At 66.2% G+C, this 222,982-nt stretch carries 210 protein-coding genes, 2 tRNA genes, 1 other RNA gene and 6 pseudogenes (2 of these 219 running past the window's edge); 80 read left to right on the top strand and 139 right to left on the bottom strand.

Annotation, left to right across the window (positions count from 1 at the left end; all coding sequences use genetic code 11):
* The 3 genes in view from ACYRGX_RS20795 to ACYRGX_RS20805 are tightly spaced (at most 10 nt apart) and all read left to right on the top strand, a layout consistent with a single transcriptional unit that may run on beyond the window.
* Positions 1-347 carry the final stretch of a sensor histidine kinase gene (locus ACYRGX_RS20795; RefSeq protein WP_473054321.1) on the top strand. 1,651 nt of this gene lie to the left of the window's left edge, so the window shows 347 of its 1,998 coding nt (coding positions 1,652-1,998); the start codon falls outside the window, past its left edge; it ends in the stop codon at positions 345-347.
* 10 nt (positions 348-357) lie between these two features.
* The gene (locus ACYRGX_RS20800; RefSeq protein WP_473054322.1) at positions 358-930 is read left to right on the top strand and encodes a cob(I)yrinic acid a,c-diamide adenosyltransferase; all 573 of its coding nucleotides are present in this window, start codon (positions 358-360) and stop codon (positions 928-930) included.
* On the top strand, positions 923-1,921 hold the full coding sequence (locus ACYRGX_RS20805) for an ion transporter (RefSeq protein WP_473054323.1): 999 nt from the start codon (positions 923-925) through the stop codon (positions 1,919-1,921). The genes ACYRGX_RS20800 and ACYRGX_RS20805 overlap by 8 nt, the downstream gene beginning before the upstream one ends.
* 25 nt (positions 1,922-1,946) lie before the next feature.
* Here ACYRGX_RS20805 and amn read toward each other — a convergent pair whose 3' ends face one another.
* The gene (gene amn, locus ACYRGX_RS20810) at positions 1,947-3,410 is read right to left on the bottom strand and encodes an AMP nucleosidase (protein ID WP_473054324.1); all 1,464 of its coding nucleotides are present in this window, start codon (positions 3,408-3,410) and stop codon (positions 1,947-1,949) included.
* A gap of 634 nt (positions 3,411-4,044) precedes the next feature.
* On the opposite strand from amn, the gene mqo reads away from it, so the two are divergent.
* Positions 4,045-5,550 carry a malate dehydrogenase (quinone) gene (mqo, locus tag ACYRGX_RS20815; protein ID WP_473054325.1) on the top strand — a complete coding sequence of 502 codons (1,506 nt, stop codon included), beginning with the start codon at positions 4,045-4,047 and terminating at the stop codon, positions 5,548-5,550.
* Between the two features lie 49 nt (positions 5,551-5,599).
* On the opposite strand, the gene ACYRGX_RS20820 is transcribed toward mqo, so the two are convergent.
* Genes ACYRGX_RS20820 through ACYRGX_RS20830 form a run of 3 tightly spaced genes read right to left on the bottom strand, consistent with a single transcriptional unit; the run spans position 5,600 to position 7,737 of the window.
* A complete protein-coding gene (locus tag ACYRGX_RS20820; RefSeq protein ID WP_473054326.1) occupies positions 5,600-5,896 on the bottom strand; it encodes an RnfH family protein in 297 nt (98 codons plus the stop codon).
* Positions 5,889-6,323: a type II toxin-antitoxin system RatA family toxin gene (locus ACYRGX_RS20825; protein ID WP_473054327.1), complete on the bottom strand. Its 435-nt coding sequence runs from the start codon at positions 6,321-6,323 to the stop codon at positions 5,889-5,891. The genes ACYRGX_RS20820 and ACYRGX_RS20825 overlap by 8 nt, the downstream gene beginning before the upstream one ends.
* Before the next feature lie 10 nt (positions 6,324-6,333).
* The gene (locus tag ACYRGX_RS20830; protein WP_473054328.1) at positions 6,334-7,737 is read right to left on the bottom strand and encodes a sodium-dependent transporter; all 1,404 of its coding nucleotides are present in this window, start codon (positions 7,735-7,737) and stop codon (positions 6,334-6,336) included.
* Positions 7,738-7,926: 189 nt separating this feature from the next.
* Here ACYRGX_RS20830 and smpB point away from each other — a divergent pair, with 189 nt between their 5' ends.
* Entirely contained in the window at positions 7,927-8,409 is a 483-nt protein-coding gene (gene smpB / locus ACYRGX_RS20835; protein ID WP_473054329.1) for an SsrA-binding protein SmpB, read from the top strand.
* Between the two features lie 78 nt (positions 8,410-8,487).
* Here smpB and ACYRGX_RS20840 read toward each other — a convergent pair whose 3' ends face one another.
* Positions 8,488-9,255, bottom strand: coding sequence for an FCD domain-containing protein (locus ACYRGX_RS20840; RefSeq protein ID WP_473056746.1), 768 nt, complete (start codon positions 9,253-9,255; stop codon positions 8,488-8,490).
* Positions 9,256-9,548: 293 nt separating this feature from the next.
* Here ACYRGX_RS20840 and ACYRGX_RS20845 point away from each other — a divergent pair, with 293 nt between their 5' ends.
* The 6 genes and pseudogenes from ACYRGX_RS20845 to ACYRGX_RS20870 all read left to right on the top strand — a co-directional run.
* Positions 9,549-11,243 (top strand): L-lactate permease, encoded by a 1,695-nt coding sequence (locus ACYRGX_RS20845; RefSeq protein WP_473054330.1) that lies wholly within the window; start codon positions 9,549-9,551, stop codon positions 11,241-11,243.
* Positions 11,244-11,339: 96 nt separating this feature from the next.
* A complete protein-coding gene (lldD, locus tag ACYRGX_RS20850) occupies positions 11,340-12,491 on the top strand; it encodes an FMN-dependent L-lactate dehydrogenase LldD (protein ID WP_473054331.1) in 1,152 nt (383 codons plus the stop codon).
* A gap of 64 nt (positions 12,492-12,555) precedes the next feature.
* Positions 12,556-15,375, top strand: coding sequence for an FAD-binding and (Fe-S)-binding domain-containing protein (locus ACYRGX_RS20855; RefSeq protein WP_473054332.1), 2,820 nt, complete (start codon positions 12,556-12,558; stop codon positions 15,373-15,375).
* A 283-nt stretch (positions 15,376-15,658) separates the two neighbouring features.
* Positions 15,659-15,952: a hypothetical protein gene (locus ACYRGX_RS20860; RefSeq protein ID WP_473054333.1), complete on the top strand. Its 294-nt coding sequence runs from the start codon at positions 15,659-15,661 to the stop codon at positions 15,950-15,952.
* A gap of 131 nt (positions 15,953-16,083) precedes the next feature.
* Positions 16,084-16,461: a transfer-messenger RNA gene (ssrA, locus tag ACYRGX_RS20865) on the top strand.
* Positions 16,462-16,585: 124 nt separating this feature from the next.
* Positions 16,586-16,747, top strand: a pseudogene (locus ACYRGX_RS20870) (DDE-type integrase/transposase/recombinase); the annotation flags it as partial.
* 77 nt (positions 16,748-16,824) lie between these two features.
* Here ACYRGX_RS20870 and ACYRGX_RS20875 read toward each other — a convergent pair.
* Positions 16,825-18,204, bottom strand: a complete 1,380-nt coding sequence (locus tag ACYRGX_RS20875; RefSeq protein WP_473054334.1) for an IS30 family transposase — start codon at positions 18,202-18,204, stop codon at positions 16,825-16,827.
* Between the two features lie 488 nt (positions 18,205-18,692).
* Here ACYRGX_RS20875 and ACYRGX_RS20880 point away from each other — a divergent pair, with 488 nt between their 5' ends.
* Positions 18,693-19,121, top strand: a complete 429-nt coding sequence (locus ACYRGX_RS20880) for a hypothetical protein (protein WP_473054335.1) — start codon at positions 18,693-18,695, stop codon at positions 19,119-19,121.
* Between the two features lie 59 nt (positions 19,122-19,180).
* Here the strand turns inward: ACYRGX_RS20880 and recN are convergent, their stop codons facing one another.
* Positions 19,181-20,854: a DNA repair protein RecN gene (gene recN, locus ACYRGX_RS20885; protein ID WP_473054336.1), complete on the bottom strand. Its 1,674-nt coding sequence runs from the start codon at positions 20,852-20,854 to the stop codon at positions 19,181-19,183.
* 161 nt (positions 20,855-21,015) lie between these two features.
* On the opposite strand from recN, the gene grpE reads away from it, so the two are divergent.
* The 4 genes from grpE (at position 21,016) to dapB (ending at position 25,723) form a co-directional block, all read left to right on the top strand.
* Complete coding sequence (gene grpE, locus ACYRGX_RS20890) at positions 21,016-21,588, top strand: nucleotide exchange factor GrpE (RefSeq protein ID WP_473056747.1); 573 nt, start codon at positions 21,016-21,018, stop codon at positions 21,586-21,588.
* Between the two features lie 106 nt (positions 21,589-21,694).
* A complete protein-coding gene (gene dnaK / locus ACYRGX_RS20895) occupies positions 21,695-23,611 on the top strand; it encodes a molecular chaperone DnaK (protein WP_473054337.1) in 1,917 nt (638 codons plus the stop codon).
* Positions 23,612-23,728: 117 nt separating this feature from the next.
* Positions 23,729-24,865, top strand: a complete 1,137-nt coding sequence (gene dnaJ / locus ACYRGX_RS20900; RefSeq protein ID WP_473054338.1) for a molecular chaperone DnaJ — start codon at positions 23,729-23,731, stop codon at positions 24,863-24,865.
* A gap of 51 nt (positions 24,866-24,916) precedes the next feature.
* The gene (gene dapB / locus ACYRGX_RS20905; protein WP_473054339.1) at positions 24,917-25,723 is read left to right on the top strand and encodes a 4-hydroxy-tetrahydrodipicolinate reductase; all 807 of its coding nucleotides are present in this window, start codon (positions 24,917-24,919) and stop codon (positions 25,721-25,723) included.
* Positions 25,724-26,114: 391 nt separating this feature from the next.
* Here dapB and ACYRGX_RS20910 read toward each other — a convergent pair whose 3' ends face one another.
* Both ACYRGX_RS20910 and ACYRGX_RS20915 read right to left on the bottom strand, forming a co-directional pair.
* The gene (locus tag ACYRGX_RS20910; RefSeq protein WP_473054340.1) at positions 26,115-28,652 is read right to left on the bottom strand and encodes a PepSY domain-containing protein; all 2,538 of its coding nucleotides are present in this window, start codon (positions 28,650-28,652) and stop codon (positions 26,115-26,117) included.
* Positions 28,653-28,849: 197 nt separating this feature from the next.
* Complete coding sequence (locus ACYRGX_RS20915) at positions 28,850-31,084, bottom strand: TonB-dependent receptor (protein ID WP_473054341.1); 2,235 nt, start codon at positions 31,082-31,084, stop codon at positions 28,850-28,852.
* Positions 31,085-31,207: 123 nt separating this feature from the next.
* Here ACYRGX_RS20915 and ACYRGX_RS20920 point away from each other — a divergent pair, with 123 nt between their 5' ends.
* Both ACYRGX_RS20920 and ACYRGX_RS20925 read left to right on the top strand, forming a co-directional pair.
* Entirely contained in the window at positions 31,208-31,888 is a 681-nt protein-coding gene (locus ACYRGX_RS20920) for a Fe2+-dependent dioxygenase (protein ID WP_473054342.1), read from the top strand.
* 1 nt (position 31,889) lies between these two features.
* On the top strand, positions 31,890-32,690 hold the full coding sequence (locus ACYRGX_RS20925; protein WP_473054343.1) for a tetratricopeptide repeat protein: 801 nt from the start codon (positions 31,890-31,892) through the stop codon (positions 32,688-32,690).
* A gap of 52 nt (positions 32,691-32,742) precedes the next feature.
* On the opposite strand, the gene ACYRGX_RS20930 is transcribed toward ACYRGX_RS20925, so the two are convergent.
* The 6 genes from ACYRGX_RS20930 to ACYRGX_RS20955 form a co-directional block, all read right to left on the bottom strand.
* The gene (locus tag ACYRGX_RS20930) at positions 32,743-33,906 is read right to left on the bottom strand and encodes a type III PLP-dependent enzyme (RefSeq protein ID WP_473054344.1); all 1,164 of its coding nucleotides are present in this window, start codon (positions 33,904-33,906) and stop codon (positions 32,743-32,745) included.
* Positions 33,907-34,259: 353 nt separating this feature from the next.
* The gene (locus tag ACYRGX_RS20935) at positions 34,260-35,690 is read right to left on the bottom strand and encodes an MFS transporter (protein WP_473054345.1); all 1,431 of its coding nucleotides are present in this window, start codon (positions 35,688-35,690) and stop codon (positions 34,260-34,262) included.
* A 171-nt stretch (positions 35,691-35,861) separates the two neighbouring features.
* Positions 35,862-36,314: a ribosomal protein S18-alanine N-acetyltransferase gene (rimI, locus tag ACYRGX_RS20940; protein ID WP_473054346.1), complete on the bottom strand. Its 453-nt coding sequence runs from the start codon at positions 36,312-36,314 to the stop codon at positions 35,862-35,864.
* A gap of 10 nt (positions 36,315-36,324) precedes the next feature.
* Complete coding sequence (locus tag ACYRGX_RS20945) at positions 36,325-37,143, bottom strand: energy transducer TonB (RefSeq protein ID WP_473054347.1); 819 nt, start codon at positions 37,141-37,143, stop codon at positions 36,325-36,327.
* 104 nt (positions 37,144-37,247) lie between these two features.
* The gene (locus ACYRGX_RS20950) at positions 37,248-38,492 is read right to left on the bottom strand and encodes a saccharopine dehydrogenase family protein (protein ID WP_473054348.1); all 1,245 of its coding nucleotides are present in this window, start codon (positions 38,490-38,492) and stop codon (positions 37,248-37,250) included.
* A 26-nt stretch (positions 38,493-38,518) separates the two neighbouring features.
* Positions 38,519-39,616 (bottom strand): carboxynorspermidine decarboxylase, encoded by a 1,098-nt coding sequence (locus ACYRGX_RS20955; protein WP_473054349.1) that lies wholly within the window; start codon positions 39,614-39,616, stop codon positions 38,519-38,521.
* 228 nt (positions 39,617-39,844) lie between these two features.
* Here ACYRGX_RS20955 and mksB point away from each other — a divergent pair, with 228 nt between their 5' ends.
* The 4 genes from mksB (at position 39,845) to ACYRGX_RS20975 (ending at position 45,731) form a co-directional block, all read left to right on the top strand.
* On the top strand, positions 39,845-41,086 hold the full coding sequence (gene mksB / locus ACYRGX_RS20960) for an Mks condensin complex protein MksB (RefSeq protein WP_473054350.1): 1,242 nt from the start codon (positions 39,845-39,847) through the stop codon (positions 41,084-41,086).
* A gap of 66 nt (positions 41,087-41,152) precedes the next feature.
* The gene (gene mksE / locus ACYRGX_RS20965) at positions 41,153-41,845 is read left to right on the top strand and encodes an Mks condensin complex protein MksE (protein ID WP_473054351.1); all 693 of its coding nucleotides are present in this window, start codon (positions 41,153-41,155) and stop codon (positions 41,843-41,845) included.
* Positions 41,842-44,679, top strand: coding sequence for an Mks condensin complex protein MksF (gene mksF, locus ACYRGX_RS20970; protein WP_473054352.1), 2,838 nt, complete (start codon positions 41,842-41,844; stop codon positions 44,677-44,679). Before mksE ends, mksF begins: the two co-directional genes overlap by 4 nt.
* Positions 44,680-44,750: 71 nt before the next feature.
* The gene (locus ACYRGX_RS20975) at positions 44,751-45,731 is read left to right on the top strand and encodes a DUF72 domain-containing protein (protein WP_473054353.1); all 981 of its coding nucleotides are present in this window, start codon (positions 44,751-44,753) and stop codon (positions 45,729-45,731) included.
* Here the strand turns inward: ACYRGX_RS20975 and ACYRGX_RS20980 are convergent.
* Positions 45,728-46,495 carry a YdcF family protein gene (locus ACYRGX_RS20980; protein WP_473054354.1) on the bottom strand — a complete coding sequence of 256 codons (768 nt, stop codon included), beginning with the start codon at positions 46,493-46,495 and terminating at the stop codon, positions 45,728-45,730. The two genes, ACYRGX_RS20975 and ACYRGX_RS20980, sit on opposite strands and share 4 nt — an antisense overlap.
* Positions 46,496-46,605: 110 nt before the next feature.
* Here ACYRGX_RS20980 and leuS point away from each other — a divergent pair, with 110 nt between their 5' ends.
* From leuS to ACYRGX_RS21000, 4 genes are all read left to right on the top strand, one after another.
* Positions 46,606-49,218: a leucine--tRNA ligase gene (gene leuS / locus ACYRGX_RS20985; RefSeq protein WP_473056748.1), complete on the top strand. Its 2,613-nt coding sequence runs from the start codon at positions 46,606-46,608 to the stop codon at positions 49,216-49,218.
* A 42-nt stretch (positions 49,219-49,260) separates the two neighbouring features.
* The gene (locus tag ACYRGX_RS20990; RefSeq protein ID WP_473054355.1) at positions 49,261-49,866 is read left to right on the top strand and encodes an LPS-assembly lipoprotein LptE; all 606 of its coding nucleotides are present in this window, start codon (positions 49,261-49,263) and stop codon (positions 49,864-49,866) included.
* A gap of 10 nt (positions 49,867-49,876) precedes the next feature.
* The gene (holA, locus tag ACYRGX_RS20995) at positions 49,877-50,911 is read left to right on the top strand and encodes a DNA polymerase III subunit delta (RefSeq protein ID WP_473054356.1); all 1,035 of its coding nucleotides are present in this window, start codon (positions 49,877-49,879) and stop codon (positions 50,909-50,911) included.
* A gap of 130 nt (positions 50,912-51,041) precedes the next feature.
* Positions 51,042-52,319, top strand: coding sequence for a lytic murein transglycosylase (locus ACYRGX_RS21000; RefSeq protein ID WP_473054357.1), 1,278 nt, complete (start codon positions 51,042-51,044; stop codon positions 52,317-52,319).
* Positions 52,320-52,420: 101 nt separating this feature from the next.
* Here ACYRGX_RS21000 and tcdA read toward each other — a convergent pair whose 3' ends face one another.
* Positions 52,421-53,227 (bottom strand): tRNA cyclic N6-threonylcarbamoyladenosine(37) synthase TcdA, encoded by an 807-nt coding sequence (gene tcdA, locus ACYRGX_RS21005; RefSeq protein ID WP_473054358.1) that lies wholly within the window; start codon positions 53,225-53,227, stop codon positions 52,421-52,423.
* Positions 53,228-53,370: 143 nt separating this feature from the next.
* On the opposite strand from tcdA, the gene pgm reads away from it, so the two are divergent.
* Positions 53,371-55,035, top strand: a complete 1,665-nt coding sequence (pgm, locus tag ACYRGX_RS21010) for a phosphoglucomutase (alpha-D-glucose-1,6-bisphosphate-dependent) (RefSeq protein ID WP_473054359.1) — start codon at positions 53,371-53,373, stop codon at positions 55,033-55,035.
* An 84-nt stretch (positions 55,036-55,119) separates the two neighbouring features.
* On the opposite strand, the gene ACYRGX_RS21015 is transcribed toward pgm, so the two are convergent.
* From ACYRGX_RS21015 to ACYRGX_RS21030, 4 genes are all read right to left on the bottom strand, one after another.
* Positions 55,120-55,710, bottom strand: coding sequence for an HAD family hydrolase (locus tag ACYRGX_RS21015; RefSeq protein WP_473054360.1), 591 nt, complete (start codon positions 55,708-55,710; stop codon positions 55,120-55,122).
* Entirely contained in the window at positions 55,707-56,579 is an 873-nt protein-coding gene (gene tesB, locus ACYRGX_RS21020) for an acyl-CoA thioesterase II (RefSeq protein WP_473054361.1), read from the bottom strand. The genes ACYRGX_RS21015 and tesB overlap by 4 nt, the downstream gene beginning before the upstream one ends.
* A gap of 114 nt (positions 56,580-56,693) precedes the next feature.
* Positions 56,694-57,314: a GNAT family N-acetyltransferase gene (locus ACYRGX_RS21025; RefSeq protein WP_473054362.1), complete on the bottom strand. Its 621-nt coding sequence runs from the start codon at positions 57,312-57,314 to the stop codon at positions 56,694-56,696.
* On the bottom strand, positions 57,314-57,889 hold the full coding sequence (locus ACYRGX_RS21030) for a GNAT family N-acetyltransferase (RefSeq protein WP_473054363.1): 576 nt from the start codon (positions 57,887-57,889) through the stop codon (positions 57,314-57,316). Before ACYRGX_RS21030 ends, ACYRGX_RS21025 begins: the two co-directional genes overlap by 1 nt.
* Positions 57,890-57,967: 78 nt before the next feature.
* Between ACYRGX_RS21030 and ACYRGX_RS21035 the strand changes: the two genes are divergently transcribed.
* From ACYRGX_RS21035 to ACYRGX_RS21045, 3 genes are read left to right on the top strand one after another with little or no spacing between them, the layout of a single operon-like run.
* Entirely contained in the window at positions 57,968-58,888 is a 921-nt protein-coding gene (locus tag ACYRGX_RS21035; RefSeq protein ID WP_473054364.1) for a histone deacetylase family protein, read from the top strand.
* A gap of 59 nt (positions 58,889-58,947) precedes the next feature.
* Positions 58,948-59,628, top strand: coding sequence for a DUF4396 domain-containing protein (locus tag ACYRGX_RS21040; protein ID WP_473054365.1), 681 nt, complete (start codon positions 58,948-58,950; stop codon positions 59,626-59,628).
* 49 nt (positions 59,629-59,677) lie between these two features.
* Positions 59,678-60,910, top strand: a complete 1,233-nt coding sequence (locus ACYRGX_RS21045) for a TIGR03862 family flavoprotein (protein ID WP_473054366.1) — start codon at positions 59,678-59,680, stop codon at positions 60,908-60,910.
* Positions 60,911-60,936: 26 nt separating this feature from the next.
* Here ACYRGX_RS21045 and ACYRGX_RS21050 read toward each other — a convergent pair whose 3' ends face one another.
* Entirely contained in the window at positions 60,937-62,280 is a 1,344-nt protein-coding gene (locus ACYRGX_RS21050; RefSeq protein ID WP_473054367.1) for a DEAD/DEAH box helicase, read from the bottom strand.
* A gap of 76 nt (positions 62,281-62,356) precedes the next feature.
* Positions 62,357-62,980, bottom strand: a complete 624-nt coding sequence (locus tag ACYRGX_RS21055; protein ID WP_473054368.1) for a DUF2076 domain-containing protein — start codon at positions 62,978-62,980, stop codon at positions 62,357-62,359.
* Between the two features lie 183 nt (positions 62,981-63,163).
* Between ACYRGX_RS21055 and ACYRGX_RS21060 the strand changes: the two genes are divergently transcribed.
* The gene (locus ACYRGX_RS21060) at positions 63,164-63,817 is read left to right on the top strand and encodes a hypothetical protein (RefSeq protein ID WP_473054369.1); all 654 of its coding nucleotides are present in this window, start codon (positions 63,164-63,166) and stop codon (positions 63,815-63,817) included.
* Positions 63,818-64,007: 190 nt separating this feature from the next.
* On the opposite strand, the gene ACYRGX_RS21065 is transcribed toward ACYRGX_RS21060, so the two are convergent.
* Positions 64,008-65,165, bottom strand: coding sequence for an L-talarate/galactarate dehydratase (locus ACYRGX_RS21065; protein ID WP_473054370.1), 1,158 nt, complete (start codon positions 65,163-65,165; stop codon positions 64,008-64,010).
* A gap of 104 nt (positions 65,166-65,269) precedes the next feature.
* Here ACYRGX_RS21065 and ACYRGX_RS21070 point away from each other — a divergent pair, with 104 nt between their 5' ends.
* A complete protein-coding gene (locus ACYRGX_RS21070) occupies positions 65,270-66,154 on the top strand; it encodes a LysR family transcriptional regulator (RefSeq protein ID WP_473054371.1) in 885 nt (294 codons plus the stop codon).
* A gap of 7 nt (positions 66,155-66,161) precedes the next feature.
* On the opposite strand, the gene hrpB is transcribed toward ACYRGX_RS21070, so the two are convergent.
* On the bottom strand, positions 66,162-68,690 hold the full coding sequence (gene hrpB, locus ACYRGX_RS21075) for an ATP-dependent helicase HrpB (protein ID WP_473056749.1): 2,529 nt from the start codon (positions 68,688-68,690) through the stop codon (positions 66,162-66,164).
* A gap of 179 nt (positions 68,691-68,869) precedes the next feature.
* Between hrpB and ACYRGX_RS21080 the strand changes: the two genes are divergently transcribed.
* The 5 genes from ACYRGX_RS21080 (at position 68,870) to ACYRGX_RS21100 (ending at position 71,795) form a co-directional block, all read left to right on the top strand.
* Positions 68,870-69,289 carry a polyribonucleotide nucleotidyltransferase gene (locus ACYRGX_RS21080; protein WP_473054372.1) on the top strand — a complete coding sequence of 140 codons (420 nt, stop codon included), beginning with the start codon at positions 68,870-68,872 and terminating at the stop codon, positions 69,287-69,289.
* Positions 69,289-69,792, top strand: a complete 504-nt coding sequence (locus tag ACYRGX_RS21085) for a DinB family protein (protein ID WP_473054373.1) — start codon at positions 69,289-69,291, stop codon at positions 69,790-69,792. The genes ACYRGX_RS21080 and ACYRGX_RS21085 overlap by 1 nt, the downstream gene beginning before the upstream one ends.
* Positions 69,789-70,667: a cation diffusion facilitator family transporter gene (locus ACYRGX_RS21090; RefSeq protein ID WP_473054374.1), complete on the top strand. Its 879-nt coding sequence runs from the start codon at positions 69,789-69,791 to the stop codon at positions 70,665-70,667. Before ACYRGX_RS21085 ends, ACYRGX_RS21090 begins: the two co-directional genes overlap by 4 nt.
* 340 nt (positions 70,668-71,007) lie before the next feature.
* Positions 71,008-71,487 carry an Lrp/AsnC family transcriptional regulator gene (locus tag ACYRGX_RS21095; RefSeq protein WP_473054375.1) on the top strand — a complete coding sequence of 160 codons (480 nt, stop codon included), beginning with the start codon at positions 71,008-71,010 and terminating at the stop codon, positions 71,485-71,487.
* Positions 71,488-71,576: 89 nt separating this feature from the next.
* Positions 71,577-71,795: a DUF2788 domain-containing protein gene (locus ACYRGX_RS21100; protein WP_473054376.1), complete on the top strand. Its 219-nt coding sequence runs from the start codon at positions 71,577-71,579 to the stop codon at positions 71,793-71,795.
* A gap of 384 nt (positions 71,796-72,179) precedes the next feature.
* Here ACYRGX_RS21100 and ACYRGX_RS21105 read toward each other — a convergent pair whose 3' ends face one another.
* The 3 genes from ACYRGX_RS21105 to ACYRGX_RS21115 all read right to left on the bottom strand — a co-directional run bounded on the left by ACYRGX_RS21105 (position 72,180) and on the right by ACYRGX_RS21115 (position 73,913).
* On the bottom strand, positions 72,180-72,779 hold the full coding sequence (locus tag ACYRGX_RS21105) for a pseudouridine synthase (RefSeq protein WP_473054377.1): 600 nt from the start codon (positions 72,777-72,779) through the stop codon (positions 72,180-72,182).
* Positions 72,780-72,831: 52 nt separating this feature from the next.
* The gene (gene cowN / locus ACYRGX_RS21110) at positions 72,832-73,128 is read right to left on the bottom strand and encodes a N(2)-fixation sustaining protein CowN (protein ID WP_473054378.1); all 297 of its coding nucleotides are present in this window, start codon (positions 73,126-73,128) and stop codon (positions 72,832-72,834) included.
* A gap of 77 nt (positions 73,129-73,205) precedes the next feature.
* Positions 73,206-73,913 carry a Crp/Fnr family transcriptional regulator gene (locus ACYRGX_RS21115; protein ID WP_473054379.1) on the bottom strand — a complete coding sequence of 236 codons (708 nt, stop codon included), beginning with the start codon at positions 73,911-73,913 and terminating at the stop codon, positions 73,206-73,208.
* 167 nt (positions 73,914-74,080) lie between these two features.
* Here ACYRGX_RS21115 and ACYRGX_RS21120 point away from each other — a divergent pair, with 167 nt between their 5' ends.
* On the top strand, positions 74,081-75,016 hold the full coding sequence (locus ACYRGX_RS21120; RefSeq protein ID WP_473054380.1) for a DnaJ C-terminal domain-containing protein: 936 nt from the start codon (positions 74,081-74,083) through the stop codon (positions 75,014-75,016).
* Complete coding sequence (locus ACYRGX_RS21125; RefSeq protein WP_473054381.1) at positions 75,013-75,303, top strand: chaperone modulator CbpM; 291 nt, start codon at positions 75,013-75,015, stop codon at positions 75,301-75,303. Before ACYRGX_RS21120 ends, ACYRGX_RS21125 begins: the two co-directional genes overlap by 4 nt.
* 171 nt (positions 75,304-75,474) lie before the next feature.
* Here the strand turns inward: ACYRGX_RS21125 and ACYRGX_RS21130 are convergent, their stop codons facing one another.
* From ACYRGX_RS21130 to secA, 4 genes are all read right to left on the bottom strand, one after another.
* Positions 75,475-76,419 carry a Nudix family hydrolase gene (locus ACYRGX_RS21130; RefSeq protein WP_473054382.1) on the bottom strand — a complete coding sequence of 315 codons (945 nt, stop codon included), beginning with the start codon at positions 76,417-76,419 and terminating at the stop codon, positions 75,475-75,477.
* A complete protein-coding gene (locus ACYRGX_RS21135; protein ID WP_473054383.1) occupies positions 76,416-77,054 on the bottom strand; it encodes a glutathione S-transferase family protein in 639 nt (212 codons plus the stop codon). Before ACYRGX_RS21135 ends, ACYRGX_RS21130 begins: the two co-directional genes overlap by 4 nt.
* A gap of 382 nt (positions 77,055-77,436) precedes the next feature.
* Positions 77,437-78,657, bottom strand: coding sequence for a bifunctional glutamate N-acetyltransferase/amino-acid acetyltransferase ArgJ (gene argJ, locus ACYRGX_RS21140; RefSeq protein WP_473054384.1), 1,221 nt, complete (start codon positions 78,655-78,657; stop codon positions 77,437-77,439).
* A gap of 102 nt (positions 78,658-78,759) precedes the next feature.
* Positions 78,760-81,504: a preprotein translocase subunit SecA gene (gene secA / locus ACYRGX_RS21145; RefSeq protein ID WP_473054385.1), complete on the bottom strand. Its 2,745-nt coding sequence runs from the start codon at positions 81,502-81,504 to the stop codon at positions 78,760-78,762.
* Between the two features lie 201 nt (positions 81,505-81,705).
* Between secA and ACYRGX_RS21150 the strand changes: the two genes are divergently transcribed.
* Positions 81,706-82,158, top strand: coding sequence for a DciA family protein (locus ACYRGX_RS21150; RefSeq protein WP_473054386.1), 453 nt, complete (start codon positions 81,706-81,708; stop codon positions 82,156-82,158).
* A gap of 7 nt (positions 82,159-82,165) precedes the next feature.
* Here the strand turns inward: ACYRGX_RS21150 and ACYRGX_RS21155 are convergent, their stop codons facing one another.
* The 9 genes from ACYRGX_RS21155 to rnr form a co-directional block, all read right to left on the bottom strand.
* Complete coding sequence (locus tag ACYRGX_RS21155) at positions 82,166-84,454, bottom strand: YgiQ family radical SAM protein (RefSeq protein ID WP_473054387.1); 2,289 nt, start codon at positions 84,452-84,454, stop codon at positions 82,166-82,168.
* Positions 84,455-84,570: 116 nt separating this feature from the next.
* Positions 84,571-85,968 (bottom strand): replicative DNA helicase, encoded by a 1,398-nt coding sequence (gene dnaB / locus ACYRGX_RS21160; protein ID WP_473054388.1) that lies wholly within the window; start codon positions 85,966-85,968, stop codon positions 84,571-84,573.
* 109 nt (positions 85,969-86,077) lie between these two features.
* Complete coding sequence (gene rplI, locus ACYRGX_RS21165; RefSeq protein ID WP_473054389.1) at positions 86,078-86,524, bottom strand: 50S ribosomal protein L9; 447 nt, start codon at positions 86,522-86,524, stop codon at positions 86,078-86,080.
* A gap of 20 nt (positions 86,525-86,544) precedes the next feature.
* Entirely contained in the window at positions 86,545-87,438 is an 894-nt protein-coding gene (locus tag ACYRGX_RS21170) for a hypothetical protein (protein ID WP_473054390.1), read from the bottom strand.
* Between the two features lie 38 nt (positions 87,439-87,476).
* Positions 87,477-87,707 (bottom strand): 30S ribosomal protein S18, encoded by a 231-nt coding sequence (gene rpsR, locus ACYRGX_RS21175; RefSeq protein ID WP_473054391.1) that lies wholly within the window; start codon positions 87,705-87,707, stop codon positions 87,477-87,479.
* Positions 87,708-87,722: 15 nt separating this feature from the next.
* On the bottom strand, positions 87,723-88,133 hold the full coding sequence (rpsF, locus tag ACYRGX_RS21180; protein ID WP_473054392.1) for a 30S ribosomal protein S6: 411 nt from the start codon (positions 88,131-88,133) through the stop codon (positions 87,723-87,725).
* A gap of 179 nt (positions 88,134-88,312) precedes the next feature.
* Positions 88,313-90,835, bottom strand: a complete 2,523-nt coding sequence (locus ACYRGX_RS21185) for a response regulator (protein WP_473054393.1) — start codon at positions 90,833-90,835, stop codon at positions 88,313-88,315.
* A 93-nt stretch (positions 90,836-90,928) separates the two neighbouring features.
* The gene (rlmB, locus tag ACYRGX_RS21190) at positions 90,929-91,672 is read right to left on the bottom strand and encodes a 23S rRNA (guanosine(2251)-2'-O)-methyltransferase RlmB (protein ID WP_473054394.1); all 744 of its coding nucleotides are present in this window, start codon (positions 91,670-91,672) and stop codon (positions 90,929-90,931) included.
* Complete coding sequence (gene rnr / locus ACYRGX_RS21195) at positions 91,669-94,446, bottom strand: ribonuclease R (RefSeq protein ID WP_473054395.1); 2,778 nt, start codon at positions 94,444-94,446, stop codon at positions 91,669-91,671. The genes rlmB and rnr overlap by 4 nt, the downstream gene beginning before the upstream one ends.
* Positions 94,447-94,640: 194 nt before the next feature.
* On the opposite strand from rnr, the gene ACYRGX_RS21200 reads away from it, so the two are divergent.
* A tRNA-Leu gene (locus tag ACYRGX_RS21200) sits at positions 94,641-94,727 on the top strand.
* A gap of 104 nt (positions 94,728-94,831) precedes the next feature.
* A tRNA-Leu gene (locus tag ACYRGX_RS21205) sits at positions 94,832-94,918 on the top strand.
* Between the two features lie 74 nt (positions 94,919-94,992).
* On the opposite strand, the gene ACYRGX_RS21210 is transcribed toward ACYRGX_RS21205, so the two are convergent.
* On the bottom strand, positions 94,993-95,877 hold the full coding sequence (locus tag ACYRGX_RS21210; protein WP_473056750.1) for a methyl-accepting chemotaxis protein: 885 nt from the start codon (positions 95,875-95,877) through the stop codon (positions 94,993-94,995).
* Positions 95,851-96,555, bottom strand: a pseudogene (locus ACYRGX_RS21215) (HAMP domain-containing protein); the annotation flags it as partial. The gene ACYRGX_RS21210 and the pseudogene ACYRGX_RS21215, both read right to left, overlap by 27 nt.
* Before the next feature lie 654 nt (positions 96,556-97,209).
* Between ACYRGX_RS21215 and ACYRGX_RS21220 the strand changes: the two are divergent.
* Together ACYRGX_RS21220 and ACYRGX_RS21225 are read left to right on the top strand one after the other, a co-directional pair.
* Positions 97,210-97,851, top strand: a pseudogene (locus ACYRGX_RS21220) (type IV pili methyl-accepting chemotaxis transducer N-terminal domain-containing protein); the annotation flags it as partial.
* Positions 97,852-98,193: 342 nt separating this feature from the next.
* Positions 98,194-98,709, top strand: a pseudogene (locus tag ACYRGX_RS21225) (methyl-accepting chemotaxis protein); the annotation flags it as partial.
* A gap of 56 nt (positions 98,710-98,765) precedes the next feature.
* Here ACYRGX_RS21225 and ACYRGX_RS21230 read toward each other — a convergent pair.
* The 24 genes from ACYRGX_RS21230 to ACYRGX_RS21345 all read right to left on the bottom strand — a co-directional run bounded on the left by ACYRGX_RS21230 (position 98,766) and on the right by ACYRGX_RS21345 (position 122,607).
* A complete protein-coding gene (locus ACYRGX_RS21230; protein WP_473054396.1) occupies positions 98,766-100,061 on the bottom strand; it encodes an adenylosuccinate synthase in 1,296 nt (431 codons plus the stop codon).
* Between the two features lie 48 nt (positions 100,062-100,109).
* Complete coding sequence (locus ACYRGX_RS21235; protein ID WP_473054397.1) at positions 100,110-101,294, bottom strand: ATP phosphoribosyltransferase regulatory subunit; 1,185 nt, start codon at positions 101,292-101,294, stop codon at positions 100,110-100,112.
* A gap of 225 nt (positions 101,295-101,519) precedes the next feature.
* A complete protein-coding gene (hflC, locus tag ACYRGX_RS21240) occupies positions 101,520-102,389 on the bottom strand; it encodes a protease modulator HflC (RefSeq protein WP_473054398.1) in 870 nt (289 codons plus the stop codon).
* Complete coding sequence (gene hflK, locus ACYRGX_RS21245; RefSeq protein ID WP_473054399.1) at positions 102,389-103,579, bottom strand: FtsH protease activity modulator HflK; 1,191 nt, start codon at positions 103,577-103,579, stop codon at positions 102,389-102,391. Before hflK ends, hflC begins: the two co-directional genes overlap by 1 nt.
* 98 nt (positions 103,580-103,677) lie before the next feature.
* Positions 103,678-104,979 carry a ribosome rescue GTPase HflX gene (gene hflX, locus ACYRGX_RS21250; protein ID WP_473054400.1) on the bottom strand — a complete coding sequence of 434 codons (1,302 nt, stop codon included), beginning with the start codon at positions 104,977-104,979 and terminating at the stop codon, positions 103,678-103,680.
* Between the two features lie 12 nt (positions 104,980-104,991).
* On the bottom strand, positions 104,992-105,243 hold the full coding sequence (gene hfq, locus ACYRGX_RS21255) for an RNA chaperone Hfq (RefSeq protein WP_473054401.1): 252 nt from the start codon (positions 105,241-105,243) through the stop codon (positions 104,992-104,994).
* A 92-nt stretch (positions 105,244-105,335) separates the two neighbouring features.
* Positions 105,336-106,307, bottom strand: a complete 972-nt coding sequence (miaA, locus tag ACYRGX_RS21260) for a tRNA (adenosine(37)-N6)-dimethylallyltransferase MiaA (RefSeq protein ID WP_473054402.1) — start codon at positions 106,305-106,307, stop codon at positions 105,336-105,338.
* 87 nt (positions 106,308-106,394) lie between these two features.
* The gene (gene mutL, locus ACYRGX_RS21265; protein ID WP_473054403.1) at positions 106,395-108,281 is read right to left on the bottom strand and encodes a DNA mismatch repair endonuclease MutL; all 1,887 of its coding nucleotides are present in this window, start codon (positions 108,279-108,281) and stop codon (positions 106,395-106,397) included.
* Complete coding sequence (locus ACYRGX_RS21270) at positions 108,278-109,723, bottom strand: N-acetylmuramoyl-L-alanine amidase (RefSeq protein ID WP_473054404.1); 1,446 nt, start codon at positions 109,721-109,723, stop codon at positions 108,278-108,280. The genes mutL and ACYRGX_RS21270 overlap by 4 nt, the downstream gene beginning before the upstream one ends.
* Positions 109,720-110,187, bottom strand: a complete 468-nt coding sequence (gene tsaE / locus ACYRGX_RS21275) for a tRNA (adenosine(37)-N6)-threonylcarbamoyltransferase complex ATPase subunit type 1 TsaE (protein WP_473054405.1) — start codon at positions 110,185-110,187, stop codon at positions 109,720-109,722. Before tsaE ends, ACYRGX_RS21270 begins: the two co-directional genes overlap by 4 nt.
* Positions 110,175-111,677, bottom strand: coding sequence for an NAD(P)H-hydrate dehydratase (locus ACYRGX_RS21280; RefSeq protein ID WP_473054406.1), 1,503 nt, complete (start codon positions 111,675-111,677; stop codon positions 110,175-110,177). Before ACYRGX_RS21280 ends, tsaE begins: the two co-directional genes overlap by 13 nt.
* A 103-nt stretch (positions 111,678-111,780) precedes the next feature.
* Positions 111,781-112,323: a flavodoxin gene (locus tag ACYRGX_RS21285; protein WP_473054407.1), complete on the bottom strand. Its 543-nt coding sequence runs from the start codon at positions 112,321-112,323 to the stop codon at positions 111,781-111,783.
* A gap of 224 nt (positions 112,324-112,547) precedes the next feature.
* Positions 112,548-113,879, bottom strand: coding sequence for an ATP-dependent Clp protease ATP-binding subunit ClpX (gene clpX, locus ACYRGX_RS21290; RefSeq protein WP_473054408.1), 1,332 nt, complete (start codon positions 113,877-113,879; stop codon positions 112,548-112,550).
* A complete protein-coding gene (nifM, locus tag ACYRGX_RS21295) occupies positions 113,872-114,750 on the bottom strand; it encodes a nitrogen fixation protein NifM (RefSeq protein WP_473054409.1) in 879 nt (292 codons plus the stop codon). Before nifM ends, clpX begins: the two co-directional genes overlap by 8 nt.
* Positions 114,743-115,219, bottom strand: coding sequence for a nitrogen fixation protein NifZ (locus ACYRGX_RS21300; RefSeq protein ID WP_473054410.1), 477 nt, complete (start codon positions 115,217-115,219; stop codon positions 114,743-114,745). Before ACYRGX_RS21300 ends, nifM begins: the two co-directional genes overlap by 8 nt.
* Positions 115,220-115,232: 13 nt before the next feature.
* On the bottom strand, positions 115,233-115,571 hold the full coding sequence (nifW, locus tag ACYRGX_RS21305) for a nitrogenase-stabilizing/protective protein NifW (protein ID WP_473054411.1): 339 nt from the start codon (positions 115,569-115,571) through the stop codon (positions 115,233-115,235).
* The gene (locus ACYRGX_RS21310; RefSeq protein WP_473054412.1) at positions 115,568-116,101 is read right to left on the bottom strand and encodes a hypothetical protein; all 534 of its coding nucleotides are present in this window, start codon (positions 116,099-116,101) and stop codon (positions 115,568-115,570) included. The genes nifW and ACYRGX_RS21310 overlap by 4 nt, the downstream gene beginning before the upstream one ends.
* A gap of 2 nt (positions 116,102-116,103) precedes the next feature.
* Positions 116,104-116,865 (bottom strand): serine O-acetyltransferase, encoded by a 762-nt coding sequence (gene cysE / locus ACYRGX_RS21315; protein ID WP_473054413.1) that lies wholly within the window; start codon positions 116,863-116,865, stop codon positions 116,104-116,106.
* Positions 116,862-118,007 (bottom strand): homocitrate synthase, encoded by a 1,146-nt coding sequence (nifV, locus tag ACYRGX_RS21320; RefSeq protein WP_473054414.1) that lies wholly within the window; start codon positions 118,005-118,007, stop codon positions 116,862-116,864. Before nifV ends, cysE begins: the two co-directional genes overlap by 4 nt.
* A gap of 63 nt (positions 118,008-118,070) precedes the next feature.
* Positions 118,071-119,279, bottom strand: coding sequence for a cysteine desulfurase NifS (gene nifS, locus ACYRGX_RS21325; RefSeq protein WP_473054415.1), 1,209 nt, complete (start codon positions 119,277-119,279; stop codon positions 118,071-118,073).
* Between the two features lies 1 nt (position 119,280).
* Positions 119,281-120,246: a Fe-S cluster assembly protein NifU gene (gene nifU / locus ACYRGX_RS21330; protein WP_473054416.1), complete on the bottom strand. Its 966-nt coding sequence runs from the start codon at positions 120,244-120,246 to the stop codon at positions 119,281-119,283.
* A gap of 53 nt (positions 120,247-120,299) precedes the next feature.
* The gene (locus ACYRGX_RS21335) at positions 120,300-120,623 is read right to left on the bottom strand and encodes a HesB/IscA family protein (protein WP_473054417.1); all 324 of its coding nucleotides are present in this window, start codon (positions 120,621-120,623) and stop codon (positions 120,300-120,302) included.
* Positions 120,624-120,818: 195 nt separating this feature from the next.
* Positions 120,819-121,565: a phytanoyl-CoA dioxygenase family protein gene (locus ACYRGX_RS21340; RefSeq protein ID WP_473054418.1), complete on the bottom strand. Its 747-nt coding sequence runs from the start codon at positions 121,563-121,565 to the stop codon at positions 120,819-120,821.
* A gap of 613 nt (positions 121,566-122,178) precedes the next feature.
* Positions 122,179-122,607 (bottom strand): TOBE domain-containing protein, encoded by a 429-nt coding sequence (locus ACYRGX_RS21345; RefSeq protein ID WP_473054419.1) that lies wholly within the window; start codon positions 122,605-122,607, stop codon positions 122,179-122,181.
* Positions 122,608-122,805: 198 nt separating this feature from the next.
* On the opposite strand from ACYRGX_RS21345, the gene ACYRGX_RS21350 reads away from it, so the two are divergent.
* The 5 genes from ACYRGX_RS21350 (at position 122,806) to ACYRGX_RS21370 (ending at position 126,685) form a co-directional block, all read left to right on the top strand.
* Positions 122,806-123,609 carry a TOBE domain-containing protein gene (locus tag ACYRGX_RS21350; protein WP_473054420.1) on the top strand — a complete coding sequence of 268 codons (804 nt, stop codon included), beginning with the start codon at positions 122,806-122,808 and terminating at the stop codon, positions 123,607-123,609.
* Positions 123,610-123,647: 38 nt separating this feature from the next.
* Entirely contained in the window at positions 123,648-124,400 is a 753-nt protein-coding gene (modA, locus tag ACYRGX_RS21355; RefSeq protein WP_473054421.1) for a molybdate ABC transporter substrate-binding protein, read from the top strand.
* A gap of 15 nt (positions 124,401-124,415) precedes the next feature.
* Positions 124,416-125,096: a molybdate ABC transporter permease subunit gene (gene modB / locus ACYRGX_RS21360; protein ID WP_473054422.1), complete on the top strand. Its 681-nt coding sequence runs from the start codon at positions 124,416-124,418 to the stop codon at positions 125,094-125,096.
* 27 nt (positions 125,097-125,123) lie between these two features.
* On the top strand, positions 125,124-126,209 hold the full coding sequence (modC, locus tag ACYRGX_RS21365) for a molybdenum ABC transporter ATP-binding protein (RefSeq protein ID WP_473054423.1): 1,086 nt from the start codon (positions 125,124-125,126) through the stop codon (positions 126,207-126,209).
* Between the two features lie 257 nt (positions 126,210-126,466).
* Entirely contained in the window at positions 126,467-126,685 is a 219-nt protein-coding gene (locus tag ACYRGX_RS21370) for a Nif11-like leader peptide family natural product precursor (protein WP_473054424.1), read from the top strand.
* A gap of 44 nt (positions 126,686-126,729) precedes the next feature.
* Here the strand turns inward: ACYRGX_RS21370 and ACYRGX_RS21375 are convergent, their stop codons facing one another.
* The 25 genes from ACYRGX_RS21375 to ACYRGX_RS21495 form a co-directional block, all read right to left on the bottom strand.
* A complete protein-coding gene (locus ACYRGX_RS21375) occupies positions 126,730-127,146 on the bottom strand; it encodes a hypothetical protein (protein WP_473054425.1) in 417 nt (138 codons plus the stop codon).
* Positions 127,143-127,889, bottom strand: coding sequence for a Rossmann-like domain-containing protein (locus ACYRGX_RS21380; protein WP_473054426.1), 747 nt, complete (start codon positions 127,887-127,889; stop codon positions 127,143-127,145). Before ACYRGX_RS21380 ends, ACYRGX_RS21375 begins: the two co-directional genes overlap by 4 nt.
* Positions 127,889-128,254: a hypothetical protein gene (locus ACYRGX_RS21385; RefSeq protein ID WP_473054427.1), complete on the bottom strand. Its 366-nt coding sequence runs from the start codon at positions 128,252-128,254 to the stop codon at positions 127,889-127,891. The genes ACYRGX_RS21380 and ACYRGX_RS21385 overlap by 1 nt, the downstream gene beginning before the upstream one ends.
* Positions 128,254-128,742, bottom strand: a complete 489-nt coding sequence (locus ACYRGX_RS21390) for a hypothetical protein (RefSeq protein WP_473054428.1) — start codon at positions 128,740-128,742, stop codon at positions 128,254-128,256. Before ACYRGX_RS21390 ends, ACYRGX_RS21385 begins: the two co-directional genes overlap by 1 nt.
* Positions 128,742-129,062, bottom strand: a complete 321-nt coding sequence (locus ACYRGX_RS21395; protein WP_473054429.1) for a (2Fe-2S) ferredoxin domain-containing protein — start codon at positions 129,060-129,062, stop codon at positions 128,742-128,744. Before ACYRGX_RS21395 ends, ACYRGX_RS21390 begins: the two co-directional genes overlap by 1 nt.
* 10 nt (positions 129,063-129,072) lie before the next feature.
* Entirely contained in the window at positions 129,073-129,363 is a 291-nt protein-coding gene (fdxB, locus tag ACYRGX_RS21400; RefSeq protein WP_473054430.1) for a ferredoxin III, nif-specific, read from the bottom strand.
* 148 nt (positions 129,364-129,511) lie between these two features.
* On the bottom strand, positions 129,512-129,718 hold the full coding sequence (locus tag ACYRGX_RS21405) for a CCE_0567 family metalloprotein (RefSeq protein ID WP_473054431.1): 207 nt from the start codon (positions 129,716-129,718) through the stop codon (positions 129,512-129,514).
* A gap of 10 nt (positions 129,719-129,728) precedes the next feature.
* Positions 129,729-130,211: a NifX-associated nitrogen fixation protein gene (locus tag ACYRGX_RS21410; protein ID WP_473054432.1), complete on the bottom strand. Its 483-nt coding sequence runs from the start codon at positions 130,209-130,211 to the stop codon at positions 129,729-129,731.
* A gap of 23 nt (positions 130,212-130,234) precedes the next feature.
* Positions 130,235-130,708 carry a NifB/NifX family molybdenum-iron cluster-binding protein gene (locus ACYRGX_RS21415; protein ID WP_473054433.1) on the bottom strand — a complete coding sequence of 158 codons (474 nt, stop codon included), beginning with the start codon at positions 130,706-130,708 and terminating at the stop codon, positions 130,235-130,237.
* Positions 130,709-130,710: 2 nt separating this feature from the next.
* On the bottom strand, positions 130,711-132,087 hold the full coding sequence (gene nifN / locus ACYRGX_RS21420; RefSeq protein ID WP_473054434.1) for a nitrogenase iron-molybdenum cofactor biosynthesis protein NifN: 1,377 nt from the start codon (positions 132,085-132,087) through the stop codon (positions 130,711-130,713).
* Between the two features lie 8 nt (positions 132,088-132,095).
* Positions 132,096-133,568 carry a nitrogenase iron-molybdenum cofactor biosynthesis protein NifE gene (nifE, locus tag ACYRGX_RS21425; protein WP_473054435.1) on the bottom strand — a complete coding sequence of 491 codons (1,473 nt, stop codon included), beginning with the start codon at positions 133,566-133,568 and terminating at the stop codon, positions 132,096-132,098.
* Between the two features lie 180 nt (positions 133,569-133,748).
* A complete protein-coding gene (locus tag ACYRGX_RS21430; RefSeq protein WP_473054436.1) occupies positions 133,749-134,495 on the bottom strand; it encodes a 4Fe4S-binding leucine-rich repeat protein in 747 nt (248 codons plus the stop codon).
* Positions 134,496-134,500: 5 nt separating this feature from the next.
* Entirely contained in the window at positions 134,501-134,770 is a 270-nt protein-coding gene (locus tag ACYRGX_RS21435) for a DUF6129 family protein (protein WP_473054437.1), read from the bottom strand.
* Between the two features lie 12 nt (positions 134,771-134,782).
* Positions 134,783-135,562: a dinitrogenase iron-molybdenum cofactor N-terminal domain-containing protein gene (locus ACYRGX_RS21440; protein ID WP_473054438.1), complete on the bottom strand. Its 780-nt coding sequence runs from the start codon at positions 135,560-135,562 to the stop codon at positions 134,783-134,785.
* A 5-nt stretch (positions 135,563-135,567) separates the two neighbouring features.
* Positions 135,568-135,789 (bottom strand): putative nitrogen fixation protein NifT, encoded by a 222-nt coding sequence (nifT, locus tag ACYRGX_RS21445; protein WP_473054439.1) that lies wholly within the window; start codon positions 135,787-135,789, stop codon positions 135,568-135,570.
* Between the two features lie 198 nt (positions 135,790-135,987).
* Positions 135,988-137,559, bottom strand: coding sequence for a nitrogenase molybdenum-iron protein subunit beta (gene nifK / locus ACYRGX_RS21450; protein ID WP_473054440.1), 1,572 nt, complete (start codon positions 137,557-137,559; stop codon positions 135,988-135,990).
* A 95-nt stretch (positions 137,560-137,654) separates the two neighbouring features.
* The gene (gene nifD / locus ACYRGX_RS21455) at positions 137,655-139,136 is read right to left on the bottom strand and encodes a nitrogenase molybdenum-iron protein alpha chain (protein ID WP_473054441.1); all 1,482 of its coding nucleotides are present in this window, start codon (positions 139,134-139,136) and stop codon (positions 137,655-137,657) included.
* Positions 139,137-139,259: 123 nt separating this feature from the next.
* A complete protein-coding gene (gene nifH, locus ACYRGX_RS21460; RefSeq protein WP_473056751.1) occupies positions 139,260-140,156 on the bottom strand; it encodes a nitrogenase iron protein in 897 nt (298 codons plus the stop codon).
* Positions 140,157-140,397: 241 nt separating this feature from the next.
* Positions 140,398-141,270 (bottom strand): DMT family transporter, encoded by an 873-nt coding sequence (locus ACYRGX_RS21465; protein ID WP_473054442.1) that lies wholly within the window; start codon positions 141,268-141,270, stop codon positions 140,398-140,400.
* A 9-nt stretch (positions 141,271-141,279) separates the two neighbouring features.
* Entirely contained in the window at positions 141,280-143,022 is a 1,743-nt protein-coding gene (locus ACYRGX_RS21470; RefSeq protein ID WP_473054443.1) for a sodium:solute symporter family protein, read from the bottom strand.
* A gap of 280 nt (positions 143,023-143,302) precedes the next feature.
* Complete coding sequence (locus ACYRGX_RS21475; RefSeq protein ID WP_473054444.1) at positions 143,303-144,268, bottom strand: D-2-hydroxyacid dehydrogenase family protein; 966 nt, start codon at positions 144,266-144,268, stop codon at positions 143,303-143,305.
* A gap of 35 nt (positions 144,269-144,303) precedes the next feature.
* Positions 144,304-145,491, bottom strand: a complete 1,188-nt coding sequence (tcuB, locus tag ACYRGX_RS21480) for a tricarballylate utilization 4Fe-4S protein TcuB (RefSeq protein ID WP_473054445.1) — start codon at positions 145,489-145,491, stop codon at positions 144,304-144,306.
* Entirely contained in the window at positions 145,478-146,923 is a 1,446-nt protein-coding gene (gene tcuA, locus ACYRGX_RS21485; RefSeq protein ID WP_473054446.1) for an FAD-dependent tricarballylate dehydrogenase TcuA, read from the bottom strand. The genes tcuB and tcuA overlap by 14 nt, the downstream gene beginning before the upstream one ends.
* 126 nt (positions 146,924-147,049) lie before the next feature.
* Positions 147,050-147,982, bottom strand: coding sequence for a LysR substrate-binding domain-containing protein (locus ACYRGX_RS21490; protein WP_473054447.1), 933 nt, complete (start codon positions 147,980-147,982; stop codon positions 147,050-147,052).
* 106 nt (positions 147,983-148,088) lie between these two features.
* Positions 148,089-149,066, bottom strand: coding sequence for a Bug family tripartite tricarboxylate transporter substrate binding protein (locus ACYRGX_RS21495; protein WP_473054448.1), 978 nt, complete (start codon positions 149,064-149,066; stop codon positions 148,089-148,091).
* Between the two features lie 350 nt (positions 149,067-149,416).
* Here ACYRGX_RS21495 and ACYRGX_RS21500 point away from each other — a divergent pair, with 350 nt between their 5' ends.
* Together ACYRGX_RS21500 and ACYRGX_RS21505 are read left to right on the top strand one after the other, a co-directional pair.
* Positions 149,417-150,268: an SIR2 family protein gene (locus ACYRGX_RS21500; protein ID WP_473054449.1), complete on the top strand. Its 852-nt coding sequence runs from the start codon at positions 149,417-149,419 to the stop codon at positions 150,266-150,268.
* 31 nt (positions 150,269-150,299) lie between these two features.
* Entirely contained in the window at positions 150,300-150,866 is a 567-nt protein-coding gene (locus ACYRGX_RS21505; RefSeq protein WP_473054450.1) for a hypothetical protein, read from the top strand.
* Positions 150,867-150,974: 108 nt separating this feature from the next.
* On the opposite strand, the gene ACYRGX_RS21510 is transcribed toward ACYRGX_RS21505, so the two are convergent.
* The 5 genes from ACYRGX_RS21510 to metC form a co-directional block, all read right to left on the bottom strand.
* Positions 150,975-151,520 (bottom strand): GNAT family N-acetyltransferase, encoded by a 546-nt coding sequence (locus tag ACYRGX_RS21510; protein ID WP_473054451.1) that lies wholly within the window; start codon positions 151,518-151,520, stop codon positions 150,975-150,977.
* 120 nt (positions 151,521-151,640) lie between these two features.
* A complete protein-coding gene (locus ACYRGX_RS21515; protein WP_473054452.1) occupies positions 151,641-152,399 on the bottom strand; it encodes an amino acid ABC transporter ATP-binding protein in 759 nt (252 codons plus the stop codon).
* Entirely contained in the window at positions 152,396-153,046 is a 651-nt protein-coding gene (locus ACYRGX_RS21520) for an amino acid ABC transporter permease (RefSeq protein ID WP_473054453.1), read from the bottom strand. The genes ACYRGX_RS21515 and ACYRGX_RS21520 overlap by 4 nt, the downstream gene beginning before the upstream one ends.
* A gap of 4 nt (positions 153,047-153,050) precedes the next feature.
* Positions 153,051-153,884, bottom strand: a complete 834-nt coding sequence (locus ACYRGX_RS21525; protein WP_473054454.1) for a transporter substrate-binding domain-containing protein — start codon at positions 153,882-153,884, stop codon at positions 153,051-153,053.
* 103 nt (positions 153,885-153,987) lie between these two features.
* The gene (metC, locus tag ACYRGX_RS21530) at positions 153,988-155,139 is read right to left on the bottom strand and encodes a cystathionine beta-lyase (RefSeq protein WP_473054455.1); all 1,152 of its coding nucleotides are present in this window, start codon (positions 155,137-155,139) and stop codon (positions 153,988-153,990) included.
* 106 nt (positions 155,140-155,245) lie between these two features.
* Here metC and ACYRGX_RS21535 point away from each other — a divergent pair, with 106 nt between their 5' ends.
* Positions 155,246-156,160: a LysR substrate-binding domain-containing protein gene (locus ACYRGX_RS21535; RefSeq protein ID WP_473054456.1), complete on the top strand. Its 915-nt coding sequence runs from the start codon at positions 155,246-155,248 to the stop codon at positions 156,158-156,160.
* Between the two features lie 56 nt (positions 156,161-156,216).
* Here ACYRGX_RS21535 and ACYRGX_RS21540 read toward each other — a convergent pair whose 3' ends face one another.
* The 10 genes from ACYRGX_RS21540 to rsxA form a co-directional block, all read right to left on the bottom strand.
* Entirely contained in the window at positions 156,217-157,785 is a 1,569-nt protein-coding gene (locus tag ACYRGX_RS21540; protein WP_473054457.1) for a methyl-accepting chemotaxis protein, read from the bottom strand.
* Positions 157,786-157,841: 56 nt separating this feature from the next.
* Positions 157,842-158,246 (bottom strand): NifB/NifX family molybdenum-iron cluster-binding protein, encoded by a 405-nt coding sequence (locus tag ACYRGX_RS21545; RefSeq protein ID WP_473054458.1) that lies wholly within the window; start codon positions 158,244-158,246, stop codon positions 157,842-157,844.
* Complete coding sequence (locus tag ACYRGX_RS21550; RefSeq protein ID WP_473054459.1) at positions 158,243-158,974, bottom strand: dinitrogenase iron-molybdenum cofactor biosynthesis protein; 732 nt, start codon at positions 158,972-158,974, stop codon at positions 158,243-158,245. Before ACYRGX_RS21550 ends, ACYRGX_RS21545 begins: the two co-directional genes overlap by 4 nt.
* 69 nt (positions 158,975-159,043) lie before the next feature.
* A complete protein-coding gene (locus ACYRGX_RS21555) occupies positions 159,044-159,307 on the bottom strand; it encodes an RnfH family protein (protein WP_473054460.1) in 264 nt (87 codons plus the stop codon).
* Between the two features lie 11 nt (positions 159,308-159,318).
* Positions 159,319-160,038: an electron transport complex subunit E gene (locus ACYRGX_RS21560; protein ID WP_473054461.1), complete on the bottom strand. Its 720-nt coding sequence runs from the start codon at positions 160,036-160,038 to the stop codon at positions 159,319-159,321.
* 2 nt (positions 160,039-160,040) lie between these two features.
* The gene (gene rsxG, locus ACYRGX_RS21565) at positions 160,041-160,715 is read right to left on the bottom strand and encodes an electron transport complex subunit RsxG (protein WP_473054462.1); all 675 of its coding nucleotides are present in this window, start codon (positions 160,713-160,715) and stop codon (positions 160,041-160,043) included.
* Positions 160,712-161,803, bottom strand: coding sequence for an RnfABCDGE type electron transport complex subunit D (locus ACYRGX_RS21570; RefSeq protein WP_473054463.1), 1,092 nt, complete (start codon positions 161,801-161,803; stop codon positions 160,712-160,714). The genes rsxG and ACYRGX_RS21570 overlap by 4 nt, the downstream gene beginning before the upstream one ends.
* Positions 161,800-163,296: an electron transport complex subunit RsxC gene (rsxC, locus tag ACYRGX_RS21575; RefSeq protein ID WP_473054464.1), complete on the bottom strand. Its 1,497-nt coding sequence runs from the start codon at positions 163,294-163,296 to the stop codon at positions 161,800-161,802. Before rsxC ends, ACYRGX_RS21570 begins: the two co-directional genes overlap by 4 nt.
* A gap of 19 nt (positions 163,297-163,315) precedes the next feature.
* On the bottom strand, positions 163,316-163,840 hold the full coding sequence (locus tag ACYRGX_RS21580; RefSeq protein WP_473054465.1) for an RnfABCDGE type electron transport complex subunit B: 525 nt from the start codon (positions 163,838-163,840) through the stop codon (positions 163,316-163,318).
* Between the two features lie 22 nt (positions 163,841-163,862).
* Positions 163,863-164,435 carry an electron transport complex subunit RsxA gene (rsxA, locus tag ACYRGX_RS21585; protein WP_473054466.1) on the bottom strand — a complete coding sequence of 191 codons (573 nt, stop codon included), beginning with the start codon at positions 164,433-164,435 and terminating at the stop codon, positions 163,863-163,865.
* 389 nt (positions 164,436-164,824) lie between these two features.
* On the opposite strand from rsxA, the gene nifL reads away from it, so the two are divergent.
* The 9 genes from nifL to queG all read left to right on the top strand — a co-directional run bounded on the left by nifL (position 164,825) and on the right by queG (position 172,895).
* The gene (nifL, locus tag ACYRGX_RS21590; protein ID WP_473054467.1) at positions 164,825-166,387 is read left to right on the top strand and encodes a nitrogen fixation negative regulator NifL; all 1,563 of its coding nucleotides are present in this window, start codon (positions 164,825-164,827) and stop codon (positions 166,385-166,387) included.
* Positions 166,388-166,403: 16 nt separating this feature from the next.
* Positions 166,404-167,969 (top strand): nif-specific transcriptional activator NifA, encoded by a 1,566-nt coding sequence (nifA, locus tag ACYRGX_RS21595; protein WP_473054468.1) that lies wholly within the window; start codon positions 166,404-166,406, stop codon positions 167,967-167,969.
* Between the two features lie 255 nt (positions 167,970-168,224).
* A complete protein-coding gene (gene nifB / locus ACYRGX_RS21600) occupies positions 168,225-169,730 on the top strand; it encodes a nitrogenase cofactor biosynthesis protein NifB (RefSeq protein WP_473054469.1) in 1,506 nt (501 codons plus the stop codon).
* Positions 169,731-169,755: 25 nt separating this feature from the next.
* Entirely contained in the window at positions 169,756-170,034 is a 279-nt protein-coding gene (locus ACYRGX_RS21605; RefSeq protein WP_473054470.1) for a 4Fe-4S dicluster domain-containing protein, read from the top strand.
* Between the two features lie 30 nt (positions 170,035-170,064).
* A complete protein-coding gene (locus ACYRGX_RS21610) occupies positions 170,065-170,514 on the top strand; it encodes an ArsC/Spx/MgsR family protein (protein ID WP_473054471.1) in 450 nt (149 codons plus the stop codon).
* A complete protein-coding gene (locus ACYRGX_RS21615) occupies positions 170,514-171,065 on the top strand; it encodes a nitrogen fixation protein NifQ (RefSeq protein WP_473054472.1) in 552 nt (183 codons plus the stop codon). Before ACYRGX_RS21610 ends, ACYRGX_RS21615 begins: the two co-directional genes overlap by 1 nt.
* Entirely contained in the window at positions 171,062-171,418 is a 357-nt protein-coding gene (locus ACYRGX_RS21620; RefSeq protein WP_473054473.1) for a rhodanese-like domain-containing protein, read from the top strand. The genes ACYRGX_RS21615 and ACYRGX_RS21620 overlap by 4 nt, the downstream gene beginning before the upstream one ends.
* Before the next feature lie 19 nt (positions 171,419-171,437).
* Positions 171,438-171,767, top strand: a complete 330-nt coding sequence (grxD, locus tag ACYRGX_RS21625) for a Grx4 family monothiol glutaredoxin (protein WP_473054474.1) — start codon at positions 171,438-171,440, stop codon at positions 171,765-171,767.
* 69 nt (positions 171,768-171,836) lie between these two features.
* Positions 171,837-172,895, top strand: coding sequence for a tRNA epoxyqueuosine(34) reductase QueG (queG, locus tag ACYRGX_RS21630; RefSeq protein ID WP_473054475.1), 1,059 nt, complete (start codon positions 171,837-171,839; stop codon positions 172,893-172,895).
* Positions 172,896-172,929: 34 nt separating this feature from the next.
* Here queG and orn read toward each other — a convergent pair whose 3' ends face one another.
* A complete protein-coding gene (gene orn / locus ACYRGX_RS21635) occupies positions 172,930-173,472 on the bottom strand; it encodes an oligoribonuclease (protein WP_473054476.1) in 543 nt (180 codons plus the stop codon).
* Positions 173,473-173,504: 32 nt separating this feature from the next.
* Positions 173,505-174,296, bottom strand: coding sequence for a methyltransferase domain-containing protein (locus ACYRGX_RS21640; protein ID WP_473054477.1), 792 nt, complete (start codon positions 174,294-174,296; stop codon positions 173,505-173,507).
* A 119-nt stretch (positions 174,297-174,415) separates the two neighbouring features.
* Here ACYRGX_RS21640 and rsgA point away from each other — a divergent pair, with 119 nt between their 5' ends.
* Positions 174,416-175,435 (top strand): small ribosomal subunit biogenesis GTPase RsgA, encoded by a 1,020-nt coding sequence (gene rsgA / locus ACYRGX_RS21645; protein WP_473054478.1) that lies wholly within the window; start codon positions 174,416-174,418, stop codon positions 175,433-175,435.
* Positions 175,436-175,475: 40 nt separating this feature from the next.
* On the opposite strand, the gene motB is transcribed toward rsgA, so the two are convergent.
* Both motB and motA read right to left on the bottom strand, forming a co-directional pair.
* Complete coding sequence (motB, locus tag ACYRGX_RS21650; protein ID WP_473054479.1) at positions 175,476-176,519, bottom strand: flagellar motor protein MotB; 1,044 nt, start codon at positions 176,517-176,519, stop codon at positions 175,476-175,478.
* Positions 176,520-176,541: 22 nt separating this feature from the next.
* Positions 176,542-177,393 carry a flagellar motor stator protein MotA gene (gene motA, locus ACYRGX_RS21655; RefSeq protein WP_473054480.1) on the bottom strand — a complete coding sequence of 284 codons (852 nt, stop codon included), beginning with the start codon at positions 177,391-177,393 and terminating at the stop codon, positions 176,542-176,544.
* Positions 177,394-177,512: 119 nt separating this feature from the next.
* Here motA and ACYRGX_RS21660 point away from each other — a divergent pair, with 119 nt between their 5' ends.
* From ACYRGX_RS21660 to ACYRGX_RS21680, 5 genes are all read left to right on the top strand, one after another.
* Entirely contained in the window at positions 177,513-179,009 is a 1,497-nt protein-coding gene (locus ACYRGX_RS21660) for an HDOD domain-containing protein (protein ID WP_473054481.1), read from the top strand.
* A gap of 358 nt (positions 179,010-179,367) precedes the next feature.
* Entirely contained in the window at positions 179,368-180,192 is an 825-nt protein-coding gene (locus tag ACYRGX_RS21665; RefSeq protein WP_473054482.1) for a rhodanese-like domain-containing protein, read from the top strand.
* Entirely contained in the window at positions 180,189-181,043 is an 855-nt protein-coding gene (gene asd / locus ACYRGX_RS21670; RefSeq protein WP_473054483.1) for an archaetidylserine decarboxylase, read from the top strand. Before ACYRGX_RS21665 ends, asd begins: the two co-directional genes overlap by 4 nt.
* Positions 181,044-181,148: 105 nt before the next feature.
* Positions 181,149-182,978: a molecular chaperone gene (locus tag ACYRGX_RS21675; RefSeq protein WP_473054484.1), complete on the top strand. Its 1,830-nt coding sequence runs from the start codon at positions 181,149-181,151 to the stop codon at positions 182,976-182,978.
* A gap of 8 nt (positions 182,979-182,986) precedes the next feature.
* Positions 182,987-185,095 carry an EAL domain-containing response regulator gene (locus tag ACYRGX_RS21680; protein WP_473054485.1) on the top strand — a complete coding sequence of 703 codons (2,109 nt, stop codon included), beginning with the start codon at positions 182,987-182,989 and terminating at the stop codon, positions 185,093-185,095.
* A gap of 318 nt (positions 185,096-185,413) precedes the next feature.
* Here the strand turns inward: ACYRGX_RS21680 and serB are convergent, their stop codons facing one another.
* A complete protein-coding gene (gene serB, locus ACYRGX_RS21685) occupies positions 185,414-186,631 on the bottom strand; it encodes a phosphoserine phosphatase SerB (protein ID WP_473054486.1) in 1,218 nt (405 codons plus the stop codon).
* A 121-nt stretch (positions 186,632-186,752) separates the two neighbouring features.
* On the opposite strand from serB, the gene ACYRGX_RS21690 reads away from it, so the two are divergent.
* A complete protein-coding gene (locus ACYRGX_RS21690; RefSeq protein ID WP_473054487.1) occupies positions 186,753-188,327 on the top strand; it encodes a histidine kinase in 1,575 nt (524 codons plus the stop codon).
* A gap of 118 nt (positions 188,328-188,445) precedes the next feature.
* Here ACYRGX_RS21690 and ACYRGX_RS21695 read toward each other — a convergent pair whose 3' ends face one another.
* From ACYRGX_RS21695 to ACYRGX_RS21730, 8 genes are all read right to left on the bottom strand, one after another.
* Entirely contained in the window at positions 188,446-189,150 is a 705-nt protein-coding gene (locus ACYRGX_RS21695) for a PqiC family protein (protein ID WP_473054488.1), read from the bottom strand.
* 154 nt (positions 189,151-189,304) lie between these two features.
* The gene (parC, locus tag ACYRGX_RS21700) at positions 189,305-191,563 is read right to left on the bottom strand and encodes a DNA topoisomerase IV subunit A (RefSeq protein WP_473054489.1); all 2,259 of its coding nucleotides are present in this window, start codon (positions 191,561-191,563) and stop codon (positions 189,305-189,307) included.
* A gap of 7 nt (positions 191,564-191,570) precedes the next feature.
* Positions 191,571-192,095: a retropepsin-like aspartic protease family protein gene (locus tag ACYRGX_RS21705; protein WP_473054490.1), complete on the bottom strand. Its 525-nt coding sequence runs from the start codon at positions 192,093-192,095 to the stop codon at positions 191,571-191,573.
* 34 nt (positions 192,096-192,129) lie between these two features.
* Positions 192,130-194,019: a DNA topoisomerase IV subunit B gene (parE, locus tag ACYRGX_RS21710; protein ID WP_473054491.1), complete on the bottom strand. Its 1,890-nt coding sequence runs from the start codon at positions 194,017-194,019 to the stop codon at positions 192,130-192,132.
* A gap of 9 nt (positions 194,020-194,028) precedes the next feature.
* On the bottom strand, positions 194,029-194,637 hold the full coding sequence (locus ACYRGX_RS21715; RefSeq protein ID WP_473054492.1) for a YqiA/YcfP family alpha/beta fold hydrolase: 609 nt from the start codon (positions 194,635-194,637) through the stop codon (positions 194,029-194,031).
* A 45-nt stretch (positions 194,638-194,682) separates the two neighbouring features.
* Entirely contained in the window at positions 194,683-195,495 is an 813-nt protein-coding gene (gene cpdA / locus ACYRGX_RS21720; RefSeq protein ID WP_473056752.1) for a 3',5'-cyclic-AMP phosphodiesterase, read from the bottom strand.
* Between the two features lie 77 nt (positions 195,496-195,572).
* Complete coding sequence (locus tag ACYRGX_RS21725) at positions 195,573-196,019, bottom strand: DUF1249 domain-containing protein (RefSeq protein ID WP_473054493.1); 447 nt, start codon at positions 196,017-196,019, stop codon at positions 195,573-195,575.
* Positions 196,016-196,633: an NUDIX domain-containing protein gene (locus tag ACYRGX_RS21730; RefSeq protein ID WP_473054494.1), complete on the bottom strand. Its 618-nt coding sequence runs from the start codon at positions 196,631-196,633 to the stop codon at positions 196,016-196,018. The genes ACYRGX_RS21725 and ACYRGX_RS21730 overlap by 4 nt, the downstream gene beginning before the upstream one ends.
* Positions 196,634-196,793: 160 nt before the next feature.
* Between ACYRGX_RS21730 and ACYRGX_RS21735 the strand changes: the two genes are divergently transcribed.
* Positions 196,794-197,522, top strand: a complete 729-nt coding sequence (locus tag ACYRGX_RS21735; protein ID WP_473054495.1) for an RsiV family protein — start codon at positions 196,794-196,796, stop codon at positions 197,520-197,522.
* Between the two features lie 53 nt (positions 197,523-197,575).
* Here ACYRGX_RS21735 and lipA read toward each other — a convergent pair whose 3' ends face one another.
* The 12 genes from lipA to ACYRGX_RS21795 all read right to left on the bottom strand — a co-directional run bounded on the left by lipA (position 197,576) and on the right by ACYRGX_RS21795 (position 208,574).
* On the bottom strand, positions 197,576-198,553 hold the full coding sequence (gene lipA / locus ACYRGX_RS21740) for a lipoyl synthase (RefSeq protein ID WP_473054496.1): 978 nt from the start codon (positions 198,551-198,553) through the stop codon (positions 197,576-197,578).
* A complete protein-coding gene (lipB, locus tag ACYRGX_RS21745; protein ID WP_473054497.1) occupies positions 198,550-199,206 on the bottom strand; it encodes a lipoyl(octanoyl) transferase LipB in 657 nt (218 codons plus the stop codon). The genes lipA and lipB overlap by 4 nt, the downstream gene beginning before the upstream one ends.
* A gap of 1 nt (position 199,207) precedes the next feature.
* Positions 199,208-199,480 (bottom strand): DUF493 domain-containing protein, encoded by a 273-nt coding sequence (locus ACYRGX_RS21750; protein WP_473054498.1) that lies wholly within the window; start codon positions 199,478-199,480, stop codon positions 199,208-199,210.
* Between the two features lie 66 nt (positions 199,481-199,546).
* Complete coding sequence (locus ACYRGX_RS21755) at positions 199,547-200,704, bottom strand: D-alanyl-D-alanine carboxypeptidase family protein (protein WP_473054499.1); 1,158 nt, start codon at positions 200,702-200,704, stop codon at positions 199,547-199,549.
* A gap of 88 nt (positions 200,705-200,792) precedes the next feature.
* Positions 200,793-201,776, bottom strand: a complete 984-nt coding sequence (locus ACYRGX_RS21760) for a septal ring lytic transglycosylase RlpA family protein (protein ID WP_473054500.1) — start codon at positions 201,774-201,776, stop codon at positions 200,793-200,795.
* Positions 201,773-202,768 (bottom strand): lytic murein transglycosylase B, encoded by a 996-nt coding sequence (mltB, locus tag ACYRGX_RS21765; RefSeq protein WP_473054501.1) that lies wholly within the window; start codon positions 202,766-202,768, stop codon positions 201,773-201,775. Before mltB ends, ACYRGX_RS21760 begins: the two co-directional genes overlap by 4 nt.
* Positions 202,768-203,871 (bottom strand): rod shape-determining protein RodA, encoded by a 1,104-nt coding sequence (gene rodA / locus ACYRGX_RS21770; RefSeq protein ID WP_473056753.1) that lies wholly within the window; start codon positions 203,869-203,871, stop codon positions 202,768-202,770. The genes mltB and rodA overlap by 1 nt, the downstream gene beginning before the upstream one ends.
* Before the next feature lie 35 nt (positions 203,872-203,906).
* Entirely contained in the window at positions 203,907-205,793 is a 1,887-nt protein-coding gene (gene mrdA, locus ACYRGX_RS21775) for a penicillin-binding protein 2 (protein WP_473054502.1), read from the bottom strand.
* Positions 205,794-205,802: 9 nt separating this feature from the next.
* Complete coding sequence (gene rlmH, locus ACYRGX_RS21780) at positions 205,803-206,270, bottom strand: 23S rRNA (pseudouridine(1915)-N(3))-methyltransferase RlmH (RefSeq protein WP_473054503.1); 468 nt, start codon at positions 206,268-206,270, stop codon at positions 205,803-205,805.
* A 9-nt stretch (positions 206,271-206,279) separates the two neighbouring features.
* Positions 206,280-206,651, bottom strand: coding sequence for a ribosome silencing factor (gene rsfS / locus ACYRGX_RS21785; RefSeq protein WP_473054504.1), 372 nt, complete (start codon positions 206,649-206,651; stop codon positions 206,280-206,282).
* Positions 206,652-206,658: 7 nt separating this feature from the next.
* Complete coding sequence (nadD, locus tag ACYRGX_RS21790) at positions 206,659-207,312, bottom strand: nicotinate-nucleotide adenylyltransferase (RefSeq protein WP_473056754.1); 654 nt, start codon at positions 207,310-207,312, stop codon at positions 206,659-206,661.
* Positions 207,309-208,574, bottom strand: coding sequence for a glutamate-5-semialdehyde dehydrogenase (locus tag ACYRGX_RS21795; RefSeq protein WP_473054505.1), 1,266 nt, complete (start codon positions 208,572-208,574; stop codon positions 207,309-207,311). The genes nadD and ACYRGX_RS21795 overlap by 4 nt, the downstream gene beginning before the upstream one ends.
* Positions 208,575-208,744: 170 nt before the next feature.
* Between ACYRGX_RS21795 and ACYRGX_RS21800 the strand changes: the two genes are divergently transcribed.
* Positions 208,745-209,440, top strand: a complete 696-nt coding sequence (locus ACYRGX_RS21800; RefSeq protein WP_473054506.1) for a DNA-3-methyladenine glycosylase — start codon at positions 208,745-208,747, stop codon at positions 209,438-209,440.
* Positions 209,437-210,756 (top strand): bifunctional DedA family/phosphatase PAP2 family protein, encoded by a 1,320-nt coding sequence (locus tag ACYRGX_RS21805; RefSeq protein ID WP_473054507.1) that lies wholly within the window; start codon positions 209,437-209,439, stop codon positions 210,754-210,756. The genes ACYRGX_RS21800 and ACYRGX_RS21805 overlap by 4 nt, the downstream gene beginning before the upstream one ends.
* 5 nt (positions 210,757-210,761) lie before the next feature.
* On the opposite strand, the gene ACYRGX_RS21810 is transcribed toward ACYRGX_RS21805, so the two are convergent.
* Genes ACYRGX_RS21810 through ACYRGX_RS21820 form a run of 3 tightly spaced genes read right to left on the bottom strand, consistent with a single transcriptional unit; the run spans position 210,762 to position 212,426 of the window.
* Entirely contained in the window at positions 210,762-211,340 is a 579-nt protein-coding gene (locus tag ACYRGX_RS21810) for an LON peptidase substrate-binding domain-containing protein (protein ID WP_473054508.1), read from the bottom strand.
* Between the two features lie 7 nt (positions 211,341-211,347).
* A complete protein-coding gene (locus ACYRGX_RS21815) occupies positions 211,348-212,064 on the bottom strand; it encodes an LrgB family protein (RefSeq protein WP_473054509.1) in 717 nt (238 codons plus the stop codon).
* Positions 212,061-212,426 (bottom strand): CidA/LrgA family protein, encoded by a 366-nt coding sequence (locus tag ACYRGX_RS21820; protein ID WP_473054510.1) that lies wholly within the window; start codon positions 212,424-212,426, stop codon positions 212,061-212,063. The genes ACYRGX_RS21815 and ACYRGX_RS21820 overlap by 4 nt, the downstream gene beginning before the upstream one ends.
* Positions 212,427-212,509: 83 nt before the next feature.
* On the opposite strand from ACYRGX_RS21820, the gene ACYRGX_RS21825 reads away from it, so the two are divergent.
* The 4 genes from ACYRGX_RS21825 (at position 212,510) to ACYRGX_RS21840 (ending at position 216,125) form a co-directional block, all read left to right on the top strand.
* The gene (locus ACYRGX_RS21825) at positions 212,510-213,928 is read left to right on the top strand and encodes a C13 family peptidase (RefSeq protein WP_473054511.1); all 1,419 of its coding nucleotides are present in this window, start codon (positions 212,510-212,512) and stop codon (positions 213,926-213,928) included.
* A gap of 68 nt (positions 213,929-213,996) precedes the next feature.
* Entirely contained in the window at positions 213,997-214,638 is a 642-nt protein-coding gene (locus ACYRGX_RS21830; protein WP_473054512.1) for a Rossmann-fold NAD(P)-binding domain-containing protein, read from the top strand.
* A gap of 69 nt (positions 214,639-214,707) precedes the next feature.
* Positions 214,708-215,184 (top strand): YbaK/EbsC family protein, encoded by a 477-nt coding sequence (locus ACYRGX_RS21835; protein WP_473054513.1) that lies wholly within the window; start codon positions 214,708-214,710, stop codon positions 215,182-215,184.
* Positions 215,181-216,125 (top strand): 2-hydroxyacid dehydrogenase, encoded by a 945-nt coding sequence (locus ACYRGX_RS21840; RefSeq protein ID WP_473054514.1) that lies wholly within the window; start codon positions 215,181-215,183, stop codon positions 216,123-216,125. Before ACYRGX_RS21835 ends, ACYRGX_RS21840 begins: the two co-directional genes overlap by 4 nt.
* Before the next feature lie 10 nt (positions 216,126-216,135).
* Here the strand turns inward: ACYRGX_RS21840 and ACYRGX_RS21845 are convergent, their stop codons facing one another.
* From ACYRGX_RS21845 to mpl, 3 genes are read right to left on the bottom strand one after another with little or no spacing between them, the layout of a single operon-like run.
* Positions 216,136-216,420: a YceK/YidQ family lipoprotein gene (locus tag ACYRGX_RS21845; RefSeq protein WP_473054515.1), complete on the bottom strand. Its 285-nt coding sequence runs from the start codon at positions 216,418-216,420 to the stop codon at positions 216,136-216,138.
* Positions 216,417-217,046 carry a flavin prenyltransferase UbiX gene (gene ubiX / locus ACYRGX_RS21850; RefSeq protein WP_473054516.1) on the bottom strand — a complete coding sequence of 210 codons (630 nt, stop codon included), beginning with the start codon at positions 217,044-217,046 and terminating at the stop codon, positions 216,417-216,419. The genes ACYRGX_RS21845 and ubiX overlap by 4 nt, the downstream gene beginning before the upstream one ends.
* 10 nt (positions 217,047-217,056) lie before the next feature.
* A complete protein-coding gene (mpl, locus tag ACYRGX_RS21855; protein WP_473054517.1) occupies positions 217,057-218,412 on the bottom strand; it encodes a UDP-N-acetylmuramate:L-alanyl-gamma-D-glutamyl-meso-diaminopimelate ligase in 1,356 nt (451 codons plus the stop codon).
* Positions 218,413-218,540: 128 nt separating this feature from the next.
* On the opposite strand from mpl, the gene ACYRGX_RS21860 reads away from it, so the two are divergent.
* The 5 genes and pseudogenes from ACYRGX_RS21860 to ACYRGX_RS21880 form a co-directional block, all read left to right on the top strand.
* Positions 218,541-219,338, top strand: coding sequence for a M90 family metallopeptidase (locus ACYRGX_RS21860; protein WP_473056755.1), 798 nt, complete (start codon positions 218,541-218,543; stop codon positions 219,336-219,338).
* 186 nt (positions 219,339-219,524) lie between these two features.
* Positions 219,525-220,052 (top strand): inorganic diphosphatase, encoded by a 528-nt coding sequence (ppa, locus tag ACYRGX_RS21865; protein ID WP_473054518.1) that lies wholly within the window; start codon positions 219,525-219,527, stop codon positions 220,050-220,052.
* Positions 220,053-220,199: 147 nt separating this feature from the next.
* A pseudogene (locus tag ACYRGX_RS21870) lies at positions 220,200-221,065 on the top strand (IS3 family transposase); the annotation flags it as partial.
* A 68-nt stretch (positions 221,066-221,133) separates the two neighbouring features.
* Entirely contained in the window at positions 221,134-222,513 is a 1,380-nt protein-coding gene (locus ACYRGX_RS21875; RefSeq protein ID WP_473054519.1) for an IS30 family transposase, read from the top strand.
* A pseudogene (locus ACYRGX_RS21880) lies at positions 222,512-222,808 on the top strand (IS3 family transposase); the annotation flags it as partial. The gene ACYRGX_RS21875 and the pseudogene ACYRGX_RS21880, both read left to right, overlap by 2 nt.
* Before the next feature lie 164 nt (positions 222,809-222,972).
* Here the strand turns inward: ACYRGX_RS21880 and ACYRGX_RS21885 are convergent.
* Positions 222,973-222,982: the 3' portion of a hypothetical protein gene (locus tag ACYRGX_RS21885; RefSeq protein WP_473054520.1), read on the bottom strand. It continues 1,424 nt past the right edge of the window; 10 of the gene's 1,434 nt are visible here — the last part of the coding sequence; its start codon lies beyond the right edge, outside the window; it ends in the stop codon at positions 222,973-222,975.

The following is a 222,982-nucleotide window of genomic DNA, read 5'->3' on the forward strand; positions in this document are numbered from 1 at the left end:
CCAACGAACTCGAGCAGGTGCTGCTCAACCTCTTGAAGAACGCAGCCCAGGCGATCCACCAGCGCGACGACGAGCGCCCCGGGCGCATCGTCCTGCGCACCCGCTGCAGCCCGCCCTGGGCGGAGATCCAGGTCGAGGACAACGGCGTGGGCATCCCCGAGGCCACGCGCAAGCGCATCTTCGAGCCGTTCTTCACCACCAAGGAAATCGGCCAGGGAACCGGACTGGGCCTGTCGGTTTCGTATTTCATCATCACCAATAACCACAAGGGCCAGATGGAAGTGCAATCCACCCTTGGCCAAGGCACGCTGTTCACCCTGCGCCTGCCGCTCATCGCTTCCAGCTAGGAAAACGGACATGGGCAATCGCCTGTCGAAAATCTATACCCGTACCGGCGATGCCGGTGAAACCGGCCTGGCGGGCAACCGCCGGGTCGCCAAGAGCCATCCTCGCATCGAGGCCATCGGCGAGGTCGACAGCCTCAACTGCGACTTGGGCCTGCTGCTCGCCGAACTCGCCGGGGGCCCCGCCCAGGCCGAGGTCGCGAGCGCACTCGCACCCTGCCAGCACCGCCTTTTCGACCTCGGCGGCGAGTTGGCGATGCCCGAGTACCAGGCCCTGCAGGAGGGCGAGGTGCAGCGTCTGGAAGCGCTCATCGATCACTGGAACGAGGAACTGGGGCCGCTCACCAATTTCATTCTCCCCGGGGGGCCACGGTCGGTGGCCCAGGCCCATGTGTGCCGTGCCCGGGCCCGCAGCGCCGAGCGCCGGCTCGCCGCGCTGGCGGCGGAGGAAAGCGTCCGACCGCTTTGCCTGGCCTACCTCAACCGCCTTTCCGACCTGCTGTTCGTCGCGGCCCGCCTGATCGGCCGCCGCCTGGGCGCCGAAGAAGTCCTCTGGCAGGCCGCCGAGGCCCCGGCGCATGCCTGAACCACGCCGCCGAGAGGCCCTCCACGCAGCCTGGGAAGCGCTGGTGCTGCTGGCGCTGGCGGCCAACCTGGCGCTGCTGCTGTTCGACTCGCTGTACCTGCTCGGGGGTTTCCGTCAGGCGCTGGCGAGTCTTTCGCCGGACTTCGAGCGCTGGTACGCGCATGCCGTCCATGCACGCTTCCTGCAGATCGACCTGGCATTCGTCGCGCTGTTCGTCGTCGACGTCCTGCTCGGCTGGGGCGTGGCGCTCTACGAGCGGCGTTATGCGCGCTGGTACTACTATCCGTTCGCCCACTGGTACGACGTACTCGGCTGCATCCCGCTGGCCGGCCTGCGCTGGCTGCGCGTGCTGCGCATCGGCGTGCTGTTGCTGCGCCTGCAGCGCCTGGGAGTGATCGACCTGCGCAACTGGGCGCTGTACCGCCTCCTCGACCGCTATTACCAGTTACTGCTCGAAGAGCTCTCGGACCGGGTGATGGTCAAGCTGTTCGGTCGCCTGCAGCAGGAACTCGGTAGCACCGACGACCTCTCGCGACGCATCCTCGACGAAGTGGTGCGCCCACGCCGCGGCGCCCTCGCGGCGGACATCGCCCGACGTCTGCAGGGCATGCTCGATGAGGGCTATCGAAGCAATCGGGGCGCCCTGGAAGGCTACGTGGGCCGGGTGATCCACCAGGCGGTCGGCGAATCGCCACAGTTACGCAACCTGCGCCAGTTGCCGATGGGCGGACGGGTGGCGGATGCGCTGGAGGAAACCCTGGCGGACATTGCCCGGCGCCTGCTCGAAGCCAGCGCCCGCGGCCTGCGCGAGCCGCAGGCCGCGCACCTCGCCGAACGCCTGTCACAGAGCCTGCTGGACGCCTGGCTGCAGGAAGCCCCGGAGCACAGCTATGCGCTGGAAGCCCTGCTGGTGGATGTGCTGGAGGTGTTCAAGCAGCAGTTGCTGGACCGCCGCTGGAGCCGCTTCGTCGGCCCCCAGCCGCCGCTCTGAGCGACGGCCGGGGGTGTAGTCGTGCCTAGCGGAACGGCGGCTCGTCGAAGCTGCGCAGCTTGCGCGAGTGCAGCGAGTTGAGCTGACTGCGCATCAGGTCGAGCGCGGCGATGCCGATGGTGAGATGCTGGCTGACGGCACGCTGGTAGAACGCATTGGCCGAGCCGGGCAACTTGATCTCGCTGTGCAGCGGCTTGTCGGACACGCACAGCAAGGTCCCATAGGGCACCCGCAGGCGATAGCCCTGGGCGGCGATGGTGCCGCTCTCCATGTCCACCGCGACGGCGCGCGAGAGGTTGATCAGCGGTCGCTCGTGGGCCCAGTGCAATTCCCAGTTGCGGTCGTCGTAGGTCAGCACGGTGCCGGTGCGCAAGCGCTGCTTGAGCGCCTCGCCCTGGTCGCCGGTGACCTGCGCCGCGGCTTCCTGCAGGGCTTGCTGCACCTCGGCCAGCGCGGGGATCGGAATGTGCGGCGGCAGCACCCGGTCGAGAATGCCGTCGCAGCGCATGTAGGCGTGCGCCAGCACGTAGTCGCCGATGTTCTGCGACTGCCGCAGGCCACCGCAGTGACCGATCATCAGCCAGCAGTGCGGACGCAGCACGGCAAGGTGGTCGGTGATGTTCTTCGCGTTGGACGGGCCGACGCCGATGTTCACCAGGGTGATGCCGTGGCCATCGTTGGCAATCAGGTGGTAGGCGGGCATCTGGTAGCGATGCCAGACCACCGCATCGGCGATCTGCTGGGCATCCTGCTCTGACGTACCGCGCTCGATGATCACGTTGCCCGGCAACACCATGCGCACGAAACGCTCGTCCTCGTGCAGGCGCTGCAGGCCATAGCGGATGAACTGGTCGACGTAGCGGTGGTAGTTGGTCAGGAGGATCCAAGGCTGCACGTGGCGCCAATCGCTACCGGTGTAGTGGATGATGCGGCGCAGCGAGAAATCGGTACGCGCGGCATCGAACAGCGCCAACGGCAGCGCGTCGGAATCGGTCCAGTCGTAGAGACCGTCGGCGATCGCATCGGTGGCCGCGGACAGGTCGGTACTGGGGAACACCCGCGCCAGCGCCGAGGCGGTCACGCCGGTGCCGGCCAGCTCGTCGCCCTGCTCGACGACGTAGGGGTAGGGAATGTTCTGCTCGCTGGGGCCGACCTCGACCTCGACGCTGAAGTCGCTCATCAGCGGGCCGAGTTGGTCGAGCAGGTAACGACGGAACGCCTCCGGCTGGGTAACGGTGACCCGGTAGACGCCAGGCGTCTGTACTTTGGCGTAGGCACGGGTGGTGGAAGGCACCTCACCGTGGCAGTGGTAGGTCAGGCGCAGCATCGGATAGCGAAACAGCGCACGCTCGGTGGCGTCCGGTTCGACGCGGTCCTTCAGATAACGCTTGAGCGCCTGGCTCAATGCCCCGGTGGCTTTGCCATGCAGGGCCGCGAGCAGATCGACGGCCTCTTCGGGGCTGCTCGCCCGAGTGAACAGATCGGACATGGTGACTCCCTTACGCAGGATTGCACGGGCATCTTGCCTGCTTCACAAGACGAAGGGGAACATCGACATAAGACCATCGGCTAAGAAAACCTCACCAACCGCGCCACTGCGGCAATTTCGCCGGTATACTCGGCACCCGATTATAAGGACGTCTCCTGATCGGGTTCCCCCGCCAGGTGTTGGATCGAGGATACGCCGGGCGCTACCGGAAAAGCCTTTTCCGCATTGCCCCTGCTGCCCCCCTTCCACTCGCCGCGCTCAGGCCCACAGAGAGCCGCCACTATCGTGCTGCCGCCAGGCAGACCGCCCGCTCCGCAACCGCCCGTTGCGTCCTCGGATCACCCTCGAGGCCAACGCGCCACCGCGTCAGTCCCTGGGCGGTCGGTGGCAGAGCGACCCTTTTCGAGGTTCACGACTCCAAAAGAGCGTGCAAGAGACGGTTATTCACAACTTCACGAGAGTGTGGCGAGCAAACATGAACTTTTTCGTGCCTGAAACACGCACCATCACCAGCGGCGCGCCGCCGGGACATTCGCTCAATACCTGAACCCATGGAGTGGGCCGCAGCCCTCCCCCCTGGCCGCCTGACGCGCATCGGTGCGGCCCCTGGTATCGCGAATCCTGGAGACGCCTGATGGCACATACCGAAATCGAAACCGTTGACGTTCTGCTGGTCGGCGCCGGCATCATGAGCGCGACCCTGGCGACCCTGCTCAGAGAGCTCGATCCGCAACTGCGCCTGCAATTGGTCGAGGCCATGGCCAGCGGCGCCGCGGAAAGCTCGAACCCCTGGAACAATGCCGGCACCGGCCACGCCGGACTCTGCGAGCTGAACTACACCCCGCAGGGCAAGGACGGCGAAATCGACACCCAGAAGGCGTTGCACATCAACGCCCAGTTCGAGGTGTCCAAGCAGTTCTGGGCGCACCTGGTCGACCGCGGCGCATTCGCCCCGCACGACTTCATCAGCCCCATCCCGCACCTGAGCTATGTCGAGGGTGAGGCCGGCGTCGAGTTTCTGCGCCGCCGCTTCGAGGCGCTGCGTGGGCACCATGCCTTCGAAAGCATGCAGTACACAGAGGACAAGGCCACCCTGGAGCAGTGGATGCCGCTGATGATGCCCGGGCGTCCGGCCGATCAGAAGATCGCCGCCACCCGCGTGGAACAGGGCACCGACGTCAACTTCGGCGCGCTCACCCAGGGCATGCTCTCGCACCTGGACAATGGCCCCTCCAGCGAGGTGCGTTACAACCAGAAAGTGGTCGACCTGGAACGCCGCGACGGTGGCTGGCGCGTGCGTATCAAGTCCAGCACCGACGGTAGCGAACGCCAGGTGCAGGCGCGCTTCGTGTTCCTCGGCGCTGGCGGCGCCGCCCTGACCCTGCTGCAGGCCTCGGGCATCGAGGAAGGCAAGGGCTACGGTGGTTTCCCGGTCAGCGGCCAGTGGCTGCGCTGCGACAACCCCGAGGTGGTGCGCCAGCACGAGGCGAAGGTCTATAGCCAGGCCGCCGTGGGCTCGCCGCCGATGTCCGTTCCGCACCTGGATACCCGCGTGGTGGACGGCAAGAAGTCGCTGCTGTTCGGCCCCTACGCCGGCTTCACCACCAAGTTCCTGAAGAGCGGCTCGCTGCTCGACCTGCCGCTCTCCGTGCGCCCGGCGAACATCCTGCCGATGCTCGCGGTGGCGCGCGACAACCTGGACCTGACACGCTACCTGATCAAGGAAGTACGCCAGTCCATGGACGACCGCCTCAATGCACTGCGCCGTTTCTATCCGCAGCTCGATCCCAAGGACTGGCGCCTGGAGATCGCCGGGCAGCGCGTGCAGATCATCAAGAAGGACGCCAAGAAGGGTGGCGTGCTGCAATTCGGCACCGAGCTGGTTTCGGCCGCCGACGGCAGCCTGGCCGCGCTGTTGGGTGCCTCTCCGGGAGCCTCGGTGACCGTGTCGATCATGCTCGACCTGCTCGAGCGCTGCTTCCCCGAACAGACCCGTTCGCAAGCCTGGGCAAGCAAACTGGCGGAGATCTTCCCGGCCCGCGAGCAGGCCCTGCAGGAGGATGCCGAGCTGTACCGCGAGGTCAGCCGGGCGAGCAACGCGCGCCTGCACCTGGGCAGCGAGCAGCCCGTCGACGCCTGAGGAAATCGGGTATGAAAAGACCGCCCTTGGGCGGTCTTTTTTTGTGCGTTCAGCGCGCCTCTTTCGCCCGCTCGGCACGTCGCCGGCGTGCCTCCTTGGGATCGGCGAGTAGCGGCCGATAGACCTCGATCCGATCCCCCTCTTCCAGCACGTACCGCTCCGGTGCCGGCAAGCGCTTACCGAACAGCCCCAGCGGGGCATGGACGAGATCCAGCTCGGAAAATTCCGCCTGCAAGCCGCTGGCGAGCACCGCCGTGCGGGCATCGCTGCCGGCAGGCAGGCTCAGGCGCAGCAGACGCTGGCGGTCCGCCAGGGCGAGCACCACCTCGACCGTGACCTCAGCCATACAGCTGCTTGGCGCGCTGGCAGAAGGCATCCACCAGGGTATTCGCCGCCTGGTTGAACAACGGTCCGAGGGTCGCCTTGACCAGCGGCCCGGCGTAGTCGAAGGAGAGATCGAGGCTGATCTTGCAGGCCTTGTCGGTCAGCGCCTTGAAGGTCCAGACGCCATGCAGCTGGGTGAAGGGGCCTTCCTCCAGCTCCATGACGATACCCGTTCCGGCCTGCAGTCGATTGTGCGTGACGAAGCGCTGGGAGATGCCTCCCTTGGCCACCGTCAATGCGGCCCGCATGTGCTCCTCGTCCACCTCCAGCACTTCACTGGCCGAGCACCAGGGCAGGAACTGCGGATAGCTCGGCACGTCGTTGACCAGATCGTAGAGCGCCTGGGCGGGGTACGGCAGCAGTGCTGAGCGTTGGATATGCGTCGTCATGCGAAACCTTTCACTTGATGAGTTCGGCCACGAACACGACCGCCACGCCCAACGGCGCAACGACCCGCATGACCCAGAGCACGAGCGGGAAGAGCCTTGGCGAACGCAGCGAGAGTTCGTCGCGCAACGCACCGCGGCCCATTACCCAGCCGGCGAACAGCACGAAGGCCAACCCGCCGAGCGGCAACATCAGACGGCTGGTGAGGTAGTCGATGCTGTCGAAGAAATTGCGGCCACCCGCTGCGCCCCATTGGAACAGATGGAAGCCATCCTCGCCAAACACGAAGAACTTGGCCTCGGCCCCGAGGTTGAAAGAAAGCACCGTGCCCATCCCCAGCAGCCAGCAGAACAGCGCCAGAACCGCGGTCACCTGGGCGCGGCTACGGCCGCTGCGCTCCACCAGGTAGGCCACCGCCGGCTCGAGCATGGAGATCGACGACGTCCATGCGGCGACCAGCACCAGCACGAAGAACACCAGGCCCATCCATTGCCCGAAGGCGATGTTGCCGAAGGCGATGGGCAGGGTGACGAACATCAACCCCGGGCCTGCGCCCGGCTGCATGCCACCGGCAAAGACGATGGGAAACAGCGCCAGACCGGCGGTCAGGGCGACCAGGGTATCGAGCACGCCGACGGTCAGCACGGTGGCGCCGATCGACGCCTGGCGCGGCATGTAGGCGCCGTAGACCATGATCGAGCCGACCCCGACGCTGAGGGTGAAGAACGCGTGTCCCATCGCTGCCAGCACGCCGGGCAGGATCTTCGACGCATCGAAATGGAAGAGGAAGTCGAAGCCTTCGCGGAAGTGCCCGGTCGTGAAGCTGTAGCCCAGCAGCACCAGCAGCAGCACGAACAGCAGCGGCATCATCACCCGCAGGCTCTTCTCCAGCCCAGCCACCACGCCGCGCGCGATGACCACCGCGGTCAGCACCATGAACAGGCTGTGCCAGAGCGTGAGCCGCCAGGGATCGGCGGTCAGCGCGCCGAACGCAGCGCCAGCCCCCTGCGCATCGATGCCGGTGAAACGTCCGCGGGCCATGCCGACGATGTAGTCCAGCGACCAGCCGGCCACCACGCTGTAGAAGGACAGGATCAGCAATGCCGCGAACATCCCCAGCAGCGCCGCCCAGGACCAGCGCGGCGTCGCCCCCGCCTGCTCGGCCAGACTGCGCAGCGCGTTCACCGGACTCTGCCGACCCCGTCGACCGATGACCGCTTCAGCGAGCATGATCGGCATGCCGACCAGCACGATGCACACCAGGTACATGGCGACGAACGCCCCACCGCCGTAGACGCCGGTCATGTAGGGGAACTTCCAGATATTGCCCAAGCCCACCGCCGAGCCAGTGGCCGCGAGGACGAAGATCCAGCGGCTGGCCCAGGTACCGTGGATGGAAACTTTTTCGCTGCCCATGCCCATATCCATGATCTGCAAAGAAGGGCAGGGAGCAGCTGTCTGCCCCGCTACGGCCCGGAAAATGGCCGGCGCGATGGCCGGCCGAAAAAAGACCGGGCATTGTCCGGGATCGAGCCACCCGCCTCAAGCGGACAAACGCACGCAGCTGTCGCCAGGCGTCTGGCGACACCCTATAATGCGCCGCCTATGAGCAAGCAAAATAAACATCCGCAGGGCAGCATCGCGCTTAACAAGAAAGCGCTGCACGACTTTTTCATCGACCAGAAATTCGAGGCCGGCATGGCCCTGGCCGGCTGGGAAGTGAAGAGCTTGCGCGCCGGCAAAGCACAATTGGTGGACAGCTACGTCCTGCTCAAGGATGGCGAAGCCTGGCTGATGGGTTGCCACATCACGCCGCTGACCACCGCCAGTACCCATGTGATCGCCGACCCCACGCGCACCCGCAAGCTGCTGCTGAACAAGCGCGAACTGGATCGCCTGTTCGGTGCCGTACAGCAGAAGGGCTACACCTGCGTGGCGCTGTCACTGCACTGGAAGAAGCACCTGGTGAAGTGCGACATCGCACTGGCCAAGGGCAAGAAGCAGTTCGACAAGCGCGACACCGAGCGCCAGCGCGACTCCGACCGGGAGATCCAGCGCGCGATCCGCAACAAGGGCAAGGCCGAGTAGTCGTCCGGACCTGTTCACCATCGAGCGCACCTCGGCCGAGCAGCCTTGAAGCGGCTCGAACGAGACCGTGAAGACCTCTCAGCCCTCCCGACGACGCTGCGCACGTGCCGTGCGCACGACTTCCTGGTGCGCTTCGTCGAGCACTTCCTGCACGTAGTCGATGTGCTGTTGCGCCACGTCCCGCGCCTCTTCCGCGCGCCCCTCGGCAATCGCCCGGAACAGTGCGCTGTGCTGGGTCATGAGCATGTCGCGGGTCTCCCCGCGCTGGGCGTACATCCCGCCGATGTTGGTCACCACGTTGCGCTTGAGCAAATCGAACAGCCCACGAATGGTGTGCAGCAGCACCGCATTGTGGCTGGCCTCGGCAATGGCCAGGTGAAAACTGGCGTCCGCCTCCCCCTCCTCCGCGCGGCTCACCCGCATGCTGCCGGCGTAGCAGGCCTGCAACGTGTCGTAGGCTTCGCGCAGGCGCTGCAGGTCCAGGGGCGTAGCACGTAGCGCCGCATAGTAGGCACAGGAACCTTCGAGGGTGTGGCGAAACTCGAGGAGGTCGCGCTGGGCGTCGCTGTTGTTCTCCAGCAGGTGCAGCAGCGGATCGCTGAAAGTGGAGCCGAGCCCCTGCGCGACATAGGTCCCGCCTCCCTGGCGACTGCTCAGCAGGCCACGCGCGGCGAGCTTCTGGATCGCCTCGCGCAGCGAGGGTCGCGACACACCGAAGCGCTCGGCGAGCACACGCTCGGCCGGCAACCGCTGCCCCGCCTTCAGGGTACCTTCGAGGATCATCGTCTCCAGTCGCTCGACGATATCGTCGGAGAGCCTGCGCTGGCGAATCTGCCCTATTTCCATGCCGTTCATTCCCACTGGTATGACCATCCACCCTTCGTGCCTTGCACGTCCGGGCAAGCCTACAGCCGCCGCAACGCAAAGGGACTAGACCAAAGTATGAGCCCCCCATATTGACGCTAGAAGGAGCCGGCTCTTACTCTGAGGTCATCGCGCTGTAAATTGGTCTTACCAATTCTAGCGATCACACACGACAACTCAAACAAGATTCGTGAGGAAACCATGCTGTCGACCCAGCCCGCGTCCCCGTTCACCTTCGTATACGCGCTTGCGCGCCACTGACCGGGGAGCACGCCATGAACCCGGGAATACTCGCACTCTTCGCCTTCGCACCCATCCTGCTCGCCGCCGTCCTGCTGATCGGACTGCGCTGGCCCGCCAGTCGCGCCATGCCGGTGGTCTACCTGTTCACCGCGGCTATCGGCCTGCTGGTCTGGGACATGAGCTTCACCCGCATCATCGCTTCCACCCTGCAGGGCCTGGTCATCACCATCGGCCTGCTGTGGATCATCTTTGGCGCGATCCTGCTGCTCAACACCCTCAAGCACTCCGGCGGGATCACCGCGATCCGTGCCGGCTTCACCACCATCAGCCCTGATCGACGCGTCCAGGCAATCATCATCGCCTGGCTGTTCGGCTGCTTCATCGAAGGGGCTTCCGGCTTCGGCACGCCCGCGGCGATCGCCGCCCCGCTGCTGGTCGCGGTCGGCTTCCCGGCGATGGCCGCCGTCCTGATGGGCATGCTCGTGCAGAGCACGCCGGTCTCCTTCGGCGCGGTCGGTACGCCGATCGTGGTCGGCGTCACCAGCGGCCTGGACAGCGCTACCCTGAGCGAGCAACTGCTGGCTCAGGGGTCGTCCTGGAATGCCTTCCTGCAGCAGATCACCAGCAGCGTGGCGATCACCCACGCCATCGTCGGCACGGTGATGCCGCTGGTCATGGCGCTGATGCTGACGCGCTTCTTCGGCAAGCAGAAAAGCTGGAAGGCCGGTTTCGAAGTGCTGCCTTTCGCGCTCTTCGCCGGTCTCGCCTTCACCGTGCCTTACGTCATCACCGGCGTACTGCTCGGCCCGGAATTCCCCTCCCTGCTGGGCGGCCTGATCGGCCTGGGGATCGTCACCACCGCGGCACGCCACAACTTCCTCACGCCGAAGACCACCTGGGACTTCGCCGACGCCCGCGAATGGCCGAGCGAATGGCTGGGCAGCGTGGAAATGAAGCTCGACGAACTCGCCGCACGTCCGATGAGCGGCCTGCGCGCCTGGCTGCCCTATGTACTGGTCGGTGCGCTGCTGGTGATCAGCCGGGTCTTCCCGCAGGTCGGCGGACTGCTCAAGTCGGTGTCCATCAACTTCTCCAACATCCTTGGTGAAGCCGGTGTATCCGCGGGCATCCAGCCGCTGTTCCTGCCGGGCGGCATCCTGGTGATCGTCGTACTGGCGACCTTCTTCCTGCACAGCATGCGTGCCAGCGAGCTGAAAGCGGCGGTGAAGGAATCCTCCAGCGTGCTGCTCAGTGCCGGCTTCGTCCTGCTATTCACCGTGCCGATGGTGCGTATTCTGATCAACTCGGGCGTCAATGCCGGCGACCTGCCGAGCATGCCGATCGCCATGGCGCGTTTCGTCGCCGACAGCGTCGGTGGCATCTATCCGCTGCTGGCGCCGAGCGTCGGTGCCCTGGGCGCCTTCCTCGCCGGCTCGAACACCGTCAGCAACATGATGTTCAGCCAGTTCCAGTACGGCGTGGCGCATAGCCTGGGGGTTTCCGGAGCGATCATGGTGGCGATCCAGGCGGTCGGCGCCGCGGCTGGCAACATGGTGGCGATCCACAACGTGGTGGCCGCCTCGGCCACGGTGGGCCTGCTCGGACGCGAGGGCGTCACCTTGCGCAAGACCGTCTGGCCTACCCTGTACTACGTGCTGGCGACGGGCCTGATCGGCTTGGTGGCCATCTACCTGCTCGGCATCAGCGACCCGCTGGTCGGCGTCTAACGCTCGAATGCACGATGCCCCGCTGCGGCGGGGCATCGTGCATGATGCGGCAAGCCCAGACCAGACGATCGAGCCCTCAACCATCGGTGTGAATACATGATCATCTCTGCCTCTACCGACTATCGCGCCGCGGCCCAACGCAAGCTGCCGCCGTTCCTGTTCCACTACGTCGACGGCGGCGCCTACGCCGAGCACACGCTCAAGCGCAACGTCGAGGACCTGGCCGGCATCGCCCTGCGTCAGCGCGTGCTGCGCAACATGTCCGAGCTGAGCCTGCAGACCCAGCTGTTCGGCGAAACCCTGTCGATGCCGGTGGCGCTGGCGCCGGTCGGCCTCACCGGGATGCTCGCCCGCCGTGGCGAAGTCCAGGCGGCACGCGCCGCCGACGCCAAGGGCATTCCCTTCACCCTCTCCACCGTATCGGTCTGCCCGATCGAGGAAGTGGCCCCGGCGATCAAGCGGCCCATGTGGTTCCAGCTCTACGTGCTCAAGGACCGCGGCTTCATGAAGAACGCCCTGGAGCGCGCCAAGGCCGCCGGAGTGACCACCCTGGTGTTCACCGTGGACATGCCCACCCCCGGCGCCCGCTACCGCGACGCCCACTCCGGCATGAGCGGCCCGAACGCGCCGCTGCGCCGCGTACTGCAGGCCATGACCCACCCGTTCTGGGCCTGGGATGTCGGCCTGAACGGCAAGCCCCACGACCTGGGCAACATCTCCACCTACCGGGGTCACCCCACGGGGTTGGCCGACTACATCGGCTGGCTGGCGAACAACTTCGACCCGTCGATCTCCTGGCAGGACCTGCAGTGGATACGCGACTTCTGGGAAGGCCCGATGATCATCAAGGGCATCCTCGACCCGGAAGACGCCCGCGACGCCGTGCGCTTCGGCGCGGACGGCATCATCGTTTCCAACCATGGCGGCCGCCAGCTCGACGGCGTGCTGTCCAGCGCCCGCGCCATGCCGGCGATCGCCGATGCCGTAAAGGGCGAACTGAAGATCCTCGCCGACTCCGGCATCCGCAACGGCCTCGACGTGGTGCGCATGATCGCCCTCGGCGCCGACAGCGTGCTGCTCGGCCGCGCCTTCGCCTATGCCCTGGCCGCTGACGGCGAGGCCGGGGTCGCCAACCTGCTCGACCTGATCGAGAAGGAAATGCGCGTAGCCATGGTGCTCACCGGCGCCAAGTCGATCGCCGAGATCAGCGCCGACTCACTGGTCCGCGAACTGGGCCCCGCCGCCTGACCCGTAGAGCCGCGCGGCGCCAGGCGCCGACGCGGCCGCTCGCCCTTCCTACCGTGGAGCCCGCATGAACGCGCCCGCCGCCCTTCCGGCCGAATTCCTCGATGCCGTCCAATGGCTGATTCCCCGCGAACGCCGTTTCGACGACCCGCTCTCGACCCTCGCCTACGGCACCGATGCCAGCTTCTACCGGCTGATTCCCAAGCTGGTGTTGCGGGTGGAAAACGAGGCGGAAGTGGTCGCCCTGCTCAAGCTCGCGCAGCAACACCGCGTACCGATGACCTTCCGCGCAGCCGGCACCAGCCTGTCCGGGCAGGCCGTCTCGGACTCGGTACTGGTGGTTCTCGGCGACGGTTGGAATGGCCGGGAGATCCGCCACGGCGGCGCGCAGATCCGCCTGCAACCCGGCGTTATCGGTGCCCAGGCCAACGCCTGGCTGGCGCCCCTGGGGCGCAAGATCGGCCCTGACCCGGCGTCGATCAATGCCGCGAAGATCGGTGGCATCGTCGCCAACAACTCCAGCGGGATGTGCTGCGGCACGGCGCACAACAGCTATCACACCCTGGCCGGCATGCGCATGGTGCTGGCCGACGGCAGCCTGCTCGACACCGAGAACGAGGCCAGCATCGCCGCCTTCCGGGAAAGCCATGGCGAATTGCTCGAACGCCTCGCCGAGCTGGGCCGGCAGACCCGCGCCGACACCGAACTGGCCGCGAAGATTCGGCACAAGTACCGACTGAAGAACACCACCGGGCTGTCCCTCAACGCGCTGGTCGACTACGACGAGCCGCTGGATATCCTCAGCCACCTGATGGTCGGCTCCGAGGGCACTCTGGGCTTCATCAGCGCAGTGACCTACGACACCGTGCCGGAGCACCCGCACAAGGCCAGCGCGCTGATCGTCTTTCCGGACGTCGAGATCTGCTGCCGCGCGGTCCCTGTACTCAAGCAGCAACCGGTGGACGCGGTGGAACTGCTCGACCGCCGCAGCCTGCGCTCGGTTCAGCAGCAGCCAGGCATGCCCGAGTGGGTGAGCGGGTTGTCGGACGGCGCCTGCGCGCTGCTGATCGAGTCGCGCGCCGCGACGCAAAGCCTGCTGCATGAGCAGTTGGGGCTGATCCGTGGGGCGCTGGCCGAGTTTCCGGTCGAGCAGCAGGTGGACTTCAGCGAAGACCCGGTGGTCTACGGCCAGCTGTGGGCGATCCGCAAAGGCACCTTCCCGGCAGTCGGAGCGGTGCGGCCCACCGGCACCACCGTGATCATCGAGGACGTGACCTTCCCCGTCGAACGCCTCGCCGAGGGCGTCAATCGCCTCATCGGGCTACTGGAGAAACACCGCTACGACGAGGCGATCATCTTCGGCCATGCGCTGGAGGGCAACCTGCACTTCGTCTTCACCCAGGGCTTCGACGATCCCGCCCAGGTGCAGCGCTACGAAGCCTTCATGCAGGACGTGGCGCAACTGGTGGCGGTGGAGTTCGGCGGTTCGCTGAAAGCCGAGCACGGCACCGGACGCAACATGGCGCCCTTCGTCGAGATGGAATGGGGACACGACGCCTATCAACTGATGTGGTCGCTCAAGCGCCTGCTCGACCCGAACGGCATTCTCAACCCCGACGTGGTGCTCTCCGAAGACCCGCAGATCCACCTGAAGCATCTCAAGCCGATGCCGGCGGCGGACGAACTGGTGGACAAGTGCATCGAGTGCGGCTTCTGCGAACCGGTCTGTCCATCCAACGGACTGACCCTGACGCCGCGCCAGCGCATCGTGATGTGGCGCGACATCCAGGCCGGCAACCGCGCCGGCAAGGACAATGCCGCTCTGCGCGAGGACTACGCCTACCGGGGCGTGGAGACCTGCGCCGCCACCGGCCTGTGCGCCCAGCGCTGCCCCGTGGGCATCAATACCGGCGACCTGGTGCGCAAGCTGCGTAGCGTCGACGCCACGCGCACGCGCCTGGCCGACTGGCTGGCCGAACACTTCCAGACGGCGATGCATGCCGGCCGTGTCACCCTGCACGTGGCCAATGGCGCGCGTCTGTTGCTCGGCGCACCGCGCCTGACCAAGGTCAGCGCGGCGCTGAGCCGCTGGAGCGACGGACGCCTGCCGCAGTGGAGTCCAGCCATGCCGCAACCGCTGTACCGACTGAACCTGCCCAAGGCCGCGGTAGATGCGCGTCCGCGGGTGGTCTACCTGGCCTCGTGCATCTCCCGCGCCACAGGCCCGGCTGCCGGCGACAACGAGCAGGTCCCGCTGATCGACAAGACCCGCGCACTGCTGGAGAAGGCCGGGTATCAGGTGGTCTTCCCGGAGAAACTGGACAGCCTCTGCTGCGGCCAGCCGTTCGCTTCCAAGGGGTATTTCGAGCAGGCCGAACGCAAGCGCCAGGAGACCCTGGACGCCTTGCTCGAGGCCAGCCGCGGCGGGCTCGACCCGATCTACTGCGACACCAGCCCCTGCACCCTGCGCCTGGTGCAGGAGCTGGGCGACGAGCGCCTCGACGTGCATGATCCCGTGCGCTTCATCCGCAGCCACTTGCTCGATCGCCTGGAAATCACCCCGCAGGACAAGCCCATCGCGGTACACGTCACCTGCAGTACCCAGCACCTGGGCGAAGGCCAGGCATTGATCGACATCGCCCGGCGTTGCGCCAAGCAGGTGGTCATCCCCGAGGGCATTCATTGCTGCGGCTTCGCCGGCGACAAGGGCTTCGCCACCCCCGAGCTCAACGCCCACGCGCTGCGCACGCTGAAGGACGCCGTGCGCCAGTGCGACGAAGGTATTTCCACCAGCCGCACCTGCGAGATCGGTCTTTCCGCCCACGGCGGCATCGACTACCACTCCCTGGTCTACCTGCTCGACCGGGTCAGCGCCCCCAAGCGCTGAGCCACCCGCCGTGCCCCTCGCGGGGCACGGACACGCTTCGATACACCCCTCTCCTCGCCCACTCAACCGGAAAAGTGAACCCCTGGCCAACCGCCAGAGTCGATCTCTACAAGCCCGGCAAGAAACGGGCCGCAGACCACGGACCCGCGTGTCCGCCACCGTCTTAGGACGGAGACAGGATGTCAAAGGATGGTCGGACACTTCCATTTGGCGAGCACCGCCGACAGGTCCCAGCACCCACGGCAAGGCCTGCGATGGAATCTCAATTTCCGAGGAGAACACCATGAAACGAGCTGCAATTGCCCTAACCGCCGCCCTGATGAGTACTCCGCTGTTTGCCGCCGACGACCTCTGCGATGTGAACCTGCAGAAAATCGACGACACCATGACCACCAAGAGCGCCACCCTGGGCCAGCCCCTGGAGGGTCAGGTCAAGGACCTGCAGAAGGAAGCCATGAGCGCCAAAGCGGCAGGCGACACCGAGAGCTGCATCGCAGCTTCCGGCCAGGCCCTGCAACTGTTGCAGACGCCCGGCGGCGATGGTGCCACCGGCGGTGCCACCGGCTCCGGCGGCTGAGTCCGGTTCGGGCGCCTGACTTGACACCAAGACAGGCGCCCGCATTTAGGAAATACGCGCAGGCGCTTCATTGCATCGACGCCACCCTCGGAATGGCGTAGACTGCGCGACTCGCACTCAAGACGTGCATTGGGGCCGATTAGGATTCGACGCCGGTAGCGAAGCTTGAGGGGCATGCCGAGTAGGTGACAGTACTCGTAAATCCACTGTTGCAAACTTATAGTTGCCAACGACGACAACTACGAAGGGTACGCGCTAGCCGCCTAACCTTCTCTGGTAGCTTCGGCTCCAGCGGTCTCGAGGGGATGCCTGTAAACCCGAAAAGACCGTCAGATAGAACAGGATCGCCGCCAAGTTCGCTGCAGACGTAACGGCTAAAACTCATGCAGCTCGCTCCAAGCACCCTGCCACTCGGGCGGCGCGGAGTTAACTCAGTAGAGCTGGCTAAGCATGTAGAACCGATAGTGGAGAGCTGGCGGACGGGGGTTCAAATCCCCCCGGCTCCACCAAACAACCAACTAAAGACGTCCTCGGACGTCTTTTTTGTGCCTGAAACTCAGCAAATATGCGGCTTTCAGCGCTTTCACGATCCGATAGCGTCCAACTAGATCCGCGTGGCCTGCTCCGCCGATTGCCCCGAATCACCTGGATCGTCAGTTCGCCTCGGATCGCCCTAATCGGCACTGGGTCTCGGACATGACCTACGTGCGGACAGCCCAAGGCTGGCTGTATCTGGCCGTCGTCCTCGATCTTTACTCACGCGCTGTCGTCGGTTCGGCGATGCACTATCGGATGCAGCAGGCCCTATACACGCCGCGCTGGAGATGGCCGAGGCTCGCTGCTGCACTCGGATCGTGGCAGCCAAGGCGGATTCAACCGGCCGTCGCAACACTGCGTTGCTGAATAGATTTCAGATAGTCGTTCAGTGCCTCGGCAGGTGTTTTCCAGCCGAGTGTTTTTCTGGGTCTAGTGTTCAGCGTATGGGCTACGGCTTGGATCTCTTGGTCACTCCAACGAGACAGGTCAGTGCCTTTCGGAAAATATTGCCGCAGAAGACCGTTTGTATTCTCGTTCGTACCGCGCTGCCATGGACTGTGAGGGTCGGCAAAGAAGACTTTCACTCCAGACTCGATGGTAAAGCGGACGTGATCCGATAGCTCCTTTCCGCGATCCCAAGTCAGTGATTGCCACAGCTGAACGGGCAAGCCAGTTACGGCCTTCTTCAGAGCATTGGTCATGGTGACAGCACCGTAGCCAGCAAGAGCGGGGCCGTTCTTCGTCCGGGGAGTCAGCCCGTAACCTTCCTCGCGAGGCAGATGAGCGAGCATGGTAAATCGGCTTGACCGCTCGACCAGCGTCCCGATCGCGGATCGGTTCAGGCCAATGATCAGGTCACCCTCCCAATGCCCTGGTAAGGCACGATCTTCCACCTCAGCAGGGCGGCTGGAAATCATGACGTCCTCGCTGACATGTGCCCATGATTTGGCCTGCGCCCTGGCTCTTGGTACGCGCAACGCCCGCCCAGTACGCAGGCAACTCACCAACTCGCGCTTGAGAGCGCCTCGCCCCTCAATGTAGAGAGCCTGATATATAGCTTCGTGAGAAATACGCATGGACTCGTCATCCGGGAAGTCGATTTGCAGCCGGTTGGCAATCTGTTCAGGCGACCAACCATTGACCCATTTACGGTCACCGCGATGTGGTTTATTTCGCCCCTTGAACGGTGCCTGTAGAGGCCCGGCAATCTCACGGCCATTAGCTTCATGAACCTTGCCTTCCAAGCGCTCTTGCACGTAATGGCGCAGTCGCGGGTTGGTCACCAGTTTCGCCGGCTTCGGTCTCTTGGCAACCAGTTCCGCCTTCCACTGCGCGACTGAAGCGCGATACTCGAGTCGGCCGCTACGAGTTGCTGCGTTACGAGTCAGCTCCCGTGAAACTGTCGACGGACTTCGTCCAAGACGGCGAGCAATCTCACGCACACCAACACCTTGCACCCGGAACAGCCCGATTTCCTCTCGCTCAGCGAACGACAAGTACCTTCCTGATATGATGTGGTTCGACATGAACAATGGCATCCCGCCGCGATGACGGAACCAGCGTGTGCCCATCGCTGACGATACGCCAATGGCCTCTGCCGCCCTTTCGCTTGTGATCCCGGTTGCGATCTGTTCCCCAAATAGCCGCTCGATCTCACGGCGAAGTGACGGCGCACCTGGCGAGCACATTGCCCCTCGCCCCGTCAACTTCTGCATCCACCCTGCAGGTCGCCCCATAAACACCTCCATGATCAAAGGTGTTGCGACGACCGGTTGAATCCACCCAGTAGCGACCTGCTCATTCTTACCTCTGCTGTCAGTGTGGACTGGTACGCGGCATTCGAACGGCTACCCTTCCTGGCCCAGACTTGGGCCTCGAAACGCCTTACGTCAGGCATGCATGTCCCCTGCACGGAGCAATTAACCCATGGTTCCTACCAATGGGCTTGCCCCTGCCTGCCAGCACACTTGGCCGCGCGTGCCCGGTCTACTCCGCTCGGTAATTATCTGTCCTCCCGCTCTGCAGCCTCTTCGCGGAGCAGGGCGACAGCGCCTGCCGTACATCCCCCTCCCCGTCATGGGCCAGAGGGTGTCCCCCTGCGACTCCCGCACCAGATGATTATGCTATTCGCCGATATGTGGCCGACTGATATCATCGCGTCCGCTCTATGGAGCAGTCATGGATTATCAAGGAGTGTGAGCGCATGAAAGCGCGTGGTTTGCTGTTGGCCATGGGAATGGCTGTGATCTGTAGCGGATGTGCCAGCGGGCTCAATTCGTATGAAAAAGCCGAAATGCGCAACTACCAGGCCCGCGGCCTTGCCGTGGAGGAAAAGAATCCCGGGACGGCGGCGGCACTAGGTTTGCTACCTGGGGGAGGTTCGTTCTACGGGCGCGAGTATGGCTGGGGTGTCGTGAATCTGCTGTTCTGGCCTCTGTCGATCCTTTGGGACCCTGTCAGCGGCCACTCAGCCGCCGAGGCGATCAACTACACGGCGACCAAAGCCCATGTAGCGAGGCTGGAGGAAGCCGATATGACGAATCTGGATGATCAATTGCAGACCGGCCAGATCGATTTGACCCAGTACACGCTGGAGAAAGGCAAGATCAACCGGAAGTATGCGGCGAACTGATCCTTGAGCTACAGAGAACCCGCACAGGTTGATGCCTGTGCGGGTTTTTCATTGCAGATTCAGCCCTGCGCCGAAACCACCAGCTTGCGCGCGTGGGCCAGGGACTCCTTGGTCAAGTCCACGCCACCAAGCATGCGCGCGACCTCTTCGACACGGCCCTTGGCATCCAGGCGCGCCACGGCGGTGCGGGTCTCGTCGCTGCCGCGTTGCTTGTGCACGAACAGGTGCTGGTGCCCCTGAGCGGCCACTTGCGGCAGGTGGGTGACGGTCAGCACCTGGCCACGTTCACCCAGGCGCCGCAGCAGTTGCCCGACCACCTCGGCGGTTGGCCCACCAATGCCCACGTCCACTTCGTCGAAGACCAAGGTCGGCACACGCGAGGTCTGCGCGGTGATCACCTGGATCGCCAGGCTGATGCGCGACAGCTCGCCGCCGGAGGCGACCTTGGCCAGGCCCTTGAGCGGTTGCCCGGGGTTGGCGCTGACCAGGAACTCGACCTGCTCGCGCCCTTGAGCCTGGGGCTCGTCGCCGGGCAACGGGGTCAAGGCGATGGAGAAGCGGCCGCCCGGCATGCCCAAACGCTGCATCTCGCCCTCGACAGCCTGCTGCAGAGATTCGGCGGCGCGGCCCCGCAGGCGGCTGAGCTCTTCGGCGCGCTCCTGGTAATGCCGTGCATAGGCAGCCAGTTCACCATCCAGGCGTTCCAGCGTCGCGTCATCGGCGTTCAGGCTCTCGAGCTCATCGAGCAGGCGCTGCTGCAACTCAGCCAGCTCCGCAGGCTGCACACGGTGCTTGCGCGCCAGGCCGTAGATGGCGTCCAGACGTTCCTCGAGTTGCTGCAGGCGCTGCGGGTCGGCGTCGAACTGGTCCATGAAGCGGTTGACCTCGCCGACGGCCTCCTCCACCTGAATCTGCGCACTGGCCAGCAGGTTGACCGCCTCGCCCAAGGCACCGCGCTGCTCGCCGTGGGCGGTGAGCCGGGCCAGGCTGGTGGTCAACGCGGAGAGCACGTTGCCGGCCTCGCTCTCGCTGCACAGCTCCAGCACCTGCTGGCAGCCGGCGAGCAATTGACCGGCATTGGCCAGGTTGCGGTGTTCCTCTTCCAGATGCTCCAGTTCACCTTCGCCGAGGGAGAGGTTTTCCAACTCTTCGAGCTGGTAGCTGAGCAATTGATGGCGAGCGCGTTGCTCCTCGCCGCTGCTGGAGAGGCGCTGTAGCTCCTGTCGCGTCTGCCGCCAGCGCTGGGCGGCGAGCTGCACCTGGCGCGCCAGCTCGGCGCCACCGGCGTACTCGTCGAGCAGGCGGCGATGGGTGTCGGGCTTGAGCAGCGACTGGTGCTCGTGCTGGCTGTGGATGTCGATCAACAGTCCACCGAGGCTTTTCAGGTCGCCCAGTGGGCAGGGACTGCCATTGATGTAGCCCCGCGAACGCCCTTCGGCGGTGATCACCCGGCGCAGGATGCACGGGCCCTCGCTGTCCAGGTCGCGCTCGGCGAGCCAGGCGCGCGCCTCGGGAATGTCCCCCAGTTCGAAGCTGGCGAGGATGTCGGCCTTGTCGGCGCCGGGACGCACCACGCCATTGTCCGCCCGGTCGCCCAGGGCCAGGCCGAGGGCATCGAGCATGATCGACTTGCCGGCACCGGTCTCGCCGGTGATCACGGACATGCCCCGCTCGAGCTCCAGATCCAGGTGCTCGACGATGGCGTAGTTGTGCACGGACAGGTGGACCAGCATGGGGGATTCTCCCGAAGACCCGTTGACCTGTTCATTTATACAGTCTTTCTGCCGGTAAGAACAAGCGGTCGCCGATATCCGTGCAAGCCCTCCCTTGAAGCAAGGATTTGCGTCCCCATATAGCCGTTCAACGCCAGACGCAGGCGAACCTGCGGACCGATATTCAAGAGGAGACACGCATGGCTGACGAAGAAATGCTCGAAAAGCAGAATCCCGAGGCCAACGAAGCCGCCGAGCCGGCCAACGGCGCGGATCTGTCGGCGCGCGTCGCCGAGCTCGAAGAGCAGCTCGCCGCGGCCAAGGACCAGGCGCTGCGCGCCACCGCCGATGCACAGAACGTGCGCCGCCGCGCCGAACAGGATGTGGAGAAGGCGCACAAGTACGCGCTGGAGAAGTTCTCCGCCGACCTGCTGGCGGTGGTCGACAGCCTGGAGCGTGCCCTGGAGCTGTCCGATCCGACCGACGAGTCGATCAAGCCTATGCGCGACGGCATCGAGCTGACCCTGAAGATGTTCCACGACACCTTCAAGCGCTACCAGCTCGAGCAACTCGACCCGCACGGCGAGCCCTTCAACCCGGAGCACCACCAGGCGATGGCCATGGAGGAAAGTCCCCATGCCGAGCCCAACAGCGTGCTCAAGGTGTTCCAGAAAGGCTACCTGCTCAACGGTCGTCTGCTGCGCCCCGCCATGGTGGTGGTCAGCAAGGCCCCGAGCATCGACGAAAAGGCCTGAGACGCAAGGTTGAAATCGGGGCCCTCGCCCCCATCTTTTAAGCAAGCGAATTCTGCCGCCGCGCCCCGCGGGGCGCGCCAAAACCCAAATTCGGAGAGAACAGACGATGGGCAAGATCATCGGTATCGACCTGGGGACCACCAACTCCTGCGTCGCCATTCTGGAAAACGGTAACGTCAAGGTCATCGAGAACGCTGAAGGCACCCGCACCACGCCCTCGATCATCGCCTACACCAACGACGGCGAAACCCTGGTCGGCCAGTCGGCCAAGCGCCAGGCAGTGACCAACCCGCAGAACACCCTGTACGCGGTCAAGCGCCTGATCGGTCGCCGCTTCGACGAAGAAGTGGTGCAGAAGGACATCAAACTGGTGCCCTACCAGATCGCCAAGGCCGACAACGGTGACGCCTGGGTAGAAGTGAAGGGCCAGAAAATGGCGCCTCCGCAGATTTCCGCGGAAGTGCTGAAGAAAATGAAGAAGACCGCCGAGGACTACCTGGGCGAAGCCGTCACCGAAGCGGTCATCACCGTGCCGGCCTACTTCAACGACAGCCAGCGCCAGGCCACCAAGGATGCCGGTCGCATCGCCGGCCTGGACGTCAAGCGCATCATCAACGAGCCCACTGCCGCGGCCCTGGCCTACGGCATGGACAAGGCCAAGGGCGATCACACCGTCATCGTCTATGACCTGGGCGGCGGTACCTTCGACGTATCGGTGATCGAGATCGCCGAAGTCGACGGCGAGCACCAGTTCGAAGTGCTGGCCACCAACGGGGACACCTTCCTCGGGGGTGAGGACTTCGACATCCGCCTGATCGACTACCTCGCCGACGAGTTCAAGAAGGAAAGCGGCATCAACCTCAAGGGCGACCCGCTGGCCATGCAGCGCCTGAAGGAAGCGGCCGAGAAAGCCAAGATCGAGCTGTCCTCGAGCAGCCAGACCGACGTCAACCTGCCGTACATCACTGCCGATGCGAGCGGTCCGAAGCACCTCAACGTGAAGATCTCCCGCGCCAAGCTGGAGTCGCTGGTCGAAGACTTGGTCGAGCGCACCATCGAGCCGTGCCGCATCGCCCTGAAAGATGCCGGTGTCGACGTCAGCAAGATCGACGACGTGATCCTGGTCGGCGGCCAGACCCGCATGCCGCTGGTGCAGAAGAAAGTCGCCGAGTTCTTCGGCAAGGAAGCGCGCAAGGACGTCAACCCCGACGAAGCCGTGGCCATGGGCGCCGCCATCCAGGGTGCCGTGCTGGCCGGTGACGTGAAGGACGTGCTGCTGCTGGACGTCTCCCCGCTGACCCTGGGCATCGAGACCCTGGGTGGCGTGATGACGCCGCTGATCGACAAGAACACCACCATCCCGACCAAGAAGTCGCAGGTGTTCTCCACCGCTGACGACAACCAGGGCGCGGTGACCATCCACGTGCTGCAGGGTGAGCGCAAGCAGGCCGCGCAGAACAAGTCGCTGGGCAAGTTCGACCTGGCCGACATTCCGCCGGCGCCGCGCGGCGTGCCGCAGATCGAGGTCACCTTCGACATCGACGCCAACGGCATCCTGAATGTGTCCGCCAAGGACAAGGCTACCGGCAAACAGCAATCGATCGTCATCAAGGCCAACTCCGGCCTGTCCGATGACGAGATCGAGAAAATGGTGCGCGACGCCGAAGCCAACGCCGAGGAAGACCGCAAGTTCGAGGAACTGGCCAGCGCCCGCAACCAGGGCGACCAACTGGTCCACGCCTCGCGCAAGATGCTGACCGAAGCGGGCGAGAAAGCCACCGCCGAGGAAAAGGCCGCGGTCGAAAAAGCCATCGCCGATCTGGAAGCCGCAGTGAAAGGCGACAGCAAGGATGAGATCGAAGCCAAGATCAATGCCCTGTCCGAAGCCACCGCGCCGCTGGCCCAGAAAATGTATGCCGATCAGCCCCAACCGGGCGCTGCAGGCGATGTGGGCGAGCAGGCCAAGGACGCCGGTGACGACGTGGTCGACGCCGAGTTCGAAGAGGTCAAGGACAACAAGTAAGTTCGCTTGAGTCCCTAGCCCGGGCGCTCGCCAGCGAGCGTCCGTCCCTGAACGCCACGCGGGAGCCGGTCTCCCGCGTTGGCGTGTCTGGAGGGGCGATACAGGAAACGAGGAACCATGGCGAAGAGAGATTATTACGAGATTCTGGGGGTCGAGCGCGGCGTCGACGAAGGTGACCTGAAGAAGGCCTATCGTCGCCTGGCGATGAAGTACCACCCGGACCGCAACCCCGACGACAAGGCCGCCGAGGAGAAATTCAAGGAGGCCGCCGAGGCCTACGAGGTTCTCTCGGACGCCTCCAAGCGGGCCGCCTACGACCAGTACGGCCACGCCGGCGTCGACCCGCAGATGGGTGCCGGAGGCTTCGGCGGCGCCGGAGCAGGCGCGAGCTTTTCCGATATTTTCGGCGACGTGTTCAGCGACTTCTTCGGCCAGGGCGGCGGACGCGGCGGCTCCCGCGGCGGCCCGCAGCGCGGCGCCGACCTGCGCTACACCCTGGAGCTGGACCTGGAAGAAGCCGTGCGCGGCACCAGCGTCACCATCCGCGTGCCCACCCTGGTCAACTGCAAGGTCTGTGACGGCAGCGGCGCGAAGAAAGGCAGCAGCCCGACCACCTGCCCCACCTGTGGCGGCATCGGCCAGGTACGCATGCAGCAGGGCTTCTTCTCGGTGCAGCAGACCTGCCCGCGTTGCCACGGCAGCGGCAAGATCATCCCCGAGCCCTGCGAGGCCTGTCATGGCCAGGGCCGCGTCGAGGAACAGAAAACCCTGTCGGTGAAGGTGCCCGCGGGCGTCGATACCGGCGATCGCATCCGCCTTTCCGGCGAAGGCGAAGCCGGTACCCTCGGTGGGCCGGCGGGCGACCTCTATGTGGTGGTCAACGTGCGCGAGCACGCGATCTTCCAGCGTGACGGCAAGCACCTGTACTGCGAGGTGCCGATCAGCTTTGCCGATGCCGCCCTGGGCGGTGAGCTGGAAGTGCCGACCCTCGACGGTCGGGTCAAATTGAAGATTCCCGAAGGCAGCCAGACCGGCAAGCTGTTCCGCCTGCGCGGCAAGGGCGTTGCCCCGGTGCGTGGGGGTGGCCCCGGCGATCTGATGTGCCGTGTCGCCGTGGAAACCCCGGTCAACCTGACCAAGCGCCAGCGCGAACTGCTCGAGGAGTTCCGCGACAGCCTGCAGGGCGACAGCTCCCATTCGCCCAAGGCGAGTGGCTGGTTCGACGGCATGAAGCGCTTCTTCGGCGATCTTTAATCAAGGTGGCCGCCGCCACGGCGGCGGCGGCCACAGCGTGGAGCAGTTGCTATGCGACGTATTGCAGTGATGGGCGCCGCCGGGCGCATGGGCAAGACCCTGATCGAAGCGGTGCAGCAGACCGCCGGCAGTGCCGGCCTGACCGCCGCCATCGATCGCGCGGAAAGCACCCTGGTCGGCGCCGACGCCGGTGAGCTAGCCGCCATCGGGCGCATTGGCGTACCGCTGTCGGGCGACCTGGCGCGCGTGATCGAGGAGTTCGACGTCCTCATCGACTTCACCCACCCGACGGTGACCCTGAAGAACCTGGAGATCTGCCGCAAGGCGGGCAAGGCCATGGTGATCGGCACCACCGGCTTCAGCGAAGCCGAGAAGCAGCGCCTGGCCGAAGCGGGCAAGGATATCCCGATCGTCTTCGCCGCCAACTTCAGCGTCGGCGTCAACCTCTGCCTGAAGCTGCTCGACACCGCCGCCCGGGTACTGGGCGACGAGGTCGACATCGAGATCATCGAGGCCCACCACCGGCACAAGGTGGACGCGCCTTCCGGCACCGCACTGCGCATGGGCGAAGTCGTCGCCAATGCACTGGGCCGCGACCTGCAGGAGGTCGCCGTGTACGGCCGCGAAGGCCAGACCGGCGCGCGCGCCCGCGAGACCATCGGCTTCGCCACCGTACGTGCCGGCGACGTGGTCGGTGAGCACACCGTGCTGTTCGCCGCCGAGGGCGAGCGCGTGGAAATCACCCACAAGGCCTCCAGCCGCATGACCTTCGCAAAGGGTGCCGTCCGCGCCGCACTCTGGCTGGAAGGCCGCGAGCCCGCACTGTACGACATGCAGGACGTGCTCGGACTGCGCTAAGGGGCTTCTCCTGCCGTCCTCCGGCCCCGCCCGTAGGATGGCGTTGAGGGCAACGCCCGATATCCATCAGCGCCTCCCTGATGGGTATCGCTTCGCTCAACCGCATCCTACTTTCAGAGCCTGCCGCGCGAACTGGCTGGGGCCGTAGGATGGCGTTGAGGAGCATGGCGACGATACCCATCATTGAATCCCTCCTGATGGGTATCGCTTCGCTCAACCGCATCCTACTTTCAGAGCCTGCTGCGCGAACTGGCTGGGGGCCGTAGGATGGCGTTGAGGAGCGTAGCGACGATACCCATCAATGCGCCCCTACCGATGGGTTTCGCTTCGCTCAACCGCATCCTTCTTTCAGAGTCCAGGCGGCACGACCTCGATCAGTGCCCTGCTTCGATCAGTACACATCGCGTCGATAACGCCCCGCCTCGCTCAACGCTGCCAAACCCTCTTCGCCGATCAGTTCGATCAGTGCCGCCTCCACGCCGCCGGCCATGCCGACCAGGCTGCCGCAGACGTAGATCGCCGCGCCCTGCGCCAGCCAGGCGCGTACCTCGTCGGCCGCGTCCAGCAGCGCATGCTGGACGTAGCGACGCTCGACGCCATCGCGGGAGAAGGCCAGGTCCAGCCGTTGCAGTTCGCCGCTGGCGAGCCAGCCGCGAATCTCCTCCTGGCAGTAGAAATCACAGGCCGCGTTGCGCTCGCCGAAGATCAGCCAGTTGCGCGTGCGACGCTCGCGTATGCGGGTCTTGAGCAGACTGCGCAGCCCCGCCAGGCCGGTACCGCTGCCGATCAGCAGCAGCGGAATGTCTTCCTCCGGCGCATGGAAGGCGCTGTTGCGGCGCAGCCGCGCGCTGATCGCCTCGCCCGGGGCCGCGTGATGCGTCAGCCAGCCCGAGCCCAGTCCAGGGCTGCCATCGGGGCGCTGCGCCTGACGCACGATGAGCTCCAGCGCCGCATCCTCGACCAGAGAGGCGATGGAGTATTCGCGCCCGGCCAGCGGCAGCAGTTCGTCGACCAGCGCCTGGGCGTGCAGACCGACCAGGTGCGCCAGGCTTTCCGGAAGCTCGCGGCCGCGCAGTGCCTCGTCCAGACGCAGCGTCAGCCCGTCCACCACGACGCGGGAGTCCGCCGCCAGACCCAGACGGGCGAGCCAGGCATCCACGATCGAGAACGGATGGCGCGGCGCGACTTCCAGAATATCGCCGGCGGCCCAGCGCTGCTCGGCAGGCGCCGCCAGGCGCACCAGCCAGGTGGGCTCGCCAGCGCTGCCGGGGTTGAGCAGATGCCGTTCGAGCAGCGTCCAGGACTGCCAGGAGCGTTCCACCACTGGCAGCGCCGCCGCGGCGCCGAAGTCCGCCAGCCGCGACTGCCAATGGGCGATGGCCGCCGGCTCGCCGTCGTCGACCTCGACCCTGTCGAACAACGGCTGCGCGCCGCAGCCACTGAGCCAGGCGTCCACGCGCCGGGCGAAACCACAGAAGTGCGGGTACTGACGGTCTCCCAGCGCCAGCACGGCGTAGCGCAGACCGTGCAGCTCCAGCGTCTGACCCAGCAAGCGCTTCTCCGCGCCACGGGCGTGGTCCGGCGCCTCGCCTTCACCGAAGGTGGAGATGACTAGCAACAGGCGGTGCGCAGCGGCCAGTCGTTCGGCGTCCAGACGTTGCAGCGGCTCCACATCGACGGCGGCGCCGGCGGCTTGCAACTGCGCGGCGCTGCGCCAGGCCAACTGCTCGGCACTGCCGCTCTGGCTGGCGTAGCCAACCAGCCAGCGCTCGCCGCCCTGTGGCGCAGTGGCCAGTGTCGCCCGCGAAGCCAACACCGCGCGTTTCTTGCGACGGCGATCCAGGTACAGCAGCCAGCCGGTGACCAGGAACAGCGGCATCGCCAGACTCGCGGCGAACATCAGCACCCGCCCGACCAGGCCAAAGTACTCGCCCGTGTGCAGGGGGTAGATGCTTGCCAGCAGACGCTCGCCGCCGGACTTTTCGGCATAGCGCTCGGCGCGCAGCAGCCGGCCGCTGCCCGGCTCGACCTGCAACTGATCGAAGGCCCGCCCGTGGGCGGCGTCATCCCTCACCATGAAGACCGTGACAGGCTGTCCCGCGCCCATCGGCAGACGCACGCTGAAGCCCTGCAGATGGCCTTCGGCGGTCTGCTGCAGGGTATTCCACAACGCAGCGAAGTCCACGTCCGGCATCGCGCCCGGTCGCGGCGGCCCACCCCGTCCGCGGCCCTCGCCGCGAGCCTGGCCCGCCGCTGAGGCATCGCCGAGCAGCCAGTGCGCACCGTCGCGGAACCAACTGTAGGACCAGGTCAGGCCGGTCAAGGCAGCGAGCAGATAAAAAACCAGGCACCAGGTCCCGAACACCGCATGCAGATCCCAGTTGAAGGCGCGGCCCTTCTTGGCCCAGTCCAGGGTCAGCCAGGTCCGCCAGGACAGCGCATGCCGCGGCCAGCGCAGGTACAGCCCGGAAAGGCAGAAGAACACCAGCATCAGCGTGCAGGCACCGGTGATCTGCCGTCCCACCGACCCCATGGCGAGAAAGCGGTGCAACTGCAGGGCGACACCGAAGAAGCCTTCGCCGCGCATCTCACCCGCCGGCTCGCCAGTGTAGGGATCGAACCAGGCACTCGGACCGCGGCGCTCGCCGGGAGCCGGCGCGTAGTTCACCGAGAGCGGGCTGCCGTCCTGCAGGTTGGGCATCCAGAACCCCACCACCGGGGCGGGCCCCTGCGCTTGCGCACGCTGCACCAGCGCCTGCAAAGGCAGGATGTCGCCGTCACGCTGTTCGGAGAGCATCTGCGGGTTGGCCAGGCGCAGCAGCTCGGGCTGGAAAGAGTAGAGCGCGCCGGTGACCCCTATCAGGGCGAGCACCAGGCCTCCGCTGATGCCGAACAGCCAGTGCAACTGGAATATCGCTTTCTTGAACACCGGGGTCACCTTGGCGGGAACGGCATGGAGGGAAATCCGCAGCGTGCGTGCCTGCCGCTGCAAACGGGATCGAATTCTATTTGAGAAATCATTTCAAAGGCAGCCGATAAACAACCTTTACCTTCTAATTACGCGTGCCACCGCGCGAGCGCGCCGAAGCCCCGGCGCAGGCTACGCCGGGGCTTCGTTGATCCGCCTCAGAAGTGGAAGTTGGTCGACAGCAGCGCGGTGCGCCCAGGCGCCACGTGGGCGTAATGGGTGCTGTAGACCTGGTCGAAGTAGCGCTTGTCGGTGAGGTTCTGCAGGTTCAACTGCACGTCCAGGTGCTTGCTGACAACGTACTTGACCATCGCGTCATAGCGCCAGTAATCGGGTACCTCGACGCTGTTCGCCGTGTTGCCATAGCGCGAGTCGACATAGTTGGCGCCGCCACCGACGGTCAGACGTGGCAACAGTTGGTAGGTGCTCCAGAAGCTGAAAGTATTGCGTGCGGCGTTGGGCACCTGGTTGCCGTCGGTGGCGCCAGCGGCAGTACCCGAGCCGCCGCCGTCGACGATCTCGCTGTCGAGGTACGTGTAGTTGGCGAACACGCTCCACTTGTCGGTGAGCTTGCCGGAGGCGCCCAGTTCGAAGCCGTCCACCCTCGTCTCGCCGACGTTCTGCGTGGTGCCGTCGCTATCGGTGACCCGCGCGTTGGTCTTCTCGGTGCGGAACACCGCGGCGTTGAGCGCCAAGCGCTCGTCGAAGAGATCCCACTTGGTGCCGATCTCGTAGCTGCGGTTGCGTTCCGGCTCGAGGATCGCGGTGGCGTCGGAGAGGCCGTCGGCACCCTCGCCGCCCGTTTCTCCGGGCGGGTTGCTGGAAGTCGACCAGGCAACGTAGACGCTCCCGTTGGGCAAGGGGTTGTAGACCAGACCGGCCTGGTAGTTCCAGAAATGGCTCTTGCTCTCGCGCTTGAAGTCACCCGCCACGGAGCCTCGCCCGCCGGTACTGTAACCACTCGCCTGCGTGTCATAGTCGTCGTAGCGCAGGCCCAGGTTCAGCGACCACTGTTCGTTGAACTTGAGCGTGTCGAAGACATAGCCCGCCAGGGTATCGGTGTCCGTATCGGTGTAGGCCAGGCTGCGCGTCACGTTGCCGGTCCAGGCAGCGTCCGGATTCGGATTCTCCAGGCTGGTGCAATCGCCGGATGCCAGCAGATCCGGAGTACAGACCCGGCCAGTCAGCCCGGTAGCCATGTTGACGTTATAGCCGTGGTTGTGGGTACCGACCTTGCTCATCTCGATGCCGGTGACCAGGCTGTGCTCGATGAAGCCGGTGACGAAGCGCGCCTTCAGGTCGGATTGGTTGATCCAGCCGTCGTTGACGCTGTTGCGGTTCTTGCTGGAGCGATACACCGTGCCGTTGACCACGTTGCCGGCGCTGTCGTCGGGGTTGGTGACGATGTAGTCCAGGGTGGTGCGCACCACGCGGAAGCTGTTGGACACGGTGACCGCGTCGTTCAGATCGTGCTCCAGGCTGAAGGTGCCGGTATCGGTGCTGCTCTTGCGGAAGTCCCGGCTCTTCAGCCCGTAGAAGTTGTCCTTGTCCACGCTCGCCGGGCGGCGTACGCCATCGGCGTCGGCGTTGGTATTGAGCGGGATGCCATAGTCCGGCATGTCGTCGCTTTCGAGATGGTAGTAGGACAGCGTGGCCCGGGTCGGCGTGTCGAAGCCGAAGGTAATGGTCGGCGCCACGCCCCAGCGCGAGACATCGACACCGTCGCGGCCTGCGACATTGGCGTCGTGCTTCATCAGGTTGACGCGCGCGGCGATCTCGTCGGTGAGCTTGCGGTTCACGTCCAGGGTGTAGCGACGCGTCTGGTCGGAACCAAAGGTGAAGCCGCCGTCGATGAAGTCGCGCCGTTGTGCGGTCTTGCTGATCAGGTTCAGGCTGCCACCGGTGGAGCCCGCGCCGGTATAGGCCGAGCCCGGCCCCTTGCTGACCTCCACCTGTTCGAGGTTGAAGACCTCGCGGGTCTGCATGGCGATGTCGCGCATGCCATCGACGAAGGTGTCGCTCTCGGCATTGAAGCCGCGAATGATCGGTCGGTCACCGGCGGGGTTACCGCCCTCCCCCGCGCCAAAGGTGATACCCGAGACGGTGCGCAGCGCATCGACCAGGTTCAGCGAGCCGCTGTCGCGCAAGACCTGCTGATTGATCACCGTGACAGTCTTGGGTGTCTCGCGCAACGGTGCGGTGTACTTCTTCGAGGCCGATTCCTCGACCTTGTAGTCCGCCGCGCTATCCACCACCTCGGTGGAGTCCAGGGTCAGCGGTTCGTCCGCGCGCGGCGACTGCGCATAGGCGTGGCCACCCACGGCGGTGAAGGCCACCCCAATGGCCGAAGCCAGGATTTTTTGCGTCGATGACTCGATCTGTTGTTGCGACATTGTGTCCCCTCCCAAAGGAAGGCGAGAATTTATTTCAGCACAGAAACACTTTCAATTGATATTTGTTCTCAAACGATAAAAAATCTCGCTGCTATCCGTCTGGTCTTTTGCGCGAGAAACCCCATGCTCATCCGCATCCCCCAACTGTTCGACGCCGACGAGGTCGAACGCATACGCAGCGCTCTGGAACGGGCCAATTGGCTCGATGGCCGTGTCACCGCCGGCTACCAGTCGGCCCAGGCCAAGCACAATGGCCAACTGGCCGAGGACGATCCGCTGGCGAGGGAAATCGCCGAGGCGATGCTGCAGCGCCTGTGGAACCATCCGCTGTTCGTCTCCGCTGCGCTGCCGAACAAGGTCTACCCACCCCTGTTCAACCGTTATGCGCCGGGCGAGGACTTCGGTCTGCACGTGGACAACGCCATTCGCGCGGTGCGCGGCAGCGCTGAACGCGTGCGCACCGACGTCTCCACCACGCTGTTCTTCAGCGACCCGGCCGACTACGACGGTGGCGAGCTGATCATCCAGGACACCTATGGCGTGCAGCAGGTGAAGTTCGCCGCCGGCGATGCGGTGCTCTACCCGTCCACCAGCCTGCACCGGGTGGCGCCGGTGACCCGCGGCACGCGCTATGCCTCGTTCTTCTGGAGCCAGAGCCTGGTGCGCGACGACGGCCAGCGCACCCTGCTCTACGAAATGGACCAGTCCATCCAGCAGTTGACCGCCGATCATCCCGGGCACCCCTCGCTGGTGGCCCTCACCGGCAGCTATCACAACCTGCTGCGCCGCTGGGCGGAGGTCTGAGATGGCCTGGCTGCTGCGTCGCGAAGAGCTGGAGGGCGCCGAGGCCGAACGCCTGTTCACCGAACAGCCCGTGCGCGCGGCACGGGCGATCCTCGCCGAGGCCGAACATGGCAACGCCGAGGCCCGCGTGCTGCTGGGACAGATCCTGCTGGAAGGCCGCGGTATCCAGGCCGATCCGGCACTGGCGGTGAGCTGGTTCGAGATCGCCGCCGCCGAGGGGCAGCCCATGGCCCACAACATGCTCGGGCGCTGCCTGGAACATGGCCGCGGCACCGCCGTCGACCTGTCGCGCGCGGCGCAGCACTATCGCCAAGCCGCTGCCGCCGGACTCGACTGGGGCTGCTACAACCTCGCCAACCTGCTCGCCACCGGGCGTGGCGTGGCACGCGACGAACTCGCCGCCCTCGCCCTCTACCGCCAGGCCGCGGAGGCTGGGCATGCCAAGTCGATGAACCTGCTGGGACGGTATCTGGAGGACGGCCGTATCGTTCCCCGCGACCTGCGCGCGGCACACTCCTGGTACCGACGCTCCGCCGAGGCCGGCGACTTCCGCGGGCAGTTCAGCCACGCCTGCGTGCTTGCCGAGTCAGGTGAGGTGGAGGAGGCCGTGGCCTGGCTCGCACGCGCCTGCGCGGCCGGCAACCTCAACTTCCTGCGCGTGGCCCGCGAACAACTGCGCAACGCCCGACACACCGAGCTGCGCGACTGTGCGCCAGCCTACTTCAGGCGCGCCGCCGAACTCGGCGACGCCAGCGACCGCCAGGCGCTGGCACGGGTGACAGCCAGCCCGTGCCCCGCCTGAACGCAAAGACGCCCAGGCCGGCAGCAGCCGACCTGGGCGTCTTCATCGTGCGTCAGAGGTAGAAGGACTTCAGCGGCGGGAAGCCGTTGAACTCGATCGCGCTGTAGCTGGTGGTGTAGGCACCGGTGGAGAACCAGAACAGACGGTCACCGCTGGAGAGGTTCAGCGGCAGGCCGTACTTGTAGTTCTCGTACATGATGTCGGCGCTGTCGCAGGTCGGACCGGCGATCACCACCTCCTCCATCTCGCCCTTCTTCTCGGTCCAGATGGGGAACTTGATCGCCTCGTCCATGGTTTCGATCAGACCGGAGAACTTGCCCACGTCGGTGAAGACCCAGCGCTCGACGGCGGTACGCGACTTGCGCGAGACCAGCACCACTTCGCTGACCAGGATGCCGGCGTTGGCGATCAGCGAACGACCCGGTTCGAGGATGATCTCCGGCAGCTCGTCGCCGAAGTCGTCCTTGAGGAAGCGGATGATTTCCTCGGCATAGGTCTGCAGGCTGTTGGTCTTGGCGATGTAGTTGGCCGGGAAGCCACCACCCATGTTGATCATCTGCAGGGTGATGCCGTCTTCTTCCTTGAGCCGCTCGAAGATGACCTTGACCTTGGCGATGGCGGCGTCCCAGACGTCGATGTCGCGCTGCTGGCTACCGACGTGGAAGGACACGCCGTAGGGCACCAGGCCCAGCTGCTTGGCGAGAATCAGCAGGTCCAGGGCCATGTCCGGCTGGCAACCGAACTTGCGCGACAGCGGCCAGTCCGCCGAGGTCGAACCCTCGGTGAGAATGCGCACGTAGACCTTGGCGCCCGGAGCCGCCTTGGCGATGTTGCGCAGGTCGGCCTCGGAGTCGGTGGCGAACATGCGCACGCCCTTCTCGTAGAAGTAGCGGATGTCCCGCGCCTTCTTGATGGTGTTGCCGTAGCTGATGCGTTCCGGGCCCACACCAGTGGCCATCACCTTGTCCAGCTCGTAGATCGAGGCGATGTCGAAGTTCGAACCCTTGTCGCGCAGCAACTCGGTGATCTCGGTGGCCGGGTTGGCCTTCACCGCGTAGTACACCTTGGCGAACGGGAAGCAGGCGGCCAGCTCGTCGTAGGCCTGGGCGATGATTTGCCGGTCGATGACGACGAAGGGCGTTTCCTGGGTGTCGGCGAAGGCCTTCATCTTCTGGAAGGTTTCGCGCGGGTAGTAGTCTTCGATATTCACGGACATGCCGGACTCCATGGGCGGAACAGTAACGGAATGGACAAGTGGTGGGCCCGGCGGTGCGATACGCCGGATGAACGACCGATCAGTTTCCCCACTTTGGTTCGCCTACTTCCCAAGGCTTGTCGCCGATGACCCCCGCTGCGGGGAGCCTCTCGTCGTCAGTACTTGAGCCGAATGGATCGTTTCCAGCATGGCCGTTCGGGCGCGAACTTTAGGACCATGAACTTCGTATATCAACCGCAAATGAACATTGATGGACAGTTTTTTTCGTGCGTTGAGAATCTTCAACGAAACGTCAGGAATGCTGCACGAAAAGTAGGCTGGACAGGCCCCTTGCAGGCCTGTCCACAGGCGCATCAGTGATTGATGCGCTCGAGGGCCAGGCCCTGGGTCCGCGGACCGAACACACCGATGGTGAACATCACCACCAGCATGCTGATGACGATGAAGACCACCACGCCCGGGGTACCGAAACTCTCCAGGAAGATGCCGATGATCACGCTGCTGAACACCGTGGACAGGCGGCTGAAGGAGTAGCAGAAGCCCACCGCGCGGGCGCGGATGTGGGTGGGGAACAGCTCGGTCTGGTAGCCATGGTAGCTGTAGGTCAGCCAGGCGTTGCTGAAGGTCACCATGATGCCGCAGAAGGTCAGCCACAGCGGGTTGCTCTGGAAGGCGAACAGGGTGCCGAAGATCACCGTGCCCAGCGCCGAGCAGACGATCTGCCACTTGTTCTCGAAGCGGCTGGTGACCTTCATGCAGAACAACGAGCCCAGCGGGTAGGCCAGGGTGATGACGAAGGCGTAGCCCAGGCTGTGGGTAACGCTCACGCCCTGCCCGGAGATCAGCTTGGGCAGCCAGTTGCCGAAACCGAAGAAGCCGATTGCCTGGAAGATGTTGAACACCACCAGCATCAACGTGCGCTTGCGGTAGGTGGCGCTCCAGATGTCGGCGAAGCGCCCTTCCGGCTGCACGGCGAACGACTCGATCTGCGCCTCCGGCAGCGCCCGACCAGTCTGCGCCGCGACCTTCGCCTCGATCGGTCGCAGCACCGCGTCGGCTTCCTCGTAACGGCCCTGCTGGGCGAGCCAGCGCGGCGACTCCGGCAAGCGCTGGCGCAACCACCAGACGAACAGCGCGAACACCGCGCTGAAGAACACCACCCAGCGCCAGCCGGATACGCCGAACGGCGCCTGCGGCACCAGCCACCAGGAAAGCAGCGCCACCACCGGCACCGAGGAGAACATGATGAAGAAGCCGAAGGCGAAGGCCTTGCTGCGCATGTTCTTGGGGATGATCTCGGACAGGTAGGTGTCGATGGTCACCAGCTCGACACCCAGCCCGATGCCCACCAGGAAGCGCATCAGGATCACCCCGATGGCGCTGCTCTGCAGGCCCATCAGCACGGTGCACAGCGTGTAGCCGATCAGCGCGAAAACGAACACGTTGCGTCGACCGAAGCGATCCGCATAGGGCGTCAGCAGGCTGGCGCCGATGAACAGACCGAGGAAGGTCGCGGCGGCGAAGGAGGCCTGGTCGGAGATGCCAAAAACGCCGGCGCCGCCGGTGGCGAAGATGCCGTCGGCGACCAGCCCAGGGCTGATGTAGGCGGTCTGAAACAGATCATAGAGTTCGAAGAAACCACCGATGGACAGCAACGCCACCAGCAGCCAGAGACTGCGGCTTTCCGGCAGGCGGTCGATACGGGCGGAGATTTCGGCGGCACGTGAGGGATCGGAGAGCGGAACGGCGGGTACATCCGCGCCCAGTGAAGCAGCGTGAGACATCGACAGGCATCCTGGTTTCATTGTCGGCATAGGCTACGCGCCCGGGCCTGCGGATGGATTGCCAATTCCCCGAGATATCGAAACAAATCGAAATAAAATCTCGCCATGCCCAGGCATGTCGCCATTTTCTTGCTGCAGCGCCGTTTCAGGGGCTCCGCTGCCGTGACAGGTTCAATCCACCAGCGTACAGGCCATCACCAGTGCATCCTCCCGGCCACGGACGGCGGGATAGTAGTCGCGGCGGCGCCCGATCTCGTTGAAGCCATAGCTCTCGTAGAGCCGATAGGCCGGTTCGTTGGAGGCGCGCAGTTCGAGGAAGCACTCGCGGGCATTGCGCAGGCTCGCCTGGCGCATCAGGTGCTCGAGCAACGCACGCCCCAGGCCACGGCCCTGGCACTGCGGATCGACGGTGATGTTCAGCAGGTGGGCCTCGTCGAGGATCAGGTTGATCACGCCATGTCCGACTTGACGTTCACCCTCGAACATCATCCAGCACTCGTAGCTCTTCACCGCGTCGAAGAAGATGCCACGGGTCCAGGGATGGCTGAAGGCGGCGTTCTCGATGGTCATCACGCGGTCGAGATCCGCCTCGGTCATCGGGCGGAACTGCAAAGGGGCACTCATGCGAACGGGATCACTCGGCAAGGTCGTCGGGGTTCGCCGGGGCCTGCCAGCGACGCATCACCCGTCCCATCGCGTGCCACAGCTCGCGCTTGAGTCCGGGGTCTTCCATGAGCTGCTCCAGGCCGGGCAGCGCCCAGGCGCTGCAGAGTCCCTCGAGGGAGACTTCCTGCAGCTGCCGCTGATCATCCAGCTCGCCGCAATGGCGCATCGCCGGAGCGCCGACCAGCCACAGGCAGGCGGCGGTCTGCTGCTCCAGTTGCGCGGCGATCAGCCCCTGCAAGTAGTCGCGGGCGGCCGCCGGTCCCTGGTCGAGACTGCCACCGGCGAACAGCGGCCAGCGCACCGGCTCGGCGATGATCTGCGGGCTGTCCGGCAGACCGGCGGCGCGCAGCAGGTCCTTGAGCAGCAGGTAGGCCGGGTCCCGGCGCTGCAGCGCTTCGCCGGTGGGCAGTTCGACCAGCAGCAGGCAGTTGCCGGCACGCATCAGTTGCAGCGAGAAGCGCGGCGGCGGCTCCGGCGCGGGCACCGGTGCCTCAGGCTCAGCTTCGGCGACGGGCGCCGCAGGCGTCACGGACGCGGCAGGCTTCGGCCGCAGGATTTCCGCGGGCGTCGGGCGCACGCTGGGGGCGCTGCTCGGTGCCGGCGTGGCCACGGGCGCGACGGCGGCAGCGATAGCCGCGGCAGGCGCCGTGTTCACCGGTGCGGGCGGCTCGGGATCGAGCAGTAGCTCGACGCGCGAGGGCGCGGCGAACGGCAGTTCCGTGCGCGGCAGCCAGACCGCCACTTGCATGGCGTCCAGATAGGCTCGGCGACGGAGTTCGGCGTTCAACGGGGGATGTCCTGCGCGACGAAGGAAAAATCAGCGGGGGATTGTCGCGTGAAACGCAGCCGGCGGGTAGTCCCCAGGCAGGGAGCCCGCCGGCCTCCAGCGGCTTACGCCGGCTGGTTCCAGGGGCGATCGCCCTGGGCGTCCTTGATGCGGGTGGGCAGGCCCATGCCGTCGAGCAGCTCGAGGAACGGCTCGGCCGGCAGTTGCTCCACGTTGACCATTCGCCGTGCATCCCACTGACCGCGCGCAACCAGCAGGGCGGCGGCGACCGGCGGCACGCCGGCGGTGTAGGAGATGCCCTGGCTGTCGGTCTCGGCGAAGGCGTCCTCGTGGTCGGCGACGTTGTAGATGAACAGCTCGCTGGGCTTGCCGTCCTTCTCGCCTTTGACCAGATCGCCGATGCAGGTCTTGCCGGTGTAGCCGGGCGCCAGCGAGGCGGGATCGGGCAGCACGGCCTTGACCACCTTGAGCGGCACCACTTCCAGGCCCTCGGCGGTCTTCACCGGTTGCTCGGAGAGCAGGCCGAGGTTCTTCAGCACGGTGAAGACGTTGATGTAGTGGTCGCCGAAGCTCATCCAGAAACGCACGTTGGGCACGTCCAGGTGCTTGGACAGCGAGTGCACTTCGTCATGCCCGGTCAGGTAGAGGTTCTGCTCGCCGACCACCGGCAGGTCGTCGGTGCGCTTGACCTCGAACATGCGGTTACTGGTCCACTGGCTGTTCTGCCAGCTGTAGACGGTGCCGGTGAACTCCCGGAAATTGATCTCCGGGTCGAAATTGGTCGCGAAGTACTTGCCGTGGGAACCGGCGTTGACGTCGAGGATGTCGATCGACTCGATCGTGTCGAAATACTTCTGCTGGGCGAGGGCCGCGTAGGCGTTGACCACGCCCGGGTCGAAGCCGACGCCGAGGATCGCGGTGATGCCCTTCTCCTGGCATTCGGCCAGGTGCTTCCACTCGTAGTTGCCGTACCACGGCGGGGTTTCGCAAATCTTCTGCGGGTCCTCGTGGATGGCCGTATCCAGGTAGGCCACGCCGCTGTCGATGCAGGCGCGCAGCACGGACATGTTGAGGAACGCCGAGCCGACGTTGATGACGATCTGCGATTCGGTCTCGTGGATCAGGGCCTTGGTCGCTTCCACGTCCAGAGCGTTCAGTGCGTGGGCGGTCAGCTCACCGGGCTGCTTGAGGCTGCCCTTGGCCCGCACGCTGTCGATGATGGCCTGACATTTGGAGATGTTGCGCGACGCGACGGCAATACGACCGAGTTCGTCGTTGTGCTGCGCGCACTTGTGGGCCACCACCTTGGCGACACCTCCTGCACCAATGATAAGGACGTTCTTCTTCAATTCTATGCTTCCTCGCTTGCCAGTCTTCAGGAGAGGCTGGATCGATAGTCTTCGTAGGCGAATTCGCGAACCAGCTCGACGCTGCCATCGAGTTGTTTCACGGCGATGGACGGCATTTTCAGGCCGTTGAACCAGTTTTTCTTGACCATGGTGTAACCCGCTGCGTCGATGAACGACAGCCGATCGCCGATGGCCAGCGGACGATCGAATTGGAACTCGCCGAAGATATCGCCAGCCAGGCATGACTTGCCGCACACCATCACCGTGTGCTCGCCGTCGCTGGCCGCCATCTTCGCGTTGAGGCGGTAGATCAGCAGATCGAGCATGTGCGCCTCGATCGAGCTGTCCACCACCGCCAGGTTCTTGCCGTTGAACAGCGTGTCGAGCACCGTCACTTCCAGCGACGCGCTCTGGGTGATCGCCGCCTCGCCGGGCTCCAGGTAGACCTGCACGCCGTATTTTTCGGAGAAGGCTTTCAGACGCGCGCAGAAGGCGTCGATCGGGTAGCCCTCGCCGGTGAAGTGAATGCCGCCGCCCAGGCTGACCCACTGGACTTTTTCCAGCAGATGGCCAAAACGTTCCTCGATGCGCCCGAGCATCTCGTCGAACAGCTCGAAGCGGCCGTTCTCGCAGTTGTTATGGAACATGAAGCCGGAAATCTGCCCGATCACCGCTTCGATCTTCGCGGGGTCCGCCTCGCCCAGGCGGCTGAACGGCCGTGCCGGGTCGGCCAGCAGGTAGTCGGAGCTGCTCACCTGCGGGTTGACGCGCAGGCCGCGGGTGGTGCCGGAGGTGGCGTCGGCGAAGCGCTCGAGCTGGCCGATGGAGTTGAAGATGATCTTGTCGCAGTTGGCGAGCATCTCTTCGATCTCGTCGTCGGCCCAGGCCACGCTGTAGGCGTGGGTCTCCCCGGCGAACTTCTCGCGGCCGAGCTTGAGCTCGTAGAGCGAGCTGGAAGTGGTGCCGTCCATGTACTGCTGCATCAGGTCGAACACCGACCAGGTGGCGAAGCACTTGAGCGCCAGCAGCGCCTTGGCCCCGGAGTGCTCGCGTACGTAGGCGATCTTCTCCAGGTTCACCAGCAGCTTCTGTTTGTCGATGAGGTAGTACGGCGTCTTGATCATCTGGTAGCTCTGCGAGTTCGACCGGCGCGGCGTTGCGGCCCCGGCAATGAAACGGACGCGAATTGTGCCGATACATGGCAAGGATCGAAAGACCACTGGCGATTTTTTCGCCATCGCCTGCGCCATGAAAGCAGCATCCGATGAAAAGGGCGTGACGATCGGCCAGCATCGCCTAGTGCGCCCGGCGTCAGTACAATCGAGCCTTTTTGCAAGGGTGCGTCCGCCGCGATGATCGATCCCAAGCGCGTATTGCGCGCGCTCGCCGAACACTGGGCCCTGCTCGAACCGCTCTGCGAGCGCTTCGACGCCGGCACCCTGAGCCTGGGCGAACTGCGCGCCCAACTGGCCGGCCAATTGCCCGAAGGCACGCCCACCGACATCACCGCCCTGCTCGACCAATGGATCAAGCTGGACATCCTGGTGCCGGTGGCAAAGAGCCCCAACCGCTTCGAGCTCAACGCGCAGATCCACGACTTCCTCGCCTACCTGCGCCGTGAGCATCGCCTCGGCCTGTGCCTGGAGATCGAGGCCTACCTGCGCCATCTGGAGCGCCTCGCCGGGCACATCCAGGATGCCTTCGAGATCCGTGACGGCCAGGACCTGGCGCGCCAGTTGCGTCTGCTCGACATGCGCGTGCGCGACGTATTGAAGAAGCTCGACAACGACGAGCAGGCGCTGGTCGCGGTGGCCGAGCGGGCGAAGACCCAGGACCGGCAGATCCCCCTGCGCCAGCGCTATGCCGAGGTGCTCGCCACCTGGGACGAGTACGTCGAGCCGATGATCCAGCTGGTCGCCGCCGACGGTGCCTTCGAGCTGGGCGTGCGCCGCGTCGAGCAGGTGCTGCTCAAGCTGCTCGGCGAGCAGGCACGCCTGGGCCAACTGGTCGACGACGACCTGCTGCTGCGCACTCACGCACGCATCCTGGAGATGCAGACCAACGCCCAGCTGACCCTGCGCCGCGCCCGCGAACTGCTGCTGCCGCTGCGCGAGGAAGCGCGCCGGCACAACGCGATCACCCGGGGCGCCGCGCTGGCCCTGGCGAGCATCCGCAAGAAAGGTCTGGACGCCGTGCCGCAGGCGGCGCTGCCGCTGTTCAGCCGGCCGCAGAGCACCTTCCTCGGCAGCGCCAGCCAGGTCGAAGCGTACGTCTATGCGCTGGCGCGCTTCGAGGCCAAGCCGAGCCGCTTCCCCAGCGCCACGACCAAGCGCGTCGGCGGCAAGACGCCGTCGCCACGCACCGCGCGGGAAATGCTCGAACGCTGCGAACAGGCGCTGCCGCTGCCGGACCTGATGAGCTGGCTGCTGGAGCAGGAACCCGAGGGCGCCACCGACGAACTGCTCTACTGGTTCTCGCGCCTGTCGCGGGACAGCCGCTTCCAGCGCGAACGCCTGGAGCGCCGCGAGTACCTGACCCAGCAGCACCGCGTCAGCCTCGCCTCCTACGCCCTGGTGGGCCCGCCGGATGCCTAAGTACGCCGCGCCGCACCCCGAATCCTGGGCCTCCTCGCCCCTTTTGCATGCCACGCGAGTGACCGCATGAACATCGATCTCAAGGAAATGACCCAGCTCGCGCCGATCTTTCGCGAGCTGTTCAAGGGCTACCACGTCAGCCGCCGCGACGCCGAGCTCTACGCCCAATTGTCCAACCTGCAGGATGCCTATCGCGCGCTGTTCAAGGCGCTGGGCTTCGAACTGGTGTGCGACCCGCGCGGCTTCTATTACTTCGTCCCCGAGCAGATGGGCGCACAGGTGAACAAGACCGCCCAGCGCCTGGCGCTGTTCACCTTCATCCTCGTCGAACACCTGGCCGACCAGGGCCGCGACCCGCTCGCCGTACTCGACGGCGGCAGCCTTGGCCGCGACGAGTTGCCGGCACTGCTCGACAAGTACAAGGAGCTGTTCCAGCAGGCCGAAGTGGACAGCGCCGAGGACCTGGAAGAGAAGGTCATGCGCCGCTTGCTGCAACTGGGCTTTGCCGCCGAGGACAACGGCAACTACCGCTTCCAGCCGCCGATGCATCGCTTCCTCGACGTCTGCCTGTCGGTACAGCAGGACCGCGACCTGGCCGCCACCCTGCACGCCGACCTGCCGCTGCCCACACCGCAGTTGGCCGGTGACGACGAGGACGAAGAGCCCATCGTCACCCTGGCGCTGGACGACGCCGAGGAAGACGACGAGGAAGCCGCCCTGGCCCGCGCCATCGCCGAAGAACGGGAGCACGACGCATGAGTACCGAACGCTACGGCATCCGCCGCTTCGCCCTGCTCAACACGGCCGGCTACAGCCTCGGCATCTTCCCCCTGGAAACGCCGCTGTCAGTCTACGGCGCGAACAACCTGGGCAAGTCGGCGTCGATCAACGCATTGCAGTTCCCGATCCTTGCGCGCATGTCGGACATGGCCTTCGGCAAGTACAGCCTGGAGCAGTCGCGCAAGTTCTACTTCGCCACCGACACCAGCTACATCCTCGTCGAACTGATGCTGCCCCACGGCCCGCACGTCATCGGCGTCGCCGGACGCGGCCCAGGCGGCGGCTTCGGCCACCAGTTCTTCGCCTACCAGGGCAGCCTGGACCTGGCCCACTACCAGCAGGACGGTACCTGCCTGCGCCTGCGCGAGCTATTCAAGAACCTCGGCCAGGCCGGCATCGTCGCCCACGAGGTGAAGCCCGAGGAACTGCGCCGCCTGCTGGTCGGCGGGCACACCTCGATTCCCCTGGACCTGACGCTGATCCCGCTGCGCTCCACCAGCGAGCAGAGCCTGAAGACCTTCCGCGCGCTGTTCATCAACCTGCTGCACATGCGCGAGATCACCGCCGCCAAGCTCAAGCAGCTGTTCTTGGACGCCTTCGAGCACAGCCTGCGCTCGGGCAGCGTCGACTACATCGCCGCCACCGAGGAAGCCTTCCGCGACGTGCGCCGCATGGAGCAGGACTACCAGGCGCTGGTCGCCGCCGGTCCGCTGGTCGAGGCGCTGGCCGCCGGCGTGGCCCAGCGCGAGGTGCAGCGCGGCAAGCTGCACCGCCTCTCGCCGCTGCTCGACAGCCTGCTCGGCACCTGGCACGACTACGCCGATGCGCGCAAAGAAGAACTGGTGATCCAGGCCGAGCACTACCAGCGCGAGCAGGACGGCCTGCAGGACGGCCAGCGCAATGGCACCCGCGAGCTGATGCGTCTGGAGCGCGAGGTCAGCGAGCTGCAACGCTGGCTCGGCGAACTGGCCGCGCTGAAGACCCGCTTCGCCCTGATCGAGGATGCCAAGGTCCTGGAAGAGCAGTTGCTCGCCGCCAAGGACGCCCATGACGAACTCGCCGGCGCCCTGGCGCAATCGCGGCAGTTCTCCAGCGAAGACCTGGACGAGCGCGTGCGTGACCTGGAGAAACGCCTGAAGTCGGTGAAGCAGCAGCTCGACCACGCCGACAACAACAGCTACTCGCGGCTGCGCGAAGAGTTCAGCCAGCAGGACGTCGACCGCCTGATGCGCCTGTTCAACGGCGCGCTGTTCAGCCTGCCGCTGGGCGACAAGGGCGTGACCCTGGATGAGGACGGCCACTGGGTCGGCGCCGTCGAGAAGATCCTCGACGCCTTCAAGGGCGAGCGCTTCGAAGTGCCCGGACTCTCCATCGACCTCTCCCACATCGAACCGCCGGCGCTCCAGGCGCTGGCCGACCGCGCCGCCCTGCGCGACCAGCGCGACCGCCTGGAGCGCGAACTCAAGCAACTGCGTACGCAGCAGGAGGTGGCCGCGGACAAGGCCGCCAGCAAGGCCCGCGCCGAGGCGCTGTACCAGGCCGTGCTGGATGCGCAGAAGGCCCTGGAGGACTTCCGCAGGAGCCAGACCCTGGCCGCCGAGGAACCCGCCAAGCTCGAAGCCCTGGCCCAGGCCGAAGCCGCCCAGGACGAGTTGCGCCGCGCCGGCGATGCCTTCACCGAGCGCGTGCAGCAGATATCCGCCAAGCTGCAACTGGTCGGCCGTCAATTGGCCGACCTGGAAGCCAAGGAGCGCACCCTGCAGGATGCCCTGCGCCGCCGCCAACTGCTGCCCGCCGACCTGCCCTTCGGCACGCCGTGGATGGAGCCGGTGGACGACTCGCTGGACAACCTGCTGCCGCTACTCAATGACTACCAGGACAGTTGGCAGGCGCTGCAGCGGGTGGACGGCCAGATCGAGGCGCTGTACGCCCAGGTGCGCCTCAAGGGCGTGGCCAAGTTCGACAGCGAGGAAGACACCGAGCGCCGCCTGCAACTGCTGATCAACGCCTATGCGCACCGCCAGGACGAGGCACTGACCCTGGCCAAGGCACGCCGCGCGGCGGTCACCGACATCGCCCGCACGCTACGCAACATTCGCAACGACTACGACAGCCTCGAGCACCAGTTGGCGCTGTTCAACCGCGAGATCAACAAGCGCCAGGTGTCGAACCTGGCGAGCTTCCGCATCGTCCTGGCACCGAACAAGGAAGCGCTCAAGCACATCGACCAGATCATCCACAGCGCCGGCCAGTACGAGGAAGGCGAGACCCTCTCGGTGTTCGACCTGACGCAGACCGCCGAGCAGGACGCGAAGAACGAGCAGGCCAAGGACTATCTGTCGCGCCTGGTCGCCGCCAACGGCAACCAGCTGGGCCTCAAGGACCTGTTCGAGCTGGCCTTCGAGATCACCAAGGTCAACGGCGCGCCGGTGATCCACACCGACATCGACGGCGCCGCCTCCAACGGCACCACCATGACCATCAAGGCGCTGACCAACATGTACCTGTTGCTGCACCTGATGGATCGCGAGCAGGCCGGCAAGATTCGCCTGCCGTATTACCTGGACGAGGCCGCGGACATCGACGAGCGCAACCAGCAGGCGCTGATCGAGACCAGCCAGCAGTTGGGCTTCACGCCGATCCTCGCCTCGGTGAAACCGCAGGTATCGGCGGAGGTGGCGATCGACCTGGAAGGTGGCAGCGGACCGAACGGCATCTACATCGACGAAGCCGACTGGAAGTTCATCCGTCGCCGCGACGACCCGCAGACGCCCGTCGCAGCGAGCGAGGACCGCGAGGCCAGCGACGCCTGACATCGGCGCGGAGGAACCGGGCTCGCCAGCGGACAGTCGACCAGGCAATCACGACTGTCCGGGGGCGCAGCATGTCCGCTCAGATACGCATCGGTATTTCCGGCTGGCGCTACCCGCCCTGGCGCGGGGTGTTCTACCCCGAGCGCCTGCGCCAGGCGGACGAGTTGCACTACGCCTCGCGCGCGGTGGGCAGCATCGAGATCAATGGCTCGTTCTATTCGCTGCAGCGGCCGTCCAGCTGGCGCAACTGGTACGCGCAGACGCCGGATGACTTCGTCTTCGCGGTGAAGGCGCCGCGCTTCATCACCCATGTGCGGCGCCTGCAGGATATCGAGGCACCGCTGGCCAACTTTCTCGCCTCTGGCGTGCTGCGCCTGGGCGACAAGCTTGGCCCGCTGCTCTGGCAACTGCCGCCGAGCCTGCGCTTCGACGAGCAGGTTCTCGCCGACTTTCTCCAACGCCTGCCCCACGACAGCGACCGCGCCCGCCACCTGGCCCGCGGCCACGAGCCACGCATGCAGGGCCGCGTCGACCTCGGCGACCATGAAACCCGGCCGCTGCGTCATGCGCTGGAGGTGCGCCACCACAGCTTCGTCGAGCGCACCTTCGTCGACCTGCTGCGCGAGCACGGGGTGGCCCTGGTGGTCGCCGATACGGCCGGCAAGTGGCCGCTGCTGGAAGACGTCACCGCCGACTTCGTCTATCTGCGTCTGCACGGAGAGGAAGAGCTCTACGCCAGTGGCTACAGCGACGCCGCGCTGGACGATTGGGCGCGACGCATGCGCGCCTGGGTCAGCGGTGGCCAGGTGGAGGACGCGCGCCTGGCGGTGCAACGCCAGCCACCGCGGCGCAAGCACCGCGACCTGTACTGTTATTTCGACAATGACATCAAGGTCAAGGCACCCTTCGATGCTGGCAAACTCGCCGCACGCCTGAAACTATCCGGGCCGCCGACGGGACTGGCCGAGCAAGCGGACGAAGCGGACCGGCTGATCGCCGAGCAAGGCAAGGCCCAACGCAATCCGTCCAAGCCACGCAGAACCGCTCGCTAGGAGCGATAAAGCCAGGGATAGAGCGCCTGCCCCAGCAGTTCGTTGAGCAGCACGCTGCCCTGCCACAGCGCCTGCATCTCCGGCAGCACGCCGCCCCAGGGCCGCGCGTGGGGTACGCCGAGGTAGCCGAAGGGTGCGCTGACCACCTCCAGTCCCTGCTGCTCGAAGCACCAGCGCGCCCGCGGCATGTGCCAGGCCTGGGTCACCAGGACCACCCGCTGGATGCCCGCCGCCCGCAGCACCTCGGCGCTGAACACCGCGTTTTCCCAGGTGGTGCGGCTGCGTTCCTCACGCCAGCGCACCGGGACGCCGTAGTCGCGCTGGAGGGTGTCGGCCATGATCCGCGCCTCGCTCGGCGGCTCGCCGTAGTGCAGGCCGCCGCTGGTCAGCAACGGAAGGCCCGACGCCCGCGCCAGGCGCGCCGCGTAGCGCACGCGATCCTGGGCGAACAGCCCCGGCTGATCGACGCCGCCCCAACCCGGATCGCCACGCTGGCGCCCGGCGCCGAGCACCACGATGACTTCCGCCCGCCGGGACAGCGTCGGCCACTGCGCCTCGGCCAGCGGCGGCTCGGTTTCGATCAGCCGGCCCAGTCGCTCGACCATCAACGGCGCGCTCAGGCCCCACAACCCCAGGCCAGCCAGCAGCACACAGCCTGCGGCCAGGCGCGGCGCACGGCGGCGCAGCCCCCAGGCCAACACCAACAACAGGACGAAGCCGCCCGGCGGCAACAGCAGCTGTTTGATCAGATAGCGCCAGGGCATCGCATCGCCTCTCGTCTCACCGTTCGTGCCCTCGCTCATGTATGCTACGGCGTTTTCCGAGGAGCCCGCCCGTGGCGCGCTCCCCCGCTCCTTATTTCAGCGTCCAAGCCATGCACGAACAGTATCAGCCCCGCGAAATCGAAGCCGCCGCACAGTCCTTCTGGGACGGCCAACAATCCTTCCAGGCCGTCATGCAGCCCGGCAAGGAAAAGTTCTACTGCCTGTCGATGTTCCCCTACCCCAGCGGCAAGCTGCACATGGGGCACGTGCGCAACTACACCATCGGTGACGTGATCGCCCGCTACCAGCGCATGCAGGGCAAGAACGTGCTGCAGCCGATGGGCTGGGACGCCTTCGGCATGCCCGCCGAGAACGCGGCGATGAAGAACCAGGTGGCGCCCGCCAAGTGGACCTACGACAACATCGCCTACATGAAGACCCAGCTCAAATCGCTGGGCCTGGCGATCGACTGGTCCCGCGAAGTCACCACCTGCAAGCCGGACTACTACCGCTGGGAGCAGTGGCTGTTCACCCAGCTGTTCGAGAAAGGGATCATCTACCGCAAGAACGGCACGGTGAACTGGGACCCGGTGGACCAGACCGTACTGGCCAACGAGCAGGTCATCGACGGCCGCGGCTGGCGTTCCGGCGCGCTGATCGAGAAGCGCGAAATCCCCATGTACTACTTCCGCATCACCGCCTATGCGGAAGAGCTGCTGTCCTCGCTGGACGAGCTGCCGGGCTGGCCCGAGCAGGTCAAGACCATGCAGCGCAACTGGATCGGCAAGAGCTTCGGCGCCGACATCGTGTTCGACTATGACGTCGACAGCATCGGCATCGAAGGCCAGCTGAAGGTCTACTCGACCCGCCCCGACACCCTGATGGGCGCCACCTACGTGGCCGTAGCCGCCGAGCACCCGCTGGCCCAGCGCGCCGCCGAGAGCAACGCCGAGCTCGCCGCCTTCATCGCTGAATGCAAGGCCGGTTCCGTGGCCGAGGCCGACATGGCCACCATGGAGAAGAAGGGTGTCGCCACCGGGCAGTTCGTCATCCATCCGCTGACCGGCGACAGGCTGCCGGTGTTCGTCGCCAACTACGTCCTCTGGGGCTACGGCGAGGGCGCGGTGATGGCGGTGCCGGCGCATGACGAACGCGACTTCGAGTTCGCCAACAAGTACGGCCTGCCGATCGTTCAGGTCTACACCGGCGAAGGCAAGGACTACGACGCCGCCAACTGGCAAGCCTGGTACGGCGACAAGGACGGCCTGACCACCCTCAACTCCGGCAAATACGACGGCAAGACCTACGGCGACGCCTTCGACGCCATCGTCGCGGACCTGGAAGCCAGCGCCCACGGTGCCCGCAAGACCCAGTTCCGCCTGCGCGACTGGGGCATCAGCCGCCAGCGCTACTGGGGCTGCCCGATCCCGATCATCCACTGCGACAGCTGCGGCGACGTGCCGGTCCCGGCCGAGCAACTGCCGGTGGTGCTGCCCGAGGACGTGGTGCCGGATGGCGCCGGCTCGCCGCTGGCGAGAATGCCCGAATTCTACGAATGCAGCTGCCCGAAATGCGGCGCGCCGGCCAAGCGCGAAACCGACACCATGGACACCTTCGTCGAATCGTCCTGGTACTTCGCCCGCTACGCCTGCCCGACGTTCGAGGGTGGCATGCTGAACAAGGCCGAGGCCGACTACTGGCTGCCCGTCGACCAATACATCGGCGGCATCGAACACGCCATCCTGCACCTGCTCTACGCACGCTTCTTCCACAAGCTGATGCGCGACGAAGGGCTGATCAGCTCCAGCGAGCCGTTCACCAACCTGCTGACCCAGGGCATGGTGGTCGCCGAGACCTACTACCGGACCACCGCCAACGGCGGCAAGGACTGGTTCAACCCCGCCGACGTGGAAGTCGAGCGTGACGCCAAGGCCAAGGTCATTGGCGCCAAGCTCAAGTCCGACGGCCTGCCGGTGGAAATCGGCGGCGTCGAGAAGATGTCCAAGTCGAAGAACAACGGCGTCGACCCGCAGGCGATGATCGACGCCTACGGCGCCGATACCTGCCGCCTGTTCATGATGTTCGCCTCGCCGCCGGACATGAGCCTGGAGTGGTCGGACTCCGGCGTCGAAGGCGCCAGCCGCTTCCTGCGTCGCGTCTGGCGCCTGGCGCAGAGCCACGTCAGCGCCGGCCTGCCGGCCGCCGCCGAGCTGTCGACCCTGAACGATGCGCAGAAGGCCGTGCGTCGCGCCATCCACCTGGCGATCAAGCAAGCCAGCGTGGATGTCGGTCAGAACCACAAGTTCAACACCGCCATCGCCCAGGTGATGACGCTGATGAACGTGCTGGAAAAGGCCCCGGCACAAACCGCTGTCGACCGCGCGCTGCTGCAGGAAGGTCTGGAAGCCGTGACTCTGCTGCTGGCACCGATCACTCCGCACATCTGCCACGAACTCTGGCAGCAACTGGGCCATGCCGGCGCGGTGATCGATGCCAACTGGCCGAGCGTCGACGAGCAGGCGCTGGTGCAGGACAGCCTGACCCTGGTCATCCAGGTCAACGGCAAGCTGCGCGGACAGATCGAAGTTCCCGCCGACGCCAGCCGCGAGGCCGTCGAGGCCGCCGCGCGCAGCAACGAGAACGTGCTGCGTTTCATCGATGGCCTGAGCATCCGCAAGGTCATCGTGGTGCCCGGCAAGCTGGTCAACATCGTCGCCAACTGATCCATGCCGGCGCTGGCGCCGGCCCATGCAAGGGAAAAACACATGCGCAAAAGCAACCTGCTGCCCCTCGCCCTCTGCCTGCTGCTGGGCGCCTGCGGCTTCCACCTGCGCGGTAGCCAGCAGGGCGAACTGCCCTTCGAGCGCCTGGACGTGCAGGCCCGCGACAGCTACGGCGAGACCGCCCGCCTGCTGCGCGAGCGCCTGCAGAGCCAGGGCGTCCAGGTGGGCGCTGGCGCCCCCTACCGCCTGCAACTGCGCGAGAAGCTCACCACCCGCAGCGTCAGCTACACCGGCTCGGCGCGTACCGCCGAGCGCGAGCTGAACACGCGCCTGGACTTCCGCCTGAGCGATTCGTCCAACCGCCTGCTGCTCGAAGACTCGGTCGAACAGGCACGCCTGTACACCCACGACAGCAGCAACATGGTCGCGTCCGACCGGGAGTACCAGGAATTGCTGGAAGAGAGCCGTAGCGACAGCGTGCAGCAATTGCTGACCCGCCTGCAGGCGCTCACCCCCGAGAGCCTAGCCGCCCTCGAAACCGAAGCGAAGGCCCGTGCCGAAGCCGAACAGCAGGCACTGGAACGCGCCCGTCGCGAACGCGAGGCGATGCCGCAACGCTCGCCGCTGCAGTTCCCCCAGGGCCAGTGACCGCTACGCCGTGAAGCTCAACCCGGGTCAGCTCGGCAAACAGCTGGACAGCGGCCTGGCCGCGGTCTATGCCGTCAGTGGTGACGAACCGCTGCTCTGCCAGGAGGCCGCCGATGCCATTCGCGCGGCCTGCCGCGCACGCGGCTTCAGCGAACGCCAGGTGCTCAACGCCGAGGCGAACTTCGACTGGGGCCAGCTCCTGGAAGCCGGCAATACCCTCTCGCTGTTCGCCGAGCAGCGCCTGATCGAACTGCGCCTGCCGTCCGGCAAGCCCTCCGACAAGGGCGCCGCGCTACTCGAATACCTCGCCCGCCCGCCGCAGGACACGGTACTGCTGCTGAGCCTGCCGCGCCTGGACGGCAGCACGCAGAAGACCAAGTGGGCCAAGGCACTGATCGACGGCGCCGACTGCCAGTTCCTGCAAATCTGGCCGGTAGACGTACACCAGCTACCCAACTGGATTCGCCAGCGCCTGGCCCAGGCCGGACTCTCGGCCACCCAGGATGCGGTGGAGCTGATCGCAGCGCGCGTCGAGGGCAACCTGCTCGCCGCCGTGCAGGAAATCGAGAAGCTGCGCCTGCTCGCCGAAGGCAACCAATTGGACGTGGAACAGGTGCAGGCGGCGGTCGGTGACAGCGCGCGCTTCGACGTCTTCGGCCTGATCGACGCCTGCCTCAATGGCGAGGCCGCACATGCCCTGCGCATGCTCGAAGGCCTGCGCGGCGAGGGCCAGGAACCGCTGTTCCTGGTCGCCATGCTCGCCCGCGAACTACGCCAACTGGCACAGCTCGCCCACCTCCACGAACAGGGCGTGCCGCTGGATCGCGCCTTCGGCCAGATGCGCCCGCCGGTCTGGGACAAACGCCGCCCATTGCTCGGCAAGGCGTTGCAACGGCACCCCGCGCAACGCTGGTCGCAACTGCTCGGCGAGGCCCAGGTGATCGACGCCCAGGTCAAGGGGCAGGCCCCCGGTTCACCCTGGCAGGGGCTCGCCAGCCTCTGCCTGCACCTGGCCGGCAGACGCCTGGCGCTGCCCAGCGCCTGATCCTGCCAGGGTCTATTGCCGTTTCATTCACGAGCCACGTATGAAACGGCAATAGACCCTAGCGCGCCCCACTGAAAGCCGGACGCGCCTCGTGCTATCGTGAGCACAGCCGATCATCGAAGAGATATCAATGTCTTACCAACGCCAAACCGGTCTGCTCCTGGGCTCGCTGCTGGTCGCGGCGAGCCTCCTGCCCGTAGCCGCCTGCGCCAGCCGCGACGAGACCCCCGCACCCACACCCAAGGTCGCCAACGTCGCCCCCGCAACACCGAGCCCAGAAGAAGTACCGACCCTGAGCTTCGCCCAGTGGCGCGACAGTTTTCGCCAGGAAGCGCTCGCAGCAGGCATCAGCACGACGACCTTCGACCGCGCCTTCGCCGGGGTGGACATCGACCCGGCGGTGATCCGCGCGGACCGCAGCCAACCTGAGTTCACCCGGCCGATCTGGGAGTACCTGGATGGCGCGCTGTCGCCGATCCGCGTCGCCAAGGGCCAGCAACTGCTCAACGAGAACGGTCCGCTGCTACATGCCATCGAACAGCGCTACGGCGTCGATCGTCAGGCGCTGGTGGCGATCTGGGGCATGGAGAGCAACTTCGGTCAGATCATGGGCGACAAGTCGGTGATCCGCTCCCTGGCCACCCTCGCCTACGAGGGACGCCGCCCGGTCTTCGCCCAACAGCAACTGCTCAGCGCGCTGCGCATCCTGCAACATGGCGACGTGCGTCCGGAACGCATGATCGGCTCCTGGGCCGGCGCCATGGGCCAGACCCAGTTCATCCCCACCACCTACGACAGCCACGCGGTCGACTTCGACAACGACGGTCGCCGTGATATCTGGGACTCCTCCGCCGATGCGCTGGCCTCCGCCGCGCATTACCTGCAAGCCTCGGGCTGGCAGATGGGACAGCCCTGGGGCTTCCAGGTCGAATTGCCGAAAGGCTTCGACTACGCCCTGGCCGACCCGCAGATCCGCAAGCCGGTCAGCGAATGGCATGCGCTGGGCGTGAAAGGCGCCCAGGCCAGCGCCGAGGACCCGCGCATCGCCCAGTTGCTGCTGCCGGCCGGGCATCGTGGCCCGGCCTTCCTGGTGCTGGACAACTTCCGCGCCATCCTGCGCTACAACAACTCCACCGCCTACGCCATGGCCGTGGGTCTGCTCTCCCAACGCTTCGGGGGGGCAGGCCAGGTCAATGGGGAGTGGCCACGCGGTGATCGCCCGCTATCACGCAGCGAGCGCATCGAACTGCAACAACGGCTGGCCGCCGCCGGTTTCGACCCGGGTGCGGCAGACAGCATCATCGGCGCCAACACCCGTCAGGCGATCCGCGCCTACCAGCAGCAACTCGGCTGGCCGGCGGACGGTTACGCCGAACAGCACCTGCTGGAAGCACTGCGCCAGCAGTAAAGGCCCGGCGCTCTCCCGCAAGGGAGAGGGAGCACCCGTGTCCAAGCCCGCATGAATAGCCCCTCTCCCCTCGCGGGAGAAGGGGAACCAGCGTACGCCAGTTACCGCGCCTTGCGCTCCGAAGGTCGACGGCTGCCGGCCACCAGTTTTTCCACCGCGCGGGTGGCGGCGACCATGCCGAAGGTGGCGGTGACCATCATCACCGCGCCGAAGCCGCCGGCGCAGTCCAGGCGCACGCCGTCGCCCACGAAGGCCTTGCTCTGGCAGACACCGCCGTCGGCAGTCGGGTAGCGCAGCTGCTCGGTGGAGTACACGCAGGGCACACTGTAGTAGCGCCCCGGCGTACGCGAGAAGCCATAGTCGCGACGCAGCAGGCCACGTACCTTGGCGATCAGCGGGTCGTTGACGGTCTTGTTCAGGTCCGCCACGCGCACCTGGGTCGGGTCGACCTGGCCGCCCGCGCCACCGGTGGCGACCAGGCCGATCTTGCGGCGCTTGCACCAGGAGATCAGCGCCGCCTTGGACATCACGCTGTCGATGCAGTCGACGACGAAGTCCAAGTCCTCGTGGATCAGATCGGGAATGTTCTCGCGGCTGACGAAGTCCATCACCTCGTGGACCACGCAGGCCGGATTGATCGCGCGGATGCGTTCGGCGGTGACCGTCACCTTCGGCCGGCCGACCTCCGGTGTCAGTGCGTGTGCCTGGCGGTTGGCGTTGCTCACGCAGACGTCGTCCAGGTCGATCAGGGTGATCTCGCCGACGCCCGAGCGCGCCAGGGCCTCGGCCACCCAGGAGCCGACGCCACCGATACCGGCTATCGCCACGTGCGCCGCGGCCAGGCGCGCCAGGCCGTCGCGACCGTAGAGACGGGCCACCCCGCCGAAGCGTTCTTCGTCCAGTTCCATGCTTACCTCGCAATGCGCCGCGCATTATTCCAGCCCGCCCGCGACGATGGAACATCCCTAGGGCAATGCAGTCCCCTTGCCTGGCGCCCGAGGGCATGTTCAGCTTGTCGGGTTTTTATCGCATGCCTACGAAGGAACGCCCCATGAGCATCGCCCCGAGCGCCGGCCAGTTGCCCGCCGCACACGAGCTGACCAACCTGCCACGGCTGGTCTCGCGCTACTACAACCTGCGCCCGGACGTCAGCGACCCGGCGCAGCAGGTCGCCTTCGGCACCTCCGGGCATCGCGGGTCCTCGCTCAAGGGCAGCTTCAACGAATGGCACATCCTCGCCACCACCCAGGCGATCTGCGATTACCGCGCAGGGCAAGGCATCGACGGTCCGCTGTTCCTCGGCATGGACACCCATGCGCTGTCCGAGCCGGCCTTCGCCTCGGCACTGGAAGTGCTCGCCGGCAACGGCGTGCATGCGCTGATCGACGCCGGTTGTAGTGAGACCGCCGGGCAGCCCGGCTACACGCCGACGCCGGCGCTGTCCAACGCCATCCTCGACTACAACCGCGATCGGCGCGACGGGCTGGCCGACGGGATCGTCATCACCCCCTCGCACAACCCGCCGCAGGACGGCGGCTTCAAGTACAACCCGCCCCACGGCGGTCCGGCGGACACCGACGTCACCCGCTGGATCCAGAACCGCGCCAACGAACTGCTCGGCGCCGAGCTCAAGGGCGTCAAGCGCGTCGCCTTCGAGCAGGCGCTGAAAGCCCCGACCACCCGCCGCTTCGACTTCATCGATCACTACGTCGGCGGTCTCGCCCAGGTCATCGACCTGGCGGCGATCCGCGACTCCGGCCTGCGCCTCGCGGTGGACCCGCTCGGCGGCGCCGGTGTGCACTATTGGCCACGCATCGCCGAGCGCTATGGCCTGCCGCTGCAGGTGCTGTCCAGCGAGGTCGACGGCACCTTCCGCTTCATGCACCAGGACTGGGACGGCAAGATCCGCATGGATTGCAGCTCGCCCTACGCCATGGCCGGGCTGATCGCCAACAAGGACACGTTCGACGTCGCCTTCGCCTGCGACACCGACCACGACCGCCACGGTATCGTCGCCCGCTCCACGGGCCTGCTGAATCCCAACCACTACCTCGCGGTGGCCATCGACTACCTGTTCACCCACCGCCCACAGTGGTCGGCCAGCGCCGGCATCGGCAAGACCCTGGTGTCCTCGTCGATGATCGACCGCGTCGCCGTCGGCATCGGTCGACCGCTGGTGGAAGTGCCGGTGGGCTTCAAATGGTTCGTCGACGGCCTGCTGGAAGGCTCGCTGGGTTTTGGTGGCGAGGAATCCGCCGGCGCCTCGTTCCTGCGCATGAACGGCGCGCCCTGGTCGACCGACAAGGACGGCCTGATCCTCGGCCTGCTCGCCGCCGAACTCACGGCGGTGACCGGCAAGGACCCGGGCGATCGTTACCGCGAACTCACCGAACGCTTCGGCGCGCCGGTCTACCAGCGCATCGACGCCGCCGCCGACCGCGAGCAGAAGGCGCGTCTGGGCAAGCTCTCCGCCGAACAGGTCACGGCCACTGAACTCGCCGGCCAGCCGATCACCCGCATCCTCACCCATGCACCGGGCAACGGCGCGGCCATCGGCGGGCTGAAAGTGGAAACCGCCAACGGCTGGTTCGCCGCACGACCGTCGGGCACTGAGGACGTCTACAAGATCTACGCCGAGAGCTTCGACGGCGAGGCGCACCTTTCGCGCATCCAGAGCGAAGCCAAGGCGCTGGTGGATGCGGTGCTGGCCGGTTAAGTCAGGCGCTCCAACGCCAGATCAGGTGGAGGCTCGCCGAGCGATTCTCCACCTCACAGGCCTACCTAGCCGGCATGCGACGGTTCAGGATTCGAGCAGCGCGCGCAACGCGGCGCAATCGGCGACGTGCAGGTCGGTCAGCTCCGGCCAGAGGTTTTCCGGGCCGACCAGCACGGAGCGCGCCCCGGCTGCGCGGGCGCACTCCAGGTCATGACGGAAGTCGCCGACCATCACCAGCGCCTGCGGCTGTACCTGCCAGCGCTCGGCCAGTTGCAGCAGGCCCGCCGGACGCGGCTTGGGCGGGGCTTCGTCGCGCCCCAGCACGTCGCCCTCGGCGAAACAGTCGGCCAGGCCGATCGCTTCCAGGGTGATGAAAGCCAGCTCGCGGGCGTTGCGCGTGAGGATGCCGACCTGGCAACCCTCCTCGCAAAGGTACTGCACCAGATCGGCGGCACCGTGGGCGAGATTGGCCGAGCGCGCCAACTCGCGCTCGTGCTCGAGTAGCCAGGCACGCTTGGCCGTCGCCTGCTCGGCGGGCAGCGCCGCGAGGTGGTCGAGGATGTCATCCTGCGCCGGAATCTCCAGGGCACGGCGGATCGCCGCGAAGTCATGCACAGCAACCGTCAGGGTGCCATCCATGTCGAATACCCAATGCCGCGCCTCGCGCAGGTTCACCGGCGCGCCTCGCGACGGCGGATGAGCCCCTCCTGAGCGACCGAAGCCACCAGCCGGCCACTGCGGTCGAAGATGCTGGCACGGTTGAAGCCTCGCGAATTGCCGGCCCAGGGGCTGTCCATGACATAGAGCAGCCAGTCGTCCATGCGCAGCTCGCTGTGAAACCACAGCGCGTGGTCGATGCTGGCGATCTGCATGTCGCGATCCCAGAAGGTCGCGCCATGGGGCAACAGCGAGGTGGTCAGCAGACCGAAGTCGGAGGCGTAGGCAAGCAAGTAGCGATGCAGCGCGGGATCATCCGGCAGCGTGCCCGAGGCGCGAAACCAGACCTGCTTGACCGGATCCTGGGGCTGCGGTGAAAACGGGTCGCGCAGCGTCACCGGACGCACCTCGATGGGTTTGGGCGAGAGCGCGGCTTCGCGCAGGCGCTCGGGCAGCCGATCGGCGATGCGCGCAGCCAGTTCCACCTCGTTCGCCAGCCCATCAGGCCCCGCCACGTCGGGCATGCTCACGTGCTGGTGGGCAAAGCCCTCCTCCTCTCCCTGGAACGATGCGCTGCAGAAGAAGATGGTCTGTCCCTTCTGGATCGCGGAGACACGGCGGGTGCTGAAGCTGCCGCCGTCACGCACGCGATCGACCTGGTAGACGATCGGCAGATTGGCGTCGCCAGGGCGCAGGAAGTAGCCGTGCAGCGAGTGCACCTTGCGCTCTCCCTCCACGGTGTGGCTGGCCGCGGCCAGCGACTGGCCCAGCACCTGGCCACCGAACAGTTGGCGAAAACCCAAATCCTGGCTGGCACCGCGAAACAGGTTTTCCTCGATGGGCTCCAGGCTCAGCAGGGCGACCAGATTCTCCAGTACACGACTCATAGGGGCTCCTCGATCCGACCCGCCGACAAACATGCGGCGCAGTGTAACGTGCGGCCACGCCCGGCTCGACGATAAAAGAAAACAGAATGAACGGCGGATCGGCCAGAGGCGCTGTCAGAGACGACAGCCACCGGCCTGAACGGTGCCGCCCAGGCGCTCGCCTAGATCGGCACGCAGCGGCGCCTGCCATTGCAGGCGGCTCAGCTCGAACAACTGGTGACGCCGCAGCGCATGCCCGGGCGCCAGCGCCGGATGTTCGAAGTCCCCGTCGGCCACTGCCTGCATGCCCAGGCGCTGCATCAGCGCCAGCGAGCGCTCGTTGCAACTCGGTGCGAAGGCCACCAGGCGTTCCTCGCTGAGCCGCTCGAAGGCGAAATCGATGCACAGCTGCGCGGCCTCGCGGGCATAGCCCTGCCCCCAATAACGCGGGGCGAGGCGCCAGACCAGCTCCACCGCGGGCGCGAACGGCGCATCGATGGCACACCGCCAGAGCCCCACCAGACCAATGAACTCAGCCTCGCCGGGCAATTCCACGCACCACAGGCCGAAGCCCTCGCGGGCGAAGTGCTCGCGGATGCGCTGTGCCAGCGCTTCGCTCTGCGGCCAGGTGAGGCAGGCCGGGAAGTGCCGCATGACCTGCGGGTCCGCGTGCAGGGCGGTGAAGGGCGCACGGTCCGAGTCGCGCCAGGGGCGCAACAGCAGACGCTCGCTGCATAACGTAGGGATCGTGTTCATCAGGCTACTCGGTGATTGCCGCGCTTCCATTGCCGGCGCGACAGACGATACAGCAGATGGTGACGCAAGGGATGACCGGGCGGCAGCCAGGGGTGCTGGAAATCGTCGCGCGCCTCGTAGCGCATACCCAGTCGCTCCATCAACGTCAGCGAAGAGAGGTTGGCCGGCACGCTGAAGGCGACCACCTCCTCGACCTGCAGACGCTCGAACGCGAAGGCCAGCGCGGCCTGCGCCGCTTCCTGCGCATAGCCCTCGCCCCAGTACTCCGCGGCCAGGCGCCAGCCGATGCTCAAGGCGGGCGCGAAGTGTGCGGGAAACTCGCACCACTGCAGCCCCGCATAGCCGATCGGCGAGCCGCCACTGCGCAGCTGCAGCGCCCACCAGCCATAGCCATGCTCGACGAAATGAGCCTGCATCTCGGCCAACTGCGCGTCGCTTTCGCGCGGCGTCAGCGGCCTCGGGAAATAGGCCATCACCCGCGGATCGCCGCTCAGTGCCGCGAATGCCGCGCGATCGGCGTCGCGCCACGGACGCATCAGCAGACGCGAAGTATGCAGGCTGATTGCATCGGCCATCGTTGTTCCCTTGCTCGCTTTGCTCCAGCATGGGACCACCTCAACCCCTCTGCCGTTCGGCGTTGGCTAGGAGACGAGATGCCGCTACCGCTGGTCTACCACCCCGACTACAGCCCGCCGCTGGCCGAAGCGCATCGCTTCCCGATGGCCAAGTTCCGCCTGCTCGCCGAGCATCTGACGGCCAGCGGGCTCTGTCGCGCGGAGGATTACCAGCGTCCCGAGCGGTGCTCCGAAGACATTCTCGCGCTGGCACATGACCGTTCGTATATCCAACGCTACTGCCAGGGCGAGATGACCCGCGAAGAGCTGCGCCGCCTCGGCCTGCCCTGGACCCCTGAGCTGGCACGACGCACCGTGCGCGCGGTAGGCGGCTCGCTGCTCACCGCCGAACTGGCGCTGCGCCATGGCCTGGCCTGCCACCTGGCCGGCGGCACCCATCATGCGCATCACGACTTCGCCTCCGGCTTCTGCATCTTCAACGACCTGGCGGTGATCGCCCGCTACCTGCTGGCCAGCGGCCGCGTCGACCGGGTGCTGATCTTCGATTGCGACGTGCACCAGGGTGACGGCACCGCGCGCATTCTCGAAGACGACCGCGAGGCGATCACCGTCTCGCTGCACTGCGAGCAGAACTTCCCCGCACGCAAGGCCCGCAGCGACTGGGACATTCCTCTGCCACGCGGTACCGGCGATGCGCACTACCTGCATACGGTGGACGAGGTGCTGGGCTACCTGCTGCCGCTGCACCAGCCCGATCTGGTCCTCTACGACGCCGGCGTCGACGTGCATGCCGCCGACGCCCTCGGCTACTTCGAGCTCAGCGACGCCGGCATCAGCGCCCGCGACCGGGCGGTGCTGCGCCACTGCCTCGGCCGCGACATCCCCGTACTGGGCGTGATCGGCGGCGGCTACGACCGTGACCGCGCGGCCCTCGCGCGCCGCCATGGCCTGCTGCATCACGCCGCGGCGCAGGTCTGGGGGGAATTCGGCCTGAATTGAATCCTCGTCCCCGCGATGGGTCAGCACACCTGACACGTCTTGTTACGAGGGCCCTTGGAATGTCCCCACCCGCCTGGCTGCACACGCTCGCCAGCGTTTCACTGGCAATCGCCCTGGCCTGCGCGCTCTGGACGCTCTATGACCTGCGTCGCCGTCCACAGCCGATGGCCATCATGAACCCGGTCTGGCCGATCACCATGCTCTGGGCCGGCCCGCTGGGACTGCTCGCCTACCTCTGGTTCGGCCGCACGACGCCACACCAGCAGCACCATGGCCATGACCACGCAGGCGCACCGGGCTGGCAGAGCGCAATCAAGGGCGCCACCCACTGCGGCGCCGGCTGCACCCTGGGCGACCTGATCGCCGAACTCTGCGTCCTGCTGGTACCCCTGAGCCTGTTCGGCGAAGCGGTGTTCGGCACCTGGGCACTCGATCTGTGCCTGGCGTTTGCCCTGGGTATCGTCTTTCAGTACTTCAGCATCAAGCCGATGCACCAGCTCTCGCCGGGGCAGGCGCTGGTCGCCGCCGTGAAGGCCGACACGCTGTCGCTGCTGGCCTGGCAGCTCGGCATGTACGGCTGGATGGCGATCAGTCTGTTCGTACTGTTCTCCGAACAGACGTTGCCCAAGAGCGGCCCGGTGTTCTGGTTCATGATGCAGCTGGCCATGCTGCTGGGGCTGCTTTGTGCGCTACCGGTGAACGCCTGGCTGATCCGTCGCGGGATCAAGGAGGCCATGTAGCGAACGGGACGCTAGAATGTGCTCCCTGTTTTCAGCGTGAAGCTCGTCCATGTCCATCTCCCAGCCCTCCCGCGTCGCCGTCATCGGCGGCGGCCCCGCCGGACTGATGGCCGCCGAGGTGCTCGCCGCTGGCGGCGTCGCCGTGGAGCTGTTCGACGCCATGCCCTCGCTGGGCCGCAAGTTCCTGCTGGCCGGCGTGGGCGGCATGAACATCACCCACTCGGAGGACTTTCCCGCGTTCGTCGGCCGTTATGGCGAGCGCCGCGAGGAGATTGGCCGACTGCTCGCGGGTTTCGACGGCCCGCGCCTGCGCGCGTGGATTCACGGGCTGGGCATCGACACCTTCGTCGGCAGCTCCGGACGGGTCTTCCCCACCGACATGAAGGCCGCCCCGCTGCTGCGCGCCTGGCTGCGCCGCCTGCGTGAGGCCGGCGTGCGACTGCACACCCGCCAGCGCTGGCTAGGCTGGAATACCGACGGCAGCCTGCGCCTGCAGGGCAGCGAGGGCGAGCGCGCGCTACAGGTCGACGCCTGCGTGCTGGCCCTGGGTGGCGGCAGTTGGGCACGCCTGGGCTCCGATGGCGCCTGGCAACCCTGGCTGGCCGAGCGCGGCGTCGAGGTCACGCCTCTGGCACCGAGCAACTGCGGTTTCGACGCTGCCGGCTGGAGCGAACACCTGCGCCAGCGCTTCGCCGGCGCACCGCTCAAGCAAGTGGCCCTGGCGCTGCAGGGCGAGGAGCCGCGCATCGGCGAGTTCGTGCTCACCGCCGGTGGCGTCGAGGGCAGCCTGGTCTATGCCCTTTCCGCGGCGATCCGCCGACGCATCGAGCGCGACGGCGAGGCACTACTGCAGTTGGACCTGCTGCCGCAGTGGCCATTGGAGAAGATCCAACGCGCCCTGGCCAAGCCACGCGGCTCGCGCTCCTGGTCCCGGCACCTGCAGGGACAACTGAAGCTCGACGGCGCCAAGGCGGCGCTGTTGCGCGAGCTGGCCGCCGACGCCTTCGACGATCCCGCGCGCCTGGCGCGAGCGGTCAAGGCCCTCCCCGTGCGCCTGCTGGCGCCACGCCCGCTGGACGAAGCGATCAGCAGCGCCGGCGGAGTACGCTTCGAGGCCATGGATGCTGCGCTGATGCTGCGCGCCCTGCCCGGCGTGTTCTGCGCCGGCGAAATGCTCGACTGGGAAGCGCCCACCGGCGGCTACCTGCTCACCGCCTGCTTCGCCAGCGGCCGCGTCGCCGCCCAGGGCGCACTCGACTGGCTGGCTCGCAAGCGGACCTAGGCGAGATCGCGCATGCAGCCGCCGCGCTAGCGGGGCTTGCGCTTCGGTTTGCCGGCGCTGGTCAGCCCCGGTGCGCGGCGCACGGCCTTGACCGCGGGGGCGGCGGTGTCTTCTTCGAACCAGTTGCCCAGATGGATGCGGCCCTTGCCGGCGGCCTGTCCGGGCACCTTCTTGACCTTGGGCTTCTTGGGTTTCTTCAGCACTTCGCCGCCGGCACGGGTCTGCGGCACCCGGTGATCGGGCTCGAAGCCCTCTTCGTCGTGGCGTGGCAGGACCTGGCCGATCAACGTTTCGATGGCCGCCAACTGGTCCACCTCATCGGCACACACCAGTGAGATCGCCTCGCCGCTGGCGCCGGCGCGGCCGGTACGACCGATACGGTGCACGTAGTCTTCGGCCACCGTCGGCAGGTCGAGATTGACCACCTGCGGCAGTTCCTGAATGTCCAGGCCGCGCGCCGCCACGTCGGTGGCCACCAGCACCTGCACCTCGCCGGCCTTGAAGCGCTCCAGCGCGCGCAGGCGCGAGGCCTGCGGACGGTCGCCATGGATCGCGTCGGCGGCGATGCCTTCGACCTGCAGGATCTCCACCAGTGCCTCGACGCCCTTGCGGGTCTTGCCGAAGACCAGCACCTGGCGCCAGCCATGCGCCGCCAGCAGGTGCAGGAACAGCTCGCTCTTGCGCTTCTTGTCCACCGGGATGAGCCACTGACGCACGCTCTTGGCGGCGCTGTTGCGCGGCGCCACCTCGATCTGCGCCGGATCGCGCAGCAACCCGGTCGCCATCTGCCGCACGCGCTCGGAGAAGGTCGCGGAAAACAGCAGCGTCTGCCGGCGCCGGGGCAGCGCGGCGAACAACTGGTCGAGTTCGTCGGCGAAGCCGAGGTCGAGCATGCGGTCGGCTTCATCGAGCACCAGCGCCTGCAGTGCGTCGAAACGCACGGCGTTCTGCCGATAGAGGTCGAGCAACCGACCCGGCGTGGCGACCAGGATGTCGAGGCCCTTGCGCAACGTCATCATCTGCGGATTGAGGCTGACCCCGCCGTACACCGCGTAATGCCGCAGCGGCAGGTTCTCCAGCAGGCCCTGCATAGCCTGGCCGATCTGCTCGGCGAGTTCACGGGTCGGCACCAGCACCAGCGCGCGCACGCCATTGGCCGGCGCCGCGGCGCCCTGCTGCAGCAGGCGCTGGGCCAGCGGCAGGACGAAGGCGGCGGTCTTGCCGGTGCCGGTCTGCGCCGCGGCGAGGACGTCGCGGCCTTTCAGCGCGGCGGGAATCGCCTGCGCCTGCACCGGCGTGGGCGCGGTGAAGCCGAGGCCTTCGAGGTTGCGCAACAACGGGTCGAGCAGACCGAGTTCGGCGAATGTCATGGCGGGGTCTCCGGCAGCGGGCGCGCAGTTTAGGGGCTGTACGAAAAATCGTCGAGCCGCCGCCCGTGGCGCGCCCTCAGATGAAGCCGTTGTCGTCGAAGTCGTCCGGGTAATCGTCGAAGGACGCGTCCTGCATGCTGTCATCGTAGCCCGAGCCGTCCTGCCAGCGCTGCTCGGACAAGGCGTTGTCCAGCGGCGGCTGCTGGATGACCTCGACGATATCGTCCGGGCGATGGTGATCGAACAGGTTCATCAGCAGGTTGCCCACCATCATCCCGCCGGCGACCCCCGCTGCCGTTTGCAGCGCGCCGCCGAGGAAGCCGCTGCCGCGCCCGGGCATGCCTGCGGAGGGCGCTGACGGCGCGGGCTCGCGCCAGCCGCGCTCGGCATTGGACGCCGCGGCAGCGGGCGCCGAGGCACCACCGAAGAGCCCGGAGAGGAAGCTACCGGAGCCCTGCGCACGGCCGTTGCGCAGCGTCTCGACCTCGCCCTCCAGCGACCGTACCCGGGCCTCCAGGCGCTTGAGCGCGGCCTCCTGCACGAGGATCGCCTGCGCCATGTAGTAAGGCGCCGCCGGCTGCTGCGCCAGGTGCGACTCGATATGGCGCTGCGCCTCGGCATCGCGTGTTTCGGACGCCTGCTCGGCCTGGCGCAGACGCGCGAAGAGACCGTCGATCAACTGCTGTTCCTGGGATTGCATGGCATGACCTCGTGAAGGATGCGAAGAAACACCCTCGAGAGTGCGCCTGACCAGCGCGTTTTCAAGGCATCCGGGCAACACAACGACAATCGTTCCGCCAGGGTTCAGGCGTCCGCCGCGGTTTGCGACCTGCATGGCTTGGGCTAAAGTGGGCGCCCCGTCCCATCACCCCTCGAACGCTTCATGAATCCGCTGTCGATCCTGCGCGACGCCTGGTACTTCGTCCGCCGCAACTGCTTTTCCATCCTTGGCCTGTGCCTGCCGCTGCTGCTGCTCGAAAGCCTGGCGCGCCAGGGCTGGCATGCCTGGCATGGCGAGATGCCCGCGCCGTTGCACGATCTGGCGCTGGGGTTGCTGTTCTACCCGCTGTACACGGTATCGCTGATCCTGTTCCTCGACGCGCGCAGCCGTGGCGAGCGACCTGGAAACGCACAACTCTGGGCGGCGGCGCTGCAACGCTGGCCGCTGTTCGCCCTGCTCGCCGGGATCAGCTCGCTGCTGATCATGCTTGGCGCCTCGCTACTGGTGCTGCCGGGGCTCTGGGTGATGGTCAAGCTGGTCTATGCCGAGTACTTGCTGGTACTGGAGAACGAGCCACCGCTGAGCGCCATCCGCCGCAGCATGGCGATGACCCAGGGGCAATTCCTGCCGCTGCTGGCGTTGCTGCTGTGCATACTGGCGCCGCTCTGGCTCGCCGATGCCTGGCTGGCGGAACTCGGCCAGCGCCAGGGCCCCAGCCTACTGCTGGTGGCCCTGGACCTGGCGCTGGGGGTGCTGCAACTGTTCCCCAGCATCGTCATGTTCCGCCTCTACATGCTGCGCCGCGAACAAGCCTGAGCCCGCAGCCGATGTAAAGACTGTCAGCGTTTCGCCACCTTTGGCCGCGCCCCTCGGCCCATAGGGTCTGTTCCCGCTTCATTCACGGCCGCGCCGGTGCCTAACCGCAGGCCATTTCTGGCGAGAACGCGGGGCGGCCATCCGCGGTTCGCGAGTGAAACGGGAACAGACCCTAGGGTGAGCGAGCGCGTCACGCACGCGTGCCGCACTCCCAGCGCGCGACCGTCCAGCCGTCGAGCTGCTCGTGCAGGGTGAAGCCCAGGCCCGGGCGATCCGGCAGCCACAGGCGTCCGTCGCGGATTTCCAGTCGCTCGTTGAAGGCCGGCTCCAGCCACTCGAAGTGTTCCACCCAGGTCTGGTGCTCGTAGGCTGCCGCCAGGTGCAGGTGGATTTCCATGACGAAGTGCGGCGCGAGGATCATGCCGCGGCTCTCGGCCAGGTTGGCCACCTTGAGGAACGGCGTGATGCCGCCGACCCGCGGGGCATCGTGCATCAGCACGTCCACCGCGCCGGACTGCACGTAGGCATTCACCTCCGCGGCGCTCACCAGCATCTCGCCGGTGCCCACCGGGGTATCCAGCGCCGCCGAAAGCTGCGCGTGCCCCTCGACGTCATAGGCGTCCAGCGGTTCCTCGATCCACTGCAGGTCGAACGGCTCCATGGCCCGGCCCATGCGTATCGCGGTGGTACGGTCCCACTGCTGGTTGACGTCGACCATCAGCGGCGTGTCGTCGCCGAGGTGCGCGCGTAGCGCCGCGACGCGTGCCAGGTCCAGTTTACGATCCGGGTGACCGACCTTCATTTTCACCCCGCCGATACCCCGCGCCAGCGAAGCCTCGGCCTTGTCGATGATCTCCTCGACGGAGGCCTGCAGGTAGCCGCCAGAGGTGTTGTAGCAGCGCACGCTGTCGCGGTGGGCGCCGAGCAGCTTGGCCAGCGGCAGGTTGGCGCGACGCGCCTTCAGATCCCAGAGGGCGGTATCCAGCGCTGCGATGGCCTGGGTCGACACACCGCTACGCCCCACCGAGGCGCCAGCCCAGACCAACTTGCTCCAGAGCCGGGCGATGTCGTTAGGGTCCTCACCGAGCAACAGCGGCGCAACCTCGCAGGCGAAGGCGAACTGCGCCGGACCGCCGGTGCGCAACGTGTAGGTGAAACCCATGCCGCGCACGCCCTGCTCGGTCTCGACCTCGGCGAACAACAGCGCGACATCGGCCAACGCCTTCTGCCGCCCGGTCAGTACCTTGGCGTCGCTCACGGCGGTCTTCAGCGGCAGGTTGACCGAACGCAGCTGGAGATGAACGATGCGGTCGGGCGTGGTCGACGCGTTGTGCAGGGCGAAGGTCATGGGTGCGCTCCCGGGAGGACGAACGGGTGGGGAGCGATCATAGACAGCGCAATTTATGCAGGTCTAATCTAATCAGAAACTTGATTAATACATAAACTGGATAAATGTTCGACCTCGTCCAACTCCGCTGCTTCACTACGGTGGCGACCGAGCTGAATTTCAGCCGTGCCGCGCAACGACTGAACATGACCCAGCCGCCCCTGAGCCGGCAGATTCAATTGCTGGAACATCACCTCGGCGTGCAACTGCTCACCCGCAGCACCCGCAGCGTCTCCCTGACCGCCGCCGGGCGCGCCTTCTTCATCGAGGCACAGAACCTGCTCGAACGTGCCGAACAGGCGGCGCTTTCCGCCCGGCGCTTCGCCGACGGCGACATCGGCACGGTGTCGCTGGGCTTCGTGCCCAGCGCGGTGTACGAATTCCTCCCCCGCGTGGTCGCCGACGTCCGGCGCAGCCAGCCGGACATCCGTGTTTCCCTGGCGGAGATGAACACCTACGAACAGCACGAGGCGCTGCATGCACGGCGCATCGACCTCGGCATCGTACGTTCGACGCCACGCCAGCCGGAGTTTTCCAGCGAGTGCCTGGTGCGCGAACCCTTCGTTCTCGCGGTTCCCACCGAGCATCGCCTGGCCTGCGCGGCTGCGCCGTGCATCACGGACCTGGAGGCGGAGCCCTTCATCATGTACTCGCATTCGGCCTACCAGCCGTTCAACGAACTGCTCACCGGCATGTTCCGCGCCGCCCAGGTGACCCCTGACTATGTTCAGTGGCTGGGCTCGACGCTGACCATCCTCGCGCTGGTGGACACCGGCATGGCCCTCGCCCTGGTCCCCCGGAGCGCCACGCGAATCCGCTTCGAGCGCGTACGTTTCCGCGACATCGAGCTGGGCGAAGGCATCCGCAGCGAGCTGCACCTGGTCTGGCGCAGCGACAACGACAACCCGGCCTTCCTCACCCTGCTCGAGGCACTTCGCGGCGCGCTCTGAGACGCGCTCACTGGCCGCGTGGCTTGGCCCGTGCGGTGGCCTGGGCGACCAGCGGATCGTCCGGCCAGTAGTGCTTCGGGTAACGGCCCTTGAGGTCCTTCTTCACCTCGGCGTAGGTACTCGCCCAGAAGTTTGCCAAATCCTGGGTGACCTGGACCGGGCGCTGCGCCGGCGACAGCAGGTGCAGCTTCACCGCCAGGCGGCCCGCGCCGATGCGCGGGGTATCCGCCACGCCGAACAGCTCCTGCAGGCGGACCGCGAGCACCGGCGGATACTCGCTGTAGTCCAGGCGGATGTTCGAGCCGGAGGGCACCGCCAGGGTGCGTGGCGCGAGTTCGTCGAGCTGGCGCGGCAACGGCCAGGGCAACAGCGCCTGGAGCATGCTCGCCAGGTCCAGGCTGGCGAAGTGGGACAACCGCGAGACCTTGCCCAGGTAGGGCAGCAGCCAATCCTCCAGCGTCTCCAGCAGCGCCGCGTCGCTGACGTCCGGCCAACTGCTGCCGCTGCCACCGGACTCCAGCTCCAGGCGCCGCAGCAGGCCGACACGCGCCTGCCATTGGCGCAGCTCCGGGGTCCATGCCAGCAGCGCCAGGCCCTTGCGCCGTACCAGCCCAAGCAAGGCCTGGGCGCGGGCCTGGGCATCCAGGTTGGGCAACGGCTCGCTGGCCAGCAGCAACTCGCCGACCTTGCGCTGACGCTCGGCGCGCAGCACGCCTTCGCGCTCGTCCCAGTCCAGCGTGTCGTGCTCGCTCACCTGCTCGGCGAGCACCGAATCGAACAGCGCCGGCTCCAGCGCCGCGGCCAGGTAGATGCGCTCTTCACGCTGGCCCTGGCGACTGCCGAGATCGGCGACCACCAGCCAGGGCTCCTTCATCAAGGCATCCGCTTCACCGAACTGTGCGGCACGACCGTTGGCCAGGCGGTACTCGCCCCCGCCGGCCCGACGCTGGCGGGCGATGCGGTCCGGATAGGCGAAGGCCAGCAACGCGCCAAGCCAGCGCCCCTGGGCCGGATCGGCTACCGGCTCGCTGGGCGCGCCGCGCAGGTAGCCACGAAATTGCCGCGCCAACTGACGGACACGTTGTAAGGCGCCGCGACTGGCGCGCGTGGCGCTGTGCTCGCCGGCCAGCAGCGCCAGGCGTGAGTGCAGGTCGGTATCACCGCCACGCAGAATGTCGCGCTCTCCCAGCAATGCAGCGAGATCGCACGCCAGCGCCGCCAGTCCCAGCGCGTGGCCACGCAGCAGCAGGTGGGCAATGCGCGGATGCGCCGGCAGCTCGGCCATGGCCTGGCCATGCGCGCTCAGACTCCCGGCGCCACTGCGCGAAGCCAGCGCGCCAAGGCGCTGCAACAGGTCCTGGGCCTGGGCATAGGCGGAGGCCGGCGGCAGGTCGAGCCAGCTCAGCTCCTGCGGCGTAACGCCCCAGCGCGCCAGTTGCAGGGCCAGGCCGGCGAGGTCGGCCTGGAGGATTTCCGCCGCGCCATGGGCAGCCAGTTGCTCGTGCTGGGTCTGCGACCACAAGCGATAACAGACGCCGGGTTGCAGGCGTCCGGCTCGCCCGGCACGCTGGGTCGCCGAGGCGCGGGAGATACGCTGAGTCTCCAGGCGCGTCATGCCACTGCCCGGATCGAAACGCGGCACCCGCGCCAGGCCGGCGTCCACCACGACCCGCACGCCGTCGATGGTCAGGCTGGTCTCGGCGATGTTGGTCGCCAGCACGATCTTGCGCTTGCCGGCCGGCGCCGGCTCGATAGCGGCGCGCTGGGCATCGAGGTCGAGCTCGCCATGCAGCGGACAGACGAGCACCTCGTCACGCCCGGCCAGGGCTTCGCCCAGCTGTTCGGCGACACGCCGGATCTCCGCCTGTCCGGGGAGGAACACCAACAGGCTGCCGGACTCATCGGCCAAGGCCTGCAGGACCGTCTGCAGCACTCGCGGCTCGATGAATTCGCCCGCCTGCCAGGGGCGTCCCCAACGGATGTCCACCGGGAACATGCGCCCCTCGCTGCGCACCACCGGCGCATCGTCGAGCAACGCCGACAGACGTTCGCCCTCCAGCGTCGCGGACATCACCAGCACCTTGAGCGGCGCTTCCTCGCGCAGCAGCGCACGGCCGTTGAGGGTCAGCGCCAGGGCCAGGTCGGCATCCAGGCTGCGCTCGTGGAATTCGTCGAAGATCACCAAGCCGACGCCATCCAGGGCCGGGTCGTCCTGCAGGCGACGGGCGAGGATGCCCTCGGTGACCACCTCGATGCGAGTACGGGGGCCGACCTTGCTGTCCAGGCGGATGCGATAGCCGACCGTCTCCCCGACCCGTTCGCCCCGTTCGGCAGCCAGCCGCTCTGCAGCGGCGCGTGCCGCCAGGCGCCGAGGTTCGAGCATGAGGATGCACTGCCCTGCCAACCAGGTCTCTTCCAGCAGCGCCAACGGCACGCGGGTGGTCTTGCCGGCCCCCGGCGGAGCCTCCAGCACGACTTCATGGCGTTGCTCGAGGGCTGCGCGCAGGGCGGGAAGGACGTCTTCGATGGGCAGCATGGCAGGCGATGGGGACATTCGGAATCGGGCCGGCGAGTATCGCACGGCAGAACCGAGTGAGCCGCCACACAGTCTCAGGCAGGAGCTGCTGCCGTTTCGCTTGCACGAGCGGTGACAGCAGCCGATGCACCGCTCATCGGCTGAGATATAGTGCTCACTTCCACTCCAGGAGAGTCATCATGCCCTTTCCCCGTCGTGTGCTAGCCAGCGCCGTCGCGGTCGCCTTGACCACCCAGCTCACCGCGTGCGGCACCATTTTCTATCCGGAACGCCGCGGCCAGATCGATGGACGCCTGGACCCGGCGATCGTCGTGCTGGATGCCGTTGGCCTGCTGTTCTACCTGATCCCCGGCGTGATCGCCTTCGCCGTCGATTTCGCCACCGGCGCCATCTACTTGCCTGGCGGCTATCAGGCGAACATCGCGCCGGAGAAACTCGATAGCGTGGTGGACAGCGATGGTCAGGTAAATCTGCCCCGCCTGCAGGCGCTGATCGAGCAGGAAACCGGCCAGCGCATGCCGCTGGATGACCCGCGCCTGCAGATCCAGCGCGGTGACGCGGGGCAACTCGCCAGCCTCGGCCAGGCTACGGCGGGCTGATGCAGCCGCTTGCCGAGCATCTGGCCTACCTGCTGCGTTATCAGGGGTGGGCCCACGCACGCCTGCTCGATGCCGTGGAGGCGCTGCCGGAAGAGGACTACCAGGCAAGCTGCGGGCTTTTCTTCGACAGTCTGCACGGGACGCTCAACCACCTGGCGGTGGTGGAGCGGATCTGGTTGGCGCGTTGGAACGGCGTGCCTGCGCCCTATGCCGAACTGGACGAGCGCCCTTGCGCAGATCGCGCCACCTTGCGCGCGATGCTCAGCGAGGGCGTTCTGCTCTGGCAGCAGGCGCTCGCCCCGCTTGACGACCACGCGCTGCTCGCGCCTTTCGACTACAGGAACCGCGCAGGCAAACCGCAACATTCGACCCGCTTGCGGATACTCACCCACCTGGTCAACCACGGTACTCACCATCGCGGGCAGGCCAGCGCGGCACTCAGCGCCCTCGGTCGGCCGGCACCGGTCATGGACCTGCTCTACTTCCCCGACGAACAGCAATGAAGATCGATGCCCGACATGCCCGCTTGCTGCGCCTGGCCACTCGCGCAGCGCTCGCCACGGCACTCCTGCTGGCCGCCACCAAGGCGCTGGCCTGGTGGGCCAGCGGCTCGGTCAGCCTGCTGGCGGGGCTCACCGACTCGCTGCTCGACGGAGCCGCCTCGCTGATCAACCTGCTGGCGGTGAACTACGCGCTGCGCCCCGCCGATGAGGATCACCGTTTCGGCCACGGCAAGGCCGAATCCCTCGCGGGCCTGGGCCAGGCCGCGTTCATCGGCGTCAGCGCGCTGCTGGTGGCGACCCAGGCGATCGAGCGCCTGCGCACGCCACAGCCGGTGGAGGCGACCGGGTTGGGCATCGCCGTGATGCTGCTGTCGCTGATCGCCACCGCCGCGCTGCTACTCCTGCAACGCCACGTGATTCGCGTCACCGGCTCGTCGGCGATCCAGGCCGACGCCCTGCACTACCATTCGGACCTGCTGCTCAACGGCGGCATCCTGCTCGCCCTGGTCCTCGCGCGCCTGGGCTGGCCGGCGCTGGACGCGGTGTTCGGCCTGGGCATCGCGCTGTACATCCTCTACAGCGCGGCGCGCATCGCCAAGAGCGCCGGATCGGTGCTGATGGATCGCGAGCTGCCGGAGGAAACCGTGCAGCGCATCGCCGAGCTGGCGCAGCAACCGGCGGGCGTGCTCGGTATTCATGACCTGCGTACCCGCGTCTCGGGTGGCGACTGGTTCGTGCAATTGCATCTGGAACTGCCGGGCGAGCTGCCCTTGCGCCGCGCCCATGCGATCTGCGACGAAGCCGAGGCGGCAATCCAGGCCGAGTTTCCCCAGGCCGAAGTGCTGGTGCACGCCGATCCGCGTCCGCAAACCTAGGCTCGCCAAACCAGAACTCAAATGTCGGGCAGCAAAAAGGGAGACGCCGGGTCTCCCTTGGTGCGTTGGTGTCCTGTCGTCGTCGCGGGTAGCGCCGTCTCGCTCGCCCGTCTGGTTGGACGGTGCGTACCCGGGGGCCTTCGGCTCGGCTGGAGCGGTTGGCAGCGGCGGGCGAGGTAGCGCCTGCGCCGCGGGGGACGTCCGGGAATCGACTAGGGAAATGCTAACGCGGAGGAGACGATAGGTGATTGCGAATATTGCGAATTTAACCAGCTATTGCGCAATCCAACCAAAGCAAAACAAAATAGTGCGCAATTAAAGCTCTAAAAGAGTCAAGCCAATGGAAAAACTCGACCGCTACGACCTGCGCATCCTCGAGGAGCTGCAGCGCGACGCGCGCATCTCCAACCAGGAACTCGCCGAGCGCATCGGCCTGTCGCCCTCCCCCTGCTCGCGCAGGGTCAAGCAGCTCGAGGACGACGGCTACATTCTGCGCCAGGTCGCCCTGCTCGATCGCAAGAAGCTGGGCCTGTCGCTCACCGCCTATGTCCTGATCGGCATGGACCGGCACACACCGGAGCGCTTCGAGCATTTCCAGGCGGCCATCCACTCACACCCCGAGATCCTCGAGTGCTGCCTGGTCACCGGGATGGATGCCGACTACCAGCTCAAGGTCGTGGTGCCGGACATGGATCATTACCAGCGCCTGCTGCTGGGCTACCTGACGCGCATCGAGGGCGTGACCAGCGTGCGCTCGTCCTTCGTCCTCGATCAGGTGCAGTCGAGCACCGAACTGCCCCTGGGGCATCTGCGGGGCTAGTCATCCGCGAGTGCGTAAAACCCCCATGGATGAAACGAGAAAGGCCCCGCAACGTATAATGCCGGCTCTGCGCATGGCACGAGGTCAACATGGAAACCGAGCAGTTCGAGTCGCTGATGATGTACGTCCTGGTAAGCGGCTTGATGGCCTTCATGGCATTCATCATCTGGGACCTGGCGAAAACCTCCAAGGCCGGACGCCTGGGCACCGCGATCCTCTTTCTGGGTCTGGGACTGTGCCTGTTCGCCTTTCTCGCCAAGCCGATCATCGGCTACCTCATCGAAGTGAGTCGCGGCATTCCGCACTAGGGCCTGTTCCCGTTTCATTCACGGCCGCGCCGGCGCCTGTTTTGGCGCGAGACAAGGCCGCGCCCGTTCCCGACGGGCTTGCGGCATTCACTCCATCCCTGGAGATCGCGCGAGTCGCAGGACTTACCGGGGTAAGTTCAAGACGAGTAACGCCGTATCGCGCCAAAACAAGCACCGGCCCGTAGGGTTGTGCCAGAAATGGCCTGCGCTGTCGTTGCAGGACTTGCCAAGGGAATAACCATTGCCTGCGTCCTGCGCCTAACCGCAGGCCATTTCTGGCGAGAACGCGGGGCGGCCATCCGCGGCTCGCGAATGAAACGGGAACAGGCCCTAGGGCCTGTTGACGTTTCGTTCACGACCGCGCCGAACGAAACGTCGAAGGTCCTAGAGCCGCGGCTCCACCTCGCGCCAATCCCCCGGCTGCAACCCGTCCAGACTCCAGGGGCCGATGCGCCAGCGCACCAGGCGCAGGGTTGGCAGGCCCACGGCCGCGGTCATTCGCCGCACCTGGCGATTGCGCCCCTCGCGAATGGTCAGCTCCAGCCAGGCCGTGGGCACGCTCTTGCGAAAGCGCACCGGCGGATTGCGCGGCCATAACGGCGGTTCGTCGATACGCCGGGCCTGGGCCGGCAGCGTCGGCCCGTCATTCAGCTCGACGCCCTCGCTCAGCCGGCGCAACTGCTCCTCGTCGGGTTCGCCCTCGACCTGCACCAGGTAGGTCTTGGCCAGCTTGTGGCGAGGGTCGGCGATGCGCGCCTGCAACTGACCGTCGTTGGTCAGCAGCAACAGGCCTTCGCTGTCGCGGTCCAGGCGTCCGGCGGGATAGATACCGGGGATCGGCACGAAGTCGGCCAGGGTCGCGCGACCCTGGTCGTCGCGGAACTGGGTGAGCACATCGAAGGGTTTGTTGAGAAGGATCAGACGGGGCGTGGCGGGCGCTGCCTTGGCCTGGCGGCGCGGCGGGGTGCGGGGAGGACGCGGCATAGGGGCGACACGCTGGATGGAACGGCCGCCCAGTCTACCGCAGGCGAGGCCTTCAGCAGCAGTCGTCCTCGACACGCTGCAGCAGCGTCTGCGCTTCGTCGTCGGCATGCCGCTCGAACAGTTCGAAGATCACGTTGACCTGCGAGTGCAGCAGCAGGCGGGCGTCGGCCTCGGTGCCGTCACGGTCGCCGAGCTTTTCCGCGAAGTAGCGGCAGAGTACGCAGTTGCCGTCGTCCTGCTCGCGGTAGTGGCGGATACGTGCATAGATGGCGCGTATGCAGGCATCGCAATCGATGTACGGCAGAGCGTCGTCACCGGCGATGCTGCGGTAGGTAGTCAGGGTGCTCATGGGCTGTTCCTCCAGGCCTGTACCCCACGGATTCGTGGAGCCTGGCCATGCTAGGAAAGTGACGGGGCGAACGTCTGTCAGCCAGGCGACACTCGCGGCCGCAGGCTGCGTTCGTGCAGTTGCTCGGGCTGGTGGATGATGAAGGCGCCATTGCCGCTGCGGCTGAGCAGCCCTTCGCGGGTCAGCCGGCTGAGCAGCGAGGACACGGTCTGCCGGGTGGTGCCGAGCAGGCGGGCGATGTCTTCGGTATTGAGGTCCAGGTGCAGCAGGATGCCCTCCTCCCGAGGCTCGCCACGGCGCCGCGCCATACCGTCGAGAAAGCGCGCCAGGCGCCCCTCCACGTCGCGAAAGGCCAAATCCTCGATAATCCGCATCGAATGCCCCAGCGCCTGGCCAAGCACCCGAACGATCGCCGGAGCGGCGCCAGGCAATTCTTCTAGGCGGCCCAGCACCTGGCGCGTCGAGGCGACCAGCACCTCGCAGTCACGCGCCGCCTGCACGTAGGCACGACTATGGGTGCTGTAGATATCGCCGGGTTCGAGAAAGGCCAGGGTGTACTCCTTGTCATCGAAGGCGAGGAACACGCGGATGCGCCCGCTCCGCACGATGAAGATGCTGTCGCGATCACCCTGAGGATCGCCCAGCAGTTCGTCCTCGCGCAGCTGGCGCACGCGAAAGCCCTGCAACAGCGCCGCGCGATCGAGCTCATCGAGCATGTCCAGGGGCGCGATCGCGCCCCGCGGGCCCGCACCGCCCGTGTGTGGATGGCTCCCTTGCTTTCCCATGAAGACTCCCCATCTACAACTGTGGACGACGGCGCCCCCTCGCCGTCCCGTTGTGCCGGCATTACCGCATTGCCGTAGCGGCAAGACTGCCCTCTGCGGGTCCGCGACGCAATCGCCCAGGCCAGTGCAACTACACTGATTCTTGCGAACACACCACGGTGACCCGCATGGATTTCAAGGATTACTACCAGATACTCGGTGTCGCCCCCGACGCCGACGAGAAGGCCATCAAGACGGCCTATCGCAAGCTGGCGCGCCAGTACCACCCGGACGTCAGCAAGGAGCCCAACGCCGAAGATCGCTTCAAGGAGGTCTCGGAGGCCTACGAGGTCCTCCACGACGCCGGCAAGCGCGCCGAGTACGACGAGCTGCGCCAATACGGCCAGCGGGGGCGTTTCGAACCGCCACCGGGTTGGCAGGCCTCCGGGCGCGACGAGCCGGGCGAGGACGCCTATGGCGACTTCGGCCAGTTCTCCGACTTCTTCGAATCGATCTTCGGTGGCCGCCCGGGCGCACGCAGCGCCGGCAGACGCGGCCGCGACCTGGAGATGGAGCTGCCGGTGTTCCTCGAGGAGACGCTGCGCGACGAGGCCCGCGAAGTCAGCTACAAGGTGCCGCGCTACGACAGCCATGGGCAGCGCGAGGACATCACCCACAGCATCAAGGTACGCATCCCCGCCGGGGTGCTCGACGGCGAGCGCATCCGCGTCAAGGGCCAGGGTGCGCCTGGGCTGGGCGATGCCCCGGATGGCGACCTGTATCTGGTCGTGCGCCTGGTGCCGCACCCCTTGTTCGACGCCGAAGGCCACGACCTGATCCTGACCCTGCCAGTGGCGCCCTGGGAAGCCGCGCTGGGCACCAAGGTCGAGATTCCCACCCTCGACGGGCGCATCAACCTCTCGGTGCCGCCGAACAGCGCCAGCGGCCAGCGCTTGCGCGTCAAGGGCAAGGGCCTGCCGCGCCGGGACGGCAGCTTCGGCGACCTCTACGCGGTGCTCAAGGTCGTGATGCCCCGCGACAATGCGCCGGTGAAGGCACTCTGGGAACAACTGGCACAACAGGCGGCGTTCGACCCGCGGCGTGAATGGAGGAAGAGCCAATGAGCCGCTTCATCGTCATCGAAGAGTTCTGCCAAAGCACCCACCTGAGCCGCGAGGCATTGGTGGAAATCGTCGAGTTGGGCATCCTCTCCCCCGCTCGGGACAGCGACCCCTGGGCGTTCGAGCTGGAAGCGTTGCTGCTGGCGCGTCGCGCCCAGCGACTCAAGCGCGAGCTGGCGCTGGACTGGGCGGGAACCGCCGTGGCGCTGCGCCTGTTCGACGAGATCGAGCATCTGCGCCGGGAGAACCAACAGTTGCGTCAGCGAGTGCAGCGCTTCGAGCAGCATTGAAGCCCAGCCGGCCGCATAGGATGCGGTAGGGCCGCGTAGGTCGCAGCCGCGTAGGATGGGTTGAGCGCAGCGATACCCATCAAGCCAGCATTACGGTGGGTATCGTCGCTCCGCGACTCAACCCATCCTACGATCCACGTGGGGACGATCAGACGAAGGAATGGATACGCCCTACCCTTCGGGCCAGAATGCCCGAATCCCCGCGACACCCTGTGCGCCGTGCTGCCAGGCGCGTTCGAGATCGCTCTCGCCCAGCCCGCCGAGCAGAAACGCCGGACGGTTGCAGCGCTCCAGCAAGGCCTGCGCCGCCGTCCAGCCCAATGCCTCGGCCTCTGGATGGGTGGCGGTCGGCTGGATCGGCGAAAGGGTGACGAAGTCCGCATCGATACGCTCGGCCAGCGCCAGTTCCTCGGCATCGTGGCAGGACGCCGCCAGCCAGCGCTCGGCGGGCAACGGGCGGCCCTGCGCGGCATAGCGCCGCAGCTGTTCAGAGGTCAGGTGCCAACCGGCGGAGGGAAAGTCCCCCAGCCATTCCAGCGGCCCCTTGAGCATCAACTGCGCGCGGCCGGCGCAGAGGCCGACGGCGTCCAGTGCAAGGTCGCGATACTGGGGGTCGAACATCGCCGGGGCGCGCAACTGGACCAGGCGAATGCCGCCGTCGAGGGCCGTTTTGAGACCGCGCAGCAGCGCGTCGGGCGCCAATCCATCCGGGGTGATCAGGTAACGCTCGGGCAGACGTGCGGCGGCAACGATGGGCCGATTGGCCGCGGGAAAGGCGTAATCGCCGAACTGCCGCGCGGTGATCCAGGCCAGTGGCTGGCCCTCGACGCCCTGCGCCTCACCGTCGAACGCGGAGACCTCCCAGACGTCCAGCAGGACGCGCTTGTCCGGGTAGTCATGGCGCACCTGCAGCAAGGGTCTGGCCTGGCGCACGCGAATCCCCAGCTCTTCCTGCAGCTCACGGGCCAGGGCCTGTTCGACACGCTCGCCCGCCTCGACCTTGCCGCCCGGGAATTCCCACAGACCGCCCTGGTGCTTGTGTTCGGGGCGGCGTGCGATGAGCACTCGCCCCTGCTCGTCGCGGATCACCGCGGCAGCCACGTGGACTCGATTCAAGAAACGCTCTCCCTCTCCTCGTGCGCCGCCCGCTGCCAGCGCAGGAAGGCGGGCCAGTTGTGAATGCTCTCGACATAGGCCGCCGCCACCGCCGGCAGCGCAACCCGATAGCTGCGCAGGCGCGAGGCGACCGGGGCGAAGAAGGCGTCGGCCAGCGTCGGTCGGCCGAAGAGGAAGTCGCCCTCCTGGCCAAAACGCGTACGGCAGTCTTCCCAGATCCGGCAGATGCGCGCGATATCGGCCGCGACCTCGTCGGGAATCCGCTCCAGCTCGCGGTCACGCTGCAGGTCCATTGGCATGTGCGTGCGCAACGCGACGAAACCGCTGTGCATCTCCGCGCAGACCGAGCGAGCCAAAGCCCGCGCGTACTCGCGCCGCGGCCACAGGCGCGCTTCGGCGAAACGCTCTGCCAGGTACTCGCCAATGGCCAGGGAGTCCCAGATGGGGCCCTCCTCGGTGACCAGCACCGGAACCTTGCCGGCCGGCGAATACTGCAGCAGTTGAGCCCGCGTCTCGGCCTGGAACAGGCGCACCCGGACTTCGTCGTAGGGCACGCCGGCCAGATCGATCGCCAGGGCAGCGCGCAGCGACCAGGAAGAGTAGTTCTTGTCGCCGACCACCAAGCTCAGGGCCATGGGCCAATCCTCAGGAACGATGGGAAAGGGGCTAGGGTCTGTTCCCGTTTCATTCACGGCCGCGCCGGTACCTGTTTTGCCGCAAGACAAGGCGCGAGTCGCGACCTTTACCGGGGTAAAGGTAAGAGGAGCAACGCCGTATTGCGGCAAAACAGGTACCGGCCCTGCGGGTTGTGCCAGGAATGGTCTGCGCTGTCGTTGCAGGACTTGCCAAGGGATGACACGGCCAGTCTGGTCATTGGCGGCGTCCTGCGCCTAATCGCAGGCCATTTCTGGCGACAACGCGGTTCGCGAATGAAACGGGAACAGACCCTAGGCTACGCGGCGAGCGAGTCGCCGCGCAATTCCATCGCGTCATGCCTGCATGTGCCGGCGGAATCCCTCAGGTACGGTACTCGGCGTTGATACGCACGTACTCGTGGGACAAGTCGGTGGTCCAGATGGTCTCGCTGGCGGAGCCGCGGCCCAACTCGATGCGGATCTGGATTTCCTCCTGAGCCATCACCGCCGAGCCCTGCTCCTCGGTATAGCTCGGCGCGCGCCCGCCCTTGCTGGCGATGCACACGTCGCCGAGGAACACGTCGATCTTCGACACGTCGAGTTGCGCCACGCCCGCCCGGCCGACTGCGGCGAGGATGCGGCCCCAGTTGGGGTCGGAGGCGAACAGTGCGGTCTTGATCAGCGGCGAATGGGCCACCGCGTAACCGACGTCCAGGCACTCCTGGTTGGTGGCGCCGCCGTTGACCTGCACAGTGACGAACTTGGTCGCGCCCTCGCCATCACGGACGATAGCCTGGGCCAGCTCCATCGCCACCTCGAAGAGGGCTTGCTTGAGGGTGGCAAAGGCCGCTCCGGTGGGTTGGGTGATCTCGTCCATCGGTGCCTGACCGGTGGCGACCAGCATGCAGCAGTCGTTGGTCGAGGTATCGCCATCGATGGTGATGCGGTTGAAGGACTTGTTCGCCGCATCGCGCAGCAGGTCCTGCAGCACGCCCTGGGCGACCTTGGCGTCGGTGGCGATGTAGCCGAGCATGGTCGCCATGTTCGGCTTGATCATGCCGGCGCCCTTGCTGATGCCGGTGACGGTGACGGTGGTACCGTCGATGTTCACCTGGCGACTGGCGCCCTTGGGCAGGGTGTCGGTGGTCATGATGCCGGTGGCGGCGTCGGCCCAGTTGTTCTCGCCCAGGTTGGCCAGGGCGGCGGGCAGTGCGGCCTCGATCTTCTCGACCGGCAACGGCTCACCGATCACCCCGGTGGAAAACGGCAACACACAGCCCTCGTCCACGCCGGCGAGTGCCGCCAACGCGGCGCAGGTGCGCGTGGCCGCCTGCAGACCGGGCTCGCCGGTGCCGGCGTTGGCGTTGCCGGTATTGGTCAGCAGGTAACGCACCGCGCCCCCGAGCACGCGCTTCTTGGAGAGGATCACCGGCGCTGCGCAGAACGCGTTGAGGGTGAACACGCCGGCCACGGTGGAGCCTTCGGCGCAGCGCATCACCACCACGTCCTTGCGGCCGGGTCGCTTGATACCGGCCGAGGCGATGCCCAGCTCGAAACCGGGAACGGGATGCAGGGTGGAAAGGGGCGGCAGACCGACGGCCATGGGGTTCTCCTCGAGAGCGGATCGCTCCGGCGATCCGGGTTGATCAGGAAAAACGCCGCGAGCGGCAGGACCGGTCGCGGCGTCGTTTACGGGGCTCAGCGCTTACTGAATCTGCCCGTGACAGTGCTTGTACTTCTTGCCGGAGCCACAGGGGCACGGCTCGTTGCGACCGATCTTCTGCTCGGCGCGGGCCGGAGCCTGGGCCACGGCGATGTCGTCATCCACCGCGGCCACCTCGGGCGACTCATCGACATCCAGGCCCGGCGCCTGGTCATGCTGGAACTGCATGCGCTTGGCCATTTCCTCGGCCTCGCGACGCAGGCGCGCCTCTTCCTCGGCCGGGTCCTCGCGGCGCACCTGAACGTGGCTGAGCACGCGGATGGTGTCGCGCTTGATCGACTCGAGCAGTTCCTGGAACAGATTGAACGACTCGCGCTTGTATTCCTGCTTGGGGTTCTTCTGCGCATAGCCGCGCAGGTGAATGCCGTGGCGCAGATGGTCCATGGTGGACAGGTGGTCCTTCCACAGGTCGTCCAGCACGCGCAGCAGGATCTGCTTCTCGAAGGTACGCAGCGCCTCCGCACCGGCCAGCTCTTCCTTCTCCGCGTAGGCGGCCAGCAGGCGCTCGCGAATCTTCTCGCGCAGGGTCTCCTCGTAGAGGTGGTCGTCCTCGTCCAGCCACTGCTGGATGGGCAGGTCCAGGGCAAAATCGCTACGCAGCGCGGCCTCGAGACCGGTGATATCCCACTGCTCGGGCAGCGACTGCGGCGCAATGTGCGCACTGATCGCGGCGGAGAGTGCCTCGTCGCGGAACTCGGCGATGGTTTCGCCGACGTTCTCTGCGGCCAGCAGCGTGTTGCGCATGTGGTAGATCACCTTGCGCTGCTCGTTGGCCACGTCGTCGAATTCCAGCAACTGCTTGCGGATATCGAAGTTGCGACCTTCGACCTTGCGCTGGGCCTTCTCGATGGCGTTGGTGACCATGCGATGCTCGATGGCCTCGCCCGCCTGCATGCCGAGCGCCTTCATGAAGTTCTTCACCCGGTCGGAGGCGAAGATGCGCATCAGGTTGTCTTCCAGCGACAGGTAGAAGCGGCTGGAGCCCGGGTCGCCCTGGCGACCGGCGCGGCCACGCAGCTGGTTATCGATACGCCGCGACTCGTGACGCTCGGAGGCGACCACGTGCAGACCACCCGCTTCGATCACCTGCTGGTGACGCTTCTGCCAGTCGGCCTTGATCTGCGCCACCTGTTCCTCGGTGGGGTTCTCCAGGGCGGCGACTTCCACCTCCCAGTTACCGCCGAGAAGGATGTCGGTGCCACGGCCCGCCATGTTGGTGGCGATGGTCACCGCACCGGGACGCCCCGCCTGGGCGATGATCTCGGCTTCCTTGTCGTGGTACTTGGCGTTGAGCACCTTGTGCTCGATGCCTTCGCGCACCAGCAACTGGCTGACGTATTCGGAGCTCTCGATCGATGCGGTACCCACCAGTACCGGACGGCCCTGGGCCTGGCACTGCTTCACGTCCTCGACGACCGCCGCGTATTTTTCTTCCTGGGTCAGGTAGACCAGGTCGTTGTGGTCCTTGCGCGCCACTTCCTTGTTGGTGGGGATGACCACCACCGACAGACCGTAGATCTGCTGGAACTCGAAGGCCTCGGTGTCGGCGGTGCCGGTCATGCCCGAGAGTTTCTTGTACAGGCGGAAGTAGTTCTGGAAGGTGGTCGACGCCAGGGTCTGGCTTTCCGGCTGGATGGCCACGCCTTCCTTCGCCTCGATCGCCTGATGCAGGCCTTCGGACAGGCGCCGGCCCTGCATGGTGCGCCCGGTGTGCTCGTCGATCAGCACTACCTGCCCGTTCTGCACGATGTACTCGACGTTGCGATGGAACAGCGTGTGCGCACGCAGACCGGCGTAGACGTGGGTCAGCAGGCTCAGGTTGCTCGCCGAATAGAGGCTGTCGCCCTCGCCGAGCAGGCCGGCCTGGGTGAGCATTTCCTCGATGTACTGGTGGCCGGCTTCGTTGAGTTCGACCTGACGGGTCTTCTCGTCGATGCTGTAGTGGCCTTCCTGGGTGACCTCGCCCTCGACTTCCTCGATATGACGCTTCAGGCGCGGAATCAGCAGGTTGATCTGCTGGTACAGCTTGGAGCTGTCCTCGGCCTGACCGGAGATGATCAGCGGAGTGCGCGCCTCGTCGATGAGGATCGAGTCCACTTCGTCGATGACCGCGAAGTTCAGCTCGCGCTGGAACTTGTCGGCCAGGCTGAAGGCCATGTTGTCGCGCAGGTAATCGAAGCCGAACTCGTTGTTGGTACCGTAGGTGATGTCGGAAGCGTAGGCGGCGCGCTTCTCCTCCGGCGGCTGGAACGGCGTGACCACGCCGACGCTCAGGCCGAGGAATTCGTACAGCGGACGCATCCAGTTGGCGTCGCGGCGGGCCAGGTAGTCGTTCACCGTGACCACGTGCACGCCCTTGCCTTCCAGGGCATTGAGATACACCGCGAGGGTACCGACGAGGGTCTTGCCCTCACCGGTGCGCATTTCGGCGATCTTGCCCTCGTGCAGGGTCATGCCGCCGATCAGCTGGACGTCGAAGTGGCGCATGCCCATGACCCGCTTGCCCGCCTCGCGGACCACCGCGAAAGCCTCGGGCAGCAGTTGGTCGAGCGTTTCACCCTTGGCCAGACGGGCCCGGAATTCCTCGGTCTTGGCGCGCAACTGCTCGTCAGAGAGACCCAGCATGCGCTCCTCGAAGGCATTGACGGCCTGGACCGTCTTGAGCATCCGCTTGACCTCACGGTCATTCTTGCTTCCAAGGAGCTTTCTCAACAAAGGCGCAAACATATAGACAGGATCTTCCACACGTAGGGATGGAGGGCGGCCCTTTCTCAGACGCCCGCGCAGCCTCCAGGGGCTGCATGCGAAGCGACCATTCTACTCGGAAACGCCGCCAAGGGGAGCGACCCATATCAGTACGCCAGCGCATGGGGTGGAGACAGGCTTCTGCTAAGATGCGAAGCCTCTCTTCAAGCAGGCAAGCCCGCTTTGAAATACCGTCCCCACGTCGCCCGCGCGCCCGCCGAACTGCTGCGTCAGGTCCGTCCCCTGCGCCACCTGTTCGCCCAGGCGCAGCGCCTGGCGCAATTGCAGGAGTTGCTCGATGCGCAGCTGCAACCGGCCGCGCGCGCGCACTGCAAGGTCGCCAGCTGGCAGGACGGAACCCTGCTGCTGGTGGTCGATGACAGCCATTGGGCAACACGCCTGCGCTATCAGCAGCGCCGCCTGCAGCGGCAGTTACTGACGCAGCCGGCGTTCTTCGGCTTGCAGCGCATTCTCTTCAAGGTCAGGCCGCTGGCGGCCGAACGCCCCATGCCGGAGCCGCCGCGTCCATTGAGCGCACAGGCCTGCCGTGAGCTGGCCGCCGGTGCCGACGGCATCACCGACCCGCGCCTGCGCGCTGCGCTGCAACGCCTGGCGCAGCGCGGCGCGCGGGACTGAGCGCGTCTCAGCGCGGCGCGACGGGTTTACGCGACTTGCCACCCTTGCCCGGTCGTTCGGCATTGCGCCGCGCCTCGGCGGCGGCCTTGGCCTGCTCGCGTTTTTCCCAGGATTTGCCGCCGGCGCCATTGTCCCTGGGCGGCAGCCCGGTGTGCTGCGTGAGGATGCGGCCCTTGGCCGGTGCGCCGGCCTTCTTGCTACCGGCCGGCGTGGAGTTCTTGCGCCGCGCACTCTGGTAGCCCGCATCGCCCTGGGGCTGATGGCTCGGGATCAGTTGCTGTTTGCCGCTGCCGATCAGGTCGCTGCGTCCCATGCGCTGCAGCGCCTCGCGCAGCATCGGCCAGTTCTTCGGATCGTGGTAACGCAGGAAGGCCTTGTGCAGGCGGCGCTGCTGGTCACTCTTGACGATGGTCACGCCATCGGACTTGTAGGTGACCTTGCGTAGCGGGTTCTTGCCCGAGTGATACATCGCCGTGGCGGTGGCCATCGGCGAGGGATAGAACGCCTGCACCTGGTCCGCACGGAAACCGTTGCGCTTGAGCCACAGGGCGAGGTTCATCATGTCCTCGTCGGTGGTGCCCGGATGCGCGGCGATGAAGTAGGGGATCAGGTACTGCTCCTTGCCCGCTTCCTTCGAGTACTTCTCGAACATCTGCTTGAAGCGGTCATAGGTGCCTATGCCCGGCTTCATCATCTTCGACAGCACGCCTTCCTCGGTGTGCTCGGGGGCGATCTTCAGGTAGCCGCCGACGTGATGGGTGACCAGTTCCTTGACGTACTCCGGCGACTCGACGGCGAGGTCGTAACGCAGGCCGGAGGCGATCAGGATCTTCTTCACCCCCGGCAGCTCGCGGGCCTCGCGATAGAGACGGATCAGCGCCGAGTGATCGGTGTTGAGGTTGTCGCAGATGCCGGGGTAGACGCAGGACGGCTTGCGGCAGTGCTTCTCGATCTCCGGGTCCTTGCAGGCGATGCGATACATGTTCGCGGTCGGCCCGCCGAGGTCGGAGATCACCCCGGTGAAACCCGGTACCTTGTCGCGGATTTCCTCGATCTCGCGAATGATCGATTCCTGCGAACGGTTCTGGATGATGCGGCCTTCGTGCTCGGTGATCGAACAGAAGGTGCAGCCGCCGAAGCAGCCACGCATGATGTTCACCGAGAAGCGAATCATCTCGTAGGCCGGAATCTTCGCCTTGCCGTAGACCGGGTGCGGCACGCGGGCGTACGGCAGGCCGAAGACGTAGTCCATCTCGCTGGTCTGCATCGGGATCGGCGGCGGGTTCAGCCAGATGTCCGCCTCGCCGTGACGCTGCACCAGCGCACGGGCGTTACCCGGATTGGTCTCCAGGTGCAGTACACGGTTGGCGTGGGCATACAGCACGGGGTCGTTACGCACCTTCTCGAAGGCCGGCAGGCGGATCACCGTGCGCTCACGGGTCAACCGCGGATGGCTGAGCAACTGCACCACCTGGGGCTCGTCGTCACCCTCCGGCTCGCCACCCTTCTCCTGCTCGATGGCGCAGGCCGCGGTGTCCTGGGTGTTGACGTAGGGGTTGATGATCTTGTCGATCTTGCCCGGTCGATCGATGCGCGTGGAATCGATCTCGAACCAGCCCTCGGGCGTGTTGCGACGGAGGAAGGCAGTGCCACGGATATCGTCGATAGCGCTGATCGTCTCGCCCTGGGCCAGACGCTGGGCGATCTCCACCACGGCGCGCTCGGCGTTGCCGTAGAGCAGGATGTCGGCGGTGGCGTCCATCAGGATCGAGCGCCGCACCTTGTCCTGCCAATAGTCGTAGTGGGCGATGCGCCGCAGTGACGCCTCGATGCCGCCGAGCACCACCGGCACGTGGCTGTAGGCTTCCTTGCAGCGCTGGCTATAGACCAGGCTGGCGCGATCCGGACGCTTGCCGGCGACGCCTTCCGGGGTATAGGCGTCATCGCTGCGAATCTTCTTGTCCGCGGTATAGCGGTTAATCATCGAGTCCATGTTGCCGGCGGCGACACCGAAGAACAGGTTCGGCTCGCCCAGACGCATGAAGTCGTCCTTCGACTGCCAGTCCGGCTGGGCGATGATCCCCACGCGAAAGCCCTGGGCCTCCAGCAGGCGGCCGATGATCGCCATGCCGAACGACGGATGGTCGACGTAGGCATCGCCGGTGACGATGATGACGTCGCAGCTATCCCAGCCGAGCGCGTCCATCTCTTCCCGGCTCATCGGCAGGAAGGGCGCGGGACCGAAGCATTCGGCCCAGTATTTGGGGTAGTCGTAGAGCGGCTTGGCGGCGTGCATTGTCGGCAATCGGGTGGGTTCTCGAGGGGCGCGGATCATAGCACAAAAAATAGACAAAACCCGACAAGCAGGGTAGGACGTGCGCCCTCCTCGCCGGGTCGTCGCGAGACCTGGGCTCAGTCGTCGTCGTCGAACTGATAGGTGCCCGGCGCAAGGTTCTCGAAGCGCGTGTACTTGCCCAGGAAGGCCAGGCGGCAGGTGCCGATGGGACCATTACGCTGCTTGCCGATGATGATCTCGGCAACGCCCTTGTACTCGGTCTCCGGGTGATAGACCTCGTCGCGGTAGACGAACATGATGATGTCCGCATCCTGCTCGATAGCGCCGGATTCACGCAGGTCGGAGTTCACCGGACGCTTGTTGGGGCGCTGCTCCAGGGAGCGGTTGAGCTGCGACAGTGCCACCACCGGGCAGCCGAACTCCTTGGCCAGCGCCTTGAGCGAGCGGGATATCTCGGAAATCTCGTTGGTGCGGTTGTCGCCGGAGGACCCCGGGATGCGCATCAGCTGCAGGTAGTCGACCATGATCAGGGCGATCTCGCCATGCTCGCGCGCCAGACGTCGGGCACGCGCGCGCATCTCGGTGGGGCTGATGCCGGCGGTGTCGTCGATGAACAGCTTGCGCTCGTTGAGCAGGTTGACCGCGCTGGTCAGGCGCGGCCAGTCGTCATCGTCGAGCTTGCCCGAACGCACCTTGGTCTGGTCGATGCGACCCAGCGAGGAGAGCATACGCATGACGATCGAGTCCGACGGCATCTCCAGGGAGAACACCAGCACCACCTTGTCGCTGCGCAGCACCGCGTTCTCTACCAGGTTCATGGCGAAGGTGGTCTTACCCATCGACGGACGCCCGGCGACGATCACCAGGTCCGCCGGCTGCAGACCGCTGGTCATGCCGTCGAGATCGGTGAAGCCGGTGGAAATGCCGGTCAGCCCCTCGTTGGTGTTGAACAGGGTGTCGATGCGGTCGATGGTCTTGACCAGGATATCGTTGATCCCGACCGGGCCACCGGCCTTGGGCCGTGCCTCGGCGATCTGGAAAATCTGCCGCTCGGCTTCGTCGAGCACCTCCTCGGCGCTCTTGCCCTCGGGGGTGTAGGCCATGTCGGCGATATCGTTGCTGATACCGATCAATTGGCGCAGCGTGGCGCGCTCGCGAACGATCTGCGCATAGGCCTTGATGTTCGCGACCGACGGCGTGTTCTTCGCCAGTTCGCCGAGATAGGCCAGGCCGCCGACCTGCGCCAATTGCCCTTCGTTATCGAGCAGCTCGGACAACGTCACCACGTCGAACGGCTGGTTGCGCTCGGCCAGCTTGAAGATGGCACGGAAGATCAGACGGTGGTCGTGACGGTAGAAGTCGCCGTCGGAAACACCGTCGGAAACCCGCTCCCAGGCGTTGTTGTCGAGCATCAGACCGCCCAGCACCGCCTGCTCGGCCTCGATGGAGTGCGGCGGCACCTTGAGGGCGGCGGTTTCGAGGTCGTATTGCTGGGGGACGCTGATGTCGTTCATGGCGCGGGAGTGGACTTCCTGAAATTAAAACGGGCACGTTCCCGTGAGGGAGACGTGCCCGATTGTTCGCGGAGCCGCACCTCAGTGCAAGTCCGCTCGACGGCCAGAATCAGCCGGCGATGACCACCAGCTTGACCGAGGCTTCGACGTCGGTGTGCAGATGCACAGCAACTTCGTATTCGCCGGTCTGGCGGATGGTGCCGTTCGGCAGGCGCACTTCGGCCTTGGCCACTTCCACGCCGGAGGCGGTCAGGGCGTCAGCGATGTCGGCGGTGCCGATGGAACCGAACAGTTTGCCTTCATCGCCAGCGACGGCGGTGATGGTGACTTCCAGTTCGTTCAGCTGGGCAGCGCGAGCTTCGGCGGTAGCCTTCTTCTCGGCGGCAGCGGCTTCCAGTTCAGCGCGACGGGCTTCGAAAGCCGCGACGTTCGCTTCGGTGGCAGCGGTAGCCTTGCCCTTGGGCAGCAGGAAGTTACGAGCGTAACCGCCCTTGATATTTACTTTGTCGCCCAGGTTGCCCAGGTTGGCGATCTTTTCCAGCAGGATGACTTCCATTTGAGTCTTACCTCTCGAATTTAACCTTCACCGTTCGTAGGACCGGCATCATCGTTGCGCGCCAGGCGCCCACGAAAATCAAACAGGCTGTCGACGATGGCCAGGACCATCAGCAACGGGTAGATCAACTGCATGAACAGCACCAGCGTCACGTACAGGCCCACCAGCCAGAAACGCCCAAGACGCCCCGCGCTGACCAGACCGTGCACCAGGGCCATCCCGGCAAACACCAGCGGCACACTGCACAGCGGCACGAGCGCGGTCATCTGCACGCCGAGCATCGGTGCCAACACCATCAACCCGACCAGTCCCGCAGCTTGCAGCGGCGTCAGCCGCAGCGCGCGAAACTCCCGACCGAAACCGCCCGGGTTGTACAGCGCCGCCTGCCAGTAGCGTCCCAACAAGAGACACAACAGGCTCAGCACCTGCATCAGTGCCGCCATCAGGCCAGTCAGCAGCGGCACCAACAGCGCCTGCATGCTTGCCTGCCCCTCATCCGGCAGTTGCGCGTAGTTCTCACCGAACATCTGCGGCATCAGCTTGCCCAGCTCACCGGCGAGGGCGGCAATCGCCTCCCCGAACACGGCGTGCAGGAGCAATGCATAGACGCCACCGAGCAGCACACTGGCCAGCAAGGTTCGCGACCAGGAAACGCTGCTACGCAGCACCAGCGCCAGGGCCAGGGCCCCGCACAACACCATCAGCGTGCGCGGTTCGCCGAAGTACCACCAGACCAGCGCCGGCAACAGTGCCCAGGCGAGGATCCCCATTGCATCGGAGAGCCCTCGGCGCAGCAGCACCAGGCTACCGCCAGCGGCACTGAGCCAGAACAGGAACGGCACCAGTGCGGAGCCAGCGACGACCCAGGAGGCCTGACGACGGCCACGCATGATGTACTCAGCCAGTGCGCGCATGCACTCTATCTACCCATCAACCTCGTCGACGCCCGGAATCAACGACCGTGGCCGTCGGTGTAGGGCAGCAGCGCCAGGTAACGCGCGCGCTTGATGGCAGTGGCCAGCTGACGCTGATACTTGGCTTTGGTCCCGGTGATGCGGCTGGGAACGATCTTGCCGGTCTCGGAGACGTAGGCTTTCAGGGTGTTGAGATCCTTGAAGTCGATCTCTTTGACGCCCTCAGCGGTGAAACGGCAGAACTTGCGACGGCGGAAGAAACGTGCCATGTGATAGCTCCTCGATTACTCGTCAGCGGTGACGGCGGAACGGCTTTCGCCTTCGGCGCCTTCGGCGTCAGGACGCTCACGACGCTCACGGCGCTCGCTGCGGTTCTCTTCGGCTTTCAGCATCTCGGACTGACCGGTGATGGCTTCGTCGCGACGGATGACCAGGTTACGGATCACGGCGTCGTTGTAGCGGAAGTTGTCTTCCAGCTCGGCCAGTGCCTTGCCGCTGCACTCGACGTTCAGCAGAACGTAGTGAGCCTTGTGCACGTTGTTGATGGCATAGGCCAGTTGACGGCGGCCCCAGTCTTCCAGGCGGTGAATCTTGCCGCCGTCTTCCTCGATGAGCTTGGTGTAGCGCTCAACCATGCCGCCAACCTGCTCGCTCTGGTCCGGGTGGACCAGGAAGATGATTTCGTAATGACGCATCAAGTGCTCCTTACGGGTGATAGCCTGCCGCAGTTGCGATCAGGCAAGGAGTGAATATCTCGTTATGGCTTGTCATGGCCGCACGTAGACCTGCCGCCACGACAAGGGCGGGCATTCTAGAGAAAGCCCGGTTTCCGCGCAAGCCGCAGCGGCTGCCGCCGGGCGGCTCGACAGGGAGATCAGCCCGTGCGTTGCGCCCGGCATTCGCCGCACAGCTGTTCGAGCAGCTCGCGGACCTGCCCAACGTCGTACGGCTTGAGCAACAGACGGGCGTCGGGAATGCCTTCCTGGCGAACGTCCACGGGGTAACCCGAGGCGATCACCACCCGCGGAGCGTCTTCCCTGGCGAGCACCTGCCGGGCGAGCTCGATGCCGGACATGCCCTCCAGGCCGACGTCGGTGAGCAGCACGTCGAAAGACCGCTCGACCAACTGCGCCAACGCCTCCTCGGCACTGACGCACGCCTGCACGCGATGGCCGAACTCCTCGATGACCTCGCACGTGAGCAGACGCAGTGTGTCATCGTCTTCGACGAACAGGACGGAAACGCCCTGCTCGCCGGCAGTCGCCAGGCCCTGTGCCTGCTGCTGGATGGTTTCCCTTCGCGGCGCCGCGGCCAGGGCACGGCGCACACGCTCGGCCAGGGCCTCAGGCGAATAAGGTTTGTTCAAAAGGTCGACGCCGGGGTCCAATCGCCCACCATGCACCACGACGTTCTCCGGATATCCGGAGGTATAGAGCACCGCCACCTCGGGCATCAGCTGGCGCGCCTGACGCGCCAGCTCGATGCATGACACCGAACCCGGCATCACCACGTCACTGAACAGCAGGTCGATGCGCTCGCCGGCATGCAGCAATTTCAGCGCCGCATCGGCATCCGCCGCCTGCAGCACGCGGTAGCCCAGCTCGCTCAACTGCCCGACCACCGTCGCACGCACGCCCGCCTCGTCCTCGACCACCAGGATGCACTCCTCACCGCCCGGCACCGTCGCGACTTCCGGCACCTCCGGTTCCGGCAGCAGACTCTGCTGCTCGCCGATACCACGGGGCAGATAAAGCGTGACGCAGGTCCCCACACCCTCCTCACTTTCCAGGGTGACGTGACCGCCACTCTGCTTGGCGAAGCCATAGACCATGCTCAAGCCCAGGCCCGTGCCACGCCCGGAGCGCCGGGTGGAGAAGAACGGTTCGAAGGCACGCTCGCGCACCTCACGACTCATCCCCGGGCCTTCGTCGAGGATCCGCAACTCCACGTAGTCGCCCGCCTGGACGTCGGCCTGACGGGTACTGTAGGCCTCGTCCAGGTGCGCATTACGCGCCTCGAGACGAAACCCGCCCTGCCCCTCCATCGCCTCGCCGGCGTTGAGCGCCAGGTTGAGCAGGACGTTCTCAAGATTGTGCGGATCGGCATACACCGGCCACACGCCATCTTCGAGTTGCCACTCCAGACGCACGGCCTCGCCCAGCGAACGTTGCAGCAACGGCTGCATCCGCGCGAACAGTTCTTCCAACTGCAGGGTCTGCGGCGAAAGCGGCTGGCGGCGGGCGAACGACAATAGCTGCGAAGCCAGCCGACCGCCCCGCTCGACGCCCCCAACGGCGGATTCCAGTCGACGCAGCGATAGCGCGTCCTCGCGCAGAGCGCGACGCAAGAGCTGCAGGTTGCCGCCGATGATCTGCAGCACATTGTTCAAATCGTGGGCAATGCCGCCGGTGAGCTGGCCGACCGCTTCGAGCTTGCGCGCCTGCAACAGCGCCTCCTCGGCCTGCCGGCGCTCAGCCTCGCTGCGCGCCAGCGCGAGGGTGCGCTCCTCCACCTCGCGCTCCAGACGCATGCGGTATTCGAGCAGGCGATCCTCGACACGTTTCTGCTGGGTAACCTCGTGACCCTGCACCAAAATCCCGCTGACAGTGCCGTCGTCCTCGCAGATCGGCTGGTAGACGAAGTCGAGGAACATCTCCTCCAACGGCACGCCCGGCTCGCGCTGCAACAGCACACGCTGCTGGCGTGCAATGAACGGCTGGCAACGAGCGCGGACCTCGTCGAGCCGCTCCAGCAGCCCCTGACCGGCGAGCTCGGGCAACGCCTCGGCCACCGACAGACCGATCAGCGGGCGCTCGCCCACCAGTTGCTGATAAGCCTCGTTCACCAGCTCGAAACGGTGCTCCGGCCCTTCGACGATGGCGAAGAAGCCCGGCGCCGACTCGAACAGGCGACGCAGGCGCAGGCGCTCGGCGAGCAGCCCTCGGGCATCGCTGAGCAACTCATTGGGATCCCGACGGCGCGCCACGTCCGCCACGGCGGGCGTGCGCAACTCGGAAATGTCCATGACATGCTGAAGCAGATGCTGCGGACTGCCGTCAGGGCCGGGGAGCGGCGTGTGGGTTACGCTCCAGCAACGGGCATGGAAGCGACCGTCAGGCCCACGCAAGGCATATTCGACCTCCGCCAGGCGCTGCACCTCGCCCGTCGCCAGCGCTTGCCGTTGGGACGCCATCACGCGCTCCATCTCGACCGGATAGGCGCCCTGGGGATCGAGTGGAAAAGCTTCGTCGACCGGTTTCCCGATCAGTTCTTCGCGCGTGCGGCCGGTGAGCGCCAGGTACGCGGCGCTGGCGTCGACCACTTGCAGGTGGCGGTCGAGCAACAAGTAGGCATTCGGCGAACACCGAAACAATGCCCGGAAATCAACGGGTTCCATCTGCGACCTCGGTTGCATATGGCACGTGAAGGCGTGCCACTCCCTCGCGGGGATGGACCCGGGGCCCTCAGCAAGGTTCCCCGGATCCGACCATCACCCCGCCTGGCGTTGGCGAACCGCCTCGAACAGGCAGATGCCGGTGGCCACGGAGACGTTGAGGCTACTCACGCTGCCAGCCATCGGCAGTTTGACCAGATAGTCGCAATGCTCGCGGGTCAGGCGCCGCATACCACGCCCCTCCGCCCCCATCACGACCACGCTGGGACCACGCATATCCACCTGGTAGAGAGTCTGTTCGGCCTCACCGGCGGTACCGACCGTCCACAGGCCACGCTGACGCAACTTCTCCAGCGTACGCGCGAGGTTGGTCACTGCCACCAGTGGAATGACCTCCGCCGCGCCACAGGCCACCTTGCGCACCGTGGCGTTGAGCGTCGCCGACTTGTCCTTCGGCACGATCACCGCCAACGCGCCGGCGGCATCCGCCGAGCGCAGGCAGGCACCGAGATTGTGCGGATCGGTGACACCGTCGAGCACCAGCAGCAGCGGCGGCCCCTCGCACCGCTCGAGCAGTTCGTCGAGCATGTTCTCGCCCCACACCTGGCTCGGGCTGACCTCGGCAACCACACCCTGGTGGACACCCTCGGCCCACTCGTCGAGCACCTTGCGCTCCTGGCTCTCGACCGGAATGCGCGCCTGTCGGGCGCGCTCCACCAGCTCGGCCAGACGCGCCTCCTGGCGCCCCTCGGCCAGCCACAGGCGCTTGACCCGTCGCGGATGGTGCTGCAACAACGCCGCTACGGCGTGAACACCGTAGACCTTCTCCAGATCGCTCATTTATCGCCCTTGTTCTTGCGCTTGGGCGCCGCGGACTTCGACTTGCCGTCAGTCTTCTTCGTGGAAGGCTTCTTGCTGGTCTTCTTCTCCACCTCGGCGGAGCGGGCGTCATCGAGCAGTTGGCGCTTGAGCGCACGGCTCTTGCTGCGCTGTTCCTCGGGCGCCGCTTCCACGGCCTCGGGCAGCGCCTGCACCTTGCCCGCGACACGCGGCTTGAGCAGCGCAGGCGTCTCGCCCTTACGCCGCGCCGGGGCGCCGGACTCCGCCGGCGTATCCGCCTTGCGCTTGCGTACCGCGCCCTTTTCGCCTGCGTGACGCTGCAACAGCGCCGGCTTCTCCACCTCGGTCACGCGACGTACCCGCTTGCTGTCGGGCACCTCGACCTCGGGCTTCTCGGCAGCCGCCTTGCGCCCACGGGAGCGGGTTTTCTTTGGCGCTTCCGCGACGTCCGGCAGCACGACCGGCGCGGCATCGCCCTTGCGCTTGCCGCGGCCCTTGGCGACACGCTCGGCCTTGCGCTCGGTAACGCCCTGCACCGCTTCGCTGGCCATCTCGAAGTCGATCTTGCGCTCGTCCAGGTCGACCCGAGCGACCAGCACCTGCACGCTGTCGCCAAGACGGAAGCTGCGACCACTACGCTCGCCAGCCAGGCGGTGCTGCACCGGGTCGAAGTGATAGTAGTCGGCGGGCAGCGCCGTTACGTGCACCAGCCCATCGACGAAGATATCCACCAACTCGACGAAGATGCCGAAGCCGGTGACCGCGGTGATCACCCCCGGGAAGGTTTCGCCGACGCGTTCGAGCATGTACTCGCACTTGAGCCAGTTGACCACGTCACGAGTCGCCTCGTCGGCCCGCCGCTCGGTCATCGAACACTCTTCACCGAGCTGCTCCAGACGCGCTTCATCGTATGGATAGATGCGCGCCTTGGGCATGCTCGCGGCGCCGGCACGACGTACGTGCTCGGTCTGCCGCTTGGAGCGGATCACACTGCGGATCGCGCGATGGATCAGCAGGTCCGGGTAGCGCCGGATCGGCGAGGTGAAGTGCGTGTAGGCCTCGTAGTTGAGACCGAAGTGGCCGACGTTGTCCGGGCTGTACACGGCCTGGCTCAGCGAACGCAACATCACCGTCTGGATCAGCGAAAAGTCCGGGCGCTCGCGGATCTTCTCCAACAAGGCCAGGTAGTCCTTGGGCGTCGGATCGGCCTTGCCGCGACTGAGCGACAGCCCCATCTCGGCGAGGAAGCCACGCAGCTTCTCCAGCTTCTCCGGGGTCGGCCCTTCATGGATACGGTACAGGCCGGGCAGCTCGTGATCCTGCAGGAAGCGTGCAGTGGCGACGTTGGCGCAGAGCATGCACTCCTCGATCAACCGGTGCGCCTCGTTGCGCTGGGTCGGGCGGATCTCGGCGATCTTGCGATCGGCACCGAAGACGATGCGCGTATCCTGGGTATCGAAATCGATGGCGCCGCGCGCGTGGCGGGCACCGAGCAACACCTTGTACAGCTTATATAGCTGCTCCAGGTGCGGCACCACGGCGGGAATCTGCCGACGCAGATCCTCGGCCTCGGCGCTTTCGGGGGTTTCCAGCAGCCGGCTGACCTTGTTGTAGGTGAGCCGTGCGTGGGAGTGGATGACTGCCTCGTAGAACACGTAGTCGCTCATCCGCCCGCTGCGGGTGATGTCCATTTCGCAGACCATCGCCAGCCGGTCGACCTGCGGATTGAGCGAGCACAACCCGTTGGAGAGCACTTCCGGCAGCATCGGTACGACACGTTCGGGAAAGTACACCGAGTTGCCGCGGGTGGCGGCCTCTTCGTCCAGCGCCGAACCGACCTTCACATAATGAGAGACATCGGCGATGGCCACGTAGAGCTTCCAACCGCCGCCTTTCTTGGCCTCGGCGAACACCGCGTCGTCGAAGTCGCGGGCATCCTCGCCGTCGATGGTGACGAAGGGCACCTCGCGCAGGTCGATGCGCTTCTCCTTGTCACGCTCGGCCACTTCGGGCTTGAGCTTGGCTGCTTCCTTCTGCACCGCCTCGGGCCATTCGTGGGGAATGGCGTAGCTGCGCAGCGCGACTTCGATCTCCATGCCCGGCGCCATGTACTCGCCAAGCACCTCGACGACCTCGCCCTGGGCCTGACGGAACGCCGTCGGCCACTGGGTAATGCGCACCTGGACGAATTGTCCATGCCGGGCCTCGCCCTGCTTGCCCGGCGGCACCAGCACTTCCTGCTGGATCTTCGGATTGTCGGCCATCACCGCGGCGATGCCGCTCTCGTCGAAATAGCGACCGACGAGGATTTCGTGGGCCCGCGCGACCACCTCGACGACGGCGCCCTCGCGCCGACCACGGCGGTCGGTGCCGGAAACCCGCGCCAATGCGCGGTCGCCATCGAAGACCAGGCGCATCTGCGCCGGCGAAAGGAACAGATCGTCGCTGCCGTCGTCCGGCACCAGGAAGCCGAAGCCGTCGCGGTGGCCGGAGACACGTCCGCGGATCAGATCGAGCTTGTCCACCGGCGCATAGGCGCCACGGCGGGTATAGATGAGCTGCCCGTCGCGCTCCATCGCGCGCAGGCGACGGCGCAGGGCCTCGACATCTTCCTCGCTGGACAGCCCGAACTCTTCGAGCAGTTGTTCACGCGTGGCCGGAGCGCCGCGCTCGTCGAGCCGCTGCAGGATGAGCTCGCGGCTAGGGATGGGGTTTTCGTATTTGTCCGCCTCGCGGGCGGCCTCGGGATCGAGGGATTGCCAATCGGCTGTCAAGAGAGATTCACCTGTACATTCGTTAACGCTCAGCCTCTATTGAAGCGCGAATCGCGCTGCATCGGGAGCTTTTCAACGTGGGAATATTTTTACCGGTCAGGGCTTTACAAGGCAAAACCGCCTCCGTATAGTTCGCGCCCACAGCGTCGAACGGACGTTGTATCACGGAATCGACGACTTATCATCGAATCCGGGCCCAGGTGGCGGAATTGGTAGACGCACTAGGTTCAGGTCCTAGCGGTGGCAACACCGTGGAAGTTCGAGTCTTCTCCTGGGCACCATTACCAACGTTTCGACGGCTCTGCCGCGCGGAATGGTAAACGAGGCGGGTCGGCCTCGCGATCATCGATCGACGACACGACCAGCGCGGCGCACATCGTCGCATGCCCAGGTGGCGGAATTGGTAGACGCACTAGGTTCAGGTCCTAGCGATGGCAACATCGTGGAAGTTCGAGTCTTCTCCTGGGCACCATTTCCGAAAACGAAACCGAGCCAAGCGCTCGGTTTCGTTTTTTTTCGTCCGCTGAAATCACGGCGATCCGCGCCTCAGGCGCGGAATTGCCCCAGGCTGCCGCGCAGCTGCCCGGCCAGCCCCTCGAGCACCTCGCCGTTGCGCGCCGTCGCAGCCACGGCCTCGGCGGCACGCTGCGCCTCGGAATGGATCACCTCCACACGCCGACGCACCACGGCAGCACTCTCCGCCTGTTGCCGGGCCGCGTGTGCGGCAGCCTCGATGGCCGCGTACACATCGCCCACCGAGGCATGGATGGCACCCTGCAGGCGACGACTGTCCTGCAGTGCGGAGAGACCGCTATCGGCCTGCTTGGCCGCCTCACCGATCACCGTCACCGCTTCGCGCGCACCCTGCTGAAGGGCAACGATGTGCGCCTGGATATCACCGGTGGACTGCTGCGTCTTGCTCGCCAGCGCGCGCACCTCGTCGGCAACCACCGCAAAGCCACGGCCGGTCTCCCCGGCGCGTGCCGCTTCGATCGCCGCATTCAAGGCCAGCAGGTTGGTCTGCTCGGCGATGCCATGGATCACGGTCAGCACCACTTCGATCTGCTCGCTCTGCGCCGCCAGCCGCTCGATCACCGCCGAGCCAGCCTCGACCCGCGAAACCAGTGCCTCGATGGATGAAGCGACCCGCTCGGCGATCGCCGCGTTGTCTTCGGCCGCCTGGCGAATTTCCTCGACGCGCTGCTGCGCCCGCTGCATCGTCTGGCTCTCTTCGTCGGCCTGGCTGGCCATGCCCTGCAACTCGACCAGGCTGCCGGCGACCTCGTCGCGTTGCCGCCCGGTCGCCGCGCTGGCCGCACTGGCACGCTCACCGAGTGCAGAGATCTCCTGCCCGGTGCGCGCCGCGACCTCGCCCGCCTCGCGCACGATGGGCTGCAGCTTGGCGACGAAACGGTTCACCGCATCGGCCATCTCCCCGACCTCATCGCGACTGTCGAGGGACACCCGCCGAGTCAGGTCGCCCTCGCCCGCCGCCAACTCGTCCAGCGCCCCGATCAACAGACGCAGCCGGCTGACCACCCGGCGCCCCAACACCAGCGCGAGCACCAGCAACACCACCAGCCCGATCAACGCCAATCCGAGCACGATGCGCATGCGCAATGTGCCGGCAGCAGTTTCGATGGAGCTCCGCGCCGCACTGTCCATGTTCGCCGCAGCGCTTTCCGCGCGCTGCAGGCGTGCAGCCAGCGCCGCTGCGGTTTCACTGGCAGCGCCGGACAGACTCTGCGAAACCAGTTCGCCACTGCTCGCCTGCAGCGCGGCGAAACGCTCGTCCAGCGCCTTGAGTTCAGCCTCGATTCCCGCCGTGGATACGCCCAGGCGCACCTTGCCGATCTCTACCCCGTTAGGGCTGATGGAGGCGTCGACCAGGTACACGGACGGATCGCTCTCGGCAACCTTGAGCACCGAGTCCAGGCCACGACCGCCGTCACCCTTGGCCAGCAATGCCTGGATCAACGGGTTCTGCCGGTTCAGGTAACGGGTGAGGTGATTGCCTTCGGCGTCATCGTAGACGACGAAGATCATGTTCGGATTGCGTTGCGCGCGCCGGGCGAACTCGGAAAGGGCGGGCGTATCGTTATCCCACATCGCCCGCGGCGCGACGGCGGCAAGCAGTTGCGCCAGGTCATCGGCGGACTGCTTGAGGCTACTTTCCAGCGTCTGCCGCAACTGCACCCGCTCCTGCTGCAGACGCTCGGAAAGTGCATCACCCAGGCCCTTACGCGTCGTCTCGGACAGCCTTTGCAGGCTTGCGGAAACCTCTTCCGCCGCCTGCCCCAGATCGCCCGAAAGACGCTGCGCATCCCCACCCAGGCGCTGCGAAACATCTTCGACCAGTCCATCGACAGTGCTTCGAGTCAGCCAGATGGCAACCAGCACCTGTACCGAAAGGGCAATGCCCAACGTCACGAAGACCGGCCGCAGCAGACGACTATGCAACAACGACAGGATGGCGGACACGTTGACACACTCCTCGTAATGTTCTGCTTTTTACGGCACATCGAGATTTATCTGAAGCCCGAAGCGCCGCCTATCCAGCTACGAGCAAAGTGCGTACCGCAACGGGGTCCATACTGGCATTTCTTCGTCTAGCCTTGGCTAAAGCCCGCCAGGAATCCCTGGCGAGGGCATGGCAGCCCTACATCCGGTAAGGAGCAAACCTTGAAGACACTCCTGGCGTCCGTCATCCGTGCACTGGGTTTGCGCACACTCAACGCGCAATTCCTGTTTTCCTACGCATTGATGTTCGTACTCGCGATCATCGGCTCCGTTGCCCTTTTTCGAAGTCTTGCAGTGACTCCGACGACCATCGACGTCGCCGGATCCCAACGCATGCTCAGCCAGCGCATGACCAAAGAGGCGCTGCTGGTAAGTGCCGGCGCGCTTTCCCGTGAGCAGATGGAACAGACGATCGCGCAGTTCGAGAAAAATCACGACGACCTGCTAGCGGGCAATGCCGAGCGCGGAATAAGCAAGATGGACGCCCCCGCCATCACTCTGAAGATGCGAGAGGTTGGCGAGCTCTGGCAGCAGTTCAAGGCGCAACTGGAAGGAGTGTCCCCCGGTTCACCCATGGATCTCGCCACTTTGCAGCAACGCTCGGTCGACCTGCTGAAGACCACCAACGAGGCCGTCGGTCTGATGGCGGAAAGCGCAACGCATTTGCAGGCGCTGACCTTGAAAGTCGCCTTCGCCTGCGTACTGGCCATCCTAGTGCTGGTCATCCTGGGGCGGCAGTTCGGCATGCGTCCTCTGATTATCGACCTGACTCGCCTCGAACGCGGCCTGGACCGTATCTCTGCCGGAGACTTCACCACGCGCCTGAAGGTGGAGTATTCGGACAACGAGTTCGGACGAATCGCGTTGTCGCTCAACCACATGTGCGAGCGACTGAGCCAATTGATCGCCCAAGCCAAGCAAACCGCACGGCAGGTCGACGGGACCATGGGCGACGCGCTCGAGTTGCTGGATGAGTCGCAGAATAACGTCGCCCGACAACACCAGGAGCTGGAGCTGGTCGCCACAGCGATGAACGAGATGGCCGCTACGGTGGGCGAGGTAGCCAGTCACGCCAACCAGGCAGCCGATGCTGCCGGCAATGCCAACAACGAGGCAAAGAACGGATTTCGTGCGACCAATGACAGTGCCCGCCTACTGGAAGCACTCAGCGATGGGCTGCAAAACAGCAGCACGCGCATGCAGGCACTCGAGCAAGACACCCAAGCGGTAGGCAGCGTGCTCTCGGTCATCACCGGCATTGCCGAACAAACCAACCTTCTGGCACTCAACGCTGCCATCGAGGCCGCTCGCGCCGGAGAAGCCGGACGCGGATTCGCCGTCGTCGCGGACGAAGTTCGCAGCCTGGCCAGCCGAACCCAACAGTCGACCGGAGAAATCCGCAATATCATCGAGCGCCTGCAACTTGCCGCCCTAGAGGCCATGCAGGCCATGCAGGAGAGCGCCAGGCAGGCACACGGCAATCTCGGTCAGATCCAGCAGGCCATCCAGGTGCTGGGCCAAATGACCACAGCCGTCGAGCACATCAGCGACATCAACCTGCAGATTGCCTCGGCGGCGGAAGAGCAGAGCCAGGTATCCGTGGACATCGACCAGCGGATCAGCAATCTTTCACAACTCGCGGGATCGACCCACGAATCCACAACCCGCGTCGGCGAACGCAGCCAAGAGGTGCGCAAGGGCATGCGTGAACTGCTCGATCAACTCGGCCAGTTCACCACCTGAGCACCGAGCAACGAAAAGGGCGTCCGAAGGCGCCCTCTGGGTCATCGCGAAGAGACTCAGGCGTAAGGATGACGCAGGACGATCGTCTCGTTGCGGTCCGGGCCGGTCGAGATGATGTCGATGGGCGCGCCCACCAGCTCTTCGATGCGCTTGATGTAGGCACGCGCATTGGCGGGCAACTCGTCGAGGCTCTTGGCGCCGACGGTCGACTCGCTCCAGCCGGGAACATCCTCGTACACCGGCTGCAGGCCCAGGTAGCTGTCGGCATCGGTCGGCGCGTCCTGCAGCAGGTTGCCGTCGGCATCCTTGTAGGCGGTGCAGATACGGATGGTTTCCAGGCCGTCGAGGACATCGAGCTTGGTCAGGCACAGGCCCGAGAGGCTGTTGATCTCGATCGCACGACGCAGGATCACCGCGTCGAACCAGCCACAACGGCGGGCACGACCGGTCGTCGAACCGAACTCGTGGCCACGCTGCGCGAGGCGCGCACCGGTCTCGTCGAACAGTTCGGTGGGGAACGGACCAGAACCCACGCGAGTGGTGTAAGCCTTGGTGATACCGAGGATGTAGTCCAGGTACAGCGGGCCGAAGCCCGAACCGGTAGCGGTGCCGCCGGCCGTGGTGCTGGAGCTGGTGACGAACGGATAGGTACCGTGGTCGATGTCCAGCAACGAGCCCTGCGCACCCTCGAACATGATGTTGGCGCCGTCGCGACGGAACTCATGCAGACGTGCAGCGACGTCGACCATCATCGGCTTGAGGATTTCCGCGTAGGAGAGCGCCTCGTCCAGGGTATTCTGGAAGTCGACGGCCGGCTCCTTGTAATAGTTCTGCAGGACGAAGTTGTGGTAGTCGAGCAGCTCACCGAGCTTGGCGGCGAAGCGTTCGCGATGGAACAGGTCGCCGACGCGCAGGCCGCGACGGGCCACCTTGTCTTCGTAGGCCGGGCCGATGCCACGCCCGGTGGTGCCGATCTTGGCATCGCCACGGGCCTTCTCGCGGGCCTGGTCCAGCGCCACGTGGTACGGCAGGATCAGCGTGCAGGAGGGGCTGATGCGCAGACGCTCACGCACCGGTACGCCTTTCTCTTCGAGCTTGGTGATCTCGCGCAGCAGGGCGTCGGGGGCGACGACCACGCCGTTACCGATCAGGCACTCGACGTTGTCGCGCAGGATGCCGGAGGGAATCAGGTGCAAGACGGTCTTCTCGCCGTCGATCACCAGGGTGTGGCCGGCATTGTGCCCACCCTGGTAACGCACTACCGCGGCGGCCTCGTCGGTCAGCAGGTCGACGATCTTGCCCTTGCCCTCGTCACCCCACTGGGTGCCCAGGACGACGACGTTCTTACCCATGCTCAATGTCCTCTATGTGACGCTCCGGCCGAGGCCGGGAGAAAAGATTCAAAGCCCTTGCTCGACCTGCCAGCGGTCGTCGCGCAGCACCAGACGACGATCACAGCCGGCGGCGGCCGCTTCGTCCTCGCCCTGGCCAGGCAATGCCTGGACGACCCGCTGCCCTTCCTGACGCAGGCGACGAACCGCCTGCCAGAGGGTGTAGTCCTGGCTGTCCGGCGCCCAGATGCCGCTGGCCGGCGCATCCAGCTCGCGCTCGCCCAGTACGCACAGACTGCGTAGATCGGTGGAGAAACCGGTGGCCGGGCGCGCCCGGCCGAAGTCGGCGCCGATGTCGTCGTAGCGCCCGCCCTGGGCGATGGCATCGCCAACCCCGGAGACGAACGCGGCGAACACCACGCCGGTGTGATAGTGGTAGCCACGCAGCTCGCCGAGGTCGAAATACAGGGCCAGCTCGGGATAGCGCACCGAGAGTTCGTCGGCGATGGCGATCAGCTCGTCGAGCGCCGCATGCACCTCATCGGGGGCCTCGACCAGCGCGGCTTGCGCCAGGTCCAGCACCTCGCGTCCACCACACAGCTCGGCCAGCGAACGCAGCATATCCGCGTAGGGCGCGGGCAAGCTCTCGGTCAGTGCGGCGACTTCATCGATGGCCTTGCGCTGCAGGGCATCGAACAGTGCCTGCTCGGTCTCACCGGACAGCCCGGCGGCCTTCGCCAGACCGCGGTAGATACCTACGTGACCAAGATCCATATGCACGCCCGGAACCTGGACGATGTCCAGCGTCTCGAGCATCAGGCTGATCACTTCCAGGTCGCTGGCCGGGCTGGCGTCGCCATACAGCTCGGCGCCCAACTGAATCGGACTGCGCGACGTGGACAGCGCACGCGGCTTGGCGTGCAGCACGCTGCCGGCATAGCACAGGCGCGCCGGACCATTGCGGCGCAGGCTGTGGGCATCCATGCGCGCCACCTGCGGAGTGATGTCGGCGCGAAAGCCCATTTGTCGACCGGACAGCGGGTCGGTGACCTTGAAGGTACGCAGGTCAAGGTCCTGACCGGCGCCGGTGAGCAGCGATTCGAGGTATTCGATGTGCGGGGTCACCACGAACTGGTAACCCCAGCGATGGAACAGGTCCAGCACCAGGCGTCGTGCGGTTTCGGTGCGCGCCGCTTCCGGCGGCAGGATTTCTTCGATGCCATCTGGCAGTAGCCAGCGGTCTACCGTAGCCATAGTTTCGCCATTTACCTTTCGCCTGGAACCAGGCTTTCCAATGGAGCAAACATCAAAGCGCCGCGCACGCTGATGCCGTACTCCTCACCCCCTTGGGACGGGAGCCCGCATGCAATCGCGTTGGCGCAGACGCAAAAAAGCCGGGAATTTCCCGGCTGACGCATCATAGCAACGATTCATCCGGGGGTCACCCAGCGGACGGTCCGGCCGTCCGCTGGCACCCACTCAGGGGCGAGCCTTTTCCAGGTAGCGGAAGAACTCACTGGAGGGATCGACCACCATGATATCGCCCTTGTCGGAGAAGCTGTCCCGATAGGCTTGCATGCTGCGGTAGAACGCGTAGAACTCCGGGTCCGCCTGATAGGCCTTGGCATAGATCGCCGCCGCCTTCGAATCCCCCTCACCACGCACCTGCTGTGCCTCGCGATAGGCCTCGGCGAGGATCACGCGCTTCTGCCGATCCGCGTCGGCACGAATGCCTTCGGCCAGCTCGCGCCCCTTGGCACGATGTTCACGGGCTTCACGCTCACGCTCGGTGCTCATGCGCTCGAACACGCTGCGATTGACCTCACGGGGCAGGTCGATCGCCTTGACCCGCACGTCGACGACCTCGATGCCCAGTTCCTTCTGCGCCATCGCATTCAGCGAACTGGTGATGGCCGCCATCAGCGCATCGCGCTCGCCGGACACCACCTCATGCAGCGTGCGCTTGCCGAACTGGTCGCGCAGACCGGACTCCAGGCGTCGCGACAGACGCTCGTCGGCGATCTGCTTCATGCCCGAGGTCGCGGTGTAGAAACGCTCGGCGTCGGCCACGCGCCACTTGGCGTAGGCGTCCACCATCACCGCCTTCTTCTCCAGGGTGAGGAAGCGCGAGGTGTTGGAGTCCAGAGTCAGCAGACGCGCGTCGAATTTGCGCACCTGGTTGACCACCGGGATCTTCACATGCAGGCCAGGCTGCACGTCGCTGTCGACCACCCGACCGAACTGCAACAGCACGGCCTTTTCGGTCTGCGAGACGATGTACAGCGAGTTCCACGCGACCACGGCGAGAATCACCGCCGCGATCAGCAGGGTCAGAGACTTGTTGTTCATCAGCGGCTCTCCCTCGAACGCAGGTCACGCGAATCCGAATCCCGTGACGAGCGCGTGCTTGAGTCCTGGCTGCTACCGCTCTGATCCTGGGACGCGTTGCCCGAACTGCTGCTCTGAGCACTACGGCGCCCGTCGATCATCTTGTCCAGCGGCAGATAGAGCAGATTGTTCTGCCCCTTGTCGCCAGTGACCATGACCTTGCTGGTATTGCTCAGGACCTGCTGCATGCTCTCCAGGTACAGACGCTCGCGCGTCACCTCCGGAGCCTTCTGGTACTGGCCGAGCAGTAGGCTGAAACGGTCCGCCTCACCTTCGGCACGTGCCACGACTTCGTCGCGGTAGCCGTTGGCCTCTTCCAAGATGCGCTGAGCCTGGCCGCGCGCCTCGGGGATCACACCGTTGGCATAGGCCTCGGCCTGGTTACGCTCACGCTGCTCGTCCTCGCGCGCACGGATGACGTCGTCAAAGGCCTCCTGGACCTCCTTCGGCGCCGCCGCGCTCTGCACGTTCACCTGGGTCACCGAGATACCGGCACGGTAGTTGTCGAGGAAGCGCTGCAAGCGCTCGCGAACCTCGACCGCCAGGGCTTCGCGCCCCTCGGTGAGCACCTGGTCCATCGCCGTGGAGCCGACCACATGACGCAGCGCACTGTCGGTCGCGTTCTGCAGGCTGACTTCCGGCTCATCGACGTTGAGCACGAAATCACGCAGGTTGGAGATCTTGTACTGAACGGTGAGCGGCACTTCGACGATATTCTCGTCCTGCGTCAGCATCTGCCCCTGCTTGGAGTAGGCACGTTCGCGGGTGACATTCTCCTGGAACTTGCGATCGATCGGCGGGAAGTAGATGTTCAGGCCGGGGCCAACCGTCTCGTAGTACTTGCCGAAGCGCAGGATCACCGCCTGCTCCTGTTCGTCGACCACGTAGACCGCGTTGTACATCCACACCGCCAGCAGCACGACCAGGCCGATGACGATCACGCCAATGCCCGGGCCACGACCACCGCGGCTACCGCCACCACCGCCGCCGCTGCGCTTCTTGCCGAAGATGCCGTTGAGACTGTCCTGCAGTTTGCGCAGCGCCTCGTCGATGTCGGGTGGTCCCTTGCGGTCGCCGCCGCCGTTACGACGACCGCCGCCGCCCCAGGGATCCTGATTGTTCGAATTGCCACCCGGCTCATTCCAAGCCATAGCGCTCTCCATCCGATAAAGCCAAAAAGCGCGCCGACGGCGCGCCCGCCAATGCTACCTAATGCACCTGCCCAGCGACAAAGCCGCCCCTACAGGCATTATTGCAAAGTATGTTGAGCCACGAAGTCCGAGGGCTCGAAGCCTTCTCGACTGACCAGGCGATTGAGCTCCACACGCGGCAAGCGCACCGAAAGCAGGCTTTCGCCTTCCTCGTCGTGCCGCTCCTCCTGCACCGCGCCCAACTCGAACAGCCGGGCACGCAGGCGACCCAGGCGCTGCGGCAGGCACAGCGTCGCAACGAACAGGTCGTCACCGAGCAACTCGGCGACGGCCTGGCGCAACAGCTCCAAGCCCTTTCCTTCACGCGCAGACAGCCAGACGCGCTGGGGCTTACCGTCCTCGTCACGCTGTATCTGTGGTTCGACGCCATCGAGCAGATCCAGCTTGTTGTAGACCTCCAGGATCGGCAGCTCACTGGCACCGATCTCGCCCAGCACCGCCAACACCTGCTCGATCTGCTGGTCGCGCTCGGGCTCATGGGAATCGATGACGTGCAACAGCAGGTCGGAATTGCTCGATTCCTCCAGCGTGGCACGGAAGGCCTCGACCAGCTTGTGCGGCAAGTGACGGATGAAACCTACCGTATCGGCAAGCACCACCGGCCCGAGGTCGTCCAGTTCGAGCCGACGCAGTGTCGGGTCCAGCGTGGCGAATAGCTGATCCGCCGCGTAGACCTCGGACGTCGTCAGAGCGTTGAATAACGTGGATTTGCCGGCGTTGGTATAGCCTACCAGGGAGACTGCCGGGATATCGGCGCGGCGCCGTCCACGACGGGCCTGCTCGCGCTGACTGCGGACCTTCTCGAGCCGCGCCTTGATCTGCCGGATGCGCACCCGCAACAGGCGTCGGTCGGTTTCCAACTGGGTTTCCCCGGGACCGCGCAGGCCGATACCGCCCTTCTGCCGTTCGAGGTGGGTCCACCCACGAACCAGGCGCGTGCTCATGTGCTCGAGTTGCGCCAGCTCGACCTGCAGCTTGCCCTCATGGGTGCGTGCACGTTGAGCAAAGATATCGAGGATCAAGCCGGTGCGATCGAGGACACGGCACTCGAAGGCACGTTCGAGGTTGCGCTCCTGGCTGGGCGTCAAGGCGTGGTTGAAGATGACCAACTCCGCCTCCTCGCTGCGCACGCGTTCGCGCAACTCCTCGACCTTGCCCGAGCCGATGAGGAACCGTGCACTGGGCTGGTGCCGCGAAACGCTCACCAGCGCAACGCTCTCGGCACCCGCCGAGCGGGCTAGCTCCTGGAACTCCTGAGGGTCTTCACGCGCCTCGGGGTCCAGGCCGTCCAGATGGACCAGAATGGCCCGCTCACCACCGCCGGGGCGCTCGAAGAACAAAGCGGACTCCCGTCAGGCGTTACCCGGCTCGCCAGCTTCATCGCCCGCGGTGGGCAGACGTACCGGACGGCTGGGCACGACAGTGGAGATCGCGTGCTTGTAGACCATCTGACTGACGGTGTTCTTGAGAAGGATGACGAACTGGTCGAAGGACTCGATCTGACCCTGCAGCTTGATGCCGTTGACCAGGTAGATGGAAACCGGGACGCGTTCCTTACGAAGGGTATTGAGGTAAGGGTCTTGTAGCGAATGCCCTTTTGACATGTGCCGCACTCCTTAGAAGAATTTCAGTCGTTTTAATCGTTGATAGGATTTCGGAGCCTCACCCGCACAAGCATAGCTGGCATCCGCAAGGGTCAGGTCAATATGGAGACCGACCCCAGGTATTTCAAGACACGCGACAGGTTGTCGCGGGCCAGGCTGTCCAATTGCAGCAGATCGGGCCAACCGCGCAGCCAGGTACACTGTCGCTTGGCCAGCTGTCGCGTGGCTGCGACGCCCCGTTCATACAGGGTTTCGCGATCCATGCCGCCATCGAGGTATTCCCACACTTGGCGGTAGCCCACCGCACGCATCGACGGCAAACCAAGATGCAGATCGTCGCGTCTACGCAAGGCTTCGACCTCCTCGATGAAGCCCTGTTCGAGCATGTTCGAGAATCGCTCGGCGATGCGTCGATGCAACAGGCTTCGTTCGAGCGGGGCAACCGCCAGATGCGCCACAGTATACGGTAAATATGCCTGCCCAACCGCCCTGGCATCGGCTTTTTCAAGGGCCTGGCGGCGGCGCAGCTCGCTCATGCTCTGGCCGCTCAGCCGCTGCACCTCGAGGGCGCGCAACAGCCGCTGGGGGTCGTTGGGATGAATGCGCGCGGCGGATTCGGGGTCGACTTCGGCGAGCAGCCGGTGCATGTGCGCCCAGCCCAACTGCTCGGCCTGCGCCTGCAGCTCGGCGCGCAGCGCGGCATCGGCCTGCGGCATGTCCGCCAGGCCGTCGAGCAGCGTCTTGAAGTACAGCATGGTGCCGCCGACCAGCAACGGGATGCGTCCCCGCGCACTGATCTGCGCCATCGCCTCCAGCGCGTCCTGACGAAACTCGGCGGCCGAGTAAGCCTGTGCCGGATCGCGGATGTCCACCAGTCGATGGGGAAACTCCGCGAGCACGTGCGCCGGGGGCTTGGCGGTGCCGATGTCCATGCCACGGTAGACCAGCGCCGAATCGACGCTGACCAGTTCACAGGGCAGCACCCGCGCCAGCTCCAGCGCCAGGTCGGTCTTGCCGGCGGCGGTGGGGCCCATGAGGAAGATGGCGGGAGGAAACGACTGCATCGGACTACCGGACTGGATTCGAGGGCGCATAGTGTCTGCGGCCCGACGGCGCGCCGCAAGTCAGGCGGCGGCGCGGGCGTAGGACCGTCACTGACCGCGCAGGAACAGCTTGTCCAGTTGATCCAGGCTCATCTGTGCCCAGGTCGGTCGGCCATGATTGCACTGGCCGCTGCGCTCGGTGCTCTCCATGTCGCGCAGCAGCGCGTTCATCTCCGGCAGCGTGAGCCGTCGGTTGGCACGCACGGCGCCATGGCAGGCCATGGTGGCCAGCAGCTCATTGAGATGCGCCTCGATACGGTCGCTGGTGCCATATTCGAGCAGGTCGGCGAGAACGTCGCGCACCAGGTTGGTGGCCTGGGCCTGCTTGAGCAACGCGGGGATCTGCCGGATGGCCACGGATTCCGGACCGAGCCGCTGCAGCTCGAAGCCAAGCCGCGAGAACCAGGCCACATGCTCCTCGGCGCAATCGGCCTCGCGCTCGGACAACGCCAGCGACTCGGGCACCAGCAGCGGCTGCCCACGCAGCCCTTCGCTGGCCATGGCGACCTTGAGGCGCTCGTAGGTGATGCGCTCATGGGCTGCGTGCATGTCCACCACCACGAGTCCCTGGGCGTTCTCGGCGAGAATGTAGATCCCCTTGAGCTGGGCGACGGCATAGCCCAGCGGCGGTATGTCACCCTGCTCGGCGGGCAGCGACGGCGGGGCGCCCTCGCCTGCCAGCGGCGCGAAGAAGGTGCGATAGGCGCCGGCCGCCTCGGCCAGCGGCGGCGGCGGCGGCGCTACCGGGCGCGGCGGCGAGTAACCGGAGCCGCCGCCCGACGACTGCCACTGCGGCGCGGGCGCCGCGGGTTCGAGCACGCTGGCGGCGAGGCTCATCTCGCCCTGCGGGCCAAATTCACCCGCGGCGGTGCCGCTCGGACGCTCCGGCATCGGCGTCGAGCTGGCGGCCAGTTGGTCCTCCGGGCGCACTTCGCCCAGGGCGCGATGCAAGGTGCCGTAGAGAAAGTCGTGGACGCTACGGCTCTCGCGAAAGCGCACCTCATGCTTGGTGGGATGCACGTTGACGTCGACCACGCCCGGGTCGATCTGCAGGAACAGCACGAAGGTCGGGTGACGGCCATTGAACAGCACGTCGCGGTAGGCCTGGCGCACCGCGTGGGCGACCAGCTTGTCGCGCACCATACGGCCGTTGACGTAGAAGTACTGCAGGTCCGCCTGGCTGCGCGAATAGGTCGGCAAGCCGACCCAACCCCACAGGCGCAGGCCGTTGCGCTCGACTTCGATCGGCAAAGCCTGCTCGAGGAAGGCGCTGCCACACACGGCAGCCACTCGGCGGGCCTGACTGAGTTCGTCGCTGGCCTCGTGCAGGGCCAGCACCGTCTTGCCGTTATGGCGCAGATGGAAGGCGACATCGAAACGTGCCAGCGCCAGCCGCTTGATGACTTCCTGCAGATGGTCGAATTCGGTCTTCTCGGCGCGCAGGAACTTGCGCCGCGCCGGGGTATTGAAGAACAGGTCGCGCACCTCAACCGAGGTTCCGACCGGATGCGCCGCGGGCTGCACCCGCGACTCCATCTCGCGCCCTTCGGTCTCCACCTGCCAGGCCTGCTCGGCATCGGCGGTGCGTGAGGTAAGGGTCAGTCGCGAGACGGAACTGATCGAGGCCAGCGCCTCCCCCCGGAACCCCAGGCTGATGACCTTCTCCAGGTCTTCGAGGTCGCGGATCTTGCTGGTGGCATGGCGCGCCAGGGCCAGGGGCAGGTCATCCGCGGGGATGCCACGGCCGTCGTCGCGGATGCGCAGCAGCTTCACGCCGCCCTGCTCGACCTCGACCTCGATGCGCCGAGCGCCCGCATCCAGACTGTTCTCCAGCAACTCCTTGGCCACCGAAGCGGGACGTTCGACCACCTCGCCGGCGGCGATCTGGTTCGCCAGGCGCGGGCTAAGCAGTTGGATACGACGTAACTCGGTCATTGCTGGGCCGCCAGGGTCGGCGCCGGTATCTGCAGCGTCTGCCCGACCTTGATCACATCGCCCTTGAGGTTATTGGCGCTGCGCAGCGCCGCCAGGCTGATGCTGTAGCGCTGGGCGATCAGCGCCAGGGTATCGCCGGACACCACACGGTGCTCACGCGGCCCAACGGCGATCTTGCCGGAGTCACGCAGCCAGGCGACGTAGGTCCCCGGCGGCGGGTTCTGCTCGAAAAATTGCCGCACGCCCGCCTGGATCGAGCGCGCCAGGCTCTGCTGGTGGCTACGACTCTGCAGTTGACGCGCTTCCTTGGGGTTGGAAATGAAGCCGGTCTCGACCAGGATCGAAGGAATGTCCGGCGATTTCAGCACCATGAAGCCAGCCTGTTCGACACGCTTCTTGTGCAGCGCCGTCATGCGCCCGATGTTGTTGAGGACCTTCTGCCCGATGTTCAGGCTGGAAGACAGCGAAGCGGTCATCGACAGGTCGAGCAAGACCCCGGCGAGCATGCGGTCCTTGTCGTCCAGGCTGACGCTGCCGGCACCGCCGATGAGGTCGGAGCGGTTCTCGTTGTCCGCCAGCCAGCGCGCGGTTTCCGACGTCGCGCCGCGGTCGGACAGCGCGAACACCGAGGCGCCAAAGGCCGAGGAACTCGGTGCCGCATCGGCATGGATGGATACGAACAGGTCGGCCCCCTTCTTGCGGGCGATCTCCGTACGCTTGCGCAGCGGAATGAAGTAGTCGCCGGTACGCGTCAGTTCGGCGCGATAGCCCTTCATGCCGTTGATCTGCCGCTGCAGTTCCTTGGCGATCTGCAACACCACGTCCTTTTCGTGGACGCCGCCAGGACCGCTGGCCCCGGGGTCTTCGCCGCCGTGCCCCGCATCGATGGCGACGACGATGTCGCGCTTGCCGCTGGGCAGCACCGGCAACGGCGACGAGGGCTGGGTGGGCGTCACCGGCACGGTTGGCGTGGAGGCATCCAGGGTGGCCGGCAACTCGCTGCCATTTCCCGCGCCGGTCGGGTCGTCGAAGAGGTCGACCACCAGGCGATCACCATATTCCTGGTTGGGCGCAAGGGTGAAGCTCTTGGGCGTGACCGCGCTCGACAGATCGATGACCAGGCGCAGCTCGTCCGGCGTACGCTGCGCCGAGCGAATCGACTGGATCGGGGTGTTCGCCAGCGCCAGCTTGTCCAGCGAAGCCCCCAGGTGAGCGCCGCTGACATCGATGACGATGCGATCGGGCGCGCTCAGGGTGAATAGATTGTGCTGTACCGGACCGCTCAAGTCGAAGACCAGCCGCGTGTTGTCCGGAGCACGCCACAGGCGCACGCTGCGTACGTCCACTGCGGCCAGCGCATCGGCCGCCAGACACAACAGCAGCAGGGCGACCCCACCGAACATCGCGCGCATGCGCATGCCTTTCCCCCATAACGAATTCATGGTTGCGCCCGCAGGGCGCTGCACCAGGTCTCGCCCCTGGCGCTGGATGGTTGCAGCCGCAAGACGCGGCCCTCGCCATCGACGGCAATGGTAATGTCGAGGTCGGCCTTTGGCAAAACGCCGGCGCCGCGCTGCGGCCACTCAACCAGGCATAGGACATCACCTTCGAAATAATCGCGGATGCCCATGAACTCCAGCTCCTCGGGATCGACCAGACGGTAGAGGTCGAAGTGATACACCCGACGCGTACCGATCTCATAGGGCTCGACCAGGGTGAAGGTCGGGCTCTTCACCGCGCCCGGGTGGCCGAAGCCGCGCAGGATGCCGCGTGACAAGGTGGTCTTGCCGGCGCCCAGGTCGCCGTGCAGATAGACCGTGCCACGCCCCTCGCTGACCTCCGCCAAGCGTGCGCCGAGGGCGTACATCGCCGCCTCATCGGCTGCGAACAGCGTTACCTCAGACATGGCGACTGCGCCTCCAAAAGGCTGCGAATCATCGGAATCAGATCGCTGGCGGCCAGACCGCGGCCGTGTCCAGCGAGCCGCTCGCCGGCGCTGGCATGTAGCCAAACGCCGAGGCAGGCGGCCTCGAAGGCCGCCAGCCCCTGGCCGCGCAACGCACCGAGCAGACCGGCGAGCACATCGCCGAGCCCGGCCCCGGCCATCACCGGATGACCACGATCACAGAGTGCCAGGCGCCCGTCCGGGGCCGCGATCAGGCTTCCCGCGCCCTTGAGCACCACCACGCAGGCATGCCGCCTCGCCAGTTCCCGCGCAGCCCAGGGACGATCCGCCTGTATCTCGGCGGTGGAGCAGCCCAGCAGGCGCGCTGCCTCGCCGGGGTGCGGCGTGATTAGCGCATCGGCCGGCAAGGCCACTGCACCGGTCGCCAGCAGGTTCAGCGCATCGGCGTCCCAAACCTGCGGTTTGCCGCAGCCGGCCGCCGCGGAAAGCAACGCGCGGCCCCAGGCGGCCTGCCCCAGGCCGGGGCCGACGACGATCACGTCGGCGCGTTCGAGCAGGGGCATCAATTGGTTGGCCGAGTCCACCGCCAGGCTCATCACCTCGGGCAGGCGCGCCTGAGCGGCTGCCAGGTGCTCGCCACGGGTAGCCAGGGACACCATGCCGGCACCGCCACGCAGTGCGCTCTCGCTGCTGAGCAGCGCCGCGCCGCCCGTGCCGCGATCGCCACCGATCACCAGCAGATGTCCGAACTGGCCCTTGTGCGCACTCGGTCGGCGCGGCGCCAGGCGCGGCAGCTCCGTTTCGCGCAGGCGCTGCGCACAGGGCGACACCTCGACCAGCACCTCGGGATCGGCCTGTAGGTCGTCGAACACCAGCTCGCCCACATGATCGGGCCCCGCCGCGGTAAACAGGCCGAGCTTGAGGCCGATGAAGGTCACCGTCAGTTGCGCCTCGATGGCGCGCCCGAGTACGCGACCGGTGTTGGCACAGAGCCCAGAGGGGATGTCGATGGCCAGCACCGGCAGGCCGCTGGCGTTGACCAGATCGATCAGCGCAGCGTAGGGCTCGCGTACCTCACCGGACAGCCCGGTACCGAGCAATGCATCGACCAGCACGCCGTCGAACACCGGGCACTCAGCGCAACGCGATACCGCCACGCCTGCGCTCAGCGCCACCTGCCAAGCCTCGCGGGCATCGCCACGCAGTTTCTCCGGCTCAGCCAGCGCCAGTACCTGCACACGCCAACCAGCGCGCTGAGCCAGGGCCGCGAGCAGGTAGCCGTCGCCGGCATTGTTGCCGCTACCGGCGAGCACGCTCAGTGCCTCGGCCGCCGGCCAGCGACGGCGCAGCGCGCGCCAGGCGGCGTGTGCCGCGCGCTGCATCAGCTCGAATCCGGGGGTACCGGCGGCAATCAGTTGCGCATCGAGCGCGCGTACACCGACGGCGTCATACAACGAGGGGGGAAGCGTTTCGTCCGAAACAGGCGACATCGGCCACTCCGCAGGGCCCGCGAGGGCGTTCCTGAAAATGGCGTGATTTTAGCATCAACCGCTCCGCCGGCGCCCCCGCGGAGACGCGCGGCAGGCGTCTGCCTCAGACGTTGAGGTCGAACTCGGCGGCGATCTGCCCCAGCCAGGCTCCCAGACGCTCCTCGGTGAGGTTGCTCTGGTTGTCCAGGTCCAGCGCCAGGCCGACGAACTTGCCGTCCTTGACCGCTTCGGAATGCTCGAACTCGTAACCGCTGAGCGGCCACTCGCCAACCAGGCGCGCACCCCGCTCGGCGAAGAAGGCATGCAGCTCGCCCATCGCGTCGAGGAACTCATCGGGATAGCCGACCTGGTCGCCCAACCCGAACACCGCGATGGTCTTGCCGCTGAAGTCCATGTCTTCGATCTTCGGCAGGAATTCTTCCCAGCTTTCGTTCTCGCAGTCCGAGGACAGCCCTGGCAATTCGCCGTCGCCCAGGGTCGGCGTACCGAGGATCAGGAAGTCATAGGCGTGGAAGTCCTCGGGCGCTGCGCGGTTGACGTTCAAGGCGTCGGCCATGGTTTCGTCATCGAAGCGTTTCTTGATCATCTTGGCGACCTTGCGGGTCTTGCCGGTGTTGGAGCCGAAGAACAATCCGATCCGGGCCATGGGTTCACCTCTGTCTCGCTTGATTGATGGAATCCGTTCGCGGTCGCCGTGGCGAGCGCCGCACGCAAGCTCTACAGCAGGAAACGGACCGCCCCTCCCAGGGCCAAACCTATCCCGCAACCCAATGATTTATAAGTCTTTTAATTCATCACCCAGGTGCCCCTTGTGGCAAAGGGCACGCAACGAAGCCTGCAGCGGAGGACGCGCTGTCGGCTTCATGACAATCACAGGTCGACGCTCAGCCGCGGAGCGGGCGCCAGCGGCGCAGCGGTCGTCACCTCGACCTCCTCTTCCATGGCCGACAGATCCTGCTGCTTGTGCACCACGAGCTGCGGCTCTCGCCCGCCCTCCTCCACGTCCAGGATGCAGCGGCGCAGCGCCGGCAGCGAGGGCATCTCGAACATGGTCGGTTGCAATGCCGCTTCGAGCACCGCGCGCAGGCCACGGGCGCCGGTCTTGCGCGCCAGGGCCTGGTCGGCGATGTGCGACAGTGCCGCCGGTGTCACTTCCAGCTCGATGCCCTGGTAGGCGAACAACTGTTGGTATTGGCGGATCAGCGCGTTGCGCGGCTCGCTGAGAATGCGTAGCAAGGTCGCGTGATCCAGCTCCTTGAGGAAGGTGACGATGGGGAAGCGGCCGATGAATTCCGGGATCAACCCGAACTCGTGCAGATCATCGGGCAGCAGCGCCGCCAGCAACTGGTTCATCGACGGCTGCTCGGCGCGCGGCCGGGCATGGAAACCGATAGCGGTGTCGCGCGGCTGGACGCGGCTGCACACCAGAGCCTCGAGCCCGGGAAAGGCGCCACCGGCGATGAACAGGATGTTGCGCGTATCGACCACCTGCTCTTCGCCGTGATCGCCGCGGCGACCGGACTTGGCGATGCGCACCTCGCTGCCCTCGACCATCTTCAGCAGGGCCTGCTGAACGCCCTCCCCGGAGATGTCGCGCATCGCCGTGGCGCCGCCACTGCGCTTGGCCAGCTTATCCACCTCATCGAGGTAGACGATGCCCCACTGCGCCTGCTGCACGTCGCCGCCGGCGGCTTCGAGCAGCCGCGCGATGATGCTGTCGACGTCGTCGCCGACATAACCGGCCTGGGTCAGGGTGGTGGCGTCGGCGGAGGCGAAGGGCACGCCGAGAATGCGCGCCAGGGTGCGCACCAGCAGCGTCTTGCCGGTGCCCGAGGGACCGGCCATGAGAATGTTGGATTTTTCCAGCTCGACCTGCTCACCGAGCTGGCAGACCGGCTCACGGTCGCTGTTGAGCAGCCGCAGGTAATGGTTGTAGACAGCCACGGCAAGGGTCTGCTTGGCCTCTTCCTGGCCGATCACCGAAGCGTCCAGGTGTTCCTTGTAGGCCGCCGGGGTGCGCAGTTGCGGCGCCAACTGCTGGCTGCGGCGGCGCTGCCCCCAACTGTTCACCACCTGGTGAGCGAGGTTGACGCACGCCTCGCAGATACGCCCTTCGTTGCCAGCGATCAGCGGCACCGTGGGGCTCTTTTCCGCGCCACAGAACGAACAGCGCGGGATATCCTCGGACTTGTCTTCAGCCATGGGCGAGGCTCTCCTCGATGACGAAGGCGGGAACCATCAGGGTTTCCAGCCACTGGCGCCGACGCGCCTTGTGCTGACGCTCGCGCAGCACCTCACGCAGACGATCCATTACGTCCTCCAGCGGCACCCGTCGGGCCGGCTGGACGAAATCGCAGCGCAGCAGATGAAAACCCAGCGGCGATTCCACCGGCTCGCTGATCTGCCCCGGCTCCAATTCGAAGAGCGCCTGCTCCAGCGCCCCATAGAGCATGCCGGGACGCACCTCGCCGAGTTCACCGCCCTGCAGCGCCGTCGGGCACTCCGAGTGCTTCATGGCCTGCTCGGCGAAACGCTCGGGCTTGCTCGCCAGGCGCCGGGCAATGGCCTCGATGCGCTCGCGCGCGGCTTGCCGACGGTTCTCCGGGAAGTCCTCGTTGATGGTCACCAGGATGTGCCGGGCACCGCGCAAGGGCGGCACGATGAAACGTTCCAGGTGATTGAAGTAGTACAGGCTCACCTCGGTATCACCGATCGTCGGCAACGCGGCGCAGACCCGCTCGAACACGGCCTCCACCCGCAGCTCGCGGGCCAGTTGCTCGCGCAAATCGGCATGTTCGAGGCCGGCGTCGTCGAGGGCCTGCTGCAAAACCTGCGGCTCGGCCTCGTCGAGCAGTTGCTGCCAGGCCTGCGCCAGGTGGCTCTCCGGCACCATCACGCCGAGGGCCTCGCGACTGCCGAGCACAGCGTTCTCCAGCGCGCGCTGGCGCTCGGCGATACGCGAAGCCTGCATTTGCTGGTCGGCATCGAGTTCGCCCGGCAGCCGACCGTAACGCTGCTGAGCCACACGTAGCAGGCGATAGCGCGCCACCGCGGCGTTTTCGAGCTCAGCCATGGACCACCTCCAACGCCTCGGCGACGGTCATTTCTACCGGCGCCAGGCTGGTCTCGGGTACTTGCAGCAGGAGACCGTTGCCAAAGTGCACGTGGTACTGGATGCCCTCGGGGAGGTCGCGCAGCACCTTCATCACGCTCCCTTCACCACCGAGCGGGATGATCACCTCGCCCCGTACGGCCAGGGCCCGGGTGGTCACCACGGCCTCACGAAACTCGAAGCGGTTGGGGACCCAGGGCGCCGACGCGGGAATCAACTCTTCTTCGCGACAGCCGATGGTGCGCCCCTCGGCGATGAAGTGGACGCGGTAGATCAACTGGTCCTGCAGGTAGGTGCCGACGTCGTAGACCACACCGACCGTGCCGCGGCGCATCAGCAGGGCACCGGTGTCCATGCCCGGGTAGGTGCCGTCGTTACGCACGTTGCGTATCAGGCGGACTTCTTCACCGTATTCGAACTGCGGCAGCATCGTCTTGCCCTCCCTAACCCAGCAGTTGCTCGAGCGGCACGAAGGTGGTCTGCGGCTCGCCGCGCTTGAACACCTTGAAGACCTTCTCCGTCAACGCGTCGGATTCGACGAAGTCCACGTAGGCCTGCGCCAGCAACTGGCGCAGCACGGCGTAACGCGGCGCTTCGGCCATCTCTTCGAGGTCGCCGGCCTTGCCCAGGTAGTCGTGGTAGCGCTGCATGATGTGCAGGCGGTTCACGTGCACCACATTCTGCTCGAAGGGAATGTCGAAGAAACCGAGGAAGTCCTCGGCCGAGACCAGTTCTTCCAGGGCTTCGTCGAGGCTCAGGCCGCAATCGGGGGAATAGCTCATGCGCGTCGCTCCGCGGTGGCAGTGGGAAAGGGAATGAGGATGGCGTCGTGCTCGGCGAGGATGCCCAGCAGCAACTGGGCGCCCAGCCGGTCCAGCGGGTCGAGCTCGCGGACCTTGCCGAGCATCGCCTTGCCCGCGGCGAAGCGGCCCAGGCGTAGATTCAGGTAACCCGCGCCCTTGAGCGCCAGCAGATACAGACGCAAGAGACCGAGGTTGGCCGCGCGCGCCTCGATCAGCTCGCTGCTCAGCGCATGCCAGTCGGCCGGCAGCTGCAGTCGCCCGGCGAGTACCGCGAGGATGCGCTCGGCGACCTGCAGCGCGGCCTCGGGCCGATGCCGGTAATAGTTGAAGCGATACAAACCGATGAGCACGCTGAGGTTCTCCGGCGCCAGCGCCTGGGCCTGCAGCAGAGCCCCCTCTGCGCTGCCTTCGGCATAGCCCTGGGCAGCCTGTTCGAGCAGCGCGTCCACGCGGGAATCCTGGGGATCGTCGAAATACAGGCCGTCGCCGGCGAAGTCCTGCAGGTCCATGGCTAGCCCCTCGCCGGCGCGAGCCGCTCGCGGCCGCCGGCGCAATCGTTGTCGCAGAGCGCGTTGTCCGGCTCGCAGTTGGCGTAGAAACGCTGCTGGCTGCCGGGCGGCATTTGGCCGCTGCTCTCCAGGCGCGCTTCCAGTCGATCGATGCGTTCCAGCAGGCAGGCGATGGCCTTGCCTACCGGGTCGGGAATCAGGTGATGGTCGAGGTCGATACCGTAGGGATTGATGCGCCCTGCTTCGCGCAAGCGCACGACCTTGCCGGGAATGCCGACCACCGTGCAGGTTTCCGGCACGTCCTGGACCACCACCGAATTGGCGCCGACGCGAGCGCCGGCACCGACGCAGATCGGTCCGAGAATCTTCGCCCCGGCGCCAACCATCACGCCGTCGCCCAGGGTCGGATGGCGCTTGCCCTTGCGCCAACTGGTGCCGCCCAGCGTCACGCCGTGGTAGAGGGTCACGTCGTTGCCGATCTCGGCGGTCTCACCGATCACCACGCAGGCGCCATGATCGATGAAGAAGCGCTCGCCGATGGTCGCCCCCGGATGGATGTCGACGTTGCTCAGCAGCCGCGCGAGAAAAGCCAGCAGCCGCGCCGGATAGCGCCAGCCGCGGCGCCACAGGCGGTTGGCCAGGCGATAGGCGATGATCGCGTGGACACCGGGATAGGTGGTGAGCACCTCGAAGGTGGTGCGCGCCGCCGGGTCACGCTGGAAGACGCAGCGCACGTCGTCACGCCATTGCTTGAACAGGCTCATGCGGCACCTCCGAGCAGGGCGCGCTGCTCTTCGCAGAGCAACTGATGGAAGCCGAGCAGTTCTTCGGCCAGCGGGCTGCGTTTGGTGCGCGTGGAGAAGGCACGGATGCGCCCAAGCAGCGCCTGGCACTGCGGGTCGTCCAGTTCGATGCCCAGCGCCTGGTAGCTGCTACGCACCATGTGCGCGCCGGAATGCTTTCCCAGCACCAGGCTGTGGCTGCGTCCCAGCTCGTCGGGGTTGAGCCCCTCGTAGTTGCGCCGATGCTTGAGCAGTCCATCCACGTGGATGCCCGCCTCATGGGTGAACACACCGGCGCCAACCACGCTCTTCTGCCAGGCCACCTGGCGCCCGGAGGCGCGTTCGACCAGCGCGGAGATCGCCGGAATCGCCAGGGTATCGATGCCGCAATCGATGCCGTGCAGGTGCTTGAGCGCCAGGGCGCACTCTTCCAGCGCGGCGTTGCCGGCGCGCTCGCCGAGCCCGTTCACCGTGGTGTTGATGTGGGTGGCGCCACCCTTTACCGCCGCCAGCGTGTTGGCGGTGGCCAGGCCGAAGTCGTCATGGGCGTGCACCTCCAGCTCCAGGTCGAGCCGCGCGCGGAGGAAGGCGAAACGCTCGTGGATGGTGAAGGGCTCCATCACCCCGACCGTATCGGCGAAGCGCAGACGCCGTGCCCCGGCGGCCTGGGCGATATGCCCGACCTGGACGATGAAGTCCGGATCGGCGCGCGAGGCGTCCTCGCAGCCCAGGCAGACTTCCAGCCCGGCCATGCGCGCCTGGGCCACCAGCCGCGCGACCTCGTCCAGCGCCCAGGCGCGGTCGCGCCCAAGCTTGTGCTGCAGCATCAGGTCCGAGACCGGCAATGACAGATCGACCATCTGCACGCCGGTGCCCAGCGCCGCGCGCAGGTCATGCTCGCTGAGCCGGCACCAGGCCAGCAGGCGCGTCGGCAGGCGCAGCTCGGCTATGGCCAGCATCACCTCGCGTTCCTCGTCGCCCATCGCCGGGATGCCGATTTCCAGCTCGCCCACCCCAAGGGCCGACAGGGCCTGGGCGATGGCGATCTTCTCATCGGCATTGAAGGCCACCCCGGCGCTCTGTTCGCCATCACGCAGGGTGGTGTCGTCGATCACGATGGACATCTCTGATTCTCCGACAAGGGCGGCCCTGAGGTCGCCGGGCTGGGGCTGACGGGTACCGCGGACTCAGGCGTAAACCGGGGCGAAGGCGCGATCGTGCTCGCGCAGCGGGCCGTCGCCATCCCAGTACGGCGACAGCTTGCGCAGTTGAGCGACGATCGGCGGCACTTCGCGGATGACCCGCTCGACCTCCTCCTCGGTGGTGTAGCGCGACAGCGAAAAACGCACCGTGCCGTGGGCGGCGGTGTAGGGAATGTCCATTGCCCGCATCACGTGGGAGGGCTCCAGCGAACCCGAGGTGCAGGCCGAACCACTGGAGGCGGCGATGCCGACCTTGTTCAGCAGCAGCAGGATGGCCTCCCCCTCGATGTACTCGAAGGCGATGCTCGCCGTGTTCGGCAGACGGTTGGCCGGATCGCCGGTGACGAAGGAATAGGGCACCGCGGCGAGGATGCCGGCCTCGAGCTTGTCACGCAGGCGTGCGACCTCGGTGTTCTCGTGCTCCATGAACAGCAGGGCGCGCTCGGCGGCCACGCCCAGGCCGACAATGGACGCGGCGTTCTCGGTGCCGGCCCGCCGACCACGCTCCTGATGCCCGCCGCGCAGCAGCGGACGGAAACGCGTGCCGCGGCGCAGGTAGAGCACACCGATGCCCTTGGGCGCATGCAGCTTGTGCCCGGATAGCGAGAGCATGTGGATGTGGGTGTCGGCCAGGTACATCGGCACCTTGCCGACGGCCTGCACGGCATCGGTGTGGAACATGATGCCGGCCTCGTCGGCCATGCGCGCCATTTCCTCGACCGGGAACAGGGTGCCGGTCTCGTTGTTGGCCCACATCACCGAGACCACTGCGACGTCGTCGCTGAGCAGTTCGGCGTACTCGGCCAGGTCCAGGCGACCGCATTTGTCGACCTTGAGCTTGTGTACGGTGTAGCCCTCGCTGGCGAGGTGATCGCACAGGCTCAGCACTGCGGGATGCTCGACCACGGTGGTGATGATGCTGCGCCGCTCGGGCTGCGCGCGCAGGGCCGAGAGAATCGCCGTGGAGTCGGATTCGGTACCGCAGGAGGTGAACACGATTTCCGAATCGTGCTCGGCACCCAGCAGCTTCTGCACACTCTGCCGCGCACGCTTGAGCGCCATACCGACCTGGTTGCCGAAGCTGTGCAGCGAGGACGGGTTGCCGAACTGCTCGGTGAAGTAAGGCAGCATGGCCTCGACCACTTCGGCATCGACGCGGGTGGTGGCGTTGTTGTCCAGGTAGACGTCGCTCATCTCACACCTCCAGTTGGGCCAGTTCTTTTTCGCTGGTGGGGATGACCTTGACGAACTCACCGAGCTCTTCGATCAGCCGCTGCTGGATGCCGCCCAGGGTCATCGCCGCCATCTGGCAGCCGGTGCAGGCGCCGGTGAGCTTGACGTAGACGTTGCGCCCATCGACTTCGAGCAACTCCACGTCGCCGCCATCACGCTGCAGGGTCGGGCGAATCGAGGCGAGCACCGTCTCGATGCGACGGATGCGTTGCAGGTTGCTCATCTTCGCCGGAGCAGGAACCGGGGCCGCTGTGCTCTCCGGGGAGACTGCAACCGGCGCCGGGGGCGGACTCTGCAAGGTGACCACGCCGGATTTCTTGCCACGCGCCTTGATCGGCGCCGGTACGAAGGTTTCACCACGGGCGGCCATTTCCTCGCCGAGCACGCGCTCCAGAGCCTCATGGCAGGCCGAACAACCACCGCCGGCCTTGGTGTAGTTGGTCACGTCCTCGACGCTGGAGAGGCGGTTGGCACGAATCGTCTCGCGCACCATCACCTCGTCCACGGCGAAGCACTTGCAGACCAGGGCGCCTTCCTCGTGGTCATCCTCGAGTTCCTCGCCACGGTAGTTGGCGACCGCCGCCTGTAGCGCCTCGCGCCCCATCACCGAGCAGTGCATCTTTTCCGGCGGCAGCCCGTCGAGGTAATCGGCGATGTCCTGATTACTGATCTTCAGCGCAGCGTCCAGGGTCAGCCCCTTGACCATCTCGGTGAGCGCCGACGACGAAGCGATCGCCGAACCACAGCCGAAGGTCTGGAAGCCGGCATCGAGGATGATGTCGGTCGCCGGGTCGACCTTGAGGGTCAGGCGCAGCGCATCGCCGCAACTGAGCGAACCCACGTCGCCGATGGCATTGGCCTCAGCCACCGCCCCGGCGTTCTTCGGGTTGTAGAAGTGTTCTTTGACCTTTTCCGAGTAGTCCCACATGGCCACCGGCCTCCCGATCTGTTCACGCGGCGCGCGGCGCCGCGGGCGCCCCATTAGCAGGCGAATGACTTACCGCAGCTGCAACTGCTCGCGGCGTTCGGATTGGTGAAGGTGAAGCCACTGCCTTCCATGCTCTCGACGAAGTCCATGGTCACGCCGGAAAGCAGCGGCGCGCTGGTGTCGTCGATGAGCAGGGTGATGCCCGAGCAGTCCACCTGCTGGTCGTCGGCGGCACCTTCTTCCTCGAGCTTGAGGCTGTACTTGTAGCCCGAGCAGCCGCCACCCTCGACGCGGATACGCAGTCCGGCGACGGGTTTGGCACTGCTGGTAATGAAACGGTTGACGGCGACGACGGCGCTGTCGGTCATGGTGATCATCGGCTCCACTCCTCTCGCTGGATGTTGCCCATGGCAAGCTTGGCGAAGGGAGCGGTGCAAGGCCGGTGCCATGCCCGCAAGGAGAGGGATTTACTTAGATATCAACGGATTGAGCGGATGGGCCGATCTCTAGGGCGTGTCGCGAAAAGCACCCGCGAAGCGACTTGTAGTTTTTGCTACAAGTCCCTCGACCGCTCAAGCAAGGCCATCGACGAAGTAGGAATTGCGATGCAGCTGCTCGGCGCCGTAGCGCGCCACCACGCAGCTCTGAGCACTCAGACGCCCGGCCGACAGGGTCAAACCCTGCTGCTGGATCAGTACGTCGCCCTTGCCCAGCGCCAACAGCCGCACGCCGCCGGATTGCTCGGCGCGGCGGTGCAGCGCCTCCAGCAAGTGTGCCTCCATCTGTCGCCAGGCCTCCAGGCTGGCGCCCTCCTCGCGCATCTGCGCGATGCGGGTGGCCAGTGCAGGCTCGGCAGCGAGTAGCCGCCGCAGTGTCTGCCGATTGCGCAGATGACTGCCCGGCCAAACCCGCAAACCGGCCTCGACACCCTGCGCCCGCAGGGCGATCCAGGCCGTCAGGTGCGGGCCGCCCACGCCATAGCTGTCACAGGCGCTGAGCACCTGCGCACTCTCCGGCGTGCCCACGTCGAGCAGGAAGCAGCGCTCGCCGACCAGCTGATGCAGCGCCGAGCACAACGCCGTCTCCGTCGCCAACTCCGCCATGCCACTGTCACGCAGGCGCTGCCCCTGACGCCGGCGCAGCACCGCCGGATGCACCGGCAGCGACGACTCCGGCGCACTGCGCAGACGCAGGGTGGCCAGGCGCGCCAGATAACGGTCGATGTGCTCCTCGTGCAGGCAACGGCGCAGCACCACGAAGCCATCGCGGGAGAAGGCAAAGCCGTCGAGCAACGGCAATGGACGGGCGGGCTCGGTCATGTCGGACTCCTGTTCCGAATATGCACTCAAACAAGAATACTTCTCAGTTACATAAAAACAAGCCCTGGGCGATAACGGGCGACGGACTGTCGCTGTCCATCGCAAAGCCCGTGCCCGCCACCTGAAGCGCCTCCGCGACCGCGGCAAGCCGCGTCAACCGGCCCCGGCACGGTGCTCAGCCGACGGCTCGAGACCTGTCGTCATGCATACAATTTTCTATATACTGTCGTATATATTACAGTCGAAACATGACGTACAGCCTCCTGAAACAGGCACCTCTGCACTGAACTATCGATTATTACCAATTCATAAATGATCCAAAAAACCTGCCAGCTCCGGCCTGCGACTTTCCTTCGCGCATGAAAAAGGCCCCGTCAGTCATCGCCGACGGGGCCTAGGGCCTGTTCCCGTTTCATTCACGGCCGCGCCGGCACCTGTTTTGCCGCGAGACAAGGCGCGAGTCGCAGGACTTGCCAAGGGAATGACACGGCCAGTCTGGTCATTGGCGGCGTCCTGCGCCTAACCGCAGGCCATTTCTGGCGAGAACGCGGGGCGGCCATCCGCGGTTCGCGAATGAAACGGGAACAGGCCCTAGCGACCGCAATGGAAACGGTTAGGCAGGCACACCGAGAATCACGTTGGACGCCTTGATTACAGCACTCACTGTCGCGCCCGGTTTGAGCCCCAGATCCGCCACCGCCTCGCGGGTGACGATCGAGGTGACCTCGGTACCGCCCTTGAGCTGGACCACCACTTCGCTGTTCACCGAGCCGGCCTGCACTTCCTTGACGGTACCGGCGAGCACGTTGCGCGCGGACAGGCGGATACCTTCGCTGTCGCTCATCAACATCACCCAGGGCGCCTTGACGATCGCCAGCACTTCGCTGCCGCTCGCCAGGCCGAGGGCCTCGACGCTCTCCACGGTCACCACCGACACCAGGTTGTCGCCCTGGCCCAGATCGATCATCACCTGGGCATTGACTGCGCCGTTGCGTATTTCGCGGACGACGCCCTTGAACAGGTTACGTGCACTGACTTTCATCGCTCATTCCTTGCCGAGTCGTGGATTTTGTCGGGCCCGCGACATCGCTATATCGTTCGCAACACAGAAAATGTCGAAAACCCCACAGGCCCTACCCGATCAATCTACTGCAGCCCTTTATAAACAAGGAAGCCTAGGAAAAAGGCCATTTGGTATAGCGCTTGCTTTACAGAAAAAAACGCCACCGGAGAACCACGCATGAGCGCCACCCGTTTCCTGGCCCGCATGTCCCTCGACACCGACGCCGGCACCGCCCTGTCCGACACCCGCATCCGCCTGCTCGAGGAGATCGACCGCGAAGGCTCGATCAATCGCGCGGCGAAGGCCGTGCCACTGTCCTACAAGGCGGCCTGGGATGCTCTGGACATCATGAACAACCTGGCCCCCGAACCGCTGGTGGTCCGCGTCAGCGGCGGACGCCAGGGCGGAGGCACGCAACTCACCGACTATGGCCGACGCATCGTCGCGATGTATCGCGCGCTGGAGATCGAATACCAGGCGGCGCTCGACCGCCTTTCCGCGCAGCTCGGCGAGGTGGAGGGCGATGTGCATTCGTTCCAGCGCCTGATGCAACGCATGGAGTTCAAGACCAGCGCGCGCAACCAGTTCTCCGGCCGGGTGGTCGGCCTGCGCCTGGGCGGCGTCGACTACGAAGTGCGCATCGCCATCGATGAGCACACCGAGATCGTCGCCATCATCACCCCCGCCAGCGCCGAGAACCTCGGCCTGGTCATCGGCCGCGAGATCACCGCACTGGTCAAGTCCTCGTCGGTGATGCTCAGCGTCGACCGCGATATCCGCCTGACCGCCCGCAACCAGTTGTGGGGCGAGGTGGCGGTGATCCACGAGGGGCCGGTGAACAACGAAGTCACCCTGCAGTTGCCCTCAGGGCGCAGCGTCACCAGCGTGGTCACCGCCGCGAGCTGCGCAAACCTGGGGCTCGCCGTCGGCGTGCCGGCTTGCGCACTGTTCAAGGCTTCCAGCGTCATTCTCGCGGGCTAATCCGCCACCTACCGCAACGTTCAAACAAGGAGTCGTCGATGAAAGCCATCCACCAACTGCTCGCCGCCCTCGGCCTGTCCCTGGCTGCCGCCAGCGCCCTGGCCGACGAGGTTCAGATTGCCGTGGCCGCCAACTTCACCGCACCGGTCAAGGAGATCGCCCAGGCCTTCGAGGCCGACACCGGACACAAGGTGGTCGCCGCCTTCGGCCCCACCGGTGGCCTCTACACCCAGATCAAGAACGGCGCGCCGTTCGAGGTGTTCTTCTCCGCCGACGACAGCACCCCGGCCAAGCTGGAACAGGAAGGCGACGTGGTGAAAGGCTCGCGCTTCACCTACGCCATCGGCACCCTGGTACTGTGGTCGCCCAAGGAAGGCTACGTCGACGATCAGGGCGAGGTGTTGAAGAAGAACGCCTTTGAGCACCTCTCCATCGCCAACCCGAAAACGGCCCCCTACGGCCTGGCCGCGACCCAGGTAATGGCCAAGCTGGGGTTGACCGAAGCCCTGCAGCCGAAGATCGTCGAAGGCAGCAACATCACTCAGGCCTACCAGTTCGTCGCCACCGGCAATGCCGAACTGGGCTTCGTCGCGCTGTCGCAGGTATTCAAGGACGGCAAGCTGACCAGCGGTTCGGCGTGGATGGTGCCGTCGGCGATGTACGAACCGATCCGCCAGGACGCGGTGATCCTCAACAAGGGTAAGGACAACCCCGCCGCGCAGGCCTTGGTCGAGTACCTGAAAGGGCCCAAAGCCGCCGCGATCATCAAATCCTACGGCTACGCCCTCTGACACAAGGACCCGAGGATGTCGCTCACCAGCGCCGACTTCGCCGCCATCTGGCTGACCCTCGAACTGGCTTCGCTGACCACCCTGCTGCTGTTGCTGATCGGCACGCCGATCGCCTGGTGGCTGGCGCGCACCCGCTCACCCCTCAAGGGCCCGCTGGGCGCGCTGGTGGCGTTGCCGCTGGTGCTGCCGCCGACGGTGCTGGGCTTCTACCTGCTGGTGACCATGGGCCCGAACGGTCCCGTGGGCCAGTTCACCCAGGCCCTCGGCCTGGGCACCCTGCCGTTCACCTTCGCCGGCCTGGTGGTCGGCTCGGTGTTCTATTCCATGCCGTTCGTCATCCAGCCGCTGCAGAACGCCTTCGAGGCGATCGGCGAGCGTCCGCTGGAGGTCGCCGCGACCCTGCGCGCCAGCCCCTGGGACTGTTTCTTCAGCGTGGTCCTGCCGCTGGCGCGACCGGGCTTTATCACCGCCGCGATCCTCGGCTTCGCCCACACCGTGGGCGAATTCGGCGTGGTGATGATGATCGGCGGCAACATCCCCGGGCATACCCGCACGGTCTCCGTGCAGATCTTCGATCATGTCGAGGCCATGGAGTACGCCCAGGCGCACTGGCTGGCCGGCGGCATGCTGCTGTTCTCCTTCCTCGTGCTGCTGGCGCTGTACTCCAGCCGCCGCTTCAAGCCGGGGCTCAATTGAAACCGCTTTCGCCGAGGGCCCCTGCGCATGCCTGACCGCTCCATCCAGGCCCGTTTCAAGCTCGATTACCCGGGCTTCTCGCTGGACGTCGACCTGACGCTGCCCGGGCACGGCATCACCGCACTGTTCGGCCACTCCGGGTCCGGCAAGACCACCTGCCTGCGCTGCGTGGCTGGCCTGGAACGCGCGCCGCACGCCCAGCTGTCGATCAACGGCGAAGTCTGGCAGGACAGCGCCCGTGGGCTCTTCGTCCCGGTGCACCGGCGCCCGCTGGGCTACGTGTTCCAGGAAGCGAGCCTGTTCCCCCACCTGAGCGTGCGCCGCAACCTGCAGTACGGCCAGCGCCGTGTGGCCCGCGACGAGCGTCGTGTCGACTGGCAGCGCATCCTCGACCTGCTGGGCATCGACCCTCTGCTCGAACGCATGCCCTCGCACCTCTCCGGCGGTGAGCGGCAGCGCGTCGGTATCGCCCGCGCCCTGCTGAGCAGTCCGCGCCTGCTGCTGATGGATGAGCCCCTGGCCGCGCTGGATCTCAAGCGCAAGAGCGAGATCCTGCCCTATCTCGAGCGGCTGCATGACGATCTGGACATCCCGGTGCTCTACGTCAGCCACTCCCCCGACGAGGTAGCGCGCCTGGCCGATCACGTGGTGATGCTCGAGGGTGGGCGGGTCATCGCCCAGGGCGGCCTGCAGGAGACCCTGGCGCGCCTGGACCTGCCGCTGGCGTTCGATGAGGATGCCGGCGTGGTGATCGAAAGCCGCGTACAGGAGCACGACGAGCGCTATCACCTCACCCGCCTGTGCTTTACCGGAGGCGATGTGCTGGTGGCACGGCGCCCCGAGGCACTCGGCAGCACCTTGCGCTTTCGCGTGCACGCCCGCGACGTCAGCCTGGCCCGCGAGCGCCACGACGACAGCAGCATCACCAACATCATCCCCGCACGGGTCCAGCAGACCGCCGACGCGGATACCCCGGCGCACCTACTGGTCCGTCTGGACGCCGGCGGCACGCCACTGCTGGCGCGCATCACCCGACGATCGGCCGAGCAACTGGGCGTACTGCCCGGCGCCCAGTTGTGGGCGCAGATCAAGGCCGTCGCTCTGCTCGGCTGAAATCTCCAGTTCGAGCCTTACACGCCCCCCTACCGAGCTCGAATAGACAAAAAACCGCAGCCCTGGCAGCGCACACAGCGCTCCAGCAAGGCCAGTGTCCGCCTGCCGCGGCTGTCGTGCGTGTCGCACAAAGGCTTGTCGGGTTGCTGCCAATACGCCAAAAGGTAAAACCCAAGCCTTTGATTCAAAAGAACAAAAAATGGCATTGAGGTTGCAGCAGGGCTGTCGGCACCTTCGCCAGCACAAGGGGAACCCCGATGTCCGTACAACAGATCAAGGCGTTTGCCGACGCCGCCAGGAACGACGCCGCTCTGGGCGAGCAACTCAAAGCCTGCCAGAAAGTGCGCGAGCTACTCGCACTGAGCCAGACCAGTGGCTTCGCCTTCGTCGAGGATGCGCTGTATCCGCCAAACGAACCGCAGTTCCGCGAGGAGCAACTCTCCGAGCGATTGGTCAAGGCGCTGCTGCGCGCCTGAGCCGGCTATGACCGACACGCGGCCGTCCCTCAGCGACCGCGTGCTCAGCCGATCAGCACCTCGTAGGCCCGCCGCAGCAGCTCACGGTCGAGCCAGGGCATGCCGATGCTGTCGGTGATGGCGATCCAGCGCGTGCCGGCGACCGGCTCGCACAGGTCATGCCCCGGTAGCGCCCCCAGGTACACAGGCAGGATGCCGCCGGGAATCTCCAGGCGTACCTGGTAGTCGCCAATGACTTCCAGCTCCGGCAGACCGGTCCGCTGGCGCAATTGCGCCAGTGCCATCGCCGGGTGCGGTAGTGGCCTGTCATCGGAGGATTCGACGAACACCGAGAGCGCCGGCAGAGCCTCGGGCAGCAACACACCGCTGCCCCGTTGCTGCGGCACCAGAAAATGCAGCCGGGCACTGACCGGATGCTTGTGGCAGACCAGCATCCGCCAATCCAACGCGGCAGCCGTCATGCGTCCAGCTCCAGCAGCGCATATTCCACGGGGCCGGCGAACAGCCGGGTACCGCCCTCGGCGACCACCTGGCGCGCCGCCACGGGGTCGCGAACGCGCACCCCGGCCAGGTAGTCGACGCCGAAGTCGCGCCAGCCGGCATGCCACGGCAGGCTAGGCCCCATCAGCACCACACAGGCATCCTCCGCCAATTCCAGCAGGCGCGGCAGGCTCTTGTTGATCAGGCTGCTGGCGGTGACGAAGACCCAGTCGGCCTGCGGCAGAAGCGTTTCCGCGGCGGTGTCCGGCAGATCGCCCGGCTGTGGGTGGCGCTCCAGGCAGCGGTAGGGCAGGTCATGCCAGAGCGTGTCCAGCCCCGGATAATGGCCGATGACCACCACCTGGCGGCCCTCCAGGCGTGGGCGGAAATGCGCGAACACGCGCAGTTGTCCAGGGACGTCGGCGCTCAGCGGCTTCGCCTCGGCCATGATCCCGTCGGGACGGTTGAGCCGGGCGTTGAGCACCGCCAGCCCCACCGCCGCCTCGGCCTCGTTCCAGGAACGCAACCAGGACTGCAGTTCATCCGCCGGGCGCCCGGCCAGCGTACCGGCCCAGGGCAACGTGCGGGGCACCTGGCGCGGACTGAAGGCGAAGCCCAGGCGACCTTCGACCTCGGCGCAGCTCCAGCTCAAGCCCAGGTTCACCGAGGCGACCGTAGCGTTGCTCGCAGCCTCGGCCAGCAGCCAATCGTAGAGTTCCGCCATCAGCTGGGCTCCGGCAACAGGCGCAGTTCCTGGCGCAGGGCATCGGCCCGGCCCCAGGCAGTCGCCGCCTCGATGAACCAGCCGGGACGCTGCGGGTGCTGCCGGCAGACGTCGAACTCGGCATACAGGCTGCCGCTCTCGGAAAGCTGGATGCTGCCGCGATAAGCGCCGTCGGGTGTACGCCACCAGGCATGCAGGGAGCGACTGTGATCGTAGGGATCTTCACGCAGCTCCGTCTGGTTGGCAGGACCGGCCGGCAATAACTGGGGATCCAGACCGACGCGCAAGAGTTCATCAGCCAGGCGTCGCAGCACCTCGCCAAACAGGTCCTGGGCCTTGTCCAGCCGCAGGGACAGGGTTTCCATCACTCGCCATCCTCCTCGAAAGCACGGGCGATACGCAGGAATGCGCCGCCACCGATCTCATCCACCGGGTCCAGCCATTCGAGCGCCTCGAGCACCCGGCGCGCGCGAGCCACATGACCACGGCGCAGGCGGATCACCCCCAGCGCCTTCAGGCTGAACAGGTAGAGTCGCGCCGCACCGTCGCGCTGCGACCAGTCGCAGCTGTGCGGCCGCAGCCGACGATAGTTGCGGTCGAAGCCGCCACCGTGGGCCGCAACGCGCAGCGCCCGCCAGGTGGCGACCTCGGCCTCGCGGTAACGCGCGGCGACGAAGTAGAACTTGTACAGCGCGACGTGCGCATCGGCCAATTGCGGCCAGCGCTCGCGCGCCTGCAGCAGGAGTCCCTCGCTGCGCGCAGGATCCGCCAGCGCCTGGTCGAGCATTTCGCGCAGCGCCCGCGGCGCCTCGGCGGAGAAATAGGCTCGCTCGCCCAGCGCCAGCAACGCCATTACCAGATTTCCGCGGGCGTCAGCTTGTCCGGCCAGGGCGTGCCGGCGAGCAGGTGCTCGATGATGACCTCGGCGTCCTCGGGTTCGGCCCAGCTGTACATGACCGAGCCGGGGTAGATCAGCAGGTTGGCGCCAGCCTGACACGGCCCCAGGCAACCGGTGGAAGTGAGGGCCACGCGGTTCTGCAGGTTTCGCTTGATCAACGCCTGGGCCAGTGCGTCACGCAATGCTTCTCCACCCTTGGCACCGCAACTGCCGCGCGGATGGCCTTCGGGCCGGCGCAGCGTGCAGACGAACAGGTGGAACTCGGGCTTGGCCATCACTGACTCCTCAGGCCGCAGCCGCTTCGTGACTGTGGCAATTCTTCGGACAGACCCGAGAGCAGGACATGCAACCGATGCAGTCCATGGCGTCCTGTACCGTCATCACCATCATCTCGTCGTCATCGTCGAAGTCGTCATCGTCCTCGACCACGCTGCTGCGCTCGACCAGCGTGAACACGTCACGCGGACAGACCTTGTAGCAACGCCCGCAGCCGATGCAGGTCTGCGCGTTCACGGCGGTGACGAATTGCGGCGTCCACTCGGCGCCGCCCCGGGTGCGCCCGGTGATCATGCTCATGGGGTTATCTCCTGGTATGGGCTACGGTGTCGTATTGCTGGCCGCTCGGGCGGCTCTCTGTGCGGCGCCGGAGGCGCGCTGTACGCAGGGCGATCAGGTATTCGCTCGACGGGACGCCCGGGCCGTGACCCGGGCGCGGCCCGGCACATCAGGCGCTCGCCGCGTCCAGCCGGCGCTTGGCCTCTGCCCAGGCCTGGCAGGCCTCGAGGGTCTGCCGGGCCAGTTCGGGCAACTCGCCGTAGGCGCTCCACAAGCGGTCCTCGACCAGATCGTGCACCTGCGAAGCCCACTCGGTGGCGATGCGTTTCTTCTGGCTGACTTCCTTCTGCAGCACCTTAAGTTCTTCGTCGCTCATCTGCTGTCCCTCAGAGTTCGGCTACGTTGCGGTTTTCCTGGACCAGCAGCGCGGCCTTGTCGACCAGCTTCTGCGCATCGAGCGCCAGCGCGTCGAGCGAGTCGAAACCGAAGCGGTGCACGTCACGCAGGGTGCGATCCAGAGCAACCAGCTTGCCGACCAGGATCAACGCGCGGCCGAAGCCCTCGTGGGTGATGTTGATGACTGGCACCGCGAGCAGCCCGGTCTGCTTCTCGAGCAATTGCGCGATGGCGTTGTAGAACGCCTTGATCCGCGACAGCGTGGTCTCGTCCGGATCGCCGACCACCGGGATCGCCTTGCGCCGGGCCTTGGTCAGCACCAGCGGATCGAGCACACGGGCGTCGCTCCAGGTGTCGTAGGTGCCGTAGCTGTCCATGGCGCGCAGTTGCACCACCATCTGCCGGATGATCGGCAGCTGCAGCGCGGGATCGTCGTCCTGTACGACGCTGGGCTCTTCTTCGACCTGAAACATGGATTTCCTCCTTAAGGGTTGGGTCACTCGTCCCAGGCTTCGGCGGCCATCGCGTCGAAACGCCGGCCATCGCTGCCCTGGGTGCGGCGGATAGCCTTGGCCAGCCAGGCCGAGGGGCCTTCGCGCAGTTCCTGTTGCAGGGCCTGCAGCAATTCGCCGATGACCGCGCCATCGGCGACCTTCACCGGCTGCACACCGGACGCCAGCAGTTGGCGTACCGCCGAGGCACCGCAGGCGCGGCAGTACACCGCGATGCAGCCTTCGAGCAGTTCAAGCCGCGCGATCAGCTTGTCTTCGTTGCCGTCCTGCTCGTCCTCGCCGAACTCGGCGACCGAGAGCACCTGGGCGTGCTCGGGGTCCACGCCGTAAATCACGAACGCCTTGGATGAGCCGAAATGCTGGTCCACCGTGCTGCGGTCGGCCGAGGCGAAGGCGACCTTCAACAAGCTGCCGGGCTCCTCGTCGAGCACCTGCAGTTGGCGGGTCATGCTGGACATGGCTAGTGCCTCCTTGGCGCGGCCTCGTCGGCCGGCTTCTGTGCATAGATCGAGCGATAGGGCGCGAGGCCCTGGTGGTGTTCGGCGAGCAGATTGGCCAGGTCGAAGAGCGCCTGGCAGGTCCCGCGGTAACCGCACCAGGTACGCCCGAAGCCGCCGAGCAGGTCGTATTGCGGGAAGCCGATGCGCAGCAGCGGCACGCCCAGCCGCTCGGCGCAGGCCAATGCGTGGCTGTTGCCCAGCAGCAGTTGCGCACCGCCGTTGCGGGCATCCTGCTCGAGATCCTCGAGATCGCCGATGCGGATGCTCGCCAGCGGCGATGCGCTCAGCGACGCGGCCTTGGCCGGCGTGACGGCGGCCACCACCCGTGCGCCCATGCCGCGCAGCAGGCTTTCGAAGCCGAGCAGCAGGTCGCCATCGGCGCCGATGCCGACCGCGGCGTCACCGAGCAGGAAGTGGCAGTCGAGCATGGCGTCCTGTAACTGCCGGCGCTGACGTTGCAGGCGTGCCGGCACCGGCTCGCCACTGATCGTCGCCAATGTGGTGAGCCAGCGGTCGATCTCGTCCAGGCCCAGCAGCAGGCCGAAACGATGGTCGGGAACGCCGCTGCGCGCCGCCAGGCTGTCGGCCGCCGCGTGCAGGCTCGGACCGACCACCAAGGTGGCGATGCTCTGCCCGGCGCTGGCCAGCTCGGCGACCTGCAGGCCGCCAGTGGTCAACGGGTTGAAGGCGTTGTCTTCCAGGTGGCCGTCGAGGCTGCCGGACAGGTCGGGAATCAACAGCGGCCGCAGCCCGAAGGCCTCGATGCTCTCGGCGACGAACTCCAGGTCCCCCGGCGTCAGGCTCGCCGAGCAGAGCACGTTGACCTGGCGTGGACGCCGGCCGACCTGGCTGCGGTCCTCGGGCACCAGCGCCTGGATCAGCGCATTCACCGCCGCGGCAAAACCGGACTCGAAGCTGCCGCTGAAGTCCGGGGTGTTCACCGGGATCACCGCCACGTCCCTGAACTCGTCGTACTCGGCGCGGAAGCTGTGCAGCGCCTGGCCCAGGTCGCAGCCCTGGGTCTCGGCAAGTGCGGTACTGAGTACGCCGATCACCGCCGGCTGCTGCTTCTCGCAGATCACCCGCAGCGCTTCGACGATGTTCTCCTGGGCGCCCATGATCGCGCTGACCTGCTCCATGGCGGTGGTCTGCAGCGGTACCGGTTCACGGAAGTGGCGGACGAAGAACACCTTGGCGAACGCGGTGCAGCCCTGCGAGCCGTGCAACAGCGGCATGCTGCGCGCCAGGCCGAGGAAGGCCAGCGCCGCGCCCATGGTCTGGCTGGCCTTGAGCGGGCTGACCGCCAGCGCCTTCTTGCGATTGAGCAGTTCGGCCATGGAGCCTCCTAGAGAATGCGATGGGCTTCGCGCACCGCCTCGGCGGGCGCGGCGGAGGATGGCGGCGATGCCTCGGGCGTCGCCAGGCTCTGTCCGGCGGCGAGCGCCGGGCCCCAGGGCGCGGGACGGCGCAGCGCCGCCCAGATCGGACTGTCGATGGTCAGGCACAACTGGCGCACCAGCTCCAGCATGCCGTCGTAACCGGCGTAGCCGAACTCGCGCTCCTGGTTGATATCGAGGAACGGCACCCGCCCCTTGAGCGCGGTGTAGAGGTTGCGACCGCCGGCAATGAGGATGTCGGCACGGTAGTCGGCGACGGTTTTCAGCAGGATCCGCGGGTTGCCCTCGTCGAGCATCTTCACGTCGTCGCCCATCAGTTCGCGGATGCGCGCCTTGTCTTCCTCGGTGGACTTCTTGGTGCCGGTGGCGACCACCTTCATGCCCAGGTCCTGCAGCGCGGAGATCACCGACCAGGACTTCACTCCGCCGGTGTAGAGCAGCACGCGCTTGCCGGTGAGGCGTTCGCGCCAGGGCTCCAGCGCCGCGCGGATGCGCGTTTCCTCGCGTTCGATCAGCGCTTCGGTGCGCGCCGTGAGGTCGTCGTCGCCGATCAGCCGGGCGAAATCGCGCAGCGCCTGGGAGGTGTCGGTGATGCCGTAGAAGCTGCCTTCGAACCAGGGCGTGCCGTAGCGCTCCTGCAGCTTGCGGGCGACATTGAGCATGGCCTTGGAGCAGACCATCATGTTCACTTCGGCGCGGTGCATGCTCTGCACCTCACGGAAACGGGCGTCGCCGGAGAGCGTGCAGAGCACGCGAATGCCCAGTTCGTCGAGCAGTGGCAGGACGTGCCAGAACTCGCCGGCGATGTTGTATTCGCCGATCAGGTTGACGTCGTGCACGCGAATGCCCGGGCGCTCGCTGGCGGGCGGCAGCGGATCGGGCTCGCGGGTGCCGATCACGTACTTGAGCATGGCCTCGCCCGCGATGCGGTTGCCGAGGTTCTTGGTGCCATAGAAACCGGCGGCGTCCACCGGCACGACCGGCGTACCGAAATTCTCGGTCGCCGCCTTGCAGATGGCATCCACGTCGTCGCCGATCAGCGCGGGCACGCAGGTGTTGTAGACGAACACCGCGGCGGGCGAGTAGGTCTCCACCGCCTGGCGGATGGAGTGGAACAGGCGCTTCTCGGCACGCCCCATGATCACGTCCTGCTCGGACAGGTCGGTGGTCATGCCGATGCGGTACAGCGTCGGCCCACTGGAGCGGGTGCCACGGTTGTCCCAGGAGCTGCCGGCGCAGGCGATAGGACCATGCACCACGTGGGCGACGTCGGCGATCGGCAGCAGGGCGATCTGCGCGCCGTCGAAGGCGCACCCACCGTCAGTGGCACCGGGCTTGGCCTTGGCACAACCGGACTTCTCCTTCTTGTTGTGCTCGCAGGCGGGCTCGTCGAGCAGTTCGGCTATGTCCTTGGACTTCATCGCACGCCTCCAGATCAGGCTTTCTCATCAAGCACGAATGTCCGACTGCAAGCCGCATACCACTCAGCAACTCATTGAATTAAAATAGATTTCAAGGAATCCGCGTTGTAGCAAAGCGCCCCGCCTGTAGGCTTTGCAACAGCCATGGGGCGCATCTGCGCGGCTTTCGCGACAGCCCGTTCAAACGTCCGAGACCCGCGCCATCTGCTGCCGCGCGGCAATGGCCGCGAGCACCTCGGGATCGTGCTCGTCGAGTCGCTGCAGGGCTTCCAGGGGCGCGTGCTCCACCGCCGCCAGGCGCACCGTCCAGTCGGGATCGCGCAACAGATCGAGGACATCGTCGCCACACAGGCGCTGGGCGACGATACGGCGGATCTCCGGCTCCGGGTCCCCCGCCATCAGGCCCAGGCTCTCCAGCGGCAGGCGCTCGGCGACGCGCTTGCGCACCTGCCGGTCCTCGTCGCGCATGAAGCGGAACAGGCGTCCGGGCGCGATACGCTGGACGACGTAGGCGCGCACCAGGTAGTCGCGGTCGGCGGCCATCTGCTCCAGTTGATCGGCGGGCAACCGATCGGCGACGGTGATGCGGACCTCGCGGTCCTCGTCATGCATCATCGCCGGCAACTGCTCGCGCGGCAGCCGGTAGGCCACCGCACGGCGCACCGCCTCGTCCGGGTCGCGCATCAGCGGCTGCAACGCATCCAGCGGGGCGTAGCGCACGGCGATGGCACGTCGCTCCCAGAACGCGTCGGCGAGAAAGCGCACCGCGAGGTAGGGGTTCTGGAGAAAGAAGCGGTCGATCTGGCGTCCGCTGTCCACGGCCACGCAGGCATCGCCCGGCTGGCAGCGCCCGGCCAGCAGCAGGGTGCCACGCAGGTCGCACTGGCGACAGTCGGCCAGCGGAGTGAGGTCGGTTTCGTCGAGCATGGGCGCTACTCGACGACGACTTCGGCGAGCACGATGCCCGAGGCGCTCTCCGGGTCGTTGGTCAGCACCGAACAATGGTCGCTGGAGTTGACCAGGTAGAGGTTGAAGGTGTCTCGCTGTACCACCGGCTTGGCGTTCACCACGATGTCGTCGTCCATACACCAGGTGAAGTGCACGCCCGGATGCGCACTGCGCAGTTCGGCGATGAGGGTCTCGCCCAGCACGCCGTTCTCGGCACGGGCAACGACGGCGTCCAACAGACTCTGCTCGATCATGGCAATGCTCCTCTATTCCTCGCCCCGCAACAGGCGGGGCCTGGGCCGGGCCACCACGGCGGGACCGGCGGGTAGTTCGACTTCCTCGGCGTGCACGAAACGCACGCGTTGCGCCGGGCCGGCGCCCAGCGCCTTGGCCAGCCAGGGCGGCGGCGTGCTGCCGAGCAGGCGACACAGGCTCTGCGCCGCCTCACGCGCGGGCTGCGGCGTGCCGACCTGGATCGGATGCACGCCGGCGCGGATCACCCGCGCGGCGGCCGGCCCGCCGATGCTCAGCGCGTAGAGCATCTGGCAGTCGGCGACCAGTTCGGCGCGGCGCTCCAGGCGGTCCTCGCCCTGACGCAGATGCCCGGCCTCGCGCAGGGCGACCAGGCGCACCGTGCAGGGCGTGACCTGGTAGATGAGAAAGCGCGCGCAGCTGCTGTAGCGTCCATCCAGGGCCTCGCCCTCGTCGGACGCGCAGGCGATGCGCACCGCATCCACCGGCAACGCTTCCTCGGGCACCGGCAGCGGTACCGGCGGCAACTGCACGCCACGCCCCTTGAGCAGGCCGATGGCCCGCTGCAGCTGGCGTTCGCGCTCGCTCTCAGTGCCCTGCAGCTGCGTTTCCAGGCTGCGCCGCAGGCGCGCCAGGCGCAGGCGAGCCAGGCGCGCCTCGCTCAAGGGTTCGCCGAGCAGATCGATCAGCACGTGCAGCAAGCAGGCGTTGTCGACGCCCTCCAGCTCGCGCACGGCCAGTGCCACGCGCAGCGCGATGTGCGGCGGCAAGGGCGTTTCGGCCGGCGCGGCCATGGGAATCAGCCCTCGCCTGCCCGACGAGCGCGCAGGGTGGTCGGCAAGCTGGGCGGGGTGTCCAGCGGCTCGATGTAGTAGCTGGAGCCATCGCCCAGCTCGACGGTGCCGCCCCAGCGCTCGGGGGTGTCGTATTCCAGGGAAACGACGGTTTCCTCCAGGTCCTTCTTGGCGATGTAGAAGGTCAGTTGGCCTTGGGCATTACGGCGGATCATGACACTGGGCATGGGAGGCTCCGTCTGACGAAAAAGGGTCCGCCGATCCGGCCGTGCGGGGCAGCCGGATCAACGGACAGGGTGTTGCCCAGGCGAGGGGGCGTCTGGGCAAACTCCGAAAAATGGCAGGTGCCCAGCCGGGACAGGGTCGACGGGCGCGGCTTGATTTCCACCGCCCCGTCCCGGCCGGGCATACCTGGGGTGCCCGGCTTAGCGCACCAGGTCGTAGTTGTAGTCGGTCACCTGCATGCCACGGGTTTCCTCGTCGAGGCGCTCGAGCACGGCGTTGACGATGGTGGTGAGCATCTGCATGGCGCCTTCGTAGCCGAGCGTGGTCTGGCGATGCAGGTGGTGACGGTCGAAGATCGGGAAGCCGAGACGGATCAGCGGCACCTCGAACTCCTTGCCCTTGTGCAGCGTGTCGCGCTGGATGAACTTGCCGTAGCTGTTGCCGATCATGAAGTCCGGCTTGTCGGTGAAGACCAGCGAACGCAGGTGCCAGAGGTCCTTGCCGATGTACACGGTGGCACCCTGGCCGTAAGGCGAGGCTTCCAGGACCGCTTCCATGGCTTTCTTCCAACGCTTGTTGGCGTTGTTGCACAGCACATGGGTGGGTTCGGCACCAATTTCCATGAGGAACTTGGCCATGCCCATGACGAAGTCCGGGTCACCCCAGAGGGCGAATTTCTTGCCGTGCAGCCAGGTGTGCGAGTCGGTCATCATGTCGACCAGGCGACCGCGCTCCTTGTCCAGGCTCTCGGGGATCGGCTGACCGGTGACTTCGCTGACTTTCATCAGGAATTCGTCGGTCCAGTCCAGGCCCATCGGGATGGAAAGCTTGGGTACTTCGTGCTTCCAGGTGTTCTCGATGAACTTCTTGCTCTTCTCCAGGTGCCAGGGCTGCAGCAGGAAGGTGGTGTAGGCGTTGGGCGCGTCCTTCATCTCCTCCTGGGTGGTGCCACCGGCGTACATGCGGAACTTGCCGTCAGCCGGCGTATCCAGCACCTCTTCCGGATCGGAGAGCAGGCTGAAGCCGACATCCATCTCCTTGAGCATGCGCTTGATCACGCGGAAGTTGCCCAGGTAGGTCTCGAAGCCCGGAACGATGTTGACCTTGTGGTTGCTGCCAACCACCTTGTCTTCCATCTTGTTCAGGGTGAAGTAGCGGGCAATGCCCTCGAACATGTTGTCCCAGCCGGTGACGTGGCTGCCGACGAAGCTCGGGGTGTGCGCGAACGGTACCGGGTAGTCCTCGGGGATGAAGCCTTCCTTGCGCGAGTTGCCGATGAAGGCGTTGAGGTCGTCACCGATGACCTCGGCCATGCAGGTGGTGGACACGGCGATCATGTCGGGCTTGTAGGTGGCCTTGCAGTTGGCCAGGCCGTCCTTCATGTTCTGCTGGCCGCCGAACACCGCCGCATCCTCGGTCATGGAGTCGGAGACGCAGGAGACCGGCTCCTTGAAGTGGCGGTTGAAGTAGGTGCGGAAGTACGCCACGCACCCCTGCGAACCGTGCACGTAGGGCATGGTGTTCTCGAAGCCCAGGGAGCAGAGCACGGCACCCAGCGGCTGGCAGGCCTTGGCCGGGTTGATGGTCAGGGCCTCGCGCTGGAAGTTGAGTTCCTGGTACTCCTGGGTGGTGGTCCACAGGAAGGTCTCGTCGATCTTCTCCTGCGGGTGCTTTTCTTCGAAGTCGTCACGCTTGCGCGCGAGCATGTCCTTGTATTCGTCGTCGCGGAACAGCGGATAGCTGGGCTTGATGTTGTCGACTTGCTGGCTCATGACACTCTCCTTCGCCTCACTCATGCGTTACGGCGATATCTGGATGCCGGCAGCGGGCGTCACCGCCCGCCGCGGGTCGTTTCACGGTGTGTGGATCAGGCGCTGGCGGCGATCTTCTCGTCGGCCTCGGCCTTCTGCTGCCAGGGAGCCTGCAGTTTTTTCCAGCACGGGTTGTTGAGGGTCATGTCCATGTCGCGGGCGAAGATGGCGAAGCCGTCGAAGCCGTGATACGGGCCGGAGTAGTCCCAGGAGTGCATCTGGCGGAAGGGGATGCCCATCTTCTGGAAGATGTACTTCTCCTTGATGCCGGAGCCGATCAGGTCGGGCTTGACCTTCTTCACGAACTCTTCGAACTCGTAGCCGGTGACGTCGTCGTAGAGCAGCGTGGCGTCACCCATTTCCTTGAGCGTACGGTCGTAGTCGTCGTTGTGACCGAACTCGTAACCGGTACCGACCACTTCCATGCCCAGGTCTTCGTAGGCGCCGATCACGTGGCGCGGACGCAGGCCACCGACGTAGAGCATCACGCGCTTGCCTTCCAGGCGCGGGCGGTACTTGGCGACCACCGCTTCCCACTCGCTGCGGTACTTCTCGATGACTTCTTCGCACTTGGCCTTGATGTGGTCATCGAAGTGCTCAGCGATGGCACGCAGCGACTCGGCCGTCTTGGTCGGGCCGAAGAAGTTGTATTCCATCCACGGAATACCGTACTTCTCTTCCATGTGCCGCGAGATGTAGTTCATCGAGCGGTAGCAGTGCACCAGGTTGAGCTTGACCTTGGGGGTCAGCTCCATCTCCGAGAGGGTGCCATCGCCGGACCACTGGGCGACCACGCGCAGGCCCATCTCTTCGAGCAGGATGCGCGAGGACCAGGCGTCACCGCCGATGTTGTAGTCACCGATCACCGCCACGTCGTACGGCGTGCTCTGGAAGCTGGTGTCGTCGTCACGCTTGTCCAGCACCCAGTCACGGATGGCGTCGTTGGCGATGTGGTGGCCCAGCGACTGGGACACGCCACGGAAGCCTTCGCACCGCACCGGCACCACAGTGGTTTCGTACTCGGCGCCCTTCTTCTTGGAGACGGCTTCGATGTCGTCGCCGATCAGGCCGATGGGGCACTCGGACTGCACGGAGATACCCTTGTTCAGCGGGAACAGGGTCTGCACTTCGTCGATCAGCTTAGAGAGCTTCTTGTCGCCACCGAAGACGATGTCCTTCTCCTGGAAATCCGAGGTGAAGTTCATGGTGACGAAGGCGTTCACCCCGGTGGTGCCGATGTAGTAGTTGCGACGGCCGGCGCGGGAATACTGGCCGCAACCCACCGGCCCGTGGGAGATGTGGATCATGTCCTTGATCGGCCCCCACACCACGCCCTTGGAGCCGGCGTAGGCGCAGCCGCGGATGGTCATCAGACCCGGCTGCGACTTCTTGTTGGAGGTGATGCATTTCTTCGACTGCGACAGCTCCGGGTCGTTGGCCGACAGGTGCTTGGCGCGGTCCTTGCGGGCCTTCTCGGGGTAAACCTCCAGGACTTCCTGGATGAGGGATTCAACCTCTTCGCGTGACATACCGGACATGGTATGGCTCCTCTTGCACTGCGTTCGTCTGCGGGCAACGGACGCCGCGCCTGTGCGCGGCGGTCCGACAGGGCCCATCCGCCCTGCCCCGTCCTTGGGGGCCTTGCGGCCCCGGCACTGCTATCAGGCGGTCGCCTCTTCGGCGGCGGTCTTGCCGACGATGGTGAGGTCTTCCTCATCCATGATCCCGAACTCCATGAGCAGCGCTTCGAGCTCGTCCATGGTCACCGGGGTCGGAATGATCATCTTCTTGTTGTCGATGATCTTCTGCGCCAGGGCACGGTACTCGTCGGCCTGATGGGCGTTCGGGTCGTACTCGATGACGGTCATGCGGCGGATTTCTGCGCGCTGCACGACGTTGTCACGCGGTACGAAGTGGATCATCTGGGTGCCGAGCTTGTCGGCCAGGGCGATGATCAGCTCGTCCTCGCGGTCGGTGTTGCGGCTGTTGCAGATCAGGCCTGCCAGGCGCACGCCGCCGGAGTTGGCGTATTTCACGATGCCCTTGGAGATGTTGTTGGCCGCGTACATGGCCATCATCTCGCCGGAGCAGACGATGTAGATTTCCTGGGCCTTGTTCTCGCGGATGGGCATGGCGAAGCCGCCACAGACCACATCACCGAGTACGTCGTAGAACACGAAGTCCAGGTCTTCCTCGTAGGCGCCTTCCTCTTCGAGGAAGTTGATCGCGGTAATCACACCGCGGCCGGCGCAACCAACACCCGGCTCAGGACCACCGGACTCGACGCACTTGATGCCGCCGTAGCCGGCCTTGAGCACGTCTTCGAGCTCGAGGTCTTCCACGGTGCCGGCCTCGGCCGCCATTTCCATGATGGTGTTCTGGGCCTTGGAGTGCAGGATCAGACGGGTGGAGTCGGCTTTCGGGTCGCAGCCGACGATCATCACTTTCTTGCCTTTCTCGGCCAGAGCGGCGACGAGGTTCTGGGTGGTAGTGGACTTACCGATCCCGCCCTTGCCGTAGATGGCGCATTGACGCATAGCCATAGTCGAATTCCTCAGGTGTCGTTCCACTCGATGAGTGGCGAAGGCACGTAAAGCCGCGCAACGAAGCAAGTGCAGCCTTTGTGCCAGCGCCTTGCGAACATCCCAAGCAATTGATTTATAAATACTTAACTTGAAAAGCAGGCCCCCTTTGTCGGTTCGATACACGACAAAAGGCCTCGCCGCCCCTGTTGCAATGGCAACAAATCAACAACTTTTGTGAGGTTTTGAGGCCGACGACTGCGGATGCCGCAAAGGCTCAGTGCGCAAGGCTTGGCAGGCGGGCCGTGCGACTGGCGCGCAGCCCCAGCCAGGCATTGAGCAGCAGTGTCATCAGCACCAGCCCTCCGCCGTAGACGGTGGCCGCGGGCGGCCGCTCACCGAGCAGCCACCAGACCCAGAGCGAGCCGAGTAGCGCCTCGAGCAGGAAAAACAGCGCCACCTCGGCCGATGGCAGGTAGCGCGTGGCATTGCTCAGCAGGGCGGTGGCCAGGGGCATCTGCAACAAACCCATCAGCGCCAGGGCCAGATAGCTGCCCGGCGCCAGGGCGAAGGGCGTGGCCCAGGGCCAGGCGATCAGCGCCGCACAGCCCCCACCGAAGGCGATCAGCGGCATGCGGTCGACGTCAGGGTACCGGCGCAGCAGGGTCAGGTTGGCGCCCACCGCAGCGGCCGAAGCCAGCGCATAGACGTTGCCCAGCAGCCCCTCGCCACGCAGCGAGCCACCGAACACCAGCAACAGCCCCAGGCCGGAGAAGAGGATCGCCAGCCAGGTCCGCGTGGCGACCGCCTCTCGCAGGAAGCAGCGGGTGAAGCAGGCGGCGAACAGCGGCGCGGTGGTGAGGATCACCACCACGTTGGCCACTGCGGTATGGGTCACCGCCAGGACGAAGAACAGCGACACCAGCGCCTGCAGCACGGCGCTGGCGAGTACCACGGCAGCGTGACCTCGCAGGCTGCGCAGGCGCTCGCGGCGCCCGTACAACAGGCCCATGCACAGCGCGGTGAGGGCGCCGCGCCAGAACAGCACGCTCCAGCCATCGCTGGCCGCCAGGCGTACCAGCAGGCCATCGAAGCTCAGCACCAGGATGCCCAGTGCGGCCAGCGACAAACCCCGAGCGTGCGTCGTCATCGCTCGGACTCAGGCGCGCGCGGACGCATCGCGGGTGGCCAGACGCGAGCCCGAGCGGGCCACCCGCAGGCCTACGGCGCCAGCCAGCACCAGCATGCCGCCGCAGCCCAGTGCCAGCACGTAGCCGCCGAGGGTCGCCGACCGCGACAGACCATACTCGCCGGCCAGCGCCGTGAGCGTCTGCGCGTACTGCTGCCAGAGGAACACGCCGATCAGCGCGCCGGCGAGCATCGTGCACAGCGCGACCAGGCGCGTACCGCCCTCCCAGGACTGCAACTGTGCGGCGTCCGGACGATGCAGCCGCGCGAGGAAGTCGCGCTCGGCAGTCGTGACGCGGGTCAGGCGCGAGGCAAGGACGATCGCCAGCACCGCCGCCAGGGTGCTCAGCACCACCGGATGCAGGTACACCGGCAAGCTCACCCAGCCGGCCTGAACCGCCAGCGACAGTGCCAGGTTGCCGACGAAGCCGACCACCAGTCCCCAGCCAGCACCCGCGGCGGTGATGCGCCGGCTCCAGATGCTCATCAGCGCCACCGGCCCCCAGGACGAGGCGAACAGCGTGGCGGCGAACCACACCACGGCCATCACCGCAGGCGGCTGGAACAGCGCCAGGACGAAGGTAACGAAGCCGGCGGCGAGCACCGCCAGGCGGCTCGCACGCAGCGCCGCGGCTTCGCTGCGCGAGGCCGGCATGATGTCGTTGGAAATGCTGAAGCCGATGATCGAGAGGAAGGTCGAGCAGGACGACAGCCCGGCGGCGAAGACGCCGGTGAGGATCACCATGCCCAGCCAGGTCGGCAGCACGTTGAGCGCCGCCCAGACCATCGAGCGCTCCGGCGTCAGCTCGCTGCTGTAGAGATTCAGCGCCGCGCCGGTGAGCATCATCAGCGCGTAGAACACCGCCAGCGCCACCGCGGTGAGCATCGCCGAGCGCATCACCACATGCTCGTTGCGCGCCATCAGGTAGCGACTCGACTGCCAGGGGCTGGCAGCCAGCACCGCGGCCCACACTAGGCCCAGGGTGATGCCCCAGGTGGCCGCCTCGCCTTCGCTGGCGAAGGTCGAGCCCTCGCCCTGGATCACGCCGTGCCAGAGGGCGATGCCCGGCTTGTCGGTCTGTGCCAGCAGCCCTTCGATGACGCCGCGCCAGCCACCCAGGTCATCGATGATGTAGAGCGAACCGCCGACTGCGGCGAGGGAGAAGATGACGAACATCACCGTGTCGGTGAGCACCACGCCCGGCGCCCCGGAATACAGGATGAAGCCGGTGAAGGTCAGCCACACCAGCAGCAGGCCGAGCCAGTACGGCAGGTCGGTGAGTTCCTGGAACATGATCCCGGCGCCCTGCATCACCCCCAGCAGGTAGGCGCCCAGACCGAACACCGTGGTCAGCCCGGCGATGCGCTGCACCCCACGCGAGGCGAAGCGCTTGCCGAAGAATTCCGGCACCGTCAGCGCCTCGCTGCGGCGCAGGTAGCGGCCGAAAGCCAGCGCCCCGAGCAGACAGCCGGAGGTGCTGATGGCGGCGAAGATCAGCATCACGAACGGGTAACCCTGGTAGGCGAAACCGGTCTCGCCGAGGAAGGCACTGGTGCTCAGGTAGCTGGCCACCAGGGTACCGAGAATCAGGAACGTGGGGGAGTTGCGTCCGGCAACCAGGTAATCGTCGAGATGCTTGACCCGCCGACCGGCCCAATTGCCGATGAGAAAGTAGCCGAGCAGGCTGATGACGATCGCGAGGGTATAGGCCATGGGGGAGCTCTTCGTTCTTATATTGGCTCCGCCATCCTAAAAACTAGGCACGACCGCATTGTTCTAAACACGTCATGGAACAGGACAACTGCGACTCACGCCATCGCCCGTCGCCAAACTGCGAACGCCGACAACCCCAGCACCGCCCCCACCTCGGGCCGCTATCGTCATGCCGTGGCCGCTATGCAGCAGCCACCTGGCGCGGCCTCCGCCACCGGCAACAGCGGGAAGATCAGAACGCTTTTGCTCGTATCACGAGGAAACCGTAAGTGGAAACGGCTCAACGCCGGACATCGGGATTGGCCAGGGTGCAGGGCTCGCCGGCGAAGAACGCCCGCAGGTTGGCGAAGGCATCGCCGAAGTAGAGCTCGTAGCCCTGCCGCTCGACGTAACCCAGGTGCGGGGTACACAGCAGCCTGGGGTGGCGCAACAGGGGATCCTCCGGATCGAGCAGCGGCTCCTGCTCGAACACATCGATTGCGGCAAACCCCGGCCGTCCGTGGTCGAGCGCCTGCAGCAACGCGCCGGGCGCGATCAGTTCGGCTCGGCTGACGTTGACCAGCAGCGCATCGGGCTTCATCAGCGCCAGGTCCTGGGCCGTGACCAGATGGCGTGTCGCCTCCACCAGGCGCAGATTGAGGCTGAGCACGTCGGCTTCGGCGAAGAACTGTTCCCGGCTGCCAGCCGCACGGTGCCCGTCGCGCTCGGCGGCGGCCCGCGAGCCGTCGCTCCCCCAGACCATCACCGGCATCTCGAACGCCTGGGCATAGCGCGCCAGGCGCTGGCCGATCTTGCCGTATCCCCAGATGCCGAGGGTCCGCCCGCACAGGCGCTCACCCAGATTGACCTGCCACTGGCCGGCATGCAGCGCCTGGATCGCCGGCAGCAGCTGCCGCCGGGCCATGAGCATCAGGCTCCAGGCCAGTTCGGCCGGGGCTACCGGTGAGCCGCGCCCTTCCATCACCGCCACGCCGTGGCGGGTACAGGCGGCGAGGTCGAGGTGCGCGGCGACCTTGCCGGTCTGGCTGATCAGCCGCAGGCGCGGCAGGCGCGCCAGCAGTGCCTCACCAACGACCGTGCGTTCACGCGTCAGCACCAGGGCATCGGCATCGGCGAACCGCTCGGCGAGTCGCTCGATGTCGCTCTCGGCGTCGTGATAGAGGCTTACCCGACAACCGTCGAGCAGGCCGAAGCAGTCGAGCGAGCGAATCACATTCTGGTAATCGTCGGGAATCACGACATGCATGCACAACGCTCCTGCCATTCACGGCTCGATGGGGACTAATCGCTCCCCAACTTTAGGCGGTCCGGTTGCCGTCTTTCCAACGAATATTTCAGCAGTGCCGCGCTGCGGAAGATGCCGTGGGCGAACTTGCCGTAGGGCATGGTCAGGAAAAACGCCATGACGATGCCCAGGTGCAGCGCCAGGAGGATCGCCATGGCGCCGCTGTCACGCCCCAGCAACAAGGCGAAGCCACTGAGGCTGATCAACAGCAGCAGCACGATGAAGCCGCGGTCCATCGGGCGCTGCTCGGGGTCGCCATGCGCCGGATCGCGCCGGTAGTTCATCAGCAACAGGCCGAGCGGGCCGAGCACCAGGCCGATGCCACCGAGGCTGCCGAGCACCACCGGCAGGCTGCTCGGCGAATAAGGCGCCTCCAGCCCGAGCAGGTAGTGGTAGAGCGTGGCCACGCCAGTGGCCGCGAAGCAGAGCATGAAACCGTAGAACGTGAGGTGATGGAAACGCCGCCGCCAGAGCGTGAAGCGGTCGCTTTCGTTGTTACAGCCCTGGCCGTGCCCGCCGTCCAGGTACTTCAACCGCAGCACCGCGTCGGACGCCTCCAGCGCCGCTGCCAGCGGCGCCTCCAGCGGCTCCTCGGCCTGCGGCGTGACGCCCCGCCAGAAGCGCCGCACGCCGATCCCCAGGGCCAACACCGCGAAACCGAACACCGCACCGAACATCAGCGCCAGGGTGTTGTGAGGGAACACCGCATAGAAGTCACCGGCCAGGCGTCCCGGCAGCAGGGTGCCCTTGGCCCACAGCGTCAACAGCAGGAACAGCGCCAGCCCGCCGGCGCTGGCCAGCGCCATGCTCAGGCCCGCACGCCGGTAGAGCTTGCCGCAGGCGGCCGGCCAGGCATATTCGGAGTAGGTCTCCAGGCGCACCTTGGCCATCGACTGCGGCACGTTGACGGCGAACTCGTGGGGCGCCGCGTACTGGCAGGCGTGCAGGCAGGCACCGCAGTTGTGGCAGAGGTTGGCCAGGTAGTGAATGTCCGCCTTGGCGAACTCCAGCCGCCGGGTCATCGCCGGGAACACGGCGCAGAAGCCCTCGCAGTAGCGACAGGCATTGCAGATATGCATCTGCCGGTCGACTTCACTCTCGCTCAGGCTCAGCAGCGAGATCAGTGCAGGGGTGCCCGAAGCGCAGTCCGCCACCGGCTCCAGGAGGGTGTCATGCCGTTGCATAGTCGTTTCCTTCGCGTTGTGGGTAGCCCGCAGCGCCCGCGGCGCGGGCGCCGGCGATACGCCCGAAGGCCGTCCCGATGCTCATGCCGACGCCGGCGGTGTAGCCCTTGCCGAGCACGTTGCCAGCCATCATCTCGCCGGCGACGAAGAGGTTCTCGCTGGGCGCTCCGGCGAAGTGCACCGCCGCGTTCTCGTTGGTCTTCAGGCCCAGGTAGGTGAAGGTCACCCCGGGCTTGAGCGCGTAGCCATAGAAGGGCGGCGTATCCAATGGACGCGCCCAGTGGGTCTTGGCCGGGGCGACGCCCTCGGTATGGCAATCGTCCAGTTGCGTATGGTCGAAGTGACCGACCCGGCAGGCCCGGTTGTAGGCCTCGACGCTCTCCACGAACGTCTCCACCGGCAGCGCCAGCTTGCGCGCCAGTTCCGCCAGGCTGTTCGCCGTGGTCCCCGGGAACACCGGCGGCATGAAGCGACCGATGGCCTTCTGATCGATGATCGAGAAGGCCACCTGGCCCGGCTGCTGTGCCACCAGACGTCCCCAGATGGCATAGCGCTTGGGCCAGAAGTCCTCACCCTCGTCGTAGAAGCGCTGGCCGTCGCGATTCACCACGACCCCCAGCGACACGCAGTCGATGCGCGTGCAGATACCGCCGTCGTAGAGCGGCGCGCGGGCATCGATAGCGACCATGTGCGCCTGCGTCGGATCGCCGATGACATCGGCGCCCGCGTCGATCATGCTGCGCAGCAGGCCGCCCTGGTTGAAGCGCGTGCCACGGATGAGAAAGTTGTCGGCCGGCCATTCGCCCCGGTCGTTCTGGCCCCAGGCCTCGCGAAGCCATTCACGATTGGACTCGAAGCCGCCCGCCGCCAGCACGCAGGCGCGGGCCTCGATGCGCTCGGCCGGCAGGCTCTGGCCCGCGACCTCCCGCGCCGGCACATGGGCGGCGACGAAGCGCCCCTCGTGCAGCTCGAGCGAAGCCACCGGGGTGTCGTAGCGAATGCTCACGCCCAACGCCTGGGCGCTGCGGTAATAGGCATTCACCAACGCCTTTCCACCGCCCATGAAGAAGGCGTTGGTACGGGCCACGTGCAGGGCACCGGACAGCGGCGGCTGGAAATGCACGCCATGCCGACGCATCCAGCCTCGACACGTGGAGGAGGCGCGGATGGCGATACGCGCCAGGCGCTCGTCGGTGATGCCACCTGTGACGCGCAGCAGGTCCTGCCAGAACTCCTCTTCGGGGTAGGCATCCACCAACACGTCCTGGGGGGCGTCGTGCATGCAGCGCAGGTTGCGCGTGTGCTGCGAGTTCCCGCCACGCCATTCGCGGGGCGAGGCCTCTAGCAGCAGCACGCTCGCCCCGGCCTCGCGGGCCATCAGCGCAGCGCACAGGGCAGCATTGCCGCCACCCACTACAAGAACATCGAACATCCGTCTCTCCTCATCTCGGAGGCGCGATGTCCCCCGTTGCCGAAGCGACTCTAAAGAGCCTGCTGAAACGCCGAAAGGCGACGGCCGGGAAAGGGTGTTTAGTTTTACTAAAGACCTTGGAGAGGTTCAGTCCTGGGCTTCGTAGAGCCGTGCTCCGGGCCAAAGCCCTCCGCGCACCAGCTCGCGGGCGACGTCGAGAATCACCAGGCGTACGGCCAGCGCCGCCGGCGAGAGCTCATCCTCGGAGAGAGTTGCCAGCAGGTTGCGGCGCGTCACGTGGGCGTCCTCGATCTGCGCCACGACGAGCCCGGACTCACCGGAGTGCGCCGCCGCCGCGCCCGGCTGGATGGTCGCCGCATAGCCTTCGCGCACCGCCTGCATGAGCAGCGAGAGGCCATCGATTTCCATGACGATGTTCGGCTCGACGCCGGAGTGCTCGAAGGTCGTCATCACGGTACTGCGCAAGCCGTGCTGCGGGCTGGGCAACACCAGGGGCAGACGGCCGAGATCGGCAAGGCGCACTACGGGCGTGGTGGGCGCGCCCTCGAGCTTCGGCGAGGCGATGACGAACAGGTGCTCGTCGAGCAGCGGACTGACGTTCCAGCGCTTGCCGGTATCGGCCTGGAACAGCACGGCGAGATCGAGCTGCCGCGCATTGAGCTGATTGGCCAGGTAGCCGGAGAGCATTTCCACCAGGTGCAACTGGATATCCGGGTAGCGCCGACGCATGGCGTCGATCAGCGGCAGCGCCAGCACTGACGCCGTGGTCGGCGGCAGGCCAACGCTGACGTAGCCGCTCATGCGCCCGCGCTGCGCCGCCTGCACGGCATTCTCCGCCTGGCGCAGGGTCAACCGCGCATGGCGCTCGAAAGCGATCCCCGCGTTGGTCAACACCACGCCGGTACTGGTGCGACTGAGCAGGCGCGTGCTCAGTTCGCTCTCCAGCTTGCTGATCTGCTGACTCAGCGCGGAGGTGCCAATACCCAGCTCGAGCGCGGCGCGCCCAAGGCTGCCGTGCTCCACCGCGCTCAGGAAATACCGCAGTTGCCTCAGTTCCATGACAGCGTCCGTCCAGTCCTACGGCGCCGGTCATTGCGCCGCCGCTCGCGCCACAGGGTAAGAGAGCCTGCGGCGGACTTCCAGGCGCCGTCTCTCCTCCCTGGAGCTACTTCTGCACCAGGCCGAACTCCGTCGCCAGCGTCTTGTACTGCTCGACCTGACGATACACGTAGGTCTGCAGTTCATCACCGGTGATCGACAGGGGCAGCAGCTCGTAGCGCTCACGCAGCTCGGCGAAGGCATCGCTGGTCAGCAGGGTATCGAACTGCTGCTTCCACCAGGCGTAGTCCGCATCGCTCACGTTGGGGCCGACGTAGAAGCCACGGGCGATCGGCCAGCTGACGTCATAGCCCTGCTCCTTGGCGGTGGGAACGTCGCTCAGCGCCCCGGGCAGACGGTCGTCCGCGAGTACCGCGAGCACCCGAACCTTGCCAGCGGCGAGTTGCGCGGCTGCTTCGCCGATGCCACTGGTGATGACCTGCACGTGCCCACCGAGCAGCGCCGTCATCGGCTCGCCACCGCCTTCGAACGCCACGTAGCGCAGGCGTTTCGGATCGACTCCGGCGCTGCGGGCGACCATCGCCGCCTGCATCCAGTCCTGGCTACCGATGGTGCCGCCGGCACCGATCACCTGCGCCGAGGGATCCGTACGCAAGGCCTTCACCAGATCGTCGAAGTTCTGCAGGGGCGAATCCGCGCGCACCGTCACCGCACCGTAGTCGGTGCCGATGGCCGCCAGCCAGCGCACGGCCTTCTCGTCGTAGCGGCCGAACTTGCCCTGCGCGAGGTTCAGCAGCGAACCGCTGGACCAGGCAATGATGGTTCCCGGCTCGTCGGTTCGCTGAGCCACCACCGCGTTGTAGGCGACGGCACCGATACCACCGGGCATGTAGGTCACGCGCATCGGCGCCTCCAGCAAGCCGACGTCACGCAGGCCAGCCTGGGCGAGCTTGCAGGTGATGTCGAAGCCGCCGCCGGGCTTTGCCGGTGCGATGCATTCGGGACGCTTGGGCTCGGCCCAGGACAGGGTGCAGAGCATCAGGCCGGAGGTAGCCAACGCGAGCCGGCCAAGGATATGTTTCATGAAGTTCTCCTGTGGAGTCTTGTTCTGTTCGTACCATGCCGGCGGCGCATCGCGTCACGGAATCGGCGAAGGGCATGGCTGTGCGCACCTTAGGGCGCCTGCGCGCGGGAGGAAAGGCGCTAAGTCCGACGGGGTCTTCAGTTTCACTAAAGGAGGCAACCCGAGACAGCACCCACGCCAGCCTCGCAAAGCGATCCACCCCGAAAGACTGTCCCGAACCCTACATTTTGTCGTATAGCGCCCTCGCCCCGCCTCCAGAGCCCCGGACAGACTCTTTAAAATCAATAAGTTAGAAATGGCGTACTTCTTGCCAGGTGGTTCTCCGCACGGACCACTCGGAGACGCCACCGGTGAACCACGAACTACACGACATTCTCGCCCGCCTGGCCGACGGCCAATGCGTTCCCTACCTGGGCCCAGGCGCCCTGGACGGAGTCACCCACCGCCAGGCCGGAGTGCCGATTCCCGCGGACAGCGACAGCCTGATCCTCACCATGACCGGCGGTACGCCGATGTCGCCGCGCCTGATGTACGAGTTCCCGCGCGCGGCCATGCACATGGAGAACAAGAAGGGCCGCAGCTACATCGAGCGCTTCCTCACCCAGACCTACGCCGACGACGACTGGAGCGTCTCCCCGCTGCACCGTTGGCTGGCGGATCAGCACCTGCCCTACATCGTCGACTGCAACCGCGACAGCGGCCTGCAGAAGCTCTACGCCGACCGCCCGCACACCCTGGTGGTCGGCTGTGCGCGGCTGGGCGCCGGCCCCTATCGCTTCGAGCTCTACCAATGGCAAGGCGAGGCTTACCGCAGCATCACTCCGGAACAGGTCGACGGTGACCTGCCGGTGCTGTTCAAGCCGCTTGGCACACCGCTGCCCAAACCGACCTACGTGGCCAGCGATGCCGACTTCGTCGACTACATCACCGAGCTGATGGGCGGCTTCGCGATCCCCGCCTGGCTCAAGTTGCGCCGCCGTGGCCTGCAGTACCTGTTCCTCGGCATGTGCTTCACCCGTGACACCGAACGCATGGTGATGAGCGACATCATCTACGACGCCGCCGAAGTGGCCGGCTGGGCCCTGATCCCCGCCGCCACCGAGAAGGAGCGGCGCTTCTGCGCGCGTCAGCGCCTGCACTGCCTGGACACCGATTGGCGTGCCTTGCTTGAACTGGCCGGAGCCACCGTCAAGGTTGCCTGAGCCCCACTAACCGAAACGGGGGATCCCCAACATGCTGCTCAAGGACTACGAAGCACAGGGTCTGCTGTGCAACCTCAGCGTCAATGGCGCGACCAGTGAAGCCGATACCTTCGCCTTTCGTGGCGACCTGGTACTGGAAGAAGGCGATATCGCCGACGCCTCGGGCCGGCGGATGCCGCCCAAGGCGGTCATCAAGCAGGCCGCCGTACTGGTGAAGGGCAACAAGATGAGCATGGTCGCCGGCGCGCTGGTCGACCTGGCCCACCTGCCGTTCTTCATCGAGCGCTACCGCCATGACCTGGCCCCCGGCATCGTCGTGCTGTTCTACGTCGAGAACCTGACCAAGGCCATGACCACCGACCTGGATGGCGTCGGCATCACCCTGCTGCCCCACGCCGAGGGCGCGGTATGGAACACGCTGATGGAAGACCTGCGCCTGGACAAGGAAGACTTCAAGGGCCAGAGCGCAGAGGACAAGGTCATCACCATGGCCAACGGCCTGGCCGACTACAAACCCAAGGTGGACAGCCTCGGCTTCAACGAAGCCCTGGGCTTCGTCAGCACCGAGCCACGCCGCGAGAGCCGCGGCCCGGTCTGACCGGGCATCAAACCGGGCAAGGACGCCCGGTGCTTCCCCTGCAGCTCCACTCCACAGCTGCATCCTGACCCGCCCTGGGTCACTCCCCTGCCTGGCGGGGGAGTCTTCTTAAGCGCGTTCCAGGAATTCCTCGCGCAGCAGCGCACGGACCTCTAGATCCTCGAACTGTCCGGCCTTGAACATGGCACGCCGCAGGCAGCCCTCGTAGTGCATGCCGAGTTTCTCCAGCACCCGTGCCGAAGCCTCGTTGCGCGCGTAGCAAAGACCCGCGATACGCTCCAGACCCAGCTCCCGAAAACCATGCCCGAGCAACAACTCGGACGCTTCGGTCGCCAGCCCCCTGCCCCACCAGGGCACACCGATCCAGTAGCCCAGCTCGGCACGGCGATGCTGCAAAGACAGCCCCGCGAGACTGGCCGAGCCGATCAATTCGCCCTCCAGCGTGACCGCCCAGGTCAACGAGCGGCCCGCCTCCCGGGCGGCCGGCAGACTGGCGATCCACTGTTCGGCATCCTGCAAGGCGTAGGGATGCGGGATCGAAGCGGTGGTCGAGGAAATTCGCACATCCCCCGCCAGGGCACAGACGGCGGTAGCGTCCTCGGCCAGCATCGCGCGCAACAGCACGCGGTGGCCGGCAAGTTCGGGTTGCTGCACAGTGCCTCCTGCAATGCCGGGTAGCGAACGTCTCCAATGAGCGAGGGACGATATCAGCTTTGCCGTCGGGATGAGTGCATCCTCGCCGACCGTTCTTCCCGGTGCCGGCCGTGCTCAGACTCAGATACGTCGCAGGAACTGCTGGATACGCTCGCCACTGTCGTCGGAGAAGAACGCCTCGGCCGAGCTGTTCTTCACCACGACCCCGTGCTCCATGAACACGACCCGGTCTGCCACCTCGCGGGCGAAGCGCAACTCATGGGTGACGACCAGCATCGTCATCCCCATCCTGGCCAGATCACGCATCACACCGAGGACCTCGTCACGCAGCTCCGGATCGAGCGCCGAGGTGGGCTCATCGAAAAAGATGACTTCGGGTTCCATCGCCAGACCACGGGCAATCGCCACCCGCTGTTTCTGACCACCGGAGAGCTTCGCGGGATAGCTGTCGGCCTTCTCCTCCAGGCCGACCTGTGCCAGCAACGCGCGACCACGTTCGAGCGCCTGCTCGCGCGGCATCTTCTTCACGCTGAGCAACCCTTCGATGACGTTTTGCAGCGCTGTCATGTGCGGGAACAGGTTGAATGTCTGGAAGACCATCGCCGTCTTCTGGCGCAACGCGGTGATCTGCCGCCGAGCTGCCCGGTCGAAGCGGCCGGTGGAGGGAATCTCGAGGTGATGACCGCAAATCTCCAAGGTACCGGCGTCGGGTTGCTCCAACAGGTTTAGCGAGCGCAGCAGGGTGGTCTTGCCGGACCCGGACGGCCCCAGGATCACCACGACTTCGCCGGCCTGGACTTCGAGATCGACGCCCTTGAGCACCTGCAACGCGCCATAGGACTTGCTCAGCGCCGTCGCGCGCACGTTCACCACACTCATCGCATGTGCCTCGTCAGACGGCCTTCAAGCCAGGTTTGCAAAAGGGTCAACAGCTGGTTGATGAGCCAATAGATGGCGCCAACCATCAAGAACATTTCCATATAGCGGAAGGTCGCGGCCCCCAACTGTTCGGCCACCCGGGTCAGTTCCATGACCGTCACGGAGGAGGCCAGCGAGGTGTCCTTCATCAGCGCGATCAATCGGCTTCCCATCGGCGGCAAGGCGATACGCAATGCCTGCGGCAGGATGATCCGCCGCAGGCTGGTCCAATAGCCCATGCTCATGGAGGCTGCGGCCTCCCACTGGCCTGCCTCCACCGAGTTGATGCCGGCGCGGAATATTTCGCTCAGGTAGGCGGCCGAGAACAGCGTCAACGCCACCAATGCCGAAGGAATCGGCGAAAGCACGATGCCGTAATGGGGCAGCCCGAAGTAGATCAGCAGTATCTGCACCAGCAACGGCGTACCGCGGAATATCGAGACGTAGGTAAACGCCAGCGCCCGACACAGGCGCATGGGCGAGTTACGCAACAACGCGATCAACATGCCCAGTGCGCTGCCCAGTACGAAGGCGCTCAAGCCGAGGCCAATCGTCACCACGATGGCCTTCTCCAGCAACGGCAACGCGCGTTGGAACAGGTCCCACATAGCGTTATTCCTTCGCGGCCAGCTCGGCTTTCGCCGCCTGGATGCCCTTGATCATGTCGTAGTGCTCACCGACATACTGGCGCGAGAGCTTGTCCAGCGTGCCGTCGGCGGCCATCGCGTCGATCGCCTGACTGATGGCGTCACGCAGACTCTCGTGGCCCTTGGCGATGACCGGTGCCGAGAGCTGATAGGTCAGCGGCTGACCGATCGCCTTGATCGGCAGATGGTTGGCCTTACGGTACTTCTCGCCGCCGAACAGCGAAGAGAGCACGGCATCCACGCGACCAATCCCCAAGTCGTTGAACAGCAATCCGCCATTCTCGTAGGTACGCACCTCGGAGGAGGTCATGTGCTCGCGCGCCCAGGACTCGTTACTGGTGCCGGCGGTCGCGCCGACGGAATGGCCCGGCATGTCGTCGATGCTGGTGATCGCCGTATTGTCGTCCTTGACGAACAGGTAGAACTGCTCGACGCCATAAGGCGCGGCGAAATCGACCTGTTTCTTGCGCTCCTCGGTCGGTGTCACGTCATTCATCACCAGGTCGTACTTGTCGGCTTTCAGGCCTTCGACGAAGTTCTTGAAGCTGTCCGCGATGAATTCGATCCTCGCCACTCCAATGCGCTGGGCGACTTCCTTGGCCACGGCGACATCGTAGCCGTCCGGCTGGTTCTGCTCGTTCAGATAGCTCCAGGGCGGGCTGGCCTGGGTGTTGGCGATGCGGATCACGCCGGCATCGCGCACGCGCTGCAAAGCGTCTTCGGCCTGGGCCAGCGAGCTCAGTCCACACAGGGCTGCCAAGGTCAGGGCCAAGAGCCCCGCCGGATAAGTCTTCAGCATGCGGTACATCCTCTATGGGTGATGACACCGAAGGCATTCGGTGCGCGATGGGCAGCGATCAAGAAAACGCAGCGGAGTCTTTGCCCGCTTGCGGCAAAGCGGGTCAGCGAGCCCGGCTGTAGGCATCCAGCGCACGGGCCAGATCGGCGATCAACAGGTCCTGGTCCTCGAGACCGATCGACAAGCGCACCACGGGCTGGTCGGTGGGCGACCATTGGCGAGCGGTCTGCTGCGATGCCGGGTAGTAGGCGATCAGGCTATGCGTACCGCCCCAACTGGCACCGATGGGAAAATGCTGCAACGCATTGAAGAACGCGCCAAAAGCGCTCTCGTCCGCCGACGGCGCCAGCACGATCGACATCAGGCAGCCATTGCCGCTGAACTGTCGTTTCCACAGCGCATGGCCCGGATGGCTTTCCAGCGCAGGGAACAGCACCTGCTCCACCAGCGGATGCTGTTCCAGCCAGCGGGCGACAGCCAGGGCCTTGCGGCTCTGCTCGCGCAAACGCAGCTCGAACGTCTCCAGGCCACGCAGCACCAGGAAGCAATCGTCCGGGCTGGTAGCCTGACCGAAGATGCTTTGGGTCTCGCGGAGTACGGCGTATTGCTCGGCGTTGTCGAGCGCCACACTGCCCATCAGCAGATCGGAATGCCCCCCGAAGAACTTGGTGGCCGCCTCGACGACGAAGTCGATACCGTGCGCCAATGGCTTGAAATACAGAGGGCTGGCCCAGGTATTGTCGATCATGGTCAGCACGTCGTAACGCCGGGCAATCGCCGCGATGGCCGCTACGTCCTGCATCTCCATGGTGACGGTACCGGGAGCCTCGAGGCAGATCATCCGCGTGTTCGGACGGATCAGGGCTTCGATACCGGCATCGATGGTCGGCGGATAGTACTCGACCTCCACGCCCATCTTCGCCAGCCATAGACGCCCGAAGGTCTTCAGCGAGCCGTAGCAGGACTCGGATATCAGCAGGTGGTCCCCGCCGCGCACGAACGCCATCACCGTCATGATCAGTGCCGATGCCCCTGATGGCATGACCACCGCGTGCTGCGCGCCCTCGAGTTCGGCAATACGCCGCTCCAGTTCGCGCGCCGTCGGTGTTCCCGTGATGCCGTAGCTGTAGCCGTCGGGCTGACGCGTCTTGCGACCGACGAAATCCTCGAAGGTGTCGAACACCACGGTCGAGCCACGCCAGACGGCGGGCGAAAGGCTGGCATAGGGAGGGTTGAGGGAGTCGCGGACACTCATCGATAAACCTGTGCTGTGAACGAATCGATGGGGCGATTCTTCAGCAGGCCACGCCTTGCCGACTACAGCTAGAATTATTAGATCGATAAGTAAAGGTTATAGTCTGATGGGTGTTCGCGAGATCGAGATCTTCCGCGTGGTGATGACCGCGGGCAGCACCAGCAAGGCGGCCAACTTGCTGGGTATTTCACAACCCGCCGTCAGCCAGGCGATACGCAAACTGGAAAGCAGTGCCGGTCTCGCACTGTTCCACCGCATCCGTGGAAGGCTGGTTCCCACCCAGGAAGCCAACGCGCTGATGGTCGACGTCAACCAGTTCTTCGTCGGTTTCGAAACCATCGAGCATCGCCTTAAGAGCTTGCGTCAATACGGCACAGACCAACTGACGCTGGCGGTGCTCCCGGCCCTGGGCAACGCCTTCATGCCAAGGGCACTGGCCGCTTTCGACCTCCCCCGCCGCAATTTAAAGGTGTCGCTGCGCGTACTCAGCTCGCGCGAAGTCCATCAGCAGGTCATCAACGGACAATGCGACTTCGGCCTGATGGCCGACGAAATGTCCGTCACCGGCCTGGAGAATTCATCGTTCCTGGATGCGCCAGGGGTCATGGTGATGGCTCCCCAGCATCCACTCGCGTCCAAGGCCATCATCACCCCGGAAGACTTGCGCGAGGTGGATTTCCTCGCTCTGAACCCCGAAGACAGCAGTCGGCGGCGCCTGGAGTTGGCGCTGCACCCCAGCGGCGTGGCCCCCCAACTGCGCATAGAAACGGCTTATGCGCACACCATCTGTGAGATGGCGCTGTGCGGCATGGGGCTTGGCTTCGTCAGCCCCATCGCGGCCGTCGACTTCATCGATAGAGGCTTGATCGTGCGCCCCTTCTCGCTGGATGTGCGTTTCAAGATCCTGCTGTTGTTCCGCACCGGGACGCCGCTGAGCGAGAACGCCCGTCATCTGATCCGGGGCCTGCGTATACAGCTCGAAAAGGACGTCAAGCGGCTGCAATTGCACATGACCCGTTGACTCCGGCGGCCGCCGGGGAGGCTGGTACGACCAGCCAAAGCCCGTGCAGGCGCCGTTCAACCCGTAGCGCGATGCCCAAACTGATCGACGAGGTGCTGCAGACGCAGGGCCTGGCCGGCCACGGCGGTTGCGCAGCGCTGGCTGTATTCGCTGCTGTCGACGTTGTGCGCGCAAGCCTGGCGGATCGTCTCGATGCTCTGCCGAACCTCTTCGCTGGCGTGCCCCTGGCTGCGCGTGGCGCTGGCGATCTGGTCGCTGAGCTCGCGCAACTGGTGCAGCCGGCCCTGCACCGCGCGCAGATCCTCGGCGACCTGCAGGACGCGTTGCGAACCGTCGCCGGCCCGGGTTCGGCTGCGCGTCATGCTCGCCACCGCGACCCCGGCATTGCCCTGCAGGGCTTCGATGACGGCCTGGATCTCGTGGGTCGAGTCCTGCGTGCGCTGCGCCAGGTTGCGGACCTCTCCAGCGACCACCGCGAAACCGCGCCCCGCATCGCCGGCACGGGCCGACTCGATGGCCGCGTTGAGCGCCAGCAGGTTGGTCCGTTCGGCAACGCTCTCGATCATTTCCAGCGCCTTGTCGATGGCCCGCGAGTGTTCGTTCAGACGCTCCACCACGGCTGCGGCATCGCTGACCTCGGTGGACAGGGCCTCGACCAGCGCCTGCGCCTGTCCGGCGCGGCTCAGGCCGGAGTCGGTTTCGTCGGAGACACGGGCCATGGCATCGGCCCCTTGGCGGGTGCTTTCGGCGACCTCCTGCATGCTCGAGACCACCTGCCCGACCGCTACCGCTACCCGCTCGGCCTCCTGGTGCTGCCGGGAGATGGCGCTGCGCCCCGCCGCCATCGCCGATTCGAGTTCCCCCAGCGATGGCGCCATCTGCCGCACCGCATCCGCCACGCGCCCGAGCACCGCGCCCAGTTCCGCCTCCTGGCTGGACAGCGCGAAGGTCAGATCGGCCAACTCGTCCCGCCGCCTGCTGTACAGGTAACGCCCCAGCGGGTTGTGCGCGAGCGAACGCGCCCTCCTCCCGAGCCGTCGCAAGGGCGCGAGCTGCGCCTGCAGGCAGGCGACCTGCAGCAACCCCATGGCCACGGCGCCCAGAGCGCCGAGCGGTCCCGCGGCGATGAAGGCCAGCGGGCTGGCGAGCACCGGCAGTGCCAGGCCGATCAGTTGCAGGCGGGCCGTGAGCGACAGCCCGCTCAAGCGCACGCTGTCGCCAGCCCGCAACTTCGCGTAAAGCGCCTCGGCGGCCTGCACCTGCTGCACGCTGGCGGCGACCCGCACCGACTGGTATTCCACCGTCCTGCCGTCACGCTGGATCGGGGTGACGAAGGCGTTGACCCAGTAGTGATCGCCGTTCTTGCAGCGGTTCTTCACCAGCCCCATCCAGGAGCGGCCATCCCGCAGGGCACTCCAGAGATCGGCGAAAGCCTCGGCCGGCATATCGGGATGACGAATCAGGTTGTGCGGCTGGCCAATCAGCTCCCCCTCGCTGTAACCGCTGATGGCGACGAAGTCGGGATTGACGTAGGTGATGGTGCCGTGGAGATCGGTGGTCGACAGCAGGTTGATCCCCGACGGCAGGGGTACGCTGCATCCCGTGACGGGCTGGTTGAACTTCATGGCCGGTTCTCCAATGGCAGCGAGCCAGGGCAAGTACCTGCCCCGGCCCAAGCGGCTCAGCCGGGGGTCGGCTGGGCGTGACCGTGGCCGGAGCACCCCGCCGCGTCATGGGCCTGGCCGTCAGGCAGGTCGTTATGCCGATAGGCCTCTATGGCTTTCAGCGGATCGCTCTCAGCGGTGGTCAGCAGACGCACGCCACGCTCGCCCAGGCGGCGGGTGACACCTTCGCCGGCACTGGCGGCGAGCACCACGTCCATGCCGTGCAGCGGGTGGCGCTCCGAGAAGGTGCTGGTGTGGTACTCGTGCAGGCAGGCCTCGTCCTCCAGCGCCAGGCTGTAGAGACGCACCGCGGGCTCCCCCGGACGCAGATCGTAGACGTCCCAGGCCAGCGCGCGCCCGGCGTGCCCGGCGATACAGCCGGACTCGCTCAGCGCCACGGCCAGCAACTCGCGACGACTCATGCCGAAAGCACCTCATCCTCACTGCGCTCGAAGCGCACGCGCTGCTCGGCCGCCTGCCCCATCAGCTTGGCCAGCCAGGGTGGCGGGCTGCCCGCCATCACTCGCTGCAATTCGGCGAGCACCTGCTCGGCGTCGCCACCGGCGGCCTTTTTCACCGGATGCACGCCAGCCCGCACGACCTTCGCGGCGGCGGGGCCGCCGATGGAGACCACGTAGAGCACCTGGCAGTCACCGATCAGCTCGGCCCGCCAGGCGTTCTTGTCCTCGGCCAGCTCGGCGTCGACGGTGGAGCGCACATCGAGCAGCGCCAGGCTGTCGGCGCTGACCTGGTAGACCAGGAAGCGCAGGCAGGAACCGAAGTGCCCATCGAGCTGGTGGCCGTTGTTCGAGGCCACGGCCACGCGGATCGACCCGGCACAGGGCTCCGCCACATGCACCGGCTGCGGCAAGGCCGCGTCGAGGGTCTCGCCCCAGAGGATGCGCACCGCCTCCTTCATCGCCGCCACGGGTATCCCGACGTCCTCCGGCACCTCGTCGACATCCGGCCCGGCGATGCCGGCCTTGAGGTCGTTGACCGTCACCGTCTGCAGGCTGGCTTCGTCGATCACGCCGTCGATGCGCTGGTGGAGGATCTCCAGCACCTCGCCCACCCCCAGGCCGGGCAAGGCCCGCGCCGCCAGGGCGATGCGCAACGCGGTCTCGCGGTTCATCTGTACGCTGTCGTTCATACCGCTCTCCTCATCGTGGAGTAGGACGCCTCTGGCGGGCGCTGGAAATAGGGGTCGGCGATGCCGGCCTCAGTCATCGTCCTCGTCGTCATCCTCGTCCAGCACCCGGGTGATGCGCTGGTAGATCTCCACCCGATCACCGTCCTTGAGGGGCGTATCGAGCTTGGCCAACTTGCCGAACACACCGACCTTCTGCGTTTCCAGGTCGATGTCGGGACAGCACCGCAACAGCCCGGAGCGCTGGATCGCGACCTCCACGGTGGCGTCCTCGCCCACCTGGCAGTCCACCAGCAGCGGCGCGTCGGGGTTGGCGTAAACCACGGCTACCTTCATCGCGGCGCTCCTTACTGCAGCACGATCAGTTCGCCATGGCTGGCGACACGGCGCTCGGCCCGGCGGCGATCGATGATGCGCTTGCCGGCGAGCAGGAAACCCAGGGTGATGAACGCGCCCGGCGGCAGGATCGCCAGCAGCACGCCGTCGTAGTGCGGCAGCACGGTAATCTCCATCCAGTGGAAGTGTTCGCCGAGCAGCGAGGAAGCCTGGGCGAACAGGGTGCCGCTGCCGATGATTTCGCGAATGCCCCCCATCACCACCAGCACCCCGGTGAAGCCGATGCCCATGCCGGCACCGTCGAGAATCGACGGGATCACCGGGTTCTTCAGGCAGAACGACTCGGCGCGCCCGAGCACGGCGCAGTTGGTGACGATCAACGCGATGAACAGCCCGAGCACCTTGTACAGCTCATGCATCCAGGCGTTCATCGCCATGTCGATCAGCGTCACCACGCCGGCGATGATGCCGATCATCAGCGGGTTGCGGACCTCCGGCGCGATCACGTGGCGCAGCGAGGAGATGATCGCGTTGGTCAGGATCAGCACCAGCGTGGTCGCCAGGCCCATGCCCAGGCCGTTGGTGGCGCTGGTCGTCACCGCCAGCGCCGGACAGAGCGCGAGCATCTGCACCAGGGCGACGTTGTAGTCCCAGAGGGCGCTGGTGAAGTAACCCCAATGACTCTTGACCGCTGGCGCCGGCACGTCGGGCGCACCGCAATGTCCGCTCATGTTCAGGACTCCGGATGGGCCGCCAGCGCCTGGGCGTGGCGGGCTTGGAATTGCAAGCCATGAAGGATGCCGCGCACCACCGCGCGCGGCGTGATGGTGGCCCCGGCGAACTGGTCGAACTGGCCGCCATCTTTCTTGACCGCCCAGCCCGGCACGTCAGGATTACCCAGCGACAGGCCGTCGAAGCGGGTGATCCAGTCGCTGCGCGAGACCTCGATCTTGTCCGCCAGGCCCGGGGTTTCCTTGTGGCTGAGCACGCGCACGCCCAGGATCCTGCCCTGGTCGTCCACCGCCATCAGCAGCACGATGGCGCCACCGTAGCCGTAGGTGGTGACCTTGAACGCCACCGCCGTCAGGGCGCCGCCGCGCCGCGCGGGATAGACCTCCACAGGCCCCAGGTCCGCGTCCTGCAGGGTCTGCGCTTCGGCCAACGGATCGTTGTCGTAGAGCGACGCCGGCAGGACCTGGCGCAGCGAGGCGAGTTGATCCTCCTGAGCACGGGCGAGGATGTCCTGGTGGGTCACCTGGTTGCCCACCAGCAGGCCCAGCGCCACCAGCGCGCAGACCAGGCCCAGGGAGGCCCCCTGGTAGCCGATCAACTGGCGCCAGCGCTGCAGGCGACCGACCTGGGGCACCGCCTTCTCGTCCAGTACCGGCAGTTCGTCGGGCGTACTCATACTTTGTCCACCTCCTTCACCCGGCGGGTCCAACTCGCCGCGATCAGCGGTTTGCCACGGGGATTGCGGCCATAGGCGCGCGGCCGCAGGTAGCGGTCGATCAGCGGGGTCAGGGCGTTCATGAACAGCACGGCGAAGGCCACCGCCTCGGGGAAGTTGCCCCAGGTACGGATGACATAGACCAGCGCTCCACAACCGGCTCCGAACAGCAGCCGTCCGCTGCGGCTGACCGGCGAGGTGACCGGCTCCGTGGCGATGAAGAACGCGCCCAGCAGCAACCCGCCCGAGAGCAGGTGATAGAGCGCCCCCGGATAACGCTCCGGGTTGACCAGATGGGCCAGCGCGGCGAGCAGCGCGACCGTCGCCAGCATCGAAAGCGGTACGTGCCAGTGGATGATGCGCAGCGCCAGCAGGTACAGGCCGCCGATGACGATCAGCAATTCGGAGGTCTCGCCGAGGCTGCCGCCGCCAAAGCCGAGGAAGGCCTGCAGGTAGGAAAACTCGCTGTCCAGGTAACCGATCGCCGTCTGCCCGAGGGTCAGCCCGGTCTTCAGTCCGCCCAGGGCGGTGGCCCCCGCCGTGCCGTCGGCTTCGGAGGCCAAGCCGAAGGTGATGCGCAGGCCTTCGAGCAGGTCCGGCGACTCGGCGCCGAGCAGCGGGTGCGGCAGCGCCCAGTGGGTCATCTGCAAGGGGAAGGCGATCAGCAGTGCGACGCGCGCGAGCATCGCCGGGTTGAACAGGTTCTGCCCCAGCCCGCCATACAGATGCTTGCCGACGATGATGCCGAACAGGCTACCGCCGACACCGATCCACCAGGGCGCCCACGGCGGCAGCGAAACGGCGAGCAACCAGCCGGTGAGCAGCGCGCTGCCATCCAGCGCCTGGCGCAGCGGACGGCCCATCAGCTTCAGGCAGAAGGCCTCGCCCGCCAGCGCCGCGGCACAGGTGAGCAGGAACAGGTTGATCGCCGGCCAACCGAACAGATAGAGGCCGAACACCGTGGAAGGCAGCAGCGCCAGGCAGGTGTGCAGCATGACCCGAGCGGTGGAGGAGCGATCATGGGCAAACGGCCCGGATAACAGGCTCATGGCCGTACCTCCTCGTTCTCCACGCTGGCCTGCTTGGCGGCCTTGGCAGCGGCCTTCGCCGCCTTGGCGGCTTCCTTGGCCTCCTTGGCGGCGCGCTTGGCGGCCTCCTCGGCGGCCAGGCGCTCGTTGCGGGCGATGGTCAGGCGCTTGATGTAGTCGGTCTTGCGTGCCGCATCGCGGCGCTCGCGCTGCTCGCCCATGGCGTACTGGAAGTACTGCACCAGCGGAATGTGCGAGGGACAGACATAGGAGCAGCAGCCACAAAGGATGCAATCACGCAGGCCATAGTCGCTGGCGCCGTCGAAATCCTCGTTGCGCGCGCGGGCCGCCATCTCCAGCGGCAGCAGTCCCATCGGGCAGGCGTCCACGCAGCGCGAGCAGCGGATGCACGGCGAGGCCTCGCGGTGCGGCGTCTCGGCGGCGGTGAGCGCCAGCAGGCCGGTGCTGCCCTTGATCATCGGCACCTGGGCGTGGGGCAGTTGCATGCCCATCATCGGCCCGCCGAGCAGCAGGCTGGCCGGTTCGCCGATCAGCCCGCCGCAGGCGTCGAGCAGGGCCTGTGCCGGCGTGCCGATGGCGATCTCCAGGTTGCGCGGACGGCTCACGCAGCCCCCGGCGACGGTGACCACCCGCGAGATCAGCGGCCGACCGAAGCGCAGGGCCTGCTGGATCGCGTAGACGGTACCGACGTTGTGCACCAGCACGCCGACCTCGGTGCTGCGTCCCCTGGCCGGCACTTCGCGGCCGGTGATCTCGCGGATCAACTGCTTGGCCGAGCCCATGGGGTAGAGCGCCGGCACCGCGACCACCTCGACCGCGCCGAACGGCTTGGCCGCCTCGCGCATCGCCGCCAGTGCCTCCGGTTTGTTGTCCTCGATGGCGATGACGATGCTGTAGGCGCGCAGGATGTGCTGGATCAGGCGGGCGCCGTCGACGATGGCCTCGGCGCGCTCACGCATCAGGCGGTCGTCGGTGGTCAGGTAGGGCTCGCACTCGCTGCCGTTGACCAGCACCACCTTGATCTCGTGACGGGCACCCTGCTTGAGCTTCACCGCCGCCGGGAAGATCGCCCCGCCGAGGCCGACGATACCGGCCTGGGCCACCCGGTCGGCGAGCACCTCGGGGGCGACCTCGAAGGGGTTCTCCGGGACGTCCAGCTCCGCCCAGCGCTCTTCACCGTCGCATTCGAGCACCAGCCCCGGCACCGTCAGGCCCGACGGGTGCGGCGCGGCGATCTGGCCGACCTCGAGGATGCGTCCGGAACTGGGCGCATGCAGCGGCGCCGACATTTCCGAATGGGACACCGCCAGCAACTGGCCCTTGAGCACCCGCTCGCCGACCTTCACCAGCGGCAGCGCCTCGGCACCGGCGTGCTGGCGCAACGGCAGATAGAGGCGCTCGGGCAACGCCAGGTGGCCGATCGGCAGTGCCGAGGAGCGGTCCTTGTGCGCTGCCGGGTGGATGCCACCGCGGATGTGCGGAAGATGGAACATGCGGGTTCTCCGATTCGCGTCAGGCCGCGTAGGGCTTGGCCCAGCGCCAGGTTTCCAGGCTCTCGGGCTGCGCCGACAGGCTCACGCAGTCCTCCGGACAGGCCTCCTCGCACTTGCCGCAGCCGGTGCAGGCGGAGGTCAGTACGCAGTGGATCTGCCCGCTGGCGCCGATGATGGCGTCGGTCGGACAGGCCTTGTAGCAACGCGTGCAGCCGGTGCACTGGGCCGCCTCGATGCGCGCCAGCAGGGGCGCGCCCATCGCCGAGGTGTCCAGCGTCACGCCCAGCAGCGCAGCGAGCCGCTCGGCCAGCGCCGCGCCACCGGGGGGGCAACAGGTCACCTGCGCGCGGCCTTCGACCAGCGCCTCGGCCGCCGGGCCGCAGCCGGGAAAGCCGCATTGGCCGCACTGGCTGCCGGGCATCAGCGCCTCGATCTCCTTGCGCAGCGGGTTGCCGTCCTCGACGGCGAAGTACTTGGCCGCCACACCCAGGCCCAGGCCCAGGACGAGCCCCAGCGCGGCGATGATCAGGGTTGCGATGAGCATCTGCAGTTCTCCACGCGAAAGGTCAGATGAGGCCGCCAAAGCCCATGAACACCATCGCCAGCAGGCCGGCGGTGACGAAGGCGATCGGCGGACCAGAAAAGGCGGCCGGAACGCTGGCCAGCACCAGGCGCTCGCGCAGCCCGGCGAAGATCACCATGATCAGCGCGAAACCCAGCGCCGAGCCGAGGCCGAACAATGCGGCCATGCCCAGACCGTGGCCTTCGCGCACGCTGATCAGCGGCACGCCGAGGACGGCGCAGTTGGTGGTGATCAGCGGCAGGTAGATGCCCAGCGAGCGATGCAGTTGTGGGCTGAGCTTGCGGATCAAGAGCTCGATGAACTGCACCAGCGCCGCGATGACCAGGATGAAGGCGAGGATGCGCAGGAAACCGATGCCCAGCGGCAGCAGCACCCAGTGCTCGAGCATCCAGCTGGTGACCCCGGCCAGGGTCATCACCAGCATCGTCGCCAGGCCCATGCCGAGGGAGGCGTCGAGCTTTCCCGAGACGCCCATGAACGGACACAGACCGAGGAAATGGACCAGCACGACGTTGTTGATCAACGCGGTGCCGACCAGGAACAACAGGTAATCCATGGCGCCCTCCTGCACTCTTATCGAGCGATGTCGCACAGGGCTGGCCAGGTGCATCAAGCATGCCACGCGTTGATTGGACGCCCGAACGCCCCGGCAGGCCTGGCAAAACTTGATGCAGATCAACGGATGCGCAGGAATTTACCCCACGGCAAAGGGAGGACCCCGGCAACTTTGTCACTTTTGCGACAGGCTGATGCGGCCTCCGTACCGAGCGCTGTGGGCTTTCACACAGAAAGCCGCCCAAAACCCCCGTATAGAGCCTCCTGACAGCCTGCCAGAGGCTTCAGAGCGCTCTTCCCGGCGCGGCACAGTGTTTGCAATTTTCCACAAGAGGGCCGTTGCGCCCTCCGTTGATACCCATCCACATTCCGCGACGAGGCCGACTGCGCATGCCCCGCATCGAACAGAGCCACGAGCAACCCCAGGACGACGTCCGCGCCGAGGGTGACGTGTTGGAGCCCGAGGTGTTTCGCCAGGCGGTGGAGCACGCCCCGGTGGCGATCTCGATCACCGACCTGCACGCCAACATCCTCTACGCCAACCGTGCCTTCAGCGCGATCACCGGCTATGCGCCGCACGAGGTGATCGGCAAGAACGAATCGATGCTCTCCAACGGCACCACGCCACGACTGGTGTACCAGGCCCTGTGGAGCCGCCTGGGACAGAAGAAGCCCTGGTCGGGTGTATTGGTGAACCGGCGCAAGGACGAGAGTCTCTACCTCGCCGAGCTCAACGTAGCGCCGGTACTCGATGAGCAGGAACAGGCCATCTACTACCTGGGCATGCACCGCGACACCAGCGACCTGCATGAGCTGGAACAGCGGGTGAGCAACCAGCGACTGATGATCGAGGCGGTGGTCAACGCCGCGCCGGCGGCAATGGTGGTGCTCGACCACCAGCATCGCGTGGTGCTGTCCAACCGCGCCTTCCTGCAACTGGCCACGCACCTCACCCACGACGGTTCGGCCGACGCCCTGCTCAACCTGCTGCGCGACAGCCTGGAACAGCCCATCGCCGCCCTGGAACAGCATGGTAGCGCCTTCGCCGGCCTGGAGATTTCCTTCGACCTGGGCGGCCACGCGCCCTGCTGGCTGTCCTGCCACGGCACCGCCATTCACGTCGAGGACGAACGCGCCCAGGTGTTCTTCGCCCCCGGCGAGGAGCGTTACCTGCTGTTGACCCTGGACGACATCTCCGAGCTGCGGCAGAAGCAGCAGGATTCACAGCTCAACGCGATGAAGGCGCTGATCGCCGAGGAAGAACTGCTCGACGGCATGCGCGAGACCTTCAACGGCACCATCCATCGCCTGCAGGGCCCGGTGAACCTGATCACCGCCGCCGCGCGCATGCTCGAACGGCGCCTGGGCGACAAGGCGGAAAACGACCCGGTGCTGATGGCCATGCGCGAGGCCGCGGCGGCCGGGCTCGAAGCGCTGGAGAGCATGTCCGGCTCGATCCCGCCGCGGCAGATCGAGGCCAAGCTGCCGGTCAACGTCAATCAGCTGATCCGCGAAGTGATCACCCTGTGCACCGACCGCCTGCTCGCCCAGGGCATCGTCGTCGATTGGCAGCCCGCCCTGCGCCTGCCCTGGGTGATGGGCGCCGAAACCCGTCTGCGCAGCATGATCAAGCAGATCATCGAGAACGCCATCGAGGCCATGAGCAGCAGCCATGTGACCCGTCGCGAGCTCTACGTGAGCACCCGCGTCGAGGACAGCCAGGTGGTTCGCATGGAGATCTGCGACAGCGGCCCGGGCATTCCCCAGGAGCTGGCGCTAAAGGTGTTTCAGCCATTCTTCAGTACCAAGCCACCGCGCCGCGCCGGGCACGGCATGGGACTGTCGATGGTCCAGGAAATCGTCAACGAGCATGCAGGGATGGTGCACATCGATACCGACTACCGGGATGGCTGCCGGGTAGTGGTGGAGCTGCCCTTCTCCGCCGCCGGTTGATTCGCAGGAGCCGCCGATGACTTCACCGATGTTGAACCGCAGCGCCGCGCCCTCGCGCGTCGAGCTCTTCGAACAGCAACTGCAGGCGCTGGCGCGCATCGCCCGTACCCTGGCACGCGAGCAGCAGATCGAGGAGGTTCTGGCGCGGACCCTGGCGGTACTGCATGAAGAACTGGGACTGCTCCACGGCTTGATCTCCATCGCCGATCCCGAGCACGCCAGTCAGCAGGTCAGCGCCATCCACAGCGACTCCGAAGCGGTGGTGCGCGCCGGCGAAAGCGTGCGCTATCGCATTGGCGAAGGGGTCATCGGCAACATCTTCAAGCATGGCAACTCCGTGGTGCTGGGGCGCATTTCCTCCGAACCGCGCTTTCTCGACCGCCTGGCGCTCTACGACCTGGAGATGCCCTTCATCGCCGTGCCGATCAAGTCCGCCGACGGCAAGACCATCGGCGTGCTCGCCGCGCAACCGGACAGCCGCGCCGATGAGCTGATGGGCGAACGTACGCGCCTGATGGAAATCGTCGCCAACCTGCTGTCGGGCACGGTGCGCCTGGCGATGAACCTCGAGGACGGCCGCGAAGTCGCCCACGAGCGCGACGAACTGCGCCGCGAAGTACGCGCCAAGTACGGCTTCGAGAACATGGTGGTGGGTCATACCGCCTCCATGCGCCGGGTCTTCGACCAGGTGCGGCGCGTTGCCAAGTGGGACAGCACCGTGCTGATCCTCGGCGAGTCCGGCACCGGCAAGGAATTGATCGCCAGTGCCATCCACTACAACTCGCCGCGCGCCCACCACCCGCTGGTACGCCTGAACTGCGCGGCGCTGCCGGAAACCCTGTTGGAATCGGAGCTCTTCGGCCACGAGAAAGGCGCCTTCACCGGCGCCGTGAAGCAGCGCAAGGGGCGTTTCGAACAGGCCGACAGCGGCACGCTGTTCCTCGACGAGATCGGCGAGATCTCGCCGATGTTCCAGGCCAAGCTGCTGCGCGTGCTGCAGGAGGGCGAATTCGAGCGGGTCGGCGGCAACCAGACGGTCCGTGTCAACGTACGCATCGTCGCCGCTACCAACCGCGACCTGGAAGGCGAGGTGGAAAAGGGCAAGTTCCGCGAGGACCTCTACTACCGGCTCAATGTCATGGCCATTCGCATTCCCGCCCTGCGCGAGCGCAGCGCGGACATTCCCGAACTGGCCGAATTCCTCCTCGACAAGATCGCCCGCCAGCAGGGGCGCAAGCTCAGCCTCACCGACAGTGCGGTGCGCCTGCTGATGAGCCATCGCTGGCCGGGCAACGTACGCGAGCTGGAAAACTGCCTGGAGCGCTCGGCGATCATGAGCGAGGACGGCACCATCACCCGCGATGTGGTGTCGCTGACCGGCCTGGACAACGACACGCTGCCCTTGGCGCCGATGCCCGAGGTGAACCTTGCCGACGAGAATCTCGACGACCGCGAGCGGGTCATCGCCGCCCTCGAACAGGCCGGCTGGGTGCAGGCCAAGGCGGCGCGCCTGCTGGGCATGACGCCACGGCAGATCGCCTACCGCATCCAGACCCTGAACATCCACATGCGCAAGATCTGATGTAGGACCTGCCGCCGTCTCTTTACCGGAACGCTCTCAAGAGCCACGCAAACGCCGCGTCGAGACGCGGCGTTTGTCGTTCTGGCAGCGGCAACAGGCTTTGTCGCGTGTATGACAGCCCCGCACATTTGTCTGCCTCCAGCCCGACAAAATCGCTCACGAAATTAAACAAATATCTTTTAAATCATACAGTTGAAGAATAGGCACAGGCTTTGCTCCGGTCTTGTCGAAACCCTATTCCAGCGGACCAAGACCATGGAACTGAGCGTACTCGGACAAGACCAGGCCCCTAGCGCCAGCGGCTGCTCGGCCGGCTCCTGCGGCAGCAGCGACGACCAGCTCTCGCACCTGCCGGACAGCATCCGCAGCAAGGTGCAGAACCACCCCTGCTACTCGGAAGAAGCCCACCACTACTTCGCCCGCATGCACGTGGCGGTGGCGCCGGCCTGCAACATCCAGTGCCACTACTGCAATCGCAAGTACGACTGCGCCAACGAATCGCGCCCCGGGGTGGTCTCCGAACTGCTGACCCCCGAGCAGGCGGTGATGAAGGTCAAGGCGGTCGCCGCGACCATTCCGCAGATGACCGTGCTCGGCATCGCCGGCCCCGGCGATCCGCTGGCCAACCCGCAACGCACCTTCGAGACCTTCCGCATGCTTTCCGAGCAGGCGCCGGACATCAAGTTGTGCGTGTCCACCAACGGCCTGTCGCTGCCCGACTGCGTCGACGAGCTGGCAAAGCACAACATCGACCACGTCACCATCACCATCAACTGCGTCGATCCGGACGTGGGCGCGCAGATCTATCCGTGGATCTACTGGAACAACAAGCGCATCCGCGGGCGCAAGGCCGCCAAGATCCTCATCGAGCGCCAGCAGAAAGGCCTCGAGATGCTGGTCGAGCGCGGCATCCTGGTGAAGGTAAATTCGGTACTGATCCCTGGGGTCAACGACGAGCACCTCAAGGAAGTGAGCAAGATCGTCAAGGCCAAGGGCGCCTTCCTGCACAACGTCATGCCGCTGATCGCCGAGGCCGAACACGGCACCTTCTACGGCGTGATGGGCCAGCGCAGTCCCGAGCCCGAGGAACTGCAGGACCTGCAGGACGCCTGCGCCGGGGACATGAACATGATGCGCCACTGCCGCCAGTGCCGCGCCGATGCGGTCGGCCTGCTCGGCGAGGATCGCGGCGAGGAGTTCACCCTCGACAAGATCGCCGCCATGGACATCGACTACGAGCAGGCGATGGTCAAGCGCGCCGCGGTGCACTCGGCGATTCTCGAAGAGCTCGACGAGAAGGCCGCGCGCAAGGCACGCCTGGCAGCGATGAGCGTGCCCAGCGCACCGGTCAGCGTGCTGCAGGGCGCGCGTCCGGTGCTGATGGCCGTGGCCACCAGCGGCGGCGGCCTGATCAACCAGCACTTCGGCCACGCCACCGAATTCCTCGTCTACGAGGCGTCGGAAAAAGGCGTGCGCTTCATCGGCCACCGCAAGGTCGAGCAGTACTGCGTCGGCGGCGACGAGTGCGGCGAGAAGGAAACCGCCCTCTCTGGCAGCCTCCGCGCACTCAAGGGCTGCGAGGCCGTGCTTTGCTCGAAGATCGGCTACGAGCCCTGGAGCCTGCTGGAAGAGGCCGGTATCGCGCCCAACGGCGAGCACGCCATGGAGCCCATCGAGGAAGCGGTGATGGCCGTCTACCAGGAGATGGCCGAGGACGGCCGCCTCGATGCACAACGCCCGGCCGCCCGCGCCGAAGCCTGACCCCAGCCGTAACGGAGACCTCGCCATGGCACTGCAAATCGTCGAAAGCTGCGTCAACTGCTGGGCCTGCCTGGACGTCTGTCCCAGCGAGGCCATCCGTCCCGGTGAGGCGCATTTCCACATCAGCGCCCACCAGTGCACCGAGTGCGATGGCGACCATGCCGATCCCCAGTGCGCGAGCATCTGTCCGATCGAGGGCGCCATCCTGCTGGCCGATGGCAGCCCGGCGAACCCCGCCGGCTCGCTCACCGGCATTCCCCCGGAGCGCCTGGCCGATGCCATGCGCGAAATCCAGGCCCGCTAGGGAAGCGGCAACCGCCCAGGAGGGACGACCATGTCCTGCATCGTCTTCTATGAAAAACCCGGCTGCGCCACCAATCGACTGCAGAAGCAGTTGCTGCGCTCGACGGGGCTGGAACTGGAGGTCCGCGACCTTCTCAGCGAAACCTGGACCGCCGAACGCCTGCGGCCGTTCTTCGGCGATCGCCCGGTCGTGGAGTGGTTCAACACCTCGGCGCCGGCGATCAAGTACGGTGAGCTCGACCCGGCCGGCGTCAGCGCCGAGCGCGCACTGGAACTGATGCTCGCTCACCCGCTGCTGATTCGCCGTCCGCTGCTACGCTGCGGCTGGCAGTTCATGGCCGGCTTCGACCTGGTGAAGATCAACGCCCTGTTGCCGTGCAAGGGCAAGCTGCCGCTGGACAGCGAGCGGCCCCTGGACAGCTGCTCGAAGGTCGGCACTGCCGAAGCCTACTGCCCGCCGCCGGCACGGGTCGCGCTGTGATGAATGCCGTCGCGCAACGCCTCAGCCCAGAGGCGCCCAACGCCGTCTGGCTACGCCAGATCCAGCAGGCCCAGCAGGCCGGAGACACCTGCCTGCCGGCCCAACTGGGCCTGGAGCGCGCGGCCTACGCCGAGCTGCATCGGCGCCATCAGTTGGCTCCGGCGAACCGCGCGTTGCCCGCGCGCGAGCGCGATGCGCTGCGCCAGGAACTACTGGTCCTGCGCCGCGACGAATGGAGCGAACTGCATGACCTGCTGCTCAGCGGTCGGCGTGACGACAGCCCTGACGTGCAGGGGATGGCGGCCATCGTCGCCGCCGCCTGCCTGGGTGGAAATCACCTCTGGCGAGACCTGGGCATGACCTCGCGCACGCAATTGCGCGAATTGCTGCTGCACAATTTTCCACACCTGGCGCTGCGCAACACACAAGACATGCGCTGGAAGAAGTTCTTCTACAAGCAACTGTGCGAACGCGAGGGCGGCTACGTCTGCCGTTCACCCAGTTGCGACATCTGCCCCACCTACGACGACTGTTTCGGAGAAGAATCATGAACCATCCCTACCGGATCGATGTGGAGCAGTTGCAGAACCTGCTCGACGGCGAAGAACACACCATGCTGCTGGACATGCGCGACGCCCGCGCCTACTGCCAGGGGCACGACCCACGCGCCATTCACCTGAGCGACCTGACCCTGCGCAGCCTGCTGCGCAGCACCCCGCGTCAATTGAACATCGTCATCTACTGCGCCGATGGCAAGGCCAGCCGCGAGATGGTTCGTCTGTTCGCCGACTTCGGCTTCGAGCGCTGCGTGAGCCTGGATGGCGGCTACGCTGCCTGGCAGTCGCGGCGTACCCGCACCGAGCGTTTCAGCAGCGTGCGCGTCGCCGAGGCGCTGGCGGTCTAGACCCGGAGGAGCGAAGTCCATGCAAGTCATCGATACCGAGGCACGCATCCGCCAGCAGCTCGACGAGAACCCTGTACTGCTGTACATGAAGGGCACGCCGGAGATTCCCGAGTGCGGTTTCTCCCGGGCCGCCGTGGCGATCCTGCAGAAGTACGGACGGCCCTTCGCCTTCGTCAACGTACTGATCGCCCCACACATCCGCGAAAAACTGCCGAAGATCTCCCAGTGGCCGACCTACCCGCAGCTGTTCGTCAACGGCGAGCTCGTCGGTGGCTGCGACATCATCCAGGGAATGGATGCCGAGGGTAGTCTCGCTGCGCTGCTGTCCGAGGCCGCAACGCCAGCCTGACGACACGCCGCGCAGGCGGCGTCGCGGTCTGGCAGAATTCGCCCTTTGCCAGTTCCCGCAGCGCCGCGCATGTCCGACTTCCTCGACCTCCCCACCCTCGCCAGTGCCATCAAGGACTGGGCGCGCGAGCTCGGCTTCGAACAACTGGGCATCGCCGGGCTCGACCTGGGCGAGCATCCCGCACACCTGCAGCGCTGGCTTGCGGCGGGTCACCACGGCGAGCTGGACTACATGGCCGCCCATGGCAGCAAGCGCTGGCGACCGGAGGAGCTGGTACCGGGAACCTTGCGCGTATTGTCGCTGCGTATGGACTACCTGCCCGGCGATACGGCGATGGCCCAGCGCCTGGCCGACGGCGAGGCCGCCTACGTGTCGCGCTATGCGCTCGGCCGCGATTACCACAAGCTGATCCGCAAGCGCCTGCAGCAACTCGCCGAGCGTATCCAGGCGGCGATCGGTCCGTTCGGCTACCGGGCCTTCGTCGACAGCGCGCCGGTGCTGGAGAAGGCCATCGCCGAACGCGCCGGCCTGGGCTGGATCGGCAAGAACACCCTGGTGCTCAACCGCAAGGCGGGCAGTTGGTTCTTCCTGGGCGAACTGTTCGTCGACCTGCCCCTGCCGCTGGACGCGCCGAACGAGCGCGAGCATTGCGGGCGTTGCAGCGCCTGCCTGGATATCTGCCCGACCCAGGCCTTCGTCGGCCCCTACCAGCTCGATGCGCGGCGCTGCATTTCCTACCTGACCATCGAACTCAAGGGCAGCATCCCGGTGGCGCTACGCCGCTCGATCGGCAACCGCGTATTCGGCTGCGACGACTGCCAGATCGTCTGCCCGTGGAATCGCTTCGCCCGGCCGACCGCGCAAGCGGACTTCCAGCCGCGCCATGGGCTGGACAACGCCGCGTTGGCGGAGCTGTTCCTGTGGAGCGAGGAGGAATTCCTCAGCCGTACCGAAGGCTCGCCCTTGCGCCGCGCCGGCTACGAGCGCTGGCTGCGCAACCTGGCGGTGGGCCTGGGTAACGCGCCCTCGACCATTCCCGTGCTGGAGGCGCTGCGCGCCCGCCGCGAGCATCCATCGGCGCTGGTGCGCGAACACGTCGCCTGGGCGCTAGCCCAGCACCCGGCCTGAACGGCTGGCAGGCGCCAGGCCTGCGATCACCGCCTCAGTAGCGGATGAAGTGCTCGCGGTAGTGGCGCAACTCGGCAATGGAATCGCGGATGTCGTCCAGCGCCAGGTGGCTGCTGGATTTCTTCACGCCATCGCGCACCTGGGGCGCCCAGCGCGCTGCCAGCTCCTTGAGGGTGGAGACGTCCAGGTTGCGGTAGTGGAAGTAGGCTTCCAGGCGCGGCATGTGCCGATAGAGGAAGCGGCGATCCTGGCAGATGCTGTTGCCGCACATCGGCGACACGCGCTTGGGTACCCAGCGCTCCAGGAACTCCAGAGTGCGCGCCTCGGCCTCGGCGGTTTCGATGCGACTCTCGCGCACCCGCTGGGTCAGACCCGATCCGCCATGCTGGCGGGTGTTCCACTCGTCCATGCCGGCGAGCCGCTCGTCGCTCTGGTGCACGGCGATCACGGGGCCCTCGGCGAGCACATTGAGGTCGCTGTCGGTGACGATGGTCGCCATCTCGATGATGACGTCGTTGTCCGGGTCGAGCCCGGTCATCTCCAGGTCGATCCAGATCAGGTGCTTCGAATTCGGCATGGTCAGCGGCTCGTTTGTGCAATCGCGGGAGTTTAGCGCAAAGCGGCGCTTTCTCGCGCCTCCGCCGGCGTCCACAGCAGCAGACGCGAAGCGCGCCAATCGTGCAGTTCGATGCTGCGCTGGGCGGGCACATCGGGCACCTCGAAGCTGTTGCTCACCAATAGCGCCCCCTCGGCCATCTCTGCCTGGGCCTTTTGCCAGAGCCGCGCCATCGGCGCCGGGGAAAGGAAACAGTAGACCACCCCGAAATCCCCCAACGGTAGCGCCCAGAGACTCAGGTAGCGCACCCGGCAATTGCCCCGGAACAGGCTGCGCAGCCAGGCGATGGCGAAGCTCAACGGTGCGGTTTCCACTCCGACGAAGCGGGCCTGGGGATAGCGCTGCGCCAGGCGCAGCAAAAGGCCACCGAAGCCACAGCCCAGGTCGACGAAGGCGAAATCCGGCGGCAACGGATCGAGCACCTCGTGCAGCGCCCGTTCGCCCTCGCCTCCTGTCAGGTAAAGCGGCACCCGCTCGCGCAGGCCGTTCCAGTTCAGCGCCGCGAGCAGCACGAAGGCCAGCGCCGGCACCCAGGCCGGCAAGCCCCAGGTGGAGACTGCGAGCAAGGCGGGCACGAAGGCCACTAGCAGCGGCCACCACCAGCGTGGCAGGCCCAGCCAGACACCGCCCACCAGCGCCAGGCATCCCTGGGCCAGCGCCGCCTGCCACAGTGTCGGGCGCCAGCCACCCAGGGCGGCGCAAAGAGCCAGCCCGCCGAACAGCAGTAGGCAGGCGAAACATTGCGCCAGCAGGGCGCGCCAGAGAGGGTGACGGAAGACAGTCATGCAGACATCGGATCGCCGGTGGCAGGAGTCTCAGTGTAAGGCCTGTTGCACGGCGCCGGGAGCGCCATGGCGCGTGCTAGAATCGCGCCCCGATCGCAACCCTCGGACGCCCGTCACGCATGGCCAAACGCCAACTCAACCGCCGCCAGCAGTGGCGCATCGAGAAAATCCAGGAAGAGCGCGCCGCCCGCGCGGCCAAGCGCGAGACGCGCGCGCTGGATGAGCTCGAAGGCGGCGACCTGGGGCCGGAACAGGAAGGCCTGGTGATTGCGCATTTTGGCGTACAGGTCGAGGTGGAGGACGAGCAGCGCGTACGCTGGCGCTGCCACCTGCGCGCCAACCTGCCGCCGCTGGTGACCGGCGACCGCGTGGTCTGGCGCGCCGGCAATGCCGACAGCGGCGTGATCGTCGCGCAGTTGCCGCGCCGCTCCGAGCTGTGCCGTCCGGACTCGCGCGGCCTGCTCAAGCCGGTGGCAGCGAACGTCGACCGTCTGGTGATCGTCTTCGCACCGCAGCCGCATCCCCACGGCAACCTCATCGACCGCTACCTGATCGCCGCACGCCACGCCGACATCGAGCCGCTGCTGCTGCTGAACAAGGCCGACCTGGTCGACGAACACAACGGCCCGGGGCTGAACGCGCTGCTCGATGTCTACCGCAACATCGGCTATCGCCTGCTGGAAGTCTCGGCCCATCAGGGTGAGGGGATGGACCAACTGCGCGCCACGCTGGACGGACACGTCAGCGTCTTCGTCGGTCAGTCGGGCGTCGGTAAGTCATCGCTGGTGAACGCCCTGCTGCCGGGCGAGGACGTGCGCGTGGGTGCGCTCTCCGAACACACGGGCAAGGGCACGCACACCACCACGACGGCGCGTCTGTTCCACTTCCCCGGCGGCGGCGAACTGATCGACTCACCCGGCATTCGCGAGTTCGGCCTGGTGCACGTCACCCGCGCCGACGTCGAGGACGGTTTCGTCGAATTCGCCGAACTGCTCGGACACTGCCGCTTCCGCGACTGCGCCCACGAGCGCGAACCGGGCTGTGCCCTGCTCGCCGCCGTCGAGGACGGCCGCGTCCACCCGCAGCGACTGGCCAGCTACCGGCACATTCTCACGGGTCTGGAAAAAGACGAGTACTAGGGTCTGCGGCCGCTTCACTCGCGATGCGCCGGGTAACCGCCTAGTTACCCGGCGCCAGACGCCCGCGCGCGGCGTCGTCCAGCGCACCATTGTCCGACTCGAAGAAGTTGCGCCGCTGCGCATCGCTGGCGGGCTGCGGAATCTGCGGGATGTCGCCGGCCGCCGGTACGTCGGGCGTTCCGTCGTCCTCGGACGGTGCGGTGACGGTACCCCCTTCGACCGCGCGCTGGGCACGACGGCTGAGCACGACGATGTCGATACGCCGGTTGATGGGGTCGAACGGGGCCGCCTTGTCCTGCAGTTGCGAAGCACCGAAACCGACCACCCGCGCCACCTGATCATCGGGATACCCCCCTCCGATCAACGCCCGTCGAGCGGCGTTGGCGCGATTGGCAGAGAGCTCCCAGTTGCCGAAATCACCCTGCCCGGCGAAGGGCTTGGCATCGGTATGGCCGCTGACGCTGATTTTGTTCGGCACGCCCTTGATGGTGTCGGCCATCGCCAGCAGGATGTCCTCGAAGTAAGGCTGCAGGCGCGCGCTACCGGAGTCGAACATCGGCCGGCGGTCGGCGTCGGTGATCTGGATGCGCAAGCCATCGGGGGTCACTTCCAGGTGAATCTGGTCGCGATAGTTCTGCAGTTCGGCGCTGGCGTCGATCTTTTCCTGAAGCTCCTTCATCAGCAGCTCCAGGCGTTCCTGGTCGAGTTTCTCCGCGGCCTGTTCGGCGTCCTCGGACGGCGAAGGCATGATCGGATTCTTGTTTTCGAGGATGTCCTGACTGTTCAGGTCGTTCGAAGAATCCCGCGTGTCCTGGTTGAGGGTGCGGTCGGGCGAGACCTGGGGAGAGCCGCCCAGGTCGATCACATAGGGGCTGTTGCTCTCGCTGAAGCCCACCGGATCTTGGAAGTAGCCGGAAATCTGTTTCTTCTGCTCAGGCGTGGCCGAGGACATCAGCCAGAGCACCAGGAAGAATGCCATCATCGCGGTGGCGAAGTCGGCGAAGGCGATTTTCCAGGCGCCGCCGTGGTGACCGGCGCCGCCTTTCTTCACCCGCTTGACGATGATCGGCTGGTTGTTTTCCATGTGTCAGGTCCCCAGGCGTGGCTCAGCTGCCACGCATCGCCTGCTCGAGCTCGCTGAAGCTCGGGCGATGGGCAGGGAACAGTACCTTGCGGCCGAATTCCACGGCCAGGGTCGGCGGCATGCCCGAGGCCGACGCCACCAGGCAGGCCTTGATCGACTCGTAGACGTTCACTTCCTCCTTGGCATCGTGCTCCAGCGATACCGCCAGCGGCCCGAAGAAGCCATAGGCCGCGAGAATACCGAGGAAGGTACCCACCAGGGCCGCACCGACGTGCTGGCCGAGCGCCGCCTGTTCGGCTTCACCGAGCATGGCCATGGTCACCACGATGCCGAGTACCGCGGCGACGATACCGAAGCCCGGCAGACCGTCGGCGATACGGTTGACCGCGTGTGCGGGATGCTCCAGGTCTTCCTTGAGGCTGGTCAGCTCCATGTCGAAGAGCCCCTCAAGCTCGTGCGGCGCCATGTTGCCCGAGGCCATGATGCGCAGGTAGTCGCAGATGAAGGCCATCATCCGCTCGTCCTTGAGCAGATTGGGATACTTGCTGAACAGCGGGCTGGCACCCGGATCTTCGATGTCCGCCTCGATGGCCATCATGCCTTCGCGGCGACTCTTGTTGAGAATTTCATAGAGCAGCTTGAGCACGTCCAGGTAAAAGGCGTGAGTAAAGCGCGAGCCGAACATCTTCAAGGACTTCTTGAAGACGTGCATGAAGGCACTGCCAGGGTTGGCCTGCAGGAATGCACCGAGCGCGGCCCCACCGATGATCAGCACCTCGAAAGGCTGGATCAGTGCGGCGATCTTGCCGTGGGAAAGAACGTATCCGCCAAGCACACTGGCGAACACGACGATGATGCCGATGATTTTTACCATTTCGAGGACAAGTCAGCAGAGCGAAGAAAAGCGCCGCGTCGCGCGGCTCTTCTAGTTATCGGGCGATTTACGCCAGACTAAAGGTAGAAACGGACAATTACCAGATCGGCGGTAAGGACATGAAACGCATCGAGCAGTTGGATCAACGCGTGAAGCAGCTCGACGGTTTACCGCTGCCGGTTCCGGCACAGGTACACCGGCGAGCGCTGCGTGCCCTGCGCGACAACAATTCATCGTTGCGCGATATGGCCGAGCAGATACAGCAAAGTCCCACGCTGGCGCTGGCGATCCTGCGCCAGTCGAACGCCCGCGTGAGCAACACGGACGCCAACGCCCTGAGCCTGGAAGTGGCGATTTCACGGCTTGGCGTGCAGCGCACGGTCTCGCTGATCGAAGCGCTGCCTGCGCTCGAGGAAACGCAGATGCCCCTGGCGTTGCGCCAACTGCTGCTGATCAGCCAGCACGCCAGCACCCAGGCCAGCGGGCTTTTCGCCGCGCGGCTGGCGCGCCTGTGGCAGGAGATCCACTGGGGCAGCCTGCTCTTCATGTCGCCCTACTGGGCACTGCTGTATGCCTATCCGGAGCTGTTCGAGGACTGGGCGCGGCGCACCCAGAGCGGTACCTTCCCCGAGGAAGGCAACGAGCACGAGCTGTTCAACCTGCCGCTGGTACGCCTCGGGCTGGAGCTCGCAGAACGCTGGAAACTGCCCGAATGGATCGTGCGTGGCTACCGCTTGCTGCTCGAGGATCGCCGGCAACTGGTGCGAGCCCTGCACATCGCCCGCGACCATGCCCATCCGCTGGAGCAGCGCCAGCGTCTGGACGCCCAGCCCGAACTGTCCCGCTGGCTGACGCAACCGGCGAACACGGTGCTGCTGGCCAACGGCCTGGCGCTCTCGGCCCATGACGGCTGGGGCACCCATCATCATCTGCGCTGGCAACAGCTGTGCGGCCTGTACCTGGAGCAACCGCTGGACGAATTGCACCAGGCCGTGCACCAGCACGCGGCAAGCAGCGCACGTCTGCATGACCAGCCCGGACTCTGGCACCCTGCCGAAGCGCTGCTCTGGCCCTGGGTCAGCGATGATCGGCATGCCCCCGTGGAACGCAACAGCGCGCCGCCGCCCAGCGACCCGAGCCTGGAGTGGCGCCAGCGCTGCACCCAGTTGCTGCGTGAACCGAGTCCTTTCGCCAACCTCGCCGAACTCGGCGAATGTGCCGCCCGCGCACTGCACAACAGTGGTCTGAACCAGGTACTGCTGTTCGATGCCTCGACCCAGCCACCCGCCCTGCTGCATGCCGCGGGCTGGAGCGGCCAGGCGCGCATCGCCAGCAGCCTGTCCACGACCCCCTTGCTCAGTCGACTGATGCAAACCCGCGGGCGCCTGTCTATCGACCATGGCAATGCCGGACGCCTGAAGGCGCTGCTGCCCACCTCGCTGCGCCAACTGTTCGATGGCGACCTGCTGATCGCCGGCCTTGGGGGGACGGGGGCTAGCGCGCTGCTGGTATGCGTGGCACGGGATGGCGAGGCGTTCGACCCCGCCCTGCAACGGGTCATCGACAAGACCCTGCAGTGCGTGGAGCGCGCGCTTCAGCAGCGCAGCGGTGCCTAGGGCCTGCTCCCGTTTCATTCGCGGCCGCGCCGATGCCTGTTTTGGCGCGAGACAAGGCGCGAGTCGCTGGGCTTACCGGGGTAAGTCCAAGACGAGCAACGCCGTATCGCGCCAAAACAGGCACCGGCCCGTAGGGTTGTGCCAGAAATGGCCTGCGCTGTCGTTGCAGAACTTGCCAAGGGAATGGCCATTGGCTGCGTTCTGCGCCTAATCGCAGGCCATTTCTGGCGACAATGCGGCTCGTGAATGAAACGGGAACAGGCCCTAGGCCTGCTGCGTATTGCACGCCGCAACGACAGCGCAGTTCGTAGGGGCTTTTCCGCTACAATCCCCGCCTCGACAGTCTGCGGAGCACCCCATGCCCGACTTCTCCGACCTTGCGCTGGTCATCGACAGCGAGCAACTCGCCGCCCGCCTGGACGCCCCCGAGCTGATCCTGGTCGACCTGAGCAGCGCAGCGCGCTACGCCGAAGGACACATTCCCGGCGCCCGCTTCGTCGACCCCAAGCGCACCCAGAGCCCACCGCCAGTGCCCGGTCACGCACCGGCGCTGGATGACCTGCAACGGCTGTTCGGCGAGCTGGGACACCGCCCGGAAGCGGTCTACGTGGTCTACGACGACGAAGGCGGCGGCTGGGCCGGGCGCTTCATCTGGCTGCTCGATGTCATCGGCCATAGCCGCTACCACTATCTCGACGGTGGCCTGCTGGCCTGGCAGGCGGAGGGGCGCCCGCTCTCGCAGGACACGCCAGCGCCCGCGGGCGCCCCGGTGGTCCTGCAATTGCACGAGGAGCCGACCGCTACGCGCGAGTACCTGCTGCAGCGCCTGGGCGCCGCCGACCTGCTGGTCTGGGATGCGCGCGGGCCGCTGGAATACCGTGGCGAGAAACGGGTTGCCACGCGCGGCGGGCACATCCCCGGCGCGGTGAACTTCGAATGGACCGCCGGGATGGACCCGCAGCGCCAGTTGCGCATGCGCAGCGACCTGCGCGAACACCTGCAGGCGCTGGGCATCACGCCTGACAAGGAGATCATCACCCATTGCCAGACGCACCATCGCTCCGGCTTCACTTATCTAGCGGCCAAGGCCCTGGGCTATCCGCGCGTGAAGGCCTATGCCGGCTCCTGGGCCGAATGGGGCAACGACCCGCAGACGCCTATCAGCACCGAGGAAACCCCATGAAAGACCGTCTCTTCATCGCCCTGCAGTACCTGGCGCCGCACCATCTGATCTCGCGCCTGGCCGGCTGCCTGGCGCAGTGCCGGGTCGGCTGGTTGAAGAACGCCTTCATCCGCACCTTCATTCGCCGCTACGACGTGGACATGAGCCAGGCTCAGTTGGAGAGCCCGGACGCCTATGCGCATTTCAACGCCTTCTTCACCCGCGCCCTCAAGGAGGGCGCCCGCCCGCTGCCGGACGATCCGAAAGCGCTGGTCTGCCCGGCCGACGGCGCCATCAGCCAGCTCGGTGAAATCCGCAACGGGCGCATCTTCCAAGCCAAGGGCCACGACTACAGCGTGCTGGAGTTGCTCGGTGGTGACGCCGAGCGCGCCGCGCCCTTCATGGGCGGCGACTTCGCCACCATCTACCTGTCACCGCGCGACTACCATCGCGTGCACATGCCGCTGGCCGGCACCCTGCGCGAGATGGTGCATGTCCCCGGACGCATCTTCTCGGTGAACCAGACCACCGCGGAGAACGTCCCGGAGCTGTTCGCCCGCAACGAGCGGGTGGTCTGCCTGTTCGATACCGAGCGTGGGCCGATGGCCATGGTGCTGGTCGGCGCGATGATCGTCGCCAGCATCGAGACGGTCTGGGCCGGCCTGGTAACACCGCCCAAGCGCCAGTTGCGCAGTTGGCGCTACGACGAAACCGCGCGGGCGCCCATCCACCTGGAGCGTGGTGCGGAAATGGGCCGTTTCCTGCTCGGTTCGACGGTGATCCTGCTGTTCGGCGCCGAGCAGGTGCGTTGGGCCGAAGCGCTCGGCACCTTGTCGCCGGTCTGTATGGGGCAGCGCCTGGATCGCCCATGAACCCACGACGGCAGCGATGGCTGCACGCCATCTGCGATGCTGCTAGAGTTCCGGAAAACCAGCCCCAGACGACGCAACGAGGACCCGCGGGAGTAGCCGCTCTACATGGATAATCAGAGCCCTCACCTGGCATTGCGCGTGCCCACTCCCAGCCAGCAGCGGCTCACTTTCGCCGAGGCCAGCGTGCGCGACCTGCGCCGCTGGCTGTCCGAACTCCCCAAGGCCAACATCGGTGAAACCGCTCGCCAGCTCTACCAGGCGCTGACCGAACTCAACCAGTTGGTGCTGGCAGCCGAGTTGCGGCTGCAACTGGTGGAACTGCTGCGCCCGGACGTCTACTTCGTCTGCCAGCACCTGGAGAAGCACTTCCTCGGGCGTTCGGTGGTTCTCGACGAGCGCCCGCGCAAGGTCGCCAATCTCTGTCAGGCCCTGCAGAACCACCTGGCTATCGGCTACAAGCTGGTCGTCGTGGCCGTCGCCTCGCGCCCGAGCAAGGAGCGCGCGGCGCTACTGACCAACGCCATCCAGCGCGCCATGCGCAGCCTCTATGCGCCCCTGGTGCGCTCCAGCCAGCTCTATTGCCCGATGCCCGAAGGACTCTGGTTCGAACTGCACCAGCTCTACCGGCTGGGTCGCCAGCACTCCCAGGAAAGCCAGCCGGTCACCGATGAACTGGCCCGCCACGCCAGCAGCCTGAGTATCGAGCAGTCCTATCTCTGTGCCCTGCTGCTGGGCTGCGCGCGGACCAACCAGATGCGCCAGGGCGGCATCGCGCAATTGGCCGGCGCTTTGGAGCTGTGGTGCGAGTACGCCTACCTGACGCCCGTCGGCAACCCGAGCACGCAGTTCGCCGTAGCACCGCAGATGGACAGCCCGCCCCGCTACAAGACGCTGTTCGAGGACGGTGAGCGCCAGCAACTGCTCGGCCTGGATACCAGTCACCTGGTCAAGCAGATCCAGCAGTACCTGGCGCTGCCCCGCGAAGCCCGCGGCGACGCGGAGCTGCGCGTGCCGGCCGGCATCAACCCCGACCTGTTGCAGCACCTGAGCTCGACCTGGGGCGACATCGCCGAGCGTAGCTTCCAGCGCCTGCCTGGCCATGGCAGCCTGACCCTGTGCCTGGGGATGAGCGCCGTGCATTACTTCATCGCGGGAAGGCGGCAGTTTTCGGAGGTCCTGCGCGCGCCCCAGGAATTCCAGTCGGCGCACTTCGAGGCGGGAGGCAACGACGCCTGGGCCAACGCCTTCGATGCGCAGAAAAGCTCAGAGAACGTGATGGCCTACGAGGAAATCAGCTATCACAACGCGCCGCCGCCCGCCGAGGACGGCACCGCGGAAATCATCGAGGCAGACGACAGCTATCCCACGCACACCCTGCGCATCGTCAACCACAGTCCTGGCGGCTACTGCCTGTCCTGGCCTCGCGAGGTGCCCGCGCAACTGCAAGCCGGAGAGCTGCTCGGTTTGCAGGACAGTGCGGAAACCAGCGACGATGCACCCGCCGAACAGGGCTGGAGCATCGCCGTGGTGCGCTGGATCCGCCAGGTCCGCGGCGGCGGTACGCAGATGGGCGTGGAGCTGATTTCCCCACAGGCGCAGCCTTGCGGCCTGCGCCTGCTGCACAAGACCAGCCACGGCAGCCAGTACCTGCGCGCCCTGCTGCTGCCGGCCATCGCGGCCATCTCCCGGCCCGCCTCGGTGCTGGCGCCACGCCTGCCGTTCCAGGAAGGCAGCAAGGTCTTGATCAACCTCAACGGCGAGGAATACCACGCCGTGCTCAATCACAGCATGGCCAGTACCGGCAGCTTCGGTCAGTTCGAGTATCAACGGCTGGACCTTCCGGCGGAACAGGACGTCCAAGAACAAGTCACCAGCCAGGCGCCTGAAAGCGCCGTCTCGGAGGAAGACTTTGATTCCTTGTGGAAGTCCCTGTAGAGCGCCCGATGATCCTCTCGCCTAGTCCTGCGCCGATCAAGACGACGCAGCCGACCAGCCTGCCCGGCGAGCGCCGCACCATTCGGCTGCTCCTGATCGAAGGCTCGCACAATGAAGCCGAGCGCGTGGTCACGTTGTTTCGCAACGCCGGCAATGCCACCCGCGTGCATCGTCTGACGTCCCCCGAAGATCTCGACGACGCCCTGCAACAGAGCTGGGACCTGCTGATCTGCTCCCCCAACAGTGAAGACATGGACCCGCTGGTCGCCATCGAGACCATCGCCCGCCAGGCCAAGGACATCCCGGTGCTGCTGCTGGTGGAGGGCAACGATCCCCAGGCCGTGACCGAAGCGCTGCGCGTGGGCGCCCAGGACGCCGTGCCCCAAGGCGACGACGAGCGCCTGCTGCGGGTCGCCACCCGCGAACTGGCCAACCTGGAAGAACGGCGCGCCCGCCGCCATGCGGAGCTGGCCCTGCGCGAGAGCGAAAAGCGTGCGCAAACGCTGCTCGACAGCGCCGTGGACGCTATCGCCTACGTCCACGACGGTATGCACGTCTACGCCAACCCCGCCTATCTCAAGCGCTTCGGCTACGCCGATCTCGACGATCTGGCAGGCATCCCCATCATCGACCTGGTGGAGGACTGCGACGGCGCGGAATTTCGCGAACTGCTGCGCAACGCCCCCGGACAGCCCGCTGGCGAGCTGCAATGCAGCGGCGTGGACGCGCAGGGCCAGCGCTTTCCCGCACGCATGGTGTTCTCCCAGGCCAGTTTCGATGGCGAACCCTGCGTGCAGGTCGTTATCCGCGGCCACGAGGAAAGCACCGACCTGCAGGCGCAGATCCGCGAGATCAGCCGTCGTGACCAGGTCACCGGGCTCTACAATCGCCCGCATTTCCTCGAGCTGATCGATACCGCCGTGGAAAAAGTGATCAAAGGCGGCAAGCCCGCCAGCCTGGCGCTGATCGGCATCGACCATTACAGCACCCAGCTCAACGAAATCGGCCTGGCGCAGTTCGACCAGTTGCTCGCCGACCTCGCCGTGCTCCTGCGCCAGCACTTTTCCCCGGACACCGAGCTGGCGCGCTTTCGCGACGGCGTGTTCGCGGCCCTGGAGCCCGGCTGTACGCCGCAGCAAAGCGAGCCACGGCTACGCGAGCTGCTGCGCAAGGTCGAGGGTCAGGTGTTCGAAGTGGCGGGCCGCAGCGTGCAGATCACCCTGTCCGTCGGCGCCGCCGGGGTCAACGAACGCACGCCCCAGGCGCGCACGATCATCGAACGCGCGCACCGTTGCCTGGAGCAGGTACGCAACGGCATCAAGCTGTTCGATCCCACCGAGGAGCTGGCCGCCGCCGCCAACCGCGGCGACGTCACCGCGATGATCCGCCAGGCCCTCGAGCGCAATGCCTTCCGCCTGCTGTTCCAACCGATCATCAGCCTGCGCGGCGATACCGAAGAACAGTACGACGTCCTGCTGCGCCTGCTCGATCCCCAGGGCCAGGAAGTCCCGCCAGGCCAGTTCATCCAGGCCGCCGTGGAAAACGGCCTGGCCGGCAAGATCGATCGCTGGGTGATCCTCAACTCGGTCAAGCTGCTCGCCGAGCATCGCAGCAAGGGCAATCAGACGCGCCTGTTCGTCCACCTCACCGCCGCCAGCCTGCGCGAGGCCGGCCTGCTCGGCTGGATCGGCGCCGCGCTGCGGGCCGCACGGCTGCCGGCCGATGCGCTGGTGTTCCAACTGCACGAGCAGGACGCCATTGCCCAGCTCAAGCAGGCGCGCCTGTTCACCGAGGGCCTGGGGCAGATGGGTTGCAAGATCGCCATCAGCCAGTTCGGCTGCTCGCTGAATCCCTTCAATACGTTGCGCCACCTCAACGTGGACTACGTCAAGCTGGATGGCTCCTTCGCCAGCCAACTGGAGCGCAAGGAAAACCAGGACATCCTCAAGGAGATGCTCGGCGAGCTGCGCGCCCAGGGCAAACAGAGCATCGTGCCCTTCGTCGACAGCGCCAGCCTGCTGGCGATGCTCTGGCAGGCCGGCGCCAACTACATCCAGGGTTACTACCTGCAGGGCCCCAGCCTGACCATGGACTACGAGTTCGCCTCCGATGAGTAAGGCCTAGGGTCTGTTCCCGTTTCATTCACGGCCGCGCCGGCGCCTGTTTTGGCGGGAGACAAGGCGCGAATCGCAGGGCTTACCGGGGTAAGTCCAAGACGAGTAACGCCGTATCGCGCCAAAACAGGCACCGGCCCGTAGGGTGGGGCCGCCGAGGTTGTGCCAGAAATGGCCTGCGCTGTCGTTGCAGGACTTGCCAAGGGAATAACCATTGGCTGCGTCCTGCGCCTAACCGCAGGCCATTTCTGGCGAGAACGCGGGGCGGCCATCCGCGGCTCGCGAATGAAACGGGAACAGGCCCTAGGGCTCGACGACGCCTCAGTCGAGGCCGTCGCCCTCGCGCTCGCGATACCCCAACAAGTAGAGGATGCCGTCCAGGCCCAGGGTGGAGATGGCCTGCTTGGCCGACTGGCGCACCAGTGGCTTGGCACGGAAGGCCACGCCCAGCCCGGCCAGGCCAAGCATCGGCAGGTCATTGGCACCGTCACCCACCGCGATGGTCTGTTCCAGGCGCAGGCCGTGCTGCTCCGCCAGTTGCGTGAGCAAGTCGGCCTTGCGCTGGGCGTCGACGATCGGCTCCACCGCAACGCCGGTCAGACGCCCCGCCTCGATCTGCAGTTCATTGGCGAACACGTGGTCGATGCCCAACTGACGCTGCAGGCGCTCGGCGAAGTAGCTGAAGCCACCGGAGAGAATCGCGGTCTTGTAGCCCAGGCGCTTGAGTTCACGGAACAGCGTCTCGGCGCCTTCGGTGAGACGCAGGTTGTCCGCGATGTCGTCGAGCACCTCGACCGAGAGCCCCTTGAGCAGCGCCAGGCGCTCCTTGAAGCTGGCGCGGAAGTCCAGCTCGCCGCGCATCGCCCGCTCGGTGATCGCCGCGACCTGCTCGCCGACGCCCGCGGCCTTCGCCAGTTCATCGATGACCTCCGCCTCGATCAGCGTCGAGTCCATGTCGAAGACCGCCAGGCGGCGGTTGCGGCGATACACCGTATCGCGCTGGAAGGCGATATCCACTTCCAGCTCCTGCGCCACGCTGAGGAAGTCGGCGCGCAACGCCGCCAGATCCTGCGGCTCGCCGCGAACCGAAAACTCGATGCAACCCTTGGCCTGCTCGCTCGGCTCCCGCAGCGAACGACGACCCGACAGACGGTCGATGTGATCGATGTTCAGTCCATAACGCGCGGTGATCGCGCTGACCCGGTGCAGTTGCTCGGCGGTGACGTTGCGCGTCAGCAGCGTCACGATGTGCCGCGCCTTGCCCTGACCGCTCACCCAATGCTCGTACTGCTCGGCCGAAACCGGGGTGAAACGCACCTGCTGGTCCAGCTCGTGAGCGGCGAACAGCAGCTCCTTGAGCACCGCGGCGCCGCGCTCTCCGGGGATTTCCACGAGGATGCCGAAGGACAGCGTGTCGTGAATCACCGCCTGACCGATATCGAGGATGTTCACCCCGCCCTGGGCCAGGATGCCGGTGACCGCGGCCGTGAGGCCGGGACGGTCTTCGCCGGTGATGTTGATCAGGACGATTTCGCGCAAGGTGCAGCTCCGCCGGAAGAATTGACCCGATATTCTAACCGCTGGCGAATGGCCGTGGCTTCCGGGTCGCTGGCGCTTTTCCGTATACTGCCGCGAATTCCCTGCCCAAGAGCCGCGCCCCGTGAACCGGCCCGCCCCCGTCAAGCCAGATAACTTCTTCGTTCTACTCTTCCGTGCCCTGAGCCAGAAACGCGTGCCGATCGCCTTGCGTATCGTCGCCCACAGCCTGCTGCTGGTCGCCCTGGCGCTGGTCATCTACGCCTGGGTCATGGGCATGCAGTTCCGCCAGGCGATGGCCGACCAGGCCGAAGCCGTCGGTCAGAGTCTGACCACGCAGACGGCCGCCTCGGCGACCGAACTGCTGGTAGCCAACGACATCCTCAGCCTCAACGTGCTGCTCGGCAACCTGGTGAAGAACCCGCTGGTGGCGCATGCCGCCATCTACAGCGTCGACAACCGCATCCTCGCCGAGGCCGGTTCGCGCCCCGGGCAGAACCTGCTGGGAGACTCCGAAGGGCTGTTCTCCACGCCGCTGACCTTCCAGGAGGTCATCGCCGGGCACCTGCGCATCGCGCTGGACATGCGTCAGTTCCATCAGCCGATGACCATCAGTCTGCAGAGCATGGGCATCCTTGCGCTGATCCTGCTGGCTCTGACGCTGACCCTTTCGCTGCGCCTGGGCAGGCATATTTCCACGCCGCTGTTGCAGTTGCGTGTCTGGCTGCGCGACCCGGACGATCCGGCGCCGGGCGCCGGCCGCCAGGACGAGATCGGCGACCTCGCCCGACAGATGCAGGCGCGCCTGGTGCCGCCCCGTGCCGAGGAAGAGCACGAGGACGACTACGAAGAAGACTACGAGGACGATTACCAGACCGAGGGCGCGGCAGAGGACTTCGAGGAAGCCGACGAAGAGCCCGCCTGGGAGGACGACTTCGACGACGAGCCGCGCCTCGGCAACGTGGCCGACGACGAGGAGGAGGACGCCTTCGATCGTCGCCCGGCGCTGGCTCGCCCGCCGAGCTCATTCGGAGCGCTGGATGACGAGGTTTCCGCGCCCCCCGTCGTGGAGACGACCCCCGAGCCCCTGCTGCCGCCGGTCGCCGCCGCGCCGGCCGTGCCGTCTGCCAGCGCCGTGCTGGCGGTGCGCCTGGGCGCCCAGGAGCAACTGCGACAACTGCCGCGTACGCGCTTGCAGGCGCTGCTGGAGCGCTATCGCAATTGCCTGGAGCAAGCGGCACGGCTCTATCGCGGCGAGCTGCACACCCTCGCCGACGGCAGCAGCCTGGTGCTGTTCCACACCCGCGACTGCGGCGACGAATACCTTGCCCATGGCCTGTGCTGCGGCGAGCTGCTGCGCGTGCTGGGGCATGAATTGCAGATCGAGGTGGTCGACAGTGGCATCACCCTGCAACTGCAGCTGGGTCTGACCCAGGGCGAGGCCCTGAGCGGCCTGGGCCAGGCCGAACTGCTGCTCAGCGAGGCGGCCCTGGCGGCACTGGCGCTGTCCCAGCACAGTCGCAACCTGCTGCTGGTACAACGCAGCATCGGCGACGACCCGCAACTGCGCCGCCGCGCGCGCATCCGCCCAATCGCCAGCCCGCCCGGCGCCGGCTGCGTCGAACGTCTGCTCGACCCGCACCCGGCGATGCTGGAGCGCCAGCTTGCGCGGATGCGCACCAGCCTGATGCAGTCCTAGAGCCTGTGGACGGGGCAGCGCTGCTGCCCCGCACTGAAAGGCAACGGTGGAAAATCGCGAGGCGAGTCTTCCACCCTACGCACAGATTGCGTTCACCACGCCGGAGCGGTGAACGACCTCAGAAGCGAAACACTTCCACGTCGGTGCGAATCGGCTCGGCCACCGGAATCGCCGGGGACGGCTCGGGCTGCTTGGCCGCTGGTGCCGGCTCGGCGGGCGCCGCCGGCTTGCGCGACGCCGCGGCGAGGCGCGCGACGGGCACCACGGCATCCCCCAGACGTTCGGCCAATTGCGTGAGCAACTCGCTCTGCGCCCGCACTTGGTCGGCCGTGCTGCCGTCATGCGGCGCTTGCAGGCTGACCACGCGGCTCTCGCGAATCACCCCGGCGCCATCCAGCAGACGCCACTGCGCATCGAGCACGGCGCTCTGCTGAGGCCCCGAATCGAAACGGGTGATCTTCAACTCGACTTGCACCTGAGCATCGAAGCCCTGCGCCGGCGCCAAGGCCACCCGCTCGCTACCCAGCCGCGCGGCCAGGCGGCGCAACAGCAGATCGTCAACGCTACTGTCCAGGCGGCTCGCCCAGCGCCCGTCACGGGCTGGCAGCAGGCTGCCGTCGGTCTGACGCTGCAACAAAACGTCCTGATGCAGGTAATCGGCCATTTCGACCGGGCCGAGCAGGACCTTGGGGCCAGAACCACGCGAAGAAGCCAGCGGCGCCCCGGCATCGAGCTGATACATCGGCAGCGGCTGGTGGGCGCAACCGCCCAGGGCCACCAGGCCCAGGAGCGTCAGCGCGGAAAATAGACGTACTACGGTCATGAAAACCACCGATAGGGCCGCTCGTGGCGGCGAGTAAACGGGACTGGGGCGTGGTGCGCCCCCTCCAGACTGTCCATGATCCGCCAAAGCGGCGGCAGACTCCAGCACCGTCCGCCCTTAGGTCCGGTTGACACGTCGCGCAAACCGCTGGAACTCAGGCGCTGGGCTCTACGCACAGCGCGTCGACGCGCTGGAAGCCGCGCGGCAGCTTGTTGCCACGGCGTCCACGCTCGCCCTTGTAGTGTTCCAGATCGCTGGCGCGCAGGGTGAGACTGCGCTTGCCGGCCTGCAACGACAGGCTGGCACCGGCCGGCAGCACCGCCAGGTCGATGAGGTATTCCTCGCGGCTGGCGACGCGCTCACCGGGGATGCCGATGATCTTGTTGCCCTTGCCCTTGGCCAGTTGCGGTAGGTCGCGCACCGGGAACAGCAACAGCCGCCCTTCGGTGGTGACCGCCGCCAGCCAATCGTCCTCCAGGCTACCCAGCGGCCGGGGAGCCACCACCCGTGCGCCGGCTGGCAGGCTGAGCAGGGTCTTGCCGGCCTTGTTCTTGGCCTGCAGATCCTCACCCTTGACCACGAAGCCGTAGCCAGCATCCGAGGCCAACACGTAGAGCGCGGAATCCTCGGGCAGCAGCACGCACTCGAAGGACGCCCCCGGCGGCGGCGTCAGACGGCCGGTCAACGGCTCGCCCTGCCCCCGCGCGGAAGGCAGCGAGTGAGCCGGCAGCGAGTAACTGCGCCCGGTGGAGTCGATGAACACGGCGAACTGGTTGGAGCGTCCGGGCGCGGCCGCCCGGTAGCCATCGCCCGCCTTGTAGGCCAACGCCCCGGCGTCGATGTCGTGGCCCTTGGCGCAGCGCACCCAACCTTTCTCGGAGAGCACCACGGTGACCGGCTCGGACGGCATCAGCTCGTTTTCCGAGAGGGCACGGGCCTCGGCGCGCTCGACGATCGGCGAACGGCGCTCGTCGCCATACTTCTCCGCGTCCTCGATGATTTCCTTGCGCACCAGCTTCTTCAGCTTGGCCTCGCTGCCGAGCAACGCGAGCAGTTTCTCGCGCTCCTTCGCCAGTTCGTCCTGCTCGCCACGGATTTTCATCTCCTCCAGCCGCGCCAATTGACGTAGACGGGTGTCGAGGATGTAGTCGGCCTGTAGCTCGCTGAGCTCGAAGCGCTCCATCAACACCGGCTTGGGATGGTCCTCGCTGCGAATGATGTGGATCACTTCGTCGAGGTTGAGGAACGCAACCAGCAAACCTTCCAACAGGTGCAGGCGGCGCTCCACCTTGTCCAGGCGGAACTGCAGGCGACGACGCACGGTGCCGACGCGGTACTGCAGCCACTCCACCAGCAGGGTGCGCAGGTCCTTGACCTGCGGTTTGCCGTCGAGGCCGATCACGTTGAGGTTGACCCGGTAGCTCGACTCCAGGTCGGTGGTGGCGAACAGGTGGGTCATCAACTCTTCGGCATCGACGCGGTTGGAGCGCGGCACGATGACGATGCGGCAGGGGTTCTCGTGGTCCGATTCGTCGCGCAGGTCGGCGACCATCGGCAACTTCTTGGCCTGCATCTGCGCGGCGATCTGCTCCAGCACCTTGGCGCCGGAGACCTGGTGCGGCAGCGCGGTGACCACCACGTCGCCGTCCTCCACCTGGTACACCGCGCGGGCGCGCACCGAGCCACGCCCGGTCTGGTAGAGCTTCAGCAGGTCCGCGCGCGGGGTGATGATCTCCGCCTCGGTCGGGTAGTCCGGCCCGGGCACGTGCTCTGTCAGTTGTTCGACCGTTGCACCCGGCTCGTCGAGCAGGCGCACGCAGGCGCTGGCGACCTCTCGCAGGTTGTGCGGCGGCACGTCGGTGGCCATGCCCACGGCGATGCCGGTGGTGCCGTTGAGCAGCAGGTTGGGCAGGCGCGCCGGCAGGGTCGCCGGCTCGTTCAGGGTGCCGTCGAAATTCGGCACCCAGTCCACGGTGCCCTGGCCGAGTTCGTCGAGCAGCAGCTCGGAGTAGCGCGACAGGCGTGCCTCGGTGTAGCGCATGGCGGCGAAGGACTTGGGATCGTCCGGCGCCCCCCAGTTGCCCTGGCCGTCGACCAGGGTGTAGCGGTAGCTGAACGGCTGCGCCATCAGCACCATGGCTTCGTAGCAGGCCGAATCGCCATGCGGATGGTATTTGCCGAGCACGTCGCCGACGGTACGCGCCGACTTCTTGTGCTTGGAGTCCGCGTCCAGGCCCAGTTCGCTCATGGCGTAGACGATGCGCCGCTGCACGGGCTTCAAGCCATCGCCGACATGCGGCAGCGCGCGGTCCATGATCACGTACATGGAATAGTTGAGGTAGGCCTGCTCGGTGAAGTCGGCCAGCGACCGGCGTTCGACGCCTTCCAGGCTCAGGTCGAGGGATTCGCTCATGCGTGCCTCATGGTTGAATGTATTGGCGCAGCACCAGGGTGCCGTCGCGCTGGGTGAATTCGAGTTGGCCGAGCGCGCTCATGCCCAGCAGCACCCGCGGGCTGTCGAAGCCCGGTGCCACCAATGCGCGGACATCGTGCAGTTCGATGTCGCCGATGCGCAGGCGCTGCACCTGGGTGCGGTAGCCATCGCTGCGGCCGTTGGCGGTGAGCAGCGGGATGCCCGCGCCACGCGGCAGGCCCAGGCGCTCGGCGAGGGCCTGGGGAATCGCCACGTCGGTGGCGCCGGTATCGAGCAGGAAGGTCACCGGCTCGCCGTTGATCGAGCCGCCGACGCTGTAGTGACCCTGTCCGTCGCCGGCCAGCGTCACCTCGATGTAGTTCTCCGAATGCACCGAGGTCGGCTGTGCGTTCGGGTTGTCGCGGCGCTCGATCCAGTCACCGAAGAAACGCGTGGCCAGGGCCAGGCCGGCGACCCACGCCAGCACCAGCATCACCCGGCCCAGGCGCCGGCCCGGTGGCTGCGCGCTCAACGGGCGAAGCTCCCAGGGAGACGCCGAGGGCTCGTCAAACCAGCACCTCGGCGAGGTTGCCTTTGCTCTCCAGCCACTGCTTGCGATCGCCGGAACGCTTTTTCGCCAGGAGCATGTCCATGATTTCGCGGGTCGCGTCGAAGTCGTCCAGCGTGAGCTGCACCAGTCGCCGGGTGTTCGGGTCCATGGTGGTCTCGCGCAACTGCGGCGGGTTCATCTCGCCCAGGCCCTTGAAGCGGGTGACCTGCGGCTTGCCGCGCTTCTTCTCGGCGGTCAGGCGTTCGAGGATGGCATCACGCTCGCCCTCGTCGAGGGCGTAGTGCACCTCCTTGCCGAGGTCGATGCGGTACAGCGGCGGCATCGCCACGTAGACGTGACCGGCTTCCACCAACGGGCGGAAGTGACGAACGAACAGCGCGCACAGCAGGGTGGCGATGTGCAGGCCGTCGGAGTCGGCATCGGCGAGGATGCAGATCTTGCCGTAACGCAGTTGCACCAGGTCCGTCGAACCGGGGTCGATGCCGATGGCCACAGCGATGTCGTGCACCTCCTGGCTACCGAGCACTTCGCCGCCGTCCACCTCCCAGGTATTCAGGATCTTCCCGCGCAGCGGCATGATCGCCTGGAATTCCTTGTCCCGCGCTTGCTTGGCGCTGCCACCTGCGGAGTCGCCCTCGACCAGGAAGAGCTCGGCGCGCGCCGGGTCTTGGCCGGCGCAGTCGGCCAGCTTGCCGGGCAGCGCCGGGCCCTGAGTGATCTTCTTGCGCTCGACCTTCTTGCCCGCCTTGAGCCGCCGTCCGGCGTTGCTGATGGCCAGTTCGGCGAGTTGCAGGCCTAGGTCGTGGTGCGCGTTGAGCCACAGACTGAAGGCATCCTTGACCACGCCGGATACGAAACCGGCCGCCTCGCGGGAGGACAGGCGCTCCTTGGTCTGCCCGGAGAACTGTGGCTCCTGCATCTTCATCGAGAGCACGAAGGCGATGCGCTCCCAGACGTCCTCGGGCGCCAACTTGACGCCGCGTGGCAGCAGGTTGCGGAATTCGCAGAACTCGCGCATCGCTTCCAGCAGCCCCTGGCGCAGGCCATTGACGTGGGTACCGCCCTGGGCGGTGGGAATCAGGTTGACGTAGCTCTCCTGCACGCCCTCACCGCCTTCGGGCAGCCACAGCAGCGCCCAGTCGACCGCCTCGCGCTCGCCAGCCAGGGCGCCGGTGAAAGGCGCCTCCGGCAGCCGTGGCAGCTCGGAAACGGCATCGGCCAGGTAGGAGCGCAGGCCGTCCTCGTAGTGCCACTCGAGCTTCTCGCCACTGGCGCGATCCTCGAACACCACCGACAACCCCGGACACAGCACCGCCTTGGCCTTGAGCACATGCTTCAGGCGGCTGACGGAGAACTTCGGCGAATCGAAGTACTGCGCATCGGGCCAGAAATGCACGCTGGTGCCGGTATTGCGCTTGCCGACGCTGCCGACCGCGGCCAGGTCGCTGGCCTTGTAGCCGTCGGCGAAGGTCATCAGGTACTCGCTGCCGTCGCGCTTCACCCGCACCTCGACACGGGTCGAGAGGGCGTTGACCACGGAGATCCCGACGCCGTGCAGGCCGCCGGAGAACTGGTAGTTCTTGTTGGAGAACTTACCGCCCGCGTGCAGCTTGGTGAGAATCAGCTCGACACCCGGGACGCCCTCTTCGGGGTGGATGTCCACCGGCATGCCGCGCCCGTCGTCGATCACCTCCAGCGAATTGTCCGCATGCAGGATCACCTGCACGCTGCTGGCGTGTCCGGCCAGCGCCTCATCGACGCTGTTGTCGATGACTTCCTGGGCCAGGTGGTTGGGCCGGGTGGTGTCGGTGTACATGCCCGGGCGCTTGCGCACCGGGTCGAGCCCGGAGAGGACTTCGATGGCGTCGGCGTTATAGGTGGCCATGGTTCTCTTCTATGAATCGGGAAAATCACTGCCCTGCCCGCCCGCGGTGACGAAGCCGGCGTGTGCCAGCAACTCCGGCAGGCGCTCGGCAAAGCCCTGGAAGGAATGGTCGCCGCCCTCCTCCACGCGCAGCTCGCAGCCGGCGTAATAAGCCAGGGCGGCGCGGTAGTCGAGGGTTTCGTCGGCGCTCTGCAGCCAAACGGTGAAGCGCTGAGGATCACGGGGCGGTGGCACCTCGAGGGCGGCCAGCGCGGCCACGTGGTCGAGGGTCAGCTCCCAGGTCTCGCCGCTATGGTAGTTGGTCTGCGTCCCCAGACGCCCGTCGAACAGCCGGTGTGGCGCTACCGCCGGATTGATCAGCAGGGCGCGCAGGCCGTGCCGCTCGGCGAGCCAGGTCGCATAGTAGCCGCCCAGCGAACTGCCGACCAGCAAAGGCCGGCCCAGCTCGGCCAGCGCGGCCTCCAACTGCGCCATCGCCTGCAGGGGATGGTGGTGCAACGCCGGCACGCGCAGGCGCTCGGCGAGCCCGGCACGCTCCATAGCCGCCATCAGCTGCATGGCCTTGCTGGAGCGCGGCGAACTGTTGAAACCATGGATATAGAGAATGGCGGGTGTCATGGAGGCAAGAGGCTACAAGTTGCGTGCCATCTCTCGCAAGCGCACTCAGTAACCGGTCGCGTCGGGGTCGGGAACGAAGGCGTCGTCGGCGAGCCGTGAAACCGCGCTGTCCACACGGCCATCGGCATACAGGCGCAGCCAGCGATAACCGGGCCCGCGGGCTTCGATGGCGAAATCCTCGCTGCGCGGGGTGAACTGCACGCAGGTGGACGGCGTGGCGAGCACGCGCAGACGGCCGACCTGCTGGTCCACCGCCTGGTGTACATGGCCATGCAGCAGCACCCGCGCCTGAGGTCGCTCGGCGAGCAGCGCCAGCAAGGCGGTGCCATCACGCAGGCCGATGCCATCCATCCAGCGACTGCCCACCGGCGCTGGCTGGTGGTGCAGGCAGATCAGGTGATGCTGCTGGGGTGCCTCGTCCAGACGCGCAGCCAGCCACTCCAGGCGCTGCGTACCGAGATGACCGAATACCGCACCCGGCACCTGGCAGTCGAGCAGCAACAGGCGCCACGCGCCCATATCGACGACCTCGCGCAGACAGCCCGCGGCCGCGCCGACTTCGCCCATCGCAGCCGCGTCGTCGTGGTTACCGGGAATCCAGCAAGCGGGGGCGGCAAGCGGCGCACAGGCCTGGAGAAAAGCGCGATAGGACGCGACAGAGCCATCCTGGGAGAGGTCGCCGGTGGCCAGCAGCAGGTCGATGCGGGGTTGCTCACGGCGCGCCAGCTCGACCACCGCGCGCAGACTCTCCGCCGTGGGGATGCCCAGCAGGCGTGCGGCGGGATCGGCGTACAGGTGGCTGTCGGTCAGTTGCAGCAGTTGGATGGCAGCGTCGGAAGGCATGGGCTCGGCCGGCAGAAGGCGGAGCCCATTATGCGAAGCCACCGCTGGCGGAGCAAACTCGCCAGGCGGAACGACGTCACAGAAATCCCGACTCAGATCAGCGGTTCGAGCTCATGCCCGCAGGCGATGCAATGGGCCAGCCATTCGCCGAGGAACAGGTTGAGCTGGTGCTTCTCGTCCGGCTGATGCATGTCACGGTTGGGATAGGGGTAGATACCACGGAAGCGCCGGGCCTGGTCGGCGCCGACCACCTCGGCCATGCGCGCATCGTGATACACGCGCACTTCCAGGCGCGGCTGCGGCAGCCAGGATGCGCTGTGCTCCTGGCTGATGTGCAGGGTGCTGGTATACGGGCAGCTTTCCACCACTTCCAGTGCCAACACGCCGAGCAGGCGCTCGCCCTGGCTCATCGCCACGCGGCGCGCGTCGCTGCACTGGCGCATGCGCGGCAGCAGGCGCATCAGGCGCAGGTAGTTGGCTTCGCAGGTCGCCTGCAACTGTGGCAGGTCGATGCGGTAGCGTTCGCGGGCTGGACTCAACGCCAGGCCTCCCTTACTTCGTCGCGGTGCAGCGCCAGCCATTGCAGGGCAATCAGGCAGGCGGCGTTGTTCACATGACCGTCCGTGAGGGTGCGCATGGCTTCGTCGAACGACAGCACGTGCACGCGGATATCTTCTCCCTCCTCTGCAAGACCATGGATACCACCGGCGCCCCGGCTATCGCAACGCCCCAGGTACAAATGCACCAGTTCATCGCTGCCACCAGGCGACGGGAAGTAGCGGGCGATGGGCCACAGCCCGTCGATACGCAACCCGGCCTCCTCCTCCGCCTCGCGATGCGCGACCTCTTCGGGGCTCTCGGCCTTGTCGATCAGCCCGGCGACCATTTCCAGTAACCAGGGGCTGTCGCCCTTGCCGATGGCACCGACGCGGAATTGCTCGATCAGCACCAGCGCGTCTTCCTGCGGATCGTAGGGCAGTACGCAGACGGCATCGTGGCGTACGAACAGCTCGCGACTGAGCACCGGGCCCATGCCGCCTGAGAACTGCCGGTGGCGCAGATGCAGGCGGTCGACCTTGTAGAAACCGCTGAAGCAGTTCTCGCGCTCGACGATCTCATAGTCTCCGGGGGCCGGCTGGTGGGTTCTGCTCATGTAGGTTGCCCTTCCTGATTGCTGATGGTCTTGCAGACTAGCGGGCCGACGCGCTCTACGCAGCCTCTTGCGGCAACCGTTCGGCTGCCGATAATGACGATAGAACTCGACGACGTCCGATGAATCGAAGTCGCATCCTGCACCGACTGCGAAGGTCCCGATGAATTTCCCGCTACAGACCCTGCTGCTGATTTCCTGCCTCGGCCTGACCGCCTGCCAGAGCCTCACCGGACCGGCACCCGCCGAGTACCGCCGCCACGCCTGGGAAGACCACGCCGGCAACTGCCATGGCGACAAATGCCCGCTGGTGAACATCGACACCCTGGAGTTTGCCGAAGAACCCACGCTCAACGCACTGGTCGAGCAGCGCCTGCTGCAGATGACCGTCGCCGGCGAGCAGAGCACACCGGCTGCGAACCTGCAGGACTATGAGCGCAGCTTCCTCGGCAGCGCCGAGCCGGGCTGGAGCAGTTGGCTGCAGGCCAAGGTGCTCGACCAGCATCGCGGGCTGATCCTGCTGGAGCTCTCCAGTTATCTCTACACCGGGGGCGCCCACGGCATGCCGGGACGCCAGTTGCTGCAGTACGATCGCGAGGCGCAACGCGAGTTGCAACTGCAGGACCTGCTGCTACCGGGCAAGGAGGACGCCTTCTGGCACCTGGCCGAAGCCGCGCACCAGCGCTGGCTGGAGGAGAATAAGCTCGACCAGGACCCGCAGTTCGTGGAGTTCTGGCCCTTCCAGAAGACCACCCAGGTCGGACTCGGCACGGACGGCGCGATGCTGGTCTACGACGTCTACGCGATCGGCCCTTATTCGGTCGGCCATCCGCGCCTGAACATCCCCTACGCGGAGCTCGAAGGGGTGTTCAAACCGCAATACCTACGCTGAATGCCAAGCGCCGGGCTCGCCCGGCGCTTCTCGGCACGCTCACCGGCAAGGGGTCAGTTGCCGATCTTGCCGCCGTGGGCCTGCTGGTCGGCGTGGTAGGACGAACGCACCAGCGGACCGGACGCGACGTTCTTGAAGCCCATCTCGGCGCCCTTCTCGGCGAACCAGGCGAAGGTATCCGGGTGTACGAAACGCTGCACCGGCAGGTGATTGCGCGACGGCTGCAGGTACTGACCGAGGGTGAGCATGTCGATCTCGTGCTCACGCATGCGCTGCATGACCTCGATGACTTCCTCGTCGGTTTCGCCCAGGCCGAGCATCAGGCCGGACTTGGTCGGCACGTGGGGCACGCGCTTCTTGAAGTTTTCCAGCAGGTCCAGCGACCACTCGAAATCCGACCCCGGGCGCGAGGAGCGGTACAACCGCGGCACCGTTTCCAGGTTGTGGTTGAAGATGTCCGGCGGCTCGGCGGCGGTGATGTCCAGCGCCACGTCCATGCGCCCGCGGTAATCCGGCACCAGCGTCTCCAGTTGCACGCCTGGGGACAGCGCGCGGATTTCCCGCAGGCAGTCGGCGAAATGCTGGGCACCGCCGTCGCGCAGGTCGTCGCGGTCCACGGAGGTGATCACCACGTACTTCAGGCGCAGGTCGGCGATGGCGATGGCCAGGTTCTTCGGCTCGTCCACGTCCAGCGGCTTGGGTCGGCCATGGCCGACGTCGCAGAACGGGCAGCGGCGGGTACAGATGTCGCCCATGATCATGAAGGTCGCGGTACCGCCGGAGAAGCACTCGCCCAGGTTCGGGCAGGAGGCTTCCTCGCAGACGCTGTGCAGCTTGTGCTTGCGCAGCAACTGCTTGATGCGCTCGACCTCGGGGGTCACGGGAATGCGTACACGGATCCAGTCCGGCTTGCGCGGCAGTTCCTCGGTGGGAATGATCTTCACCGGGATGCGCGCGACCTTCTCGGCGCCACGCAGCTTGACGCCGGCTTCCACCTTGGCCGGCTTGCCCGGGGTTTCCACTGTACTCATAGGGTTTCGATCCCGCCCGTGAGGGCTGTGTATTGGGGGTAATCCAGTCGTGAGACGAGCCGCGCGAGCAGGCGGGCACTCACTTCGTCGAAATCCATCGGCCCGGCCAGGTCGCGCAGTTGGGTCATGGGCAAGCCGGCGTAGCCGCAGGGGTTGATGCGCCCGAAAGGCTCCAGGTCCATGTCGACGTTCAACGCCAGCCCATGGAAGGAGCGACCATTGCGGATGCGCAGGCCCAGCGAAGCGATCTTCATGCCGTCCACGTAGACGCCCGGGGCTTCGGCCTTGGCATAGGCCTGTACGTCATATTCGCCGAGCAGGTCCACCAGCCCCTGCTCCATGGCGCTGACCAGATCGCGCACGCCCAGGTGCGAGCGACGCACGTCCAGCAGCAAGTAGGCAACCAGTTGACCGGGGCCATGGTAGGTCACCTGGCCGCCGCGGTCGACCTGAACCACCGGAATGTCACCGGGAAACAGCAGGTGCTCGGCCTTGCCGGCCTGGCCCTGGGTAAACACCGGATGATGCTGCAGCAGCCAGATTTCGTCCGCGGTGGTCGCATCGCGCCCGTTGGTGAATGCCTGCATGGCGTGCCACGTGGGCAGGTATTCGACCAAGCCGAGCTGGCGCACGCCAAGTGGCGGGCGTTCCACCTCAAAGCACCATATGGACGCGGCCGGTGGCGCGCAGGTCCACGTGGATGGCCTGCAACTGCTCGACGCCGGTCGCGGTAATCAACACCTGCACGGACAAAAAGCGTCCGTTGCGGCTATCGCGGCTGACCAGCGTCGACGCATCCAGGTCGGGCGCGTGGCGCTGCAGCACTTCGAGCACCAGTTCGGCGAAACCGTCACCGGCCTCGCCGATCACCTTGATCGGATAACGTTCGCAGGGAAATTCGATTTTCGGAGCTGTGGGTTCTGTCATGGCTCTGGCCGACTCGAGGCCGGCGACGGCAAAACGCCGGGCGAAACGAGTCGCCCGGCGTGGGGGTCAGTTGAATAAACCGTAGAAGAATAGTCGGATACTATCCCAGATACGGCGGAACAGGCCACCCTCTTCCACCGGCTGCAGGGCCACCAGGTCGGCGCTATGCACCACCTTGTCGCCCAGCTTGACCTCGACCTTGCCGATCACCTGCCCCTGGGCGATGGGTGCCATAAGCTGCGGCTCGACCACCATGCTCGCCTGCAACTGGTTCATCTGGCCACGCGGCAGGGTCAGTGTCAGGTCGTTGGCCAAGCCGGCGGACACTTCGCGCGCATCGCCCTTCCAGACCGGCGCCTTGGTCAGCTCGGCGCCCTTCTGGTAGAAGGTGCGGCTTTCGAAAAAGCGGAAACCATAGGTCAGCAGCTTCTGCGTCTCGGCGGCGCGGGCCTGCTCGCTGTCGGTGCCGAAAACCACGGCGATCAGACGCTGACCGTCACGCACCGCGGAGGCCACCAGGCAGTAGCCGGCGGCATCGGTGTGGCCGGTCTTGAGGCCGTCGACGGTCTTGTCGCGCCACAGCAGCAGGTTGCGGTTGGGCTGCTTGATGTTGTTCCAGAGGAATTCCTTCTGGGAGTAGATCGCGTAGTGGCCGGCATCTTCGTGGACGATGGCATTGGCCAGGATCGCCATGTCATGCGCCGACGAGTAATGGTCGTCATGGGGCAGACCGGTGGCGTTCATGAAGTGGCTGTTGACCATGCCCAGCTTCTGCGCCTGGGTATTCATCATGTCGGCGAAGGCATCTTCGCTGCCGGCGATGTGCTCGGCGAGCGCCACGCTGGCGTCGTTGCCGGACTGGATGATGATGCCGTGCAGCAGGTCGCTGACCGAGACCTGGCTACCGACCTTGATGAACATCCGCGAGCCACCCGTGCGCCAGGCGTGCTCGCTGACGGTGACCATGTCGCTTTCCTTGATCTGCCCGCGGTTGATCTCCAGCGTGGCGATGTAGGCGGTCATCAGTTTGGTCAGGCTGGCCGGCGGCAGGCGTTCGTCGCCATCATTCTCGACCAGGACCTGACCGCTGGCGGCGTCCATCAGCACGTAGGATTTGGCCGCCAGTTGCGGCGGCGCCGGCAGGGCCTGTTGCGCCCAGGCCGTCGGTGCGGCAACCAGCAGGGCTGACAGGAAAAGGCGTTGCGCAAAGCTGATGATATTCATCCGTCTCTCTGGTATCGCTAAGGGTGAATGCGGCGAACTCGCCGCCGCAGGGTAGCCGGAGACACTCCGGCGGGCACTGCACTAATCGCTAATCGTTGCGCACGAGGCGCGGCTGACCGAGGTTGGCGAGCTTGACGCTGTCCTGCAGTTGGCGAACCTCATCCTGCGTGCCGATCGGCCCCAGGCGCACGCGATGCAGTACTTGCTGGTTGTGCACCACCGAGCTGACGAACACCGGTGCGCTCACCGTCGTGCTCAACTTCTCGCGCAACAGCTCGGCAGCGTCCGGGTTGGCGAACGCTCCCACCTGGAGATACAGCCCAGAGGCTGGTGCAGTAGCGTTTTTTTTTGCGTCGACCTGCAGCGGCAGCATCGCTGCGGCGTGCTGTTCGGGCGGCGGATCGTAGCGTTCGATCGGCTGGCTGGCGAGCGGCAGCGGAGGCTGCGCGGCACTCTGCGCCTGGGCCATGAGCGTGGGTACTGGCTTGCCCTGGGCGGCCCACCACTGCTGCGGATCGATGCCTTCGACCTTGACCCGCGCCGTGCCGCTCTCGGCATAGCCGAGCTTCTTCGCCGCGGCGAAGGAGAGGTCGATGATGCGGTCGGAATAGAACGGACCACGGTCATTGACCCGCAGGATCACGCTGCGGCCGTTGTCCAGGTTGGTGACGCGCACGTAGCTGGGCAGCGGCAGGGTCTTGTGTGCCGCACTCATGCCGTACAGGTCGTAAGTCTCGCCGTTGGCGGTGTGCTGGCCATGGAATTTGGTGCCATACCAGGATGCGGTGCCCACCGCCTGATAGCTGCGGGCGTCCTGCATCGGGTAGTAGGTCTTGCCCAGCACCGTGTAGGGATTGGCCTTGACCGTGCCATAGAACGGCATCGGCACCGCATCGGGGATTTTCGACACGTCCACGTCCCACCAGGGCGCGCCGTCGCGGTGCGGGCGGTTGTAGTCAGCCGGACCGGAGGTCGCCAGCGACGGCGACGAGACCTGTGGCCGCGACGACGAACAACTGGCCAATGCGACCACCAGGGCCCCCAGGCCAAACAGGCGTAAAGAAGAATTCATCGCTCACCTCGGGCTTGTTCGAGCGACTGCGCGAGCTGCTCGACCGCCATGGCATACATCACGCTGCGATTGTAGCGGGTGATGACGTAGAAGTTGGGAAGGCCGATCCAGTACTCCGGCCCCTTGGCACCGTCCAAGCGGAAGGCGCCCACGGATAATTCGTCGGTCAGCGGCTGCGCCGGGCTCCAGCCGAACTCGCGCAACTGCTGCACGCTCAGGCTCGTCTGCAGGCCAGGGCTGAGGGCTTGTTCGAACCGCTCACCGGACACCTGTGCGGGCACGGCCACCGCCTGGCCCCGCTGCCAGCCGTGTTCCTTGAAATAATTGGCGACGCTGCCGATGGCATCAGTCGGGTTGCCCCAGATGTCGATATGGCCGTCGCCGTCGAAGTCCACCGCGTAGGCCCGGAAGCTACCGGGCATGAACTGCGGCAAGCCCATGGCACCGGCGTAGGAGCCCTTGAGCGACAGCGGATCGACCTGCTCCTCGCGCGACAGCAGAAGGAATTCCCGCAACTGCCCGCAGAAGAAATCGGCACGCGGCGGGTAATCGAAACACAGCGTGGAGAGCGCATCGAGCACCCGGTAGCTGCCGGTGTTGCGTCCGTAGAAGGTCTCCACGCCGATGATCGCGACGATGTAGCGAGCCGGCACCCCGTATTCCGCCTCGGCACGCGTCAGGGCGGCCTCGTTCTGGCGCCAGAAGTCCACGCCGCGGGAGATGCGCGAATCGGTGATGAAGATCGGGCGGTACTCGCTCCAGGGCCGCACGCGTTCCGCAGGCCGGGAGATGGCATCGAGGATGCCCTGCTTGCGCTGCACTTCGTCGAACAACTGGTGTAGCTGTTCGTCGGCGAAACCGTACTCACGGGTCAGCGAGCCGATGAAGGTCTCGACCTCGGCATTATCGCGGTAATCCGCAGCGTGCGCGCACGGCGTTGCGAGCAGGCTGGCCAGGGTGAAGCCCAAGGCCGTTTGTCTGTTGTTCCCCATCAAACCTGCGCGATCCATTTGCGGTGCGTGTGTATCGACATCAAGACCCCGAACCCTGACAACAAGGTCACCAGGGAAGTTCCGCCATAGCTGATGAAGGGCAAGGGCACCCCCACCACGGGCAACAGCCCGCTGACCATGCCGATGTTGACGAATACGTAGACGAAGAAGGTCATCGTCAGGCTGCCGGCAAGCAACTTGCCGAACAGCGTCTGCGCCTGGGCGGTGATTACCAACCCGCGACCGATGAGCATCAGATAGATCAGCAGCAGTATGCAGACACCGACCAGACCGAACTCTTCGCCGAGTACGGCAATGATAAAGTCCGTGTGGCTTTCCGGCAAAAAGTCGAGGTGCGACTGGGTTCCCAGTAGCCAGCCCTTACCGAAGATGCCGCCGGAACCGATCGCCGCCTTCGACTGGATGATGTTCCAGCCGGTCCCCAGCGGATCGCTCTCTGGATCGAGGAAGGTCAGCACCCGCTGCTTCTGGTAGTCGTGCATGAAGAAGGTCCACATGCCGACCGCCACCGGCACCACCGCGGCCACCGCGCCAATGATCCAGCGCCAGGGCAACCCGCCGATGAACAGCACGAAGGCGCCGGATGCGAGGATCAGCAGCGAGGTGCCCAGGTCCGGCTGGCGCACGATCAGCACGAAGGGAATACCGATCAGCAACAGGCTGATCACCAGATGCTTGAGCCGCGGCGGCAGGTTGTGCCGCGCCAGATACCAGGCGATGGTCGCCGGCATGATGATCTTCATGAACTCCGCCGGCTGGAAGCGGATCACCCCAGGGATGTTGATCCAGCGCGTGGCGCCCATGGCGTTGTGGCCCATGATATCGACCACCACCAGCAGACTCACCCCCAGCACGTAGGCCAGCGGCACCCAGCGCGCCAGGAAGCGCGGCTCGAGTTGGGCGATGACCACCATCGCGACCAGGCCGATACCGAACGAGGTAGCCTGCTTGATCAGCAGGTCCCAGTCGCGCCCGCTCGCGGAATAGAGAACGAACAGGCTGCCGGCCGCGAGTACCAGCAACAGCAGCAGCAGGGTGCCATCGAGGTGAACGCGCTGCAGCAGGCTGGAGCGCCGACGCAGGACGTCCTCGTCGGACAGGGTGCGGTCGAAGCTGCTCATGGATGCTCCTCCTCGGCGGCCGGCGAGGCGTACTGGGGCTTCAGGTTGCCCTGATCATCGAGCAGCCAGGCATCGATCACCTGCTTGGCCACCGGCGCCGCGACACCGGAGCCTGATTCGCCATTCTCCACCATCACCGCGACGACGATCTCGGGATCCTCCGCCGGTGCGAAGGCCACGAACAGGGCGTGGTCACGGTGCCGCTCGTCGAGCTTGGCGCTGTCGTAGCGCTCGCCCTGGCGAATCGCCACGACCTGCGCGGTACCGCTCTTGCCGGCCATGCGGTACTTGGTGGTCGCACCGACCCGATGCGCGGTGCCGCGCGGGTTGTGCATCACCTGTTCCATGCCTTCGCGAGCGTAGTCCCAGAAATGCGGATCGCGCAGCTTGATGTCCTCCGGCGGATCGGGATCGACCACCGCCTCGCCCTCGATGGTCTTGGCCAGATGCGGGCGAATCCAGTGGCCACGGGTGGCGATCAGCGCGGTCGCCTGCGCCAGTTGCAGCGGCGTGGCCTGCATGTAGCCCTGGCCGATGCCGAGGATCAGCGTTTCCCCGGGGTACCAGGGCTGGCGAAAGCGCGCGCGCTTCCAGTCCCGCGACGGCATCAACCCACTGGCTTCCTCGAAAAGGTCGAGGGATACGCGCTGACCGATCCCGAAACGGCTCAGGTAATCGTGCAGGCGATCGATGCCCATCCTGTGTGCGACATCGTAGAAATACGTGTCGTTGGAACGCATCAGCGCGGTCACCAGGTCCACCCAACCGTCGCCGGTGCGGTTCCAGTTGCGGTACTTGTGCTCGAAATTCGGCAGTTGGTAGAAACCCGGATCGAAGACCCGCGACGAGGGTGTGATTACCCCCGCGTCGAGTCCTGCCACCGCCACCGCCGGCTTGATCGTCGAACCCGGCGGGTAGAGTCCGCGCAGCACCCGGTTGAACAGCGGTCGGTCGATCGAGTCGCGCAGTTCGCCGTAGTCCTTGAAGCTGATACCGGTGACGAACAGGTTGGGGTCGAAGCTCGGCTGGCTGACCATCGCCAGCAGCTCGCCAGTCTTCGGCTGCAGTGCCACCACGGCGCCCCGGCGTCCGCCCAGCGCCGCCTCGGCGGCGGCCTGCAGTTTGGAGTCGAGGGTCAGCACCAGGTCCTTACCGGGCTTCGGGTCGGTGCGATTGAGCACGCGCAGCACGCGGCCACGGGCGTTGGTCTCGACTTCCTCGTAACCCACATGACCATGCAGCGCGTCTTCGTAGAAGCGCTCCACGCCGGTCTTGCCGATATGGTGGGTGCCGCTGTAGTTCACCGGATCGACGCGCTTGAGCTCCTGCTCGTTGATGCGTCCGACATAGCCGACCGAATGGGCGAAATGCTCGCCCAGTGGATAGTGCCGCACCAGTTGCGCGGCCACCTCCACACCCGGCAGGCGGAACTGGTTCACCGCCAGCCGGGCGATCTGCTCTTCGCTCAATTCGAAGAGAATCGGCACCGGCTCGAACGGCCGCCGCCCCTGCTTCATGCGCCGCTCGAAGAGCGTGCGGTCTTCCTCCGGCAGCGCCAGCACCTGAACGATGGTGTCAAGCACCTTTTCCCAGTCGCCGGCGCGCTCGCGAGTCACCGTCAGGCTGAAGCTGGGACGGTTGTCGGCGAGGATCACCCCGTTGCGGTCGAAGATCAGCCCGCGGGTCGGCGGGATCGGCTGCACGTGGATGCGATTGTTCTCGGCCAGCGTCGAGTGATAGTCGTACTGGATCACCTGCAGGTAGTACAGCCGCGCCACCAGCACCAGGATCGCCACCACCACCACCACGGCACCGGCGAGCACCCGCCGGCGTACCAGGCGAGCGTCTTTTTCGTGGTCCTTGAGGCGGATCTGCTGCGGCATGACGGCGAACTACTTGTGGTAGGGATGGCCGGACAGCAGCGTCCAGGCCCGATACAGCTGCTCGCCGACGAGGATGCGCACCAACGGGTGCGGCAACGTCAGCGGCGACAGCGACCAGCGCTGCTCGCTGCGCGCGCAGACCTCCGGCGCCAGCCCCTCGGGACCGCCGACCATCAGGTTCACCGTGCGTGCATCGAGGCGCCAGCGCTCGACCTGCTCGGCGAGCTGCTCGGTGCTCCAGGGGCGCCCGCCGACCTCCAGGGTGACGACCTTTTCCCCCGGCTGCACCTTGCCCAGCATCGCCTCGCCTTCCTGGCGGATCAACCGCGCCACGTCGGCATTCTTGCCGCGCGTGGAGAGCGGGATTTCGACCAGCTCGACCGGCAGCTCGGCAGGCATGCGCCGCACGTACTCCTGCCAGCCATCCTCGACCCAGCGCGGCATCTTCGAGCCGACGGCGATCAGACGAATGCGCACGAGCGGGGCTTACTCGCCGTCGGCTTCGGCTTCACCGGCGTGCTGCGCACGACTCTGCTCGGCGCCCTGCCAGAGGCGCTCCAGGTCGTAGAACTGGCGGGTAGCGGTCTGCATCACGTGGACCACCGCGTCGCCCAGGTCGAGCAGCGCCCACTCGCCACCGTCCAGGCCTTCGCTGCCCAGCGGGCGGGCGCCCTGCGCCTTGACCTTTTCCAGGACGTTCTCGGCGAGCGACTTGACGTGGCGTCCGGAGGTACCGCTGGCGATGACCATGAAGTCGGTGACGCTGGTCTTGCCGCGTACATCGATGACGGTGATGTCCTTACCCTTGAGATCTTCCAGGGCGTCGACCGCCAGCTGGACCAGTTGTTCGTTCTGCATGTGAAGCCTATTCCTCAGCATCGGACGCCCGGTACAGCCGGTGCGCCTCTATGTAGTCAAGCACCGCGTCGGGTACCAGAAAGCGAACCGAACGCCCGTCGGCGAGTCGCTCGCGAATATGGGTGGCGGACACCTCCAGAGGCGTCTGCCAGATGAAACCGATGCGCCCCGCCGGCCCTTCGATGGCCTGCGGCACGCTCGCATTGCGCGCCGCGACCAGGTCGCGCAGCGCCTCGGGCGCCTCGCCCGGCGAATCCGGCCGCTGCAGCACCAGGATATGGCAGTGCTGCAGCAGTTCCTCCCAGCGATGCCAGGCGGGCAGCCCACAGAAGGCATCCCAACCCAGCAACAGGAAGAGCTGGTCGTCGCCGGCGATTTCCTCGCGCAGCGACTCCAGCGTTTCGATGGTCCACGACGGCCGCGCACGCCGCAGCTCGCGGTCATCCACCTGCAGCGGCGCGACATCCGCCACCGCCAGACGCACCATGGCCAGCCGATCCTCGGCCGACACCTGTGGCTGCGGACGGTGCGGCGGCCGGGCGCTGGGCACCAGGCGCAGCTCGTCCAGAGCCATCTGCTCGGCGACCTCCAGGGCCCCGCGCAAATGGCCGATATGCACGGGGTCGAAGGTACCGCCGAGGATACCGATCCGGCGCATCAGGTACGGATGTGCCCGTCGCCGAAGACCACGTACTTCTCGCTGGTCAGCCCTTCCAGGCCGACCGGCCCACGGGCGTGCAGCTTGTCGGTGGAGATGCCGATCTCCGCACCCAGGCCGTATTCGAAGCCGTCGGCGAAACGCGTCGAGGCGTTGACCATGACCGACGCCGAGTCCACTTCGGTGAGGAAACGCCGGGCGTCGCTGAAGTTCTCGCTGACGATCGCGTCGGTGTGCTGCGAGCCGTAGCGGTTGATGTGCTCGATGGCCGCGTCCAGGGAATCGACGACACGAATCGCCAGGATCGCTGCGTTGTATTCGGCGTACCAGTCGTCCTCGCTCGCTTCCAGCACCTCTTCGCCGAGCAGCGCGCGGGTCGCCGCGCAACCACGCAGCTCCACGCCCTTGTCGCGGTAGATGGCGGCCAGCGGCGGTAGCACGCGCCCGGCGATGTCGCGATGCACCAGCAGGGTTTCCATGGCGTTGCACGGCGAGTAGCGCTGGGTCTTGGCGTTGTCCGCCACCCGGATCGCCTTGTCGAGATCGGCGGCGACGTCGATGTAGACGTGGCAGACGCCGTCCAGGTGCTTGATCACCGGCACCTGGGCATCGCGGCTGATGCGTTCGATCAGGCCCTTGCCACCGCGCGGTACGATCACGTCGACGTACTCGGGCATCGTGATCAGCGCACCCACCGCCTCGCGGTCGGTGGTCTCGACCACCTGCACGGCGGAGGCCGGCAGGCCCGCTTCGGCCAGGCCGCTGGCGATGCAGGCGGCAATCGCCTGGTTGGAATGAATGGCCTCGGAGCCGCCGCGCAGAATGGTCGCGTTGCCCGACTTCAGGCACAGGCTGGCGGCATCGATGGTCACGTTCGGACGCGATTCGTAGATGATCCCCACCACGCCCAGAGGTACGCGCATCTTGCCGACCTGGATACCCGAGGGCTGGTAACGCATGTCACGGATCTCGCCGATCGGGTCGGCCAGCCCGGCGACCTGGCGCAGGCCTTCGATCATCGAGTCGATCACCTTGGGCGTCAGCGCCAGGCGATCCAGCATGGCCGGCGCCAGGCCGTTGGCACGGCCGTTCGCCAGGTCCTTCTCGTTCGCCTCGACCAGTGCTGGGCGCGCCGCGTCCAGCGCCTGCGCGGCGGCCAGCAGGGCGCGGTTCTTCTGCGCGGTGCTGGCTCGGGCGAGTTGGCGCGAAGCCTCGCGGGCGGCTTGGCCCAGGCGGGTCATGTAGTCGCGGACGGACTCGGTCATGGTCGGTGATCCGGATGGCAGAGAAAGCTGCCAAGTATACCGGCAGCCGCACGCGCCGCACAGCGCCGCACCCGCCTGCGCGCCAGGCGGTGTTCAGCTTCAGCGTCGCGTAAGGTTGAAAGAAAAGCCGGAGGTTATGATGACGCAACCTCTCGCAGCGGGATTCACCCTTGCCCAGCACTTCGCTTCCCTGGCCCGGCGCCCGCCCGCTTGGTCCTGAATTCTTCGACGACGATGCCTGCAGCCTGGCCAGACGCCTGCTGGGCAAGATCCTGCGACGCTACCAGGACGGCCTCTGGCTGTCGGCGCGCATCATCGAGACCGAGGCCTACTACCTGGCGGAAAAAGGCAGCCATGCCTCGCTCGGCTACACCCATAACCGTCGCGCGCTGTTCGGCCCCGGCGGGACGATCTACATGTACTACGCGCGCGGTGGCGACAGCCTCAACGTCGGCGCCCGCGGCGAAGGCAACGCGGTGCTGATCAAGTCCGCCCTGACCTGGCAGGACGCCGTCTCCGGCCCGGACAGCCTGGCGCGCATGCAGGCCAACAACCCCCGCGCCGATGGCTCGCCGCGTCCGCCCGAGCGCCTCTGCGCCGGCCAGACGCTGTTGTGCAAATCCCTCGGCCTGAAAGTGCCGGAGTGGAACGCCCGCACCTTCGACCCCGGCCAGTTCTTCATCGAGGACCTCGGCGCCGCGCCAGAGGCGGTGATCTGCTGCCCCCGCCTGGGCATTCCCATAGGCCGCGACGAGCACCTGCCCTACCGTTTCGTGGAATATCCGCACGCCCGCCACTGCACACGCAACCCGTTGCGTCGCGGGCAGGTCGAAGGCCGCGACTATCGAGTGTTGGATACCCCATGAGTGAATGGATCAACCTGTTGCAGACCTGGCTGGCGGCGCATCCGCAGTGGCTCGGCCTGGCCATCTTCCTCATCGCTGCCGGCGAATGCCTGGCCATCGTCGGCCTGTTGGTGCCGGGCACCCTGGCGCTGTTCGCGGTCTGCGCGCTGGCCGGCGCCGGTCCGCTCGGCCTGGGCACCACCCTGGCGCTGGGCTATGCCGGCGGGCTCTGTGGCGACTTGCTCTCCTATGCCCTGGGGCGACGCTTCCACCAGAACATCCGGCGCCTGCCGGGACTGCGCAGCCACCCCGAGTGGTTGGTCGGCGCCGAATTGCACTTCGCCCGCTACGGCAGTGCCAGCCTCTTGGTAGGGCGCTTCATTGGTCCGTTGCGCCCGATGCTGCCGATGGTCGCCGGCATGCTCGACATGCCCGCGCCGCGCTTCGTCCTGGTCAGCCTGCTGGCGTCCGCCGGCTGGGCGGTGGCCTACCTGCTGCCCGGCTGGGCCACCGGCGCCGCGCTGCGCCTGCCGCTACCCGCCGACTTCTGGCCGGAGGCCGCTGTGGTCTGCGCCGTACTGGCCTTGCTGCTGGGCAGCCTCATCTGGCTCTGCCTGCGTCGCTGGGCGGCGCTTCCCTGGCTCGCCGCCGGGCTCTGCGCACTGGCGTTCACCGCGCTCGCCCTGGGCCTGCCGCATCTGCAGGCTCTCGACCTCGGTCTGTTGCAGGTGATCCAGGAGCAGCGCAGCCCGGCCCACGACCGCTTCCTGATGGCGGTTACCCGCCTGGGTGATTTCGAGGTGCAGTTGGCGGTCGCCGCCCTGCTCTGCACCCTGCTGCTGGTACTGCGCCAGTGGCGTGCGCTGGCCTTCGCCGTCATCGCCCTGCTCGGCACCGCCTGCGGCAACCGCCTGCTCAAGGAAAGCTTCGCCCGCGCCCGCCCGGAAGTCCTGCTCGAACCGCTGCACACCTACAGTTTCCCCAGCGGCCACGCCTCCGCCTCCTTCGCCCTCTGCCTGACCTTCGGTATTCTCGCCGGCCGCGGGCAGCCACCACGCCTGCGCCTGACCTGGCTGCTGCTGGCCGGCCTGCCGGCGCTCTGGATCGCCCTGTCACGGGTCTACCTGGGCGTGCACTGGACCACTGACGTCATCGGCGGCGCACTGCTCGCCAGCGGCGTCTGCGCCCTGGCACTGGGCCTGCTGCAACGCAGCGCAGGCGGCCTCCCGGCGCTGCCGCGACGGGCCTGGTGGCTGATTCTGCCCCTCTGCCTGCTGCTAGTGGGCGGCTATGCCGCCTGGGGGTTGCCCAGCGTGTGGATGCAGTATCGCTACTAGCTCGCCTACTCCTGCAACTCGCCAAGCAGCTCCTGGATGCGCTCCAGGCGCTGCCCCGGCTCGCTCATCGCCAGTAGCTGCAACTTGTCCTCGGGGCTGAACGGAAGCAGGTAGGCCAGGCGGTCGGCCAGGGCGCGCTGGCCCTGCACCTGCAGCGGCATCTCCAGCGCGGCGACCAGCGGGTGCTCACCCAACGTCTGCAGCAAGGCCAGCAGATCAGCGTGTTCGGGCTGCAAGGGACGCTCGACCGGCTCGCTCAACCAGTCCACCTCGGCCAGGGTCGATTGGTCCGCCAGCACCTCGGCGCGGTTCACTCGAAAGCGCCGTCCGCCTTCCACGCGGATGCCCAGCAGGCCGTTGGGACGCTGTTGCCAGTCGCGGATCAGCGCCTCGCAGCCCAGGGCGGCGAAGTGGCTGACGGCTTCGCCGACCTCCTCACCCTCCAGAATGCAGACCACGCCGAAGCCCTGCTCGCGGCGCAGGCATTGGCTGATCATGTCCAGGTAGCGCGGCTCGAAGATCTGCAGGTCGAGCATGCAGCCGGGATAGAGCACGGTATGCAACGGGAACAGGGGCAGACTCATTCTCACCTCATCCGATCAGGGCCACCGCCAGCGGCAGCAGCACGGCGCTGGCCACGCCCATCAGACTCATCGACAGCGCGGCGAAGGCGCCCGCCTCCTCGCTGTCCTGCAGGGCGCGCGCGGTGCCCACCGCATGCGCCGTCACGCCCAGCGCAACGCCCTGGGCCGCTGGATGGGAGACGCCACAGCGACGCAGCAGTTCCGGCCCGAGTATCGCCCCGAGGATGCCGGTGATCATCACGAAAACAGCAGCGAGCGCCGCTACGCCACCGATCTGCTCGGCCACCAGCATGGCGATCGGCGAGGTCACCGACTTGGGCAACATCGTCGCCAGCACCATCGGCTCGGCACCGAAGAGCCAGGCCAGGGCCACGCCACAGCCGCTGGCGAAGGCACCGCCCAGGCCCAGGCTGATGACGATCGGCCAGAACAGCAGGCGAATACGCCGCAGGTTGACGAACAGCGGCACCGCCAACGCCACCGTGGCCGGCCCGAGCAGCACGCTGAGCAGACTGACGCTGGCCCGATAATGGTCGTAGTCGATACCGAAGGCCAACAGCACGCCGATCACCAGCAACATCGAGACCAGCACCGGCTGCAGGAACACCCAGCGGGTGCGTTCGTAACCCGCCAGCGCCAACTGGTAGGCCGCCAGGGTGACGCCCACCCCGAACAGCGGATGCTCCGCCACCGCCTGCCAGGCACCGTGCCAGTCCGGGCTCACGAGGACGCTCCGCGGCGGCGCGCCTGGCGCTCGATGAGTTTCTGCATCAGCACCCCGGTGAAGGCCAGCGACAGCAACAGCGAAAGCAGCAAGGCCCCGGCAATCGCCCAGAAGTCCTCGGCGATAGGCGAAACGTAGGCCATCACCCCAACCGCCGGCGGCACCAGGATCAGCGGCAGGTAGCGCAGCAGGCTGCCGGCGGCCAGACTCAGCGGCTCGCCGACCTCACCCCGCAGCAACAGAAAGGCGAACAACAATACCAGGCCTACGATGGGCCCAGGCAGCATCGGCAACAGCAGCACGTTGAGCGCGGTACCGAGCAATTGAAACAGGATCAGCCAAGTCAGGCCTCGGAGCAGCATGCGTCCCTCCTCATGCGAACCCCGGCATTATAGGCAGGCCCTGGGGCATACTGCGCTGCTCTCCCGTTCGCCGGACCCCGCGCATGTCCCGTCTCCTACTGATTGCCCTCTTCCTGCCCCTGCTCGCCTGCGGCCAACCCGACGCGCCCGCCGACGCAAGCGCAGCGCTGCGCTGGGACGGAGCCGACGGCAGCCACTACCAGGACCAGTTCCGCGACGGTCAGTTCAACGGGCTGGGCGTCCTTGAGCGGGCAGACGGCAGTCGCCACGAAGGGCACTTCGCCAACGGGCAGCCCAACGGCCTGGGCGTGCGCATCGACGCCAGCGGAGAGCGTCTTGCCGGCCGCTTTGAGAACGGCCTGCTGCAGGGGCAGGGCCGCTACCTGAGTCCCGAGGGCGACCGCTATGACGGCGGCTTCCTCGACGACCAGTTCGCCGGCGAAGGCGTCTATACCAGCGCCGATGGCGAGCGCTGGAGCGGCACCTTCGCCAAGGGCACACTGCAAGGCCCGGGCGAACACCAGGACCTCGACGGCAATCGCTATCAGGGCGCCTTCGTCGACTGGCAATACGACGGCGAAGGTCGCCTGCAGCGCAGCGACGGCGGCGTCTACCAGGGGCACTTCAAAGCCGGTCGTTTCGAGGGCGAGGGCGTGCTGACGACCGCTGACGGCACCCGCGAGGCCGGCCTGTGGCGCGACGGCAGGCGCTGGCAGGACGAACACGGCCAGCGCCTGGCCGACCCGCTGGAACTGGCCCTGCTCGACCAGGGCCGCCTGCTGGAGGCGCAGCTGCAGGCGCTGCCTCGCTCCACGTCGGCGGTCGAGCTGTATGCCCTGACGCTGGCCGGCGACGGTCGCCAGAGCGTCTTCATGCGCGAGGCGGACTACGTCGCCGATCTGCTGCGCACGGACTTCGCCGCGCGCGGGGAGATCCGCCTGGTGAACCATCGCGAGCACCTCGCCGACCGCCCCCTGGCCACCCGCGAGAGCCTCGCCCGCAGCCTGCGGGCACTGGCCGAACGCAGCGGCCCGGAAGACCTCATTTTCATCTACCTGACCAGCCACGGCGGCCACGACCACACCCTGAGCCTCTCCCAACCCGGCCTGGACCTGCTCGACCTGGATGCCCGCGAGCTGCCGCAGATGCTCGCCGTGCTGGGCGAACGACGGCGCATCCTGGTAGTTTCCGCCTGCTATTCCGGCGGCTTCATCACTCCCTTGAAGGACGACGAGAAGACCCTGGTGATCACCGCGGCGAGTGCCGACCGGGTGTCCTTCGGCTGCTCCGAAGAAGCCGACTTCACCTATTTCGGCCGCGCCTTCTTCGCCGAAGCCCTGCAGCAGACCGGCGACCTGGCCAAGGCCTACCGCCTGGCCAGCGCCCGCATCGCTGACCGCGAACGCGCCGAAGGCTTCGCCGCCTCGCAACCGCAGATGCAGGTCGCGCAGGACGTACTGCGCGCCTGGGACGACTACCGCAAGACCCTTGCCGCGCCTTGAAACACTCCGCGGGGATCATCCCCCCGCGACGTTGTCCATAATGCAGGTGTCCGCAGAAGGAGTTCGCCATGCACCATACGCCCCAGCGCATTCTCGTCGCCGGCGCCACCGGTCTCACCGGCGGCCAACTGCTCGACCGCCTGCTCGGCGAACCCTGCGTGAACCAGGTCATCGCGCCGACCCGTCGCGCGCTGCCGCCCCATGCGCGCCTGGACAACCCGGTCGGCGAACTCTCGCAGACCCTGCCGACCCTGCAGGGTCCGCTCGACATCGCCTTCAGTTGCCTGGGCAGCACCCTCAAGCGCGCCGGTTCCGAGGAGGCCTTCCGCGCCGTCGACCTGGAGCTGGTGCTGGAGGTCGGCCGCCGGGCGCTGCAACTGGGCGCACGGCATTACCTGGTGGTCAGCGCACTGGGCGCGGACTCCGGCTCACGGCTGTTCTACAACCGCGTCAAGGGCGAGATGGAGGAGGAACTGCAGGCGCAGGGCTGGCCGCAGCTGACCCTGGTGCGTCCGTCCCTGCTGCTGGGCAGCCGCGAGGAGTTCCGCCTCGGCGAGCGCCTGGCCGCACCGCTGATGCAGTGGCTCCCCGGCAAATGGCGGGCCATCGGCGCCTGCGAGCTGGCACATGCCCTGTGGCGCCTGGCCCTGGAGGAAGACCACGGCCTGCGCATCGTCGAGTCGGACGAACTCGCCGAACTGGGGCGCTGAGAGCACGCCTGGCCCTCGCCTCCCGCGCACCGCATAATCGGGTGCTGAGTACCGCACCGGGAGAGCCCCATGAGTCTCGAATCCGTCCGCGCCTTCTTCGCCGAGCAGGCGCCGGACCTGGAGATCATCGAACTGCAGACCAGCACCGCCACCGTGGCGCTGGCCGCCGAAGCCCACGGCGTGGAGCCGGGACGCATCGCCAAGACCCTGGCCTTTCGCGTAGGTGAGCGCGAGTTGCTGCTGGTCGCCCGCGGCGACGCGCGCATCGACAACCGCAAGATGAAGGAGGCCTTCGGCGGCAAGGCGAAGATGCTCGACGCCGAGACCGTGGTCGCGCTGACCAGTCACCCGGTCGGCGGCGTCTGCCCGTTCGGTCTGGCCAGCCCGCTGCCGGTCTATCTGGATCGCTCGCTGCAAGTCTTCGATGAAGTGCTGCCCGCCGCCGGCGACGTACACACTGCCGTACGCCTGGCACCGCGGCGCATTGCCGAGTTGGTCGACGGCGAGTGGGTCGACGTCTGCCAGGCACTGGAGGCCGAGGCATGAGTGCGCCCGTGACCCTGCTGGTGCGCTACACCCTGTCCGCCGAGTCGCTCGCACGCCTGGCGGAGCATTTCGAGGTGCTCTATGCGCCGGACGCTGCGAGCCTCGCGCAGGCTGTCGAGGAACGCGCGGCGGACGTGCGTGCGATGCTCACCATCGGTCCGATCGGCCTCTCCGCCGAACTGATCGACGCGCTGCCGGCGCTGGAGTTCGTCGCCGCCCTCGGCGTGGGTTACGAGAACATCGACCGGGTCGCCTGCCGTGCCCGCGGCATCGCCGTGAGCAACGGGGCCGGCAGCAACGCACCCAGCGTCGCCGACCACGCCATGGCCTTGCTGCTGGCCATCGTGCGCGACCTGCGCAACCTCGACCGGCTGTGCCGCCAGGGCGTCTGGCGCGATGTGCTCGGCGACATGCAGGGCATCGGCGGCCTGCGCCTGGGGCTGCTCGGCATGGGCGCGATCGGCCAGGCCATGGCGCGCCGCGCCGAGGCCTTCGACATGCAGGTGGCCTACCACAGCCGCAGCCCGCGCGCGGACAGCCCCCACCGCCACGTCGGCGATCTGCTGGAACTGGCGCGCTGGAGCGACTGCCTGCTGGTGGCGATCCCCGGTGGAGCGAACGCCCATCACCTGGTCGATGCGCGGGTACTCGAGGCCTTGGGCCGCGACGGCTACCTGATCAACGTCGCACGCGGCAGCGTGGTGGATACCGCCGCCCTCGCCGATGCCCTGCGCAACCAGCGCCTGGCCGGCGCGGCGCTGGACGTCTACGAGAGCGAGCCCGAGCCACCCCGCGAGCTGATCGAGCTGGACAACCTGATCATCACCCCGCACGTGGCTGCACGTTCACCGCAGGCGGTTCAGGCCTCGCTGACGCAGTTTCTGGAGAACGCCCGCCGCCACTTCGCCGGCGAGCCGTTGCTGCATCCTGTAACGGACTAGTGTCGCGACACTAATTCCCGCCCTGCACACCGAAGCCGATGTGCAGCGCTGCCGCCAGGGAGAACGGCAGCAGCAGGGTATCCAGCAGCGCGCTGGCCGGCAGGTCCAGGCCCGGGCGGGACGGCGCTTCGGCACCGAAGCGTTCCTTCGCGCAACAACCGCCGTGCATCGCATAGAGGTCCAGGCGCGTGCCGGCGTAGACCAGCGGCGCGCCTGGCTTGGCCGCATCCAGGGTGCGCACGCTGGCGCAACCGCTGAGCAGCGCGCAACACAGCAGCGCCACGGCGCGTTTCATTCCTCACCTCCCAGGTGATGCTCGCCCCAGCGCGGCAGCATGTCCTGGGGAATCTCCAGCAGGTTGAGAATCCGCGCGACGACGAAGTCGACCAGGTCGTCGAGGGTCTGCGGCTGGTGATAGAAGCCCGGCGACGCCGGCAGGATGATCGCGCCGAGGTTGGAGAGCTTGAGCATGTTCTCCAGGTGGATGCTCGAGTACGGCGCCTCGCGCGGCACCAGGATCAACTTGCGGCGCTCCTTGAGGGCCACGTCGGCGGCGCGCTCGATCAGGTTGTTGCTGGCGCCGCAGGCGATCGCCGAGAGCGTACCGGTGGAACAGGGCACCACCACCATCGCCGTCGGCGCGCCGGAACCGGAGGCCGGCGGGGCCATCCAGTCTTCCTTGGCGAACACGCGGATCTGCCCAGGCGCGGCGCCGGTGTATTCGGTGAGGAACGCCTGCATCGCCTGGGGCTTGGCCGGCAGTTGCACGTCGGTCTCGGTGGCCATCACCAGTTGCGCGGCCTTGGAGATGAGAAAATGCACCTCGCGCTCTTCCTGCACCAGGCAGTCGAGCAGGCGCAGGCCGTAGGGCGCGCCGGAGGCGCCGGTCATCGCCAGGGTGATGCGTTCGGGTCCGCTCATGCGTGCGTCCTCAGCGTGCGGCCAGGGCCGCAGCGAGCTTGCCGTGCAAGCCGCCGAAGCCGCCATTGCTCATGATCACCACCTGGCAGCCGGGTTTCGCGGCGGCGAGTACCCGTTCGATGATCGCCTCCAGCGAGTCGCAGACCTGCGCCGGCACCGGGCAGGCCGCCGCCGTACCGGCCAGGTCCCAGCCCAGGTTCGGCGGCGCGTACCAGAGCACCTCGTCGGCACTCACCACCGAGGCCGGCAGGCCGTCGCGGTGGGCGCCGAGCTTCATCGAGTTGGAGCGTGGCTCGATGATGGCGATCACCTGGGCCTCGCCGACGCGCTTGCGCAGGCCGTCGAGGGTCGTCGCGATGGCCGTCGGGTGGTGGGCGAAGTCGTCATAGACGGTGATGCCATCGACCTCGGCGACCTTTTCCATGCGGCGCTTGACGCTCTTGAAGGCGCTCAGCGCGGCGCAGCCCTGCTCCGGCAGCACGCCGACATGGCGCGCGGCGGCCAGGGTCGCCAGGGCGTTGGCGACGTTGTGCGCGCCGGTCAGCTCCCAGCGCACCTCGCCCTGCACCCGGCCTTCGAAGATCACCGCGAAGTGCGAGCCATCCTCGGCGAGCAGGCGCACCTGCCAGTCGCCGTCCTCGCCGGTGGTCTGCACCGGGGTCCAGCAGCCCATTTCCAGCACCCGCGCCAGCGCGTCTTCGCCTTCGGGGCGGATGATCAGGCCGCTGCCCGGCACGGTACGCACCAGGTGGTGGAACTGTCGCTCAATGGCGGCGAGGTCCGGGAAGATGTCCGCGTGATCGAATTCCAGGTTGTTGAGGATCGCCGTGCGCGGGCGGTAGTGGACGAACTTGCTGCGCTTGTCGAAGAAGGCGCTGTCGTACTCGTCCGCCTCGACCACGAAGAAGTCAGTGCCGCCCAGGCGCGCCGAGATGCCGAAGTTCTGCGGCACCCCGCCGATCAGGAAGCCCGGGCTCATGCCCGCGTGCTCCAGCACCCAGGCGAGCATGCTGGTGGTGGTGGTCTTGCCGTGGGTGCCGGCGACGCCGAGCACCCAGCGCCCCTGCAGCACGTGGTCGGCCAGCCATTGCGGGCCGGAGACGTAGGGCAGCCCGCGATCGAGCACGTATTCCACCGCCGGGTTGCCGCGCGACAGCGCATTGCCGATCACCACCAGGTCCGGGGCCGGGTCCAGGTGGGCGGGCGCGTAGCCCTGCAGCAGTTCGATGCCCTGGGCTTCGAGCTGGGTGCTCATCGGCGGATAGACGTTGGCATCGGAGCCGGTGACCCGGTGCCCGAGTTCCTTGGCCAGCACCGCCAGCGAGCCCATGAAGGTGCCGCAGATGCCGAGGATGTGAATATGCATGGATACCTCTGCAGACGGCCCGGCCAGGGCCGGGCGAATGGGCCGCAGATTAGCACAGGCCGGCGCTTGCACCCGCCCTCCGACGCCCCGTAAGGTGCGCGAAACGCTCCGTGGGTAACCTTCCGTCCATGTGGTCCTTCAGCGCCTGGCGCCGCCGTCGCCTGCTCGCCCGCAACGCCCTCGACTCCGCGCTATGGGCCAGCGTCTGCGCGCGCCTGCCGATACTCGACGGCCTCGATGCGCAGGAGCTGCAGCGCCTGGCCGAGGGCTGCGTACTGTTCCTCCATGGCAAGCGCCTGACCGCCCTGGGCGGACTGCAACTGGACGACGAGGCGCGGGTCATGCTCGCCGCGCAGGCCTGCCTGCCGCTGCTGCATCTGCCGGAGGCCGATTGGTACCGCGGCTTCCACGAGCTGGTGCTGTATCCCGGCGACTTCCTCAGTCCGCAGCGTTACCGCGATGACGCCGGCGTCGAACACGTCTGGGACGACGCCCGCAGCGGCGAAGCCTGGCAACAGGGGCCGGTGATCCTGGCCTGGCCCGGCGTTGCCGAGAGCGGCGGCTGGGCGGGCTACAACCTGGTCATCCACGAACTGGCGCACAAGCTGGACATGCTCGACGGCGATGCCAACGGCCTGCCACCGCTGCATCACGACATGCGCGTGAAGGACTGGGCCGATGCCCTGCAGGGCGCCTATGACGACCTCAATCGCCAGCTCGATGCCGATCCCGACGCGCAGACCGCCATCGATCCCTACGCTGCGGAGAACCCCGCGGAATTCTTCGCCGTCACCAGCGAATACTTCTTCAGCGCCCCCGACCTGCTCGCCGCCGCCTATCCACAGGTCTACCGGCAACTCGCGCTGTTCTACCGCCAGGACCCGCTCACCCGCCTGCAATCCAACCCACCCGCGCACCCCACGTAGGATGGGACGAGGAGCGCAGCGACGATTCCCATCGCGCCCACGCCATGCCCTCCCCCGGGAACCCAGCCAGCCAAGCACAGGTCGCATGCGCCGACCAAGGTCGAAGTCGCTCGCGGTAGCCGCATCCCGCGCGAAGCGCCTATAATCCCGCCACTTTTTTCTGGCCCTTCTCACTCGGAGACGCCCATGAGCTACAGCAAGATCCCGGCTGGCAAAGACCTGCCCAACGACATCTACGTCGCCATCGAGATCCCGGCCAACCACGCGCCGATCAAGTACGAAATCGACCACGATAGCGACTGCCTGATGGTCGACCGCTTCATGGCCACCCCGATGTTCTACCCGGCCAACTACGGCTTCATCCCGCACACCCTGGCCGACGATGGAGACCCCCTCGATGTGCTGGTCGTGACCCCCTACCCGGTCGCCCCCGGTTCGGTGATCCGCGCCCGTCCGGTCGGCGTGCTGAACATGAGCGACGAAGCCGGTGGCGACGCCAAACTGGTCGCCGTCCCGCACGACAAACTGAGCGTCCTCTACAAGGACGTGCAGGAATACACCGACCTGCCACCCCTGCTGATCGAGCAGATCAAGCACTTCTTCGAGAACTACAAGGATCTCGAAAAAGGCAAATGGGTGAAGGTCGAAGGCTGGGGCAACGCCGAAGAAGCCCGCGGCCTGATCACCAAGGCCGTCGCCGCCTACCAGAAGTAAGCTGCGACCGTCCTGGAGAAAGCCGGCCACGAGCCGGCTTTTTCATATCCGCGGCAAGCGTCTAGTCAAGTAAGCCAGGCAACATTGAATCGCCCCTAGTTTCGTAGACACCTCCAAGCCTCATAATGAGGCCCATTAGGAGGTGCCATGAGCAACCAGCGTTACCCCGAAGAATTCAAAATCGAAGCGGTCAAGCAAGTGACCGAGCGTGGCCTTCCTGTAGCCGAGGTGGCAGCGCGGTTAGGTATGTCGGTGCACAGCCTGTATGTCTGGATCAAACGCTACAGCAAGCCCCAGGGAAAGCGGCAGCAAGAGGACGATCAGCAGTCCGAACTGCGTCGTCTGCGTGCTGAACTCAAGCGAGTCACCGAAGAGCGAGACATCCTAAAAAAGGCCGCCGCGTACTTTGCCAAGGAGTCCGGCTGAAGTACGCCTTCATCAACAAGCTGTCGGTGGAGTATCCGGTTCGGCGTCTCTGCCAAACCCTCAAAGTGCATCCCAGCGGTTACTACGCTTGGCTATCCGAGCCAAACTCCGTACGCGCCAAGGAAGATCAGCGTCTGCTTGGGTTGATCAAGCATGCGTGGCTGGAAAGTGGTGGTGTTTACGGTTATCGGAAGATCCACGACGACCTGCGTGAGTTGGGTGAGTCCTGTGGCCGTCACCGAGTGACCCGCCTGATGAGGTTGGAGAAACTGCGTTCGCAGACCGGCTATCGTCGGCGCCCTGGCTATTACGGTGGCAAGCCGAAAGTGGCCTCGCCCAACCGCCTGGAGAGACAGTTCAAGGTCGCAGAACCCAATAAGGTCTGGGTCACTGACATCACCTACATTCGCACCTATGAAGGCTGGCTGTACTTGGCCGTGGTGCTGGATCTGTTTTCACGCCAGGTGGTCGGCTGGTCGATGAAGCCACGGATGTGCAGCGACCTCGCGATCGATGCCTTACTGATGGCGGTGTGGCGGCGTAAGCCCAAGCAGGAAGTGATGATTCACTCAGACCAGGGCAGTCAGGGTGGATTCAACCGGTCGTGGCAACACCTTTGATCATGGAGGTGTTTATGGGGCGACCTGCAGGGTGGATGCAGAAGTTGACGGGGCGAGGGGCAATGCGCTCGCCAGGTGCGCCGTCACTTCGCCGTGAGATCGAGCGGCTATTTGGGGAACAGATCGCAACCGGGATCACAAGCGAAAGGGCGGCAGAGGCCATTGGCGTATCGTCAGCGATGGGCACACGCTGGTTCCGTCATCGCGGCGGGATGCCATTGTTCATGTCGAACCACATCATATCAGGAAGGTACTTGTCGTTCGCTGAGCGAGAGGAAATCGGGCTGTTCCGGGTGCAAGGTGTTGGTGTGCGTGAGATTGCTCGCCGTCTTGGACGAAGTCCGTCGACAGTTTCACGGGAGCTGACTCGTAACGCAGCAACTCGTAGCGGCCGACTCGAGTATCGCGCTTCAGTCGCGCAGTGGAAGGCGGAACTGGTTGCCAAGAGACCGAAGCCGGCGAAACTGGTGACCAACCCGCGACTGCGCCATTACGTGCAAGAGCGCTTGGAAGGCAAGGTTCATGAAGCTAATGGCCGTGAGATTGCCGGGCCTCTACAGGCACCGTTCAAGGGGCGAAATAAACCACATCGCGGTGACCGTAAATGGGTCAATGGTTGGTCGCCTGAACAGATTGCCAACCGGCTGCAAATCGACTTCCCGGATGACGAGTCCATGCGTATTTCTCACGAAGCTATATATCAGGCTCTCTACATTGAGGGGCGAGGCGCTCTCAAGCGCGAGTTGGTGAGTTGCCTGCGTACTGGGCGGGCGTTGCGCGTACCAAGAGCCAGGGCGCAGGCCAAATCATGGGCACATGTCAGCGAGGACGTCATGATTTCCAGCCGCCCTGCTGAGGTGGAAGATCGTGCCTTACCAGGGCATTGGGAGGGTGACCTGATCATTGGCCTGAACCGATCCGCGATCGGGACGCTGGTCGAGCGGTCAAGCCGATTTACCATGCTCGCTCATCTGCCTCGCGAGGAAGGTTACGGGCTGACTCCCCGGACGAAGAACGGCCCCGCTCTTGCTGGCTACGGTGCTGTCACCATGACCAATGCTCTGAAGAAGGCCGTAACTGGCTTGCCCGTTCAGCTGTGGCAATCACTGACTTGGGATCGCGGAAAGGAGCTATCGGATCACGTCCGCTTTACCATCGAGTCTGGAGTGAAAGTCTTCTTTGCCGACCCTCACAGTCCATGGCAGCGCGGTACGAACAAGAATACAAACGGTCTTCTGCGGCAATATTTTCCGAAAGGCACTGACCTGTCTCGTTGGAGTGACCAAGAGATCCAAGCCGTAGCCCATACGCTGAACACTAGACCCAGAAAAACACTCGGCTGGAAAACACCTGCCGAGGCACTGAACGACTATCTGAAATCTATTCAGCAACGCAGTGTTGCGACGGCCGGTTGAATCCGCCCAGTTCAGCAGCCTGGACTGGCAAAGTTTCCTTAAGGCCAACAACCTGATCAGTAGCATGAGCCGGCGCGGTAACTGTCACGACAACGCCGTGGCAGAAAGCTTTTTCCAACCGCTGAAGCGCGAACGCATTAGACGGAAAACCTACGGCAATCGGGAAGAAGCACGCGCTGATGTGTTCGATTACATCGAGATGTTTTATAATCCTAAACGCCGGCACAGCAGCGCTATGCAGCTATCGCCAGTGGATTTTGAAAAGCGGTATTTCCAGAGCTTGGAAAGTGTCTAGGAAAACCGGGGCGATTCATGCTCTGGATTGCGTAGCTAGGGCAAGGAGGATTAGGTTGGCTAGTGAAGAGGATCGGAATTAGTTGCCATCCTATCCCAACACCGGCTTGGGGCCAGTGTTGGGGATGCAGTGTCTTAAATTGCAGAAGCTATTACTACAAATAATTATGTAGAG

The organism is Pseudomonas sp. R4-15, assembly GCF_055768815.1.

What these genes read in the sequence shown, in the direction of transcription:
- ACYRGX_RS21235 (WP_473054397.1), bottom strand. Translation starts at nt 101,294, where the DNA reads ATGGCTACGGTAGACCGCTGGCTACTGCCAGATGGCATCGAAGAAATC.
- nifL (WP_473054467.1), top strand. Translation starts at nt 164,825, where the DNA reads ATGCCCCGCATCGAACAGAGCCACGAGCAACCCCAGGACGACGTCCGC.
- argJ (WP_473054384.1), bottom strand. Translation starts at nt 78,657, where the DNA reads ATGGCCGTCGGTCTGCCGCCCCTTTCCACCCTGCATCCCGTTCCCGGT.
- ACYRGX_RS21230 (WP_473054396.1), bottom strand. Translation starts at nt 100,061, where the DNA reads ATGGGTAAGAACGTCGTCGTCCTGGGCACCCAGTGGGGTGACGAGGGC.
- leuS (WP_473056748.1), top strand. Translation starts at nt 46,606, where the DNA reads ATGCACGAACAGTATCAGCCCCGCGAAATCGAAGCCGCCGCACAGTCC.
- ACYRGX_RS21755 (WP_473054499.1), bottom strand. Translation starts at nt 200,704, where the DNA reads ATGAATATCATCAGCTTTGCGCAACGCCTTTTCCTGTCAGCCCTGCTG.
- ACYRGX_RS21810 (WP_473054508.1), bottom strand. Translation starts at nt 211,340, where the DNA reads ATGAGTCTGCCCCTGTTCCCGTTGCATACCGTGCTCTATCCCGGCTGC.
- dnaB (WP_473054388.1), bottom strand. Translation starts at nt 85,968, where the DNA reads ATGAACGACATCAGCGTCCCCCAGCAATACGACCTCGAAACCGCCGCC.
- ACYRGX_RS20920 (WP_473054342.1), top strand. Translation starts at nt 31,208, where the DNA reads ATGCTCATCCGCATCCCCCAACTGTTCGACGCCGACGAGGTCGAACGC.
- ACYRGX_RS21440 (WP_473054438.1), bottom strand. Translation starts at nt 135,562, where the DNA reads ATGGCCGCGCCGGCCGAAACGCCCTTGCCGCCGCACATCGCGCTGCGC.
- ACYRGX_RS21380 (WP_473054426.1), bottom strand. Translation starts at nt 127,889, where the DNA reads ATGGCGGAACTCTACGATTGGCTGCTGGCCGAGGCTGCGAGCAACGCT.
- parE (WP_473054491.1), bottom strand. Translation starts at nt 194,019, where the DNA reads ATGGCCACCTATAACGCCGACGCCATCGAAGTCCTCTCCGGGCTCGAC.
- ACYRGX_RS21300 (WP_473054410.1), bottom strand. Translation starts at nt 115,219, where the DNA reads ATGCTGCCGCAGTTCGAATACGGTGAAGAAGTCCGCCTGATACGCAAC.
- pgm (WP_473054359.1), top strand. Translation starts at nt 53,371, where the DNA reads ATGAGCATCGCCCCGAGCGCCGGCCAGTTGCCCGCCGCACACGAGCTG.
- ACYRGX_RS21730 (WP_473054494.1), bottom strand. Translation starts at nt 196,633, where the DNA reads ATGAGCAGAACCCACCAGCCGGCCCCCGGAGACTATGAGATCGTCGAG.
- motB (WP_473054479.1), bottom strand. Translation starts at nt 176,519, where the DNA reads ATGGAAAACAACCAGCCGATCATCGTCAAGCGGGTGAAGAAAGGCGGC.
- ACYRGX_RS21285 (WP_473054407.1), bottom strand. Translation starts at nt 112,323, where the DNA reads ATGGCCCGGATCGGATTGTTCTTCGGCTCCAACACCGGCAAGACCCGC.
- ACYRGX_RS21560 (WP_473054461.1), bottom strand. Translation starts at nt 160,038, where the DNA reads ATGAGCGGACATTGCGGTGCGCCCGACGTGCCGGCGCCAGCGGTCAAG.
- nifT (WP_473054439.1), bottom strand. Translation starts at nt 135,789, where the DNA reads ATGCCCAGTGTCATGATCCGCCGTAATGCCCAAGGCCAACTGACCTTC.
- ACYRGX_RS21345 (WP_473054419.1), bottom strand. Translation starts at nt 122,607, where the DNA reads ATGAAAGTCAGTGCACGTAACCTGTTCAAGGGCGTCGTCCGCGAAATA.
- mutL (WP_473054403.1), bottom strand. Translation starts at nt 108,281, where the DNA reads ATGACCGAGTTACGTCGTATCCAACTGCTTAGCCCGCGCCTGGCGAAC.
- ACYRGX_RS21795 (WP_473054505.1), bottom strand. Translation starts at nt 208,574, where the DNA reads ATGACCGAGTCCGTCCGCGACTACATGACCCGCCTGGGCCAAGCCGCC.
- ACYRGX_RS21115 (WP_473054379.1), bottom strand. Translation starts at nt 73,913, where the DNA reads ATGGGAAAGCAAGGGAGCCATCCACACACGGGCGGTGCGGGCCCGCGG.
- nifV (WP_473054414.1), bottom strand. Translation starts at nt 118,007, where the DNA reads ATGTCCATCGTGATCGACGACACCACCCTGCGTGATGGCGAACAGAGC.
- hfq (WP_473054401.1), bottom strand. Translation starts at nt 105,243, where the DNA reads ATGTCAAAAGGGCATTCGCTACAAGACCCTTACCTCAATACCCTTCGT.
- ACYRGX_RS21000 (WP_473054357.1), top strand. Translation starts at nt 51,042, where the DNA reads ATGTCTTACCAACGCCAAACCGGTCTGCTCCTGGGCTCGCTGCTGGTC.
- ACYRGX_RS21375 (WP_473054425.1), bottom strand. Translation starts at nt 127,146, where the DNA reads ATGACGGCTGCCGCGTTGGATTGGCGGATGCTGGTCTGCCACAAGCAT.
- parC (WP_473054489.1), bottom strand. Translation starts at nt 191,563, where the DNA reads ATGAGCGAATCCCTCGACCTGAGCCTGGAAGGCGTCGAACGCCGGTCG.
- nifB (WP_473054469.1), top strand. Translation starts at nt 168,225, where the DNA reads ATGGAACTGAGCGTACTCGGACAAGACCAGGCCCCTAGCGCCAGCGGC.
- nifW (WP_473054411.1), bottom strand. Translation starts at nt 115,571, where the DNA reads ATGAGCTATTCCCCCGATTGCGGCCTGAGCCTCGACGAAGCCCTGGAA.
- ACYRGX_RS21435 (WP_473054437.1), bottom strand. Translation starts at nt 134,770, where the DNA reads ATGATCGAGCAGAGTCTGTTGGACGCCGTCGTTGCCCGTGCCGAGAAC.
- rlmB (WP_473054394.1), bottom strand. Translation starts at nt 91,672, where the DNA reads ATGAGCGATCTGGAGAAGGTCTACGGTGTTCACGCCGTAGCGGCGTTG.
- hflC (WP_473054398.1), bottom strand. Translation starts at nt 102,389, where the DNA reads ATGAACAACAAGTCTCTGACCCTGCTGATCGCGGCGGTGATTCTCGCC.
- ACYRGX_RS21045 (WP_473054366.1), top strand. Translation starts at nt 59,678, where the DNA reads ATGTCCATCTCCCAGCCCTCCCGCGTCGCCGTCATCGGCGGCGGCCCC.
- ACYRGX_RS21875 (WP_473054519.1), top strand. Translation starts at nt 221,134, where the DNA reads ATGCAGAAGTTGACGGGGCGAGGGGCAATGCGCTCGCCAGGTGCGCCG.
- rimI (WP_473054346.1), bottom strand. Translation starts at nt 36,314, where the DNA reads ATGAGTGCCCCTTTGCAGTTCCGCCCGATGACCGAGGCGGATCTCGAC.
- ACYRGX_RS20975 (WP_473054353.1), top strand. Translation starts at nt 44,751, where the DNA reads ATGTCCGCTCAGATACGCATCGGTATTTCCGGCTGGCGCTACCCGCCC.
- ACYRGX_RS21310 (WP_473054412.1), bottom strand. Translation starts at nt 116,101, where the DNA reads ATGGACCTGCAGGACTTCGCCGGCGACGGCCTGTATTTCGACGATCCC.
- ACYRGX_RS21840 (WP_473054514.1), top strand. Translation starts at nt 215,181, where the DNA reads ATGAGTGCGCCCGTGACCCTGCTGGTGCGCTACACCCTGTCCGCCGAG.
- nifD (WP_473054441.1), bottom strand. Translation starts at nt 139,136, where the DNA reads ATGTCCGGTATGTCACGCGAAGAGGTTGAATCCCTCATCCAGGAAGTC.
- ACYRGX_RS20825 (WP_473054327.1), bottom strand. Translation starts at nt 6,323, where the DNA reads ATGACGACGCATATCCAACGCTCAGCACTGCTGCCGTACCCCGCCCAG.
- ACYRGX_RS20830 (WP_473054328.1), bottom strand. Translation starts at nt 7,737, where the DNA reads ATGGGCAGCGAAAAAGTTTCCATCCACGGTACCTGGGCCAGCCGCTGG.
- ACYRGX_RS21105 (WP_473054377.1), bottom strand. Translation starts at nt 72,779, where the DNA reads ATGCCGCGTCCTCCCCGCACCCCGCCGCGCCGCCAGGCCAAGGCAGCG.
- asd (WP_473054483.1), top strand. Translation starts at nt 180,189, where the DNA reads ATGAAAGACCGTCTCTTCATCGCCCTGCAGTACCTGGCGCCGCACCAT.
- mksF (WP_473054352.1), top strand. Translation starts at nt 41,842, where the DNA reads ATGAGTACCGAACGCTACGGCATCCGCCGCTTCGCCCTGCTCAACACG.
- ACYRGX_RS20875 (WP_473054334.1), bottom strand. Translation starts at nt 18,204, where the DNA reads ATGCAGAAGTTGACGGGGCGAGGGGCAATGTGCTCGCCAGGTGCGCCG.
- ACYRGX_RS20800 (WP_473054322.1), top strand. Translation starts at nt 358, where the DNA reads ATGGGCAATCGCCTGTCGAAAATCTATACCCGTACCGGCGATGCCGGT.
- ACYRGX_RS21370 (WP_473054424.1), top strand. Translation starts at nt 126,467, where the DNA reads ATGTCCGTACAACAGATCAAGGCGTTTGCCGACGCCGCCAGGAACGAC.
- rpsR (WP_473054391.1), bottom strand. Translation starts at nt 87,707, where the DNA reads ATGGCACGTTTCTTCCGCCGTCGCAAGTTCTGCCGTTTCACCGCTGAG.
- nifS (WP_473054415.1), bottom strand. Translation starts at nt 119,279, where the DNA reads ATGAGCGACGTCTACCTGGACAACAACGCCACCACCCGCGTCGATGCC.
- ACYRGX_RS20935 (WP_473054345.1), bottom strand. Translation starts at nt 35,690, where the DNA reads ATGTCTCACGCTGCTTCACTGGGCGCGGATGTACCCGCCGTTCCGCTC.
- cowN (WP_473054378.1), bottom strand. Translation starts at nt 73,128, where the DNA reads ATGAGCACCCTGACTACCTACCGCAGCATCGCCGGTGACGACGCTCTG.
- ACYRGX_RS21280 (WP_473054406.1), bottom strand. Translation starts at nt 111,677, where the DNA reads ATGTCGCCTGTTTCGGACGAAACGCTTCCCCCCTCGTTGTATGACGCC.
- ACYRGX_RS21080 (WP_473054372.1), top strand. Translation starts at nt 68,870, where the DNA reads ATGCCCTTTCCCCGTCGTGTGCTAGCCAGCGCCGTCGCGGTCGCCTTG.
- nifE (WP_473054435.1), bottom strand. Translation starts at nt 133,568, where the DNA reads ATGAAGTCCAAGGACATAGCCGAACTGCTCGACGAGCCCGCCTGCGAG.
- cysE (WP_473054413.1), bottom strand. Translation starts at nt 116,865, where the DNA reads ATGAGCCTGTTCAAGCAATGGCGTGACGACGTGCGCTGCGTCTTCCAG.
- tcuA (WP_473054446.1), bottom strand. Translation starts at nt 146,923, where the DNA reads ATGTTCGATGTTCTTGTAGTGGGTGGCGGCAATGCTGCCCTGTGCGCT.
- miaA (WP_473054402.1), bottom strand. Translation starts at nt 106,307, where the DNA reads ATGCAGTCGTTTCCTCCCGCCATCTTCCTCATGGGCCCCACCGCCGCC.
- rplI (WP_473054389.1), bottom strand. Translation starts at nt 86,524, where the DNA reads ATGGAAGTCATCCTGCTGGAAAAGATCGCCAACCTGGGCAACCTGGGC.
- ACYRGX_RS21860 (WP_473056755.1), top strand. Translation starts at nt 218,541, where the DNA reads ATGTGGTCCTTCAGCGCCTGGCGCCGCCGTCGCCTGCTCGCCCGCAAC.
- modA (WP_473054421.1), top strand. Translation starts at nt 123,648, where the DNA reads ATGAAAGCCATCCACCAACTGCTCGCCGCCCTCGGCCTGTCCCTGGCT.
- ACYRGX_RS21475 (WP_473054444.1), bottom strand. Translation starts at nt 144,268, where the DNA reads ATGCATGTCGTGATTCCCGACGATTACCAGAATGTGATTCGCTCGCTC.
- rsxG (WP_473054462.1), bottom strand. Translation starts at nt 160,715, where the DNA reads ATGAGTACGCCCGACGAACTGCCGGTACTGGACGAGAAGGCGGTGCCC.
- tcdA (WP_473054358.1), bottom strand. Translation starts at nt 53,227, where the DNA reads ATGGAACTGGACGAAGAACGCTTCGGCGGGGTGGCCCGTCTCTACGGT.
- ACYRGX_RS21155 (WP_473054387.1), bottom strand. Translation starts at nt 84,454, where the DNA reads ATGCACGCCGCCAAGCCGCTCTACGACTACCCCAAATACTGGGCCGAA.
- rsxC (WP_473054464.1), bottom strand. Translation starts at nt 163,296, where the DNA reads ATGTTCCATCTTCCGCACATCCGCGGTGGCATCCACCCGGCAGCGCAC.
- ACYRGX_RS21415 (WP_473054433.1), bottom strand. Translation starts at nt 130,708, where the DNA reads ATGTCCAGCATGACCCGCCAACTGCAGGTGCTCGACGAGGAGCCCGGC.
- ACYRGX_RS21055 (WP_473054368.1), bottom strand. Translation starts at nt 62,980, where the DNA reads ATGCAATCCCAGGAACAGCAGTTGATCGACGGTCTCTTCGCGCGTCTG.
- ACYRGX_RS21695 (WP_473054488.1), bottom strand. Translation starts at nt 189,150, where the DNA reads ATGACCGTAGTACGTCTATTTTCCGCGCTGACGCTCCTGGGCCTGGTG.
- hrpB (WP_473056749.1), bottom strand. Translation starts at nt 68,690, where the DNA reads ATGCTGCCCATCGAAGACGTCCTTCCCGCCCTGCGCGCAGCCCTCGAG.
- ACYRGX_RS21505 (WP_473054450.1), top strand. Translation starts at nt 150,300, where the DNA reads ATGCTGCTCAAGGACTACGAAGCACAGGGTCTGCTGTGCAACCTCAGC.
- nifK (WP_473054440.1), bottom strand. Translation starts at nt 137,559, where the DNA reads ATGAGCCAGCAAGTCGACAACATCAAGCCCAGCTATCCGCTGTTCCGC.
- tesB (WP_473054361.1), bottom strand. Translation starts at nt 56,579, where the DNA reads ATGAGTCGTGTACTGGAGAATCTGGTCGCCCTGCTGAGCCTGGAGCCC.
- ACYRGX_RS21550 (WP_473054459.1), bottom strand. Translation starts at nt 158,974, where the DNA reads ATGAACGACAGCGTACAGATGAACCGCGAGACCGCGTTGCGCATCGCC.
- ACYRGX_RS21095 (WP_473054375.1), top strand. Translation starts at nt 71,008, where the DNA reads ATGGAAAAACTCGACCGCTACGACCTGCGCATCCTCGAGGAGCTGCAG.
- ACYRGX_RS20820 (WP_473054326.1), bottom strand. Translation starts at nt 5,896, where the DNA reads ATGGCTGAGGTCACGGTCGAGGTGGTGCTCGCCCTGGCGGACCGCCAG.
- ACYRGX_RS21270 (WP_473054404.1), bottom strand. Translation starts at nt 109,723, where the DNA reads ATGAATTCGTTATGGGGGAAAGGCATGCGCATGCGCGCGATGTTCGGT.
- fdxB (WP_473054430.1), bottom strand. Translation starts at nt 129,363, where the DNA reads ATGAGCATGATCACCGGGCGCACCCGGGGCGGCGCCGAGTGGACGCCG.
- ACYRGX_RS21540 (WP_473054457.1), bottom strand. Translation starts at nt 157,785, where the DNA reads ATGAAGTTCAACCAGCCCGTCACGGGATGCAGCGTACCCCTGCCGTCG.
- ppa (WP_473054518.1), top strand. Translation starts at nt 219,525, where the DNA reads ATGAGCTACAGCAAGATCCCGGCTGGCAAAGACCTGCCCAACGACATC.
- ACYRGX_RS21830 (WP_473054512.1), top strand. Translation starts at nt 213,997, where the DNA reads ATGCACCATACGCCCCAGCGCATTCTCGTCGCCGGCGCCACCGGTCTC.
- ACYRGX_RS21085 (WP_473054373.1), top strand. Translation starts at nt 69,289, where the DNA reads ATGCAGCCGCTTGCCGAGCATCTGGCCTACCTGCTGCGTTATCAGGGG.
- ACYRGX_RS21515 (WP_473054452.1), bottom strand. Translation starts at nt 152,399, where the DNA reads ATGAGTGTGGTGAACGTGCGCGCGACGGCGCTGAGCAAGTCCTATGGC.
- ACYRGX_RS21760 (WP_473054500.1), bottom strand. Translation starts at nt 201,776, where the DNA reads ATGAATTCTTCTTTACGCCTGTTTGGCCTGGGGGCCCTGGTGGTCGCA.
- mqo (WP_473054325.1), top strand. Translation starts at nt 4,045, where the DNA reads ATGGCACATACCGAAATCGAAACCGTTGACGTTCTGCTGGTCGGCGCC.
- ACYRGX_RS21125 (WP_473054381.1), top strand. Translation starts at nt 75,013, where the DNA reads ATGAGCCGCTTCATCGTCATCGAAGAGTTCTGCCAAAGCACCCACCTG.
- mksB (WP_473054350.1), top strand. Translation starts at nt 39,845, where the DNA reads ATGATCGATCCCAAGCGCGTATTGCGCGCGCTCGCCGAACACTGGGCC.
- ACYRGX_RS21060 (WP_473054369.1), top strand. Translation starts at nt 63,164, where the DNA reads ATGAATCCGCTGTCGATCCTGCGCGACGCCTGGTACTTCGTCCGCCGC.
- ACYRGX_RS21680 (WP_473054485.1), top strand. Translation starts at nt 182,987, where the DNA reads ATGATCCTCTCGCCTAGTCCTGCGCCGATCAAGACGACGCAGCCGACC.
- motA (WP_473054480.1), bottom strand. Translation starts at nt 177,393, where the DNA reads ATGGTAAAAATCATCGGCATCATCGTCGTGTTCGCCAGTGTGCTTGGC.
- ACYRGX_RS21820 (WP_473054510.1), bottom strand. Translation starts at nt 212,426, where the DNA reads ATGCTGCTCCGAGGCCTGACTTGGCTGATCCTGTTTCAATTGCTCGGT.
- ACYRGX_RS21340 (WP_473054418.1), bottom strand. Translation starts at nt 121,565, where the DNA reads ATGACCGAGCCCGCCCGTCCATTGCCGTTGCTCGACGGCTTTGCCTTC.
- nifA (WP_473054468.1), top strand. Translation starts at nt 166,404, where the DNA reads ATGACTTCACCGATGTTGAACCGCAGCGCCGCGCCCTCGCGCGTCGAG.
- ACYRGX_RS21580 (WP_473054465.1), bottom strand. Translation starts at nt 163,840, where the DNA reads ATGCTCATCGCAACCCTGATCATCGCCGCGCTGGGGCTCGTCCTGGGC.
- rsfS (WP_473054504.1), bottom strand. Translation starts at nt 206,651, where the DNA reads ATGCAGAACGAACAACTGGTCCAGCTGGCGGTCGACGCCCTGGAAGAT.
- mrdA (WP_473054502.1), bottom strand. Translation starts at nt 205,793, where the DNA reads ATGCCGCAGCAGATCCGCCTCAAGGACCACGAAAAAGACGCTCGCCTG.
- ACYRGX_RS20930 (WP_473054344.1), bottom strand. Translation starts at nt 33,906, where the DNA reads ATGTCCGTGAATATCGAAGACTACTACCCGCGCGAAACCTTCCAGAAG.
- ACYRGX_RS21610 (WP_473054471.1), top strand. Translation starts at nt 170,065, where the DNA reads ATGTCCTGCATCGTCTTCTATGAAAAACCCGGCTGCGCCACCAATCGA.
- tcuB (WP_473054445.1), bottom strand. Translation starts at nt 145,491, where the DNA reads ATGCAACGGCATGACACCCTCCTGGAGCCGGTGGCGGACTGCGCTTCG.
- dnaJ (WP_473054338.1), top strand. Translation starts at nt 23,729, where the DNA reads ATGGCGAAGAGAGATTATTACGAGATTCTGGGGGTCGAGCGCGGCGTC.
- ACYRGX_RS21605 (WP_473054470.1), top strand. Translation starts at nt 169,756, where the DNA reads ATGGCACTGCAAATCGTCGAAAGCTGCGTCAACTGCTGGGCCTGCCTG.
- ACYRGX_RS21570 (WP_473054463.1), bottom strand. Translation starts at nt 161,803, where the DNA reads ATGAGCCTGTTATCCGGGCCGTTTGCCCATGATCGCTCCTCCACCGCT.
- metC (WP_473054455.1), bottom strand. Translation starts at nt 155,139, where the DNA reads ATGAGTGTCCGCGACTCCCTCAACCCTCCCTATGCCAGCCTTTCGCCC.
- ACYRGX_RS21170 (WP_473054390.1), bottom strand. Translation starts at nt 87,438, where the DNA reads ATGCGCGCACTGGCTGAGTACATCATGCGTGGCCGTCGTCAGGCCTCC.
- ACYRGX_RS21090 (WP_473054374.1), top strand. Translation starts at nt 69,789, where the DNA reads ATGAAGATCGATGCCCGACATGCCCGCTTGCTGCGCCTGGCCACTCGC.
- modB (WP_473054422.1), top strand. Translation starts at nt 124,416, where the DNA reads ATGTCGCTCACCAGCGCCGACTTCGCCGCCATCTGGCTGACCCTCGAA.
- ACYRGX_RS20840 (WP_473056746.1), bottom strand. Translation starts at nt 9,255, where the DNA reads ATGGAAATAGGGCAGATTCGCCAGCGCAGGCTCTCCGACGATATCGTC.
- ACYRGX_RS21390 (WP_473054428.1), bottom strand. Translation starts at nt 128,742, where the DNA reads ATGGCGTTGCTGGCGCTGGGCGAGCGAGCCTATTTCTCCGCCGAGGCG.
- ACYRGX_RS21135 (WP_473054383.1), bottom strand. Translation starts at nt 77,054, where the DNA reads ATGGCCCTGAGCTTGGTGGTCGGCGACAAGAACTACTCTTCCTGGTCG.
- ACYRGX_RS21495 (WP_473054448.1), bottom strand. Translation starts at nt 149,066, where the DNA reads ATGAAACATATCCTTGGCCGGCTCGCGTTGGCTACCTCCGGCCTGATG.
- ACYRGX_RS20955 (WP_473054349.1), bottom strand. Translation starts at nt 39,616, where the DNA reads ATGATCAAGACGCCGTACTACCTCATCGACAAACAGAAGCTGCTGGTG.
- ACYRGX_RS21120 (WP_473054380.1), top strand. Translation starts at nt 74,081, where the DNA reads ATGGATTTCAAGGATTACTACCAGATACTCGGTGTCGCCCCCGACGCC.
- ACYRGX_RS21520 (WP_473054453.1), bottom strand. Translation starts at nt 153,046, where the DNA reads ATGTGGGACCTGTTCCAACGCGCGTTGCCGTTGCTGGAGAAGGCCATC.
- ACYRGX_RS21845 (WP_473054515.1), bottom strand. Translation starts at nt 216,420, where the DNA reads ATGAAACGCGCCGTGGCGCTGCTGTGTTGCGCGCTGCTCAGCGGTTGC.
- ubiX (WP_473054516.1), bottom strand. Translation starts at nt 217,046, where the DNA reads ATGAGCGGACCCGAACGCATCACCCTGGCGATGACCGGCGCCTCCGGC.
- tsaE (WP_473054405.1), bottom strand. Translation starts at nt 110,187, where the DNA reads ATGTCTGAGGTAACGCTGTTCGCAGCCGATGAGGCGGCGATGTACGCC.
- ACYRGX_RS21715 (WP_473054492.1), bottom strand. Translation starts at nt 194,637, where the DNA reads ATGACACCCGCCATTCTCTATATCCATGGTTTCAACAGTTCGCCGCGC.
- ACYRGX_RS21030 (WP_473054363.1), bottom strand. Translation starts at nt 57,889, where the DNA reads ATGGCCGATGCAATCAGCCTGCATACTTCGCGTCTGCTGATGCGTCCG.
- ACYRGX_RS20980 (WP_473054354.1), bottom strand. Translation starts at nt 46,495, where the DNA reads ATGCCCTGGCGCTATCTGATCAAACAGCTGCTGTTGCCGCCGGGCGGC.
- ACYRGX_RS21805 (WP_473054507.1), top strand. Translation starts at nt 209,437, where the DNA reads ATGAGTGAATGGATCAACCTGTTGCAGACCTGGCTGGCGGCGCATCCG.
- queG (WP_473054475.1), top strand. Translation starts at nt 171,837, where the DNA reads ATGTCCGACTTCCTCGACCTCCCCACCCTCGCCAGTGCCATCAAGGAC.
- ACYRGX_RS20880 (WP_473054335.1), top strand. Translation starts at nt 18,693, where the DNA reads ATGAAAGCGCGTGGTTTGCTGTTGGCCATGGGAATGGCTGTGATCTGT.
- rsgA (WP_473054478.1), top strand. Translation starts at nt 174,416, where the DNA reads ATGGCCAAACGCCAACTCAACCGCCGCCAGCAGTGGCGCATCGAGAAA.
- ACYRGX_RS21025 (WP_473054362.1), bottom strand. Translation starts at nt 57,314, where the DNA reads ATGAACACGATCCCTACGTTATGCAGCGAGCGTCTGCTGTTGCGCCCC.
- ACYRGX_RS21750 (WP_473054498.1), bottom strand. Translation starts at nt 199,480, where the DNA reads ATGACAGAACCCACAGCTCCGAAAATCGAATTTCCCTGCGAACGTTAT.
- dnaK (WP_473054337.1), top strand. Translation starts at nt 21,695, where the DNA reads ATGGGCAAGATCATCGGTATCGACCTGGGGACCACCAACTCCTGCGTC.
- mpl (WP_473054517.1), bottom strand. Translation starts at nt 218,412, where the DNA reads ATGCATATTCACATCCTCGGCATCTGCGGCACCTTCATGGGCTCGCTG.
- orn (WP_473054476.1), bottom strand. Translation starts at nt 173,472, where the DNA reads ATGCCGAATTCGAAGCACCTGATCTGGATCGACCTGGAGATGACCGGG.
- rpsF (WP_473054392.1), bottom strand. Translation starts at nt 88,133, where the DNA reads ATGCGTCATTACGAAATCATCTTCCTGGTCCACCCGGACCAGAGCGAG.
- smpB (WP_473054329.1), top strand. Translation starts at nt 7,927, where the DNA reads ATGAGCAAGCAAAATAAACATCCGCAGGGCAGCATCGCGCTTAACAAG.
- hflK (WP_473054399.1), bottom strand. Translation starts at nt 103,579, where the DNA reads ATGGCTTGGAATGAGCCGGGTGGCAATTCGAACAATCAGGATCCCTGG.
- ACYRGX_RS21395 (WP_473054429.1), bottom strand. Translation starts at nt 129,062, where the DNA reads ATGGCCAAGCCCGAGTTCCACCTGTTCGTCTGCACGCTGCGCCGGCCC.
- ACYRGX_RS20845 (WP_473054330.1), top strand. Translation starts at nt 9,549, where the DNA reads ATGAACCCGGGAATACTCGCACTCTTCGCCTTCGCACCCATCCTGCTC.
- ACYRGX_RS21660 (WP_473054481.1), top strand. Translation starts at nt 177,513, where the DNA reads ATGAAACGCATCGAGCAGTTGGATCAACGCGTGAAGCAGCTCGACGGT.
- ACYRGX_RS20805 (WP_473054323.1), top strand. Translation starts at nt 923, where the DNA reads ATGCCTGAACCACGCCGCCGAGAGGCCCTCCACGCAGCCTGGGAAGCG.
- ACYRGX_RS21350 (WP_473054420.1), top strand. Translation starts at nt 122,806, where the DNA reads ATGAGCGCCACCCGTTTCCTGGCCCGCATGTCCCTCGACACCGACGCC.
- ACYRGX_RS21835 (WP_473054513.1), top strand. Translation starts at nt 214,708, where the DNA reads ATGAGTCTCGAATCCGTCCGCGCCTTCTTCGCCGAGCAGGCGCCGGAC.
- ACYRGX_RS20990 (WP_473054355.1), top strand. Translation starts at nt 49,261, where the DNA reads ATGCGCAAAAGCAACCTGCTGCCCCTCGCCCTCTGCCTGCTGCTGGGC.
- ACYRGX_RS21535 (WP_473054456.1), top strand. Translation starts at nt 155,246, where the DNA reads ATGGGTGTTCGCGAGATCGAGATCTTCCGCGTGGTGATGACCGCGGGC.
- ACYRGX_RS21385 (WP_473054427.1), bottom strand. Translation starts at nt 128,254, where the DNA reads ATGGAAACCCTGTCCCTGCGGCTGGACAAGGCCCAGGACCTGTTTGGC.
- ACYRGX_RS21065 (WP_473054370.1), bottom strand. Translation starts at nt 65,165, where the DNA reads ATGACCTTCGCCCTGCACAACGCGTCGACCACGCCCGACCGCATCGTT.
- ACYRGX_RS20925 (WP_473054343.1), top strand. Translation starts at nt 31,890, where the DNA reads ATGGCCTGGCTGCTGCGTCGCGAAGAGCTGGAGGGCGCCGAGGCCGAA.
- recN (WP_473054336.1), bottom strand. Translation starts at nt 20,854, where the DNA reads ATGCTGGTCCACCTGTCCGTGCACAACTACGCCATCGTCGAGCACCTG.
- ACYRGX_RS21050 (WP_473054367.1), bottom strand. Translation starts at nt 62,280, where the DNA reads ATGACATTCGCCGAACTCGGTCTGCTCGACCCGTTGTTGCGCAACCTC.
- dapB (WP_473054339.1), top strand. Translation starts at nt 24,917, where the DNA reads ATGCGACGTATTGCAGTGATGGGCGCCGCCGGGCGCATGGGCAAGACC.
- lldD (WP_473054331.1), top strand. Translation starts at nt 11,340, where the DNA reads ATGATCATCTCTGCCTCTACCGACTATCGCGCCGCGGCCCAACGCAAG.
- ACYRGX_RS20860 (WP_473054333.1), top strand. Translation starts at nt 15,659, where the DNA reads ATGAAACGAGCTGCAATTGCCCTAACCGCCGCCCTGATGAGTACTCCG.
- mltB (WP_473054501.1), bottom strand. Translation starts at nt 202,768, where the DNA reads ATGGGGAACAACAGACAAACGGCCTTGGGCTTCACCCTGGCCAGCCTG.
- rsxA (WP_473054466.1), bottom strand. Translation starts at nt 164,435, where the DNA reads ATGGATTACCTGTTGTTCCTGGTCGGCACCGCGTTGATCAACAACGTC.
- secA (WP_473054385.1), bottom strand. Translation starts at nt 81,504, where the DNA reads ATGTTTGCGCCTTTGTTGAGAAAGCTCCTTGGAAGCAAGAATGACCGT.
- ACYRGX_RS21675 (WP_473054484.1), top strand. Translation starts at nt 181,149, where the DNA reads ATGGATAATCAGAGCCCTCACCTGGCATTGCGCGTGCCCACTCCCAGC.
- ACYRGX_RS21545 (WP_473054458.1), bottom strand. Translation starts at nt 158,246, where the DNA reads ATGAGTCGTCGCGAGTTGCTGGCCGTGGCGCTGAGCGAGTCCGGCTGT.
- nifM (WP_473054409.1), bottom strand. Translation starts at nt 114,750, where the DNA reads ATGGCTGAGCTCGAAAACGCCGCGGTGGCGCGCTATCGCCTGCTACGT.
- ACYRGX_RS21470 (WP_473054443.1), bottom strand. Translation starts at nt 143,022, where the DNA reads ATGGCCTATACCCTCGCGATCGTCATCAGCCTGCTCGGCTACTTTCTC.
- ACYRGX_RS21070 (WP_473054371.1), top strand. Translation starts at nt 65,270, where the DNA reads ATGTTCGACCTCGTCCAACTCCGCTGCTTCACTACGGTGGCGACCGAG.
- ACYRGX_RS20915 (WP_473054341.1), bottom strand. Translation starts at nt 31,084, where the DNA reads ATGTCGCAACAACAGATCGAGTCATCGACGCAAAAAATCCTGGCTTCG.
- ACYRGX_RS21410 (WP_473054432.1), bottom strand. Translation starts at nt 130,211, where the DNA reads ATGTTTCAGGTCGAAGAAGAGCCCAGCGTCGTACAGGACGACGATCCC.
- ACYRGX_RS21100 (WP_473054376.1), top strand. Translation starts at nt 71,577, where the DNA reads ATGGAAACCGAGCAGTTCGAGTCGCTGATGATGTACGTCCTGGTAAGC.
- ACYRGX_RS21185 (WP_473054393.1), bottom strand. Translation starts at nt 90,835, where the DNA reads ATGGAACCCGTTGATTTCCGGGCATTGTTTCGGTGTTCGCCGAATGCC.
- ACYRGX_RS21825 (WP_473054511.1), top strand. Translation starts at nt 212,510, where the DNA reads ATGTCCCGTCTCCTACTGATTGCCCTCTTCCTGCCCCTGCTCGCCTGC.
- ACYRGX_RS21490 (WP_473054447.1), bottom strand. Translation starts at nt 147,982, where the DNA reads ATGGAACTGAGGCAACTGCGGTATTTCCTGAGCGCGGTGGAGCACGGC.
- modC (WP_473054423.1), top strand. Translation starts at nt 125,124, where the DNA reads ATGCCTGACCGCTCCATCCAGGCCCGTTTCAAGCTCGATTACCCGGGC.
- ACYRGX_RS20855 (WP_473054332.1), top strand. Translation starts at nt 12,556, where the DNA reads ATGAACGCGCCCGCCGCCCTTCCGGCCGAATTCCTCGATGCCGTCCAA.
- ACYRGX_RS21405 (WP_473054431.1), bottom strand. Translation starts at nt 129,718, where the DNA reads ATGAGCGACGAAGAACTTAAGGTGCTGCAGAAGGAAGTCAGCCAGAAG.
- ACYRGX_RS21465 (WP_473054442.1), bottom strand. Translation starts at nt 141,270, where the DNA reads ATGACGACGCACGCTCGGGGTTTGTCGCTGGCCGCACTGGGCATCCTG.
- ACYRGX_RS21640 (WP_473054477.1), bottom strand. Translation starts at nt 174,296, where the DNA reads ATGACTGTCTTCCGTCACCCTCTCTGGCGCGCCCTGCTGGCGCAATGT.
- ACYRGX_RS21525 (WP_473054454.1), bottom strand. Translation starts at nt 153,884, where the DNA reads ATGCTGAAGACTTATCCGGCGGGGCTCTTGGCCCTGACCTTGGCAGCC.
- ACYRGX_RS21735 (WP_473054495.1), top strand. Translation starts at nt 196,794, where the DNA reads ATGAATTTCCCGCTACAGACCCTGCTGCTGATTTCCTGCCTCGGCCTG.
- clpX (WP_473054408.1), bottom strand. Translation starts at nt 113,879, where the DNA reads ATGGCTGAAGACAAGTCCGAGGATATCCCGCGCTGTTCGTTCTGTGGC.
- ACYRGX_RS21335 (WP_473054417.1), bottom strand. Translation starts at nt 120,623, where the DNA reads ATGATCACCATGACCGACAGCGCCGTCGTCGCCGTCAACCGTTTCATT.
- ACYRGX_RS21430 (WP_473054436.1), bottom strand. Translation starts at nt 134,495, where the DNA reads ATGCTCGACGAAACCGACCTCACTCCGCTGGCCGACTGTCGCCAGTGC.
- ACYRGX_RS21665 (WP_473054482.1), top strand. Translation starts at nt 179,368, where the DNA reads ATGCCCGACTTCTCCGACCTTGCGCTGGTCATCGACAGCGAGCAACTC.
- nifU (WP_473054416.1), bottom strand. Translation starts at nt 120,246, where the DNA reads ATGTGGGACTACTCGGAAAAGGTCAAAGAACACTTCTACAACCCGAAG.
- ACYRGX_RS21620 (WP_473054473.1), top strand. Translation starts at nt 171,062, where the DNA reads ATGAACCATCCCTACCGGATCGATGTGGAGCAGTTGCAGAACCTGCTC.
- ACYRGX_RS21555 (WP_473054460.1), bottom strand. Translation starts at nt 159,307, where the DNA reads ATGAAGGTAGCCGTGGTTTACGCCAACCCCGACGCGCCGCTGCTGGTG.
- mksE (WP_473054351.1), top strand. Translation starts at nt 41,153, where the DNA reads ATGAACATCGATCTCAAGGAAATGACCCAGCTCGCGCCGATCTTTCGC.
- ACYRGX_RS21615 (WP_473054472.1), top strand. Translation starts at nt 170,514, where the DNA reads ATGAATGCCGTCGCGCAACGCCTCAGCCCAGAGGCGCCCAACGCCGTC.
- ACYRGX_RS21040 (WP_473054365.1), top strand. Translation starts at nt 58,948, where the DNA reads ATGTCCCCACCCGCCTGGCTGCACACGCTCGCCAGCGTTTCACTGGCA.
- amn (WP_473054324.1), bottom strand. Translation starts at nt 3,410, where the DNA reads ATGTCCGATCTGTTCACTCGGGCGAGCAGCCCCGAAGAGGCCGTCGAT.
- nifN (WP_473054434.1), bottom strand. Translation starts at nt 132,087, where the DNA reads ATGGCCGAACTGCTCAATCGCAAGAAGGCGCTGGCGGTCAGCCCGCTC.
- ACYRGX_RS21210 (WP_473056750.1), bottom strand. Translation starts at nt 95,877, where the DNA reads ATGGCCGATGCGGTGAACCGTTTCGTCGCCAAGCTGCAGCCCATCGTG.
- lipA (WP_473054496.1), bottom strand. Translation starts at nt 198,553, where the DNA reads ATGAGTACAGTGGAAACCCCGGGCAAGCCGGCCAAGGTGGAAGCCGGC.
- ACYRGX_RS21035 (WP_473054364.1), top strand. Translation starts at nt 57,968, where the DNA reads ATGCCGCTACCGCTGGTCTACCACCCCGACTACAGCCCGCCGCTGGCC.
- grxD (WP_473054474.1), top strand. Translation starts at nt 171,438, where the DNA reads ATGCAAGTCATCGATACCGAGGCACGCATCCGCCAGCAGCTCGACGAG.